We start from the raw sequence: 198,528 nt of genomic DNA, 5'->3' as shown, positions 1-198,528 counted from the left end.
CACCCGATGGGTGAAGGGCAGATCCACCGCAGGTGTTGATGTGGTGCGGTTTGGCGGGGAGAGATCACGGAATCAGGACTATGACTATAAACTTCACCACGGACATCATTATTCGTGTAGGTTGAAATATTTTCCGCCCCACTGGACGTATTGAAGCCATCTACCGGAACATTGGTAAAATCTGAATAATCCGGGTAATAAGACCCATTGGCCATGGGTGGCGCACTGTAAGTGACCTTCGGATTATAATACACGCCATTATTTGCATTATTAATCATGGCGTCATTATTGGTTGAGTCGACGCGGTCGACACCATTGCCATTGATCGGGTTTGTCCCCGCAGTACTTCCTTCACACGTAACGCCATATAGATAGCACGCATCCGGCATGAAATCCCATGCCATCGACCCTGAGTCATCCAGCATCAGCACGATATTCGGCGGAATCGACGGCTGCAGCGTCAGCGGCTGTTGGTCGACTGGCACGGTACTGGTGCTGCTCGTTGCGGCATGCACCGGCTGAACGTAGACCATGCCCATCAACCAGATGCACAGACCTGTTGAGAGAGCCCGGCCAAGCAGCGTGGCAAAGCCACCCTGTGCGCGAGGAGGTGAAACACGCTCCATGACATCGCCGGAGAGAGGAACCCGATACCTGGTGACGGGCGCTGACGTAGTCGTCAGCTCTCCCTTTGCACATGCACGCCGCGGTAACAGGCGGTCTTTCCAGGTTTCCAAACGCGAGGCGATATTCATGACGTCCACTCTAGGATTGCAGCACGGCCTGGCCATGCATGCGGTAATGTCCGGTACGGTCAGTTTTGCTTGATGACTGCCTGGAGGGTCACCACGGCACGATCCCCTACCGTGGCGGGGTCTCCGCTACGCGCGGTGATGCGGTAGTACACCGCGGTGGAAGAAGATCCCTGCACACCGTAGTTGCGCGAGTTGGCGGTCTGGTTGAAGCCGGTGTTGTTGGCCGTATCGACCCAGTTGCCCATGTTCTCCACCACGAACTGCGGCTGGCTGGCCGCCACAGCACTGGCACTGAAGTCGCCGGCCGCCGTCCCGGTGCTCACCGTATGGATACCGCCGGAAGGCAGGTTCGAGTCAGTGAACGGATTGGAAAGGCATACAACGCCACCAGCCTGGCAGTTCCGGGCAATGATGCCGGGGTTGCTGGAGACCAAGGCCTCGCCGGCACGTAGCCCGGCTTCGGCACTCTGAAAGGCGATCTGCCGGTCATACTGGTTGGATGCCATTTTGTTCTGCATGATGGTGCCGCGCACGCTTGCCAGCCCCACCAAGGTAATGAGCAGCAACAAAATCAGCGCCACTACCAGCGCAATGCCTTGCTGGGCACGTGCCATGCGCGACATGGCACGCCCTCGCAAACGGTAAGCAATGATGGGTTTCATGTCAGTGGACTCGGTTGCGCACCGTGGTAGTCGAAGTGAACGAACGCACCAGCGGCTTTGCGTCGGTACCGGCTCGCTGGTACGTACTCTCTACCGTCAGGATGATCTTTGCCGCATCGACGGTCGCCCAACCCGTGCCGATGCCGGTGGCCGTTTGATAAGCGCTGCTCGATGGCTGGAGATAGGAAATCGTCATTCCGGTGACATTGCGTACCATCTCCTGCGTTGTAGTTGACGCGCTGCCACCACTGGTCACCAGGGCCAGGCGATACAACGATTGCCCACCCGCAGGGTTCGTGCCGATATACCAGTCGACCCCGGTGAGCTTGGCAACCCGCGAGTTGGGTGGAAAAGTGTAGGTATTCCCGTTCTGGCTCGAGCAATCAGTCGGATAGCCCAACCCCTTCGAGCAGTTTCCGGGAAACGGCTTTGTGCCACTGCTGTTCGCGTTGTGCACGACCGTGACATTGTTCGAATTGATGTTCGTGATCTGCAGGATGGCTGCATGATCAAAATCGCAGACCATGATCACGTCGCCAGTCTGCAGATCATTGGTGCTCTCGTTGATCTTGAAGTTGGCCGAGTTTGACGAGGGTGTTTGCGAAACGCTCAGCCCCATTCCTCCCGTACTCAGGACATGGACGGAACTGGTGCCCTTCACCGGAGCGCCATCACCCTTCAGACCGCTGAGCGCGGGGTCGGTGGTGGCGTCATCGTACCCGTGCAAGGCGTTTGGCCAGTCAGCCCACCAGTCATTCGTGGATGGGTTCAATACATTGGACACGCGCCCACTGCTTGTATCGCAACCGGTGAGTCCTGCATCACGAATGTCGCGCGCAAGCATTTCGAAAGCTATGCGCGAGCTGTCCTGCACGTCGCCCAGCGCATCGTTCGTGCGATAGGTCCGTTGGCCAGCCAGGAACACACTGGTAACGCCCGCGATGACGATAAGGCCAAGCAGCATGGCCACCATCAATTCCACGAGGGTAAAGCCATTCGAAAACCGTAGCCTTCCGTTTCGGCTCAGGGAAAAAGGATTGTTCATAGCATGGCCTTCGTGACGACCTGCTGGGTAGAACTGCCTTGCAGGCCAGCCCGGCTGTCGTCGAACTGGATCGTGATCGTGCAATAGGCAGTATTGGTGCCTGTGGCATTCGTGCAGTCAACCTTGCCTGTGGTGCTGGCAGTAGCACCGAGATCCTTGCCCAGTTGCCCACACCATTGGTTGAGCTGAAGACTGGCCAGCGAGGCACCTGCTGCCGGGCAAGCATTCGCCGTGACTGTCGTGGTATATGAACCACTGGTTGCACCGGTAAGGTCGGCGCGCATTGCATCCAGGATCGAGTAGGTGTCGATCGTGGCCATGCTGCGCGCCATCGCGCTGTTGTTCGTGGACAGAGACATTGCTTGCAATGCCGCTATACCGAGGAAGCCGATGGACAGCACCAACACGGCCACCAGCACCTCGATGAGACCGACACCCGCCTGCACACGAGGCGTCCGGGATAAGCGATACATTCGTCGAATGATCATTGGCACGTGGAACTCGTAGTGGTGTCAACCTGGACGATCGAACCCGCGGTAATGCTGACCACCCGGTGATTGTCCGAACTGAGCGAGGTGGTGCAGATATCCGCCACCGTGCCGTCGGAAAGCGTTGTCAGGCTGGTCGGGGCATAACCCAGCCCCTGGCCATTGAATCGCACGGCTTTCATGCTGCCATTGAGCTGGATACCGCCTTCGAGTCCCATATTCGGGGCTTGTACAAGCACGGAAGTCGTTCCGTTGACCACGGTGTAAACGGCGCCAGCATTGCTTCCACACAGGCCGCCCAACGTGTCGCTGCCGTTGGCGGTACTGCTGTCGCTGCAAAACTGGACGCTGGCATTGCGCTTGACAGCTTCCATCCTCGCCACATTGAGCGCACCGACAACGTCATTGGCAGCGGTGGTTAGCCGGTTGGACAAGGTGAGATTGCGGAAACTCGGCACCGCGATGGCGGTAAGGATCACGGCCACGGCCAAGGTGATCATCAGCTCGACCAGGGTGAAGCCGCGTTGCCGTGGCGTCGGCGCAAGTTCACGACTCGCGCAATGCATGGCATCCCCGGCCATGATCGACAGGCGCGCCCGCCGCCCCATAAGAAATCGCATGGAAATCCCCCTGTATCTCGTAGCTCACTCTAGCGAGCTGCCCTGGCAAGCCCACTCTCTGGCCGACAAGCGGCGGATTCGAGCCGACGAGCGGTTCCTAGCCAGATCCGGAACTTGCACTAGGTCACACTGCGCCAGCATCGGCGCACCCGATGACTCCGCAACGTCGCCCCCCGAGGCGTCCATCGGCTCGCGAAGGGCGCAAGTTTGGCCGCAGCCATGCTTGCACGCCACCCGGCCTGCCCGTAAACTTCGCGGCTCACCGTGGAATATGGCTCAGTGGGTGGGGCGACGCATTTCTCGTGCGACTTCGGTGTTTCCAGTTTTGCCGTTGTAGCTCAGTTGGTAGAGCAACTGATTCGTAATCAGTAGGTCGGAGGTTCGACTCCTCTCAACGGCACCAGGACAAGCAAAAGGCCTGCAGCGATGCGGGCCTTTTGCTTGTGGCAGCCCGGATCACCCGCTTTCGCGTACCCGGGGCCGCACTCCATGGTGCAGAAGGCGTGGACATAACTTCTACGCGGGATTGACGCCCGCAGTCCTTAAGTAGGTGTCAGGCGCCACGGCGGGCGGGAAGTTGGCTTTTCGCCCGGTCGGTGGCGTGGCAACCGAAGGAGGACGCGTCATGAATGCGATCGGTAGCTCCCGTCCAGGCCCGTTTGAACTGGATGTCATCACCCGCAGCGATCACGCCCCGACCAACCACGAGCGCTATGGCAATTGGGCGCAGAAGTTCTACGGCAACGGTTTCCACGAGGCTTTCAAGGACGCCGAAACGCCGGCGAGCTATGCGCTGGCGTTCGATGTGTCGGCAGCGGTGGTTCACTGAGGCCTGCCCGGTAGGAGCCCACTCGTGGGCGATGCTTACTCTCTCCGGCCCTGATGGAAGAGCAAAGTAAAGGCATCGCCCGTGAACGGGCTCCTACAATCACATTCGGCGGAGGCGAAAGCGTGCGTCAGGGCGTAACGACGCGCAGCTCTTTCGGCAGCGCGAAGGTGATGCTTTCCGGCTCGCCATCCAGTTCGCGCACTTCGCCCGCGCCCCACGATTGCAGGCGGGCGATGACGTCACGCACCAGCTTCTCGGGGGCGGAGGCTCCCGCGGTCAGGCCGATGTGTTGCACGCCGTCGAGCCACTGGCGTTCGATATGTTCGGCGCCGTCGATCAGGTAGGCGCGCACGCCCTGCTTCTCGGCCAGCTCGCGCAGGCGGTTGGAGTTGGAGCTGTTGACCGAGCCGACCACCAGCATCAGGTCCACCGCATCGGCGAGCCGGCGCACGGCATCCTGGCGGTTCTGCGTGGCGTAGCAGATGTCGTCCTTGCGCGGGCCTTCGACATCCGGGAATTTCTCGCGCAGGGCGGCGATGATCGCCTTGGTGTCGTCCACCGACAACGTGGTCTGGGTGACGTAGGACAACTGGTGCGGAAAGGCCGGCGTCAGCATGGCCACATCCTCCACCGACTCGACCAGCAGGATCTCGCCGGTGTTGGCAGGGTTCCACTGCCCCATGGTGCCTTCCACCTCCGGATGGCCGGCATGGCCGATCAGCACCACACTGCGGCCGATGCGCCCCAGTCGCGCCACTTCCATGTGCACCTTGGTGACCAGTGGACAGGTGGCGTCGAACACCTTCAGGTCGCGCTGCTCGGCTTCCTCGCGCACGGCCTTGGACACGCCGTGGGCGCTGAAGATCACCGTGGCGCCGTCGGGCACTTCGTGCAGTTCCTCGACGAATACCGCGCCGTCGTGGCGCAGCTTGTCGACCACGTAGCGGTTGTGCACCACCTCGTGCCGCACGTAGATTGGCGCACCGTAGGATTCCAGCGCACGGTCGACGATGGCAATGGCGCGATCGACACCGGCACAGAAACCGCGGGGATTGGCGAGCAGGATGTCCATAGTTAAAGCCGTGGCCTTGTCCCTCCCCCTGCTTGCAGGGGGAGATGGAGGGGGTCGCGCACCGGGCTTACCCCTCCCCAACCCTCCCCTGCACGCAGGGGAGGGAGTGATAGAGAGCAGGCAGCAATTATCGCACGCCGCCTTTTTCCGTGCCGCCGAACAGCCCGAACACCACCAGTATCACCGCCCCGACGGTCACCCCGCAGTCGGCGATGTTGAACACGGGGTAATGCCAGTTCCGGTAGTAGACGTCGATGAAATCGGTGACTTGGGCCGCATGCAGGCGATCGATCAAATTGCCCAGCGCGCCGCCGATGATCAGCGCCAGCGGCAGTGCCGTGCGCCAGTCACGCCGCGCGGTACGTGCCAGCCACACCACCAGCACCGCGCTGATCACCACGGCCAGCACCACGAAGAACCAGCGCTGCCAGCCGCCGCTCATGGCCAGGAAGCTGAAGGCCGCGCCGGGGTTGAAGGTCAGCGTCCAGTTGAGGAAGCCTGGAATCACCGGGTGTGGCACCCCCGGCTGCAGCCCGGTCAATGCCCACCATTTGCTGAGCTGGTCCAAGACGATGACGACGACGGAAAGCAGCAGCCAGGGCAAGGCGTTGGGTTTGGGATGAGTCATGAGCTGATCGCGCCGTGGTGATTTACTCCCTCTCCCCTTTGGGGAGAGGGTTGGGGTGAGGGGCCAATCTTGCGTTGAGGTAACGTCGGAGCATGCTTGGGGAGGGTTTTCGCGAGCACCCGCCCCTCACCTCGATCCTCTCCCCGGAGGGGAGAGGAAGAAGAACCAAGCTAAAACCAGCGGCGGCTTTCGCCCGGGCCTTCCACATTGCCGACGCAACGGCCGCACAGTTCGGGGTGGTCGGCATGGCTGCCCACGTCATCGCGCCGGTGCCAGCAACGCACGCACTTGGCCGCGTCGCTGACCGTGGCGGAGACCCACACGTCGGCGCCCTCCAACTCGGTGAGCACGGCGTCTTCCGGCTGGCCGCCGGCCTTGTCCAGGCGCACATCGGAGGTGATGAAGACGAAGCGCAGCTCGTCCATCGCCGGCGCGTAGCGCGCCACCGTGGCCTCGCCGGCGTGGATTGCCAGCTTCGCTTCCAATGCCGCGCCAATCTGGCCGCCCTTGCGCATACCTTCGAGCACGCGCGAAGCGGTGTCGCGGATCGCCAGCAGGTCGTGCCAGTAACGCCGCTGTTCGGGCGAGTTCTGGGTGGCGACCAGCCCGTCGTACCAGGTTTCGAACAGCACGCTTTCGCCGTGCTCGCCGGGCAGGCTGCGCCAGATTTCCTCGGCGGTGAAACCCAGGATCGGCGCCAGCCAGCGCACCAGCGCCTCGGCGATGCGGTACATCGCGCTCTGCGCGCTGCGCCGGCCGTGGCTGTCGGCGGGCATGGTGTAGAGACGGTCCTTGGTGATGTCCAGGTACAACGCCCCCATCTCGTTGGTGCAGAAGTTCTGCACGCGTGCCACCACCTCGGGGAAGTCGTAACGCTCGTAGGCGGCGATCACCGCCTGCTGCACGTCGCAGGCCTGCTGCACGGCCCACTGATCCAGCGGCAGGCTGTCTTCCACCGTGACCAGATGCTTCGTCGGATCGAAACCGTCGAGATTGCCGAGCAGGAAGCGCGCGGTATTGCGCAGGCGGCGATAGCTGTCGGACACGCGCTTCAGGATCTCGTCGGAGACGCTCATCTCGTTGCGGTAGTCGGCCGAAGCCACCCACAGGCGCAGCACGTCGGCGCCCAGCGTATCCATCACCTTCTGCGGCGCGACCACGTTGCCCAGCGACTTGGACATCTTGCGGCCTTGCGCATCCACGGCGAACCCGTGGGTGAGCACGTCATCGTAGGGCGCACGGCCGTGAATCGCGCTGGAAGTGAGCAGCGACGACTGGAACCAGCCGCGATGCTGGTCCGAACCTTCCAGGTACATCACCTTGTATTCGCTTGCGTCGCCCTGCTGCAGCTCGGGCCGCTGGCCGATCACGGCGAAATGGGTGACGCCGGAGTCGAACCACACGTCCAGCACGTCGGTGACCTTGTCGTAATCCTTCGCCTGGTCGCCCAGCAGCTCGGCCGGATCGAGGTCGTACCAGGCATCGATACTGCCCTGCTCCACCCGCTTTGCCACCTGTTCCAGCAGCGCCACGGAATCGGGATGCGGCTCTTGCGTGGTCTTGTGCACGAACAGCGCGATCGGCACGCCCCAGGTACGCTGGCGGCTGATGCACCAGTCCGGCCGCCCCGCCACCATGCCGGCGATGCGCTCCTCGCCCCAGCCCGGCACCCAGCGCACATCCTTGATCGACTTCAACGCGGTGTCGCGCAGGCCCGCCTGCTCCATGCCGATGAACCATTGCGGCGTGGCGCGGAAGATCACCGGCGTCTTGTGGCGCCAGCAGTTCGGATAGCTGTGTTCGATCTTCGCGTGCGCCAGCAGCACGCCACGCGCACGCAGCAGCTCGACGATGGCGTCGTTGGCCTTCCAGATATGCATGCCGACCAGGTCGAGGTCGCCGGCCTTCGGCGTGCCTTCGTGATAGGTGCCGCGTGCGCCGATGTAGTTGAGCAGGCCGATGCCGTTCTCGCGGCCGACCACGAAATCTTCCACGCCGTGATCGGGTGAGGTATGCACCGCACCGGTACCGTCTTCGGCGCTGACGTGGTCACCGAGGATCACCGGCACGACGCGCTCGTAGAACGGGTGGTGAAGCTGCGTGCCGTTGAGCGCTTCGCCCGCCACATGGCCCAGCACCTTGCCCCCCTCTCCTCGCGGGAGAGGGGTTGGGGGTGAGGGTTCGGCGAAGCCGGAAGGCCGCGCTTCGCCCGTACCCTCACCCGCCCTTCGGGCACCCTCTCCCGGAGGGAGAGGGGAATAACGCGCCAGCGACTTCTCGACCAGCGCACTGGCGATCACCAGCAGCACGCGCTTGCCGCCGCGCGCCGGGCCTTCGACCAGCGCGTATTCCAGCTCCGCACCCAGCGACACCGCCTGGCTTTCCGGCAGCGTCCATGGCGTGGTGGTCCAGATCGGCACGGCAACGATGGCATCGCCGGCGTCCACGCCGAACTTCGCAGCCAATGCCTTCGGGTCGACCGCGTCATAAGCCACGTCCACGGCCGGCGACTGCTTGTCGCCGTATTCGATCTCGGCCTCGGCCAGCGCCGAACCACAATCGAAGCACCAGTGCACCGGCTTGGCGCCGCGCACCACGTGGCCATTGGCGACGATGCGCGCCAGCGCGCGGATCATGTCGGCCTCGTACTTGAAATCCATCGTGCGGTACGGGTTTTCCCAATCGCCCAGCACGCCCAGACGCTTGAAGCCGGCACGCTGCGCATCGACCTGCTCGGCGGCGTATTCACGACACTTCTGGCGGAAGGCGCGGGCGTCGAGCTTGTCGCCCGGCTTGCCGAACTTCTTCTCGACCGCGATCTCGATCGGCAGGCCGTGGCAATCCCAGCCCGGCACGTACGGTGCACGGCAGCCGGCCAGCAGCTTCGAACGCACCACCATGTCCTTGAGGATCTTGTTCACCGCATGGCCGATATGGATCGCGCCATTGGCGTACGGCGGGCCATCGTGCAGCACGAACGCCTTGTCGCGTCCGGCCGCCTTCTGCTGGATCTGCGCGTAGCGGCCGGCCTTTTCCCACTCGGCCAGCCAGCCCGGCTCGCGCTTGGGCAGGTCGCCGCGCATCGGGAAATCCGTCTGCGGCAGGTTGATGGTGCTCTTGTAATCCTGGGTCATCGCTGGGGTGCCATCTGTAGGGCCGTCGTCATGGCGGCCTTGCGTTGTCTGCGCCCCGGGCTACTGGACCCCCGAAGCGCCGTTTGACCGCCCGCCACGCGCGGCGGCAGGCGCACGCGCTCGGGCGATTGCCTCAAATAATAATAATGCTCGCGCCAACCACGTTTTCGTGGCGGTGTGCGGTGGATTGCGGATGGAACATGTGACAGGGGTTCATGCGCGGGCCAGTACCGGATTCATGCCCAGGATTTCCCGGGCCGAACGCGCATCATGATCCATCTGCGCCGTGAGTGCATCCAGACTGTCGAATTTCTGCTCGTCGCGCAGCTTGGCCACGAACTCCACCGCCATGCGTCGGCCATACAGGTCGCCGTCGAAATCGAACAGGTGCGTCTCCAGCAGCGGCTCGCTGACCTCGTTCACCGTGGGGCGCACGCCGAGACTGGCCACGCCGGGCCAACTGCACTCGCTTTCGCCCAGGCCCACGCGCACCGCGAAGATGCCCTGCACCGGGCTGACCCTTTGGCGCAAGTGGATGTTGGCGGTGGGAAAGCCCAGCGTTCGACCCAGCTGGTTGCCGTATTCCACCCTGCCCTCGATCACGAACGGGCGACCAAGCAGGTGCGCGGCGCCGGCAAACTCGCCGGCGGCCAGCAGCATGCGCACGCGACTGGCCGAAACGCGGCTGTCATCCAGCAATACCGACGGCATGGTGCACGCCTTGAAGCCACTCTCGGCGCCCATCCGCTCCAGCATCGCGACATCGCCGGCACGCTTGTGGCCGAAGCGGAAATCGGCGCCGACCCAGACTTCCCGCGCGGCCAGCCGTTCGACCAGCACGCGACGCACGAAATCCTCGGCCGACATGGCCGTGAGCGCGGTGTTGAAACGCAGCAACAGGGCGTGTTCCATGCCGGCCGCGGCAAAACCTTGCAGCTTCTCGCGCACACTGGACAGGCGCGGCAACGGCTCTTTCGAGAAAAACGCCCGCGGCAGCGGCTCGAAACTCACCACCACCGGCACACAGCCAAGCGCAGCCGCGCGCTCGCGCACCTGGGCCAGCAAGGCCTGGTGTCCGCGGTGCAAGCCATCGAAGGCCCCGACCGCCATGACGCTGCCGCCGGGAGCCAGACACGGCCCCGCAACATCCCGGGAGAGTCTCATCATCGCCTGAGTATAACGGGACCATCGCCACGCGTAATGCCCGACACGGCCCAGCCCGCGTGAAAAGCGTCGCCGCCGAATGATGGCTACCAGGCCGTCAGCGCTAGGAGCGTGGGCGGTAGAAACTTTCGAGGCGAAAAAGTGGCTGCGTGAGGACAGATTTTCGACGGTTCGCCGGCCCATAGTGGTTCTATAGGCCAAGAAGCGACGGGAATATGGACCACGCAGACGCTTTTGCAGCCCGGAAGATTTCTGCCGCCCACGCTCCCTGGACCACAACCGTCATCAATTCCCGCGCAAGTCGCGCAAGCGGAAGCCGCAGGCGAACAGCGTGCCGACGTAAGCCAGCCCACCTGCGGTCACCAGCACGGCCAGATGCCAGACCCGCACGAACACCGGCACCACGGTCCAGTGCGGCCACAGCCAGCGACCAGCCAGCAGGACCACGATCATCGCCGCGCACGACACCGCCAGTCGCAGCCAGTGCCGCGCCCAGCCGGGCTGGTGGTCATACACGCCGGCACGTTTCAACCAGCGCCACAGCAACGCGAATTGCAGGTAGTTGGACAACACGCTGGCCATCGCCAGGCCCACGTGCAAGCCCGGCACCTGTGCGATGCCCTGCAACCAGCCGAGCTGCTTCTGCACCGGTGTCGCCCACAGCTCGAACAGCAACGCCACCAGCAGCCCGTTGAACAGCATGTTGGTTACCAGCGACACCAGCGCCGCACGCACCGGCGTGCGCGTGTCCTGCCGCGAATAGAACGCCGGCAACACCACTTTCACCAAGGCATAGGCCGGCACGCCGCAACTCAACGCCATGGTCGACAGGGTGGTCATGTGCGTGTCGAACACGGTGTACTGGCCGTTCTGGAAGAACGTGCTCACCAGCGGCTCGGCCAGCAGCAGCAGCGCGAACATCGCCGGCACGGCGATCAGCAGCGTGGTGCGCACGCCCCAGTCCAGCGCCCTGGAAAAACCTGCCCGATCGGTACCGACATGATGGCGCGACAGCGCCGGCAGGATCACCGTGCCCAGCGCCACGCCAAACACGCCCAGCGGCAATTCGAGGAAGCGCGTGGACTGGTACACCCAGGTCTGCGAACCGGTGACCAGCAAGGTGATCAGCACCGTATCCAGCAGCAGGTTGATCTGCCCCACCGAAGCGCCGAACAGCGTCGGCACCATCAGCTTCATGATCCGGCGCACTTGAGGGTGGCGCCAACCCCAGCGCGGCAGCGACAACAGGTCGAGCCCGCGCAACGCCGGCAGCAGGAACAGCAGCTGCAACACGCCGGCCACCAGCACTGCCCAGCCCAGCGCCATGATCGGCACCTGCAGCCGCGGTGCCAGCCACAACGCGCCGAAGATCATGCACACGTTGAGGATCACCGGCGTCATCGCCGGCAGGCCGAAGCGATGGAAACTGTTCAGCGCACCGCCGGCCAAGGCCGTCAGCGACACGAACAACAGATAAGGGAATGTCAACCGCAACAACCCGATGATCAGGTCGAACTTGTGTGGCTGTGCAATATCACCCGGTGCGAACACCGTCGCCACCTGCGGGGCGAAGATCAGCCCCAGCGCGGTAATCAGCAGCAACACCCCACCCAGCGTGCCCGCCACGCGCGCGGTCAGCTCCTTCAGCTCGGCGTGACTGCGGGTTTCCTTCACCTCGGTGAATACCGGCACGAAGGCGGTGGAGAACGAGCCTTCGGCGAACATCCGCCGCATGAAATTGGGAATGCGGAAGGCGATGACGAACGCATCGGTGGCTGCCGAAGCACCGAACACGTGACTCATTGCCACGTCCCGGGCCAGCCCGAGCACGCGTGAAACCATGGTCATGCTGCTGAACGACAGCAACCCGCGAAGCATGCTGGGGGACTTCATGCGGCTGTGGGAACCTTCAATGGCGGGCAAGCGCATAGTGTGCCAGCCAGCGCCGGCCAATGGTCGGGCCAACTCGTGTCACAATGGCGGCATCGCGATCACGCCATCCCGCCGATGCCACCCTTGGCACTGCCAAGTGGTTGACCCGACAGCCCTGTGCGCGCATAATTGTGCGTCTTTTTTCCAACACTCAAGCCTTTCCGGAGTTCTACCTTGGCCAACATCAAGTCCGCGAAGAAGCGTGCGCGCCAGTCCGAGCAGCGCCGCCTGCGCAACGTCAGCGCCCGCTCCATGGTCCGCACCGCCCTCAAGAAGGTCGTCAAGGCCATCGAGGCCAAGGACAAGGCTGCCGCCGTTGAAGCCTTCGCCGCCGCCCAGCCGGTGATGGATCGTTACGCCGCCCGCGGCCTGATCCACAAGAACAAGGCCGCTCGTCACAAGAGCCGCCTGAACGCGAAGATCCACGAGCTGGCGTAAGCCGCTCCGCTTTTCGTGTTCCACGGAAAGCCGGCGCCTGCGCCGGCTTTTTCGTGTGCCCGGAACAACCCGGCACATCCGGTCGATGCCTCCTCCGGCCATTTTGTGACGCGCGCACGCACGCACCGCACAAACGCAAGTTTCCGGCGCACTGCCACTTGTACGGCCACGCTAGTATCCTCGGCTTGTCGATTGCGCAAACCGCCGCCTTCAGCATGCCCAAGGGGATAACCATGAATACGATTCTGAAACTCGCATTGGCGTGCGCCGGCGCCGCCTCGCTCAGCGCCTGCATTTCGACCCAGTCTTACGTGGGCCCCGCCAGCCCCATGGCCAGCACGACGGCGCTGCGCAGCCTGAGCCAGCCGATTCCGGTGAAGGTCAACACCCAATTCCAGGTGAACGGCAAGGCCTCCCCTGCCGGCACCCCCTCGCTGCAGGCCCAGGTCGAAAGCGCATTGCGCAGCAGCGGCGTGTTCACGCCGTCGCAGGATCCGGCTACCGCCGCCAGCATCACGGTAACCGTGAACGATACGGTCGACCTGCAGGCCGCGCACAAGAAGGGCTTCCACGCCGGCCTGACGCTCGGCAGCTCGGGCACCGTGATTCCGGACAACTACACCTACACCGCGTCCTATGCCAACAGCGCCGGCGAACCGTACCAGGCCAGCTACAAGCAGGACATCCTCACCGCCATCGGCAGCAATGTGCAGGTACCGACGGGGGTCAAGGCGACCACGCCGGGAGATGCGTTCCACCGCGTCATTCTCGACATGACCACGCAGTTCGTGCAGGACCTGCAGACCAAGGGCCTGGTGGCCGAACGCTGAGAGACTGCGAAAGACCCGCAGCCATCGGGCAAGAGCCCGCTCGCGGGCGATGCCGTTGGCTGAAATTCGGGAGAGCATCGCCCGCGAGCGGGCTCCTGCGGAGGGGGATTCGGGCGATTATGCGGCGTGAGCATAAGTTCCCCACCCCGCGCCGAACCTTGCGACATTAAAAACGCGCCCTCGAAAAGGGCGCGTTTTTTCATTCCGCCGGACTGTCCCCGCGCAGGCGCACGTCATCGGGCAGCATGTCGACGCGTCCTGCCGCGTCCTCGCGCTGCGCCTCGAAAAAGCGCTGCACCTGCTGGCATACCGCCAGCGTGTTATCGCGGGCAATCGCCGACACCAGGAACCACGGCCGGGTCCAGCCGAGCTGCTCCACGATGGCCTCGGCCGCGGCCTGGCGTTCGTCTTCCGGCAGCACGTCGGCCTTGTTCAGCACCAGCCAGCGCGTCCGCTCCAGCAACTCGGGATCGAAGCGCGAAAGCTCCTGCTCGATCGCCCGCACCTGCTCGACCGGATCGCTGCCATCGATCGGCGCGATGTCCACCATGTGCAGCAACAGTCGCGTGCGCGAGACGTGGCGCAGGAACTGGATGCCCAATCCGGCGCCGTCCGCGGCACCTTCGATCAAACCGGGGATATCGGCGATCACGAAGCTCTGGTCGGTGCCCAGGCTGACCACGCCCAGGTTCGGGTGCAGCGTGGTGAACGGGTAATCCGCCACCCGCGGCGTGGCCGCCGAAACCGCACGAATGAAGGTGGACTTGCCGGCATTCGGAAAACCCAGCAAGCCCACGTCGGCGAGCAGTTTCAGTTCCAGCTTCAGCTCGCGCACGTCGCCCGGCGTGCCCGGCGTGGCCTTGCGCGGCGCCCGGTTCACCGAACTCTTGAAATGGATGTTGCCCAGGCCGCCCTTGCCGCCCTGCGCCACCAGCAGGCGCTGGCCGTGCTCGGTGAGATCGCCGATCACCTCGTCGGTATCGACATTGGTGATGACGGTGCCGATCGGCACGCGGATCGTGGTGTCCTCGCCGCCCTTGCCGTACATGTCGCTGCCCATGCCGTTCTGGCCGCGCGGCGCCTTGAAGCTGCGCTGGTGGCGGAAATCGATCAGCGTGTTGAGGCCTTCGTCGGCCACCAGCCAGACCGAGCCGCCACTGCCACCGTCACCGCCATCGGGGCCACCGAAGGGGATGAATTTCTCGCGACGGAAGCTGATGCAGCCATTGCCGCCATTGCCCGCCTGGACGTGGATGATTGCTTCGTCGACGAATTTCATGAATTGGGTGCCAAAAAGGGAACGGACAACATTCGGCGAGCACTATCTTGCCATGATCGCCCAACCGTCATTCCAGCGAAGGCCGGAAGCGGCCTTCGCTGGAATGACGGCTGTGTGCATAAAGCAAAAGCCCCGCCGAAGCGGGGCTTTTACGGCAACTTCGCGACGCGTCAAGCCTTGACGACGTCGACGAACTTGCGATTGTTCTCGCCGCGGGTCTTGAACTCGACGGTACCGTCGACCAGCGCGAACAGGGTGTGGTCGCGCCCCAGGCCCACGCCGGCGCCGGGATGGAACTTGGTACCGCGCTGACGCACGATGATGTTGCCGGCTTCAACCGCCTGGCCGCCATAGATCTTCACGCCGAGATACTTCGGGTTCGAATCGCGACCGTTGCGGCTGGAACCTACGCCTTTTTTATGTGCCATGACTCAAATGCTCCAGTTGCTCAGGCGTTGATGCCCGTGATCTCGACTTCGGTGAAATGCTGGCGGTGGCCCTGCTGCTTCTTGTGGTGCTTGCGGCGGCGGAACTTGATGATGCGCACCTTGTCGGCACGGCCGTGCTTGCGCACGGTGGCGGACACGGTGGCGCCGTCCACGATCGGCGCACCGACGGTGATCGACTCGCCTTCGCCAACCAGCAGCACCTGGTCGAAGCTGACCACGGCGCCTTCTTCGGCGTTCAGCAGTTCCACGCGCAGGACGTCGCCCTGTTGCACGCGATACTGCTTGCCGCCGGTCTTGATGACTGCGTAACTCATGGGAATGGCCCTTCTGTCGTTATTCTCTTGGGGTTCGCCAAGGCCGAACCGGCCGTGGTGAACTGGGGATTATAGCGACAGCCATCCGTGGTGGTCAATTCATGAGCAGGCGCAAAACGGCCTGCCACGCCCCTTCCTCGCGAACAGGAAAGGAGCGGGCCCAATCCCGCGCCGTCGCTTACTTGCCTTTCAACGGCGAAGCCTTCGCCGAGGGGCTGGCCGGACAGCGCCCCTGGGCATCCAGCTTGCCTTCCTTCTGCAGCTCGCCAAGCATCGCCTGGGCGCGCTGCTGGCCCCACTGGCGACCGATCTGCATGCCTTCGGCCATGGTCGCCGGCATTTCCGCGATGACCTTCTGGCCCAGCGGCGAACGGTAGAACTTGAGCAGGCCGGCCACTTCCTCGGCGGTGAAATGCTTCTGGTAGATCGGAATCATCCGCTCGGTAAGCTGCTTGACGCCATTGGCATCGACGAAATCCTGCCAATAGCCGGCCGGCACGCACGGCAGCTGCTGGCCCATGACACCGGCCATCTGCGTGTTCATCTGGCTGAACATCTTGCCTACGCTGAACACCTGCATCAGCTGACGCACCTGTTCGGCACTGGGTTTCGTCGTCGCGGCCACGGCCTGGCCGGTCCCCACTGCCAGCAGCAGCCCGGCGCCGATCCCCATCGCCCATTTGCGCATCGCCATGTTTGCATCTCCCGTTGCGGCAGCCGCGGATGCGACCGCAGTGCCCGCATTATTCATCATGCGGCGGCGATTTCCGACCCGGCGGGCCTGCTGCCAACCGCTGGCGCATGTACTTGCATTGCCAATAATGTACTAGACAATCATAATTTGCCGGTGACGCGGGCATCCCTGCCTCGCCTGTCATCTTCACGCCGTTCAAATCGCAACGCCCGGTTTCGCCGGACGCCGCGGCTTGCCGCATCGCCACGCCCGGAAACCCGCAAGCCGCCATACCGCATGAGCACCCACTATCAACCGCCCAACCTGGCGCTGGCGACGATCGGATTGTCACTGGCCATCTTCATGCAGGCGCTGGATTCCACCATCGCCAACGTGTCGCTGCCGGCCATCGCGGGCAACCTGGGCGTCAGCGCCAACGAAAGCACCTGGGTGATCACCTCGTTCGCGGTGAGCATGGCCATTTCGCTGCCGCTGACCGGCTTCCTCAGCCGGCGCTTCGGCGAGACCCGGCTGTTCATCTGGACCACCTTGCTGTTCGTGGCTTCGTCGCTGCTGTGTGGCCTGTCGCGCAGCATGGGCACGCTGATCCTGTTCCGTGCCATCCAGGGCGCAGTGGCCGGGCCGATGTATCCGATCACGCAAAGCCTGATGATCGGCATCTATCCGAACCACAAGCGCGGCATGGCACTGGCACTGCTGTCGATGGTGGCCGTGGTGGCACCGATCGCCGGGCCGATCCTGGGTGGCTGGATCACCGACAACTATTCGTGGCCGTGGATCTTCTTCATCAACGTGCCGGTAGGCATTTTCGCCAGCATGGTGGCGGCCAGCCAGATGAAAGGCCGGGTGGAGACCACCACGCGCCCGAAGGTGGACTACGTGGGCCTGATCGCGCTGATCGTCGGCGTGGGCGCGCTGCAGATCGTGCTGGACAAGGGCAACGACGCCGACTGGTTCGACTCCGGCTTCATCGTCATCACCAGCATCATCGCCGCGCTCGGTCTGATCATCTTCCTGATCTGGGAGCTGACCGACAAGGACCCCATCGTCGACCTGAAGCTGTTCCGCCACCACAACTTCAAGTTCGGCACGCTGGCGCTGGTGCTGTCGTATGCGGCGTTCTTCGCGATCAACCTGCTGCTGCCGCAATGGCTGCAGCGCAACCTGGGCTACACCGCCACCTGGGCCGGTTTCGCCGCTGCGCCACTGGGCATCATCCCGGTGATGCTGACCTTCATCGTGGGCAAGTACGCGATGCGTTTCGACCTGCGCCTGCTCACCAGCGCCGCCTTCGTGGTAATGGGCGCCACCTGCTTCATCCGCGCCAGCTTCTTCATCGGCATCGACTTCTACCACGTCGCCGCCGTGCAATTGCTGATGGGGCTGGGCGTGGCGCTGTTCTTCATGCCGGTGACGGTGATCCTGCTGTCCGATCTGGAGCAGAACGAGATCGCCTCCGGCTCGGGCCTGGCCACCTTCCTGCGCACGCTGGGCGGCAGCTTCGCCGCCTCCATCACCACCTTGCTGTGGGACCGCCGCGCCGTGCTCCACCATGCGCAGCTGAGCGAGCACATCACGCCCTACAGCACCAGCGTACGCACGGCACTGGGCGAATACGGCCACGGCAATGCACAGGCCGGCGCCGCCGTGGTGAACGGCATGATCACCCAGCAGAGCTACCAGATCGCCTTCAACGAACTGTTCCACTCGCTGGGCTGGATCTTCCTTGGCCTGATCGTGGTGATCTGGCTGGCCAAGCCGCCGTTCATGGCCAAGGCCGGGGCGTCGGCGGGCGGGCACTGAGCCCCGGACTCGATTGGCCGCACCTATGCCCCGAAGAACGGGCTGGAGGCACACACAAGCGGCAGCATGTCGCCGCAGCCTTCCTGCGACGCGGCATACCTGCTGCACGACCAGTCTCAATATCTGATCCGACCGGTTTGGTATAGTTCGTTTTTCCCCCTTGCGACCCCCTCCGCATGGACACCATCCGCATCCGCGGTGCACGCACGCACAATCTCAAGAACATCGATCTCGACCTGCCTCGCGACAAGCTGATCGTGATCACCGGCCTGTCCGGCTCGGGCAAGTCGTCGCTGGCGTTCGACACCATCTACGCCGAAGGCCAGCGCCGCTACGTCGAGTCGCTGTCGGCCTATGCGCGGCAGTTCCTGTCGATGATGGAGAAGCCTGACGTCGACCATATCGAAGGTCTTTCGCCGGCGATCTCGATCGAGCAGAAATCCACCTCGCACAACCCGCGCTCCACCGTGGGCACGATCACCGAGGTGTACGACTACCTGCGCCTGCTGTACGCCCGCGTCGGCACCCCGCGCTGCCCCGACCACGGCACGCCGCTGGAAGCGCAGACGGTGAGCCAGATGGTCGACGCCACGCTCGCGCTCGATCCGGAAAAACGCTACATGCTGCTGGCGCCGGTGGTGCGCGAACGCAAGGGCGAGCATGTGCAGGTGTTCGAGCAGATGCGCGCGCAGGGTTTCGTGCGCGCCCGCGTCGACGGCGAAGTGGTCGATCTGGACGCCGTGCCGCCGCTGGGCCTGCGCATCAAGCACACCATCGAAGTGGTGGTCGACCGCTTTCGCCCGCGCGAGGACATCAAGCAGCGGCTGGCCGAGTCGTTCGAGACCGCGCTGCGGCTCGGCGACGGCCTGGTGATCCTGGCCGACATGGACGCCGGACATGGCAGTTCCAGTGCTGCGGGCGCAGGGCGCGCAGGCGCCGCCGACAAGGAAGCAAAGGAACAACTGTTCTCCTCGCGCTACTCCTGTCCGGTGTGCGACTACTCCTTGCCAGAGCTGGAGCCGCGGCTGTTCTCGTTCAACTCGCCGGTGGGTGCCTGCCCCACCTGCGATGGCCTGGGCGTGACCCAGGTATTCGACGCCGCGCGCGTCGTCGGCCACCCGGAGTTGCCGCTGTCCGGCGGCGCGATCCGTGGCTGGGACCGACGCAATCCGCACTACTTCCAGATGCTGAACTCGCTGGCGGCGCATTACGGCTTCGACGTGGACACGCCCTGGCGTGAGCTGCCCAAAGCCACCCAGCAGGCGGTGCTGCACGGCAGCGGCAAGGAGAAGATCGCCTTCCGCTACCTCACCGAGCGCGGCGGCCGGGTAACCCGCGAACATCCGTTCGAAGGCATCCTGCCGAATCTGGAGCGACGCTACAAGGAAACCGAATCCGGCGCCGTACGCGAGGAACTGTCCAAATACATCAGCGATTCGCCCTGCCCCGAATGCGATGGCCAGCGGCTGAATCGCTCGGCCCGCAACGTGTTCGTCGCCGACCAGGCGCTGCCCGCCATCACCCATCGCTCCATCGACGATGCCCTGGCGTTTTTCGGCGAGCTGACAATCACCGGCTGGCGCGGCGAGATCGCGGTGAAGATCGTCAAGGAGATCCGCGAACGGCTGACCTTCCTCAACGATGTGGGCCTGAACTACCTCACCCTCGATCGCCAGGCCGACTCGCTGTCCGGCGGCGAAGCGCAGCGCATCCGTCTGGCCAGCCAGATCGGTGCCGGCCTGGTCGGCGTGATGTACGTGCTGGACGAACCCTCGATCGGCCTGCACCAGCGCGACAACGAACGCCTGCTTGGCACGCTCGTCCGCCTGCGCGATCTCGGCAACACGGTGATCGTGGTCGAGCACGACGAAGACGCGATCCGCATGGCCGATCACGTGCTCGACATCGGCCCCGGCGCCGGCGTGCACGGCGGCGAAGTGGTGGCACAAGGCAGCGTGCAGGACATGCTCGATTCGCCGCGCTCGGTCACCGGCCAGTTCCTCTCCGGCGAACGCGCGATCGAGGTGCCGAAGGAACGCCGCCAGCCGATCGACGACGAGTCGTGGCTGCACCTGAAAGGCGCCAGCGGCAACAACCTGAAGAGCGTTGACCTGGCCGTTCCGGTCGGCCTGTTCACCTGCATCACCGGCGTGTCCGGTTCGGGCAAATCGACCCTGGTCAACGACACCTTGCTGCGTCTGGCCGCGGCCGAACTCAACGGCGCCAGCGCGCAACCGGCGCCGTTCAAGTCCATCGCGGGGCTGGAACTGCTCGACAAGGTGGTCGACATCGACCAGTCGCCGATCGGCCGCACGCCGCGCTCCAACCCGGCCACCTATACCGGCCTGTTCACCCCGTTGCGCGACATGTTCTCGCAGGTGCCGGAAGCGCGCGCGCGTGGCTACACGCCGGGTCGCTTCAGCTTCAACGTCCGCGGTGGTCGCTGCGAGGCGTGCGAGGGCGACGGCATGATAAAGGTGGAGATGCACTTCCTGCCCGACGTCTACGTGCCCTGCGATGCCTGCCACGGCAAGCGCTACAACCGCGAGACGCTGGAGATCCTGTACAAGGGCCACACGATTGCCGATGTGCTCGACATGACGGTGGAGGACGCGCTGAAGCTGTTCGAGAACGTGCCGACCATCGCGCGCAAGCTCGACACGCTGCGCGCGGTGGGCCTGGACTACATCAAGCTGGGCCAGAGCGCGACCACGCTGTCCGGCGGCGAAGCACAGCGGGTGAAGCTGTCCAAGGAACTCTCCAAGCGCGACACCGGCCGCACCCTGTACATCCTCGACGAACCCACCACCGGCCTGCACTTCCACGACATCGAGCAACTGCTCGACGTGCTGCACCAGCTGGTCGACCAGGGCAACACCGTGGTGGTGATCGAACACAACCTCGACGTGATCAAGACCGCTGACTGGATCGTCGACCTCGGTCCCGAAGGCGGTGCCGGCGGCGGGCGCATCCTGGTCACCGGCACGCCGGAGACCGTGGCTGCCACGCCCGGCTCGCACACCGGTCATTTCCTCGCGCCACACTTGAAGCCCGCCAAGCCGAAAAAGCCGGGCGCGGCCAAACGGGTCAAGGCCGCCACCAAACACATCGCCTCGGCCGACAAGTACAAGCCGATGCGCGGGAAAAAGAAACGCACATGAGCACCACCGATACACCCGAATCACCCAAACCCGCTTCTCCCAAGCCCGTGCGTCGACGCCGCAAGGTCGCCGACAGTGCGGCCACGCCGCCCGCCCCGCCGGCGGCGCCCGCAGCTGCAGAAGCCACACCGGAATCGTCGCCCGCGCCGCTGTTCACCGCCGTGCTGGACGTGCGCTGGCGCGATCTCGATGCGTTCAACCACGTCAACAACTCCAACTACCTCACCTATCTGGAAGAGGCGCGCCTGCAGTGGCTCAGCCATGTGCCGGGCCCGTGGTTCGGCGATCACGCCATGCCGGTGATGGCTGCCACCCAGCTCAACTATCGCCGTCCGATCGAATGGCCCACGCAACTGCACGTGGAACTGTTCTGCGAGCGCGTGGGCAACACCTCCATGACCATTACCCATCGCATCGTTGACGCCACCGACGCCAGCCGCTGCTACTGCGACGGCAACGTGGTGATGGTGTGGATGGACCCCTCCAGCGGCAAGCCGGTGCCGCTGCCCGAGGCGATTCGCAGCGCGGTCGCCTGATCCACCGCCCGTGAATCACGCCCGCGCGGGCGAAAGATCCAGCGCCAGGTACACCGTGTCCGGCAACGGATTGGCGTAATACGCCGGTACGCGCTGGAAGCCCAGCGCGTCGTAAACCCGCAGCGCGGGCCGCATCGACGCCAGCGTATCGAGCACCAGGCGCGTGTAACCGGCGCGCCGGGCACCGTCGATGACGGCCTCGGCCAGACGGCGGCCCAGCGCCTGCCCGCGTGCTGCCGGACGCACGTACAGCCGCTTGATCTCTCCCGTGCCCGGCTGCGTCCACGGCCGCAACGCCACGCAGCCCAGGGGCATCCCCGCGTCATCCCGTGCAAGCAGCACCACCCCATGGGGCGACGCATACTTGCCGGGCAGACCCGCCAATTCCGCCGCCACGTCCTGGAAGGAAAGGTCGATGCCGAGACTGTCGATATATTCCTCGAAGAGGCGCCGGACGACGTCGGCGTCCTCCGGGAAGTGTGCGGGCGCGATAGTGGTGGATGCAGACATGAGGTGATCCGGCACAAATGGCCCGCGTCATTTTATGCCCGGCACAAGATCCCTGGCGGCAGAGGGCGCCCTCTGCGCCGGGAAGCATTTCGGCTTACTGCACCCGAATTTCATCAACAAACAACCAGGTGTTCTTGTTGCCACCGGGGAAATCGGCAGGCAGATCGGTGTGCCGGTTGGCCACGACACGCAGGTAACGTGCGGTGACGGCCTTCGTCGGCTGGTAACGGATCAGCCAGCGATGTTGCCCATCGTCGAACAGGTCGGTTTTCGGTGTGTCGACGTAAAGCGGGGTCCAGTGCTGGCCATCGGCTGACACGGAGAACGTCACACGCTGCGGCGGCAGGATGCGCGAACCCACGTCTTGCAGGAAATCCGTGCTGAGCGAATGGATGCCCACCGAGCGGCCCAGATCGATCGTCGCATCGACGTCGTGGTCTTCCCAGGCGGCCCAACGGCCGTCGTGGAAATTGGTGCTGCCGACCACGCCATCCACCAGCACGGTGGCAGGCGCATAACTGGACGATACGGCTTGCGCGAGGCTCACCGTGCGGCCGCGCGCAAGATTGCCTTCGAGCGTGAAGCTGGTGGCTTCGTCATACGCCATGCCATGCCGGAACGGCGTGACCCGTGGCGTGCCGGGCTTGCGGATGGCTACGCTGTCGTCGAAGGCAGGGGATTTCACGGTCGGCATCGAGCCGTCCAGGGTGTAGTGATTGTGCACGTCATCGAAACCGCGCTGTGCGTGCAGATGCCAGCCATCGCCCTGCGTATCCGCCGTGATCGAATAGGTCACCACCGGCTTGTCCTGCGGCCCGTACGTGATCCGTTGCGCATCGAGCCAGTGGTATTGCGCCTGCAAGCGCTGCTGGAAGTTCGCCCAGGCGGCGTCGGAATGCGTGTCACCACTCCACAGGTTTTCGGCCAGCGCCAGCACACGTGGATACAGCTTCGACTCGGCGTTGAGCGGATTCGCCCGCTCGCTCCACAACGGTGCTTCGGCACCCAGAATCTGCGAGCGATGCGCCGCGATAACCTCTCCCGTACCCTGCTCGGCCTTCGAATACAGCGTTGCTGCCGCGCCGGTGATATCGGTTTGGTAAACGCCCTTCGTGGTCAACTTGTCCATCGGCGAGTCCAGGTAGAACGGCCCGGCGATGATGACGCGATTGCCGTTCAGCAGCGCCTTGGCCGTCTCGCTGTCACCGCGCCAGATCTCGATGATCGCGTTCTTGTTCGCGCCACCCTCGAGGATTTCGTCCCAGCCGATCATGGTCTTGCCCTTGCCGACCAGGTAACGCTGGATGTGCTTGATGAAATAGCTCTGCAGCTCCTCAGCGTTCTTCATCCCCTTCGCATGCATCAGCGCCATGCAGGAAGCGCAATCCTTCCAGTCATCCTTCGGCACTTCGTCGCCGCCGATATGCACCCAGCTCGACGGGAACAGCGGCATCACCTCATCCAGCACGTTCTCAAGGAAGGTGAAGGTGCCGGGATCGCCCACGCAATCGATGTCCTTGAACACGCCCCAGGTCGCCGGCACGGTTACCTGCTTCTTGTCGCACGACAGCTGGGGATAAGCCGCGATCGCCGCGGTGCTGTGGCCCGGCATCTCGATCTCCGGGATCACCGTGATGTTGCGCGCACTGGCATACGCCACTACCTGGCGAATCTGCGCCTGCGTGTAGAATCCGCCATAGCGCGAGCCATCCGCCTCGGTGCGCCATGCGCCGACGCTGGTGAGCTTCGGATAACGCTTGATCTGGATGCGCCAGCCCTGGTCATCGGTGAGATGCCAGTGGAAGGTGTTGATCTTGTAGTAGCTCAGCACGTCGAGCTGCTTCTCGATAAAGCTCACCGGATAGAAATGTCGGCCGACATCGAGCATCACGCCGCGATAGGCATAGGTCGGCGCATCTTCGATGCGCACGGTCGGAATCTTCAAGCTTGCGGCGCGCTGCTGCGGCAGCAATTGGCGCAAGGTCTGCACGCCCCAGAACAGGCTGCGATCGCTGGAGGCAGCAATGGTGATGCGCGCGGGGGTCACGTCGAGGTGATAAGCCTCGTCGCCGTGGATGGCCGGGTCGATGCGCAATTCGATGCGTGCGCGTTGCGCGTCGTCCTTGTTCACAGCGAGGGCAATGCCGGTCTGAGCATGGATCGCGCTGCGCAGGAAACCGGCGATCTGCCGCGCCCGCTTGTCTGCGGGCGCGGCAATCGTCACGTGCCGGTCGAGGGTGAAGCTGCCGGTACCCGCGGTGATCTTCCGCGGCTGCGGAATGATGTTGAACTGCGCCTGTGCATCGAGCGCGCAGGCCGCCATGGCCAAGCCAAGCAGCAGGAGAACCGCAAGTCGTTTCGGCATGATTTGCCTGTCCATCAGCAGCGTGAAGGGAAAAGGCCCCGGCCGAAGCCGGGGCGGGGGCCAAGCTCGACCTGAGAGGGATCAGTCGAGCTTGTAGTCAAAGGAAAGGAAGATTTCGCGACCGTTGTATTCGCCGGCAGTCTGCCCTGTCGTGACGAACTCGAAGCCGCCGGCGTAGTACGGAATCGACGCCACCTTGTTGAAGATGTTGGACACGGTGAAGGTCGCCTTGATGTCCGGACTGAGCTGCCAGCCGATCGCAGTATTCCAGGTGATCCACACCGGCACGTGGCCTTTGTAGACCACGCAATCGGCATCGCCCGTGTTCGGGAAGGTGCCGTTGTCCAGTACCTCGCAACCGCCATAGCCGGGCGACCGCAAGGTGCCGACGCGCTGGCCGGAAATCGCCACGTTCCAGTTGCCGCGGGTCCAGTCACCGATCCACGTGACCTTGCTCGCGACGCGGTTATAGCGCGTATTGATCAATGGATCGCTGGCCACCGTGCGGTTCTTGTAGGAAAGGTTGTCGGTGTAATTGATGCTGGCGCGGAAGTCACCGTAATCGTCGGTATGCCGCTTGAAGTCCAGCGACGCATCGATGCCGCTTACATAGGTGGAAGCCACGTTGATCGGGCCCGAATGCACCGAGGCGATGGTGCCATCCGCATTGCGCTGAACCATCGCCTCCACCATCTTGCAGTACTGCGAACCCTGCGGATACCGGATGTACGGTGCCAGCCCGGTCGAGCCAACCGGCTGCACCCCGGTGAGGCAGCCCGCCTCGTCGCTCAGGATGGTGTCGTAGCCCAGGTACTCGATGGTGTTGTCCACGCCCATGTGCCAGTAGTCGGCCGACACCGACAGGCCGCGCACGCCCGGAATCTGCCACACGAAACCGTAGGTCCAGGAATGACCGGTCTGCGGCAGCAGCAAGCGGCTGCCGTCGGTGTACTGGGTGTAGTACTGCGACTGGGGACGCTGCGCACTGCCGTTGCACCAGGTGCTGTTGGTGTTGCCGGCCTTGATGGCGTTGATGCAGCTCAGGTAATCCTCGTAGATACCCACCGGAATGGTGGAGCCGGTCTGGTAGACCGCCTGCATGTCCGGCGCCTTGAAGTTGGTGCCGTAGGTACCGCGCAGCAACAGGCCCGCGTACGGGCGCCATTCGATACCGGTGCCCCAGGTGCGGGCCACGTCGGCGCTGCTGGCATCACGATACTTGTCGAGGCGGCCGGAAATGGTCCAGGTCAGCGAGCTCAGCACTGGCACGCGGAACTCGGTGCCGAACGAACCCCGCTGGCGGGTGCCGCCACCGGTGTTGTTCGCATAGAACGGATTGACGAATGTCGCCGAATCATTGCCGCGCGGATCGGGCGAAAGCAGGAAACCGTTGTGTGCAAATTCCAGCACGGCCGCCCAGCCCACCGAGTCGTCCGCCCATGGAACGCGGAACAGATCGCCATTGACGCGCAACTGCACCTGGTCCAGCCATGACGAGGCGGTGTTCTCGCCGTTGACGGAGAACTGGCTGTACTGCTGCGGCGTGATCGGATTCCACCATTGCTGCCAGTTCATGGCGTAAACGGGAAGGGTGGCGGAGCCCCCGTTGTTGATGGCGCTGTAGCCCGAAACCGTGGTGGTACCCAGCTGCTTGCCGAGGAAGAAATTGTTCGCAGCCGTCTGGTTGAAGGCCGTGTAGTCCTCGCGCACGATGTATTTCTGGGTATTCAGGCTGAGGTCCCAGTTGAACTTGCCGTCGAAGACGGTGCCGCGCAGTCCGCCCGTGATGTTCCAGTTCTGCTCGCGGTCGTGGGTATTGCCGGATGTGCCCAGTTCCTGCGCGGTGAACTGGCGCACGGCCTGGCTGATGACCTGCCCCGTCGTCTTGTCATAGAACGCGCCCGTACCCTCGCCCCACAGTTGGGTATTGGAAATGCCCACCGTGTCGTACAAGGCCGCCGAGCCGTAGAGCTGCAGGCCATTGCTGAAGTCGTACTCGCCAGCCACGTAACCGTTGTTGCTGCGGCTGCCTGGCGTCAACACCCAGTTCTGGAACAGCGCGGGCTGCGAGCAGTAGTAACCATTGTTGGTCACGCCGGTGATCTGGGTGCCGTTGGTGCTGACAGTGTGCGACTGGCTCAACTGGGAATTGCTGAATTTTCCACAGGTGCCCGCCGGCGGCGTGAGATAGTGGCCGTTGCCGTTCATCGCCGAGAGCGCGATGGAACCAGCCGCGTCGTACTGGTAGCCGAACATGCGGGCCGCCGGGCCCCAGGCGCCATAACCGGCATCGGCCACCGAGTCCTGATACGGACGATCCATGCCCCACAACGCAGTGCGGTTGGACTTCTCCAGGTTGTAGACGACATGCCAGTTGTCGCCGGAGCGACCACCGAAGAAATTGACGTCGCCATAGGTGCGCCCGCCGCGGGTCGCCCCGCCACCGGTCACCTGCAGGTGGTCACCCTGGTAGTTCTTCTTCAGGATCACGTTGACCACGCCCGCCACCGCGTCCGAGCCGTAGATCGACGAGGCACCGGAAGCAAGAATCTCCACCCGGTCGATCATGCCGGTGGGCAGGTTGTTGTAGTTCTGAAAGTTGCTCTGCGAATTCATCGGCTGCGGGTAGTCCACCACGCGATGGCCGTCGATCATCAGCAGGCTGAACCCGGGGCCCAGGTTGCGCAGGTTCACCGAGCGCGCATTGACCGAGGTCGACCCCCAACTGGCCGGGTCCTGCGTCTGCCCCATCTGCGGCAGCGAATCCAGGAATTCCCACAGCGTGGTGAAGCCCTGCTGCTTGATCTGCGCGCCGGTGATGGTGACCACGGGAGCCGGTCCTTCGATTTCCACGCGTGGAATCATCGAACCGGTCACCGTGACCGCTTTCATCTGGACCGCCTTGTCCTTGTCGGGCTGGCCGGACGGCGTGGTGCTGGATGACGCCTGCGGTGCAGATGGCGGGTTGCTGCCAGCCATGGCCGATTGTGCAAACGCCTGTGGTGCCATCAATGCCAGTGCCAGCGAACTGGCGAGCACGCTGCGGTGGAAACCTTTATTGCCCATGACTGCCCTCTCCCATAGAAAAGCCTGCGCTGCGATGTTTCCGGTACCCAGGCCACGCCGAACGATGACTCGCCAATTGAATCGATCCAATCAGGCGTCATGCATTGCTCCGCGCAGACCCGGCGTGCCGGGCTCCCCTGCTCAAACCATCAACGTGTTACTGGCGGCACGCGCCCGTTCCCCCTGTTGCCGCGTCGCCCATCGGCCAAAGCCGCCTGCAGCACCTCACCGTGTCGCACGGACACGGTGCATGAGCGTGGCATGCCTGCTACGTACATCGATTCCCACATGGCCCCTCCCCGGGGTCGGGAGAGGGTTCGCACACGCCGCCCCTTCCGGCGCGCGAGCCCTCCGCGCCCACTATGCTTCCCGCAAATTTAGATCGTGGAAAGTTGCATCGCAACAATTCGCTTGGGCGTGGCTTCACAACGACTCGAAAAACGGCCGTCCGGCAACAGCTTCACGCCAGCCGGAGACGCCGACAGCCGCAAGTGCGCACGCCGCACGGCTGAAGCTGGTCACGCTTTGGCGCATCGGCAGCGCGAGCCGGCGCAACCCGGGCCATGATCCGAACGCGCCCGTTATGATGGCCCTTCCCCACGAAGGAGCGCCTCATGACGACACCGCATCGAACCATCCTTGCCCTCGCCTGTGCCACCGTGCTGGGCGGCGTACCGCTGGCCCATGCCGCCGACAACGCCAGCATGACGCTCTACCGCAGCGACAACGCCGCGCTGTATGCCAGCAGCAACAACGGTGGTGCCGACGACGGTTACGCCGTGATCCGCGAACAGCGCACGCTGACGCTGCAATCCGGTACCCACGACGTGGTGCTGGGCGACCTGCCCGACCACATCGACGCCGAGGCCCTGGCGCTGGGCTTCCCCGATGGCAGTGCGAAAGTGATCTCGCAGCGCCTGCTGCTTGCACAAGGCGCGGATGCGGCGATGACCGGGCTGGTCGGGCAGAACATCACCGTGCTCGGCAGCAATGGCGAAACCCTGGCCCAGGGCACCCTGCTGCGCGCGGGTGATGGCCTGCTCGTGCACAACACGGGCGGCACCATCCTGGTGCGCCAATATGCCGCCGTGCGCGCCGGCAGCCACTTCCCCACCGGCTCCAGCCTCGACCTGCGCGTGGACGCCGCGCATGCCGGCAGCACGCAGGCGGTGCTCAGCTATCCCACCTCCGGCCTGGGCTGGCGCGCTGCCTACGTGGCCACGCTGCAACCGGGCGGCAGCTGCCGCATGCAGTTCGAATCGCGCGCCAGCATCGCCAACCGCAGTGGCCGCGACTGGCGTGACGTGAAGCTCACCCTGATCGCCGGTGAGCCGAATTTCGCCAAGGATTCGGCGCCACGCCCGATGATGATGCGGGCCAAGGTGTCCTTTGCCGCCGCCGCGCCGGCAATGCCCGAACAGGCGCAACTGGCCGACTACCGCAGCTACACCTTGCCCGGCACCGTGGACCTGCCCGACGGCAGCGTCAGCCAGGTGCCGCTGTACACACCGCGCACGCTGGATTGCGAACACACCGCGCTGTACGAGAACGGCGGTACCTGGACGCCGTCGCACCCGATGCTCGGTCGCGATTACAACACCGGCAGCAGCAACACCGTCGTCGACACACTGAAGTTCAAGGCTTTCGACAGCCTGCCGGCCGGCTACCTGCGCGTGCTCACGGCTGACCGCCACGGCGTGCCGCAATTCATCGGCGAAGGCCGCATCGACGACACGCCCAAGGGCAGCGCTGCCGCGATCACCCTGGGCACCGCGTTCGACCTGCGTGCGAACCGCGAACGCACCGCCTTCCACGTGGACAAGGCCGGCCGCACGATGGACGAGGCGTACCGCATCACCTTGACCAACGCCGGCGACAACGCACGCACCGTCACCGTGCGCGAGCACCCGAACCGCTGGCGCGAATGGACGCTGACCTCATCCAGCAGCAAGCCGAGCAAGCAGACCACCGACACGCTGGAGTTCCGCGTGAACGTGCCCGCCAATGGCAAGGCCGTGCTCGACTACGCCGTGCATTACCACTGGACCGCCGACGTCCAGCCGCAATCCTGACCCGGAGCCACTCCATGCTCGACATCATCCGCCATGACGCCATCACCGAAATCCGTCTTGCACGGCCGCCGGTCAACGCGCTCAACCTGGAACTGCTGCGCACCTTGCGCAGCAGCCTCGACACCGTCGTCAGCGAAGGCGCGCGCGGCATCGTGCTGTCCGGTGCGCAAGGCATGTTCTCCGCCGGCGTGGATGTGCCGGCACTGCTGCAGGCCGACCGCAACGGCGTGCGCGAATTCTGGCGCGAGTTCTTCGGCACCTGCAGCTCGCTGGCCCAGTCGCCGGTACCGGTGGTCGCCGCGATCACCGGCCACAGCCCCGCCGGCGGCGCGGTGCTGTCGCTGTTCTGCGACTACCGCGTGATGGCCGACGGCCCGTACAAGATCGGCCTCAACGAGGTGCAGGTCGGCCTGACCGTACCCGATGCCATCCAGTTCGCGTTGCGGCGCGTGGTCGGCGCCTATCGTGCCGAACGCCTGCTGGTCGCCGGTGCAATGATCGATTCGGCCGAAGCCCTGGCCTGCGGCTTCGTCGACGAAACCACCGCCATCGACCAGGTGGCGACCCGCGCCCGCGTCTGGCTGGACGATCTGCTGACTCGTCCGGCCCATTCGATGCTGGCGACCCGCCGCATTGCCCGCGCCGACCTGATCGACATGTGGTCCGACGTCGACGCCCTGGCCATCGACGACTTCGTCGACGGCTTCTACCACCCGCAAACACAAATCGTGCTGCAGGCGCTGGTGGCCCGGCTCAAGAACAAGGGCTGAGCATGATCGCACCTGCCGCGCGACGCGGCAGGTGCAACTTGCGGTCCCCCACGGTCGACCGCACAATCCCATGGCAAACCTTGCCACAGGACCGTGTCATGGCCACGATGAACGTCTCCCAGTCCGATGAGCTCAAGCAGTTCACCGACACGCAGGCCGTCACACCCTCCTGCGGTTCCAGCGAAGAGTACTTGCGCGAATGCGTTCGCAAGCAGCACGCAGTGGAAAGGCCACGCACCACCCTGCTGGACGGACTGAATTCCGGACTTGGGCAGGTGGCTGACGATGCGTTCTTCGCCGAATGACAACGTTCAATGAAGACTCCCGGGTCAAGATTCCGGCGCTGCTGCATCTCGAGCGTCTTGGCTATCGCTACCTGTCGCTGAAACAAGCACGACGCGATCCCGGCAACAACATCTTCCCCGAGATTCTCGAAGCAGCACTGCTGCGCATCAACCCCGACCTGCGCCCGCAGGATCTGCCAAGCCTGCTCGACGAGCTGCACCTGGACCTGCAGCACGAAGACCTCGGCAAGGCCTTCCACAAGCGCCTCACCGCACGCTCGGGCGTGCGCCTTGTCGACTTCGATAACCTCGACAACAACAGCTGGCATGCCGTCACCGAACTGCCGTTCGAAAACGGCGAGGACAACTTCCGCCCCGACATCACTCTGCTGGTCAACGGCCTGCCGCTGGCGATCATCGAGGTGAAGAAGCGCATGAATCCCGGCGGCGTGCTCGAAGAGCGCCGGCGCATGGATCGTCGCCACGCCAACCGCAAGTTTCGCCACTTCTTCAACCTGATCCAGCTGCAGGTGTTCTCCAACAACATGGAGTACGACGAGGCGGCCATCGATCCCGTGCAGGGCGCGTTCTACGCCGCATCCACCTACGGCGATGCGCACTTCAACTATTTCCGCGAAGAGCGCCAGGCCGAACTTGCCAGCGCCGTCGCGCCGCTGTCCGAAGCCACCGAAGACGCCATCCTCACCGACACCAACCTGGTCAGCATCAAGGGTTCGCCGGAGTTCGAGCGCAACAAGGCCGCCGACACGCCGACCCACCGTCTGCTCACCTCGCTGTTCAGTCGCCAGCGGCTCGCCTTCATCCTGCAATACGCCTTCGCCTGGCTGGATGAGGAAGACGGCGTCCAGAAACACGTGATGCGCTACCCGCAGCTGTTCGCCACGCTGGCCATCGCCGAGCGTCTCGCGGCGGGCACGCGCAAGGGCATCATCTGGCACACCCAGGGCAGCGGCAAGACCGCGCTGGCCTATTACAACGTGCGCTTCCTCACCGACTGGTTCCAGCAGCGCGGACAGGTGCCGCGGTTCTATTTCATCGTTGACCGGCTCGACCTGCTCAAGCAGGCCCGCGACGAATTCCGCCTGCGCGGCCTCACCGTGCACGTGATCGACAGCCGCGACGCCTTCGCCCGCGACATCAAACAGAGCGGAGCCACCCGCAACGACCGTGGCACGGCCGAGATCACCGTGGTCAACATCCAGAAGTTCAAGGACGACCCGGACGTCGTCGCCGCGCAGGACTACAACCTCGCCGTGCAGCGCGTGTATTTCCTCGACGAAGTGCACCGCAGCTACAACCCGAAAGGCAGCTTCCTCGCCAACCTGGAACAGTCCGATCGCGGCGCGATCAAGATCGGCCTCACCGGCACGCCGCTGATCGGCGAGCAGTTGCAGTCCAAGGCGCTGTTCGGCGACTACATCCACAAGTACTACTACAACGCCTCCATTGCCGACGGCTACACCCTGCGCCTGATCCGCGAGGAAATCGCCACCCGCTACAAGATGGAGCTGCAGCAGGCGCTGGCAGCGATCGAAGTGCAACAGGGCGGCATCGAGCGCAAGGCGCTGTACGCCCACAAGCACTTCGTCGGCGCCATGCTCGACTACATCCTGCGCGATTTCGTGCAGTCCCGTATCACCTTCGGCGACGACAGCATCGGCGGCATGGTGATCTGCGACAGCGCCGAGCAGGCGCGCGAGCTGCACCGCCAGTTCCAGCAGCTCATGCAGCAGGAGGCGCGGCCCATCGTGGCCGAGCCGGCCAACGACGCCGCCTACCGGCAGGATCGCGTGGCCGAGGACGCCGCCCATTACGCCAGGCAGCCGCTCAGCGCCGCGCTGATCCTGCACGACGAGGGCGACAAGCAGTCGCGCGAAGACCAGGTCAAGGCCTACAAGAAAGGCCGGATCGACTTGCTGTTCGTCTACAACATGCTGCTCACCGGCTTCGACGCGCCGCGGCTCAAGAAGCTCTACTTCGGCCGCGTCATCAAGAACCACAACCTGCTGCAGGCGCTCACCCGGGTCAACCGCCGCTACGGCAAGTTCCGCTACGGCTACGTGGTGGACTTCGCCGACATCCAGGCCGAATTCGACCGGGCCAACCGCGACTACTACGACGAGCTCACCGCCGAACTGGGCGACGAGATCGAGCACTACAGCCAGCTGTTCATGAGCGAGGCCGAAATCCGCGCCAGCGTCGAGGCCATCCGCGAGGCACTGTTCGCCTTTTCGCTGGATGACGCCGAGTTGTTCTCGCAGCAGGTCGGCCAGATCCAGGATCGCCAGCAACTGCTCGCCATCGTCAAGGCGCTCACCCAGGCTCGCGAGCTGTACAACCTGATCCGTCTCGGCGGCCACGAGCAACTCGCCGGCCTGCTCGATTTCCGCAAGCTGCGCGTTCTGCACATCGAGGCGCAGAACGCGCTGGCCGCGCTCAACCTCAAGCACCAGCTGGAACACGCCGACGACACCTCCGGCCTGCTCAACCAGGCGCTGGAGGACGTGATCTTCAAGTTCGAGAAAATCGGCGAGGCCGAGCTGAAGCTGGCCGACGAACTGAAGGACATCCTGCGCCGCACCCGCGAAACCCTGGCGTCCACCCAGGACCCGCAAGACCCGGCCTGGATCAGCCTCAAGGACGAACTGGAGCGCCTGTTCAAGGCCAAGAAACTCAGCGAAGTGAGCCAGCAGGAAATGCAGGCGAACATCACCGCGCTGCGCGACATCGAACAGCACGCCCGCACACTCAACCAGGCCAACGCCAACCTCGCCGCCCGCTACGGCGGCGACGGCAAGCTGATGCGCGTGCACAAGCGCCTGCTGGATTCGCACCGCCTGGGCGACAACCAGACCCGCCTGCACGCCGCGCTGGTCGGCATCAAGCGCGACATGGACGGCGCCGTGCTCGGCAACCGCGCACTGCTGGGCAACCCGGCGTTCTTCGAGCGCAGCGTCATGCCCATCGTGATGCGCCACTTCCAGGACAAGCCGCCCGAGCCGGATGCCGACACCCGCCGCCTGATCCAGCGGCTGCTGGTGGGCGAATACCTGGGCGAATCCCAGGGCCGGTTGCCGTTCGACCGGGGATGAACCCCCGTTGCTGGCGGCCCGGCGCTCACCGTGCTAGCGTTGTATCGCAAATGCTATGCAAGAGGATGCCACCATGAAAACCGCCACCTTGCCGCCCCTGCGTGTCGCTCCCGAGCTGCGCCAGGCGGCCGAATCCGTACTGCGCGAGGGCGAGACCTTGTCCAGTTTCATGGAACAGTCCCTGCGCGACGAGGTGAATCGCCGCCACATGCAAGCCGAGTTTATCGCCCGCGGTCTGGCGGCGCGGGAAGACGCCAAGCGCACCGGCGTGTACTACACGGTCAATGAATCGCTCGCGGGTTTGGACGCCATTCTCGCCAAGCACAAACCCGACGCCCGGTGAGTTTCCGGGTCCGGATCAGCCAGGCCGCGCAGCACGATCTCGAACGCCTGCTGGATTTCCTCGCACCCGTGGACTATCCCGCGGCCCTGCGCGCACGCGCGGCGATCGAGCGCGGCTACGCCTTTCTGGCGGACATGCCGTTTTCCTGCCGCAAGGTGGACGACGCCAACCCCTTCCTGCGCGAGCTGGTCATCCCTTTCGGCCACGCCGGCTACGTCGCCTTGTTCGACATCGAAGACGAGCACACCCTCACCATCCTCGCCGTGCGCCACCAGCGCGAAGACGACTACCACTGATGGGCAGCAACCGACCCCATCCCACCCCCACACAGACCGCCATGAACCCCAGCTACCAGCAACAAACCCGCGACCTGATCGACGGCCTCAAGGCCGTGTGCGCCAGCAACGGCCTCGGCAACGACGGCAACGAATACAAGATCATCGTGCAGACCTTTCTGTACAAGCTGCTGTGCGACAAGTTCGCCTACGAGATGAAGCGCGCGTGCCCGGCGCTGGCCGGCGTGGATGACTGGATCGTCGGTTGGCAGGCACTGCCCGAAGAGGCGCAGCAAGACCTGCAAGACATGCTGCCTGCGGAAACACCACGGCTCACCGCCGACCAATTGATCCCCAGCCTGTTCAACCGCCAGAGCGAACCCGGCTTCGCCAGGCTGTGGGACGACACCCTGATCGCCATCGCCGTGGCCAATAACGAGATCTTCGCGGTGCAGACCGATGACGGCGAAAAGGTGCCGCTGTTCGACCGCCTCAGCGAATACGTCACCGGCAGCGCCGACAAGCGCGACGGCTTCGTGCGCGCGCTGTTCAACAAGCTGGTGGGGGTGAGCTTCGAGCGCCTGTTCGAGCAGAAGTACGACTTCTACGCCGCCCTGTTCGAGTACCTGATCAAGGACTACAACAAGGACAACGGCGGCAAGTACGCCGAGTACTACACCCCCCACGCGGTGGCCACCATCATGGCCGACATCCTGGTGCCGCAAGACCAGCGCGGCACGGTGAAAAACGTCACCTGCTACGACCCCGCCTCGGGCTCGGGCACCTTGTTGATGGCGCTGGCGCATGCCATCGGCGAAGACCATTGCAGCATCTGGTCGCAGGACATCTCGCAAAAATCCTCCAGCCTGCTGCGCCTGAACCTGGTGCTCAACAAGCTGGTGCACTCCATCCCCAATATCACCCAGGGCAACACCATCCTGCATCCGGTGCACAAAGAGGGAAAAGCGCTACGTCGCTTCGACTACATCGTCTCCAATCCGCCGTTCAAGATGGATTTTTCCGACTTCCGCGACGACCTGGACAGCGACGCCAACGCCAGCCGCTTCTTCGCCGGCATCCCCAAGGTGCCGGCCAAGGCCAAGGACAAGATGGCGATCTACCTCTTGTTCATCCAGCACATCATCGCCAGCCTCAAACCCGGCGGCAAAGCCGCCGTGGTCGTGCCCACCGGCTTCATCACCGCCGCCAGCGGCATCGAGCTGCGCATCCGCCAGAAGCTGGTGGACGAGCAGATGATCGCCGGCGTGGTCTCCATGCCCAGCAACATCTTCGCCACCACCGGCACCAACGTGTCGATCCTGTTCCTGGACACCACCAACCGCGACGGCGTGGTGCTGATCGACGCCTCCGCGCTGGGCGAGAAGGTGAAGGAAGGCAAGAACCAGAAAACCCTGCTGAGTGGCGCCGAGGAGCAGCGGATCGTGGCCACCTTCAACGCCCGCGAGGCAGTGGAGGATTTTTCGGTGGTGGTCGATCACGCAGCGATCGCGGCGAAGAACTATTCGCTGAGTGCGGGGCAGTATTTCGAGGTGACGATCGCCTACGAGGACATCACGCCGAAGCAGTTTGCAGAGAAGATTAAAGGTTTCCAGTCGCGGCTTGAGAAGATGTTCGGCGAATCGGCGAAGCTGGAAAGCCAAATCAAGAAGCAATTGGCGGGATTGCACCTGTGACTGGAAAGCGCGCGTTTGATGGCGAAACCGCCGAATTGGAGTCGTTGTGTGCAGCGATAACCGATTGCCACCATTCCACGCCAAATTGGACGGATGCCGGCTGGATCGTCGTTCGTAGCGAGAACATCAAGAACGGCAAGATTTCGCTCGATTCCCCGTCGTACACGGATGAGGCTAGTTTTCGAGAGCGCATCGCTCGTAGCGTCCCGCAACCGGGTGACCTCATCATCACGCGTGAAGCGCCGATGGGTGAAATCGGGATGATTCCCGATGGCGTGACTTGCTGCCTGGGCCAGCGGCAGGTTCTTATCAAGCCCGATGCGGCGAAGGTGGACAAACACTATTTGCTTTACGCGATGCAGTCTCATTTCGTGCAAATGCAGATTGGTGCGAGCAACGCTACGGGTTCAACCGTGAGCAATTTACGGATTCCGTTGCTCAAAGAGCTTGCGATCCCCCTGATCGGCGACAAGCTGACGCAAGGAAAAATCGCGGCGGTGCTGTCCGCTCTCGACGCCAAGATCGACCTCAACCACCGCATCAACGCCGAGCTGGAGGCACTGGCGAAGACGATCTACGACTACTGGTTCGTGCAGTTCGACTTCCCCGACGCCCACGGCCGCCCGTACAAGTCCAGCGGCGGCGCGATGGTCTGGAACGACACCCTCAAGCGCGAGATTCCGGCGGGGTGGGGCGATGCGTTGCTCGGTAACATTGTCGATATCTTGGACTCAAAAAGAGTTCCGCTTTCGAAGCAACAGCGGGAGAGCCGACCGGGAAGCATTCCCTATTACGGCGCAACAGGCATATTTGGTTTCATCGATGATTTCTTGTTTGACGAAGAACTTCTTCTGTTGGCGGAAGATGGATCGGTGATGGATGATCGTGGCAAGGTCGTTCTTCAGAGAATCTGGGGCAAGTCGTGGGTTAACAATCATGCCCATGTGCTTCGCCCAAGAAACGGGTGGACCGTCGATCTGCTTTATCTGATGTTGAGAGAAACACCCGCTATTCAAATGATGAGTGGATCGATACAGAAGAAGATCACACAGGAAAATTTGAACGCCGCTCGAATTCTTGTAGCTCCAGACCCCATCAGGAGATCGCTGACAAGCGTCTTGGTGGTTCTGCGCGACCGGCAAAAACTGGCAATTGAGGAGTCGGCGGAGCTCACCCTACTCCGCGATTGGCTCCTCCCCCTGCTGATGAACGGCCAGGTGCGCGTGGCATGACCGTGCTGCGCTGCACCGCCAAGTTGCTCAAGCGCCTGAAGCAGCCGGCCAAGCCGCCGGAACCCGCGCCCGAGGCGAACCCGCTGGGCGAGTGGTATGCGGACATCGAGGTCTGGCGCCGGCAGCCGTTCGTGGTGTTGCTCAATGCCGCCACCGGCGCGCTGCTGGTGCTGCCGGGCAATGCGGCCAACCTGCGCGTGCTGCACGAGCGCGCGCTGCTGCAGTTCGCCGCCATCGCCGAACATCACGGTCTGCGCGGGCCGGGCGTGGATGCGGAGCTGCATGGCTTCGACGCCGGCTTCGCCTTCGCCGCCACCCGCGACCGCAGCCTGCTGTCATCGCTCAACCAGCGCAAGTTCGCGTTCTGGCTGGCGCTGGAACATGGCGATCGCTCCCTGCCGGAGGTTGCCGCGCAGGAATGGGACGGCCTGTTCAAGCATGCCGCGCTGGGCCGCAACGCGCGCCACAACATGGAATACCACCGCCCGCTCGACTTGTTGCGGCAGCATCTGCTGCCCGCAGCGCAGATGCTCCCTTTCGACCGCGCCGCCCCGCCCGCCTCGCACTAAAACGAAGCGTTGTGCTCAGGCTTCGCCCTTGGCCACGGGCCGCGACGGATCGCTGACCCAGCCGCTCCACGACGGCGCGTAGAGCTTCGAGCCATTCAGACCGGCGTATTCCATCGCCAGCAGGTTGTGGCAGGCGGTGACGCCGGAGCCGCACGAGTGCACGACTTGCTCTGGCGCATGCGTGCCGATCAACGCGAGGAATTCGTTCTTCAATTCGGCGGCGGGCCTGAAGCGGCCGTCGGCATCCAGGTTGTCGGCGAACGGGCGGTTCAGCGCGCCGGGAATATGTCCGCCGACGCGATCGAGCGGCTCCACGTCGCCGCGATAGCGCGGCGTGGCGCGCGCATCCAGCACCACTTGCTGCGACTGCCCGACCACCGCGTCGTGATCGAGGATCACCTGGTCCGGATCGAAGTGGACCACCACCTGCGTCGACGTGCGTTCGGTGGCTCCTGTTTCCATCGGCAAGCCGGCGGACTGCCAGGCAGCCAGGCCACCGTCGAGCACCGCGACCGCATGCTCGCCGGCAAGGCGCAGCAACCACCACAGGCGCGACGCGGCCATGGCGCCGTTGGCGGCGTCGTAAGCCACCACCTGCAGGCCGGGGAGCCAGCCCCAGCGACCCAGCAGATCGGTAAAGGCCGATTCGGACGGCAAGGGATGCCGGCCCAAGCCTTCGGACCGCCGCGAAAGGTCGGACAGATCACGGTCGAGATCGGCGAACACGGCACCGGGAATGTGCCCGGCGCGATAGTCGCGCTCGGCTTGGGTCGTATCGGCCATCACGTGGCGACAATCGACGACAAGCACATCCGACGGCGGCAACGCGGCGAGTTCGGCGACGGAAATCAGCGTGGTTTTCATGCGCGTTTCATCCTCTCCAGCATGTTCAGCAAGATGGCCGCGGTGGCGCCCCAGATGCGGTGGCCACCATGCACGAATTCCACCATCTCGCGCTGGCGGCCACGGTACTCCATCACGTAGCGACGCAGGTTGGCCGGTTCGAGAAAGAACGACAGCGGCACCTCGAACACTTCGTCCACCTCGTCCGGCGACGGGCGCAAGCGCGCGCTGGCGTCGATGCACGCCACCACCGGGGTGATGCAAAAGCCGCTGATGGTTTCGAAACAGTCGAGGTAACCCTGCGGCGACGCCAGCGTGCGATCGAGGCCGATTTCCTCCTCGCTTTCGCGCAGCGCGGTGACTACTGCGTCGCCATCGGCGGCATCGCGACTGCCGCCCGGGAACGCCACCTGTCCGGCATGTGCGGTGAGGTGGCTGGTGCGCACGGTGAGGATGATTCGCGGCTGCACGCCTTCGCGCAGGCCGATCAGCACGGATGCCGGCCGCAATGGCACATCGCCCAGCAACTCGACCATCGATGCATGGTTCCAGCCCGGCCCCGACGGCGGCGAAGACAGCGGGATCAGCGACTGCAGAAGCTCGTCGATCATGCCGGCGGCCTTGCCGGCAGCACCACGTCCATCCAGTAACGCCGCTCGGTCTCGCTCATCTCGCGCCAGTGACCGATTTCCTCGCCGGTGCGGCGGCACCCGACGCAATAGCCACGCGCATCCAGCCGACAGATGCCGACACAGGGCGTGAGGACGGGAGGAGGTACGGCAGGGTCGTTCGACATGCCCGGCCATGTTACCACCGGCCGGGCTCCGTCCCGATGACCCGGCGTCACGCGATCAGGGATGGTTTGGCCCGGACTTGATGTCGAGCAGCTCGATCTCGAACACCAGCGCCTCGTTCGGCCCGATCCGCGGCAATGCGCCATGCTTGCCGTAGGCCAGCTGCGGCGGGATCACCACCTTCCAGCGATCGCCCACGTGCATGCGCGGAATCACGTCCTGCCAACCGCGGATCACGTTGTTGACGGCGAAGCTGACCGGCTGGCCACGCGCCCAGGTACTGTCGAATTCGGTGCCGTCGGTGAGCATGCCGCGATAGTTCACCGTCACCGTGCTGGTGACGGTCGGGGTGATCGTGCCACTGCCCTTCTTGATCACCGAATACTGGATGCCCGAGGGCAACTGCACCACGCCGGGCTGCTTGGCATTGCTCGCCATGTACGCCTGGCTCTTGCGCAGGTTCGCTTCCGCCAGATGCCGGAACTCGGACACGGCCTGCGCATGCATCTGGTGATCGAGCTCGTGCAGCTGCTGGCGCATGTCCTGCATCGATACCGATGGCGGGCGCTTGGCGAAGGCATCACGGATTGCCTGCTGCAAAGTGGCCAGGTCCACTGCTGGCTGGCCATCCGCGAACTGGCTGCCGATCTGGTAGCCGATGGCATAGGAAAGCTTGTGCTTGTCCAGCTTCACCGCCGGTGTGCCGGGCGCCATCATGCGCTGCTGCGCCAGCGTCGCTCCCGCGACGAAAAGCAGGCCGAAGGCGAGCCAACGCAGTCGTGTCATTCCATATCTCCAGCGGACGGACCTACAGCGCAACATCCTAGGTGGTTCCACTGCGACATGCAGCAGCTACCGACCGATCCGGCGCACGGAACTGAGAAACCCGACAACGGCAAAGGTTCCCGCTGCTACCATGCCGGCTTTGCCCTGCCGGAATCCCCATCATGGCTTATCGCAACCTGGAAATCTCCAACCGTGGCGCGGTGCGCACCATCACCGTGAACCGTCCCGACAAGCTCAATGCGCTGAACCGCGACACGCTCAACGAGCTGACCATCGCCTTCGCCCAGGCCGCGCAGGACGACGCCATGCGCGCCGTGGTGTTGACCGGCGCCGGCGAGAAGGCCTTCGTGGCCGGCGCCGACATTGCCGAGATGAATGGTTACACGCCGGTGCAGGCGCAAGGCTTCTCGCGTGCAGGCCAACGCCTGATGAGCTCGATCGAGCGACTGGGCAAGCCGGTGATCGCACGCATCCAGGGCTTCGCGCTGGGTGGCGGCATGGAACTGGCGATGGCCTGCCATCTGCGCGTCGCCAGCGAGAAGGCCAGGTTCGGCCAGCCCGAGATCAACCTCGGCCTGATCCCCGGCTTCGGCGGCACCCAGCGCCTGTTGCGCCTGGCCGGCCGCAGCGCTGCGCTGGAACTGTGCCTCACCGGCGCGCCGATCGGCGCACAACGCGCGTACGAGCTGGGCATCGTCAACCGTGTGGTGGCGCCTGAGGCATTGGACGAGAGCGTGGCCGCCCTGGCCGATCAGCTGGCCGCCGCCGCACCACTGGCCGCTGCCGGCATTCTCGATGCGGTGTTGCAGGGAGGCGAAGCTGCGCTCGACCAGGGCCTGGAATTCGAAACCCAGGGCTTCGCACTGATGTTCTCCACCGACGACATGCACGAAGGCACCAGCGCCTTTCTGGAAAAGCGCAAGGCGGCATTCAAGGGCAGCTGACCATCGCTGTTCTCCCTCTCCCCGGCGGGGAGAGGAAGTCATCGCGTGCCGCGGTTGCTCAACGCTTGGTGTTCTCCCTCTCCCTTCCGGGGAGAGGGTTGGGGTGAGGAGCCGCTCCTGCGACAAGCTCGCTCATGCCATGCTTTCGCGAGCACCCGCCCCTCACCTCGGTCCTCTCCCCGGCGGGGGAGAGGAAGTCACGGCGCACCGCGGCTGCTCAACGCTTGGTGTTCTCCCTCTCCCCTCCGGGGAGAGGGTTGGGGTGAGGGGGCACTCCAGCGACAACCTCACCCATGCCACGCTTTCACGAGCACCCACCCCTCACCTCGGTCCTCTCCCCGGCGGGGAGAGGAAGTCACGGCGCACCGCGGCTGCTCAACGCTTGGTGTTCTCCCTCTCCCCTCCGGGGAGAGGAAGTCATCGCGAACCGCAGTTTCTCAGTGATCCCCGCCGCGATACTTTTTCTCGCCGGCGGTCACCGCGATATCCAGCCGGTTTTCCGGCGGTGCCAGCGGACACGTGGCGAACGGCGTGAAGGCACATGGCGGGTTGTAGGCCCGGTTGAAATCCAGCACCAGCTTGCCCGGCTTGTCGATGCCACCCGCGGGTAACGCCGCGTAGAGGAAGCGCGCAGCACCGTAGGTCTGCTTGCCCGACGTCTTGTCGGCCAGCACGAAGAACAACTCGCCGCCGGGCTCTTCCTGGTACGGCAGCAGCTCGAAAGTCTGGCCGTCACGGTGAAACACGGCCTTGCCCGGAATCTTCACCGTGTCGATGGTTCCGATCGCCGTGCCCATCTGCAGGTCATGCGGCGGATCGAACGGCACCCAGTCGGCCTCGATGCGCCACGACGGGTCGATCGGAAAATAGTCAATACCGACGAAGTCACGGCGCGCCGCGGCATCGCTGTCTTTCACCCGCAACGCCCTGCGCCCGTCGCGATCGATCACGAAGAAGCTCGCGTGGCCGAAACGCACCGTGGTCGGTGCGGCATCGCCATTGACGTGCATGTCATCGACCAGGGTTGCCGATTCGAGCTTCTGGCCATCGATGGTCGCATCCACACCCTTCGCCAACGCGATACGGGTCGTCCCGTCGGCAGCCACCGTCACGACGCCAAGATGCGCAGGCCCGGCCTTCAGCACGATGTCGTTGTCGGCCGCACTGCCGACGCGATTCGCACCCTCGTGCAGCCATTCCAGGCCGATCAGGCTGAGCCAGCCATCGGGCGCCGTGAGTCGCGCCACGCGGGCGGCACGCCACTGTTCGACTTGCTGTGTGTAGGCAGTGCTGGAATGGGGAACATCAGTGGCATGCACGGCGGCGACTCCGGGAATCAAGGCAAGAAGAAAGGCGGCGACACGCAACATGGGGGCGATCCGCGGCAATGGAAGGCTTGAGTATGGACGTCCAAACGCCGGGCCGACAAGCCTTGATGCCACAACCATTCCCGGCGTCATCACGGAATCGCGCAGCGATATCCGGGATCCAGCGCCTTCCGGCGCATGATGTCAACGTCACCGGATTGCCACTTCGCGGCAATGACGAATCTCCACGTTTATCGCCCGCGCATGAACAACCGGTCCAGCTCGGACAGCGAAAGCTGCGTCCAGGTCGGTCGACCATGGTTGCATTGGCCGGAACGCTCGGTGGCTTCCATGTCGCGCAGCAACGCATTCATTTCGGGAATCGACAGGCGCCGCCCCGCACGCACCGAACCATGGCATGCCATGGTGGAAAGCAGCTCGTTTTCCAGCTCCTGCAGACGGCGCGAGCTGCCGTGCTGGGCCAGTTCGGCCAGCACGTCACGGGCGAGCTGACCTACGTCGGCGCCCTCAAGCAAGGCCGGGATGCGCCGCACCACCACCCCGGACGGACCGCTGCGCGACAGTTCCAGCCCCCACTCGGCAAGGGCGTCGGCGTGCTCCTCGGCGGCAGCCGCCTCCTTCGCGCTGACCGCCAGGCTCAAGGGGACAAGCAGCAATTGCGAGCGCAGGTTGCTGCACGCACGCCCGGTCTTGAGCCTCTCGTAGGTGATCCGCTCGTGCGCGGCGTGCATGTCCACCAGCACCAGGCCCTGCGCATTCTCGGCGAGCACGTAGATGTTCTTGAGCTGGGCGATGGCGTAACCCAGCGGCGGCGCTTCTCCGGGTTCGCTTTCCGCCATCGGCGCGACGGCAGGTGCCGCGCGTGGAAGCTCGCCGACCAGTGCCGCGTAGTCGGCCAGCGGCTGGTCGCGCACACCCAGCGTCAGTCGGCTCTGCGACGCGTGCGTCGGCCACGTTTGCATGGCCGGCAAGCCGGGCACGCGCTCGCTGGAAGATGCACCCGATGTCGTCATGTGCAGGCGACCGTCGTCAGCCTGTGCGTGCGATTCAACCTGCCCCGCGCGTGTCTGCGCCAACGCCTCGTGCAAGGTGCGGAACAGAAAGTCGTGCACCAGCCGCTGCTCGCGGAAGCGCACTTCGTGCTTGGCCGGATGCACGTTGACGTCGACGCCGGCCGGATCAAGTTCCAGGTACAGCACGAAGACCGGATGGCGACCGTGGAACAGCACGTCGGCATAGGCCTGACGCACCGCGTGCGTCACCACGCGGTCGCGCACCAGCCGGCCGTTGACGTAGAAATACTGCGAGTCGGCCTGCGAACGCGAGGCAGTGGGCAAACCCACCCAGCCAGACAAACGCATGCCCGCGGCGGCATGTTCGACGCGCAGGCTTTGTTGCGGAAAATCGGCGCCAAGCACTTCGGCCACGCGCTGCAACTCGGCCTGTTCGTCGCGCGCGGTCTTCCAGATGCGCACCGGCTTGCCGTTGTGACTGAGCCGGAACTCCACCGCGCCGCGCGCCAGTGCCAACGACTTCAGCAAATCGTCGATATGGGCGAACTCGGTGCGTTCGGCGCGCATGAATTTCTTGCGCGCCGGCACGTTGTAGAACAGGTCGCGCACTTCCACGCTGGTGCCCGGCGGATGCTGCGCGGGGCGCGCCGCCTGCAGCTTGCCGCCGTCGACCTCGATGCGGAACGCATTGTCCGCATCGCGCGGACGCGAGGTGAGCGCGAATCGCGCCACCGACGACACCGAGGCCAGCGCCTCGCCGCGGAACCCCATGCTGGCGACGTGCTCGAGATCATCGAAGCTGCCGATCTTGCTGGTGGCGTGCGAGGCCACCGCCAACTGCAATTCGTCCGGTGCGATGCCGCCGCCATCGTCGCGTACGCGAATCAGCCGCGCGCCACCGGCCTCGATGTCCACCTCGATGCGCGTGGCGCCGGCGTCGAGGCTGTTCTCGACCAGTTCCTTGACCACCGAGGACGGCCGCTCGATGACTTCACCGGCGGCGATCTGGTTGATGAGTGCGGGGGGGAGCGGGCGAATCTGGGGCATCGGCCAAGCTTAACCAGCGTGCCCCGACAACAAAAGCGGACGGTGGCGATGAATCCGCCCATCCGCCCCACGGGCCGTTCAGCCCGTGGGAATCATCAGCACCGTGCCGGCCTGCAGGCTGTTGCTGCTGATGCCGTTGGCGCTTTTCAGCGAGCTGACGCTCACGCCGTACTGGTGCGCGATGCTGCTCAGGCTTTCGCCGCGGGCGACGCGGTGCTTGTCGCCACCCTTGGCCGCGCCCGCACCGGATTTGGCCGAGGCGTCGACCGAAGCCAGTTGGACGCCCGCCCGACGCGCAGCCTGCGCGGCAAACCAGGTGCCCGGCGGCGGCGAGCTTTCGAAGTAATCCTTCACGCCGCCCATCACCGCCGTCGCCAGCGCGCGCTGGTGCTGGGGATTGCGCAGCTTGCGCTCTTCCGTCGGATTGCTGATGAAGGCGGTCTCGACCAGGATCGACGGCACATCGGGCGAACGCAGCACCACGAAGTTGGCGTGCTCGATGTGATCGCGATGAGTCGGCCCAAGCTGGGCCAGCGCCTTGAGCACATTGTTCGCCACCACGTCGCTGGCCTGCACCGCCCAGCCCTGCTGCATGTCCAGCAGCACGGAGGCGAGGCTGTCGTTTTCAGCCGCCAGCGACACACCGCCAATCAGATCGGAGCTGTTTTCGCGATCGGCCAGCAACCGTGCGGCCACCGAGCTCTTGCCACGCGAGGACAACACCCATACCGACGAACCGCGCGCATCGCTGCTGGTGTAGGAATCGGCGTGGATCGAGATGAACAGGTCGGCCTTGTCGGCACGCGCGATCTCATAGCGTCGCTTGAGCGGAATGTAATAGTCGCCCGTGCGCGTCAGCACCGCCTTCATGCCCGGCTGCTTGTTGATCTGGGCCGCCAGATCACGCGCCACCGCCAGCGTCACGTTCTTTTCCAGCGTGCCATCGGGACCATGGGCGCCGGGATCCTTGCCGCCGTGACCGGCATCGATCGCCACGATCACCTTGCGCTCGCCACCGAGCAGCGCTGCCACCTGGCGGGAGTCCAGCTTCTTGAAATCGGAGACGCGATGAACCTCTGCCGTGGGGATCACGACCGGCTTGCCCGTCGTCTTGGCCGACGCAACCGTCTTGGTAGCTGCAGCGGCGTTGTCGGGATACAGATCGAGCACCAGGCGATAACCGGCCTTGCCGGAAGGGCCGAGCATGAAGTCGCGCGGACGACTGCCCGGCGCCACGTTCGCCGCCAGCTGCAAGGTGCCGCCCTCACGGGTATTCGTCATGCCCTTGAAGCGCCCTTGCGCCGCCGGACCGTTGAAGCCGCCCGCCAGGCTGCTGGCCGGCAGGGCAATCACCACCTTGCCATCCTGCTGGCTGAGCTTGTAATGCACCGGCCCGGACAGGTCGAACACCACGCGGGTGTAATCCGGCCCGGCCCAGACGCGTGCATCCTTCACTTCGGCCGCGCTGGAAGCACCGCACGGCACCGCTGTCGCCATTGCGACACCAGCCATCCACAGCAGACGCGTCAGGGTTCCGTTCATAGGCAGCATTGAAGCGCAGCAAATGGACGATTGCAAGGGCTTTTCCCTTGAATATCCATAACCTGCACACTATTCGTCAGATCAGATCAAGCTATTGACCCTAAGCCGCGCTTTATGCAGGCAACCTTGGCAAGGCCACCGGCTCGATACTTTTTCCATACGAAACGATTACTTAGCCGTCAGCCTAGCCGTGCCAGCACCTGCCGCCCACGTGCGGTGAGCGGACGCAATGTCGCCTGCCGCCCCGCCCCGGCATAAGCCATGTCGATGACCATGTCCGCTGCCGGCAACGCGCCACGGCCCCGTTCGGGCCATTCCACCAGCACCAGGGCCGCCGGGTCGGCCAGGGCATCCAGGCCCAGCCATTCCAGTTCGCCGGGATCGGCGATGCGGTACAGATCGAGATGCCAGGCCGGGCGCCCCTGCGCCTCGTAGCCCTCGACCAGGCTGTAGGTGGGACTCTTGATGCGTTCGCCCACGTTCAGCGCGCCGAGCAGGGCCCGGGCGAAACTGGTCTTGCCGGCGCCCAGGTCACCGTGCAGGTAGACCACCAGGCCACCGCCTTGCAGTGCGCCGGCAAACTGCCGCCCCAGCGCGGTAGTGGCAGCTTCGTCGACAAGCTCCCGATGGCGGGTGTTACCCGGGAGGGTGTGCGTGGACGTATCAATCATGTTCGAGTCCGTTTCCCAACAGGCGCAAATGTGCCAACAGGTCGCTGGCCAGCAGGCCACGCTCGCCCTGCCTCGCGGCGCAATCGCCGGCACGGGCATGCAGGCCCACGCCAAGGCAGGCTGCCTGCCAGGCGTCGCAGCCTTGTGCCAGCAAGGCTGCGATGACACCGGTCAGCAAGTCGCCCATGCCACCGGTCGCCATGCCCGGGTTGCCCCACGGGCAAACGGCCACCCGGCCTGCCGGATCGGCGATCAGGCTGCCGGCTCCCTTCAGCACCACGACCGCATGGTAGCGAGCTGCCAGCGCCCGCACGGCGGCAAACCGGTCGGCCTCGACGTTTTCGGTGGTGTCGTGCAGCAACCGTGCCGCTTCGCCCGGGTGCGGCGTCAGCACGGTCGGACGGGTGAACTGACGCGGCTCATGGGCAAGCAGGCTCAGGCCATCGGCATCCAGCACCAGTGGCTTGCCGGTATCCAGCGCGGTGAGCCACAACGCGTGCCCCCACGCCCGTTGCCCCAAGCCGGGGCCCAGCGCCAGCACGTCGGCACGCTCCAGCAGCGACTCCAGTGTTTGCGGCCCATCCACGGCATGCGCCATCAACTCGGGACGCGCGCTGTTCAGTGCCAGCAGGTGTTCGGCACGAGTCGCCACGCTTACCAGTCCGGCACCGCTGCGCAAGGCCGACTCGCCACACAGGCGGACCGCGCCAGCCGTGCCGTGATCACCGCCGATGGCCAACACGTGGCCATGGTTGCCCTTGTGCGCGGCGCGCGCGCGCGGCGGCAAGTGCCCGGCCGACAGGACTTGCGCGTCGGGTGAGGTGTCCAGCCACAACGCATCGGGCAAGCCCAGCGTATCCAGTTCCAATTGGCCCACGTGATCCGCCGCCTGCCCGGTGCGCAGCCCGCGCTTGGCAGCAATGAAACTGACCGTGACGGCGGCGCGCACGGCCACGCCCGGACAACGCCCACTGTCCGCATCGAGTCCCGAGGGAACGTCCAGCGCCAGCACCGGGGCATCGCCCGCATTGAGGCGCTCGATCAAGGTGGCTGCATCGGCGTCGGGCGCCCGGTGCAAGCCGGTGCCGTACAGCGCATCGACGTGGACGTCCGCCGACGGCAACGCCTCGTGCGCATCCCAGTGCCGGACAATCCCACCCGCGTCGACCCAGGTCGCCCGCGCCTGTGCGGCATCGCCGTGGGCCGTATCCGCAAGCGCCAGCACGTCGACGCGCAAGCCTGCTTCGCGTGCCAGCGACGCCAACAGGAAACCGTCGCCGCCATTGTTGCCCGGCCCGCAATACACCGCGATGTGGCGGGCTTGCGGCCAGTGCCGGCGCAGGCTGGCCAGGCCGGCCCAGGCCGCGCGACGCATCAGCTCGATGCCGGGCACGCCGAGTTCGTCGATCGCCCGCCGGTCCAGCGCACGGACTTGCTCGACGGTGTAGAGATCGTGGCTGCGCGGGCTGCTTGGCATCGGCCAATTATAGGCCGCCGGGCGCGGGTACTGGCGGTGCCTTCTACAATGGCGGCATGTCCACCGTCCCCGCCATCGACTACAACGCCCTCGCCCGCGACATCAAGCAATGGGCGCGCGAGCTGGGCTTTGCCGAAGCCGGCATCAGCGGCGTAACGCTTGCCCCGGACGAAACCCATCTGCAGGACTGGCTGGATGCCGGGCATCACGGCGAGATGGAATACATGGCCCGCCACGGTACCAAGCGCAGCCGCCCGGACGAACTGGAGCCGGGCACGCAGCGGGTGATCTCGGTGCGCATGGATTACATCCCGCCCGGCACGCGCAATGCCTGGGAGGTGATCGGCGACGGCAACGCCGGCTACGTGTCGCGCTATGCGCTCGGTCGCGATTATCACAAGCTGATGCGCAACCGCCTGCAGAAGCTGGCCGCACGCATCCAGGCCGAGGTCGGCGACTTCGGCTATCGCGCCTACGTGGATTCCGCGCCGGTGCTGGAAAAGGCGCTGGCGCGCAATGCCGGGTTGGGCTGGATCGGCAAGCACACCGTGCTGATCAACCGCCACGCCGGCTCGTACTTCTTCCTCGGCGAGCTGTATACCGACCTGCCACTGCCCGTGGACGCACCGGCAACCGCCCATTGCGGCACCTGTACCCGCTGCATCGATGTGTGCCCCACCAGCGCCATCCTCGGGCCGAACAAACTCGATGCGCGGCGCTGCATCTCCTACCTGACGATCGAGCTGAAAGGCTCGATTCCCGAAGAGCTGCGCGCACCGATGGGCAACCGCATCTTCGGCTGCGACGACTGCCAACTGGTATGCCCGTGGAACAAGTTCGCGCAGGAAGCCGTCGAGCCCGATTTCGCCCCGCGCCACAGTCTCGACGGCGCGAAACTGCTGGAGCTGTTCGCCTGGAGCGAAGCGGAATTCCTCAAGCGTACCGAAGGCATGGCGATCCGCCGCACCGGCTACGAGGGCTGGTTGCGCAACATTGCGGTGGCGCTGGGCAACGCGCCGCACTCGCAAACCACGATCGATGCGCTGAACGCACGCGCTGACGATGCCTCGTCAGTGGTACGCGAACACGTGGCGTGGGCGCTGCAGCGGCAAGCTGAAAAGGAAACTGGCGCGTGACCGACTACTGTCCGGAATAGTTTCGAACGCTCGCCAGCGTACGTGGCAAATGTCGGAACCGGCTTTTTTCTCGTCATTCCTGCGAAAGCAGGAAGCGCTTTACAACAGACGAAGGTCTGGTCATCCAGTGACTGTATGGCCTGAGCAGACGTGGTCGCTACTGGATTCCGGCCTACGCCGGAATGACGAGCAAGGATGCTGGAGCGTGCCAAGCCAACCAACGGAAGATTATGTTCCATCGAGGCACACCAAAATACGCGTGCCCCGATGGAAAGCCAAATCAGGCAACCGCCATCTGCTTCGGAATGGCGCGATTGGTGTGGCTGATGCGGTTGCCGGGACCTGCGGCGATATAGACGCAGGTGGGCTGGTATTGCTCCAGCTCGGCCTCGTTCAACTGCACGAACGCGGCGATGATGATGATGTCGCCGGCCTGCGCACTGCGCGCGGCACTGCCATTCACCGAAATGATGCCCGAGCCTTCCTCGGCGCGCAGCGCGTAAGTGACGAAACGCTGGCCGCTGTTCACGTTCCAGGCATGGATCTGCTCGTACTCGCGGATGCCGGAGGCATCCAGCAGATTGCCGTCGATGGCGATCGAGCCTTCGTAGTGCAGCTCGGCGTGGGTGACGGTGGCACGGTGGATCTTCGCCTTGAGCATGTTCAATTGCATGACTTCATTACCTGCAGGAACCGCCTGCACAGGGGGACATTATCGAACCTGCCGACATTGCACCGCAACATCAGCCGTTTGCGACCATGAAATGTGGGCGACTCAGTCGAACAACAAGTTGTCGATCAGCCGCGTGCTGCCAAGGCGGGCGGCGATCAACGCCACCAGGCCATCGCGTTCGCCATCAGCCGGCTCGGACAGGTCCTCGGCACGCCGGATCACGGCGTAATCCGGCACGAAACCCGCGCGTTCCAGCTTCGAAGTCGCCGCCTGTTCCACCACGCGCCAGGCGTGGCCCTTGGCGATCAACTCGCGCATCTGCAGCAGCGTGGCATGGATCTGCGGCGCCAGCGCGCGTTCCGCTTCCGACAGGTACTGATTGCGCGAGCTCATGGCCAGACCGTCGTCCGCGCGCCAGGTGGGCGCCGCCATCACTTTCACCGGCAGCGACAGGTCGCGCACCATGCGCTCGATCACCTTGAGCTGCTGGAAATCCTTCTGGCCGAACACTGCGATATCCGGCTGCACCAGGTTGAACAACTTGCTGACCACCGTGGCCACGCCATCGAAATGACCGGGGCGATGCGCACCATCCAGCGTTTCGGTGATCTGCGGCACGTGCACGCTGACGCTGTGCTGCGCACCGAATGGATAGAGCGTGGCCACCTCGGGCGCAAACAGCAGGTCGCAACCGACTTCGGCCAGGCCGGCCTGGTCCTGTGCCAGCGTGCGCGGGTAGCGCTCGAAATCCTCGTTCGGACCGAACTGGGTGGGGTTGACGAACACGCTTGCCACCACCCGATCGGCCCGCGCTTTCGCCAACTTCAGCAGCGAGTGATGCCCTGCATGGAGGTTGCCCATGGTCGGCACCAGGCCCACCGTCTGCCCTTGGGCGCGCCAGCCGCGAATCGTGGCGCGCAGGGCGGGAGCGTCTTGTACCGTTTGCATCGAAGGTCTGCCGTCAGTTGAAACAGTGTTCGGGTGCCGGGAAGGCGCCGCTGCGCACATCGGCCACATAGGCCGTGATGGCCGCCGCTACAGAATCGTGGCCGATCAGGAAATCCTTGCTGAACTTCGGCCGTTTGCCGCGCGTAATGCCGAGCATGTCCTGGATCACCAACACCTGGCCGTCACAATGCGGGCCGGCGCCGATGCCGATCACCGGGATCTTCACGGCCTTGGTCACGCGCTCGCCCAATGCGACGGGCACGCCTTCGAGCACCAGCAGGTCGGCACCGGCGGACTCCACCGCCAGCGCTTCGGCCAGCACGCGATCGGCAGCTTCCTGCTCACGCCCCTGGATGCGGAAACCGCCGAACTTGTGCACCGATTGCGGCGTCAGCCCGAGGTGCGCGCAGACCGGGATCGCCCGCACCGTCAGCGCCTCGATCGCCGCGAGGATATGCGGCGCGCCGCCCTCGATCTTCACCATCGCCGCGCCGGCTTCGCCGACCAGCCGCGCGCCGGCTTCCAGTACGTGCGACAGATCGCGGTCGGCCATGAACGGCAGGTCGGCCACCAGCATCGTGGCCGAGACGCCACGCGCCACCATCGCCGTGTGATAGACCATGTGATCAAGCGTCACCGGCAAGGTGCTGGCGTGGCCCTGCATCACCATGCCGAGCGAATCGCCGACCAGCGCCACATCGACTCCGGCCGATTCCAGCTGCCAGGCGAAACTGGCGTCATAGGCGGTGAGCATGGCGATCCGGCGCCCCTCGGCCTTCATCGCATGCAAGCCTGGTACGGTGACCGGCTTGCGTGCGGGAGCGTTGGCGTTCTGCACGTACACGGCGAACCCTCGTACTTGGTCGGAAAGTGGAACGCCGATTATCCGGCGCGCAGCCGCAATGGCTCAAGGCAAAACGTCACAGCCGGCCCGATCGGCCTGTACCAGCAGCCGATCGACCCGCCCCTGCCCCGGCAATTCAAGGGCCGGATCCAGGTCGTTCAGCGGCAACAGCACGAACGCGCGTTCGGCAATCCGTGGATGCGGCAGCGTCAACCGCGCATCGTCCAGGTGCACGCCCGGCATGTGCAGCAGGTCAAGGTCCAGCGTGCGCGGCCCCCAGCGCTCGCCGTCACGCACGCGACCGGCGGCCTGTTCGATCGCCAGCAACGCATCGAGCAAGGCATGCGGCGAGAGCTCCGTATCCAGCAGCGCCGCGGCATTCACGAACGCAGGCTGCTCCAGCACGCCCCACGGGGGCGTGCGATACAGCCGCGACCGCGCCAGTACACGAGTTCCGGGCAGGCGCGCCAGCGCGTCCAGCGCGTCCAGCACCTGCTGCCGCGGATCGCCGAGGTTGCTGCCCAGCGCGACATAAGCCCGTGGCACGCGAACCCTACTTGCCGGTCGGCTTGCGACGACGACGGCGACGGCGCGGCGGCGCCTTGGCGATTTCCGCATCGACCGCGGCACCACCGTGATTGGGCAGCGCGGCCGCCAAGGTTTCGTGCGGCAACTGCTGGGCGTGCGCCCACCACTCGCCCAGTTCGCGCATGGCCGGTGATTCGTTGGCACGCAGCAGCAGGAAATCGAACGCGGCGCGGAAACGCGGATGGGTCAGCAGGCGGAACACCTTCTTGCGCTGGATCTGCTCGAAGCGCGGCTGCAACGACCAGATCTCTTCCATCGTGAAGGTGAACCGGCGCGGGATCGCCACGCGCTGGCACTGCTCACCCACCACGTGCAGCGCGGCACGTGCCCATGCCTCGGTGTTGTCCTTGCCCTGCTCGATCCAGGCGTGCGCCTGGTCGCGCACTTCGCCCCACAGCAGCACGGCAAACAGGAAGGCCGGCGTCACCGACTTGCCCTCGGCCACGCGCTCGTCGGTATTGGCCAGGCCTTGTTCGACCAGCGCACGCAAGGCTTCGTCGCCTCGTTTCAGCGCACGCGCGGTGGCCGGGAACATGAATTCCAGCAGCCCGCACTTTTCCAGCATGTGGAAACTCTTCAGGCCATTGCCGGCCAGGAACATCTTCAGCGATTCGTCGAACAAGCGCGCCGGCGCCGCCTCGGTGAGCAGGTCACCCAGCTCGGCGAACGGCTTCGCCGCCGCCGTGTCGATGCGAAAGCCCAGCTTGGCTGCCAGCCGTGCCGCCCGCAACATGCGCACCGGGTCCTCGCGATAACGCGTGACCGGATCGCCGATCAGGCGCAACACGCGGTCCTCCAGATCCTGCATGCCGCCGACGTAGTCGCGCACCGAAAAATCGCTGATGTCGTAGTACATGGCGTTGACGCGGAAGTCGCGGCGCACCGCGTCTTCCTCGATCGTGCCCCACACGTTGTCGCGCACGATGCGGCCATCGACGATGCGGCGCTCGCCGTCATTGCCCTCTTCCTCGCCAGTGCCGCGAAAGGTGGCCACCTCGATGATCTCGGGGCCGAACACCACGTGCGCGAGCCGGAAACGGCGGCCGATCAGGCGACAGTTTCGAAAAAGCTTCTTCACCTCGTCCGGCGTGGCACTGGTGGCCACGTCGAAATCCTTCGGCTTGCCGCCAAGCAGCAGGTCGCGTACCGCGCCGCCGACCAGGAACGCGTCATAACCGGCCTCGTTCAGTCGGTACAACACGCGCAATGCGGCCTTGCTGATGTTCTTGCGGGAAATGATGTGCTGTTCGCGCGGGATGATGCGCAGCGCGGGCACGACGTCGGTCCTTGCTATGGGATTCAAGCGGTCAAAGTCCTTGCGGGCAAAGCGGCCCTGTGGTCGTTCGAGCGTGACGGCAACCGTCACGCACCGGCTCTTGCCGGCATGAACAGGCGCCCGGCAATAGTGATAATGCACAAATGCAACGCAAGCCGCACGCAGGCATTGCCGGACGAAACAATTCGGCTATACTACCGCGCTTCGCAGCACTCCGCTCCCATCGTCTAGTGGCCCAGGACACCGCCCTCTCAAGGCGGGAACACGAGTTCGAACCTCGTTGGGAGCGCCAGTTTTTTTACTTTTGCGATCATCCATGATCGCAGCCAGTGGGGACGGCGCGGCAAGGCTTTGCCGCCAACCTCCGAACTGACGCCAGAAGCGGCCATCCATGGCCGCACTCTTCACAAAACCCCCGCTTCGACCATCGCGCACAGAGCCATGGCGCATGGTCACGCCCGCTGGCACCACGACTGCTGCCAGAAGCCGGCATCCGGGGCCGCACGCCGCAAAAAGCGGCATGTTGCAAGTGGCGATGCAGCCCGCACCGCGCGCCTGCACCCTTCTCAGCGAGACCCCATTGCGGGCATACTTGCGGGTATCGTTTTGCAAGAGCTGGACCGCGCCATGACCTTCGTCGTCACCGACAACTGCATCAAGTGCAAGTACACCGACTGCGTCGAGGTCTGCCCGGTTGATGCCTTCCACGAAGGCCCGAACTTCCTCGCGATCGACCCGGACGAATGCATCGATTGCACCTTGTGCGAACCGGAATGCCCCGCCAATGCGATCTATCCGGAAGACGACGTGCCGGCCGGACAGGAGGGTTTCGTGGCGCTGAATGCCGAGCTGGCGAAGGATTGGCCCGTGATCACCGAGCGCAAGGATGCACCCGCCGACGCCAAGGACTGGGACGGCAAGCCCGACAAGCTCGGCCTGCTCGAGCGCTGATCGCGGCGTACCAGCCAATGCCTCACGAACGCCGCCTGCCTGGCGGCGTTTTCACATCCATGGCCATCGACGCCAGTGGCTGGTGACCCCGAAACAAGCCGCCTGGCGATAGCGTCGCAGAAACGAAAACGCCGCCCTCAGGCGGCGCTTCGACAAGTAAGTGCAAAAAGGATCAGTGGCCGCCGAGGCGCGACTTCAGCGCATCGATCACCTTCGCCACGGCCGCCGCATTGCCCTGTGCGCGCACCTGGCTGGCGTCACCGCTGCTGCCCACGCTGATCTGCACCGTATGCGGCGCGGCGCCCGGCGCGGCATCACTCGTGCTCTTGTCATGGTGGAACATGCGATGGAAGAAGCCGCCTTTCTTCTCCGACGCGTCCGAAGCCACCACCGCTACCGTGTAGGTGTGCGCGCTGTCGTCGTGCGACTGCACCGTGCCGATGTCGCCGGCTTCCAGCGCCTGGCCCACGCGGTTGTAGACGTTCGCCACGCTGTCGGACACCACGAAGCCGTCGGCGATCACGCCGGCATTGGCACCGACTCGCGCGGTGGCGCCATTGGCATTCGGCTGGTTCGCGCCCGGCGGCGGAATCACCAGCGCTTCGCTGGCCGTGGGCGTATCCAGGCCCGGCGGGATTTCCAGCGGGGTTTCCTGCTTGGCGGTTTCCCAGGCCTTGGTGGAACGGAACATGCCGCAGCCCGAAAGCAGCAGGCCGGTGAGTGCCAGGGCCGGCAGGGCAACGGCGAGCGAGGATTTCTTCATGTAATGGTATTCCGTCAGGTAAGTCGTCGGGCGGCCGCTTTTCGTCAGGCAGCGTTCGCCAAGGATGCCAGAGTCGCCAGTTCCGTGCGCAAACGGGCCCTTGCCGGGCCTTCTTCCAGTTCCACCAACGGCAGGCGCGGCATCGCCGATCCCAGGCCCAGTTCCGGCAAGCCTGCCTTCACCGCGATCGGGTTCGGTGCGCATTCAAGCGCCAGCAACAGCGGATCCAGCGCCATCCGGCAACGTGCCGTCGCCGCCTGGTCGCCACCGGTGGCCGCGTCGCAGAGCGCGCGAAACGCCTTTGGCACCAGGTTGGCGACGACCGAAATCGTTCCCGCCGCCCCAGCCAGCATCGCCTCACCCGCCGTTGCGTCATCGCCGGACAGATAGACGAAATCCGGGCGCACAAGTTCCGCAAGCGCGTGAATGCGTTCGGCGTCGCCGCGCGCTTCCTTGATGCCGATGATCGCGGGATGTTCGCGCAACTGCGCCACCGTGGCCGGATCGATGTCACAGGCGGTACGCCCGGGCACGTTGTAGAGCAGCACCGGCAGGCCGCCATGTTCGGCCACTTCGAGGAAATGGCGACGCATGCCTTCCTGGGTCGGGCGCACGTAATACGGCGCCACCACCAGCGCGGCATCGGCGCCCAGTTCGCGGGCGTGCCGGGTGGCGGCCACGGTTTTCGCGGTGCCCGCTTCGCCGGTGCCGGCGATCACCGGCACGCGGCCGGCCACGTGTTTCACCGCGAACGCCAGCAGGCGCCCGAACTCGTCGTGTTCGAGCATGTGTGCCTCACCGGTGGAACCTGCCACCACCAGCGCCTGGGTGCCGCCCTCGATCTGATAATCGAGCAGGCGACCGAAGGCCGCCAGATCGAGTGCGCCACCGGCCCCGAACGGGGTGGCCAGGGCGCAGATGCTTCCACGAATGTTCATCGCGATTTCCGCATGAAACCAAGCCTCGGATGATACTTGCCGGCCGATCGAACGGACAAGTAAGCTGGGCGATACGCTTTATTCGCCCGTGTTGCGCGGGTTTCCACAGGCCATTTCATTGAATCGTCCCTCCGCCCGCACCGGCAACGACCACCAGCTGCTGATCCAGACCCTGACCCCCTCGTCCCAGGCTCCCCTGCTGGGACTGGCGCGACGCATCGCCGACGCAGGCTGCAACCTGTCCGATGCGCGGGTGTCCAGCCTCGGCGACGACACCTCGCTGATGCTGCTGGCTACTGGCGCCTGGGATGCCGTGGCCAAGCTGGAAACTGCCCTGGCCAAACTCGGCCGGGACGAAGCCATCCACCTGGTGCACTACCGCACCGAGCCGCGCGAGCCCAGCGGCAACCTGCTGCCTTACCTGGTGGAAGTGGTGGCGGCCGACCGCCCCGGCATCCTGGTGCAGATCGTGGAATTCTTCAGCCGCCTGCAGATCAGCGTCGAACAGCTCAGCTCGATGCGTTACCAGGCGATGCAGACCGGCGCGGCGATGTTCCAGGCGCAATTCACCGTAGGCATTCCCGCCGAACTGCACATTGCCGCCGTGCGCGACGATTTCCTCGAGTTCTGCGACGGGCTGAACCTTGACGCGATCATGGACCCGGTGAAGTTCTAGCAACGCCCTGGCGCAAGCCAAGCGCCCGAAAAGGCGCCCCTGGATGAACGGATTTTCGATCCGGCAGGTCGTTGCCGCGCAGACTCCCAGAATGCGCCCGCCCGGATCCGCTGACAAGGCTGTCTCGGTCATCGCACACGCGCTAGTCTCTCTCTCGACACGAGTGAAACCCCACCGGGTTTCCGGAGAGACCATGCTAGCAATCGGAAAGAAAGCCCCCGCACTGACCGGCACCACCGGCGACGGCTCCACGCTGAAGCTCGCCGACCTCAAGGGTCGCTGGATCGTGGTGTACTTCTACCCCAAGGACTCCACGCCCGGCTGCACCAACGAGGCGAAGGACTTCCGCGACCTCTACCCGACATTCCGCAAACGCCACGCCGACATCATCGGTGTCTCGCGCGATTCGGTAAAATCCCACGCCAATTTCGCCACCAGGCAGGAGCTGCCGTTCGCGCTGGTCTCCGATCCGGACGAAGCCTGGTGCCAGGCATTCGACGTGATCCACGAGAAAGTGCTCTACGGCAAACGCCACATGGGCATCGTGCGCAGCACCTTCCTGATCGATCCGGACGGCAAGCTCGCCGCCGAATGGCGCGGGGTGAAGGTCCCCGGCCACGCACAGGCCGTCCTGGACGCCATCCCCGCCAACAAGTGAATCCCGTCGCTTTCCATACCCTCACCGCGGCAACCGGCTTGCCGCGCACCCCTTGCCACACCCACCGCGAGGTTTCTTCCGCATGACTGGAAGCAAGCGTATCTACGCCCTGGATACCAATGTGCTGCTGCACGACCCCACGTCACTGTTCCGCTTCGAGGAGCACGACGTGTTCATCCCGATGACGGTATTGGAGGAGCTGGACGAAAAGAAGCAGGGTGTTTCCGAGGTTTCGCGCAATGGGCGACAAGTCAGCCGCTTCATCAACGAACTGATCGGGCGCGGCAACGAAAACGGCCTCAACGATGGCCTGGAACTGGCCAACCCGCAGGGCGTGAACCTGCAACGTGGCGCCGTGGGGCGACTGTATTTCCAGCAGCGCACCACCAACGGCCACGGCAAGGCCGACAACCTGATCCTCGCCGCCGTGATCGAGTTGCGCGACCGCAACCCCGAACGCGAAGTCGTGCTGGTCAGCAAGGACATCAACCTGCGCATCAAGGCCCAGATCTACGGCCTGCATGCAGAGGATTACGAGAACGACCGTGCGCTTGACGACTTCGCCCTGCTGTTCACCGGCGCGGACGAACTGGCGGAAGACTTCTGGGATCATCACCCCGAAGTGCAATCGTGGAACGAGCACGGCCACACCTTCTACAAGCTCGATCTCCACGAAGGCGAAGACTGGTATCCCAACCAGTGCCTGTTCCTGCCCGGCGAGAACAGCGTGGAACTGCGCGTGCTGACGGTGGACGAGCAACACGCCACGCTGGTGCTGCTGGACGATCACAGCCATCCCAACCACAGCGTATGGGGCATCGCCGCGCGCAACCGCGAGCAGAACTTCGCGCTGAACGTGCTGATGGACCCGGACGTGGATTTCGTCACCCTGCTCGGCACCGCCGGCACCGGCAAGACCTTGCTGGCGCTGGCCGCCGGCCTGGCGCAGGTGATGGACCAGCAACGCTACCGCGAGATCATCATGACCCGCGCCACCGTCGCGGTGGGCGAGGACATCGGCTTCCTGCCCGGCACCGAGGAAGAAAAGATGACGCCGTGGATGGGCGCGCTCACCGACAACCTCGAAGTGCTCGCCAATCCCGAGGAAGGCGGTTCATGGGGACGCCAGGCCACCAACGACCTGCTTGCCTCGCGCATCAAGATCCGCTCGCTCGGCTTCATGCGTGGACGCACCTTCCTCAGCCGCTACCTGATCATCGACGAGGCACAGAACCTCACGCCGAAGCAGCTGAAAACCCTGATCACCCGCGCCGGCCCCGGCACCAAGATCGTCTGCCTGGGCAACGTGGAACAGATCGACACGCCCTACCTCACCGAAACCAATTCCGGCCTCACCTACGCGGTCGACCGCTTCAAGCAGTGGGAACACTCGGCCCACATCACCCTGCGGCGCGGTGAACGTTCACGGCTGGCGGATTTCGCGTCGGAGGCGCTGTAGCAGCCTTCCAAACCGTCATGCCGGCGCAGGCCGGCATCCAGTGGAGACCACGCCATGGATTGGCGACAACCTTGCGTCTACATGCTTGCAAGCAAGCACAACGGTACGCTTTATATCGGCGTGACCAGCGATTTGATCAAGCGCATCTGGCAGCATCGCAACGAGATCACCGACAGTTTCACTTCACGCCACCATGTCCACCACCTAGTCTGGTACGAACTGCACGAAACCATGGAATCGGCGATTTTGCGCGAAAAGCAGCTCAAGGAATGGAGGCGTGCCTGGAAGTTGCGGCTGATCGAAGGCGAGAATCCTGAATGGCGCGATCTTTACCCGGCGTTGCTGTAACTGGATTCCGGCCTGCGCCGGAATGACGAGCGTGAAGCTCTGTTTTTGACCGTCATGCCGGCGCAGGCCGGCATCCAGTAGCGACCACGTCCGATCAACGCCAACGACTGACCCTTATGCCTCGCACGCCACCCATCGCACTGACCATCGCCGGCTCCGACTCCGGCGGTGGTGCCGGCATCCAGGCCGACCTGAAGACGTTCCATGCGCGGGGCGTGCATGGTCTGTCGGCCATTACCGCCGTCACTTCCCAGAACACCCGCGGCGTGACAGCCGTCCACGCCGTGCCGCTGGCACATGTCCGCCAGCAGATAGATGCCGTGTTCGACGACTTTCCGATCGGCGCGGTGAAAACCGGCATGCTTGGCAGTGCCGGCATCGTCCGTCTGGTCGCGCGCGAGATGCGTCGTCGCCAGCCGGCATGGCTGGTGGTCGATCCGGTAATGATCGCCACCAGTGGGGCGCGCCTGCTCACGCAGGACGCCGTGGCCGCCATGCTTGATGAGCTGGTTCCGCTGGCCGACATCCTCACGCCCAACCTGCCCGAAGCCGAAGCCCTGCTGGGCCAGCCCATCAAGACCGCGAACGATTTCGATGCGGCCGGCGCGGCACTGCTCGCGCTCGGGGCCCGGGCGGTGCTGCTCAAGGGTGGCCACGGTACGGGTCGTGAGGTGGTCGACCGCTATTACGACGCCCGCGGCAGGCTGGACATCCGCCACCCGCGCCTGCCGCGCGAAGGCCACGGCACGGGTTGCACGCTGGCGTCCGCGATGGCGGCGGAACTGGCCAAAGGCCGGTCACCACGCACCGCCGTGCGTCTCGCCAGCGCGTACGTGCACAAGGCGCTGGCCAATGGCTACCAACCCGGCGGCGGCCAGCTGGACGTTCTGCGGCATTGAAAGGCCCTGTTCCGTGCCGACGCATGGCACGCCAGCCGCGCGCCGCCGAGGTCGTCCCCTCCGGCCTTTCGTCGCGGCCCGCTTGACTTGGCGCCGGGCGGCCACATACTCGAAGCCTGCCAATTGGCCGTTTTTCGAGTCACCCGTCGATGGATTTCCTCAGCCCGCGCTTCATCATTCTCTACGTCCTGCTGTTTTTCGTGCTGTGCGTGCTGCTGGTGCACCTGCGCGGGCGGGCGCGGCTGCGCTTCGATCGCCAGCTGGTCGACCACTCGGCGATCTTCGCCCCGTACAACCTGCTGATGTACGCGTTCTCGGCGGTGCCGGCCCGACCGATCCTGGACCGCCGCGGCTTCCCCCAACTGGACCTGCTGCAGGCCAACTGGCAGACCATCCGCGACGAGGCGCTGGCGCTGTTTGACGACGGCCACATCCGCGCGGCCGAAAAGCACAACGATGCCAGCTTCAACAGCTTCTTCAAGCAGGGCTGGAAGCGCTTCTACCTGAAGTGGTACGGCGAGCCGCTGGCTTCGGCCGAGGCCTTGTGCCCGAAGACCGTGGCCCTGCTGCGCACGATTCCCGGCATCAAGGCGGCGATGTTCGCCACGCTGGCGCCGAACAGCCGGCTCAACCCGCACCGCGACCCCTTCGCCGGCTCGCTGCGCTACCACCTTGGCCTGATCACGCCGAACTCGCGCGATTGCCGCATCTTCGTGGATGGCGAGGAACATGCGTGGGGCGACGGCAAGGACGTGGTGTTCGACGAGACCTACGTGCACTGGGTGGAGAACAAGACCGACCAGACCCGGGTGATCCTGTTCGCCGACGTGGAGCGCCCGCTGCGCTCGCGCTTGATGACCGCGATCAATCATCGCGTGGGAGCCTTCATGGGCAAGATCACCGCGTCGCCAAATTCCGATTCCGGCACCGAAAAAACCGGTTTCGTGAACCGCATGTTCGCGTTCAACCAGCGCAGCCGTGGTCGCAGCCGCAAATTCAAGCGCAAGTACCCGAAGCTGTTCCGCGCCGTGAAGTACATCGGCATGCTGGTGCTGCTGTGGGTGATCTTCCTCGCGCCATGGCCCTTCGCACGCTGAGGCAGTCACGTTTCGGCGTGCCGGCACGTCCTTGATGCAATCCCGCAAGGAGGTCGTCATGGACCCGCAAACCACCCTGTTCCAGCAACACCGTCCGCGACTGTTCGGACTGGCCTATCGCATGCTCGGCACCCCGGCCGACGCCGAGGACGTACTGCACGACGCCTGGCTGCGCTGGCACTCGCAAGACGCTGCCGCACTGGATGACCCGGAAGCCTGGCTGGTCACCGTGACCACGCGCGTGGCCCTGGATCGTCTGCGCCGGGCAAAAACCGAACGCGAACACTACACCGGCCCGTGGTTGCCCGAGCCGTTGGTGGAAAACCCTGCCCACGGTCTCGCGGACACCCCCGATGCCCCGCTGGAACGCGACCAGACGCTCACGCTCTCCTTCCTCACCCTGCTCGAACGACTGGGGCCGGACGAGCGCGCCGCGTTCCTGCTCAACGAGGTGTTCGATTACAGCCATGCCGAGGCAGCGGTCATTCTCGGCATCACCGAGAACGCCTGCCGCCAGCGCGTACACCGCGCCAGGGAACGATTGCGCGAGGATCGCCCGCGCTTCAACGTGGACGCGCATACCCAACAACGGCTGCTGCAGCGTTTCGTCGCCGCCATGGAACAACCCACGCTGGATTCGCTGCGCGCCCTGTTCGCCGAGGACGCCGTGCATATCTCCGATGGCGGCGGCGTGGTCAGCGCCACCTTGCGTCCCTTGCATGGGGCCGAGCGGTTGGCGCAGTTGTATCTGCAGATCGCCCAGCATCCGCTGCGCTACAGCGCGCTCACCCTCAACGGGGCGCCGGCCCTGCTGGTCTGGTCAGGCCACACGCTGACCACGGCGATCTGGGTCGAGGGCGATGGCGACCGCATCACCGCCATCCACGCACTGCGCCATCCGGACAAGCTTGCGCGGCTGGCCGCCACTGTCACGAATCCGCACGCTGGCGCGTCCTTGCATTGAAGGGCCGATCCGGCCCCGTTCCCCACCACACAGGAGCCTTCCCCATGAGTCGTTTCGCCATCCAGCGCCACTACGCCGCCATGCAACCGCTGGTCAAGCTTGGTCAGGAAATCCGTGAACGCGGCCATCTGGATTCGAAGCTGGTCGAGCTGATATTGATGCGCTGCTCGCAGATCAACGGTTGCGCTTACTGCCTCGACATGCACAGCAAGGACGCCCGCGCCGCCGGCGAAACCGAGCAGCGTTTGTACCTGCTGTCGGCGTGGCGCGAGACCGCGCTCTACAGCGAAAGCGAACAGGCCGCACTGGCCTTCGCCGAGGAACTCACCGAGCTGCCCTCGCACGAGTCGGTCTCCGATGCGCTCTACGAGCGCGTGCGCCAGCACTTCGAGGAGGCCGGCGTGGTCGACCTGATCCTGCTGGTCGGCACCATCAACGCATGGAACCGCCTCAACATCGCCGCCCGCACGGAAGGGGGCCACTACAAGCCGGCCTCGCACTGACGGCGCGTCCCCGGGCAATGGCTGTACGGGTGCGATCCGGCCGGATCGCACCCGTGCCGGCGGCTCGGTGGTACGGTTCCGCCGGCACGGACGCCAGCGACGAACGTGCCCGCCATGCTGGCGTCTCCCTTTCCAGGCAGACGCCCCATGACACGACGCATCGTCACATTCACCCTCGCCGCCCTGGCCGTGATCCTGCTGGCCTTCGTGGTTTGGCTCGGCACCGCGGGCCGCCCGCTTTTGCGCATTGCCACCGGCTCGGTCAGTCGCGGGCTGTGTGACGCCGCCTTCGTCTCGCACGTCGATCCAGGCCAGGTATTTCGCGAACAGCACGCGCCGATGATGCGCAGCATCGACTGGGCGATCCGCTACCACGTGGATCGCAAGCATCGCGAAGTTCGCGCCTCCATACTGGGTGGTTTCGCGGCGCGTGCGGTATTCCGCCCCGGCCTGGGTTGCCTGCTGATGCACAGCGACGGCCCGGTGCCGGAGGCGAACGGCTTTACGCCGATGCTCATCGCCAGCGCGTTCCCGGCCGGCGTGGTCGAGACGGCCGATCCGGCGATCCGCCAGGCGATCGACCGTGCCTTCGCCGAGCCGGACCCTGCGCATCCGCGCAACACCAAGGCCATCGTGGTACTGCACGACGGCCGACTGATCGCCGAGCGCTATGCTCCGGGCTACGGACCGGACACGCCGATCTGGGCGCACTCGCTGACCAAGTCGCTGATCAACGCGCTGGTCGGCATTCTGGTGCGGGAAGGCAAGCTGCAATTGGACCAGCCCGCGCCGGTGCCCGCCTGGCGTCATGCCGACGACCCGCATCGCGCCGTAACCGTCAACCAGTTGCTGCGCATGGACAGTGGTCTGCCGTTCGACGAAACCAATGGCATCATCAGCCCGCTGACGCGCATGACCTTCCTGCAGCGCGACATGGCCGCCTACGCGGCAGGCACGCCGCTGGCGCATCCGCCCGGCACCCACTGGGCCTATGGCAACCTGGACTACGTGCTGCTCGGTCGCATCGTCACCCATGCCAGCGGCGGCAACGCCGTGGATGCCGAGCGCTTCGTGCGGCGCGAGCTGTTCGCACCGCTGGGCATGGCGCATACGGTGATCCAGACCGATGCCACCGGCACCCTGATCGGTTCGGGCGGCAGCTACGGTACGGCACGCGACTTCGCCCGCTTCGGCCAGCTCTATCTCGACGACGGCATGGTCGATGGCCGGCGCATCCTGCCCGCGGGCTGGGTCGCCTACAGTCACTCGGAGACGCTGGATACCGGCTACGGCGCCGGCTTCTGGCTGAACATCAAGAACGACACGCGGGTGCCGGTATGGAACGCGCCCTGGGGCATGCCGCAATTGCCCAAGGACATGTACTACGCACGCGGCGCGTTCGGGCAATACGTGGTGATCGTGCCATCGGAAAAGCTCGTGGTGGTGCGCATGGGCATCTCGCTGGACTACGGTGACGACACCGGCGATCTGGTGGCGGCGATCATCGCGGCCCTGCACCATCCGCAGCCGTAAGCGGCCGGACCGCCTTGCGGTAGCTGCTGGGCGTGTCGCCTACCTGCCGCTTGAACGCGGCATTGAAAGTGGACTTGGAGGTGAAGCCGCAGGCGTAGGCAATGTCGAGGATGCTGCGCGTGTCGTCGATGTCGGCAAGGCAGGCGCGAACGGCTTCCACGCGCAGCCGGTTGATGTAATCCCAGAACGTGCCGCCGAAGCGACGGTTGATCACCGCCGACACCAGGTACTCGGGATAGCCGCTGCGCTTGGCCACCTGGCCGATGGTCAACGCCGGCTCCAGGTACAGCGGCGCGGCGCCCTCCATCAGCGCCGTCACGCGTGCTTGCACCGCGTCGTAGCGTGCGTCGTCCGTCTCGACGGCAGCATCCGGCACCTCGACAGGTTCCTCCACCGCCGCCGTTTCGGGCTCGATCGCCACCGGCGGCTGGTTCAGGCTGAACCAGCCCACCATGCACACCCAGGCCGCCACCAACCCGAACAGCAGCATGTAGTTGATCACCGGCATCCACACCACGGCCTGCACGATGGCGACCATCCAGATCACGACCTGGCACAGCGCCAGCGCATCGATCCAGCGCAACGAATGACGGTCGGCATCCGAGCGCCGCTCGCGGAGCTCGCGCCGATGGCGGTGCACCCGTACCAGTGCCGCCGCCACGTAGGACAGGCTGTAGACGAACAGCGGCCCGTCGAACCACACGCCGACGTTGCGCGCCCCGGCAATCCAGCTCGACGACAGCGCGGCGATCTGTGCGTGACCCATGGTCCACACGTAGCCATTGGCCACGAACATCACGCCGAAGCCCAGCAGGTGCACGCCATCGCGCCAGCGAAAGCCGCGCCCTTGCGTCAGTGCTCGCACATAGAGATAGAACAGGCTGCCGTAGAGAAACGGGAACAACGCCACGAAGCGGTAGGCTCGGAACCACTCCGGCGCCAGCGTGTGCCAGTACGCGGCCTTCACCGCCAGGTCGAGCCCGGCCAGCGCCACCCACACCGCGAGCAGCCGGTTCGCCTCGCGATTGACCGGTCGTCGCCACAACGCCAGTGCGAGCAGCGCCGCCTGCAGGGCGGCGGCAAAGTAGAGGAAAACCCAGAACGTCATGCGCGCATGGATGGACGAAGGCGCCGAGATGGCCAGGGTCCCTGATGCTAGCGAAGCGGGCGGCGGCGTTCCAGAACATACCGTTCCACAACGGGCCTTTCCAGGACACGCCATCCAGAATGCACGAAGGCCGCGGACAATGCCGCGGCCTTCGGAGACTTTCGCGCGAGGCGGATCAGCCCTTGACGCGCTTCACGATGGCGTCGCCGAAGCTCTCGGTGCTGCCCTTGCCGCCCAGGTCCGGCGTCACGCTGTCGCGATCGTTGGTCATGGTGTCGCGGATGGCCTGGCGCAGGCGGCTGCCCTTCTCCACCATGCCCAGGTGATCGAGCATATCGGCCGCGGCCAGCAGCAGCGCGCAGGGGTTGGCGATGCCCTTGCCGGCAATGTCCGGCGCCGAGCCGTGCACGGCCTCGAAGATCGCCGCGTTCGCACCGATGTTGTCGCCGGGAGCCAGGCCCAGGCCACCGACCAGGCCGGCGCACAGGTCGGACAGGATGTCACCGAACAGGTTGGTGGTGACGATCACGTCGAACTGCTCGGGGCGCATCACCAGCTGCATGCAGGTGTTGTCCACGATCATCTCGTTGAACTCGATCTGCGGGTATTCCTTGGCGATCTCGCGCGCCACGTTGAGGAACAGGCCCGAGGCGGTCTTGATGATGTTGGCCTTGTGCACGGCCGTGACCTTCTTGCGGCCCTTCTTCACCGCCATCTCGAAGGCATAGCGCACGATGCGCTCGCTGCCCTTGCGCGTGTTGCGGATCATCGAGATCGCGGTCTGGCCGTCTTCGGACAGCGACTGCCCCTCGGCCAGGTACGCGCCTTCGGTGTTCTCGCGCACGGTGATGATGTCGATGTTCTCGAAGCGCGCCTTGGTGCCGGGGAAGCTGATCGCCGGACGCACATTGGCATACAGGTCGAAGTGGCGACGCAGGGTGACGTTGATCGAGGTGAAGCCACCGCCGATCGGCGTGGTCAGCGGGCCTTTCAGCGCCACCTTGTGCTCGCCGATCTTGTCCAGCGTGGCCGCGGGCAGCAGGTCGCCATGCTTCTCCAGCGCCACCATGCCGGCGTCGACGAAGTCGTAGGTCAGGCCGCAGTCCAGCGCATCGAGCACGCGCAGCGTGGCGGTCATGATCTCCGGGCCGATACCGTCGCCCGGGATCACCGCAATGGTCTTGCTCATGGGGGAAGCTCCTTAGGAATGAATCGGTCAACCACGCGCCGTGGGGATCGGCATGAAGGGTTGAAAACCTTGTAATTATCGCCGATACGGCAGGCAACTAACAGGGCCGGACCGGACTGGCGCGTTGCAAATGCTCGCACGGAGCGTTGCAGGAACTCGCATGCACGGTTCTTCCAAGCGCGTTTCGCACGGTCGCCCGGGCAAGAGCCGTCCCTCACCCCAGCCCCTCTCCCCGGCGGGGAGAGGAAGCAAAAGCTCAGGCGTGGTCGGCGCAGTTTTCGGCCTGGCCGGCACCGCCCGACTCAAGCTGGTCGAGGAAATCCACGGCGCGGCGCAGGTGCGGGATCACGATCGAGCCGCCGACCACCAGCCCCACGCTGAACACTTCGAAAAACTCGTCGCGGTTCACACCAGCTTCCTTGCACTGGGCCACGTGATAGCTGATGCAGTCGTCGCAGCGCAGCACCATCGAGGCGACCAGGCCGAGCATCTCCTTGGTCTTGATGTCCAGCGCGCCGGCCTTGTAGGTCTGCGTATCCAGCGCGAAGAAGCGCCGCACCACCTGATTGTCTTCGGACAGGATGCGTTCGTTCATGCGCTGGCGGAAGGCGGTGAACTCGGCCAGCCGGCTCTGTTCAGACTCGTTCTTTTCCACCGTGTCGGCGCTGGCGCTCATGCGGCCTGCCCCAGCAATTCGGCCAGCTTGCCGCTGCGGTCGGCAGCCACCAGCTCGTCGTAACCGCCCACGAACTGGTCGTTGATGAAGATCTGCGGCACCGTGCGATGGCCGCCGCTGCGCGTCAGCATGGCTTCGCGCTGGGCCAGGTCGGTATCCACGCGAATCTCGTCCCAGGCCAGCCCCTTGGCCTTGAGCAGGTTCTTGGCTGCCACGCAGTAGGGGCATACGGCGGTGGAATAGACTTCGATCTTGGGCATTGCCTGACTCCAGAAAACTTCATGAACTGCTGCCATCCAGATGGCGGCAGGCGCTGGCGAAAACAAGCCGACGGGGACTGAACTGCGCCCGTCGACCACGGTCACAATGCTATTGTCTCGCAACCTATGCACATGTCGCCACGACGCCCCGCCACTCGTCTGCTGACGGCCCTGATCATCGCCGGACTGGCCTTTGGCGCCGGCGCGCAATCGGAGCGCCGCCTGCCCGACCTCGGCAGCTCGGCCAACGCGCTGATCTCTCCGCAGGAAGCGCAGGATTACGGCGCCGCCATGCTGCGCCAGATGCGCACACTGAACATGGTGGTGGACGACCCGCTGCTGAACGACTACATCAAGAACCTCGGCTTCCGGCTGGTGGCGGCCTGCTCGCGCCCCAAGGACCACTTTGCGTTCTTCATCGCCAAGGACCCGGAAATCAATGCCTTCGCTGCGCCGGGCGGCTACATCGCGGTCAACTCCGGATTGTTCGTCATTGCCCAGAACCAGAGCGAACTGGCGGCGGTGATCGCGCACGAAATCGGCCACATCACCCAGCATCACCTGCAGCGCGCCTTCGAGGCCTCGAAGAAGGATGCACCGCTGCTGGCGCTGGTGTTGCTGGGCGCCATCGCCGCTGGTTCGACCCACAACGGCGGCGATGCCGGCATGGCCGTACTGACTGGCGGCCAGGGCCTGCTGGAACAGAAGCAGATCAACTTCACCCGCAAGGACGAGACCGAGGCCGACCGCGTCGGCATCCAGACCCTCGCCAACGCCGGCTTCGATCCCGATGCGATGGCCGATTTCTTCCAGCGCATGGAAGACGTGATGAGCACCGGCGCCGGTGGCGAAGACGTGCCGGCGCTGCTGCAGGACCACCCGGTCACCTCGATACGCATCAGCGACGCCAAGGCGCGGGCGCGCCAGCTGATCGCCCAGCAGAAACTGCGTCCCTCCGGCCTCACCCTGGACAAGAGCCAATGGGCAAGTCAGACCGCACCGATCCCCTATGTGAAGGATCCCACCCGCCTGCTCGCGACACCCCACCACGACGCCGACGACCTCGACACCTTCCTGCTGATGCGCGAGCGCGTGCGCGTACTCGCCGGCGACGCCCAGCAACTCAGCCTCTACTACTCGTCCAATCTCGCCAAGCGGCATGATTTCGACACGCCATCGAACCGCTACGGCTATGCGCTGGCGCTCACCCGCAGCGGCAATGGCAACAAGGCTGTCACCGAGCTGCAACCTTTGCTGGTCGCTCATCCCGGCAACCAGATCCTGCGCCTGGCCATGGCCGGTGCGCATCTGCAGGCCGGCCAACGTGCCCAGGCGCTGGCGATCTACAACGATCTCAACGCCGCCTCACCGCGCAATCGCGCCATCTCCCTCGACTATGCCAAGGCCCTGACCCAAGGCGGCGACAAGGCCCAGGCAGCCCAGGCCGCTGCCCTGCTGCGCCCGCTACTGGACGAAAGCGACGAGCCGGACATCTACACCGCCTATGCCCGCGCCAGCGACAAGGCCGGCAACAGCGAACTGGCCGGCGAAGCCTTTGCCGACGCCAGCTATCTGTCCGGCCGCCCCTTCGACGCGGTGGAACAGCTCAAGCGGCTACTCAAGCGGCCGGACCTGGACTATTACGCCCGCGCCCGCATCCAGGGGCGCCTGGCCGAACTCACGCCGCTGGTCATGGAACTGCGCAAGCGCAGGATCAAGACACCGGACAATCCGGACAGCGGCCAGCAACAGTAACCTTGCGACAAACAGCGGACGCCCGAAAACGGCTTGCTGGCGTCATTCGCGCCCCATGTCATGCCCTCGTAACATTGCAACGCTGCAATACTCGTGTCACAGGCCACCCGAACGAGCCCACGCGTGCACAAACGTATCCTGATCGTTGAAGATGAGCCCTCGATCCGCGACATGGTCGCCTTTGCCTTGCGCAAGGCCGACATGGAAGCCATCCAGGCCGCCGACGCGCGGTCCGCGCAAATGGCCATCGCCGAACGCATACCCGACCTGATCCTGCTGGACTGGATGCTGCCCGGCATGAGCGGGCTGGAACTGGCGCGCCGGTTGCGCCGCGAGGAACCCGGTCGCGAGATTCCGATCATCATGCTCACCGCCCGCGGCGAGGAAATGGATCGCGTGAACGGCCTGGAAGCCGGCGTGGACGACTACGTGATCAAGCCGTTCTCCGCGCGCGAACTGATCGCGCGCATCAAGGCCGTGCTCCGGCGCAGCCATGGCGACGACGGCTCCGGCACGATCGAAGTGGGTGGCCTGCGCATCGACGGCCCGGCGCACCGCGTGTTCGCCGGCGACGAAGCCGTCGTCATCGGCCCCACCGAATACCGGCTGCTGCACTTTTTCATGACCCATCCCGAGCGCGTGTATTCGCGTGCGCAATTGCTCGACCACGTGTGGGGCGGCAGCGTGTACGTGGAAGAGCGCACCGTGGACGTGCACATCCGCCGCCTGCGCAAGACGCTGGAACCGTGGCAACTGGACGGGCTGATCCAGACGGTTCGCGGCGCCGGTTATCGTTTTTCCACCAGCGAGTGAGCCAGACCACACGATGACCCAACCGCGATCCGCCACATGGATGTTGCCGGCAGCCCTGCTGGCCGGGCTGCTCGCGGGCGCCGCGGGTGGCGCTGCGGCGGGCGGCCATGTCGCCGCCGGCGTGGCTATCGTCGCGGTGGCGGAAATCGTCCTTTTACTGTCGCGACTCCGTCACGGAACACGGAACACCATGGCATCCATGCCTGACACTCCCTTGCTCCGCCACGACCGCTTCATGCACCGCTCGCGCCGCCTTGCCAGCAACCTGCACGACCTGCGCTCCGCCGCCGCCAGCCTGCCGGATGCCATCGTGCTGCTCGACCAGCAGCAGCGCGTGCGCCGGTTCAACCATGCCGCCGAGTCTCTGCTCGGCCTGCGCCGTCCGCACGATCGCAACGCGCTCCTGCAGGCCCGCCTGCACGGCTCGGAACTGGCCAACTGGCTGCAAGGCGATTCCAGCCACCCCCTGCACGACATCGCCGCCCCCGGCCAGCCTAGCCGGCACATCAACGTCGAGATGCTGCCATTCGGCCACCACCAGCACCTGCTGCTGGCGCGCGACATCAGCCATCTGACGCGACTGGAACAGATCCGGCGCGACTTCGTGGCCAACGTCTCGCATGAATTGCGCACGCCGCTGACCGTCATCCACGGCTATCTCGAATTGCTCGATCCGGAAGACGTGCCCGATCTGGCGCCGGTGCTCGGCGAGATGCGCACCCAGTCCAGGCGCATGGGACAGATCGTCGAGGACCTGCTCACCCTGTCGCGGCTGGAAACCCAGAACACGGTCTCCGACGAACGCGTGCCCATGGCATCGCTGCTCGCCACCTTGCGCAAGGAAGCCGAGGCGATCAGCCAGGGTCGCCATCGCATCGTGCTGGATGCCACCGCACACGTCGACCTGCTCGGCTCGCCGAAGGATCTGCACAGCGCGTTGTCCAACTTGGTCAGCAATGCGGTGCGCTACACGCCAGCCGACGGCACCATCACGATTCGCTGGGAACGTACCCCGGACGGTGCCCTCTACTCGGTCAACGACACCGGCTTTGGCATCCCCGCCGACCACCTGGCGCGGCTGACCGAACGCTTCTACCGGGTATCGTCCAGCCGTTCACGCGACAGCGGCGGCACCGGCCTGGGCCTGTCGATCGTCAAGCACGTGCTGAACCTGCACCAGGGGCGCCTGGAAATACACAGCACGCCCGGACAAGGCTCCACCTTCGCCTGCCGTTTCGGCAAGGAACGGCTGCTGCCCGAGCATACCGGCGAAGACGACTTTCCACCGGACTTTCCGGATACACCTTGAGCCCGGCAGCCAGGCCGGCGGAAAGGTTCACGGCCCGAACGATGGCTACCGTCCAGACTCCACACTGAACCCCAGCCGCGCCGCATCATGCATGCGAGCCCGGCATGGGCGAGAATGTCAGCATGCCTGATCCCGCAACGCCTCAGCTCCAGTCACCTGATCCGACCGCCGCGCAGTTCTACCTGAACCGCGAGCTGGCCGCACTGGAATTCAATTTCCGCGTCCTCAGCCAGGCCCAGGACGCCCGCATTCCGTTGCTGGAGCGATTGCGCTACTTGAGCATCGTCGCCAACAACCTCGACGAGTTCTTCGAGGTGCGCGTCGCCGTGCTCAAGCATCACCACAGCTACGGTTCGGCCGCCCCCGGTCCGGACGGATTGAGCTCCGCCGAAATCCTCACCCGCATCCGCCAGCGCGTGCTCGACCTGGTCAGCGCGCAATACGCCACCTGGCACGATGACCTCGGGCCGGCCCTGGGTGCCGAGGACATCCATTTCCTGACCCACGAGCAATGGAGCGACCGCCAGCGGCGCTGGCTGCGTGGCTATTTCGAGAACGAGGTGCTGCCGGTGCTGTCGCCGCTGGGCCTGGACCCGGTGCATCCGTTCCCGCGCATCCTCAACAAGACGCTGAACATCGCGGTGGTGCTGCACGGCCGCGACGCCTTCGGCCACGAAGGCCACATGGCACTGGTGCGCGCACCGCGCTCGCTGCCGCGCATCATCCGCCTGCCCGACGAAGTCTGCGGACCGGGCGACCATTTCGTGTTCCTGGCCGAATTGCTGCAGTCCTTCGCCGACCTGATGTTCCCCGGGCTCGACGTGGCCGGCTCCTACCAGTTCCGCGTCACCCGCAACAGCGAACTGGTGGTGGAAGAAGCCGAGGTGGACAACCTGGCACACGCGCTCAGCGAGGAATTGCTCGGCCGCGGCTACGCGCGCCCGGTGCGACTGGAAATCGGCAATGACTGCCCGCAATCCATCGTGTCCATGCTGATCGCCAACTTCGAGCTGGAGGAAACCGACGTCTACCGCTGTGACGGCCCGGTCAACATCATTCGTGCCGGCTCGATCTGCAACCGCCTCGATCGCCCCGCGCTGAAATTCCCGCGTTTCACTCCGCGCCTGCCCGGCGGGCTGGATGTCGAAAGCCGCATGTTCGACGTGCTGCGCCAGCGCGACGTTCTGCTGCATCACCCCTACGAGTCGTTTGGCGCGGTGGTGGACCTGCTGCGCCAGGCCGCGCAAGACCCGGAAGTGCTGGCGATCAAGCAGACGCTGTACCGCGCCGATTCGGACACCCCGCTGGTCGACCTGCTGGTGGAAGCCTCGCGCAACGGCAAGGACGTCACCGTGGTGATCGAATTGCGCGCCCGCTTCAACGAGGAGGCCAACATCCGCCTGGCCATGCGTCTGCAGGAAGCCGGCGTGCAGGTGGTCTACGGCGTGGTCGGTTACAAGACCCACGCCAAGATGATGCTGATCGTGCGCCGTGAAGACGGCCACCTGCGCCGCTACGTGCACTTGTCCACCGGCAACTATCACCAGGCCAACAGCCGCCTTTACACCGACATCGGACTCATGTCGGCCAACCCGGAAATCGGCGAGGACATCCACAAGGTTTTCCAGCAGCTTTCCGGGCTGGGACCACGGTTGCAACTGAAGCGGCTGCTGCACTCGCCCTTCACGCTGTACACCAGCGTGGTCGCAAAGATCGAGCGCGAGACCGCCAACGCACGGGCCGGCAAGCCCGCACGCATCGTGGCCAAGCTCAACGCGCTGAACGAGGCGCATGTGGTCGAGGCGCTGTACCGCGCCTCGGAAGCCGGTGTCGAGATCGACCTGATCGTGCGTGGCGCCTGCACCTTGCGACCCGGCCTGCCGGGACTGTCCGAACGCATTCGCGTGCGTTCCATCATTGGCCGGTTCCTGGAGCACAGCCGCGTCTACTGGTTTGCCAACGATGGCAACGCCGAGGTGTACTGCGCCAGCGCCGACTGGATGGAACGCAACCTGCTGCGTCGCATCGAGGTGGCCTTCCCCATCCTCGACCCGGTATTGGCGCAACGCGTGTACGACGAAACGCTGGCCAATTACCTGGCCGACAACACCCACGCATGGCTGCTCGACGCCAACGGCCGCTACGCGCGGGCCGCGCCCGGCGACGCGCTGGCCCATGACGCCCAGCAAACCCTGCTGGACAAGCTGTGTCCATGATCGTGATGATCCGGCATCATCCATGTACCGAGGCGGGTCGGAACCACCGTCCGCCCAGAGCCTGCTCATGATCTCCGAGCCCGTGAAAACTTCAGCCTCTCACCACCATGGCCGTTGTAGGAGCCCGCTCGCGGGCGATGCTCTCCCGAATCACGGCCAACAGCATCGCCCGCGAGCGGGCTCCTACCCGATCACCCCGGATCTTTCGCAACCTCGCAGGGAAGCCCGCGCTTGAGCCACGGCGATCCGACACCGATCCGCAACGGCGAACTGATCGCCGCGGTGGACATGGGCTCCAACAGCTTCCATCTGATGGTGGCCCGGGTTGAGCACGGCGAACCACGCATCATCGATCGCCTGCGCGACAGCGTGCGCATGGCCGCCGGCCTGCGTGCCGATGGCTCGCTGGATGCCGCGCGCCGCGGGCTGGCACTCGACTGCCTGGCCCGCTTCGGCCAGCGCATTGCCGGCATTCCGTCCAGCCATGTCCGCGCGGTGGCCACCAACAGCGTGCGGCAGCTGGCCGCACCGCACACCTTTCTCGCTGCGGCCGAGTCGGCGCTGGGCCATCCCGTGGAAGTCGTGTCCGGCCGCGAAGAAGGTCGCCTGATCTTCCTTGGCGCGTCGCACGGCCTGCCGGTCTCGCGCGAACACCGGCTGGTGATCGACGTGGGCGGCGGCAGCACCGAATTCATCATCGGCCGCGGCCTCGCCCCACTGCAGACCGAGAGTGTGCAGGCCGGCTGCATCGCCTCCACACTGCGTTTCTTCCCCGGCGGCAAGCTCACCCGCAAACGCTGGCAGCGCGCCCACACCGAAATCGGCGTGCTGCTGCAGCAGTTTGCCGAGGATTACCGCGAGGTCGGCTGGCTCGATGCCTATGGCTCCTCCGGTAGCGCCAAGGCGATCAGCTCGACGGTGCAGGCGATGAAGCTGTCCGATGACGGCATCACGCTCGCCACGTTGGGAGCCCTGCGCGAGGCCATGCTGGAACAAGGCCAGATCGGCGCGCTCAAGCTGCCCGGCCTGGCCGAAGAGCGTGCGCCGGTGATCGCCGGTGCGGTGGTGATCTTCGAGGCTGCCTTCGAGGCGCTGGGGATCGAGCGCCTGCGCGTGTGCGACAACTCCATGCGCGAAGGCCTGCTGTGGGACCTGCTCGGCCGCGCTGGCGGCAGCGACCCGCGCACCGCCAGCATCGATGCGCTGGCGAGCCGCTACGGCGTGGATCGCGCGCAGGCGCGGCGTGTCGAATCCACCGCACTGATGCTGTTCGACCAGGTCGCGGCGGCGTGGAAGCTGGACGCCGAAGCGCGTGAATGGCTGTCCTGGGCCGCGCGCGTGCACGAGATCGGCCTGGCCATCGCCCACAGCCAGCACCACCGCCACGGCGGCTACATCCTGCGCCACGCCGACATGGCCGGCTTTTCGCGGCAGGAGCAGCAATTGCTGGCCGCCATCGTCGAGGCGCACCGGCGCAAGCCGGACAAGGCCATGTTCGCCGCCCTGCCGCAACGCTATCGCCAACTGTCCCGGCAAATCACCGCCCTGCTGCGTCTGGCCGTACTGTTTCGCCGTGCCCGACGCGCCGAATCACTGCCCTCCTTGCGGCTGCAAGCCAGCGGCCAGCAACTGCACCTGCAACTGCCCGCCGACTGGCTCGAACACCATCCACTGAGCGAAGCCGACCTCGTGCAGGAGACGCCACCGATGACGGAACTCGGCCTGGCGCTTGGCGTGTCAACCGCCTGAGCAGCGGCGCCGGCGCCCGTGCGCGTGCGCCATCCACACACGCCGTGCGGCCATGGCATGGCTTCGCGCTTGAGCCATGTTCACCCTCTTTGCGTATCATGCGTGGACGCCCTCGCTGACTTGCCCCTCATGTCCAAGCTTCTGCTCGTTCCGCTGCTCCTGTTCTCGCTGTCCGCTTTCGCCGCCGACACGCCCAAGGTCACCGCACCACCCGCCGTGGATCCCCAGGTCCTGCTGCATACGTCGCAGGGCGACATCACGCTGGAACTGTTTCCGGACAAGGCGCCCAAGAGCGTGGCCAACTTCCTGCGCTACGTGCGCGAGGGTTTCTACGCCGGCACCGTGTTCCACCGCTCGATCCCCGGCTATCTGGTGCAGGGTGGCCTGTACACGCGTGAACTGCAGCCGCGCCGCACGCACTCGCCCATTGCCAGCGAGGCGGACAACGGCTTGTCCAACCTGCGCGGCACCGTGGCCGTGGCGCGTGGCGCCGACCCGAATTCCGGCACCTCGCAGTTCTTCGTCAACCTGGTCGACAACCGTCGCCTCGACTACGCCGGCAACCAGAGCGGGCTGACCTGGGGCTACGCCGTGTTCGGCAAGGTGGTCAAGGGCATGGACGTGGTGGACAAGATTGCCGCGCTGCCCACCCGCGCGCTCGGCCCGTTCGCTGCCGACGTCCCCAACCCGCTGGTGGTGATCGAAAGTGCCAGCGTGATCGGCGAGGAGGCACCGGCCTCCGCTGCCAGCAGCGCTGCGCCGGCCGAGGCCGCAACGAACGCCAAGGCCGCGCCGGCCCAGCCGCAGCCGAAGACCGGCAAGCACGCCGCCACGCACAAGAAGCCCGCCAAGGCCGGCAAACCCGCATGAGCCATACCCTGTTCATCGCCGACCTGCATCTGGACGACAGCCGTCCGCAGATCACCGAGCTGTTCGAACACTACCTCGCCGGCGACGAAGTGCGCAGCGCCGACGCGTTGTACATCCTGGGTGACCTGGTCGAAGCCTGGATCGGTGACGACGACGATGCCGAGCTGCCGCGTCGCATCGCCAACGCCACGCACGCGGTACGCAAGGCCGGCGTGCCAGTCTACTTCATGGTCGGCAACCGCGACTTCCTGCTGGGCGAAGACTACGCGCGCCGCGCCGGCTTCGAACTGCTCGACGACGGCACCGTGCACACGCTGTACGGCCGCCCCACCCTGCTGATGCACGGCGACGTACTGTGCACCGACGACCTCGCCTACCAGACCGTGCGCAAGCAGGTACGCACGCCCGAATGGAAGGCCCATATCCTGTCGATGCCGCTGGAAGCGCGTCGGGCCTTTGCTGCCAAGGCCCGTGCCGACAGCAAGGCGCATACCGGCAGCACCATGGAATCGATCATGGACGTCAACGCCGACGCCGTGGCCGACACCATGCGCCAGTCCGGCATCACCCGCCTGATCCACGGCCACACCCACCGCCCGGCCATCCATCGCTTCGACCTGGATGGCCAACCGGCCGAGCGCATCGTGCTGGGCGACTGGTACGAGCAGGGCTCGGTGCTGAGCGTGACGCCTGACCACGCCCAGCTGCGCGGTCTGGCCGTCGGCTGAACGGTGGTGCCCGGTGAGCTATCCGGCCTGCGTCGCGTCGGTCTCGCCCAGATGCGATTCCACCCGTTCGGTCGGCAGACGCAGGCGCATGGCTATCCACATCACCAGCAGCGAAAACACGCCGATGATGCCGATGGATTCGGCGAAGTTGAACAGGTGCAGATTGCCCGCGTGTTTTCCTGCGGCGGGGTAGTCACCCAGCCAGCTGATCACCGCCAAACCCGCCAGCCAAACCACGACCCAGGCACCGGCGCGCCATTCCAGCGGCGGCGTCTGCTTGCGATAGCGCCATTCGTGGATGGCCAGCACGATGTAGCCGATCAGCACCGCCACGAACAGCTTCCAGTCGGTGTCCCAGCCTGACCAATAGACGATCAGGTTCGAGGACAGGAACGCCAGGTAGGCGATCACGTGCACGAACGGCAGCCGGAACGGACGATCCTGCCGCGGCAACTGCCTGCGCATGGCCAGCACCGCCAGCGGCCCCGAACCGAACGAGAGCACGGTGGCCGAGGTCACGAAACCGACCAGCTTCTGCCAGCCCGGGAACGGCAGGAAAAAGATCAGCCCAACGATGAAAGTGAGGATCACGCTGATCCACGGCACGCCGCGTTCGTTCACCTTGGCCAGCGAGCGCGGCGCATTGCCGTTACGCCCCATCGCGTAGGCAATGCGCGCCGTCACCGTGGTGTAGATCAGCGCCGTGTCCGCTGGCGAGATGAAGGCATCGACGTACAGCAACACCGCGAGCCAGGTCAGCCCCATCACCCCTGCCAGTGCGGCCAACGGTCCATAGGTGGCGGCCACATGATCCAGTCCGCCACTGAAACTGGTGCCGATATGTGCCCAGCCATGCGCCAGCGCCTCGGCCGGCAACGCACCGATGAAGGCCACCTGCAAGGCCACGTAGATCACGGCCGTGATCAGCACCGAACCGATGATCGCGATCGGCACGTTGCGCTGCGGATGGCTGGTTTCGCCAGCCAGCTCCACGCCCTGGCGAAAGCCGAGGTACGAGAACACGATGCCGGCAGTGGCGATGGACGCGAACACGCCGCTCCAGCCGAACGGCATGAAGCCACCAGCGTGATCCTGAGCGAGCGTGCCGCCATGGAAATTCGCGCCATGGAATGCAGTGAACAGGAACGCGACGATCACCACGCAGATGATGATCAGCTTCCACCACACCAGCGCATTGTTGAGTCGCGCGAACCAGCGAATGCCCACCACGTTGATCAGACTGAAGATGCCAAGCATGGTCGCCGCCACCGCGAAACCCGCGGTGGTCAGCACCGGCACGCCATCCTGCAGGCGTTGCAGCCACGGCAGGTAGTTGGTGGCGTATTGCAGCGCGGCCTCCACCTCGATCGATGTAGTGGAAGCAACTGCCAGCCAACTGATCCAGCCCAGCGTGTAACTGGCAAACGAACCGAATGCGAAGTGCGGGAAACGCACCACACCGCCGGACACCGGAAACATGGTGCCAAGCTCGGCATAGCACAGGCCGATCAGGATGATCATCACCCCGCCAATGCCCCACGCCAGGATCGACGCCGGCCCGGCGATCTGCGCCGCACTCAACGCCCCGAACAGCCAGCCCGAACCGATGATCGAACCCACTGCCGTGAACAGCAGTCCGACGATGCCGACATCGCGTCGCAACCGCTTGTCGTCGGCAGCCATGCGATGTCGGGTTCGGGCATGTCCAGTCATGCGGCGCTACCTCCGGGCTTGAGCTGCGGATCAATCGATGCAGGCCATCGGACAGCTTTCACCGGACACCAGTCATGCGACTGGTCGGACACCATTCACGTACACATGGGCGCCACCCGTTGCATCGGGCATGTTTGGGCGGATGCTCGCAAAGCTGAAGTGACCATCGTGTGCATGGCGTCCACCCTCTCTCTCCGCCAGATACGCAAAACGCCCCACGTGGGGGCGTTTTGCGTATCTGGCGGAGAGAGAGGGATTCGAACCCTCGATAAGGCTTTTGACCCTATACTCCCTTAGCAGGGGAGCCCCTTCGGCCACTCGGGCATCTCTCCGGATTTTTCGCCGCATTTCTGCGGAGCCGGCAAGGATACTTGCCGGCGAGGCTAAGGTAAAGCCTAAAGATCAGTGTTCCTCGGATTCATCGGGCGCAGCGGCATCGTGTTCACCCTTGATGCGCTGGTAGATCTCTTCGCGATGAACCGCAACGTTCTTCGGGGCATTGATGCCGATACGCACCTGGTTGCCCTTTACGCCGAGAACAGTGACGGTCACCTCGTCACCGATCATCAGGGTTTCACCGACCCGGCGGGTCAGAATCAACATATCGCTACTCCATTAAATACGAGTGGTCACAGGCCTTCTGCGTAGCGGTGCCTCACCCCTGAGCACGACCACTTGCAGTTCGACTCCAGCATCCGAAAGGCCTTGCCGCCTTCCCGGGCCTCAATGAAGCGAATGCTCCGTAAGACGCCTTTGCCTCCGCACTGCCATCTTGCCGCAATACGACATCCAGCCGATGGTAGCCGAGCGCGCGCCTTGGGTGCAACGCGTTTCGAACGGGACAAACGGCCTACGCATCCGGTTTGGCATTGGACAGCCGATCCGCGACCCAGTTCCGCAGGCCTGCCAACAGTTCGGGCAGCTGCGCCGCATCGGCGCCACCGCCCTGGGCCATGTCGGGGCGACCGCCGCCCTTGCCGTCGATCTGGCGCGCCACGTGTGCCACCACGTCGCCCGCCTTGATCCGCCCCAGCGCGGCGCCATGCACGCCGGCAACCAGCGAGACGCGCCCGTCGGCGGCCGCGGCAAGCAGCAGCACGCAATCGCCAAGTTCCTGCTTGAGCTTGTCGATGCTGTCGCGCAAGGACTTGGCATCCAGCCCTTCCAGCCTCGCGGCGACAACCTTGATGCCGTCCACGTCCTGCGCCGAACCGGCCAGGTCGGCCGTGGCCGAACCGGCGGCCTTGCTGCGCAGCGATTCGAGTTCGCGCTCCAGCTTTTTCTGACGGTCGAACAACTGGCGCAGCTTCTCCACCGCATCGTCGCCCGTGCTGGACAGCAGCTGCGAGAATTCGGCCAGGCGACGCTCCTCGTCCGCCACGTAAGCCAGCGCACCGTCGCCGGTCACCGCCTCGATACGACGCACGCCGGAGGCCACGCCCGCTTCGCCGACGATCTTGAACAGGCCGATGTCGCCGGTGCGACTCACATGGGTGCCGCCACACAATTCGGTGGAGAAATCGCCCATCTTCAGCACGCGCACTTCGTCGCCGTACTTCTCGCCGAACAAGGCCATCGCGCCAAACGCGATTGCTTCGTCGTAACCCATCTGGCGCACTTCGGCCTCGGCGTTGCGACGCACTTCGGCATTGACCAATGCTTCCACGCGAGCCAGCTCATCGTGACTCATCGGTTTGTGGTGGGCGAAGTCGAAGCGCAGGCGCTCCGGTGCCACCAGCGAGCCCTTCTGCGTCACGTGTGTGCCCAGCACCTGGCGCAACGCGGCATGCAGCAAATGGGTCGCCGAATGATTGAGCCTGATCGCCTGGCGACGGTCAGCGTCGACCTGCGCCGTGACCACGTCGCCGGTCTTCAGCGACTGCGTGCCGTGCCACGCACCGGCATGCCCGAAGAACACGCCACCCATCTTCAGCGTATCGGCCACGTCGAAACGGCCCTGGTCATTCGCCAACGAACCCGTGTCGCCTACCTGGCCACCGGACTCGGCGTAGAACGGCGTCCGATCGAGTATGACCAGGCCTTCCTCGCCTTCGGCCAACTGACCGACCTGGCGACCGTCACGGACGATACCGAGCACCTTGCTGCCGCTGGCCGACAGAGCCTCGTAGCCAAGGAAAACCGTCGGCTTGAGCTGGCTGGCCAGTTCGGCCGGCATCTGCCCCTTGGCCTCGAACTTGCCGGCTGCGCGGGCGCGCTCGCGCTGTTCGTTCATGGCCTGCTCGAAACCGGCCATGTCCACGTCCAGCCCGCGCTCGCGCGCGATGTCGGCGGTGAGATCAACCGGGAAACCGTAGGTGTCGTACAGACGGAAGGCGTCGACGCCAGGAATGGTCTTGCCCGATTTGGCCGCCACTTCATCGAACACGCGCATGCCGTGCTCCAGCGTTTCGCCGAAGCGCTGTTCCTCGGTGCGCAACGCGTCCTCGACAAAGGACTGCTTCTGCACCAGCTCGGGATAGGCCACGCCCATCTCCTCGACCAGCGGCTGCACCATCTTCCAGAAGAAGTCGCCACGCACGCCGAGCATCCAGCCATGCCTCAGGGCGCGACGGATGATTCGGCGCAGCACGTAGCCACGCCCCTCGTTGGAAGGCAGCACGCCATCGACGATGAGGAAACTGCAGGCGCGAATGTGATCGGCGATCACGCGCAACGACTTGTTGCCCAGATCCCTGGTGGCGGTGAATTCACCGGCCGCGCGAATCAGTCGCTCGAACAAGTCGATCTCGTAGTTGGAATGCACGTGCTGCAGCACGGCGGCAAGGCGCTCCAGGCCCATGCCGGTATCCACGCACGGCGCGGGCAACGGCGACAGCGTGCCGTCCGGCGCGCGATCGAACTGCATGAACACCAGGTTCCAGATCTCGATGTAGCGATCGCCATCCTCGTCCGGCGACCCCGGCGGACCGCCGGCGATGTCCGCGCCGTGGTCGTAGAAGATCTCGGTGCACGGGCCGCAGGGGCCGGTGTCGGCCATCTGCCAGAAGTTGTCCGAGGCGAACGGCGCGCCCTTGTTGTCGCCGATGCGCACGATGCGCTCGGCCGGTACGCCGACCTGCTTGTTCCAGATGTCGTAGGCCTCGTCGTCGGTGTGGTAGACGGTGACCCACAGCTTGTCCGCCGGCAGCTTGAACACGCCAGTGAGCAGTTCCCACGCCCAGCCAATGGCATCGCGCTTGAAATAGTCGCCGAACGACCAGTTGCCCAGCATCTCGAAGAAAGTATGGTGACGTGCGGTATAGCCCACGGCGTCCAGGTCGTTGTGCTTGCCGCCGGCGCGCAGGCAACGCTGCACGTCGGTCGCACGCACGTAGGACAGCTTCTCGCTGCCCAGAAACACGTTCTTGAACTGCACCATGCCCGAATTGGTGAACAGCAGCGTGGGATCGCTGGACGGCACCAGCGAGCTGGACGGCACGACGGTGTGCCCCTTCGAGCGGAAAAAGTCGAGGAAGGTCGAGCGGATGTCGGCCGTTTTCATGCGAGTCTGAGTCATTCGATCGTGGCGTAAGGCTGCGAAAAAAAGGCCACGCCGCAGCGACGCCGCGATCAGTTTTCCTCGTCGGCGTCGTCCACTTCAGCGTGGGTTACTTGCCTTACTGTGGCGGCGGAAAAGCCGCGACGCAAGAGGAACTGCCCACGTCGGGCGCGTTCAGCGTGGTCGGCACTGGCCTTGCCACCGTAACGGCGCCGCAATTGTGTCGCGGCGGAGGCCTCCCAGTCGACCTCTGCCTCGTCCAGCAATTGGCGGATCACGGCATCGGACAATCCATGGGTTTTCAGCTCCATGCGAATGCGCAGCGGGCCATAGCCCTGCCCCGCCCGGTTGCGCAGCAGCATGCCGGCGAAGCGTTCGTCGTCCTGGTAATGCTGCTCGCCGAGCCGGTCCAGTGCCGCCGTGGTCTCTTCACCGGCGTAACCGCGCTGATCGAGCTTGCGTCGAAGCTCGCGTCTCGACTGTTCGCGCCGTGCGAGCAGCCCCAGCGCCTTGTCATAGGCGCTGGGAACCGGCTTGTCGCCGCTGTCGCGCCGCTTCATCGCGGCCACGACAGGGCGGGTCCCGCGGTCGGCATCAGGCCTCGGCTTCGGCCGCTGCCGGCTCCGCGGCCGCGTTCGACTTGGCGCTGACCAGCAGGCGCGCACGCAGTTCCTTGTCGATCTCGTTGGCAATCGCCGGGTTGTCGCGCAGGAACTGGCGCACGTTTTCCTTGCCCTGGCCGATACGGTCGCCCTTGTAGCTGTACCACGCGCCGGACTTGTCGATCAGGCTTTCGGCCACGCCCAGCTCGATGATCTCGCCTTCGCGCGAGGTGCCCTCGCCGTAGAGAATCTCGAACTCGCACTTGCGGAAGGGCGGTGCCACCTTGTTCTTGACCACCTTGACGCGGGTTTCCGAGCCGATGATCTCCTCGCCCTTCTTCACCGCGCCGATGCGACGGATATCCAGACGCACCGAGGCGTAGAACTTCAGCGCATTGCCGCCGGTGGTGGTCTCGGGGCTGCCGAACATCACGCCGATCTTCATGCGGATCTGGTTGATGAAGATCACCAGGCAGCCGGACTTCTTGATGTTGGCGGTGAGCTTGCGCAGGGCCTGGCTCATCAGGCGGGCATGCAGGCCGACGTGGGAGTCGCCCATCTCGCCTTCGATTTCGGCCTTCGGGGTCAGCGCGGCGACCGAGTCGACCACGACCATGTCGACCGCGCCGGAGCGCACCAGCATGTCGGCGATTTCCAGCGCCTGCTCGCCGGTGTCGGGCTGCGAGACCAGCAAGTCGTCCACGTTGACGCCCAGCTTTTCGGCATAGGTCGGGTCCAGTGCATGCTCGGCATCGACGAACGCCGCGGTGCCGCCGGCGCGCTGGCAGCTGGCGATCGCCTGCAGGGTCATGGTGGTCTTGCCGGAGGATTCCGGCCCGTAGATCTCGACCACGCGGCCGCACGGCAAACCGCCGACGCCGAGTGCGATGTCCAGCCCCAGCGAGCCGGTGGAAATGGTCGCGATGGCCTCGTTGACGCGATCGCCCATGCGCATGACGGCACCCTTGCCGAACTGCTTCTCGATCTGGCCGAGGGCGGAGGCTAGCGCCTTGCGCTTGTTGTCATCCATCGTCTTTGATTCCGGTTGGGTGGTGATGGGAAGCATGATGCCCGGCTGTCGTCTCACGGGCTGCGATCTGTACCGCCCGATTATCCCACATCGGGCGCCAGGGTCCGGCGGCAGCGGCCGCGTCACTCTGTCAGCGTTTTCCGAAGGCCGATGAGCGCCGCCGCCACGGTTTGTCGGCGTACCGCCTCGCGATCACCCGCGAACTGGTACAGCCGGGCATGGGCGTAGCCACCACGCCGCTTCCAGCCGATCCACACCGTGCCCACGGGCTTTTCGGCGGTGCCGCCGGATGGCCCGGCAATACCGGTGACCGCCACCGCCACGCCCGCGCCGAAGCGCGCCAGGGCGCCGGAGACCATTTCCAGCGCAGTTTCCTCGCTGACCGCGCCATCGTGTTCCAGCGTGCGCGGATTGACGCCCAGCAACGACTCCTTGGCCTCGTAGCTGTAGGTCACCACGCCGGCATCGAACCAGGCCGAACTGCCCGCCAGGTCCGTCAGCACCTTGGCAATCCAGCCACCGGTGCAGGACTCGGCCGTCACCAGCATCAGCTTCTGCCGCTGCACCTCGTCGGCGGCAAGCCGCGCGAGCCCGGTCAGCTCGGCATCGGTAGGAACGGACAACGACTCCATGCGAGACTCCCGATCTTGAAGCCGGCACGTTAACCCGTAGCGGACACCCTGTTCCACCCCTTTCGAGCACCTCGCCGTCGCACCATTCATGAGCCAAGACGATCTTTCCCAGCACACCCCGTTGATGCGCCAGTTCCTCACGGCCAAAGCCGCCCATCCGGACGTGCTGCTGTTCTTCCGCATGGGCGATTTCTACGAGTTGTTCTACGACGACGCCCGCAAGGCGGCGCGATTGCTGGACATTACCCTGACCCAGCGCGGGCAGTCGGCGGGCCAGCCGATCCCGATGGCCGGCGTGCCCCACCACGCGGTGGAGAATTACCTGGCCCGGCTGGTGCGGCTGGGCGAGTCGGTGGCGATTTGCGAGCAGATCGGCGACCCGGCGCTGGCCAAGGGCATCGTCGAGCGCAAGGTGGTGCGCATCGTCACGCCCGGTACGGTGACCGATGCCGCGCTGCTGGAAGACCGCCGCGACAACCTGCTGCTGGCGATGTCTGCCGGCGCACGTGGCGATTACGGACTGGCCTGGGTCGATCTTTCCAGCGGCCGCTTCCTGCTCAGCGAAGTACCCAATGCCGAAGCCCTGGCCGCGGAACTGGCGCGCCTGCAGCCAGCCGAGACGCTGGTGGACGAAAACGTGGCGTGGCCGAAACTGGTCAGCGCCCTGCCCGGCCTGCGCAAGCGTCCGCCGTGGCATTTCGATGCCGATGCGGCCAAGCGCGAACTCAACCGTTTCTTCGGCACCCGCGATCTGGGCGGTTTCGGCGTGGAGGGCCTGTCACTGGCCGTTGCCGCTGCCGGCTGCCTGCTCGGTTATGTCGAGGAAACGCAGAAGAGCGCGCTGCCACACCTGTCCGGCATGGCGGTGGAAGCGGCCAGCGAAACCATCGCACTGGACGCCGCCACGCGCCGCAACCTGGAACTGGACACCCATCCCAGCGGACGCACCGAACACACCTTGCTCGGCGTACTCGACGAGACGGTGACGCCGATGGGCGCACGCGCACTGCGGCGTTGGCTGAACCGTCCATTGCGTTCGCGCGACGTGCTGCGCGGTCGCCACCAGGCCATCGGCGCATTGATCGACAGCCGTCGTTACGAGCCCTTGCGCGACCAGTTGCGCGGCGTGGGCGACCTGGAACGCATTCTGGCTCGCGTGGCACTGCGCTCGGCGCGGCCGCGCGACCTGTCCACGCTGCGCGACGGCCTGCTGGCTGCGCCGGAGTTGCGAGGACACATCAAGGATCTGGACAGCCCCCTGCTGCACACCTTGGTCGAGCGCATTGGCGACCACGCGGAAACCGCGGCGCTGCTCGCCAGCGCGGTGATCGAACAGCCGCCGGCCTTGCAGCGCGATGGTGGCGTGATCGCCGACGGCTACGATGCCGAGCTGGACGAACTGCGCCGCCTTTCCACCCACGCTGACCAATACCTGGTGGAGTTGGAGGAACGCGAGAAAGCCAGCAGCGGCATCAGCGCGCTGAAGGTCGGCTACAACCGTGTGCACGGCTACTACATCGAGATCGGCAAGGCACACTCGGACAAGGTGCCCACGCACTACACGCGCCGGCAGACCACCAAGAATGCCGAGCGCTACATCACCGAGGAACTCAAGCAGTTCGAAGACAAGGTGCTGTCGGCGAAGGAGCGCTCGCTGATGCGCGAGCGAGCGTTGTACGAAGCCCTGCTCGACCTCCTCATCGAAAAGCTCGAACCGTTGAAGCAGGCCGCTTCCGCCATCGCCGAACTGGACGTGCTGGCCACCCTGGCCGAGCGTGCCGAGGCCTTGGATTGGAGCATGCCGGAACTCACCGACGCTCCCGGCATCGCGATCGAACGCGGTCGTCATCCGGTAGTCGAGAAAGTCCGCGACGAACCGTTCGAGCCGAATGACCTGATGCTCGGCGACGACCGCCGCATGCTGGTCATCACCGGCCCGAACATGGGCGGCAAAAGCACCTACATGCGCCAGAACGCGTTGATCGTGCTGCTCGCGCATATCGGCAGCTACGTGCCGGCAACCCGCGCGGCGATCGGCCCGATCGATCGCATCTTCACCCGCATCGGCGCGGGCGACGACCTCTCGCGCGGCCAGTCCACCTTCATGGTGGAAATGAGCGAGACGGCGAACATCCTGCACAATGCCACCGAGCAGAGCCTGGTGCTGATGGACGAAGTCGGCCGCGGCACCAGTACCTACGACGGCCTGTCGCTGGCACGCGCGGCCGCCGTGCATCTGGCGCGCCACTGCCGCGCCTATACGCTGTTCGCCACCCATTATTTCGAGCTGACCGAGCTGGCCGCCGAACTCCCGGCCATCGCCAACGTGCATCTCGACGCGGTGGAATACGGCGAACAACTGGTGTTCATGCACGCCGTGAAGGACGGTCCGGCCAACCAGAGTTTCGGCCTGCAGGTGGCCGCGCTGGCCGGGCTGCCGAAGGCCGTCATCGCCGATGCGCGCCGCACGCTGGCCGAACTGGAGCGCGGCATGCACCAGCAGGCCAACGCACCCGTGCCGGGCACCGAGGCCTCGCCACAACTCGGCCTGTTTGCCCCGTCGGCACCCTCGGCCGCGGAGCGCATGCTGGAAGAGGTTGATCCGGACACGCTGTCGCCGCGCGAGGCATTGGAAACGCTCTACCGACTCAAGTCGTTGGGCTGAAAACCCGTCGTTGAACGAATAAAGGCCGGCGCCTCCCGACGCCGGCCTTTATCGGCTTCCCTGCCGGCAATCCGTGCCCTCCGTCGAGACAGGTCGACGGCTCCTTTCCCCGGCATCATCGCCTCCCCAACCTGTAGTGGCGCTTCGTCCCTGCGCCACCCAACGCCCCGCGCAAAAAACGATTCAGTGCATCAGGCGGCCTCGGCCTGGCGCGCTGCGTCCAGCGCCTGCTCCAGATCGGCCCAGATGTCGTCGGCGTACTCAATGCCCACGGACAGGCGCAGCAAACCCGGCGTGATGCCATGGCGCCGCTGTGTCTCGGCATCGACCACGCGATGGGTGAGTCCGGCCGGATGCTGGATCAGCGTGTCGACCGACCCCAGGCTTACCGCCGGCGTGGCCAGACGCACGGCCGACATCACCGCAGCGGCGGCGGCATGGCCACCGTGCATTTCGAACGCCAGCAGGCTGCCCGGCCCGCGCATCTGCGTGCCGACCAGGTGCGCATTGGCCACCGTGCCCAGCCCCGGATAGCAAACCTTGGCCACGGCCGGGTGCCTGACCAGTCGTTCGGCCACGTATTGCGCGTTTGCCTGGGCCTGGCGCACCCGCAGGCCCAGGGTTTGCAGACCGCGATGCAACAGGTAGGCGCCCAGCGGGTGCAGCAGGCCACCGGTGGCCGCGCGCACCTGGCGCAAGGCACTGGCCCATTCGGCATTGCACGCGACTACGCCGGCGATCACGTCGCCGTGGCCGCCAATGAACTTGGTTGCGCTGTGCAGCACCAGCGTTGCGCCGAGCGCTGCCGGCTGCTGCAGCACCGGCGTGGCAAACGTGGAGTCGACCAGCACCGGCACGCCGTGCGCCGCTTTGACCACGGCGGCGATATCGATCAGATCGAGCGTGGGGTTGGCCGGCGTCTCGATCACCACCAGCGCGGTGTCGTCATTGATCGCCGCAGCGATCTCGCCCGGTTCCACCCAGTGCGTCTTGATGCCGAGCAGTCCCGAATTCATCAGGTGATCGCTGGTGCCGTACAGCGGACGCACTCCCAGCACGTGCTTGCCGCGCTGACCGGCGGCGAGCAGGCAGGCCGACATCGCCGCCATGCCCGAACCGAAAGCCACCGCATCGCTGGTGCCTTCCAGCGTGGCCAGTGCATCCTCGAAACGGGCCACCGTCGGATTGTGCAGGCGCGCATAGATCGGATTGGCGGCCTTCGCCTCGCCGCCCACCAACGCATCGAAGCTGGCCGTGCCGACGTCGAGATCACGCACCGGGTAGGTGGTGGACAGATCCAGCGGCGGCGCATGCACGCCCAGTTCGGCGAAATCCTCGCGACCGGCGTGGACGCCCAACGTATCCGGGTGCGATTGGGTAGACTCGCGCATAGCGGCAGATCCATTCGTAGAATTGCCTCGATACTAGAATCATCACCAGAAGCAAAAGCACAAGACCAAACATTATTTCGAAAAAGGCCCGGATCATGCGTCTCGACCGAATCGACTTCGCCATTTTGCGCGAGCTGCGAAAGAACGCTCGGCTACCGAACAAGACCCTGGCCGAACGCATCGGCGTGGCGCCATCCACCGCGCTGGAGCGCGTGCGACGACTGCGCGAGGACGGCGCGATCCAGGGCTTTCATGCGGAGATCCAGCCGAAGGCCGTGGGCATCGGCTTGCAGGCGATGATCAGCGTGCGACTCGCCCGGCATGCGCGTGGCGACCTCGATGCCTTCCACGCCTATCTGCTCACCCTGCGCGAAGTGCTGGGTTTCTACCACGTGGCCGGCGCCAACGATTATCTGGTGCACGTCGCCGTGCACGACAGCGACCATCTGCGCGACTTCGCACTGGATGCTTTCACCACGCGCGCGGAAGTGGCGCACATCGAAACCAGCCTGATCTTCACCTTCCGGCGCAATCCGGATCTGCCGATCTACCTGGATGGCGCCGACGACGAATAGGCCCGGATGCCGGGCCGTGCTTCAAGCGAACGAATGCGGATACTCAGGCCTGCAGGCTCGGCGCCTGCTTCAACGGAACGGCATCGGCGTCCACCGACAAGGCCACCGGCACTGCAGCACGCCCGGCAAGACGCCCGGCGCGGACCAGCTTGTGGATGCACGCACCCACTTCGACGCGACCGAAAGGCTTTTTGATGAAATCGTCGGCACCGAAGCGCTGCACGTAGAACTGCTCGGTGGCCTGCTGGTTGCCGCTGATCATCACGATCGGGATCTGTGCCGTGCGCGGATCATGGCGCAGCGCGCGCAACACCGCGAAGCCGTTGATGCCCGGCAACACGATGTCGAGGAAGATCAGGTCCGGCTGGACTTCGCGCGCCAGTTCCAGCGCACTTTCGCCATCGACGGCCTTCTGCACCGCATAACCATCCCGTTCCAGCATGCGGCCAAGCACGGCGCAAATGGTGGGCGAATCGTCGACCACCAGCATGCGACTACCCAGCGCACCCTGTCGCGTGGATTCGTCGTGCTGTTCGTTGGCGGCAGAATGGCCAAGCAGGCGCTTGAAGAAGCCGATTCCGGTCATGGCGCAATCCTCGGGTAATGCACATCGTCCGTGCTGGCATGGCATGAAGCGCCACCCGGCTCTGGTGTCGATGTTCCGGCACTACGCCACGCAAATCTGCGATGCACTGCTCAACCAGCGCCCTTCAACTGCCGCAATTGGCGTCGCGCCTGCTTGTCGGGACGCTTTGCCGGTGCGCCGGTGCCGGTCATCCGACGCGTCGCGATGGCCGCTTCACGTGCCAGGCGACTGCTTTCGGTTTCGCGATAAAGCCCCTGCGCCACGCTGGCCGGGCCACGACGATCGGACAACGCCAGCACCTCGACATCCAGCCGCTCCTCGCCCCGGGCAATCTGCAAACGGTCGCCCACGTGCAGCGTCTTCGCCGGTTTGCAGCCGCCGTCATTGAGGTCGATGTGTCCCCCCACGATCGCCTGCTTGGCCAGGTTGCGGGTCTTGAAAAAGCGCGCCGCCCACAGCCAGATATCGACGCGAACGTCGGCCACGCCGGAATCGTTGGGCGGGTTCATCGGTGGCATGTTGCAAGTCTCCTTTTGTGCGTGGGGGTCAGAGTCAGTTTTCTGTGACGCTTGGTGAAAACCCGAAGAATTGGAAAACTGACTCTGACCCCCTGACCCCGTTATCCCGCCGGCAACCACAGATTGCCCAACGGCACCGTCAGCAAGGACAGCACGATGCCCGCGCCCAGCACGGTGTTGGCCAGCGCGGGTTCCAGATCGTATTCATCGGCGAGGATCGCCGCGGACACCATCGGCGCCATCGCCGCCTGCAGCACGCCGATGGTCAGCACCAGCCCGCCCACGCCAGCCACCGCGCCCACCACCCAGCAAAGCAGCGGCGCAGCCAGCAGCTTCCAGCCCAGTCCCCAGCCCATCGCCCCCCATTGGCCGCCGTCGGGATGGAAGCGGAACTGCAGGCCTACCGAGAACAACGCCAGCGGGGTCAGTGTTTCGCCGATGGGCGCGAATACCCCATCCAGCCACGCCGGCCAGCCACCCAGCACACCGACCACGATGCCCAGGATCAGCGCGATGAACGCCGGAAAAGTCAGGATGCGTCGCACGATCACGCGCGGCTGCGGCGAACGCCCGGCATACAGGCAAGCCACCACGATGCCCACCGACGCCAGCAACGGAAAGCAGCCGAGCTGATCAGCCACCACTGCCAGCGACAGACCCGCCTTGCCATGCAACGCCTGCGCCATCGGGTAACCCATGAACGAGGTGTTGCCCAGCCCGCACACCAGCACCAGCGCCCCGATACGCTGGCGCGACCAGCCTCGCCAGCGCCCGACCAGCGCGAACACCAGCCAGCCCCCGGCGAACACCAGCCACATCGCCACCACCAGGAACCACAGCTGCGGGTCGGGCTTCACCTTCGGAATCAGCTCCAGCACCAGCGCCGGCAACGCGATATTGATCACCCACCAGTTGAGCCCATGCACCATCCCACTCGGCGGCCGCGCGAAACGCGCCACCAGCATGCCGAGCACAAGACAGACGAAGAGCAGGACGAGGGCGCTCATCGGCGCGCCGGAAACGTGGATGTCATGCGGCCATTAGACGCGATGCGGGTGGCCAGCGTCATCTCGACCCAAGTCGCATGGTGCCACGGGCGGCCACGCCGGCACCCGACGCAGGCGGCGCTTCGGGGATAATTGACGCCCCCCCCTGTGCGAAACCTGCCCCGCATGACCGATCCCGACCACCGCGTGCACGGCCTCGCCGCCGACGAAGTGCCGCCCGACTGGCCACCGCTCACCAGCGTCGAACTGGCCAGCGTGCTGGATCGTTACCCGGATCTGCGCAGTCCCCGCACGATCCGCTGGCATAGCCCGCGTCCGCTTTCCGCCGCCGCACTGGTGGACACGGCCGGCGGCCGCGTGTTCGTCAAGCGTCACCATCACTCGGTACGCACCGTCGCCACGCTGGGCGAAGAGCATGCGTTCATGGCCCATCTGCGCAGCAGGGGCATCCCGGTCCCCGCCGTACTGGCTGATGTCGAGGGTGGCACCGCCAGTGCGCTCGGCGACTGGACCTACGAAGTGCATGCACCGGCCAGCGGCGTCGATGTCTATCGCGAAACCATCTCCTGGACGCCGTTGCGCGACCTTGACCACGCCCATGCGGCTGGCGCCATGCTGGCGCGCCTGCACGACGCCGCTGCGGACTACGCCGCGCCCCAGCGCGATACCCATATCCTGGTGGCTCGCAGCGAACTGATCGAAGCGACCGACCCGGTGGCGACGCTGGAAGCGCAACTGCCCGAACGCCCGGGTCTGGCCGGTTATCTGCGCACGCGAGACTGGCGCAGCGAGCTGGCGGAAACTCTCGCGCCCTTCCACAGCATCGCCCAACCGCGCCTGGCCCAACAGCCTTTGCTGTGGACGCATGGCGACTGGCATGTCTCCAACCTGTGCTGGAGCGACGCCAGCCCGCACGCCCGCATCACCGACGTGCTCGACTTCGGGCTGGCTGCGCGCAGCTTCGCGCTGTTCGATCTGGCCACCGCGATCGAACGCAACGCCATCGCCTGGCTGGCACTGGATGACGGCCACGCCGCCCATCCCGACACCGCCCGCGCACTGATCGCCGGTTATCGCGAACACCGGCCACTGGATGACGCCGACCTCGGCCTGCTCGCCGACCTGCTACCACTGGTGCATGTGGATTTCGCACTGTCGGAAGTGGAGTACTTCCACGCCATCACCCGTTCGAAAGAACATGCCGACGTGGCCTGGGATACCTTCCTGCGCGGCCACGCCGCATGGTTTCGCACGCGCCCGGGGCAGGCATTGCTGGACGCGCTGCGCGGCACGTGATTCCCCCATAGATCAGGAGCTTGCACTGTAGGAGCGCACCCAGTGCGCGAAAAGCTTTTGGCGGAACTGCCCAAGAGCATTCGCGCACAGGGTGCGCTCCTACCGATGAGGCCTGCCCGCAGGCATGGGCCGGACACGGCATGGCCATCCGTGGTTCAATACGCGTCTTGAAGCGGGGGTGCCCGGCGAACGCCGGGCTGAGAGAGTCCCTTGGAACCTGATCCGGTTTGCACCGGCGTAGGGAGCTTGATTCGAGTCGTGCGATCCTTGCCGGACGCGCGGCTCGCCGTCGCTTCGTCACATCCCCAACGACGACGACGATGAATTTTTCCCGCACACCCCTGCTGCTCGCCCTGCTCACCGCACTGTGCCCTGCCGCACAGGCGGCCGACACTGCCACCACGCCACAGACCACCGACCTCGCGCCGGTGCAGGTCAAGGCCAGTACCCACAACGATCGCCACGGCACCGCCATCGATGCCTACGGCAACGCCTCGCTGCACGACACGCCGGCTTCGGTCACGGTGATCGGCCGCCGGCAGATCGAGAACCGCCAGATCCGCACGCTGAGCGAGCTGGCGCGCGAGGATGCCTCGCTGGGCGACAACTACGCCCCCGTCGGCTACTACCAGGACATCAGCATCCGCGGCTATCCGCTGGACCCGGCTACCGGTTTCCGCTTCAACAACCTCACCGTCACCGGCGAGCAGGAAATCGCGCTGGAAGACAAGCAGCAGGTGGAAGTGCTCAAGGGTCTGGCCGGCCTGCAGGCGGGCGTGATGGAGCCCGGCGGCGTGGTGAACTACGTGAGCAAGCGCGCCGCCAACGTGCGCACCGTCACCCTTGGGACCGACTCGCACGGGTCGCGTTACGGCGCGCTGGATCTTGGCGGCTGGCTCACGCCCGACTTCGGTCTTCGCGCGAATCTGGTATGGGAAGACACGCACTCCTACGTGCAGCACGCCGATGGTCGCCGCAACTTCTATTCCATCGCCGCCGACTGGCACATCACACCCAAGGCCACGCTGGAACTGGACAGCGACGACCAGGCCAGCGCGCAGCGCTCGGTCTCCGGCTACCAGCTGCTCGGCGGCAGCGTGATTCCCCCGCACGCCAGCACCTCCCGCATGCTTGGTTTCGAGCCGTGGCAACAGCCGGTGAGCGTGCATACGTCCAATACCAGCGCGCGCTTCAACTACGCCTTTGACGACGCCTGGGTGCTGCGCCTTGCCGCCGGGCACAGCCGCAGCGTGATCAACGACAACGTGGCCTTTGCCTACGGTTGTTTCTATTCACCCGATTGCGCCAGCGGCGCCACACCCGGCAATTTCTTCGCGCCAAACGGCGACTACGACGTCTACGACTACCGCAGCCCCGACGACACCCGCGTCAGCGACGAAGCACGCGCCACGTTGCAAGGCCACTTCGACACCGGCAGCGTGAGCCACGACATCAGCATCGGCACCAGCGCGTTCCGCCGCACCATCGATCGTCGCGTGGAGGTCTACGACTACGTCGGCACCGCCAACATCGCCGATGTCGACCCGCCGTATTTCCCGCCCTCGCCCAACCAGCCGGGTGCCTCGCGGCGCCGGCTCACCAGCTGGCAACACTCGGTATTCGCGCTGGATCGCATCCATCTGGGCGATCACTGGCAGGTGATTGCCGGCGACCGCTTCGTGCGCTTGCACGAACGCGCCTGGGACAGCAGCGGCGTGCTGGAACGCGACACCGTGATGAGCAAGGCACTGCCGCAAGCCGCCGTGCTGTGGCAACCCACCGCGCCGCTTACCGCCTATCTCAGCTACAGCGAAGGCCTGTCGCTGGGCGAGGAAGCGCCGTACTGGACCAGCAACAATGGCGACATGCTGGCGCCGCGCCTGTCGCGCCAGATCGAGGCCGGGGTGAAGTACGCCATGAGCGATGCGTTCGACCTGACCGGCGCGATCTACCGCATCCGCCAGCCCTACCAGTTCGCGCAACCGGACAACTCCGCCGCCGGCTTCACCTTCGTGCAGCACGGCGAGGAAGTGCACACCGGGCTGGAACTGGGCGCGCAGGGCCGCGTGAGCGACAACCTGCATGTCACCGCCAGCGCCAGCTTCATTCGCGCCGAGGCGCAGAACACCGGCACGCCGGCCTACGAAGGCCATCAGGTGGCCAATGTGCCGCACTTCCGCGCCGTGCTGCACGCCGATTACCGTCTGCCCTTCCTGCCCAAGCTCAGCCTGCTCGGCGGCTGGCGCTACGCGTCGCCCAACGTGGCCACGCCGGACGGCCGCGTGCGCGTGAGTGCCTATAACGTGTTCGACGCCGGCCTGCGCTACGCCACGCAGTGGCACGATCACGCGCTGACCTGGCGGCTGAGCATGGACAACGTGTTCAACCGGTTCTACTGGCGCGACACCGGCAGTTCCGGCGGCGACAGCTACCTGTTCCCCGGTGCGCCGCGACTGGCTCGGCTGTCGCTGACCATGGCTCTTTGAAATGACCTGGGTCGAACTGATCGCCGCCATCCTCAGCGTCTGGGGCGTCTGGCTGACCACCCGGCGCCGCATGCTGAGCTGGCCGGTCGGCTTCGCCGCCTGCCTGATCTACGGCTGGGTCTTTCTCGATGCCAGGCTGTATTCGGACACGCTGTTGCAGCTGGCGTTCGCGATTTTCATCGCCTACGGCTGGTACCGCTGGCAGCAGAACCTGGGACAGGATGGCCGGGTCCGGGTGACGCCGCTGCCGCGCGCCCGCGCGCTGGTCAACCTGGGCATCGGCACGCTCGGCGCGTTGTGTCTGGGCTATGCGATGCACGCATGGACCGACGCCACCCTGCCCTGGCTCGATTCGGCGCTGACCGCCTTCAGCCTGGTCGCCCAGTGGTGGCAGGACCGCCGCCACACCGCCGCATGGTGGCTGTGGATCGTGGTCGACGTGATCTATGTCGGCGAATACGTCTACAAGCACCTGCTGATCACCTCGGTGCTGTATGCCGGCTTCGTGGTGCTGGCGATCATCGGCCTGCGCGAATGGCAGCGCGCAGCCGGCACGCAGGACCCTGCGCCGGAAAGCCCGGGCTTGCGCCCCGGCGAGGCTCAGCGGTAGCGCGATTCGGCCAGGTCGATTTCGCGCACCAGCTTGCGTGACATCTCATCGGAAATCCGCAGATGCCGCGCCATGTGGAAGATCTCGTTGCGCTCGGCCTGCAGACCGGCCAGGCGCAGCGTGCGCTCGGCGGCATCCGACTTGCGCAGTTGCACCGGGTCGACACCTTCCTCGCCGGTGCTGTCCAGATGCCGCTTGTATAGCGCGATGACCCGCGTCGCCGCGTGCGTGTAGATATCCGCATCGGTCGCGGGCGCTTCTTTCAGCAAGGCCTGCTGCGCCTTCTCGACGGCGGCGATGGCCTTGGTGGCGGCCTGCTGGCGAGCCAGGCTTTCTTCCTGCTCCGCCATCGTCTCCGGCGGCATCTCCAGCCCCTTGAGCAGGATCGGCAAACCCACGCTGGCGGTGACCAGCGAAATCAGGATCACCGCCGTGGCGAGGAAGATCGCCAGATCGCGCGCGGGAAACGCCGAACCGTCGCCCAGCACCAGCGGCAGGGTCAGCACGCCGGCCAGCGTGATCGCGCCACGCACGCCGGCCAGCGAGGTGGCCACCACCAGCCGCCAGGGCGGTTTCGGGCGCACCTCGCCGCGACGGCGCGCATGCCACAGGCTCATCCGCAATGACACCTGCACCCACACGTAGCGCAGCACGGCCAGCCCCACGTTGATCGCCAGCACGTACACCAGCAGCCACCACGGATTGGCCCGACCGCTCTGTTCCACCGAGCGCACCGCGCCTTGCAGAATGCCCGGCAATTGCTCGCCCAGCAGCATGAACACGATGCCGTTCAGCGCGAACTGGATCGTCGCCCATACCGCCGAACGCTGGACCCGCGTGCTCGCCAGCACCTTGCCGTTGAGTTCCACGTAACTCATGGTGATGCCGGCCGCCACCGCCGCCAGGATGCCCGAGGCCTGCAGCTTCTCGGCCAGCAGATAAGCCCCGAACGGGATCAGCAAACTGATCAGGATCGACGAACCGCTTTCCTGCCCGAACCGGCGCGACAACCGCTGCTGCACATAGCTCACCAGCAAGGTGAACAGCACGCCGACCGCCAGCCCGATCAAGGCGACCCACAGGAACGTCAGCGACGCGGACAGCAACGAAAAACTGCCGGTCACCACCGCGGCTACCGCAAAGCGGAAGCACACCAGGCCGGACGCATCGTTGAGCAACGACTCGCCCTCCAGAATGTGCATCAGCCGGGTGGGAATCGGCACGCGCGCCGCGATCGACGACACCGCCACCGGATCGGTCGGCGACACGATCGCCGCCAGCGCAAAGGCCACCGCCAGCGGCATGCTCGGGATCAGCCAATGGATCAACAGCCCGGCCCCCAGCACCGTGAACACCACCAGCCCCAGCGCCAGTTCCAGGATCACCGCGCGGTCACGCAACAGGCCATTCTTGGGAATGCGCCAGCCGTCAAGAAACAGCAGCGGCGGCAGGAACAGCAGGAAGAACACGTCCGGGTCCAGCGTCACGCCATGCTTGAGCACCCCGGAAATCACCGCGCCCAGCGCAATCTGCACCAAGGGCAGCGGCAGCGAGAACGGCAGTACCCGCACCAGATAGCCGCTGGCCACCACCGCCAGCAACATCGCCAAAACCAGTTCGATCGAACTCATGCCACGCCCAGCTCGCCGTCCTTGCCGCACCACGCGGCAGCGCGCCCATGATGCATCAAAAACCCGCCAACCCGATTGAACGCGCAGCGCACGCCCGTGCATCAGTTCACGTGCGCGCCAGGCAACACGCAGTGGAAGTCCGGCATCACGAGCCGTCCGTAATAGCTAATGCTTCGTTACCGGAACGAAGCGAAGATCCTGGTAATCCCAGCTGAAATCGGCCAGCGGCGAAACGGCCTTCATCGTCATCCGATCGATGCTGCCATCGGGATTGAGCGCAAAGGTGACGTAGGCATCCTCGACATCGGGCATCGCCCAGTGCGTGCGGAAGGTGTCGTACTGCACGTGCTCCAGCGTGCCGTGCAACCCCGGCGAACGATCGAAGCTGATGTCCAGCGCGCCATGCCGACTCTTGTCCTGACTGATCGTGGCGGCGCCGTACCACGGATCGCGATAGACGCCGGCATAACCGGACAACGGCAACGACGGCCCGCGCTCCGGGTGCGTGGTCGCGCCCCGGTTGTGCAGTGCGGCGATGGCGCTGGCGTGGATGCCGTCGAACATCTGCTTGTAGCCGGCAATCCAGTCCGGCGAAGGCAGGCCCAGCAAGGTATCCAGCAGATGCTCGCGCATCGCGAACAAGGCACCGACGTCCTCGGAGTTGAGCATGATGGCAAACGCTGCATGCCGGTCCGGAATGATCACCACCGCCGACACGCCGCCCAGCACGCCGCCGAGATGGGTGATGATCTTGTGGCCGCGATAATCCTGCACTTCGAGACCCAACGCATAGGCATCGAATTGCGGCTGCGCCAGCGCAACCTCGGCTGGCAACGGTGAAATCGGAATCAATGTCTGCGGCGTCCATAGCATCTTCGCCGACGCCGCACTGAACAGCCGTTTGCCATCGGTCATTTTTCCGCGATCCAGTTGCAGCTGCAGCCAGCGGCCCATGTCCACTGCGCTGACTTGCAGCGCACCGGCCGGCGCGAACACATCGCCCGTCATCACCGTGGTCAGCACGGCCTGTTTGCCAACGCCACGTACCGACGTGGTGTTCTTGGCATGCAGCGCCACCTGATCGGCGGTATGTGCATCGATGCTGGTCCGCGTGTCGTGCATTTGCAGCGGATCGAGGATGTGCTGCTGCACGAAGTCTTCCCAGCGCTGGCCGGAAACGGCCTGGACCAATTGCCCGGCCACGACGTATAGCACGTTGTCGTAGTCGTAGCCGCTGCGGAACGAATACTTGGGTTTCAGGTAGCGAATGTCGTGCACCAGCTCCGCGCGGGTGCGATTGGAGGTGGGGAACATCATCAGATCGCCCTCGCCCAGACCCAGCCCGCTGCGATGCACGAGCAGGTCGGTGACGGTCATCTCGCTGGACGCGTAGGCGTCGTACATGCGGAACCCCGGCAGCTTGTCGGCGACGCGGTCATTCCAGTGCAACTTGCCTTCATCGACCAGAATCGCAAGTGCCGCCGTCGTGAAGGCCTTGGTGTTGGAGCCGATCGGGAAGATGGTGTGCGCATCCACCTTGGCACTGGTACCCAACTTGCGCACACCCCAGGCATAGGTGGTGGTCTTGTCGCCATCGACGATCACCGCCGCCATGCCCAGGGTGCCGAAGGTCTGCATGTCCTTGTGGGCGAACGCATCCAGCGCAGGTGCCGACACGGTTGGGGCCAAGGATGAGTGAGCCGGTGCCGCCTCCCCCATACCTGCGGACACCAGCATGATCAGCGCGAGCACGAGCGTGGTGTGCCAGCGAATGGCTCCGGCTTGCGGCACGCCATTTTTGCGGAATCGATGGATCATCAGTGCACCTCTTCGATGGCGTTATCCACGCGCCTCCCGTCGCCGGCAATGCGCCGGGAGTCAGGCCATTTTCCTGCTCGTCATTCCAGCGGCTCTCAACAACCGAAGGGCTGGTCAAGCTGGAAGCGCTTTACAACAGACGAATGTCTGGTCATCCAGTGCCTCTGGCCCAGTGACACAAGCCATTGGATCCAGGCCTTCGCCGGGATGACACAAGCCTGACTTCAGCGCATGGCCATTGCAGGCCTGCCCGCAGCCGTCAGGCCCCCGGTTTGCCGTTGCGTTTGCGTGAGCTGCTACCGCTTTTCTTTGCGGTGGACCGAGTTGCCTTCGTGGCAGCTTTTGCATTCCGGTCGATGACAGGCGGCGCCTCGACATAACCCACCAGTTTCTGGCGCAACTGGGTGATGTCGCCGATGCGATCGAACATGTCGCCCTGCGCGCGCGTGACCGCGCCGATCAGCAGGCTGAGCAGGCTCATGGCAGCAGTGAAGTTGTGCCACGGCCGCTCCATCTCGGCCGGCAGCATCAGCACCTTGTCGGTGAGCTGGCGCGCCCAGTAACACTGGCTGTCGGTGATGATGGCCAGCGGGATGCCGCGCGCCACGCATTCCTCGGCCAGAATGCGGAAGTGCCGCGAATAGCGCCGGAAATCGATCAGCAGCACACAGCTTTTTCCGCTGGAATCCAGCAGCAGGTCGGTATAGGCGCCATCCAGGCCTTCGTCGAAACGGGTACGCGGTTTGACGCTCTGCATCAGACTGGCCAAACCCAGCCCGAGGAAGCGCCCCTGATGAAAACTGGCCACCGAAACGCGGTCGGCCTCCACCAGCAGCTTGACCACCCCCTTCCACTCTGCCGTGCGGGTCAGCGCATGCGCCGTGGTGATGCCGCGGATTTCGGCTTTCAGGCTTTCGGACATCGTGGCCGGATCGCCCGCCACGTCCGGGTTCTGGTACAGCTGCAGCCACGGTGCGTCGCCGCGCAACTCTTCCTTCAGTTCATTCAGCCCGGCATAGCCGAGGTTGCGCAGGAAGCGCCCCACCGTCATCGCGCTCACGCCCACGCGCTGGCCCAGCGACGAGGCGGTTTCGAACGGGATGCCACCGGGGTTCTGCAACAGGTAGGTGGCAATTTTCTGCTCGGACGTGGTGAAGCTGTCCCAGTGGTCTTTCAGATTTTTCTGCAGGTCTTTGATCATCAGTGCGCGCTCATCGGGCCAGCACCGCAGTGCCGCCGACCTCTCCCTGTTGTCCCACGCCGCGATGGCGCCGACTGAGCATATACAAAAGCACGGCGGACAGCCCGGAGACCGCACCGATCAGCACGAAGAACAGGCCGTGGTTCATCTGGCTCCACAGCGTACCCAGCCCGCCGGCCAGCAGGTTGCCGAAGAAACCGGCGAAGAACCACGTGGCAATGCTGGTGGCACGGAAGCCTTCCGGGGCCATGCGCCCGAACAGCGCCAGCCCGACCGGCAGGATGTACAGCTCGCCGATGGTGAACACCACGAACCAGACGAACAGCCACACCCAGCTCGCACGCGTGCCATGCGCCTCGCTCCACGCTGCCACCAGGCCCAGGGCCACGTACGACGCACCGACAATCGTTGCGCCGAATGCCATGCGCGCCAGCAGCGGCGTATCCACGCCACGCTTCGCCAGCCGCGCCCAGCGCGCCACCAGCACGGGCGTGAAGATGAACACGGCCAAGGAGTTGATCGACTGGAACCAGGTCATCGGAATCGACCAGCTTGCGGTCAGTTGCCGGTCGATGCCGGTGTCGGCCCACAACGCAATGGTGTTGCCATTCTGCTCATAGGCGCCGCGGAAGATCACCACGATGGCGGCGATGCCGATCAGCAAGGCGAAACGGTCACGCGCGGCCCGGTCCATCGGTGGTCGTGCCGCGCGCGCTTCGACACCGCGCGCCGGCTCCGGCGGCAGATAGCGACGGCCGCACAGATAGATCACCAACGACAGCAACATGCCGATGCCGGCGGCCGCAAAACCCCAGTGCCAGCCAAACGCCTCGCCCAGCGTGCCGCACACCAGCGGCGCCAGAAACCCGCCCAGATTGATGCCCACGTAATAGATGTTGTACGCGCTCTTGCTGCGCACGTCGCCGTCGCGATACAGCCCTTCGATCTGGCTGGCCAGGCTGGGCAGGAACAGCCCGTTGCCCAGCGCAATCATGCACAACGCCGGATAGAACAAGGCTTCCGACGACATCATGAAATGGCCGAGCGCCATCATCGAACCGCCGATGACCACGGCGCGGCTCTTGCCCAGCCAGCGATCGGCGAGCATGCCGCCAAACACCGGAGTGAAATAGACAAAGGCCGCGTATGCGCCATAGACCAGCGAGGCGTACTCCTGCTCCATGTCCAGATGCATGGTCATGTAATAGACCAGGATCGCGCGCATGCCGAAGAAGGAGAACATCTCCCACATTTCGGTGAGGAACAGCACGGTCAGGCCACGCGGGTGACCGAACCAGTTTTTCTCGATGGATGGGGCCGCCATGCTGGACATCACGCCGACAGGTCTCCTTGCTGATTGCACACGCTCACGATGCCGGCACCGCCAGCGGGCCGCCCCATAGCGCGTCGGGGCACCAGATGGTACCGCCCTCGTACACCACCGACGGAACGTGATCGGCCAGCAGGCCAAGCGGCCCGTCAAGATCCACCACGTCGCACAACTGGCCCACCACGAAAGCGGGTCCCATCGCCAGCGACGAACCACCCATGTTGCCGACCATCAATTCGAAGCCCAGCTTGCGTGCTTCCTCGGCCAGGGCCAATCCTTCGGTGAGGCCGCCGCACTTGTCCAGCTTGATGTTGATGACGTCGACGCGACCGACCAACCTGGCCAGGTCACTGCGATCCTGCACGCTTTCGTCCGCCGCGATGCGGATCGGGCGTTCCAGGCCATCCAGCCACGCTTCGTTGCCCACCGGGAACGGTTGCTCGACGACATCCACACGCGCATCCACCAGCGTCGGCAGCAGGCGTGCAAATGACTCGCGCGTGAAACCCTGGTTGGCGTCGACCATCAGCCACACGTCCGGACGCGCCTTGCGCACGGCCAGCACGCGTTCGGCATTGCGATCATCGTCGGTCAGCTTGAGCTTGATCGCCCGGGCCTGCGCGTAGGCACCCGCGCGACTTGCCATCACCTCCGGCTCCTCCGCACTCAGCGTATAGGTGGTCAGCAACGGCTTCGGCGCATCCAGTCCGGCAAGCTGCCAGACCGGCTTGTCGGCACGCTTGGCTTCGAGATCCCACAAGGCGCAGTCCAACGCGTTGCGCGCGCCGCCGGCCGGCAACAGCGCCTGCAACTCCTCCCGCGTGATGCCGGCTTCGACCCGTGCGCGCAACGCTTCGACCTGCGCCACCATCGAAGCGGATGTGTCCTGGTGGTAATAGACGCCCTGCGCTTCCGCGCGCCCTGTATGCCCTTGTTCATCCGTCAGCTCGACGATCACTGCATCGAACGCGTTGAAGGTGTAGCCGGTGATGTGAAACGGTGCCTCGATCGCCCAGCTCTTGGGTGTCGCTCGCAGGCGCAACCGCCCGCCAACATGGATATTCATGCTTGCTTCCTGGATGAAATGCGCGGCGACGCGGATCCGCCGCCGCGCGAATGAAGTCAGTAGTGGACGTTGAAGCTGATCATCCTGAGCGCCAGGATCAGCCACGCCAGATAGATCGCCGCCAGCGCCAGCAGGGTCTCGCCCACCAGCACCCAGCGACCGCGACGTGGCGTCATCCAGCTGTGCACCATGTGGATCACCACAAGCACCACGCCCAGCAAGGCCAGCACGCCCAAGGCGTAAAGCAGGTACAGCCAGGATGTCACACCGCCTTGCAACAAGAGGCTCTGGTCGCTGGCCATGCTCACCATCAGGAGCAGCCAACCGAGCAGCGTGACAAACAACGCCACCACCCCCAGTCGTGACCACAGGCGGAAACGGCGCTGGCGCACATTCAACTCCAGCCGCCGGCCGTAGTGACGACGCACCAGCCAGCCGCACAGCCAGCTCAGCAAGGTGGCCAGCAGGAACAACAGGGACAACGTGCCCAGGAGTTCGATGCTGCCCAGCGTGCGCAGGCCCGTCATCGTCTGGAACACCATCACCGGCGGCAATGAGTCGGTGACCCAGTAACGAATGTCGCCATTGGCCGCCGCCACGAAATCCAGATGGTAGGGACCATCCACCTGCTGATATTTCAGCGGCCCCACCTCGCGCCAATGCATCGGTGCACCGGAGGGATTCATGAACGCTGCGCTCTGGATCGTGCCGTCGGGCAAGGCCGACACCTGAGTCTGGGTCAGGGCGTAGAGCATGCGCAGCGCACTATCGTTGCGGCGACTGGACAGATACCAGCCCGCCACTCGCGCGGCATCGGCCTTGGCTGTCGCAGCGGTGGGCAGCTGCGGCGTCGCGACCGGGAAATAGCGGTCGAGGAACGCGTTGAAGATCCCCGCGCGAATCACCTCGGCACCACCCTCGTTGCCGGCACTGTTGAACGACATGAACACGCCGACGTCGGCATCCAGCATCAGATGCAGATCGGTATGGAAATAGTCCGTATCGCCGGCATGGCCGATGATGGTCTGGCCGTTGCGGTTTTCCTGGTAGAAACCCAGGGCGTAGCCATTCATCCCCGGCGCATCGGTACGTTGCGGCGTGTGCATCAAGGTGGTCGTGGCCGGCGACAGGATCGAGTTGCCGTCGTAACTGCCGCCTTGCAGCTGGGCGATCATGAAATGCGCCATGTCCAGCGCCGTCGAGCTCATCGCACCGGCCGGGGCCGGGTCGACGATCTCGAAGGGCTGCAACTTGCCGTCGGAGGCTTTGTCGTAACTGGCGGCCATCAGCGGCTCGAACTGTACCGGCAGCGGTTGCCGGAAGGTGGAGTGCTGCATGTCCAGCGGCTTGAAGAGGTGCTGCTCGACGTAATCGTCGAAGCTCTGCCCGGACACCCGCTGCACGATATAGCCGGCCAGACCGCAGCCGTAATTGGAATACGCCACCACATGGCCCGGCGGAAAAATCCGTGCCGGCAGATGCGTTTTCAGGTAATGCTCAAGGTTGACCGGCTTGCCGTCGGTGGCGATGAGATTGCGCGCGGTATCTTCAAAGCCGGGGCTTTGCGTCAACAGGTTGCGCAACGTGATTGGCTTGCCCTGGAACGGCGGAATCTTGAAGTCGAGATAGTCGTTGACGTCGCTGTCCAGATTCAGCTTGCCCGCCTGCACCAGCTGCATCACCGCCGTCCATGTAAACAACTTGGACGTCGAGCCGATGCGGAACAGCGTGTCCGCAGGAGACGGCACCGTCCGTTGCTTCAGGTTGTTGTAGCCATAGCCCTTGGCGAAGAGCACCTTGCCGTCTTTCACCACCGAAATCACGCCGCCGGCCACGTCGCCCCGCCGCAATGCAAACGGCACCAACCCGTCGAAGAAGTTCGACAGGTCCGCGCCAGTCAGCGCGTGGAGTTGGCCACTGGCATTCGCGGTGGAATCGACCGCCGCCGATGCAGATGCGGGTACGGCCGCAGGAGTCGTCGATGCCGGCTGCATCGGCGGCGGCACCTGCGCCATCGCCAGACCAGTGATGCAAGTGGCGACCAGCGACGCAAGGCATTTCACATAGCGATTCATGAAGCGCTTACTCCGATGAGTCATAGTCAGAAGTCCAGGCCGACGGTCACGCCGACGGTGCGTGGCGGCACATAGGACGCGGCAAACGGACTTCCGCGCGGATCCTCGGTTTCGGAAGACAGCGAGGTGATGCCGCGGGCATTGGTCAGATTCTTGACGTACCCCCGGATCGTCCAGTTGCCGACATAGACTCCGGCGTGCAGATCGACACCGTGATAGGACGGCACCGTGAAGCGCGGGCCCGGCTCGGACAGGAAATCCGTCATGCGCGCGCCCACGTAGCGATAGCTGCCGCCGACGAACCCCGACCAGCCACCGCCCAGCGGGAAGTTGTAATCCACGCCCGCGTTGGCATTCCATTTCGGCACCCACGGCAGGCGATCACCGTTGTAGCCGTACAAGCCCGGCGGCGTGTCCTGCGTCAACGTCGCATCGGTCCAGCTGGCGTTGGCCGACAGCACCAGTCCGCGCATGGGCTCGTACTTCCAGTTGGCTTCCACACCCTGACTCTTGGCCTTGCCGCCATTGCCGAGGAAGCTGAAATTGCCCGCGGTGGACGCAAGCTGGATCTGGCTCCAGTCGATGTAGAACACGTCGGCATCGAAGACCATGCTGCGATCCAGCAAGGTGGATTTGAAACCGAGCTCGTAGCTGGTCAGCTTGTCCGGCTTGAATGTTGCCGGCGCGCCCAGCCCGGGCGGCACGCCCACATTCGCGCCACCGGGACGGAAACCCGATGCCACGCGCACGTATGCCATCAGGTTGTCGTTGAACTTGAAACTGGGATTGACCAGGAAGGTGGTGGGCGTATCCGTGCTGCGACTGGTGAACTGGCTGGGCCCGGTCAACAGACCGCTGCCGGTTTGCGTATAAGTGGTGCTGTCATGGGTATAGCGGGCACCCACCAGGACGCTCAACTGCGACGTGGCATGCCAGGTCACATCGGCATAACCCGCCCACTCCTTGAAGATGCCGGGACCGATGGAAATCTCGGCCAGGCTGGGCAGATCGATCAGCGCCCCGGTGGTTGCGTCGAAGACATTGATGGTCTGGTGATTCGTGGTGTTTTCGCGCGTGTAGAACACGCCCGCGCGCCACGCCAGGGTTTGCTCCGTCGACGATTGCAGTCGAAGTTCCTGGGTGAATTTCCCCAACGTGATGGGATCGCTGATCGAATACCCGCCATTGGCCAGACCGAAAGCGGGGTTGAGCATCGGACCGTACGCCATGGTGACGTCCTGGTCCTGATTGACCCGCTGCGTGCCGTAACTGCTCGAAGACACCAGCGTGGCCCAACCGAGGTCCGCATTGATCGAAAGGTCATAGAGACGATATTTGACCTTGAACAGGCCGGTACCCGCGGCGCGGCTCTGCTGCTGGTAACCATAGATGGGCTTGAGCGTGGTCGGATCCACTTCCACGCCGGCATTGGCCAGGCCATCACCACTGAGGTTCTGCGCCAGCGCCGAGAAGCGCACCGAGACCTTGTCGTTCGGCGTCCACAGCACTTGCGCACGGCCACCGCTGACCGTGTCCTCATTGACCTCGGACTTGCCGGTGGCCACGTTGTCGATGTAGCCGGGATCGTCGCGATGATAGGCATTCACGCGCAGCGCGAGCTTGTCCTCGATCAAGGGAACGTTGAACATGGCGCGCTCGGTGAGGCCGCTGCCACCACCGCTGACACTGTCATAGCCGACCGTCACGCGGCCGTAAGCGCGAGTGGCGTCCGGCGGTGTGGTGACGAACTTCACCAGTCCACCCAGCGAGTTCGCGCCGTACAGCGTGCCCTGCGGACCGCGCAAAACTTCGATGCGCTCGATATCCGCCGGATCGATATCCGGCGTCAGCAAACCGCCGATGGCGTACACCGTGCTCGAACCGTACGGCGCATCGTCGATATAGGTACTGACGCTGGCATTGGCCTGCCCGCTACCTGACGTAATGCCGCGCAATACCAGCTGGGTCTGCCCCGCCGCGGTGGAGATCAGGTTGAGACCGGGGATCTGGGTGGCGTAGTCGGCAAAGCTGTTGGCGCCTTCGCGACGAAGGTCGTCACCGGAAACCACCGACACCGCCATCGGCACGTTCTGCAGCAGCTCGCTGCGCTTGTTCGCGGTGACCACGATCGTCGCCAGATCGATCGGCGCGGTGCTGCTGGTCGAGGACTGCGCCTGCTGTGCATGTTATGCCCCGACGTCCGCCACGGGCACCTGGCCTTGCACGGCTGCGCCACCAACGGCGGCTCCTGCCGCGGGATCACCACCATCAGGCATGGACGGCTGCGCCACTGCACTGAAGGACCCAAGCAAGGCGATGGCTATCGCCAGACTGAGGCCATGTCGCTTCTGCGGATACTGCTGAAATTGCATGACGCTCTCCCCATGGAATCACATGGACAACCCTGGGGCACTTTGATATCTCATTAACATTACTGTGTCAATGATATTTTTTTATCATACTTGGCACACAAGAGGCAGCCGTGAGCTCCCCGCACAAAAGCCAACGGTGAGGACAACATCAATTCATACCGCTGTCGCACGACAGGGACAGGCAGCTTTCGCGCAGACACGCGCGTGCGGTTGACTGGTGAGGGCACGTGCAGGTCAACCAACTGACGACGTGGCCGTATGCGCCGTCGCACGCGAACACCAGAGGTCCACGTCACGTGCCCGCCCTTCACACCTGATCGGCGACAACGTTCAGCCGATATCTCACCGTTCGCCCTGAGCGTAGGCCCATAGGCCGGAGTCGAAGGGTGATCGCCCGTGATCGCTTCGACTTCCTCGCTCCTCAAAGTCGTAGCCAACCATGGCTACTCTCCGCGTGCGCTGGTCAACGCAAGCCGCGTTCAGCGCGAATGGCCTTTTTTTGCTGAGCTTCGCCGCCAATCAGGTCATCACGTGAATCCGATGCATCGCGGATCGGCATCAAGGTCAGGCCGCGAACCATCGTGTCCGGCTATCGATGCAAGCGGTGCCGCGGTACCCCGTATCATGCGGCGCTCACGCACGACACAGCGAGGGAGCGCATGACTGCGCGCCCTCGCTGACTGGTTTTCACGAAATTGCGGCATCAAGGCCATGGCAGCCAACACCCTGGCCCTATAAAGCGCTCATGACACGGTGATGGTGGGATCCCAGTAGTAGTAGCCGAAGACTTCCTGGTTCTCGCCGTTGTCGGAAAGCGTGTACAGCGCGAAGACGACATAGAAGTTTTCCGTGCCTCCGTTGCGCACCTTCGAGTCGAAGCTGGAAAAATCGATCTTCGTCTGCAGCGCCGGCAAGCCGTTTTCGGAGTTCGCATCAGGCATCACCGCGCCGTTGCGGGTTACCAGGTTCGGCACGAACTGGTTGAACACCTGATCTCCCTTCCAGTACTGGATGCCATAGACGATCACCGCATCATCGGAATTGTCGTAGATCGACACGCCGGTGAAGGCCACCAGATCACCCGGGTTGGCGCGGAAATTGAGGTCGGCGGACCCTTGCCCACTGACGATGCCGCGTGAACCGGTGCAGATCATGAACTGACTGTTGTGATTGATTCCAGTGGGATGACTGGGGTCTTTGCTGGGGTTCGGATAGTTGGTCTTGACGTACTCCGTGTCGATCACGACCAGTACGTTGATCTGCTGCGCGCTCGATTCCAACATGATCTTCATTGCCATGGTGAATCCCCTTGTGCGTTCGTGACGGAAATTGCCGAAAGACATGCCCAAGCATGTCGACACGAAGAATCGCACCCGGGGTCCCCGCTTCCACCTGCCAATCCTGTCAGGTGGCGAACATCGCCAGCTCAGCGCAAGGGCTGCAGCAGGCCGGTCATGATGGCCTTCACCACCGCCTGCAATTTGTTGACCACTCCAAGCTTCATCATCACATTACTGATATGGAAGTTGACCGTGCGCTCGGCGATACCGAGGATCCGGCCGATCTCGTAGGCTGTCTTGCCTTCGGCGGTCCAGATCAGCACTTCGTGCTCGCGTTGCGTCAACGTCACCTCGCCTGCCGCCGTCATGTCGGGCACCAGAAACTGGCTCATCAGCATGTGGGTCAAGTTGCCCAGCCAATGTACTGACCGTGACACTTCGTCGATCTCCGACGAGGCAAGCGCGCCGTGAGGGCGCGCCAGCGACAACAAGCCGAACACGCCATGCTGCCCCCAGCTGGAGCACGCCACCCCCGTCCGGATGCCGTATTCGCAGGCGTCTGCCCACAGCCGATGCGCTTCGCCGCGCATCGTTTGCGGCCAGACCACGAGCTCATTGCTGAGCAAGCCGGCCTGCACGACCGGATCCACGTCCAGGTAGCCACTGTCCCGATAGTGATCCATCCAGCCAGCGGGGTACGTGTCGAAGATGGCCGTCCTTGGTTTGTGCACAGGATAAGGGACACGCACCCCATAGCAGCAATAGTCGAAACCCAGCTCCCGCGCGATTCCGGCCACGCTGAAAAACAGCTCGTGCTCGTTGCGTGCGGCGCCCAGCTGTTGGTAGACATCCTGCCAATGAAGATCCATTCGCCCCTCCCTGCCATCGCGCTGTCAAAGCCTGCAGGTCCGCACACGCGACAAATCGTTATAGTCCTTCGATGAACACGTCCGCCCCCATCATCTTTCGGGATGCACAAGCCGACGGTTACGTGCGCATCCCCGAGCTGGCAATTCCTCGTCTGGCATTGCGTCACCTTTCTTCCGGCTTGGACACCGCACTGCTAGACAATCTGTGGCGCACGGCCATCAATGCACTCAGCGCCGGTTACACCGAGTGGCTATGCACCGGCTGGATTGGTGGCGTGGCTGACGACATTGTCCAGATATCGGTTGGCTGGGACTGGTACCAGGAGAGCGCCGCAGGGACGCTGCTGCTCGCAGGAGGCGACATCCGCAGCAATGTCATGGCCGTCGACTGCAATGGCCATGACCTTGGCATGATGCGGACGACCTTGGCGCTTGACCGTGGGCTGGCCATGCTGGATTGGCAATGCATTGTGGCCGCAGCCGTCCCGCTCGCGTTTCACCCGCGCGGCTCGTGCCTCAACTAGAGCCACTCCTTGCATCCGGCCGAAGGCCAAGCACGGCTCGCACTCGTGGCGATCGTCGCTCCCGGGCATCCATCGATTCGAACTGCAAGAAAAAGTACGTCACGCCTCACCCCCTCAGACTCCGCTGATGCCTGTCGATTCTGACAGTTATCAATGTCTCGATCTGACGCTGTAGTTCTCACTTCTGCAATGGAAAGCCAGGGGTGGAATGATGCAAGCGACCATGCATGATGGCGGGCGCCTGCCCGCTGAGATCGACGACGCACTCGCGCGCTACCGCTATAGGGTCTTCGTCGAGCAACTGGGCTGGGAACTTCCCGTCGTGGATGGCTGCATGGAGCGCGACCAGTTCGATCGCAACGACACCATCTATGTCATCGCCCGCGACAACAGCGGCTCGATCTGCGGGTGTGCACGGTTACTACCCACCACGCGCCCCTACCTGCTGAAGGAGCTGTTCCCATTTCTGCTGGCCAAACCCATGCTGCCACCCGAGGACGCAGGCACTTGGGAGCTGTCGCGCTTCGCCGCGCATCTGTCAGGTGACGATCCGGAGTGGGCCATCCGGCCAATGTTGGCGTTGGTGGTACGCCAAGCGCTGCGGCTTGGCGCGCACCGGCTGGTTGCGGTGACGTTTCTCAGCATGGAGCGCCTGTTTCGCCGTATCGGCGTCCATGCCCATCGCGCCGGGCCGGCGCGGCGCATCGACAATCGCATGGTGGTCGCGTGCTGGCTCGATCTCGATGCCTGCACCTTGTCTGTGCTTGGCATCCATGGTCAGGAAATGCCTGCACCCACCCTGCCCATGTAAGACCCAGCGCTGCATGCTGGGCATGCAGCGCTGGAGTGCATGCCATACGCCGCTCTGGCCGCAAACGCACGCCGGCACCAACGTTCGTGGCAATTGACCCTGCGGCTTACCCCAGCAACACCCGGTTCATCCGCTGCACGAACGCGGCGGGATCCGGCAGCTGCGCACCGGCGGAGATCTCTGCCTGCTCCAGCAGCAGCGTGGCCAGATCCTTGGCCTTGGCTTCGTCAGCCTCGGTCTCCACGCGTTTGACCAGCGCGTGAGCGGGGTTGATCTCCAGCGTGGGCTTGGACTCGGGCATGTCCTGCCCGGCTTCGCGCAGCAGGCGGGCAAGGTGCGGTGCCATTTCGTAGTCGCTCAGCGCCAGGCACGACGGTGAATCGGTGAGGCGGGCCGAAACCTTCACGTCCCCCACGCGATCGCCGAGCAGTTCCTTGAGTTTCTTCAGCAGCGGCTCGGCTTCCTTGGTTGCCTCTTCCTGCTTTTTCTTGTCGGCTTCGTCCAGCGGCACGTCGCCCTTGGCTACGCTCTTGAGCTTCTTGCCGTCGTACTCGCTGAGGCTGCCGATCATCCATTCGTCGATGCGGTCGGACATCAGCAGCACTTCGATGTCCTTGGCCTTGAACGCTTCCAGCTGCGGGCTGCCGGCGGCGGCGGCGTAGCTGTCGGCGGTGATGTACCAGATCGCGTCCTGGCCGACGGCCATGCGGCCGATGTAATCGTCCAGCGACACGTTCTGCGCGGTGCCTTCGCCCTTGGTGCTGGCGAAGCGCAGCAGCTTGGCGATGCGTTCGCGGTTGTTGGCGTCTTCGCTGATGCCTTCCTTGAGCGTGTTGCCGAAGGCCTTGTAGAAGGTGTGGAATTTCTCGGGTTCGTCGCGCGCCAGTTTCTCGATCAGGTCGAGCACGCGCTTGACGCAGGCAGCCTTGATGCGATCGAGCTGGCGGTTGTGCTGCAGGATCTCGCGGCTGACGTTGAGCGGCAGGTCGTCGGCGTCGACCACACCTCGCACGAAGCGCAGGTAGCTCGGCAGCAGCTCTTCGGCGGCGTCCATGATGAAGACGCGCTTGATGTAGAGCTTGAGGCCCTTGCGCTCGTCGCGGCCACCCATCATCAGGTCGAACGGCGGCTGCGACGGCAGATACAGCAAGGTGGTGAAGCTCTGGCTGCCTTCGACGCGGTTGTGTGTCCACGCCAGCGCGTCGTTGAAGTCGTGGCCGAGCGACTTGTAGAAGCTCTGGTAATCCTCGTCGGAAATCTCCGATTTGGGCTTGGTCCACAGTGCCGAGGCGGCGTTGATGGTTTCGAATTCGTCGGTCGGCCTGTCGTCCTTCTCTTGCGGCATGCGGATCGGAAAGGCGACGTGATCGGAATACTTGGTGATCAGCGAACGCAGCTGCCAGCGCTTGAGGAACTCGTCCTCGTCGGCCTTCAGGTGCAGGATCACCGAAGTACCGCGCTGCGGCAGATCCATCTGCTCCAGCGAATACTCGCCCTTGCCGTCGCTTTCCCACTTCACGCCCTCGCCTTCCGGCGCATCGGCGCGACGGGTGATCACGGTGACCCTGTCGGCCACCACGAAGGCGGAATAGAAGCCCACGCCGAACTGGCCGATCAGGCGCGCGTCGGCCTTCTGCTCGCCCGACATCGCCTCCAGAAAGCGCTTGGTGCCGGAGCTGGCAATGGTGCCGATGTTCGCCACCACTTCATCGCGGGTCATGCCGATGCCGTTGTCCCGCACGGTGACGGTGCGCGCGTCCGGATCCCAGCTGACGTCGATATGCAGTTCGCTGTCACCGGCCGACAACGCTGGGTTGGCGATCGACTCGAAGCGCAGCTTGTCGCAGGCGTCGGAGGCGTTGGAGATCAGCTCGCGCAGGAAGATTTCCTTGTGCGAGTACAGCGAATGCGTGACCAGGTGCAGAACCTGGGCGACTTCGGCTTCGAATTTGCGGGTTTCGGCAGGTGCGTTCATGCGTGGATATTCCGAACTGACGTTGACTATGACTATGGACAATAGCTCCTCCCCCTGTACGCAGGGGGAGGTTGGGAGGGAGGTCGCTTTTCAACCTGGACTTTCATAGATAGGGGCAAGAGCACCCCGCCCCAACCCTCCCCTACACGCAAAGGCGAGTGAGAAGCGGCGGCTCAGCGACCACTTTGCAGCGCGGCGATGCGCTCATCCAGCGGCGGATGGCTCATGAACAGACGCTGGAAGCCCTGCGCCAGCGGGCCGGAAATGCCGAAGGCGGCCAGGGTCTTCGGCAGCGTGTTCTCGCCGTGATCGGCCTGCAGCCGCTGCAAGGCGGAAATCATCGCACCGCGTCCGGCCAGTTTCGCGCCGGCGGCGTCGGCATGGAACTCGCGCCAGCGCGAGAAGGCCATCACGATCATCGAGGCGAACAGGCCGAACACCACCTGCAGCACCATCACCACCACGAAATAGCCGATGCCGCCGCCACCGCGGTTGTCGTCGCGACCGCCACTCATCCAGCTGTCCACCATCCGGCCAACGATGCGCGCTGCCAGGATCACCAGCGTATTCAGCACGCCCTGGATCAGGGTCATGGTGACCATGTCGCCATTGGCCACATGACCGATCTCATGGCCGAGCACCGCGGCAACCTGCTCGCGGTCCATCTGCTGCAGCAGGCCGGAGCTCACCGCCACCAACGCGCTGTTTTTCGTCATACCGGTGGCGAAGGCGTTCATTTCCGGGGCGTCGTAGATCGCCACTTCGGGCATGCCGATGCCGGCGTTCTGCGCGTGATGACGCACGGTATCCAGCAACCAGCGCTCGGTTTCGTTCGCGGGTTGCGCGATCACCTTCGCACCGGTGGACATCTTCGCCATCCATTTGGACATGGCCAGTGAAATGAAAGCGCCGCCCATGCCAAACACTGCCGCGAAGATCAGCAGCCCGGTACTGCCGCCAATGCCCTGGACGGAAGCCATCTGATCCACCCCGAACAGGTGGCAAATGATGCTCAGCAGGAGCAGAACGGCAAGGTTGGTGGCAACGAACAGGGCTATGCGGCGCACGGCTGTCTCTCGGGCAGTCGATGAAATGGGAGCGCGACGGGGCGCCAGCAAATCAGTCGGGGCGATCGGGGGCCATTTCAAGAGGGAGAAATCGCCCGCAAATCCATACGATCACGGCGCTGGCGCACCGGTACAACACGATAATTTGCACCCGGCCCGCGTCTTCGCGCAAGCCGTTGCAAGGAGACAAATGCGCAGTACAGTAATGACCGGTCACGGGATGGACCCGGGCCAAAACAAGGGGGCCACCGTGGGAATTTTAGGCAAGCTGTTCGGCTCAAACGATGCCGCCAAGGACACCATCTCCCACGCCGCGCCAGCCGAGGCGAGCGGGCCCCAGCGCACCATCCGCTACGATCCAGCCCTGCTCAACTCGCTGCTGCATGACCACGCCGAGCTGGGCACGCTGTTCGAGCGCATCGGCAAGCTCATGCAAGACGGACGATACGACGAAATCCGCCCCGAGCTGGTCAATTTCAAGACCCGGCTGGAAGCACACATCCTTACCGAGAACGTGCGTTTCTACACTTATCTCGAACAAAGCCTGGCCGGCGACACGCACAATGCCGAGATGATGCGCGACTTCCGTCGCGAGATGAACACCATCGCACGCGGCGTCGTCGTCTTCGTCAAGAAATACCAGTCTCCGGGAACATTCGATGCCACGCTGCAGTCCGAGTTCGCCGCGGACTACCAATCCGTGGGGGCGCTGTTCAAGCAGCGGATCAACCGCGAGGAATCCAGCCTGTATCCGCTCTACCAGCCAGACTGACCAGACACGAGGACACGCTTGCCCCGCCACGTCATCGCTCACGCGAAGCACCGCAATCGATGAGTTGCCGCGGTCGTTTCGCCCCATCACCCAGCGGGCCACTGCATTTCGGCTCGCTGGTGGCCGCTGTGGGCAGCTGGTTGTGCGCACGTCACACCGGCGGCCAATGGCTGCTGCGCATGGAGGATCTCGACCCGCCGCGCGAAGTGCCCGGAGCCGCCGCCAACATCCTCGCCACACTGGACGCCTTCGGCATGCGCGCGGACGCGCCCGTGCTTTACCAGTCGCAACGCCGCGCCGCCTATGACGCCGCTTTCGCGGTGCTGCGGGTGGACGATCACGTCTTTCCCTGCTGGTGCAGCCGCAGCGACCTTGCCGCCACGCATGGCCTGCACCGCGACGGCCGATGCGTCACTCCACCGACCACGGATCGCCCGCCGGCCTGGCGCCTGCGCGCACCGGATATCGACGTCGCCTTCGAGGATGCCGTGCAGGGGGCGTACCGACAGAACCTGCGCGAAGACGTGGGCGATTTCGTGATCCGCCGCGCCAAAGGCATCTACGCCTACCAGCTCGCCTGCGTGGTGGACGATGCCTTCCAGGGCATCACCGAAGTCGTCCGCGGCAACGACCTGCTCGATGCCACGCCGCGGCAGATCTGGCTGCAGCGCCTGCTTGGCCTGCCCACGCTGCGCTACCGCCACCTGCCGCTGGCGCTCGACGCGCAAGGCAGCAAGCTGTCCAAGTCCGACGGCGCCTGTCCCGTCGATGCAGCCCGGCCCCTGCCGGCACTGCGACGTGCGCTGGGCTTCCTCGGGGTCCCGGCGAGCGACGCCGAACAACCGGCTGAACTGCTCGCGCACGCGCTGGCGCACTTCGATCCCGCGCGTTTGCCGCGCGGCGCAGGACGCCATGTCACATAAAGGCAACGCATCCATGCGAAGAAAGTTTCCAAAACCACGCCGCGACGCGCGATGATGGAAGCGGACGTCCGACGCGTTTCGGACGTCCAATCCCGATTCGACACATGCAGACACGAAAACCCGGAAACCCAGGAGAACAGCGATGGCACAGCGCACGGCATTGGTCACAGGCGGCACCGGCGGCATTGGCACCGCGATCGTGCGCTATCTTGCCGGGCACGGACATCGCGTGGCCACCAACTTTCGCGATGCCGCCAAGGCCGAGACATGGCGACAGCAGATGGCACGGGAAGGCATCGAGGTCTGCATGGTGCAAGGTGATGTCTCCGACCCGGAAGCGTGCGCGGCCATGGTTCGCGCCATCGAGTCGCAGTGCGGTCCCGTCGACATCCTGGTCAACAACGCCGGCATCACCCGCGACACCACCTTCCACAAGATGAGCTACCAGCAGTGGACGGAGGTGGTGAACACCAACCTCAACGCCTGCTTCAACGTCACCCGCCCGGTAATCGAGGGCATGCGCGCGCGCAAGTGGGGCCGCATCGTGCAGATCAGCTCGATCAACGGCCAGAAGGGCCAGTACGGCCAGGCCAACTACGCCGCCGCCAAGGCCGGCATGCACGGCTTCACCATCTCGCTGGCACAGGAGAATGCAAAGTTCGGCATCACCGTGAACACGGTCTCGCCCGGCTACGTGGCCACCGACATGGTGATGGCGGTGCCGGAAGACGTGCGCGCCAAGATCGAGGCACAGATTCCGATCGGCCGCCTCGGCAAGCCCGAGGAAATCGCCCATGCCGTGGCTTTCCTCACCGGCGAGGAAACCGGCTGGATGACCGGCGCCAACCTGGCCATCAACGGCGGGCAATACATGGGTTGGTAATTGCTGCGTTTGCGAGATGCGTTGAAGCGCATCTCGCGCAGCGATTACCAGGTGAGGCATGGATGCCGAACGGGCGGCGACGCAGGGATGCCTGCTTGCCATATCGCCCCACAAGGACATGTAAAGCGCGCTTCGAACCCGCCTGATCGCGAGCACCCACCCCTCATCCGCTCTTCGGGCACCCCGGATCAAATTCGGGCCAGGCTCTTCTCTCCGGAGGGGGGAAGGATTCAGGCTTGCAGCAACTTCTCCATCACCTTCCCCACCGCCGCAAACGCAAACGCGCCGGTGACGTGTGTCGCCGCGCCCAGTCCGCCGCCGCAGGCCAGGTTCAATGCATCGCCACCCGGCGGGCGGTTGCCGCACACGGTGCCATCCGGTTGCGGGTACTGCACGTTCTGCAGCGAATAGACGGCCGATACGCCGAAGTAGCGGTCCGGGTTGCGCGGGAAGTTGAAATCGGTGCGGAGCTTCTTGCGGATCAGGCTGAACATCGCGTCGTGTTCGGTGCGCGACAGATCGCGCACGCGGATCTGGGTAGGGTCGGTGCGACCACCAGCCGAACCCACGCTGACGATCGGCAACTTGCGGCGGCGGCACCAGGCGATCATCTCCAGCTTCACGCGAAAGGCATCGCAGGCATCCAGCACCACGTCGTAGCCGCGGTCGAGCAGTTCGTCCAGCGTCGACGTGGTCAGGAAGCGTTCGATCGCCTCCAGCCGCAGCACCGGGTTGATCGCGTGCAACCGCGTGGCCATCACGCCGACCTTGGTCTTGCCGTACTCGCCGTCCAGCGCATGCAATTGGCGGTTGGTGTTGGATACGCAGATATCGTCGGCATCGATCAGGGTGAGTCGCCCCACCCCGCTGCGCGCCAGTGCCTCGGCCGCCCATGAACCCACGCCGCCGACACCGACCACGCAGACGTGCGCCTGCGCCAGCCGGTCGAGGCTGCCCGTGCCATACAAGCGCTCGACACCGGCAAAGCGCTCGACCGGATAAGTCGCTTCGCTCATGACCGTGCACCTGTTGCGCGAGATTTCCTGCAAAACTTCATGTCGTTCCCGACGATGCCACCGAAAGGCCGACAGTTTAACCAACCGCGCGCATGGCAAGGACACGAGGCTGCGGTATCCTCGGCGGCAATCTTCATTGCCACCCGGATCGTCGACATGCGTGCAGCCCTTCTCATTCTGCTTGGTTTGGTCATCGGCATTCTTGGCACGGTTCCCGTGATGAACACGCTGAGTGAGCGCAATCCCATGCCCAAGGCCGTGATGACCACCATGGGTTATCACATGCACCAATTGAAGGGCGCGCTCAAGTCGCAGCGCTGCGAAGCAGCCGTGAGCCTGGACCAGCTGCAGCACATGCAGGTGATCGCCAGCGATATTCCCGCAGCTTTCCCTGGTGCGCCGCAGCCGTTCGTGGACGATGCCAACCACCTGCGCAGCGCACTGAAGGCCGCCGTATTGGCCGCGCCGGCGGATTGCCCCGCGCTGGCCACCGTGCTGGAACCGGTCGGCAAGGCCTGCCAGACCTGCCACCAGCAGTACCGCTAAGCATCCCGGCCAGCACGACAAGGCGCTCCTAGAACCGCACCTTGCCGCGTAACATTTGCCAGTACATCACCCAGTCGCCCATCAGGCTGTACAGCGGATGGCGGAACGTGGCCGGGCGGTTTTTCTCGTAGGCGAAATGCCCGATCCAGGCGAAACCGTAGCCGACCACCGGCAGCAGCCACAGCCATGCCAACCGCCCGCTGAGCAAGGCCAGCAACACGATCAGCAGCACCAGCGTGCTGCCGGCGAAATGCATGCGGCGACAGCGCCGGTCGCGGTGTTCGCCAAGATAGAACGGATAGAACTCGCGAAAGCTGGTGAACCCGGCCATGTGCGCCACCTCCCGCTCAGCGCTCCGGCAACGGGATGAACTCATCCTCGTCGCCGGCGACCTTGCCGAAACGCTGCTCGCGCCAGTCGTCCTTTGCCTGCTCGATCCGAGCCTGCGTACTGGCGACAAAGTTCCACCACAGGTGACGCTCGCCATCCAGCGGTGCCCCACCGAACAGCATCACCCGACTGGCCGAACGGGCACGCAGCGGTGGTGCCGGCGGTCCGGCCTGCACCGCCATCTGGCCATGGGCCAGCGACTCGCCGCCCCACTCCAGCACGCCATCGACCACATGCACGCCGCGCTCCGCGTGCTCGTGCGGCAGTTCCAGCACGGCACCGGCCTCGAGCCGCGCTTCGATGAAGAACATCGGCGCGAACACCTTCACCGGTGAAGCACGTCCGTAGGCATTACCGGCGATCAGCACCAATTCGGCACCCGGCAAGCGGATGCGAGGCAAGGCATCGGCCTCGTGGTGATGAAACTCCGGTGGCACGTCCTCGTCCGCCTTCGGCAACGCCACCCACACCTGTACGCCATGCATGCGCTGGCCACTGGCACGGGCCTCGGGCGGCGTGCGCTCGGAATGGGCGATGCCGCGGCCGGCCGTCATCCAGTTCACCGCGCCGGGACGAATGTCGGCCAGGCTGCCCAGCGTGTCGCGATGGCGAATCGTGCCGTCGAACAACCATGTCACCGTAGCCAGGCCAATGTGCGGATGCGGCCGCACGTCCAGGCCCCGTCCGGGGGCGAGGTCCACCGGCCCCATGTGGTCGTAGAACACGAACGGGCCAACGTGGCGTGCATCGAGCGCCGGTAGCAGGCGACGTACGGTGAAGCCATCGCCGAGATCGTGCAGGCGACCGTCGATGCGTTGCGGCGTGGCGTTCATCGGGACACTCCTTGAATCGGCAACACGGAAGCGTGTTACCAAGCCCGCCCATATTGCACCGGCGCGGCGATCTGCGCACCCAGCTCGCTGGCGGCGCGGCGCGGAAAATACGGATCACGCAGGCTCTCGCGCGCCAACGAGATCACGTCCGCGGCACCCTCGGCGAGAATGGCCTCGGCTTGCGCAGCCTCGGTGATCAATCCCACCGCACTGGTGGCGACGCCAGCCTCGCGGCGCACCTGCGCCGCAAAGGGCACCTGGTAACCCGGGCCCAGCGGAATCGTCACGTGCGGCACGAGGCCACCACTGGACACATCGACCAGATCCACGCCCAACGGCTTCACCATGCGTGCCAGAGCCACGCTTTCCTCCGGGGTCCAACCGCCCTCCGCCCAATCGGTGGCGGAAATGCGCAGCCACAGCGGCAGATGCTCGGGCCATACCTCACGCACCGCCACCACCACTTCGCGCAGCAAGCGGGTGCGGTTGTCGAAACTGCCGCCATAGGCATCGGCCCGGCGATTGCTCAGTGGCGACAGGAATTGATGCAGCAGGTAGCCATGCGCGCCATGCAGTTCGATCAATTGAAAGCCCGCGTCCAGCGCCCGTTGCGCAGCCGCGCGGAAATCCGCGATCACGGCACGGATACCGGCCTCGTCCAGGGCATGCGGCACATGCCAGCCGGTATCGAACGGCACGGCCGAGGGCGCAACCACCGTCCAGCCGCCCTTCGCCACGGCCACCGGGCCATGCCCTTCCCATGGGCGCTGGGTGCTGGCCTTGCGTCCGGCATGGGCCAGTTGCACGCCAGGGATGGCACCCTGCGCCGCGATGAAATCGGCGATCGGTCGCCAGGCGGCGAGCTGCGCGTCATTCCAGATACCGGTGTCCTGCGGCGAAATGCGGCCCTCGGCCGACACCGCGGTAGCCTCGGCAATGACGACCGCCGCACCACCCACCGCGCGACTGCCCAGGTGCACCAGATGCCAGTGATCCGGCAAGCCGTCGACGGCCGAGTACTGGCACATCGGCGCCACCGCGATGCGATTGCGCAGGGTCAGGCTACGTTGCGACAGGGGTTCGAAGAGCTTGGGCATCAGACGACCTTGTGGAGAGCGATATCTGGAAGTGCCTGCATCCCGCCGCCGCTTCAAGATGAATGTGGGTCCGGCGTGGCGAACGCAGTGTTCCGTCGATCGACCCAATGCGCGATGCGGGCGGCAATTTCCGCCGGCGTCTTCATCCACGTGAAGTGATCGGCAGGGTGGCCCGCGAGATCCGCCGGCTCGATCACGCCGACCTCATGTGCGGACCGTGGCATCTTGCCGAGCAGCCATTCCAGTGAAGCGGACGGCCCGAACCAGTCGTCGCGCAGGCGCAGGGCCATCACCGGCTGCTGCAGCTCGGACAGTCGCTGCTCGAAATCCACCGCCATGCCCGCCGCGGCATAACGTCCACTGCGACCGCTGCGCGCCCAGTCGGCAATGACGCCGCGTGCTTCGTTGCCGCCGAAACCGATCCGGCGGCCGGGAAGATGACCGCACAACCGGGCCAGCCACGGCGCCAGCACGTAGGCGGAACCGATCGCCGCACCGCGCCGGAAACGTCGCCAATAAGGTGCGCCACTGGCCACCAGCACGATGCCGGCGAAGGCCGTCGGATGCAGCGCCGCATACAGGCAGGACACTTGCCCGCCCAGACTGTGCCCGCCGATGTGGAACACGGCCTGTGGCCAGCGCGACCGCGCCGCCGCCAGGCCGGCCGGCAGATCGACCTCCAGCAGTTCGCGATAACCCCAGTCGCAGCGCCGACCTGCGCGACGATCACTCGAGCCGATCCCGCGCCACTCATGCAGCACCACAGCCACGCCATCAGCCGCCAGCGCCGTGGCCAGCGGCAGGTAATGCTTCGCCGGCACGCCGAGTGCAGGCAGCCAGTACAGCACATGCCGGGGCGATGACGCCGGCGCGAGCAGCAGCAATTCGAAGCGTGCGCCGTCGCGGGTGGTCACCGGCACGGCATCGGGCTCGGCCAGTGCCGGAGTGTCTGGCGAAACAGGGAGTGCGGTCATGGCCGCAGGCTAGCGAATCGACGCGCGCGACACAAAACCGTCCACGAAAAAGGCCGGCTTGCGCCGGCCTTCTCCGGTCGTGCATCGATGCGGTTCACTCCGGCGCGACTTCATCGGCCTGCAGGCCCTTCTGGCCCTGCACCACCTTGAAGCTGACCTTCTGGCCTTCTTTCAGGCTTTTGAACCCGGTGCCGGTAATGGCCCGGAAATGCACGAAGACGTCCGGGCCGTTCTCGCGGCTGATGAAGCCGAAGCCCTTGGCGTCGTTGAACCACTTGACGGTGCCAACTTCACGATCCGACATGACTCACTCACTCCGATCCGTTTCAACTCTGACTTGAGACCAGTCGACCCGCCCGGGTCGACGGCTTACTGGGCATGCTGAGGATCGAGTGGAGCGACACGGAAACGCAAAACCGCATCGGGGCACGCACGTGACCAAGCAGACACAGTGGCCCGAGGATAACTTATTTTTGAAATGCAAGTGCTGAAAGGCCACACAAGCCAAAATCCGGCCCCAAGTCATTGCCTGCAAACAAAAAAGCCGGGCATCGCTGCCCGGCTTTGCTGGTTCGAGCGCCGCGAGGCAATCAGACTGCAGCCACCTCGTCGGCCTGCAGGCCCTTCTGGCCCTGCACCACCTTGAAGCTGACCTGCTGGCCTTCCTGCAGGCTCTTGAAGCCGTTGCCGGTGATCGCGCGGAAATGCACGAAGACGTCCGGGCCGTTGTCACGGCTGATGAAGCCGAAGCCCTTGGCGTCGTTGAACCACTTGACGGTACCGATCTGACGATCAGACATAAAACACTCCACTAAGGTTTTCACGAAAAAACATAGACTCGACGACCGCCATCGGCGGCGTCTGCTTACTGGTGTGCAAGGAACCCTAGGGTGAGCGATGAAACGGATCACGATCAGCAGCATCGGGTCACATGACTCTGGTGACCCCGGCAAACACAGTACTCAAAGCGTAGCCGAAGTTTTTTTCGAATGCGACTCCCTCGCATCGCCGGGCCACGCTTGATTCAGGCCACCGCCAGCCGCCGATTTCAACTTCCTTTTACGCCGGTCGGATTAGGGTGAAGCCATCGCCCGCTTCCTGGACGCCCCGGGAGTCACTCATGAAACATTTCACGGTGCCGCGCTTTGCCACGGCGGCCTGCGCCGGGTGCGCCCTGTTGCTGGCGGCCTGCAGCCAGCAACCTGCTCGCCCGACGTCCTCGCCCCCCGTCCGGACGCACCACCACGTCCACCACCTTTCATCCGCGGCCGAAACAGCCCCCACCCCGTTGCCGTCACGCACCGGCATCCCGGTTTGCGACGCTTATCTGTCCACCTATATCGCCTGTCACCGTGCGGCCAACATCTTTGCCCCCGACCAGCTGCAAAGTCGCTACGAGACGATGCGCGACAGCCTGTTGCGCGATTCGCAGGACCCGGACATTCGTCCGCAACTGGCCAACCGCTGCGAGTCACTGCAGCAAAGCCTGCACGAGGCCCTGCACGGCAAATCCTGCGATGCGCCATTGCCATTGCCAATGCCGAGCAGCAGCTCGCACTGAGCGCCGGCCCCGAGATGATCATCCGGTTTCGGCAGCGTCCCACAGTGCCGCCCGCAACAGCGGCGCCAGCGCTGTCGGACGGCAGCGTCCCAGCCGCACTTGTGGCGTTTCGTGCCAGCGCGCAGTGCGGGTGATGGCCATGGCGAAATCTGCCACCAACCGGGAATCCGGTTCCACGCCTTCTTCCAGATATAGCGACTTCACCTCGAATACGCCCTCGGCACGATGCGCCTTGGCATCCAGCCGCCCGGCCAATCGACCGCGATGCAGGATCGGCAGCACGTAATAGCCGTACCGACGTTTCGGGGCCGGCACGTAGCATTCGATGCGGTAGTCGAAATCGAACATCGCAAGCAGACGGGCACGATCCCAGACCAACGGATCGAACGGCGACAGCAAGGCGGTATGCGTCGCACGCAAGCGTCCGGCACATGCCTTCGCCAGCATCGCGGCATGATCGGCATGCACGTAGCCGGGTTCCGTCCAGCCCGCCACCTCCACCGCCAGCAACTCGCCGGAGGCCAGCAACGGTTGCAGTTCCCGCGTCGTCACGCCCGGCTTCAGCCGGTAGTAATCCGCGATCCAGCGCGCCCGGGCCACGCCCAGCGCCCGCACGCTGTCCAGGATGAAACGCCGCCGCAAATCCTCGTGCGACAAGCCCGCGTCCGCCGCATCCAGTGGCGGGTTTAGCCGGGCCAGCACTCGCTCGGCCATATCGTAGACGCGCTGGAACCGGTCACGCCGCGCCACCATCAACTCGCCCGACGCAAACCATGCTTCCAGCCAGCGCTTTTCCAGCTTCCACTCCCACCAGCCGGAAGCCCCGCGATCGCTGCGCTCGAAATCAGCCGCGCGCACCGGGCCGTTGGCGCGGATGTGCGCGAGCAGCGCATCCATGTCCGCGGCGTGTTCGTCACGCATGCGCCGAGCATGCCGATGTGCCCAGTGACCATCGCGCTGCCCGCGCCAGGCGCGATGCAAGGCGACATCCGACGCCGGCACGAAACACGCTTCATGCGCCCAGCACTCGGCCAAACGGCCGCGCTCAAGCGCCTCGTCCAGCCATTCGGGCGGGTAATCGCCCAGACGCGCATGCAACACCAGGTACGGACTGCGCGCGACCACGTGGATGGTGTCGATCTGCAACAAGCGCATGCGCTCGACGATTGCCGGCACGTCGGTGCGCTTTGCCCGGCGACGCGGCGGCTGCAACAAGCCCTGCGCAGCCAATTGCAGGCAGCGCGCCTGATTCACCGACAACACCCCGGCCGGAGCTGAAGGTTTGCCCAACGTTCGCGCCATCTTCACAAAACTACCGCCGTCATCTTGAGTCCTTGTTGACGGAACGCTTGTTAGCGTACCTGCTGAGTCCGGAGACCTTGCATGGTTCTCGCACCCAGCGCCGTATCCCATATTGGCATGGAGTACCTACAATGAAATTGCGTACCGCTTTCCTCATTCCCCTGGCCGCCGGCAGTCTGCTGCTGGCCGGTAGTGCCCTGGCGCAGGATCAGTCCCAGTCGACCCCGACCAGCGACACCACCAGCACCACGTTCAACTCGCCCAAGGGCCAGGTGACGATCAACTCGCAGCCGGCCGCCGTGCCGGATGCCGGCCCGGCTCCGGACTTCGCCACGCTTTCCGGCGGCAAGAAGTCGATCACGGAAGCACAAGCCGCCGCCTACCCGCCGCTGGCGAACGATTTCGAATACGCCGACAGCAACCGCAACGGCTCGATCAGCAAGGCCGAATACCAGCGCTGGGTGAAACAGATGCATTGACGGCACGCCGGAAATTCCGGCTCAGCCTGGGGCCTTTTCAACGCCGATCACGCGCTGCCTGTGATCGGCGTTTTCTTGCCCGTCACGCCCACCCGCTAAAATGGCCGCCCCCCACGCGCCCGGACCGCGCCCTGAGGAGCCCTCCCTGATGAAACAGTCGACCGCCGTGCTTGCGGCCACGATTGCCGGCCTGCTGAGCATGGCCGCCCATGCGCAAAACCCGAATCCGATGGACATCCGTGCCTGCACGGCCATCGAAAGCGATGCGCAGCGCCTGGCCTGCTACGACAAGGCCACCGGCCGCGAAAACCTGCCTGCCGCGGAAAAGCGCAACGCCGAAAACACCGAGGCGCCTCCATCGATGGCCAGCCACGGCATCTTTTCGCACGAACACCGCATCGAGCCCGCTCCCACGAAGGTCGCCACGCCGCTGTCGTTGCTGGACACCCGGTGGGAGCTCTCGCCCGAGAGCAAACTAGGCACCTTCAATATCCGCGGCTACCAGCCGGTTTACGTGATGCCGGTGTTCGCCACCAGCAACCAGAACGATCGCCCCACCAGCCCCAATCCCGTAAACACGGTGCAGACACCGCAGGATCTCGACAACGTCGAGGCGAAATTCCAGATCAGCCTGAAGACCAAGGTCTGGCAAGGCGTGTTCGGCGATGCCGGCGACCTGTGGATCGGCTACACCCAGTCCTCGCGCTGGCAGGCCTACAACTCGAAGCTCTCGCGTCCGTTCCGCGAAACCAATTACGAGCCCGAAGCGATGCTGGTGTTCAACACCCATTACCACGTGCTGGGCTGGGATGGCCGGCTGCTCGGCATCGGCGTCGACCACCAGTCCAACGGCCGCTCCGATCCGCTGTCGCGCAGCTGGAACCGGGTGATCGCCGACTTCGGCTTCGAGCGCGCGGGATGGACGCTGATGATCCGTCCGTGGTGGCGCATTCCCGAGTCGCGCCAGGACGACAACAACCCCGACATCAGCGACTACATCGGCCGCGCCGACATGCAGTTGATACATGAATGGCACGGCCAGGAATTCGGCCTGATGCTGCGCCATTCGCTGCGCGGCGGCAGTCGCAGCCACGGCGCCGCCCGCTTCACCTGGAGCTTCCCGGTGGCCGGCAACGTGCGCGGCTACATGGAACTGTTCAAGGGCTACGGCGAAAGCCTGATCGACTACAACCACAACGCCACCTACCTCGGCGTGGGCATCTCGCTGCTCGACTGGTACTGACCCAACATCGCAAATGGCTCTGACGACGAAGGCCCGGGGCTTGCGCTCCGGGCCTTCGGATATCGTACGACGGTGAACCGTCGGGATGCGATCAGTGCTGGTGACCGCCTTCGCCGTGCACGTGACCGTGCTCGAGCTCTTCCTTGGTGGCCTCGCGCACGTCGGCCACTTCGATGGCGAAATGCAGGGTCTTGCCGGCCAGCGGGTGATTGCCGTCGATGTGCACCTTGCCGTCCTCGACCTTGGTGACGGTGACGTTGACCACGCCTTGCGGGCCCTGGCCCTGGAACTGCATGCCGGGCTGGATGTCTTCCACGCCCTGGAACGCCTCGCGCGGCACTTCCTGCATCAACTCGGCCTGGTGCTCGCCGTAACCTTCGGCCGGCGCCACATCGGCATTGAACTTGTCACCCGCCTTGCGGCCTTCCATCTGCTTCTCCAGACCCGGCACGATCTGGCCCTTGCCGTGCATGTAGGTCAACGGCTCGCGGCCATTGGAGCTGTCGATGACCTGACCTGCGTCGTCGGTCAGGGTGTAATGGAAAGCGGCAACGGTGTTCTGGGCAATCTGCATGAAAAATCTCACGGTTCGGTGAATTCGCCGGAGCTCATCCGGCACGAAAGTCCAAGCCTAACAGAGATGTGCCGATGGCACGGCCTGCAGCGGGGGGCCGGATTGGCGATACTGGCCGCCATGCGCACGCCTCGTTTTGCCCTCGCCCCGCTGCTGTACACCGCCCTTGCCGTTTCCGTCGCCGCCGCGCCGGTGGCCGTCCCGCCAACTGCCGCCGTGCCGCCCACCGCGCCTGCGGCTGTCGCGACACTGGATGCCCGGATCGATGCGCTGATCCATCAGCCCCGTTTCGCCCACGCGACCTGGGGCATCGCCGTGGTGTCGCTGGACAGCGGCCAGACGCTGTACACCCATCGTGCCGAGCACCTGCTGCTGCCTGCCTCCACCGCCAAGCTGTACACCGCCGCGCTGGTGCTCGATACGCTGGGCGCCGACTACCGCATTCCCACCCGGCTGCTGGGCACGAAACCGGTTCGACAGGGACGGCTGGACGGCCCGCTGATCCTGTACGGCATGGGCGACCCCACCCTCGGCACGGGCAGCAGCACCGACTGGGCCGATCAGCTGGCGGCACAACTGGCCGCGCATGGCGTGCGTCGCGTGCATGGCGACCTGATCGCCGACGACAGCTATTTCACCGGCCCGGCCGAAGGCGCCGGCTGGGAGGCGAGCGACCTGCAGAGCTGGTATGGCGCACCCACTTCCGCACTCAGCATTAACGAGAACATCGTCGCGGTGACCGTGCATCCGGCGGCGCATGCCGGCGAACCGGCCCGACTCGATGTCGATCCCGGCGATGCGGTGCCGTCGCTCGTCGACACCCTGACCACCAGCGCCGCCGGCACGCCCCCGGACATCAACCTCTATCGCGCCCCGGGCGCCTCCACCCTGTACGCCTTCGGCAGCACCCCCGTGGGCGCCAAGCCGCAACGCTACCGATTGGCGATAGCCGATCCGGCGCTGCTCGCCGGCCAGCGCCTGCAACGCGCACTCGCCGCCCACGGCGTGAAACTGGAGGGCCGCGTGCGCACTCTGCACTGGCCGCAGGACGACGCCTACCTGCTTGCCCACGCGCAGCCATTGGGCGAAGTGCTGTCGCCGCCGCTGCTCGACGTGTTGACCAGCGGCCTGAAGCGCTCGCAGAACCTGTACCTGCAGAACCTGCTGCAAATCGCCGGCGTCAAGGCCCGCGCCGAAGCCATGGCATCGCCCGATCCCGCATCACCCATCCCGAGCGGCTTCCAAAGCAGCGAGGACTGGGGCATCCGTGCGCTGTACGCACTGCTCGGCCGCATCGGCATCGCCCCCTCCTCCGCACTACTGGAGGAAGGCACCGGGATGTCGCGACAAGACCTGACCACCCCCGCCGCACTGGTGCGCCTGCTGCAATACCTTGCGGCCCAACCCTACGCCGCGCAGTTGCGCAGCGCGCTGCCGATTGCCGGCATCGACGGCACCTTGCAGTGGCGCATGCGCAACACCCCGGCCGCTGGCAACCTGCACGCCAAGACCGGCAGCATGACCTACGTCGACTGCCTCGCCGGCTACGTCACCAGCGCGGATGGCGAACACCTCGCCTTCGCCATCATGCTCAACAACTATCGACACCCCGCCGACGCCCCGCGCACCAGCGCCGACCTCGACGCCATCGCCGAGTTGCTGGCCAAACTCGGAGGCTGAAGTCGAACCCGCCAACTTGCCTGACCGCACAGCTGCCACGTCAACTGCTTATCAGGCGCACAGCCGAATCGCGATCAACAAGGCACTCTGCCAGCCTCCCGCAGGCAATATGCCCGAGGTCAGGCCAACGGCAGTTCTTTGGCAATCTTCTCCGGCGTGTCAGTGGGGGCGTAGCGCTTGCGCACCTGGCCGTCGGGGCCGACCAGGAACTTGGTGAAGTTCCACTTGATCGCCTCGCTGCCGAGAATGCCCTTGCCTTCGCTCTTCAGCCACTTGTAGAGCGGGTGGGTGTTCGCGCCATTCACCTCGATCTTGGCGAACAACGGAAAGCTGACCTCGTAGCTGGTGCTGCAGAAGTTGCGGATTTCGGCCTCGTCGCCCGGCTCCTGGTGGCCGAACTGGTCGCAGGGAAAGCCCAGCACCGCCACATCGCGGTCGCGATACTCGCGCCACAGTGCCTCAAGCCCCTTGTACTGCGGGGTGAACCCGCATTTCGAGGCCACGTTGACGATCAGCAGGGTCTTGCCCTGCCATTCGGCCAGCGAGCGTTCCTGGCCATCGATGTCGCGTGCGCTGAAATCGTAGATGCTGGTCATGTCGATGGATTCCACAAAGGGGAAAATGGCGGGATGGACGTATGGAAGTCTACGCCCAAGACGCGCATCCCCTAGAATACCCGCCCGCCCCACCGCTGAACCGCCGTGATCCGCTTTCTCGATGTCCACAAGTCCTACCGTGTCGACGGCCGGGACGTTCCCGCATTGCAACCGCTTGATCTGGAGATCGCCGACGGTGAAGTGTTCGGCATCATCGGCCATTCCGGCGCAGGCAAATCCACGCTGGTGCGCCTGATCAACCTGCTCGAGCGTCCCAGTGGCGGCCGCGTGCTGATCGACGACATCGACATGACCTCGCTGGACGAGCCGGCACTGCGCGCACAACGGCGGCGCATCGGCATGATCTTCCAGCACTTCAACCTGCTCGGCTCGCAGACCGTGGCGGACAACATCGCCTTTCCGCTGCGCCTGGCCGGCGAGCGTGATACGAAAGCGATCCACGCCCGCGTCGACGAACTGCTGGCGCGGGTGGGACTGCAAGCGCATGCCGACAAGTATCCGTCGCAGCTTTCCGGCGGCCAGAAACAGCGCGTCGGCATTGCCCGCGCGCTGGCCAACCGGCCGTCCATCCTGCTTTGCGACGAGGCCACCAGCGCGCTCGACCCGCAGACCACCGGCGACGTGCTGGCACTCCTGGCCGAGATCAACCGCGAACTGAAGCTGACCATCGTGCTGATCACCCACGAGATGGACGTGGTGCGCCGTGTCTGCGACCGCGTGGCCGTACTGGATGCCGGACACGTCGTGGAAACGGGGACGGTCGCCGACGTGTTCCTGCATCCGCGCCACCCCACCACGCGCCGCTTCGTGGAGGAGGCGCTGCCGGAAGAAGCCGCCGGTACAAGGCAAGCGCCCTACGCCCACGTGCCGGGCCGCATCCTGCGCCTGTCCTTCCGCGGCGAGGCCACCTGGACCCCAACCCTGAGCCGGGTGATGCGCGACACCGGGGTCGACTTCAACATCCTCGCCGGCCGCATCGACCGCATCAAGGAATTGCCGTACGGGCAACTCACGCTGGCGCTGGATGGCACCAACGTGGACGCCGCGCTGGACGCGCTCCGCACCGCCGGCATCGAGATTGAGGAAGTCGCTTCGCTGGAGAACCTGTCATGACCGCCGTCCCGCTGCTGCACACCCTGTTTCCCAACATCGACGATTGGGGCGAACTGGGCCGCGCCTGCATCGATACCCTGCTGATGCTGGGCGGCTCGCTGGCGCTGACTGTGTTGATCGGCCTGCCACTGGGCGTATTGCTCTACCTCACCGGCAAGGGCCAGTTGCGCGCGATGCCGAAACTGTACGGCCTCACCGCGCTGGTGGTGAACGTGCTGCGCTCGGTGCCGTTCATCATCCTGATGATCGTGCTGATGCCGGTCACCTACTTCCTGGTCGGCACCAAGCTGGGCATCCGCGGCGCGATTCCGCCGCTGGTGATCGGTGCGGCCCCGTTCTTCGCCCGGCTGGTGGAAACCGCGCTGCGCGAAGTGCAGGACGGCGTGATCGAGGCGGCCCAGGCGATGGGCGCCAGCACCTGGCAGATCGTGCGACACGTGTTGCTGCCCGAGGCTCGTGCCGGTATTGCCGCCGGCATCACGGTCACCGCCATCGCCCTGGTCGGCTATACCGCGATGGGTGGCGCGATCGGCTCCGGCGGTCTTGGCGATCTGGCCTATCGATATGGCTACCTGAGCTACGAATCGGACTATATGGTGGTCACGGTGGTGCTGCTGATCGTGCTGGTACAAGGGCTGCAGGTCATTGGCGACCGCGTGGTGGCACGCCTTTCACGCCACTGAAAGTCGTTTTGCATCTGGACGTATGGACGGCTATTCTTTTGCACCGCACAAGAGAATGCCTTCCATGAAACTGCTGATCCTCGCCATCGTCGCCACCCTGGGGCTGCTGTTGCTGGTCGGCTGCTCGTCGAACGACGAGGAAGACAGTCATATATTGACCGTAGCCGCCACCGCCATACCGCACACGGAGATTCTCAAGCAGGTCAAGCCGATCCTGGCCAAGGAAGGCGTGGATCTGAAGATCAAGGTATTCGCCGACTACGTGCAGCCGAACATGCAGGTGGTCGAGAAGCATATCGACCTCAATTACTTCCAGACCAAGCCCTACCTGGATGCCTTCAACCGTCAGCACGGCACGCACCTGGTCACCATCGTCGGCGTGCACATCGAGCCGTTCGGCGCGTATTCGCACCGCTACAAGAACATCAACCAGTTGCCTGACGGCGCCACCGTGGCCATCCCCAACGATCCCAGCAACAACAGCCGCGCCCTGCTTCTGCTGGCAAAGCACGGCCTGATCACGCTGAAGGACCCGTCCGATGCGCTGGCCACGCTCAAGGACATCACCGCCAACCCCAGGCACCTGCAGTTCAAGGAACTGGAAGCGGCGATGCTTCCGCGCACGCTGGACGAGGTTGACCTGACGCTGATCAACACCAACTACGCGCTGGCCGCCGGCCTCGATCCGCAGAAAGACGCCCTGCTGATCGAGGACAAGGATTCACCCTATGTGAACTATCTGGTCGGCCGCCCCGACAACAAGGACGATCCGCGCGTGCAGAAGCTGGCCAAGGCACTGACCAGCCCGGCGATCAAGGCGTTCATCGAGAAGAAGTACCACGGCGCGGTGCTGCCGGCGTTTTGACGCGCAACCCTCAGAAACACTTCGAACAATCCGCTTTTGTAGGAGCGCACCCTGTGCGCGAATGCCTTTGACTCCGATCAAGCGCCAAAGCATTCGCGCACAAGGTGCGCTCCTACACGGCTTCGGTGAGGTTTTCGGGGCAGCTCGCCTCAGCCCTGCGCCGCCGGAATCTCGAACACCTGCCGAAGGTAGGCCACGTAAGCCTTGTCCTCGCACATGTTCTTGCCGGGCGAGTCGCTGAGCTTGGCCACCGGCTGGCCGTTGCAGCGGATCATCTTGATCACGATGTTGAGCGGCTCCGGGCCCACGTCGTTGCTGAGGTTGGTGCCCACGCCGAAGGCCAGCAGGCAGCGGCCGCGGAAATGCTCGTACAACTGCATCACCTTGGGAATGTCCAGGCCGTCACTGAAAACCAGTACCTTGGTGCGCGGGTCGACGCGGTTGGCGCGGTAGTGCGCGATCATCCGCTCGCCCCAGTCGAACGGATCGCCCGAATCGTGGCGGGCGCCGTCGAACAGCTTGCAGAAATACATGTCGAAGTCGCGCAGGAACGCTTCCAGCCCGTAGACGTCCGACAGGGCAATACCGAGATCACCCCGATATTCCATGGCCCAGGTTTCCAGCGCGGATACCTGTGAGTCGCGCAGCCGCGGCCCCAGCGCCTGATGCGCCTGCAGGTATTCGTGCGCCAGCGTGCCCAGCGGAACCAGGCCGAGCCGCCGTGCAAACCACACGTTGCTGGTGCCGGCCAATTGCTTGTCGAGGCCGTCGCGCAGGGTGGTGAGCACCTCTTCATGCCACACCCTCGAGAAACGCCGGCGGGTACCGTAATCGGCAATGCGGCAGTGCTCGTAATCCGGCGTCTCGTGCAGCAGGGCGATCTTGGCCTGCAAGCGGCGCCGCCCCTCGGCCAGATCCAGCCCCGGCTGCGTGTTGCGGAAGTACACCTCGTTGACGATCGCCAGCAACGGCACCTCGAACAGGATCGTGTGCAGCCACGGCCCGACGATGCGGATCTCGATCTCGCCGTTGCCGGCCTCGGCCGGCTCGATGGTCACGTACTTGGCATTGAGCTGGAACAAGCCCAGAAAATCGACGAAATCGCTCTTGATGAAGCGCATCTCGCGCAGGTAGTCCAGCTCGTCGGTGGTGAAGCGCAGGCTGCACAGCGCGGCCAGTTCGGCGCGGATCTCGTCGATGTACGGCACCAGCTCGATGCCCGGGTTGCGGCACTTGAAACGGTATTCAACGTGGGCAGCAGGGTAATGATGCAGCACCACCTGCATCATCGAGAACTTGTACAGATCGGTGTCCAGCAACGATTCGATGATCATGGATCGTCCATGTGATGCGGGGATTCGCCAGCCCATGAGCCGGGCCCGGGGAACGGGAATCCCGATTATCCCCGTCACCGGCCGCATGATCCATTCGACGAACCGGCACCCAGGCATAAAAAAACCCCGCGCACCAGGGGAGGGGCACGCGGGGTCTGTCAGGTCGGCGTCCTTGGGGAGGATGGTGCCGGCCCCTCAGCGGCGCGATGTTCTGCCCCGCTTCTTGTCGCCGTCACGGCGATACGATGAATTAGTGTGGTCGCCGGGAGGAAAGTTCAAGGGCTGCGTTTATCCACCAGACAGGCACCGGACTCCCCGGCACCTGCCGGCCCGACCGCTACAATGCCGGGGTTTGTCGCCGGAGAACGCCATGTTGATGCGCTGGATATGCGCACTCGCGCTATGCCTTGCCCTGCCAGCCCAGGCCGCCCAGTTGAAAATCGACCTGGGCCATGGCGTGACCGTACTGACCACGGACCAGTTGCTCCACCGTGCCGATGCCCGCAGCGTGACGATTCCGGGTGACGTGGCCTACCAGCGCACCATGCATTACCGCGCCGTGCCCTTGCGCGCGCTGCTGCCCGGACTGGCCCCGGACGATCATCTCCGGTTCGCGGCATCCGACGGCTTCAGCGCCGAGATTCCCGCCTCCGCGATCCTGAATCGGGAGGGTTCGCAAGCCTGGCTGGCCGTGGAAGCCACTGCGGTGCCATGGCCTGCCCTGCCCGGCAACACCCGCAGCGCCGGCCCGTTCTACGTGGTCTGGACTCACCCCCAGGCCGCACATATCGGCTCGGAACAATGGCCTTACCAACTCGCCTCGATCCGGCGCATGAACGGCGTGGATGCACGCTTTCCGGCCATCGTGCCCGGCGCCTCGGTGCCCAAGGACAGTCCGGTACGACGCGGCTTCGCGGTATTCAAGCGCACCTGCTTCGCCTGCCACACGCTCAACGGCGAAGGCGACGCCACGCTGGGACCGGATCTCAACCTGCCCTACAACCCCACCGAATATCTGCGTGCCGACCTGTTGCGCGCCTTCATCCGCAACCCGCAATCGCTGCACCGCTGGCCCGGAGCGAAGATGCACGGCTTTCCCACGCAGGCGTCGCTGTCGGATACCGACCTGGATGCGGTGCTGGACTACCTGCGCTACATGGCGAAGCACAAGGCTGCGCACTGAGATCAGCCGGTCGGGACAGCCGCCACCATCGGCTGCAACGTTTCGTCACGCTGCGCTTTCGACTCATGCGCCAACGCGCGCACACGACCATAGAACGCGGGCCATTTCCGGTCGCTTTGGCGAAACAGCTCGGCGAAAGCCGGCGTCCACTGGTCGTACAGGCCGAACGGCAGCAGCCTCGCATTGTTGATCGGCTTGGCCACCCAGGCGTCGTAGCGATGATCGCCGGGCCAGTGCGCATCGCGCCATGCCGCGTAGCGCTGGCGGAATGCGGCGATCTCGCGCTGCTTGCCCGCTTCCATGGCCTCGACCTCCTCGCCGCTGGCGTAGAGTTTTTTGAGCCTGTCGCGCAGATCCAGCACCAGCCGGGTGAAGCCTTCATCCATCGCCTGCGCCTTGCCATCTGTCGGCGGCAAGCCACGTGACGCGCGCCATTCGCGCAATCCCTCGCGCTGCACGAAGGTAGCGAAGGATTCATTGAAGGCGGTATCGCCCTTGGCGTAGATCAACTGATGCGCCAGCTCATGGAAAATGGTGCTGGCCAGTTCGTCGTTGTCCCAGCGCAGCATGCTGGACAGGATCGGATCGGCGAACCAGCCCAGCGTGGAATACGCCGGCACGCCACCCACGTAGACGTCATCGCCCCTGGCCCGCTGCCGTGCGGCATCGGCATCCGCGCGCGCCTCGCTGAACCAGCCTCGGTAGGCCACGCAACCGGCAAACACGAAGCAGTGTTGCACCGCCTGCACGGAAAAGCGCGGCGTGGCGAACACGTTCCACACCACGAACGGGCGGTGCAGATCCACGTAATAGGTGTAGCTACGGTTGTCGGGCAGCCCGAGCGCCTGCGAGGCGAAGCGCCGGGCGCGCTGCGACAATTCCAGCCGGGCCGCCAGCGCCGGTGGCGTGGCCGGGTCGTGCAACACCTTGTCGATCGCCCGGCGATGCAGCAGCAACTCGCCTTCACCATGCGTGACGTGGACGTAGTAGCCAAGGTTGGTGCAGGCCGACAGCAACAGGCTCACCGCGCTGAATGCGATGAGCCTGATCGAAAATGATGGATACGGGGATTTGCCGCGGCGGGTCATGTTGTCATTGTGACGCAGCGGAACACCTCAGGACGACTCTCCGCGCCGCACAACCACGCCCGAACCGCTTGCCGGGCACTCAATGGCCGTCGTGGTGATGGCCGCCGTGTCCGCCATTCCAATGTCCGCCACCATGACCATGCGAGGGCGCCGGACGACCGTGCCCTCCGTGGTAACCATGCCCGTAGTCGGAACGCCCACGATAACCGCCGCGATAGTAACGATGGCCACCCCGGTAGTAGCGATGTCCGCTGTACCAGACGCCACCGACGGTGATGCCTGGCGCCCAGCAACAGCCGTAGCCGCCGTAATACGGCGAGGCGTAATAGCTGCTGTCATAGATCACGGACGGGCCGCTGCCGTAATAGGCACCCCCCGTATAACCGTTGCCGCGCACATAGCTGTAATCGGGCGACACGTAGCAGCCGGACAGCAGTGCTGTGGCGCAAAGAATGGACAAGCCGGCAATCAGACGTTTCATGGGCAGACGTTTCATGGCGCTCCCTCCAGGAAGGCACGACACCACGCTGGCACCGCACGATTGAACCGATACTGAGCGAACGGCACCGGATGTCGCACTTCTGCACGACACCTGTATGACAACACTTGCCGCGACACGTTCCGTCGCCGCGGATTCCGGTTCAGCTTTTGCCGCGCTTCATGCCTTCGCCGCGCGCGTGCGCCAGGCCGATGCCATGCGGCGCATCGCCAGATGCATTCGCATGCGAAGGCAGTTCGTCGTGCACATCGGACTCGGGATGGTGTGCCTGCGCTTCCGCGCCCGGCCAGTTCGGTCCGTTCTGCACGCGTTCGCGCTTGGCTTCCAGCAAGGCCTGGATCTGCGCCACCGCCTCTTCCTGGGTGATGTGTGCCGGCGCCGCAGGCGGTGCCTTGCGCGTGGAAGCCGCCTTCTTCGCGACGACCTTGCGTACGGCCTTGCCTGCCGTCTTCGGAGCCACGGCCTTCTTGCCGGCGGTTTTCCTGACGGCGGCCTTTTTGGCCACGGCCTTCTTCGCTACGACCTTCTTCGCCGCGGATTTCTTCACCGGGGTCTTTCTTGCCGAAATCTTTTTCGCAGCCACTTTCTTCGTACTGCGCTTCCTGACCGGCGATTTTGCCGACGCCGACTTCCGCACCGCGGCCTTCTTTGCGACTGTCTTCTTTGCGACAGTTTTCTTTGCAACAGCCTTCCTGGCTGTCGTCTTCTTCACCGCGGCTTTCCTTGTCGCGGCCTTTTTCGCCGCCACCTTCCGTGCCGGGGTCTTGCGCGTTGCGGCAGCCTTCTTTGCCGCCTTTCGCGGAGAAGACTTGCTGGCTGCCGTCTTGCGTGTCGCGGTGACTTTCTTCTTCGGCGCAACCTTCTTTGCCGAAGCCTTCTTTACGGCCTTTTTCGCGGCCGGTCGTGTCGTTGCGTGCTTGCCTGCGCTGGTCTTTCTGGCCGAGGATTTCTTCGCGGCCGACTTGCGTGTCGTTGCCATGCGTACTTACTCCTGCGGTGATGGGCAGCCCAGTATGGGCATTGCCATGATGACTCGAACGTGAGCGTACGTCCCGTGTCAAAAGTGGGGTTGTGACAGTGCCGCCAGAAAATGCGGCAACACCCGCGGATTCATCACGATAGTGAATACCACGCCATAGGCTGCACCCCAGAGATGCGCACTGTGGTTGACGTGATCCTGTCCGCGTCGATCCATGTAGATCGAGTAGGCCGTGTACAGCACCGCATAGATGATCGCCGGCATCGGAATCACCAGCACCAGGATCTGCGACCACGGTGCAAACAATATGTAGCCGAACAACACGGCAGAGACGGCGCCCGAAGCGCCGAGGCTGTAGTAATTCGAGTTGTTGCGGTTCTTCAGATAGGTCGGCAGGATCGATACCAGCAAGCCGCCCAGGTAGAACAACCCGAAACCGAATATGCCCATCGACGCGTTGTAAACCGGTGCCATGGCCCGCCCGAAGAAGAACAGCGTGAGCATGTTGAAAAACAGATGGGTACCATCGGCATGCACCAGACCGTAGGTCAGCAGGCGGTAATACTCGCGCTTGCGGGCGACCGCCGGCGGCCACAGGATCAGGTCATCCATCACCTGGCGGTTCTTGAAGGCGATGAACGAAACGATGCACGTGACCGCGAGAATCAGGATCAGCACGAGCGACATAGGACAATTCCGAACATGGACATGAATCCGCCCATCTTCGCGTTCACGCCTGCGCTTGTCGACCGCTAGAATGCGCGCTCCCCCTGCGGCCACTGTCGCCTGCCATCGCCATGACCCCGATTCGTTACCTGCACCTGGACGTCTTCGCCGCCAGCCACGGCGGCGGCAACCACCTTGGCGTGGTCACCGACGCGCGTGGCTGGAACGACGCGCGGATGCAGCGCTTCGCGCGCTGGAACAACCTGGTGGAAACCACCTTCCTGCTGCCGCCTGACGACCCGAAAGCCAGCTACCGCGTGCGCATCTTCACGCCGCACAAGGAAATCCCGTTCGCCGGCCATCCCAGCATCGGCAGCGCGCATGCCGCGCTGGAATGCGGGCTGGCCGCACCGGTCGATGGCCTGCTGTGGCAGGAATGCGGCGCCGGCGTGTTGCCGATCCGCGTGGAAGGCATCGGCGCCGACCGCTGCCTGCTGCTGCAATCGCCCGGCGAACGCGTGCTGGAAACCGGTCACGATGCGCATCCGCTGCTGGGTGCCGCGTTGGGCGGCATCGGCAGCGGCATCCTGCCGCCGGCACTGGTCGATGGCGGCCGGCGCTGGTGGCTGGCCGAAGTGGAGAGCGAATCGGCACTGCGTGCGTGGCAACCCGACCACAGCGCCATCGGCGCCCTGGCCAAGGCCAGCGACAGCATGGGCTTGTGCGCCTTCGCGCGCGTCCAGGGGACGTCCCGTGTGGATGGCGATCAGCCCGACTACCAGCTGGTGGTGCGCGCCTTCCCGGCCGGCGTGGGCATCGTCGAAGACCCGGCTTCCGGCGCGGCCAACGGCCTGATTGCCGCGTACATCGCCCAGGCCGAACCGCACGGCCCGCTGGCCGGCGGTTACACCGTCAGCCAGGGCCGCGAGATCGGGCACGACGCGTGCCTGATCGCACACATGATGGACGACGCGGTATGGATCGGCGGCCGCACCCACGTCATCGTCGACGGCCACCTGCACTGGGACGGCAGGTGAACGCGAACGCGCAGATCTGGGTGGATGCCGACGCCTGTCCTGTGGCGATCAAGGACATCCTGTTCCGCGCCGCCGAGCGCGAGCAGATCCCGGTAACCCTGGTCGCCAACCAGTATCTGCGCACCCCGCCCTCGCGCTTCATCCGCGCCGTGCAGGTACCGGGCGGATTCGACGTGGCCGACAACGAAATCGTGCTGCGCGTCGTCGCCGATGACCTGGTGGTGACCCAGGACATTCCGCTCGCCGCGCTGGTGATCGGGAAAGGCGCGCTGGCGATCGATCCGCGCGGCGAATTGCATACGCCCGAGACCATCGCGCAACGCCTCACCATGCGCAATTTCATGGACGAACTGCGCGGCAGCGGCGTCGACACCGGCGGCCACGCGCCCTTCCATGCCCGCGACAAGCAGGCCTTCGCCAACCAGCTCGATCGCTGGCTCACGCAGCGGCGTCAGGCGCGCCATTGAGGCTGCCGCCGGACCCAAAAACCTCCGCAAGATATTCACAACCCTGCTCGCCACCCGTAGGAGCGCACCCTGTGCGCGAAAGGCTCCTGGTGGAAGTATCGCGAAAGCCCTTCGCGCACAGGGTGCGCTCCTACAGGTGGAAATGGTCGCATGGCCGCAGGAAGGCCAGACAGACGTTTACGCCACCTGCCCGGCCGCCTGCCCCGACGCCCATGCCCACTGGAAGTTGTAGCCGCCCAGCCAGCCGGTGACGTCGACCACCTCGCCGATGAAGTACAGCCCGGGCACGAGTTTCGACTGCATGGTGCTCGACGAAAGGCCATCGGTATCCACGCCACCCAGGGTGACCTCGGCGGTGCGGTAGCCTTCGGTGCCGCTGGCGACGATGGGCCAGTCGTGCAGTTGTCGGCCGATCTCATGCAGATCGGCTTCGCGGTACTGACGCATCGGACGGCTTTCGAACGCGGGGAGTGGCCATGGATGGCCACTGCTTTGAGGAGCGAGGAACCCGCGCTCGCACAGGCGTTGGGCCAGGCGTTTCGGCAGCACGTCGGCCAGCACGTTCTTCAGTTCGGCGGCGGGCCGGGCAACGCGCTGCTCGTTGAGCCAACCGCCGGCATCAAGATCGGGCAGCAGGTCGACGCGCAAGTCGTCGCCGGGCTGCCAGTACGAGGAAATCTGCAGGATCGCCGGGCCGCTGATGCCGCGGTGGGTGAACAGCATGCCGGCACGGAAGCGGCTTTTGCCGACCCGGCTTTCGACCATGGGAAGTGCCACGCCGGCCAGATCCTCATAACGCTCCTGATGCTTGCCGCTCAAGGTCAGCGGCACCAGGCCGGCGCGGACCGGCAACACCTCGTGGCCGAACTGGCGTGCCAGTTCGTAGCCGAAGCCGCTGGCGCCCATGCTGGGTATCGACAGTCCGCCGCAGGCGACCACCAGTGACTCGGCATGCACTTCGCCACGCGCCGTGCGCACGCTGAAACCCTCGTCATGGCGGCGCACGCGCTCGACCGCGCAACCGGTCTCCACGCGCACGCCCGCAGCGCTGCATTCGTCCAGCAACATGCGCACGATCTGCTTGGAGGAGTCGTCGCAGAACAGCTGGCCCAGTTCCTTCTCGTGGTAGGCGATGCCATGTTTTTCCACCAGCGCGATGAAATCCCAGGGCGTGTAGCGCGCCAGTGCCGATTTGGCGAAATGCGGGTTGGCCGACAGGTAATTGGCCGGCGTCACGCCCATGTTGGTGAAGTTGCAGCGCCCGCCGCCGGACATCAGGATTTTCTTGCCCGCCTTGTTGGCGTGGTCGACCACCAGCACGCTGCGTCCACGCTGGCCAGCAGCGATGGCGCACATCAGGCCCGCGGCGCCCGCGCCGACGATCAATACATCCACTTTCAAGGGTTCACCATTTGCACTGTCGATCATCCGTTGGGCCTGGATTGCGCCTCGCCGGAATGACGGTGAGGGATACGCAGCATTATCGCTCAGCGGCATCGCTTACACTGTCGGCCTGTTTTCCCGGGAATCACCGCCATGCCTTCCTTCGACGTCATTTCCGAAGTCGACAAGCACGAACTCACCAATGCCGTGGACCAGGCCAACCGCGAGCTGGCCAGCCGCTTCGATTTCAAGGGCAGCGATGCGAAGTTCGAGCTGGACAAGTTCGAGATCACCCAGAGCGCACCCAGCGAATTCCAGCTGCAGCAGATGCTGGACATCCTGCGCGCCCGGCTGATCTCGCGGAAGATCGACGTTCGCGCGCTGGACGTGGCCGATCCGGAGACCAACCTGGCCGGCGCACGCCAGAAGATCACCGTGAAACAGGGCATCGAGCAGCCGGTCGCGAAGAAACTGGTGGCCGAACTGAAGGCCGCCAAGCTGAAGGTCGAAGCGCAGATCAACGGCGACAAGCTGCGCGTCACCGGCAAGAAGCGCGACGACCTGCAACTGGCCATGGCCCTGTTGCGCAAGTCCGAGGTGGAACTGCCGCTGCAGTTCGACAACTTTCGCGACTGAACCGGCGCAGGCTCAGCCCAGGCCGCCCACCACGCTGACGCTGATCGCCAGGATGAACACGTTGAAGAAGAACGCCACCACGCTGTGCATGAGCGTGAGGCGGCGCATGTGCCGACCACTGACGGTTACGTCCGAGGTCTGGAAGCACATGCCGATGACGAACGAGAAATACACGAAATCCCAATAGTCGGGCTTGGGCGTGGAAGGAAATTCCAGGCCGCCGGCCTGGCTGTCGTCCTCGCCGTAGAAGCTGTGCGCGTAATGCAGCGCGAACGTGGTGTTCATGAACAGCCATGACAGGATCACGCTGCCCGCCGCCACGCCAATCGCCGCCACGCCGCCCGCCTTGGCCGCATGCAATTCGGTCGCCAGCGCCACCAGCACCACCATCGACACCAGCACGGCGACCGCCAGCGTGGCATGGCGCCCCGTGTCCTGCAATCGGGCCTGGCGTGCCAGGCGGCCATGGTTGGAGCGCGTGAACATGCGCGCCAGCGCGATCAGATAGAGCAAGGCACCGACATCGAAAGCCAGCAGCATTGCCAGGGACGTTCGGGTTCCGCCCAAGGCCAACAACGTACCGACCACCACGAAAATCACGGTGGATGTCATCAACCTTGGCCGCACACGGACGTAGCGCAGCGGGTGCCAGCGGCGATGGGTGGCAGCGCCCTCCACGGGCGTCGACTCGGGTGGTTCGGTCACGGGCTTTCCTGCATTCGGATACGGCAACGGGCAACGGGTGGCTTCAGGCGAGCAGGTCGTCGTACTCCGGATGGCGCTGCACCCAGACGGAGGCGTAGCTGCACGCCGGCACCACCTTCCAGCCCTGCGCCCGCGCCGTTTCCATCGCTGCACGTACCAGCGCCCCGGCCAGCCCGCGCCCGCCGACCGCCTCGGGCACGCCGGTATGGGTAATGGTCATGACCCCGTGTTCCAGCGTGTAGTCCAGCTCGCACAGCGAGCCGTCGACGAGGATCTCGAAACGATGCGCGGAAGCGTCATGGCGGACGTCGGGCGTCATGCTGTTTTTCCTGAGTGGCACATAGCCGCGCAGCATACGCCCAGCCGGCGGAAAACGGGCGTGAAACCGGCATCTCGCGACGTTCGCGCGACTTGCACGCAAACCGGTCCATGCTGGCCTCCCTTGAACATGGGGCTTATCGATGATCACGCGATCCGCCACCGCCGTCTGGCAAGGCAATCTGAAGGGCGGCAAGGGCAACATTTCCACCCAGACCGGGGTGCTGCGCGACGCGCCCTACGGTTTTCGTTCCCGCTTCGAGAGCGGCCCGGGTACCAATCCGGAAGAGCTGCTGGGCGCCGCCCACGCCGGCTGCTACTCGATGGCGCTGGCACTCGGGTTGGAAAGCGCCGGGATCACGGCCGAACGGATCGAGACGCGCGCCGACGTCACACTGGAGCAGGAAACCAACGGTTTCAGCATTACCGCCATCCGCCTGACCTGCCGCGCCCGCATCCCGCGCATCGACATTGCCATGTTCGAGCAGATTGCCGAAGCGACCAAGCAGCACTGCCCGGTCTCCAAGGTATTGAACGCGCGCATCACGCTCGATGCGCGCCTCGACGGTTAGCAGAAGCGATCCGTTTTCGCCTCAACCCGCCGCCTGCAATCGCACCGGCGCGAATCCATCCACGGCCAGCGCGCGGCGTCGGCGCACGGCCTGCGCCAACCGTTCCAGCACGCGTACGGACTCGTCCCAGCCAAGGCAGCCATCGGTGACGCTCTGGCCGTAAGCCAGCGGCTGGCCCGGCACCAGTTCCTGGCGACCGGCGTTGAGATGGCTTTCCACCATCACCCCGACGATGCGCCGCTCGCCCGCCTCGATCTGTCCGGCGATATCCGCTACCACGCGCGGCTGGTTCTCCGGCTTCTTGCTGCTGTTGGCGTGGCTGGCGTCGATCATCACATGCGGCTCCAGGCCACTCTTGCCGATCGCGGCGCAGGCCGCATCCACGCTAGCCGCATCGTAGTTCGGCGTCTTGCCGCCACGCAGGATCACATGGCAATCCTCGTTGCCGCTGGTGGCCGCGATGGCCGTGTGCCCGTCCTTGGTCACGGCCATGAAATGATGCGGTTGCGAGGCTGCCTGCACGGCATCCACCGCGATCTTCACGTTGCCGTCGGTGCCGTTCTTGAAGCCCACCGGGCAGGGCAGCCCCGAGGCCAGCTCGCGATGCACCTGGCTTTCGGTGGTGCGCGCGCCGATGGCGCCCCATGCCACCAGGTCGGCGATGTACTGCGGCGTGATCATGTCCAGGAACTCGCAGCCGGCCGGCAGTCCCAGTGCATTGATGTCGCACAGCAGGTTGCGCGCCAGCCGCAGGCCCTTGTCGATGCGGCAACTGCCATCCAGCTCCGGGTCGTTGATCAGCCCTTTCCAACCCACCGTGGTGCGTGGCTTCTCGAAGTACACGCGCATCACGATCTCCAGTTCGCCGGCATGGCGAACACACTCGACGGCAAGGCGCGTGGCGTACTCGAATGCGGCGTGCGGATCATGGATCGAGCATGGCCCGATGACCACGGCCAGGCGATCGTCGCGACCGTGCAGGATGTGGTGCAGCGCCTGGCGCGACTCGCTCACGGTGGCAAGCGCGTTCTCGTCGGGGGCATGCTCGCGCATCACTTGGGCGGGGGTGGGCAATTCCCTGATCTCGCGGATGCGCAGATCGTCGGTGTGGCTGGACACGGTGGACTCCTTGGGTGGTTTCCGGCGGCCAACAAAAAAGCCGCCAGGGTGACTGGCGGCTTTCTGTGGTTGTCTGTGCGATTTTCGGTTTACTGCAATCGCGCTCCACTCTCCGCCGCCGGCATCGGATAGCCATAAAACCAAAAGTAGTAGCGGGTGGAAGAGAGGAGCATGTTTCTACAAATAGCACGATGCCGGGCGCGTGCAAAGTCTCGTTTGGCATGACGGCATGCAGGGATGCCCCTCCAGGCCTTACGCCCCTCTCCCGTCGGGAGAGGGGTTGGGGTGAGGGTACGGCTTCGCCGCAGCACCCCGCTCCGCCCGCACCCTCACCCGGCTTCCGCCCCCCTCTCCCACAGGGAGAGGGATTCGCTCGCGAGACGATGCCGCATGATTGACAGCGCCACCGGTTCGGCTAACGTCCCGGAAGGGCATCCAGGGAAGCAATCCACGGTGGCAACACTCATTCCGACCCGCAACAGCTGCCTGCCGCGCATGACCGGCGGCGAGAAGCGTGTTTCCGAGCGACTGGAACAGAAGCTCGAGGACGACTACCTGCTGTGGTACGACGTACCGATCGGACTGAAGCAGCGTCGCCCGGACTTCGTGGTGTTCCACCCGCGCCGCGGCCTGCTGGTGCTGGAAGTGAAGGACTGGAAGGCCGAGACGATCCAGCAGGCCGACCGTACCCAGTTCACCCTGGTCACCGACCGCGGGCTGGCCAAGGAAACCAGTCCGCTGCTGCAGGCTCGCGCCTACGCGCTGGAAATCGGCGTGGTACTGGAACGCGACCCGGCCCTGCGCCACCCCGAAGGGCACCGTCATGCCGGCAAGCTGATCATGCCGTGGGCCTACGGCGTGATCCTGGCCAACATCACGCGCAAACAGTTCATCGACGGCGGGCTGGCGGCGGTGATTCCCGACCATCTGGCGATCTGCCGCGACGAGCTCTACGAGACGGCCGACGCCGAGGTATTCCAGGAACAGCTGTGGGCGATGTTCCCGCAGGTGTTTCCGGTGGCCCTGACCCTGCCGCAGATCGACCGCGTGCGCTGGCACCTGTTCCCGGAGCTGCGCGTGGAACCGGGCAGCGGCCAGTTCGGCCTGTTCGCGTCATCCGGCGAGAGCGCGTCGCGTACGCTGGCGATTCCCGACCTGGTCAAGGTGATGGACGCCCAGCAGGAACAACTGGCGCGTTCGCTGGGCGACGAGCACCGCATCATCCACGGCGTCGCCGGCTCGGGCAAGACGATGATCCTCGGCTTCCGCGCCATGCAACTGGCGCGTGCGCTGCACAAGCCGATCCTGGTGCTCTGCTACAACAAGACGCTGGCCGCGCGGCTGGAACAATTGATCGGCGAACGCGGCCTGAGCGAACGGGTGCAGGTGTGCAACTTCCACAAGTGGTGCCGGAAAATGCTGGTGGCTTATCACGAGCCGCTGCCGCCGGGCCATGGCAAGGCCTTCACCGACGCGTTGCCGCCGGCCGTCATCGCCGGCGTGGACAAGGGCCAGATTCCGCGCTTCCAGTACGGCGCCGTGCTGATCGACGAAGGCCACGATTTCGAGCCGGACTGGTACAAGCTGATCGTGCAGATGATCGACCCGTCCACCAACTCGCTGCTGGTGTTGTACGACGACGCGCAGAACATCTACGGCCAGGCCAGCCGCAAGAAAATCAGCTGGAAGAGCATGGGCGTGCAGGCGCAGGGGCGCACCACCATCCTCAAGCTCAACTACCGCAACACGCTGGAGATTCTTGCCGTGGCGCGTGGCTTCGCCAGCGAGCTGCTTGCCGAGCGCCCCGATGAGGACGACGGCATCCCGCTGATCGCGCCGGAAAGCGCCGGCCGGCGTGGCCCGCTGCCCGAACTGATCCGCACCGACACCGCGGCTGCCCAGCTCGACGCGCTGATCGCCCAGTTGCGCGACGAACACGCGCACGGTCGTCCGTACTCCGACATGGCGGTGATCTTCCGCAACCAGTGGGAAGGCGAGAAGCTGCAGGAAGCCCTGCGCCGCGAGGACATCCCCAGCCGGCTCGCCGAGGGCAACGGCAAGAGCTCGCTGTTCGTGGTGGGCGACAGCGTGAAGCTGGTCACCATGCATTCCAGCAAGGGGCTGGAATTTCCGTTCGTCATCATTCCCGGCCTCGGCTCGCTACCCAAGCCCGGCCAAGGCGAAGCCGACGAGGCGCGCCTGCTCTACGTGGCGATGACCCGCGCCACCGAACGGCTGGTGCTGATCCACCACGACGATTCGGTGTTCAGCAAGCGCATCCGCGATTCGATCAACGAGGTACAGGCACAGCTTGCGCCACCGGGTTGACACACCCGCCCGCCACCGTCATGGCCACGTTCAGCCATGCGGGTACAGGCTCACGCACAGGGCAACATGCCCTTGCCGCAGGAGAAGTTCCGATGAGACGACTTGCCTGGCTCGCCACGCTTCCGCTGCTGGTTCTCCCGCTCACCGTCTTGGCCGCGGATGGCTACACCACCGGCAACGTCAACCTTCGTGCCGGCCCGGATACCAGTTATCCACGCCTGGATACCCTGCCCGCCGGCGCACCGGTGGATATCCAGGGCTGCACCAGCGGCTGGGAATGGTGCGACGTGGTGTTCCAGGGTGAACGCGGCTGGGTCGCCGGCAACTTCATCCAGTACCAGTACCAGAATCAGGACGTGCTGGTGCCGCAGTACGGTGCGCAGATCGGCATTCCCATCGTCACCTTCGTGATCCAGACCTACTGGGACAACTACTACCGCAACCGACCGTTCTACCGCGAGCGCCAGCGCTGGTACGGTCGACCGATGCCGCACCGCCCGCCGCCGCGCCCGATCTACCGGCCCGCGCCACCACGCCACCACGGCATGCCTTATCGTCCGACAACGCCTGTACGCCCTTCGCGTCCATTGCCGGATCGCCACCCGCAACCCATGCCGCCACGCCCGCACGTAATGCCGCGTCCCAATCCCGGGCAGCATGGCGGCAATTCGGGCTGGAACGGCCATGATGCAGGACGTCCGCAGGGCAACGCGCGCCCTGCGCAGACGGCCGGTCACGGCGCACCGGGTTCGCATGGCAGGCCCACCGGGCGCGGCGAGTCCAGGCAGCACGACAAGGATCAGCACGACCACTGATTCGCAGCGTTCCCGGAGGCCGCGACCTCCGGGAACCTGCATTTCCCACCGGCGACTCCGATCCTCCCGCGCAGGCCTGCGCTAGACTGCGCGACATTCGTCCCGGGGAAACCGCACCATGCGCCGCCTGCTCGCCCTTCTCGCCACCGCCCTGCTTGCCACGCTCGTTGTCGTACCGCTGGCGGGTGCGGCCACTGACGCCCCGCAACTGGTGAAGATCGATCGCACGGTAGGCACCGGGCCAGTCGCCAATGACGGCGACGAGGTACGCGTCAATTACACCGGCTGGCTGTACGACGCCAACGCCAAGGATCACCACGGCGCGAAGTTCGACAGCTCCTACGACAACGGCGCACCGATCAGCTTCACGCTGGGCGCGGGCCAGGTGATCGAAGGCTGGGACCAGGGCATTCGCGGCATGCATGTCGGCGGCAAGCGCACGCTGGTGATTCCGGCACGACTGGGCTACGGCAGCCGCGGTGCGGGTGATGACATCCCTCCCGGCGCCACGCTGGTGTTCGACGTGGAGCTGGTCGGCGTCGACTGAGCGCGCGTGCGCCAGGAAACGCGCCTCCCGGAAAGCCTTACGAGCTGCACGACAGCATCGAGCAACCCGGTTTGTGGCGCGCCCAGTCGGGGCGCTTCTGCGCATAGGCTTCGTGCCCGGGCTGGTCGTCATACGGATGACGCATCACCTCCAGCAATTCGCTGATGCCGGCATGGTCGCCCTGGCTGGCGCGATCGATCGCCTGCTGCGCGAGGTAGTTGCGCAGCACGTAGCGAGGATTGGCGGCACGCATGCGGTTACGTCGCTGACCGGAAGTGAGCGGATCGTCGGCAAGGCGCGCCGCATAGCGCTGCAACCAGTCACCGAATGCCGCTTCGTTCGCGCGCAATTTCGCCTCGTCGTAGAACGCGTCGCGCAGCGCAGATGTCAGCATCGGCGCATTCGCGTCGAGATCACCCAACGCGCGGAACCATAGCGTCATGTCCACCTCGGCCTGCCGCAGCAAACCATGCAGCGACTGCATCAGGGCCACGTCATCCTCGCGGCATTCGGCCAGGCCCAGCTTGTCAGCCATGTTGGCGCGGTCCGCCTCGGCATAGACCGCGGCATAGCGATCCAGCCCCGCCTGCAACGGTGCGATATCGCCAAACAGCGGCGCCAACGCACCGGCGAGGCGTGACAGGTTCCACCACGCCACATCCGGCTGCTGGCCGTAGCGGTAGCGACGACGCTGCGCATCGGTGGTGTTCGGCGTCCAGTCCGGGTCGAAGTTGTCGACCCAGCCGTAGGGGCCGTAGTCGAGCGTGAGACCGGTGATCGACATGTTGTCGGTGTTCATCACGCCATGCACGAAGCCCACGCGCATCCATTGCGCCACCAGTTGCGCGGTGCGCGCGCAGACCTCGCCGAACCAGTCGGCATGCAGTGATTCGCCCTGCCCGGTCAGATGCGGAAAATCGCGACGGAGGGTGAACTCCACCAGCGAACGCAGCAACGGGACGTCGTTGCGCGAAGCAGGCAACTCGAAATGCCCGAAACGGATGAACGACGGCGCGGCGCGACAGACGATGGCGCCGGGCTCGTCCTGTACGTGGCCGTCGTAGAACATGTCGCGCAACACCGGTTCACCGGTCCCCACCAGGCACAGCGCACGCGTGGTGGGAATGCCCAGGTGATGCATCGCCTCGCTGCACAGGAATTCGCGGATCGACGAGCGCAACACCGCGCGGCCGTCCGCGCCGCGCGAATACGGCGTGGCGCCGGCACCCTTGAGCTGCAGCTCCCAACGTTCGCCGGCGGCACTGATGGTTTCGCCCAGCGAGATCGCCCGACCATCACCAAGCTGCCCCGCCCACACGCCGAACTGATGGCCGCCGTAATTCGCCGCCCAGGGCTGCATGCCGTCGAGCAAGGCATTGCCGCCGAACACCTGCGCGAACGTCTCGCTGGCGACATCCGCCTCACTGAATCCAAGCGCGGAGGCCATTTCCGCCGAATGCGCAAGCACCCGTGGCGCCGCCACCGGCGTCGGTTCCACCCGCGAATACAGCGCGCCTGCCACCTGGCGCAGGCGCGGTCCGGTTTCCGGATCGCCGGGCAGCTCGCGAAGATAAGCGTTGTCGAAATGAAGCGTATGCATGCTGACAAGTTTGAGGCACACCGCCCCACATGCAAGCGCAGCGGATGCAAGCTGCCGCTATAGTCTCAGCCCCCATCCCGGCCACATGTCCATGAACAGCCCCAGCGACGCCATCACCGCCGGCCTGACCCCGGCCGACGCCCCCTACATCGAGGCGACCCGCCGCTGGGTGGAACGCGCGGTACTCGGTCTCAACCTGTGCCCGTTCGCGTATGCGCCGTTTGCCCAGCAGAAAATCCGTTACGCGGTCAGCCATGCGCGCGACAGCGACGGCCTGCTCGATGACCTGTGCGGCGAACTGCAAAGCCTGGCTGCGGCCGACCCCAACGACTGCGAAACCACCTTGCTGGTCCATCCGCACGTGTTCGGCGATTTCTTCGAGTACAACGACTTCCTCGACGTGGTCGATGCGGCCGTGCAGACCTTGTCGCTGGAAGGCGTGCTGCAGGTGGCCAGCTTCCACCCGGACTACCAGTTTGCCGACAGCGCGCCGGACGACATCGAGAACTTCAGCAATCGCGCTCCTTATCCCACCCTGCACCTGCTGCGCGAAGCCAGCGTGGAACGTGCAGTGGACGCGATGAGCGATCCGGACGCGATCTATCGACACAACATCGATACCTTGCGCAAGCTCGGTCGCGAAGGCTGGGAAAAACTCTGGAGCGATGCCCCGAAGTGAACCGCGGCCCGCGTGGTTCAGGGTTCGCACGACGATAGCTGTCATGCTGTCGCGTGGACATCTCCCCCGACCCTTACGCCGAAAGCATCGATCCCGGCGTGCAATGCTCGAATTGCGAAGCCGTCTGCTGCCGCCTCACCGTGGTGCTGATGCCGGAAGACCATGTCCCCGACTGGCTGGTCGAGCATGACATCCGCGGCCTGGAAACACTGGCCAAGGGCGACGATGGCTGGTGCGCCGCACTGGACCCGAACACGTTCCGCTGCACCATCTACGACGAGCGACCGGCCATTTGTCGCAAATACGCCATGGGCAGCCCCAGTTGCCGCGACGAGCGGCGCAAATGGCGCCAGGTTCCCACGCCGATCATGCTGACCTCGTAGTCATTCTTGCCACTCTTTTTTCAAGGCAAAGTCAACTAGGAAAAATGATTACTTGATCACACCCCGGGGTGATTTGCTACAGTCCAGCCACGGCGGCACAGGGGCTGCCCGGAGCAACTCACATGCATACGCTTCATGCCCGTTCTCCGCTCGCGCGGGGGATGCACATGGTGGCAGGGATGCTCTCCTTCTTCACGGCCCGGAAAGCCTTGGTACACACATCAGTCCGGCCGCCCAGGCACGACTTCCAGCTGGTTTCCTGGTCCTCTGGCGCGCATTCGCGTCGCGAGGATGAGCTGGCCCGAAGTCGCCTGCTTCGACCCGACCAGGAGTCGCTCCGGGGCGTGCGCTCAGCCTCCGGCTGACGCAGCGGCAAAGATCCGCTCGATCTCGGTTGGTAGCAGCGCCCGCCACATGCCGGCGGGCATGTCGTCCATGGCCAGGCCTCCCACCGACACGCGGCACAAGGTTTCCACCCGGTTGCCGGTGGCGGCGAACATGCGCCGCACCTGGTGATAACGACCTTCGGTGACGCTGAGACGCACCTGTCGCGGCGCCAGCACCTCCAGGCAGGCCGGTGCCAACGGCGTGGTCTCCGACTCCAGCATCAGCGTGCCGCTGGCGAACAGCTCGCCCTCGTCGCCGCGCAAGTCCTCGGCCAGCGTCGCCTCGTAGACCTTGTTGACCTGCGCCTTCGGCGAAATGATCCGGTGCAACAGCGCGCCATCGTCGGTGAACAGCAACAGGCCCGAGGTGTCGCGGTCCAGCCGGCCCACCGTGGACAAGGCCGGATCACGTTGACGATAGCGTAGCGGCAACAGGTCGTAGACCACGCGCCCCTGGTCCTTGCGCGAACAGGTCACGCCCAGTGGCTTGTGCATCATCAGCACCAACCCGGTCGGCGGATCCAGCGGCTCGCCATCGACGAGAATGCGCTCGTGCGGCAGTTTGTCGTCGGCATACAGCACCTCGCCGTCGACATCGGTGACGCGACCTTCGCGAAACATCCAGGCCACGTCCCTGCGGCTGCCATAGCCGAGATTGGCGAGCAGTCTGACCAGCTTCATGTACGCACTCCACTCGCTTCGATGATCTTGAATCCCGCCTGCACCGTTACCTCGCGCACGATGCCGAAGCGTTCGGCCAGCGTCGCTTCGTACGGCAGGTGCCGGTTCGCCACCAGCCACAGCCGGCCGTGCGGCAGCAAGGCATCCGCCGCCGCGCCGATGAACGCGCGGCCAAGATCGGGCAAATCCGCGCGCCCCTGGTGGAATGGCGGGTTGCTGACGATGGCGTCGTAGCGCTGTGGCAAGCCACGCGTGACATCGTGCCAGTGCGTTGCCACGGCGATCTCGCGGCCGCAATCGGCAACTGCCTTCGCCAGGTTCATCCGCGCCGGTTCCAGCGCCCGTGCCTCGGCCTCGTACAGGTCGAGCGCTGTCACCCGGGGGCAACGCGCCACCACTTGCGTGGACAGGTAACCGTAACCGGCACCGAGATCGGCGACGCGACCGTGCAAGTCATCCGGCAGGTGCTCGGCCAGCAGTGCGGAAGCGGCATCGATGCGATTCCATGCGAACAGGCCCGGCCTGCTGACCAGCCCTGGCGCAATCTCACGCGGCGCGTCCAGTGCCAGCCATTCGTCCCGCACGGCTACGTCGACCGGTGCGCCCGGCTTCGTCCAGAACACCCGGCACTTGTGCTTGGATACGCTGCGCAGCGGCCCGGCCAGTCGCATCAAGTCGCCCTCGGCCGATTTCGCCCCCTCGGCGTTCGGTACGCAGGCCAGCACTGCACCGCCCGGCGCTACATGCTGCAGCGCTTGCGCGAACAGTGCACGCATCTCGTCGCGCTGGCGCGGCGGCAGCACCAGCACCAGCGGAAAGCGTTCATCGGTAGCCACCTCGCCCACGTTCAAGCCACTGCGTTGCAAAGCCTCGGCAAATGGCTTGAAACCCTGCACGCACAGCCAACCCGGCCGCGCTAGCTCGCGCAAGCGAAAGCCGTCGCGCGCGCGCAGGAAGAGCACGCGACCGTCCTCCGGCCAGCGCAGCTCGCCGGAGGCGAAGGGCACGAACAAGGCATCCAGGGCCACATCGGGCGCGGGCGTGGAAAAACCGGCAACGGTCACGGCGAGGTTCGGATGGAAAACGGGCCGTTATTGTACGTGCCCACGCTCCTGGCGTTCAGCGCTTGCCCTTGGCGTCCAGCATCGCCTTCAGGTCCGCGAACGGATTGCCGGTGGCGGGCGCGGGCGTCGCGTCCTCGTAACCGGCACCACGCACGTGGTCGATATAGCGCGAATGCTCGTTGTCATGGCAGTACACGCACAGCAGTTCCCAGTTGCTGCCATCAGCCGGGTTGTCATCGTGGTTGTGGTTGCGGTGGTGCACGGTCAATTCCTGCACGTTCGCGCGGGTGAACTCCCGCGCACAGCGGCCGCATATCCACGGGTACATCTTCAGCGCGCGCTCGCGATAGCCCAGCTCACGCTGTTCGGCGGCGCGACGCGCCTCGGCCACGATGCGGTCGAGGCGGTCGTTGTCCAGCTTGCCTGGCGTGGCCATGGCTTTATCTCGGCAATTCGGTGGCGGCGATTATGCCGCGCCACGCCCCATCCGGGCGATCCAGCGATACAGGATCACCACGGTAGCCACGAACGCGATGCCGCCGATCCAGATCCCCTCGGTGTGGAAGCTCTCGCCGACCAGCGCCAGCGGCGCGTCGTGGTTGCTGAAGCCGAGCTTGTCGGAGAACGCCACCAGCGCCGCCACGATCACGCCGAGCAGGCTCTCGCCCACGATCAGGCCCGAAGCCAGCAGCACGCCGAGTTGTTTGGTCGGCTCGGGATTCGGACCGCGCTCGGCACGCTTGTCGAACCACGCGCCGACCAGCGCGCCGACCACCACCATCAGCGTGGTCGAGGTTGGCAGGTAGATGCCCAGGCCCACGGCCAGCGGCGGCAGGCGCATCGTCTTGCCGGCCAGGCCAAGCAGTTCGTCCACCACGATGATCGCCACGCCGATGGCGGCGCCGATGCCGATCAGGCTCCAGTCGATGTTGCCGGTGATCACGCCCTGCGCCAGCGCCGAAATCAGGCCGGCCTGCGGTGCTGGCAAGGCACGTGCCGGATCCACGCCCGGCGCACCGAGGAAGCCATAGGCCTGGTTCAACAGGTCGAGCACCGGCGGAATCACGATGGCACCGGCAATCACGCCGATCACCAGCGCCCACTGCTGCAGCGACGGCGTGGCGTCGACCAGTTGGCCGGTCTTGAGATCCTGCAGGTTGTTGTTGGCGATCGAGGCGACCGCAAACACGATCGAGGTGATGAACAGCGCGAACGCCACCAGCGCCTTGCCCGCATCGGCCGGCATCAGCGACTTCACCCCCAGCACCAGCAACAGTGCGGCGATGATGACAACCAGGATGCCCACGCCCGACAGCGGACTGTTGGACGAACCGATCAGGCCCGCCATGTAGCCACACACGGCCGAAACCAGGAAGCTGAGGATCACCACGAAGATGATGCCACCGGTGACCAGCAACGCGGTGTGCGAACCCAGCCCGCTGACGTTGCTGAAATGCCCGAGCAGCCAGCCCACCGGAATCAGGCACAACAGGGTGATCAGGCCGACCATGCCGATCGGCATGTCGTGCTCGGTACGCGGCAGGGTGTGCAGCTGACCGCTCTTGCGCGCGCGCGAGGCGCGCATCGCGCCGGTGAGGCCGCTGATCACCGGCTTCACCAGCTTGGCCAGGGTCCAGATCGCCGCCACGCCGATGGTGCCGGCGCCGACGAAGCGCACATAGTGGCTCCAGGCGCCTTGCGCCACTTCCGAGGCCAGCCCGCTGGCCGGATGCAGCAGCAGAAAGTGCGGCACCGCCCAGCCCCAGCCGATCAACGCCCCCACCAGCATAGCCACGCCCACCCACAGGCCAACCAGATGGCCTACGGCGAACAGCGCGAACGAAAGGCTGAAATCAAAACCGGTGGCTGCGCTCTTGTCGCTGCCCACATGGAAATAGTCCGACACCGCCGTGGCGAACACCCGGGTCTGCACGATCACGTAGAACACCGCCGAAACCACCGCGCCCGCGATCACCGCCTTCAGCCCGGAACCACCGGACTCCACCGATTCGGCGGCTTCCTGCGAACTGCTCGAACCGACTTTCAGCACCTCCGCGCAAGCCACGCCTTCGGGATACGGCAAGTCCGAATCGGTGACCAGCGCACGACGCAGCGGAATGGTGTACATCACGCCGAGGATGCCGCCAGTGGCGCAGATGCCGAACGAGATCCAGAACGGGAAGCCGTTCCACCAGCCGATGATGATCAGGCCCGGCAACACGAAGATGATCGCGGACAGCGTACCGGCGGCCGACGCTACCGTCTGCACGATGTTGTTTTCCTGCATGGTCGAGTTCTTCATCGCCCGCAGGATCGCCATCGAGATCACCGCCGCCGGGATCGAAGTGGCGAAAGTGAGGCCGGCCTTGAGGCCGAAGAACACGTTGGCCGCGGTGAACACCACGGTAATCAAGATGCCGATGACCAGACTGCGGATGGTCAGCTCGGCGCGCGGCGCATCGCCGGCCTGGAGAGGTGTGTTCACAAATGCAGCTCCCTGGAAGTTTCGGGCGTCAAGATAACGTGGAATGAGGCGCCAGTGGTGATTCCAGCGTGCGCGCACTCTCGAAGCGACGTCGTTCGCCCGTCAGCGGATCGTCAAATGCCAGGGCCTGTGCCAGCAATTGCAACGGACGCGCGTGATCATCGGGCGCCTCGGCCATCAGCACCGGATACAGCGGGTCATGCCGGATCGGCGCACCCAGCCCCGCCATCTGCACGCGCAACTGGTGCTTGCGGCCGGTATGCGGATACAGCGCGTAGCGCCAGTCACCAGCGCCACGTACGAGTACCTCGATGCGCGTCTCGCTGTTGGGCGGCCCATCGACTTCGTGCATGCGAAAGAACGGCTCGCCCGCCACGATGCGCGAGCGCCGGACGAGCGGAAACACCGGTTCCGGCAACGGCGGTGCCAGCGCCTCGTAGCGCTTTTCGATCGTCCGCTCGCGGAACAGCGCCTGATACGCCGCCCGACTATCCGGACGCGTGGAAAACAGCACCAGGCCCGCAGTAAGCCGATCGATGCGATGCAATGGCACCAGGTCCGCGTTGCCGGTGCGCTTCACCAATCGCGCCAGCAAGGTCTCCTCCACGAAACGCCCCGCCGGAGTCACTGGCAGGAAATGCGGCTTGTCGGCCACCAGCAGGTGCTGGTCGAGATGCAGGATGGTTTCCGCGAACGGGATCGGCTCTTCGTCCGCTACCTCGCGCCAATAGCGAATGCACAGGCCGGCGCGATACGGCGTGGCAGGCGTGATCGGCTGGCCCGCATCGTCCAGCACGCGTCCGCGCGCCATGCGGTCCAGCCATTGCACGCGGCCGACCGTCGCGAAATGCGCGCACAAGCAATCGAGCACGCTCTCCCACGTACCTGGAGGCAAGTGAACGGTACTGGCGGCGATATCCGGCACGACAACCCTCGGCTGCACAAGCTTCGAATTCTAGCGGCACACGCCCATGGCCAGCGTTGCATGACTTCCCGGCCGGAAAGACGGTGGCGTCCGAGAAGCAGTTAGACATCCACGCAACACGCCCCGGTGCATACTGCGCGGGTGCTGTCGTAAGGGAGGCATGCGCGATGTCACGAGGATCATGGGCTTTCTGCAGTGCCATGGCTTGCCTGCTGCTGGCGTTGACGGCTTTCGCCGCCGATACCCCGACACCTGCGCAACCAGCCCCGGCCTTTGCCGCGCGGATCGACCTTCGCGGCCCGATCGGACCGGCCGCCACGGAATACGTGGATGGCACGATCCAGCGCGCCACGACGGATGGTGCCAGTGCCATCGTGCTGCAGATGGACACGCCCGGCGGCCTGTCGGCATCGATGCGGCAGATCATTGCCGGCATCCTGGCCGCGCGAGTGCCGATTCTCTGCTATGTCGCCCCGCCCGGTGCCCGCGCCGCCTCGGCGGGTACCTACATTCTGTACGCCTGCCCCATCGCGGCGATGGCACCGGCCACGCACCTCGGCGCCGCCACGCCGGTCAGCCTCGGCGGCGGCACGCGCATGCCCGCGCTTCCGGCCAGGGCCGCATCGACCCCGGCCGGCGCATCGACTACCGGGCCCGCAGCCGTCAAACCAGCACAGCAACCGCGCGACGCCGAATCCGACAAAGTGCTCAACGACGCGATTGCCTATATCCGCTCGCTGGCGCAGTTGCGCGGACGCAATGCCACGTGGGCCGAACAGGCCGTGCGCGGCGCGGCCACCTTGACCGCCAGTGAGGCCGCCCACCAGCACGTGATCGATTTCGTCGCTGCCGACATCCCGTCGCTGCTGGCCCAGGCGAACGGGCGCCGCGTGCAGGTCGGCGACCAGCTCGTGACGCTGAAGCTGCACGACTTGGCACTGCGCGATTACCCACCCGACGGGCGCGCCCGCTTCCTTGCCATCATCACCAATCCCACCATTGCCTACGTGCTGCTGCTGGCCGGCATCTACGGACTGATCCTGGAAGCCTTCCACCCCGGCACGTTGCTGCCGGGCATCGCGGGTGGCATCTGCCTGCTCATCGGTTTGTACGCGCTGCAGTTGTTGCCGGTGAACTACGCCGGGCTCGCGCTGATGACCCTCGGCATCGCCTTGCTGCTGGCTGAGGTCTTCGTGCCGACGGCGGGCGTACTCGGCATCGGCGGCGTCATCGCGTTCGTGCTGGGCTCGGTCATGCTGTTCCGCAGCGGCGTACCGGGCTATGGCGTGAATCTCGGCGTGATCGCCGGCATCGCATTCTGCGCCGTCGTGTTGCTGGCGCTGCTGCTGCGGCTGGTGATGCGGGCGCGACGCGTCCACCCATCCAGCGGCATCGATGCCATGCTGCAAGCCACCGGTGAACTGCTGCAGCCGGTATCGGCAGGTGGTGAAAGCTGGGTACTCATTGCTGGCGAACGCTGGCGGGTGCAATGCGAGGCGGCGCTTCCCGCCGGTGCGCGCGTGCGCGTGGTCAGCCGTCACAACCTGCTGTTGCAGGTGACACCGGCGTAACTCAAGCCAGGGAGAAGATTCATGGTCGGTTTTTCTGGAGTCATCGTGATCATCGTGATCGCGCTGTTGTTCCTGTCCATCAAGGTATTGCCGGAGTACCAGCGTGGCGTGGTGCTGACGCTGGGCCGCTACACCGGCACCAAGGGACCGGGACTGGTCCTGCTGGTGCCGATCGTGCAGCACATGATCCGGGTGGATCTGCGCGTGACCGTGATGGACGTGCCGCCGCAGGACGTGATCTCGCGCGACAACGTCTCGGTGCGGGTCAACGCGGTGGTGTATTTCCACGTGGTGGATCCAGACAAGTCGGTACTGCAGGTCGAGAATTTCCTGCAGGCCACCAGCCAGCTCGCGCAGACACGATTGCGCTCGGTGCTGGGCCAGCACGAACTGGACGAGATCCTGGCGCAGCGCGACTCGATCAACCACACCTTGCAGACGATTCTGGACGAGGCCACCGACCCCTGGGGCATCAAGGTCACCAATGTCGAGATCAAGGACGTGGACCTCAACGAGACCATGATCCGAGCCATCGCCCGCCAGGCCGAGGCCGAGCGCGAACGCCGCGCCAAGGTCATCCACGCCGAGGGTGAAATGCAGGCCGCGGAAAAGCTGCGCGATGCCGCCGCCATGCTGTCGCAGCAACCCCAGGCGTTGCAGTTGCGCTACCTGCAGACGCTGGCCGACATGTCCAGCAACGGCAAGTCCTCCACCATCGTGTTCCCGCTGCCGCTGGATTTGATCAAGCCGCTGATGGACGTCCTGCCCAAGCCATGAACAAGGAGCGTGGGCGGTAGAAACTTTCGAGGCGAAAAAGTGGCTGCGTGAGGACAGATTTTCGACGATTTGCCGGCCCATAGTGGTTCTATGGGCCAAGAAGCGACGAAGCGCTTCATAACAGCGAAGCTGGTCAAATATGGACCACGCAGACACTTTTGCAGCCCGGAAGATTTCTGCCGCCCACGCTCCTAGGCGCCACATGGCCCCCGCGGGCCTGAGCCTGGCCAGGGAGTAGAATGGGGAGTTATTTTTCCCAGGCACCTCCATGGCTCTCAGCGCCACCATCTACAAGGCCGAACTGTCGATCAGCGACATGGACCGGCACTATTACGCCACCCATGCACTGACCCTGGCGCGCCATCCGTCGGAAACCGAGGAGCGCCTGATGACGCGCCTGCTGGCCTTCGCGCTGTACGCCGACGAGCGGCTGGAGTTCGGCAAGGGTCTCAGCGACACCGACGAACCGGCGTTGTGGCGCAAGGCCTATACCGACGAGATCGAGTTGTGGATCGACGTCGGCCTGCCTGACGAGACGCGCCTGCGCAAGGCCTGCAACCAGTCGCGACAAGTGGTGGTGCTGGCCTACGGTGGCCATGCCACCGACGTGTGGTGGAGCAAGATCGCCAACACGCTCACCCGCCACGACAACCTCAGCGTGCTCGCCATCGACGATGCCGACATGCAGAAACTCGTCGCGTTGTGCGCGCGCACCATGCGCCTGCAATGCCTGATCCAGGACGGCGAATTGCAACTGATCGCCGGAGACGCCACGCTGGCCATCCGTCCCGACATCCGCATGGGCGACTACGCCGTCGCCTGACCACTGACCCATCGATCCAACGAGGCTATCCATGCGCTGGCTACTTCCCCTGCTCGTCCTGTCCACTCTGTTCGTCCTCGCCGCCTGCAACCGCTCGGCGCCGCAGCCCTACCAGGGCGGCAGCGTCGCCACGCTGACCAAGACCGACCTGAAGATCGGCACCGGTCCCGAGGCCAAACCAGGCATGACCGTCGAGGTGAACTACACCGGCTGGCTTTACGACGAACACGCCAAGGACAAGCGCGGCAAGAAGTTCGACAGCTCGCTCGACCACGGCCAGCCGTTCTCCTTCACGCTGGGCCAGGGCATGGTCATCAAGGGCTGGGACGAAGGCGTGGCCGGCATGCACGTAGGCGGCAAGCGCCTGCTGCTGATCCCGGCGGCGCTGGGTTACGGCGCGCGCGGTGCCGGCGGCGTGATTCCGCCGAATGCCTCGCTGGTGTTCGAGGTGGACTTGCTGGGCGTGACGCCGAAATAAAGCCGCCCGGCACAGCCCAAAGCTGTCACCATGTCGATGCGGCGAATCCACGCTCGCAGGAGCACCCCATGAAAGGCATGGTCCAGAAAAAGGGCGACAAGAAGAAGGCCCTGAAGACGCCCAAGGAAAAGAAAGCCGAAAAGGTCGCCAAGAAGGCCGCCAAGAGCTGATTCGGCGCCCTCGCGCCGCGGCCAGCTCCCGCCTCAGTCTTCCGCCTGCGCCGCCTCGCGTCCCTGCTGGCGGATGATGGCTTCCTCGCGCGCGTCGATGATCGACTGCATCACGCTGTCGACGTCCACCGCGCCATCCTCGAACGTGAAGTGGCCGGTCAGCTCGCTGTCCGGCCGCAGTTCACCCTGCTCGAACAACGCCCACATTTCCTCGGCGTAGTGGGTATCGAGCAGTTCCGGCGCGAAGCGCGACAGGCTGATCGTGATGTTGCCCACGTCCCGCCGCAACATGGTGCGCGCGGCATTATTGCCCGCCGCGCTGACCACCTGCGGCAGGTCGATGATCACCGGACCATCGGCGGCCACCAGCACGTTGTATTCGGACAGGTCGCCGTGGATCAGCCCCTCGCACAACATGCATGCGATCTGGCGCACCAGGAAGCGGTGGTAATCGCGTGCCGTTTGCGCCGACAGCTCCACCTCACCCAGCCGCGGCGCGGAAAAACCGTCGGCATCGGTGACCAGTTCCATCACCAGCACGCCACCGAAATAACCGTATGGCTGCGGCACGCGCACGCCCGCGCCCACCAGCTGGTAGAGCGCATCCACTTCGGCACTTTTCCAGGCGGCCTCGGCCTCCTTGCGGCCAAACTTGCTGGCCTTGCCCATCGCACGCGCCTGGCGACTGCCGCGCACCTTGCGACCTTCCTGGTACTGCACGCGCTGCTGGAAGCTGCGCTGGGCCATGTCCTTGTAGACCTTGGCGCAACGCACGTCGTCGCCCGAGCGCACGACATAGACCGACGCTTCCTTGCCGCTTTTCAGCGGGCGCAGAACCTCGTCGATCACACCGTCGTCAATCAGCGCCTGCAGGCCGGCGGGGGTTTTCATGCGGAAATGGGCTCAAAAGCTGGAGGATGACCTGCCATTATGACTGACTGGCCGCCGCCAGGCGGTCGCGCACGGCGGCAATCCGTTCGAACGAGCGCAACCGTGCCGCGTGCTCGAACACGTTGGCGGTGATGATCAGCTCGTCGGGCCGGTGCCGCGCGATGAAAGCAGCCAGGCCCTGCTCGACGGTGTCCGGGGCGCCGACCACGGCGCAAGCCAGCGCATGGTCCACGTTGTGCCGCTCGTGCGGCGCACCATGGCTGGCGATGTCGTCGATCGGCGGCGGCAGCAGGCCCGGCATGCCCCGGCGCAGGTTGATGAAGGCCTGCTGCTGGCTGGTGAACAAGCGCCGCGCCTCGGTGTCGCTGTCGGCCACGACCACGTTGATGCCGAGTATCGCGTACGGCTGCGACAAGCGCGCGGATGGTTGGAACTCGCGGCGATAGACCTCCAGCGCCGCATCCATCGCATCCGGCGCGAAGTGCGAGGCGAACGCATACGGCAGGCCCAGCCTGGCCGCCAGCCGCGCACCGAACAGGCTGGAACCGAGCAGCCATACCGGCACGTCCACGCCCGCCCCCGGCACCGCACGCACAGCCTGGCCAGGTTGGGCCGGTTCGAAGTAGTGCAGCAATTCCAGCACGTCGTCGGGAAAGCTGTCGGCGGCATCCGCATAGCGGCGCAATGCGCGCATCGTCGGCTGATCGGTACCGGGCGCGCGCCCCAGACCCAGGTCGATGCGCCCCGGATACAGCGAAGCGAGCGTGCCGAACTGCTCGGCCACCTGCAGCGGCGCATGATTCGGCAGCATGATGCCGCCCGCGCCGACACGAATGCGCGACGTGCCGCCCGCGACATGGCCGATCAGCACTGCCGTGGCGGCGCTGGCGATACCGGGCATGTTGTGGTGTTCGGCCAGCCAGTAGCGCGTGTAACCGAGCCGGTCGCCCAGCTGCGCCAGCTCCAGCGTGTTGCGAAATGAACGGGTGACGTCGGCGCCTTCGGCAACCGGCGCAAGGTCGAGGATGGAAAACGGAATCATGGGCAGCCTCCGGGGGATGCCCCGACATCTGGGGGCATCTCACCCGGATTGCCAGCCGGATGCGCGAATGCGCCCGCCCGATCCGTCGCGGCGCGGGCGCGAGCCAGCGTCAGTGGTGCGGATTGCCCTTGTTCGCCGCAATGTCGGCGTGAAGGCGCCCGGCGATATCCTTCGCGGCGGCATCCAGCAGCACCGGCAGCGCGCGGGCGTAGGCACCGGACCCCGCATTCGCGGCGACATCGGTAACCGGCTCGGCCGAATAGGCTCCATGCGTGACGAAGCCGCGCTCGTTGATCGTGCAACGAAGCGAGAGATCCATCGCCACCTTGCCCGGCGCATCCTCCTGGTCGACCTTCATGCGGGCGTCGAGCGAATCGCAGCTCACGGTCAGGTCGGTGAAATAATCGGGCTGCAACGACTTGCCCAGCGCGGACTGCAAGGCCGTGGCCAATGCCGGCGCCGGCGTCAGCACCAGCTTCTGCTCCAGCCCCTTCACCTCGATCTGCTCCGGCCCCTGCGACACCTGCAGCCACGGCGCCGTACCCGGCGTAACCATGTTGCCAAGCGGCACCGCCAGACGCACATCGTGGCTGCACGCGGCAACAAGCATGCAGGCCCCCATGGCCCATGCAATACGTTTCATGGATGATCCCCCATCTTAAGCATAAGCTCGGAAATGTAGCCGACGCGGCACGTGCGGGCAATGTCGGACGTCTCATTTCCATGCAAATGGCCGTCCATATCGCACGCCGGCAAGACCGCGACCCATGCCTTTGGGCACACGTCATGCCGGATCCTGGCCACTAGGCTTGGAAGGTTTTCTTCCATCGTCGAGGTTTCATCGTGCACAAGCCCCTGCAAGCCGCCCTGCTGGCTGCCCTGATCATCGCCGGACTGCAGGCGCCTTCCGCGCTGGCCGCCGACAGCCATCATCCCGCTGCCACGCAGGATGCCGGCAGCGCCAACGGCTTCAACCTGCCGGCCTTCCCTGCCGATGCACACGTGACGCAGAGCACCCGGGTCGATGGCCGCACGCTGAAGTACACGGTGACGGTGGGCTCGCTGCCGGTGCGCGACGAGAAGGGCAAGGTCATCGCCCAAGTCGTGTTCACCGCCTACACCATGCCTGGCAAGCATCGCCCGGTGACCTTCGCGGTCAACGGTGGCCCCGGCGCCTCGTCGGTGTATCTCAATCTTGGCGCGATCGGCCCGAAGAAAGTGGACTTCGGCGTGGCCGGTGACACCCCGTCCGAACCCGCCACGCTGCACGACAATCCGGGTACCTGGCTCGGCTTCACCGACCTGGTATTCATCGACCCGGTCGGTACCGGCTACAGCCGTGCGCTGGTGGACGACAAGCAGGCCACCAAGGATTTCTACAGCACCGACACCGACATCAAGTACCTGTCGCGCATCGTCTACGACTGGCTGGTGAAGAACGGCCGCATGGAGTCGCCCAAGTACCTCGTCGGCGAAAGCTATGGTGGCTTCCGCGGTCCGCGCATCACCGATTACCTGCAAACCCAGCTCGGCGTGGCGATGAAGGGCGTGGTGCTGCTGTCGCCGTATCTGGACCCGGGTGCGTCGGACGACGAGAACGTCTCGCCGCTGCCGTGGATGCTCACCCTGCCCTCGATCGCCGCCGCGCACCTGGAGCGCGAGGGCAAGCTCACCGACGCGGCGATGCAGCCGATCATCGATTACACCCGCACCACCTATGCCAGCACGCTGATGCAGGGTCGCTCCAACCCGGCTGCCACCGCCGCGATGATCCAGAAGGTCACCGAGCTGACCGGCCTGGACCCCACCTTCGTGAAGCGCTCCGGCGGCCGCATCGAAACCCAGGCCTATCTGCGCGAGGTGTACCGCGCCGAAGGCAAGCTGGGCAGCCGCTACGATTCCAACGTCACCGCCTGGGACCCGTTCCCGTATGCGCCGCACCAGCGCACCGGCGACCCGATCCTCAACGGCATCATCGCGCCGACCACCACCGCCATGGTCAACTTCGTCACCCAGACCGTGGGCTGGAAGTTCGACGGCCGCTACAACGCACTCAGCTACAAGGTGAACCGGCTGTGGCACGAAGACGATGACGCCCGCGATGGCTCGGTATCGCAACTGCGCGAATCGGTGGCCAACGATCCGAACCTGCGCGTGCTGATCGGCCACGGTTGGGACGACCTGTCCTGCCCGTTCATGGCTTCGCTGCTGATCGTCGACCAGATGCCGGCAATGGGCGATCCGAATCGCGTGCAAGTGAAGGAGTATCCGGGCGGCCACATGTTCTACGCCCGCAAGGACAGCCAGGCGATGCTGGTGAAGGACGTCAAGAAACTCTACGGCGTGAACTAATCGAGGGCTGCCATTTACCCCCTCCCCTGCCTGCCCCAAGGGACTTCCTTCGGTCGCAGGGGAGGACCGGGGTGGGGTCAGGCAACCTCGCTGTACATCATCTATTCGTCCGCCTGATCCCTCGCGCGCCACAGCCACCACGCCGCGCACAACAGCCAGCACACGATCAACGCGATCAGCAACTTCTGCTCCAATCCGCGTGGCATGCCCTTCCATATTGCATCTACCCACAGTCCGACGAAGCACACCAGCGCAAGCGCGAAGGCAAAACGGAAACGCGATCGCCAGCGCGCATCGTCGCGTAAGCGCCACGACTGCAACAACATCGCCACCGTGGCACCCAGGAAGGCCGCCTGCGCCGCAACACCGTGCACCAAACCTTGAAGCGTCGGCGCGTGTCCCGGCAGATTGCTGTGCGCCAGCGCCGTGACCACCAATGCGGACGCAGCGTACGAAAACAGCGACCATGGCGCCAAGCTGCGTGCCTCGCGCCGCAAGGCGCCATAAAAGCCGCCGCCCAGGCAGACCAAGGCGCAAGCAAGCACGACATAAGCCGCCTGCAGCACATGCCCGTACCCGCCCAGCAGGTAGAAACTCAGCGGTGCGTCCAGCCAATCCAGGTCAGGGCGCAACCATTGCACGACTACTGCCACGGCAACGAACACCAGCGTTCCGGTGAGCGCCACACCACCGCATCGGCGCACCGTGGACTCACGCATCGGGATCGACGCCAGGATGCCGTTCACGCCACGCCGCCAACGCTTCGCGGTAGCGTTCCAGTGCCGCGTCGTAACGGTCGAACACGCACGGCACGCAGCCTTCGCCACAGCAGTCGGCAGGATCGGGCTCGACCGGTCGGCGCGGTGGCGGATCGTCTACGAATGACTTGGCGGGAACATCGTTCGATGGCGTACTCATGGGGCGAGGTATACCCGATCGACCGCCCACTCCGTCAAGCGTGTCGTGCCACCGTGATGCGTTTGGCCATCCATCCACGCATCCACGCTTGGCTGTCGCTGCCGTGGCTGCCAAGATCGGACATCCCGCCAGGAACCGAACCGATGCGCCAGCCCCAACCGCTTCGCCACATGTTCACCGCCCTGCTTGTCACCGCCGTGCTGTTCGGCGCAGGGGCGCAGGCCACGGCTCCGCACTACCGCATCGTCGGCTACGCCAGCCGCTGGAATCCGGTGCAGGACAAGGACATCGGCAAAATCGACACGCTGATCTTCGCATTCGCGCAACTGAAGGATGGCCGGGTGGTGCTCGACCATGCCAGCGCCGAGCGTTTGCACCAGCTCACCGCGCTGAAAGCGACCCACCCGTCCTTGCAGGTGGATATCTCGGTAGGCGGCTGGAGCGTGGGCGGTTTTTCCGAAGCGGCCAGCACCGCCGCCGGTCGCCAGGCGTTCGCGGACAGCGCCGCGCAACTGGTGGCCACGCACGATGCCGATGGTCTCGACGTGGACTGGGAATATCCGGAACACCACGAGTCCGGCATCCATTCCAGTCCGCAGGATCGTGCCCATTTCACCCTGCTGCTGAAAGCGATCCGCGCCAGCCTGGACCGGGTCGGTGCCACGCAAGGCCGCATTGGCACGAAGCACTACACGCTGAGCATTGCCGCAGCCGACGGCCCGTTCGTCAATGGCATCGACCTTGGCGCGGTGGCGCCGACGCTGGACTGGTTCAACCTGATGACTTACGACTTCGTCAACGCGATGACGCCTACCACCGGTCACCACACCGGATTGCACGCCTCCGCACTTATCGCCGGTGACGGCCGCACCACCGACCGCGCCGTCGAACAGTTCCTTGCAGCCGGCGTACCGGCACGCAAACTGGTGATCGGTGCGGCGTTCTACGGTCGCGAATTCGCCGGCGTGCAATCGGCGCACCACGGCCTGTACCAGCGCTACGACCGCTTCCAGGGCATGCTGCCGTGGCCGAAACTCAAGGCCGACTACATCGGCAAGCACGGCTACGTGCGCTACTGGGATGCCACCGCGCAGGCACCCTGGTTGTGGAACGCCAAAACGCGCCGTTTCATCACCTACGATGATCCGCAGTCCATCGCCGCCAAGGCTGCCTTCGTCAAGGCACACCATCTGGGCGGCATCATGTACTGGGAGCAAAGCCTGGACCCGAGCGACGAGCTGCTCGACGCGATGTGGCGCGGACTGCGTTAAGGAAGGTCTGATTTTGCTCGTCATCCCAGCGAAAGCTGGGATCCAGTGCCTGTAGGTCTTTGAATGCAAAGGCACTGGATTCCTGCTTCCGCAGGAATGACGAGCAAGAAGCCGATTGATCAGACCTTCCTTAACTCCCGTCGCACGAACTACGGCCAGGCAATACTTCGCCTGACCGCGTAGGAGCGCACCCTGTGCGCGAGGCTTTGGTCACAAACCCCAAGGAGAGCATTCGCGCACAGGGTGCGCTCCTACAATCAGTGGTTCGGGCGATTACAGCCAGCGTCGTGCCGCTTATTGCGCCGGCTTGCGGAAGCGGTAGATGAACTGGTCGGTATGGCCGCGTATCGACTTGTCGAACACCTTGACGGTGAGCGGATCGGCGGGGTTGTGCAGCGCCTTGCTGGAACCGTCGAAGACGAAACCGGCCGACTCCACTTCCTGCTTCACCACGGCCGGATCGATGCGGTGCAGCGTATTGGTGTCGCTGATGCCGGAACCGGCCGGCGCCACGTGGTCGATCACCACGAACAGGCCGCCGGGCTTGAGCGCATCGAACACTTCCTTGTCGAACTTCATCATGTCCACCGGGCCCATGAACGGATCGTGGTAGTCGTGGTAGTTCTGCGAGGTGAAGACCAGGTCGACCTTTGCCGGCACGCTGAGCATCGCCGCCGGCTGCTCCAGCACGCTGACGTTGGCGTAATGGGGCGTGGCCGACAGCTTGCGCCAGTTGTCCAGGCTCTTGGTCGAGAACTTCGCCATCTCGCTCGGCCACACCGTGTAGACGTGGCCCGTCGGACCCACGATGGCGCTGAACACGCGCGTCCAGTAGCCACTGCCGGGGACCAGCTCCAGCACCTTTTCGCCCGGCTTCACCTCGGCAAAGGTCATCACGGCAGCCATCTTGCGGCGCGCGTCGTTGGACGCATCGGCCTGGCGTGCCGGGTCGTGCATGGCGGCGGTGACATAGGCCGGCACCGCGCCGCTGGCGTGGTGATGGGCATGGGTATGGACAGGCGCGGCGGCCATCGCCGCGGCAGGAAGGGTTAACGCAACCAGCACAGCAAGCACAGTGGGACGCATGACGTACTCCGGCAACGAGTGTGGGGTTCGTCATTGTGGACCCAAACCCGCCGTCGGGTGACATGTCTTTCGGCATGGATCCCCACCCTGTCCAGGCCGGCATCAAACCACCTGATGCCGGCGCACGAATCCGCTACCCTGATCCGGCCGCCTTGCCTTTCACCGGGACGGCTGTTCGAAAATCGTGAACAGGCTTTGTCATACGGGACACCCCATGACCGGCATCACGCACCGCTTTCGACGCATCTACGAGAAGTGGAAACAGGACACGCTCAGCCAGAGCGATTTTCGCCCCAGCGTGAGCATCCTCAAGCTTTCCTTCATGGCGATCTTCGTCGGCATCGCCGCCGCCCTGGTCGCATGGCTGCTGTATCGCATGATCGGTCTGGTGACCCACCTCGCCTTCGCCGGGCAATGGTCGTTCGATTTCACCGCGCCGTCCGCGTTCGGCGCGCCGGCATGGGTGATTGTGCTGGCACCGATCGTCGGCGGCCTGATCATCGGCCTGATGGCCCGCTTCGGCACCGAACGCATCCGCGGCCACGGCATTCCCGAAGCGCTGGAAGCCATCCTGTTCCGACAAAGCAAGATGCTGCTCAAGGTGGCGATACTGAAACCGTTGTCGGCCGCCATTGCCATCGGCACCGGTGGTCCGTTCGGCGCGGAAGGGCCAATCATCATGACCGGCGGCGCGGTCGGCTCGCTGTTCGGCCAGACCTTCTACCTCACCTCGATCGAGCGCCGCACGCTGCTGGTGGCCGGCGCCTGCGCCGGCATGGCGGCGACCTTTGCCACGCCGATTTCGGCCACCTTGCTGGCAGTGGAATTGCTGCTGTTCGAACTGCGTCCGCGCAGCACCATTCCGGTAGCGATCGCCTGTTTCGTCGCCGCCGCGTTGCGGCCGCTCCTGATCGGCCCCGGCCCGCTGTTTCCGCTGGCCGTGCAGTTCCATCCGCAGTTGGGCGAGCTGGGCATGGCCGCCGTCTGCGGCGTGCTGGCGGGCCTGTTCGCCACGCTGCTGTCGGCGATGATCTACAAGACCGAAGACCTGTTCCACAAACTGCCGGTCCACTGGATGTGGTGGCCGGCCATCGGCGCGCTGGCGGTCGGCATCGGCGGCCTGCTGGAACCGAAGGCGCTGGGTGTCGGCTACGGCGTGATCGACGAACTGCTGACCGGCAAGATCATCGGCATGGCGATCGTGGTGTTCATGATCGCCAAATCGCTGATGTGGATCATCTACCTCGCCTCGGGAACCTCCGGTGGCATCCTGGCGCCGCTGCTGGCGCTGGGCGCAGGCCTGGGCGGCCTGGAAGCGTTGTTTTTTCCCGGTGCCGATCCCCTGCTGTGGCCACTGCTGGGCATGAGCGCGCTGATGGCCGGCGTCATGCGCATGCCGTTCATGCCGATCCTGTTCGCGCTGGAACTCACCCACAACGCCAGCGCACTGCCCGCGTTGCTGGTGGCGTGCACCGCCGCCTACGGCGTCAGCGTGTTCCTGATGAAACGCTCCATCCTCACCGAGAAGATCGCCCGGCGCGGCTTCGACATCTTCCGCGAATACTCGGTGGACCGGCTGGAGCACATGGCGGTGAAAGACGTGATGACCACCGAGATGCTGACCATTCCCGGCGACACCCTGGTACGTGAAGCCGCACGCAGCTACTTCGGCACCGACCAGAAATACCGTGCCTACCCGGTCACCGATGCGGACGGCCATCTGCTCAACATGCTCGATCGCAACGAAATGGCGCGCATGCTGCAGGCCGACGAAGCCGGCACTGCCTGCCTGGCCGACCTGCTGGGCAAGGACCCGGTGGTCGCCTTCCCCGGTGAAAGTTGCAAGAGCGTGGCCATCCGCGCCGCGGTGGAAAAGCTCGACCGCATCCCGGTCGTCGATGCCGATGGCCGCCGCCTGCTCGGCATGGTCACCCGTTACGACCTGCTCAAGCCGTACACCCATTACCACCGGGAAGAACGCGTACGCGAACGTTTCTTCCGCAACGGCAACAACAACGGCAAATAACCGAAAGCCGTGCACACGGCCGCAGTCGCGCAAGCTTGATGCCACTGTCACGCGCCGCTTACCCCGTGCAGCGAAGGATGGGACTCGACCATTCCGGCGCGCTCCATCCGCGCTGCACGACCGGCCCGTGACATGCCGCCGGCCCCATCGAAGGGAGGGCTCCATGAAGAATCGCTGCGTATTTCGCACCAATGACTTGCCCACTGCTCGCGCGGCCATGCAGGCGGCCCACCAGGCCGGCATCGATGACGACGACATCGGCCTGCTGGCTCGCAAGGACATCCAGAAGCTCAGCCGCCCCGGGCAACGGCTGCATAACCGCAATGATTTCTACCCGGCGCTTTGGCGTGGCGCGCTGTGGGGCGGCATTGGCGGCTTGGTGCTGGGCCTGATTGCCGGACTGTTGATCCCTGCCTCGGGATTTCCACTCGAAGGCGCGATAGCCACCTGCGTGATCGGCGCGATCGCCGGCGGCTGCATGAGCGCGGTGGCCGGTGCCGGAATCGCCGACCCGGTGGATCGCCGCTTCAAGAGCGAGATCGACAGCGGCCATATCCTGGTGGTGGTCGACGTTCCGGAGGATCAGCTCACCCGGGTCGAGGCTTCCGTCACCCACGTCGGCGCCGTGCGCCTGCCGTTCGAAACCCCGACCGTCGCCACCTGACGATTGCACGCGCCACGCTCCAAGGTGTGGCGCGTGCGTTTCACTTCACCGCGGGCAAGGTCTTCCCGGTCAGCTGCGCGCGTACGTCACGCAACTTGGCCTTGATCGCGGCCTCGTCGGCCGGCCCCGCACGCAACAGCATCTTCTGCCCGACCGACAGCGATTCCAGCGCAGGGTTGGCGTATTCGTAATGGCCGTTCACCGGCGTCAATGCCGGTGCCTGGGCCAGGTCCGGCGTGGCCAGCAGATTGTCGATCGCCGTCACCAGGCGATCATTGAAGTAACCCTTCGGATAACCCAGCTGGCGATAAGCCTGCTGGAACAGCGGATACGCGTGGACATACCAGTCGACCAGCGCCTTGCTGTCCATGCCTTTCAGCAACTGCATATAGGGCGCGTAGCGTTCGGCATTGCGTGCATCCATCACGGTGGCACCCTGCGCCTGGGTGACCGCGAACGTTCCCTTCGGCGCATGCACCGGCAGGACGGAACGACCCAGCGCGTGACGCGGCAATGCATCGACGGTGGCCACGATACGCTCGATGATCTGGCCATGGATCAGCAACGAATCCAGGTCCTGGCCACCGGCCAGACCCTGCAATGCAGACAACACGCTGGCATCGCTGTCATCCAGTGCGGGGAGTGGCGCGGTCGAGGCGCTGGCCGGAGCCGACGCCTGCGAAATGGGATGCTGGATCGGCTCGGCAGCGGGCGTTGTCGCCGCACTGGCCGACGTTGCCGGCATGGCCTCGGACGCCGGCGCTGCCGGATGCATGGCGCGATACGCCATGTAACCACCTGCCGCAATCACGATGACCACCACGATAACGGCCACCACCCAACTACCTGCCGAACTCTGTTTGCTCACTGTATTGCCCCGCGTTGCGTCGATACCTCAGGAAACTCCGGAAAACTGTCATTTCACTGGCTTTTCGCGTCAGCCCATCGGGCAAGTTCCCTGCACCATTCGCCCGGCTGGCACGGGGTGCCGGCCGCGACGCAGCGTCCATGGCTTGCGCAGGCACTGCGCTGCTTTTTCCACTTGCCCAGTTGTTATGACTTGCCTGCCGCCGAATCGTTCATCCCGGCGGCGTAATCCGCCCGGGCGAACCGTCAGTCGCGATGCCGACGCGAGGCATGCGCGCTCGATATTTGCCGGGCCAGCCCGCGAATCCGGAATCAGAACAGCGCCAGCAACACCGGCACCACCACGCCCGCCACCAGCACGCCGCTGACCAGCCGCTGGTTGCGGGTATAGCGATACGCCATGTAGAGCCCGGTCAGCGTGGAAAGAAACAAGGCCAGCGCCACCAGTCCCACGAAGATCTTCAGTGGCAACGCATGGCGCGTCCGTATCGTCGGACGCGGTGCCTCGGCGCCGGCTCGGGCGACAGCCGCCGCACCACGCTCGTCGGCGCCGGCAATCGGCATCGTCGGCGCCGGACGCTTCCGACGCACCGGCACGACCATGGTCTGCTTCTTGTGCAATTGCGCCATCGTCACCAGCCACGCTGGCGGCGTGTAGTCGCTGCCGCGCTGCGTCTCGTGCAGGCTGAACGTCTGCAGGCCACCGGTGAACGCGAAGAACAACAACGCCGGCGCGGTGAAGACGCCCAGATAGAGGTGGAACTGGCGCACGAACTTGAGGACATTGTGACGGATGGACATGAGAATCTTTCGCATTTGAAGCCGCGAACTCTAATGGCAAGTCGCACCACCCCACAAGCGCATCAGCGAAGGTCGCGCGAAAAGCATCGCGAAATTCCGTGGTCACGACCGCTCCGGGCCGTACGCACGGAAAGACCCGGATGAGTCACCCGCAACACGGCATGCGCCGAACGGGACACTTCGGGAAACCTCCGCCTGCCGGTTCTCGAAGCCCGCAAAAAAGCCGGCCGGGCACATGGCCCGGCCGACTCTTCCCCTTTACTTTGCCCTCAGCGTCCCAGGTCGTGCAGGAAGCGGTTGGTGTACTGCAGCGGCGGACCGCTGATCCCGTCACCGGTAGCCCCCGGGCCCGACGAGTTGTCGCGATCCAGCGACCAGAAGTGCAGGCCCGCCAGACCGTTGGCCTTGGCGTAATTGACGATCGTATCCACGTTGGACAGCGTGAAGACCTCGCTGGACGTGTCGTTGATGCCGAGGTCCGGAGTCAGCTCGATCTTGCTGGCCGGAACGCCATAGGTGTGTTCCAGGTTCGTCACTGCCTGGATCGCCGATTGCCCCATGTCGCAGCTGCCGCCAACCACCACGCACAGGCCCGGGCCCGTGCTGCCGTAATCCATCACCATCAGGTTGATGGTGTAGTTCTGCAGATTGGCAGCCTTGATCGCCTGCATCACCGAATTGCCCAGCGTGTTCAGGCCGCCGTAGCTGCCATCCGACGCTGCCAGCGTCTGCAAGGTGAAGGAATAGCGCAGGTTCGGATACAGCGTTTCCGCATACGCTACCGAGGCCACCAGGTTGGTGATCGTCGCTGCCGACTGGCCGCCTTCGATGTCGAAGTCCACGCCGACCATGTGCGGCGACATGTAGCGCGACAGGAACTGCGCCATGCCCGACTCGCTGGAGCAGGAGAACACGCCTGCCTGACCACCGGTGGAAACGACATAGTCCACACCTGCACTGTCCAGTGCCGGGATATTGGCGCTGGCAAAACCCGCGGCCGGAATGCCGCCCCAGTTCTCGCTACCACATTCGCCGGTGGCAAAGGCCAGCGTGATCGCTCCCAGGTTCGGCTCCACCGTGGACACCAGGCTGCCGCTACCGACAACGGGCATCACGGTGCCGGTGACGGCCGTCTGCATGCCGTCGGTGTTCCAGTTGGCATTGATGGTGACGTCCTTGTAGGGACTGAACAGCAAACCGCTCGGCGACGGGGTGGGCGTCGGTGTCGGTGTCGGCGTGGGGGTTGGAGTAGGCGTCGGCGTGGGGGTCGGGCTGGGCGAACCGCCACTGCACGAACCGATCGGCGTCCACGGCTGGCCACTGCCGCTGGCACCGCTGCTGGTGGCCGGATCGTTGCCTTGCGTCCACCAGTTGGCCTTGTAGTTCTCGCCATTCTCGCTGACGGTGGCACCACCGTTGTAAGCCGTCGTCGCGTTCCACGCGGCGTCGCAACTACCCGAAGGCGACGGCGTGGGCGTGGGTGTCGGGGTAGGCGTTGGAGTGGGCGTCGGGCTGGGCGAACCGCCACCGCAGGCCCCTTGTGACGTCCACGGCTGGCCACTGCCGGTTGCACCGTTGCTGGTGGCCGGATCATTGCCCTGGGTCCACCAGTTGGCGAGGTAATTGACACCGTTTTCGCTGACGGTGGCACCGCCGCTGTAAGCGGTGGTCGAGTTCCAGCTGGCCGCACAGGCCTGCTCTGCGGCAACCCCTGCGTGTGCCGTCTGCACTGGCGCCATGGCCAGCAAACTTACCGACAAGGCCGTGCCGATGGCGCCGCTCAGGGTACCGAGGGCAAGGCGCGACCATTTTTCCGATCGTTTGGCATGCATTGAACTGTCTCCGGTTGGGATACATCGCTACGAATGCGTTACCAAGGCGAACGACAGCCATCGATCCTGATGGCCGCTTGGGGACAGCCGCCTCGCCGCGTCCTTGCCTCTACTGCGTGTCGTGGGTCAAGCCTGGCTATTACTAGACCGCAATGACAACGTTGTCTAGTGAATTGCAGGCATAACCGCTCTGTGCGACGTCGTAGCGCGATGCACGTCGCACAAATGCCCGCCACCTTTAACCGGCAAATAAGATTCCGCCTGACGACAGCGTCACCCAGACGCAAGTGTCCGTTCATCATTCAAGGCAAAGCAGGTCTGCCGCAGCCGCCGGAATTTGCGCAGGCACGCAGGTGACCACGCCCCGACAACCCGATGAGCCGATCTTCTTCCCAGGCTGGCATGCCCACTTCGCGCAGCACCTCTTCGCATCAGGTCAGGCAACGTCCCAAGACGCGAAGGACTTGCGGGTCATGCACGAATGACAACGATATCCTCGCCGCAAAAATCCACTAACTACGCATGCGCTCGGCACCCAATACAGCCCGCCGATGCGCGGAACGGACGCACCTGCCGGAAACGTCCATTCGATCCGGTTTTTCACGCTAAAGTGGAAACCATCGCCGCGTCCGGAATGCCGGCAGGGCCTGTCCCATGCCATCGCCCCATGGAAAAATCCGCCCCCACCTCGCTGGCCAACATCACCGACCTGCTGCTCGACGCCGTCTGCGTGGTGGATACCGAGGGCCGTTACCTTCACGCCAGCGCCGCCTTCGAACGCATCTTTGGCTACACGCCCGCGGAAATCATCGGCAAGCCGATGATCGACCTGGTTCATCCGGATGACCGCAAGCGCACGTTGCTGGCGGCCGGAGACGTCATGCGCGGCAAACCCCTGCTGAACTTCCAGAACCGCTATGTGCGCAAGGACGGACAAATCGTCCACATCATGTGGTCGGCGTGCTGGTCCGAAGCGGATCAGGCACGCATAGCGGTGGCGCGCGACATCACCGAACTGAAGCGCGCCGAAACCATCCAGGCCGCGCTGTATGCCGTCTCGGAAGCCGCCTTCACCACCCGCGACCTGATGGCGTTGTTCCAGCAGATCCACCGCATCGTCGGCGACCTGCTGCCGGCCCGGAATTTCTTCGTCGCCCTGCGCGACGAGCAACACGACCGGCTCGACTACCCCTACTTCGTCGACGAACACGATGGCGTACCGGAATCGCAGCCCATGGACTCGGACGCACTCAGCGTCGAAGTGGTGCGCACCGGCAAGGCCCTGCTGCTCACGTCCGACCAGTGCCAGGCGCTTCGCGCAGGCGGCCGCCGCCTGACCGGCCACCAGGCGCTGGACTGGCTCGGCGTGCCGCTGCGCGCACGGCGCGGTGTCATCGGCGCGCTGGTGGTGCAAACCTATGCCGGCGACGTGCGCTACACCGAACACGACAAGACCCTGCTGCAATTCGTCTCCATCCAGGTCGCCTCCGCCATCGAACGCAAGCAGGCCGAGGCACGCCTGCAACACGTGGCGCAACACGACCCGCTCACCGACCTGCCCAACCGCGAACTGTTCCACGACCGCCTCGATGTCGCGATGGCCCGAGCCCGCCGCGAAGGCGAACCCCTGGCCTTGCTCTATATCGACCTTGATCGCTTCAAGCGGGTGAACGACAACTACGGTCACGACGCCGGCGACATGCTGTTGCGCGAGGTTGCCGCCCGGCTTCGGCAATGCGTGCGCGAGTCGGACACCATCGGCCGGTTCGGCGGAGATGAATTCGTCGTGTTGCTCGGCCATCTTCGCCTGCCCGGGGATGCAACCACCGTCGCCACCAAGATCCGTCTGGCGCTGCATCATCCCTACGCGATAGGCCACCATCGCCTGGAAGTGGCGGCGAGCATCGGCATCGCGTTCTTTCCTTCGCACGGCGAGAGTCGCGAGCAGTTGATTCGCAGTGCCGATGAAGCGATGTACCGCGCCAAGCGGCAAGGCGGCAATCGCCTGCACACCGGAACGCTGGTCGACCTGTCGCGCTGAAGAGCGCAGGCCGATGTCGGGCCGGGCAACCCTCTGTTTCGCGCCATGCGGCAACCGTGTCGAACAGATGCAGCCGCTCGCTTAGTGCGGCGCACCAATCAAGCCCGGCGATTGCCCGCAAGCCCTTGCTACGCGGGGCTTCTCGCCTCATGCGACCTTATGTCGCAGCGCACGCTGCCATTCGGACGACCACGCGCTATCGTCATTCCACATGCCCATGGCTCGGAGGAGTTGATGGCAAAGCAGGCAATGCACGGCGTCGAAATGATGGTCCTGATGCGCTGGCCGGTCGGTGTCCTGATCGGTCTGGTTGTTTGCCTCGCCACGCATTACGGCTCGGGTAGCCACGCGGCACTGATGCCGGTCGGCGGCCACGAGCATGACCTGCTTGCCTGGACATGGCTGGGCGCCTGCTGGCTCGTCGCGGCGTTTACCGCTCCCGGCTACCGTCAGCGCCGGCACCGCCTGGATATCCGCCATCAGCTCGATCGACTGGCCGCCCTGCCCCAGGCCACCTTCGAGGAAAACATCATCGAGGCCTTCCACCGTCGCGGCTACGTGGTGGAAGACAGCTTGCGCGACGAGGCCGGATTGGCGGAACTGCTGCTCTATCGCAACGGTGCCACCGTGCTGGTGCAGTGCCGTGGCTGGCGCCAGCGCTCGCTCGATGTCGACGCGGTCCACGACGTGCACGCGCACATGCTGATCCAGCATGCGGGCTCCGCGCGCATCCTCGCCATCGGCGATTACACCGAGTCGGCATGGAAGCTCGTCGTCGGCAAGCCGGTCGAACTGATCTACGGCGAGACCCTGCTCAACCTGTTGCAGGAAGCACAACAGCCGCCGGCGCCGAACGTGCGCACGCTGAGCCGCCCATCCACGCGACACTCGCGCCATCAAGCGCTGCGCCTGGTCCGTTGACGCCGGCGTGATACCGGGTGACTCCGATCCTTGAGTCGCCCGGTATCCTCACAGAACAAACTTCAGCGCTTGTCCTGTGCCACCGACAGGCCGATCAGCCGCGACACCACCAGCGCCACGTACATCACGCCGGTGAACATTTCCAGATCGCTCACCGCCTTGGCCATGCCGCCGACCGGCACCACGTCGCCGATGCCGGTGCAGGACAGCATGACGAAGCTGAGGAACATCAGGTCGCTCCAGTTGGCCGGCGATGCCGTGCCTGTCGAAACGGACGCTGGCTGCAAGGCCACGCACAACACCAGCAGATACGCGAATGCCCATACCAGCAGGGTGAAGGTGGCGCCGGCCGCAAACAGTTCGTCGGAGGTCGCCCGGCGGTCGGCCAGCATGTACGCGATCAGGCGACTGGCCGCATAGAAGTAGAACAGCGCCTCCAGCCCCGCATGCCACGCGCGCAGTTCGTCATGGCCGCCGCCGAGGTAAAAGCCGCTCGCCAGCACCGCCAGCACGGCAAGGCATACCCCTGGCCAGATGCGCGCAGAGGTGTAGCGGATCATGCGCAACGCCAGCAGCAGGATCACCACGCCGAAGATGCCCAGCAGCATGCGTGCCGCGTGCATGTCTTCCACCAAGGGATACAACGGAATGCATAGCAGCTGCGCCAGCAGCAGCAAGGCCGAAGGATGCCTGCGAAACTGTATCAGCCAGTGATCGCGGGGCACTCGTTGCGAAATCGTCTCGGTCATCGAAGAACATCCTGTCTCGTGGTCACCACGCCATGAAAGCACAGCCGGCGGCATTTGCGCGACGAAGATCCGCCCGGTGACGGCGGCACCGCACGCCATCCCAGTCGGCGATCCGCACAGCGGGATGTCGATTTCCTCCTCGCCGGATCGTCGCCATGACAAACCCGCCAACGGATACGCCAATGACACCCGCCTTGCCCCGACTCTATGCCCACCCGTTCTCCTCCTACAGCCAGAAGGCGCTGGTTGCGCTGTACGAAAACGACACACCCTTCGACTACCGTTCGCTGGAAGATGCCGACGCCCAGGCCGAGCTGGCCGCCGCGTGGCCCATCAAACGCTTCCCGATTCTGGTCGATGGCGGGCACGTCATACTCGAAGCCAGCTGTGTCGTCGAATACCTGGATTTGCACTATCCGGGCCCGACACGCCTGATTCCCGCGGACGCGGAAACCGCGCTGGACGTGCGCATGCTGGATCGCTTCTTCGACAACTACATCTCGACGCCAATACAAAAGGTGGTGGACGACAGCCTGCGGCACGAGGATCAACGTGACCCGACCGGCGTGACCCGGGCAAAAGCCACCCTCGACACCGCCTACGCCTGGCTTGACCGTCGCATGGCAGGTCGCACATGGGCCGTCGGCGACACCTTCAGCCTGGCCGATTGCGGTGCGGCACCGTTCCTGTTCTATGCCGACTGGACGCACCGCATCGGCGCCCACTTCCGCCATGTGCACGCCTATCGCCAGCGCCTGCTGGCGCGCCCTTCATTTGCCCGCGCGGTGGATGAGGCCCGACCATATCGTCATTACTTCCCGCTCGGCGCGCCCGATCGCGACTGACACGAGGAATCCGCTTGCGGGAGACGTCTGTCCCGACATCCGGCGTGGATTTTCATGCAACAGGAAAGTTGCCCTTTTGAATCATTCGGCGCAACATGCAACTTGAATGTTGCATGTAACCCTGATTACCCGCACGAGCCATCCCATGAATCCATCGACCACTGATCGCATCGAACGCCAGGCCTTCCTGAAAGCGCCCCGCTCCCGGGTCTGGCGGGCACTGGCCGAGGCCGAGTCATTCGGCGAATGGTTCCGCGTGGACCTCAGGGGCAAGCACTTCGCGGAGGGCCAGCGCGTGGAAGGCCACATCACCTGGCCGGGCTCCGAACACATGGTGTGGAGCGTCGTGATCGAGCGCATCGAGCCCGAGCGGCGCCTGGCTTTCCGCTGGCATCCCTATGCGATCGACCCGGCCGTGGACTATTCGCACGAGTCCACTACGCTGGTGGAATTCACCCTTGAAGATGCACCCGGCGGAACCCTGCTGCGGCTCGTGGAATCCGGCTTCGACCGCATCCCGCCGGAGCGGCGCAACGAGGCATTCCGCATGAACAGCCACGGCTGGGACGTGCAGATGGGGAACATCGAGGCCTATGTCGTCACGCACTGAACCCGCCTCCGCAACACGGTCCAGGCGAACGCCCGTACTGCAGCAGCACGCAGCCGTCTTCGCGGCACTGGGCGACCCCACCCGCTTGCGGCTGGTCGCCGCGCTGTGCGCAGGGGGCGCGTTGTCCATCGCCCAGCTCACGGCCGGCACTGCCATCACTCGCCAGGCCGTCACCCGCCACCTGCAAGTACTGGCCGATGTCGGGCTGGTGCAGGACGCGCGAATGGGGCGCGAGCGTCGCTGGGCGTTCGAGCCTGCGCCGCTGGAGGCTGCACGACGCTCGCTCGAACAGGTCAGCCAGCAGTGGGACCAAGCCCTGGAACGACTACGGACCCGCGTGGAGGCTTGAATGGCCGTGGGCATGAGCAGTCCATGCCCACGGATAACGCGCCCGTTACGCCATGCCCTGTCGACGCGGCAACGTCCAGCCCGGCCGCACGAAGTGGCAGGTATAGCCATCCGGAAAATGCTGCAGGTAATCCTGATGCTCCGGTTCGGCTTCCCAGAAGTCGCCCGCGGGTACCAGTTCGGTCACCACCTTGCCCGGCCACAGGCCGGAGGCATCCACGTCGGCAATGGTGTCCTCCGCGATGCGCTTCTGCGCCTCGCTGGTGTAGAGGATCATCGAGCGGTACGAACTGCCGCGATCATTGCCCTGCCGGTTCGATGTGCTCGGGTCGTGGATCTGGAAGAAGAACTCCAGCAGCGCGCGATAGTCCGTGCGCGCCGGATCGAACAGGATCTCGACCGCCTCGGCGTGCGTGCCGTGATGGCGGTAGGTCGCATTCGCGATGTCACCGCCGGCGTAACCCACGCGCGTGGAAACCACGCCGGGCTGTTGGCGGATCAGTTCCTGCATGCCCCAGAAACAACCGCCCGCGAATACCGCGCGCTCGGTGCTCATGACGCGTCCTCCACCTGGTCCAGATACGCGCCGTAGCCCTCGGCCGCCATCGCTTCGCGCGGCACAAAGCGCAGCGACGCCGAGTTGATGCAATAGCGCAGGCCACCGCGGTCGGCCGGACCATCCGGGAAGACATGGCCGAGGTGGCTGTCGCCATGGGCCGAGCGTACTTCAGTGCGAATCATGCCATGCGTGCGGTCATGCAATTCGCTCACGTTGGCCGGCACGATCGGCTTGGTGAAGCTGGGCCAACCGCAATGCGAGTCGAACTTGTCGGACGAAGCAAACAGCGGCTCGCCCGACACCACGTCGACATAGATGCCGGGGGCCTTGTTGTGCAGGTACTCGCCGGTACCGGGACGTTCGGTGGCGCTCTCCTGGGTCACCCGATATTGCTCGGGCGTCAGGCGCGACAGGGCTTCAGGTGTCTTGCGATAGTCGGACATGGCTTACCTCCTGCGTACATTTCGCTACGGCAGAGATGGTGGTTACATCACCGCAGCAAAAGGGCAGGCATGCCTGCCTGCCCTTTTCCACAATCGGTACACCCCACGTGGCGCCAACGATCCCATCGCGCCAACAAACCGTGCCTACTTGGCCTGCAGGGTGGCGAAGGCTTTCTTGGCATCCGCGTGCGCGCCATCCAGGGTGGTGGCCTTCAGGCCTTGCCGTGCCTGGCTCAGCGCCGTATGCAAGGTGGCTTCGGCAGCGGCATCGCCCTTGGCGTCGACGATGGCGCCCTGCCCCATGCCCTTGCACGGATCGCCGGCCTTGGCATCGAACCCCTTGCCGTCCGGCCCCACCAGGCAATTGACGACGTGGTGCAGGTGCGTGTGCGTCATCTTCAGACTGGTCGCACCCAGGGCCATGCCGGCATGGGCATCCGCCGTGGCCATCTGCTTGGATACCGCACTACTTGCATCCGCCGCCGATGCGCCCATCGGCAACGCCACCGCCAGCAGGAAAACCGGCAGACAACATGTGAATGGCTTCCTCATGACACGACTCCGGGGTAACGCGGCAACGCCGCAGTCTCCCGAGCATAGGCCTGTGCGGGTGAGCAAAAAAGAAAAGAAGCAGGCAAAACCCGCAACGGATGCCACCTGAAGCCTGCGCATGCGCTCTCGAAACACACGCGGGACCTGCCGGATACGCATCCCGGCCAGCGCAATCGCCCGTTCCAGTCACATGTGATCAGGGCACTCCCGATGATCACTGCTGAGGGCTCGCCGTTCGGGCAGGGCTGGAATCGCTCAATACCAGCCGCTCGCCCGGATCCTGGCATCCACTGTCAGAACAGAGGTGCGACGAATCAAAAGCAGTTCAAACGGACGCAAGACAAGTCTGGAAACCCTTTCGACGATCGCCATCCGTCGGCGTGCATTCCGAGAATGTACCGGATGGATGTACGGTTCAGCGATGTTGCAGCCGGCTCTTGTCCATCGGATCGGCGCGGACTACATGGAAGTGGCCGTCCGCACCTGCCGCCAGCAGCTCGACGGACTTGTCCAGTGGCATTCCAGGCATGCCAATCTCATTGACGACTGCGAGTTGCAACCGCCCGTGGACGCGCGTGACCTTGATCTGGCAGCTGCTATGGAGCCCCTGGGTGACGAGAATGTCTTCGCCGATGCGCAGGTCCACGGCCATGGGTCCAGACGACAAGGCCTTGATGTGGGTTCGGGTTCCATCGCGATGAGTGACTTCCGCGAAATAAGGCGGGTTAGCGAATACTAACTTCGCCGAGTCGGTCTGTGGGATAGCGTGGTCCAACCAGCAGACCGTACCCGCCTGAACCGTTGGTGCGAGAAGGCCAGTGGCCACGACAAGGACGAACATGGTGAGACGTTTCATCATTGTGTTCTCCTCGTTATGCCGGCGTCGTCGCTTGTGACTGCCCGCTCCCCCAGCGGCGCGCCTTTATCATGCTCGCTGACGGCCGATGCAGCCAGACCTGCGTCACTGTCCCCACCAGCATGACACCCAGAAACACAATTTCGGCCCCCAACGCCCCCCCCCGCCGCTAGTGAACAAGTCGTTTGACTTGATTGAGTAGTCCTTTCGCAAAACTCGCATTTCATGTGCTATCGTTTGTTACATGAGACGCGACAGCAAACTTTCCTCCATCCTGCATGTGTTGCTGCACATGGCCCATGCCGAACGGTCGCTGACTTCCGAAGAGCTGGCCGGCTACCTGGGCACGAACCCTGCCGTGGTGCGCCGCACGCTTTCCGGGCTGCGTGAACTGGGCTATGTGACATCGGTGAAGGGGCATGGCGGTGGCTGGTCGATCAGTTGTGACTTGCACGCCGTGACCTTGCGCGACATCTACGACGCGGTGGGTTCGCCCAGTGTCTTCGCCATGGGCAACCGCAGCGAACATCCCCAATGCCTGGTCGAGCAAGCCGTCAACCACGCACTGGATGAGGCCTTTCGCGAGGCCGAAGAATTGCTGGTGCAGCGACTGGGCACTGTGACGCTGGCCGACCTCTCCCGTGATTTCAACCATCGCGCCGCGAAGATGCGAAGGAAACCCGCCCATGACCATTGAAACCATGCCGAACAGCTTCGACGCCATCGTGGTTGGCGGCAGCTATGCCGGACTGTCCGCCGCCCTGATCCTGGCCCGAGCCCGCCAACGCGTGCTGGTGGTGGACGCCGGCGTGCGTCGCAATCGCTTTGCCAAGGCCGCGCACGGATTCCTGGGCCAGGACGGCCGCGCGCCCGGCGCCATCGTTGCCGACGGCAAGGCACAACTGCTGGCTTATCCGAACGTGCAATGGCTGGACGGCGACGCCACGCGTGCCGAAGCCGCCAACGATGGCTTCATCGCGCATGTCGCCGACCGACCGTACCACGCCAAACGCCTGGTGCTTGCCACCGGCGTGGTCGACGAATTGCCGGAACTGGAAGGTCTGGCCGAACGCTGGGGACGCAGTGTCTTCCACTGCCCGTATTGCCACGGCTACGAATTGAACGAAGGCCGCATCGGCGTGCTCGCGGTCGGCCCGCTGTCCATGCATCACGCCCTGATACTGCCGGACTGGGGCAAGGTGACGTTCTTCACCAACGAAACCTTCGAGCCCGATGAAACGGAACGCACCGCCCTCGCCGCCAAAGGCGTGATCATCGAGCCACGGCGCGTCGAACGCATCGTGGAAACCGCCACGGTCGAATTGTCCGGCGGGCAGCGCATCGCGTTCGACGGCCTGTTCACTGCCTCCCGCATCCACATGGCCAGCCCGCTCGCCGAGCAGCTGGGCTGCGCCTTCGAGGACAGCCCGATGGGCTCGTTCATTCGCACCGACGCGATGAAGGAAACCTCCGTGCCCGGCGTCTTCGCCTGCGGCGATGCGGCGCGCATGGCTGGCAACGTCGCCCTGGCCGTGGGCGACGGCACCATGGCCGGTTTCTCCGCCCATCGTTCGATGCTTTTTCCGGCGCAGTGAACGCCGCGAGGTCATGAATTTTCGGCTTTGAGGGCCGGTTCGGATTCCCGCACTTGTCCGCCGAGCCTGCAACACCCCACCATCGCAAGGTCGCCCGAGCAGGAATCCACGATAACGTCGGGCATTGCCGGACCATACCCAGCCCTCATCTCCATCGTGAACCTCAACATGCATGCCTCCGCGCGATCCAGCTGGACCTTCACGGGAATGCTCCTCTTCGCCGGCCTGCTCTGGGCGCAGCCGGGTCATGCCCGGCCACTGCCCGACCCGGGTTTCCATGTCGTGCACTACACCGCCCGTCTCGATCCGGACTTGCCGCGCAAAACCCTTCGCGGCACCGAGACGATCAGCGTCGCCCTGCTCGATGCCGATGTGCGCCAGCTCGACTTTGACGCCAGCGACTTGGTCATTGACGAGGTCAGCCTGCACGGCCGCAAGCTTTCATTCGAGAAAACCGGACACCAACTCGACATCCGGCTGGCCAGCAATCCAGCCACGAACAGACATCTCGACATCAAGGTTCGTTATCACGGTGCACCTCGTTTCGGCCTGGAATTCCATCCGCAAACGGAACAGCTCTACACGATCTTCTCGACCAGCCAGTGGCTGGTTTGCCTGGATGCTCCGGACCAGCGAGTATCGCTCGATCTGAGTGTGGCATTGCCAGGTGATTTCAAAGCCATCGCCACCGGCCGGCTGATATCGCGTCGACGACTGGGCGACCAACGCGTGCTGTATCACTGGCGACAGCAGGCTCCGGTACCGAGCTACGTCTACGGATTCGCCGCAGGAAGATTCAACGAGGCCGACGCACGGGCGAATGGCGTGGACATGCGTTTTCTCTCACGGGACATGTCGCCGGATCAGCTTCGACAGTTGTTCACCGACACCGGCGACATGCTGAAATTCTTCGGCGACCGCGCCGGCATTCCCTACCGCGACAGCTACGACCAGGCCCTGGTCACCCGCACCATCGGGCAGGAAATGGCGGGCCTCGCACTGCTGTCGGAGGCTTACGGCCGCGATGCGCTGCAAACGCCGGTGGATGAAGACCTGATCGCCCACGAGGCGGCACACCAATGGTGGGGTATCAAGGTCACCTGTCGCAGCTGGAGCGATTTCTGGCTCAACGAAGGCTTCGCCGATTTCATGGCGGCGGCGTATATCCAGCACCGGTTTGGCGACGCTGCCTACCAGGCCATCGTCGAACACTGGCAGCGGAACGTGGAGGGCCTGGTGGCCTCCGGCAAGGATCACTCGCTGGTCTATGCGCACTGGGACCACCCGAGCCGGGATGATCGTGTCGTGGTTTACCAGAAGGGTGCCTACGTGCTGTACCTGCTCAGGCACGAGCTTGGCGAGCAGGCCTTCTGGAACGGCATCCGCGATTACACGCGGGCATTCCAGGGCAAGTCGGTGACGACCGCCGATTTCAAGCGCGCCATGGAGCATTCCAGCGGACGCAATCTCGATGGCTTCTTCCGGCAGTGGGTGACCGGGAGCACGCCAACCGGTGCGGCCGTCTCACATTCGTGACCCTATCGAGGGAAACGAAAAGCAGCGCACAGTCACACCATCGCCAACGCATCACCCGGGAATGCCGCGGCTCTTGCGTCCGGGTGGTCCCGAGTTCGCTCGCGGTGCGAACGGCCCTACTCCACATGGCCTATGATGGGGCAAGGCGGCAACAACGCCCCTGCCCCGGTCGATCCCTTGCCGGCCCCTCGCCGCACGTCTCCCGCACACGCCCGTGTCGCAGGACGCACCCCTCGGATCCACCGTGCCCGGCTACGCCACCATCACTCGCACCCTCCGCCTGGGCGGGCAGGATTACCGTATCCGCTCGCTCACGGACCGCCAGCAGTTCGCCGACCCTGGCCACCAGGCGGAACGGTTGGGCATCTCATCCGCACAATGGAGCCTGTTCGGACAAGTCTGGCCGGCCGGGCGACTGCTCGCCGAAGCGATGAGCCGCCATGCCACCGGTCACAAGCGCATTCTCGAACTTGGCTGCGGCCTTGGCCTGGCCAGCCTGCTGCTGCAACGGCACGGCGCCGACATCACCGCCAGCGACATCCATCCGCTGGCCGAAGTGTTCCTGGCCTACAACGCGGCGCTGAATGACTTGCCGGCCGTGCGCTATCGCTCGCTGCGCTGGGACGAGCCGAATACCAGGCTGGGGCGCTTCGACCTCATCATCGGCAGCGACATCCTCTACGAACGCGATCACGCGGCGCTGCTCGCCGCGGTAGTGGAACACCATGCAAAACCGGACGCCGAAATACTGATCACCGACCCCGGCCGCGGCAACAGCGCGCTGTTCACCCGCCTGATGGAAGCAGAAGGCTACGCCGTCAGCGAACAACGCAGCCCGATGGATGCCAACGACCAACCACCGTTCCGCGGACGGCTGCTGAGTTATCGGCGTTGCCCGCCACGCACGACGGGCCGGCACCACGCTTGATCGCGCGACGTGGCGGGCATGTCCGGTACATGGCGTCCATGCCTTCTCCAGCGCGGGCCAGTAAACTGGCCCGACTACATCCACGGCTGGGAAATCCGCGAACATCGCCCTGCCGGCGTGCTCGTCGCCAGCCGTGAGGTCATCCAACCGGGGAATTCACAGATGAAAGCCTTGCTTGCCGCTTTGTCGATACTCGTATTGCCGGGCCTGATGCCGGCGCTTGCCCGCACGCCACCGGCACAAGCCGAGGCCAGCATGCTGCTGGCCGGCAGCATCACCGTCAGCCCGCAGGGCGCAGTCCAGTCCTACACCGTGGACAAGCTGGCGACCCTGCCTGCCCCGGTGCAGCAGTTGCTGACCCAAAACGTGCCGCACTGGCGCTTCGAGCCCGTCATCGACCACGGCCACGCCGTCGCCGCGAAAGCGGCCATGCATTTGCGGATCGTCGCCACGCCGACGGACAAGGACCACTTTGCGCTGCGCATCGCCAGTCAATGGTTCGGCAATGCGGCCAACACGTATGGACTGACCATCAAAAATCAAACGCTGCCGCATTACCCGGGACGGGAGATCAAAGAACGCGTATCCGGCACCGTGTACCTGGTGGCGCGCATCAACCGGCAAGGCAAGGTGGACCAGGTCGCTGCCGAGCAGGTCAACCTGCGCGTCAGGGGCCCCGAAATGCTGATGCGTATGTGGCGCAAGGACTTCGCCGACGCCTCGGTGCGCGCCGCGTCCCACTGGACCTACAACGTGCCAGCCAGCGGAGCGGCTGCAACGCGGCAAGCCTGGATCGTGCGCATACCGGTTTCCTACACGCTCCATGAGATGGGCAAGGCAAAAGCGCGCAGTTACGGCACCTGGACAGCCTATCTTCCCGGCCCGCGCGAAAAGATTTCATGGCTGAAGCCGGAAGCGTCCGTCCCCGGCAGCGCCGACGCACTCCCCGACAACGGCCTTTACCTGGCCGATCAGAGCCTGCACCTGATCACCACGCCGAAATCGTAAGCAGCACCCGCAACCATCGGGACAGCTATCGCGCTGTCCCGATATCGGCGCCGGTGAACCTCGCCCGTTGCCATGAAACCCCTGACGCCTTGCCATCGTTTCGCCCGTGGCGGCTCGACCGCGGGTGCCTTTCAGAACAGATGGCGACCTTCGCACGCGCTCGGCGAACCCGCACATTTTCCTATTGTCGACGGCATGGGATTTTGTGAATATCGCAAGAAATTACGCAAAGGAATGTCATGGAGACCTATCGGGTCAGGCTCACCGGTGAGGCGCTTCCCGGACACACCCCGGAAAGCATCGCCGAGGCGTTGCTCCGGCAGCTGAAACTGCGCCCCACCCAAGTGCAAACCATGCTGCCACCGGCCCGACGGGTGGTAAAAGCCGGCTTGAACCACGATGAAGCCGATCACCTGCATCAGATACTTACGCTCGCGGGCCTGGCGGCACACAAGGAAAAGCAGGCTGTCACCGCCGACATTCCGTCGGCTTCGCCTGCGGCCACTTCTGCCACCTCATCGCCCGCAGCTGCGACAGCGACGACCGCTGATCCGCTGTCCGACCTCGTCACGTCGCTTGCCCGGGGATTTCCCCGACGACGCCCCAGCCCGGGCTATGCCTTGCGACTGGTACTGGTGACGCTCTGCTGCGTGCTGATCCCGTTGCTTTATCTGGCCATGGTCACGCTGTTCGGCTACGGGCTGGTCTGGTATCTGTGGCACGTGCACGATTTCACCAGCTTCCACGTACGCGGCTTCTGGCCCATGTTCGTGCTTTACGCGTTGCCCGGTGCGAGTGGCGCCCTCCTGCTGCTGTTCCTGCTGCGGCCGATGCTGCCGATGGGCGCTACCAGGGAACGCAGCCTGCTGCTGGACCCGGGCGAAGAACCACGCCTGCTGCAGGCCATCCATAGACTCGCCGAAGCCATCGGCATCCGCCCGCCGGTTGCCCTACGCCTGTCCAACGAAGTCAATGCCAGCGTGCATTTCGAAGGCGGCTGGGCCGGCTTTTTCAACGGCCGCAAGGTGCTCACCATCGGCCTGCCATTGGTCGCCGGCTTGAGCAGCCAGCAATTCCTCGGCGTGCTTGCGCATGAGTTCGGCCACTTCGCGCAGCGCCTTGGCATGCGCTGCAGCTTCCTGATCAACCATGTCAACGCGTGGCTGTACCAGCGCGCCCATCGACCCGACCCGTGGGTCGAGCGACTGGAACAATGGGCGCACGAAAACGATGAATTCGTGGTGCGCGCCGTAATGGTCGTTACGCGCACCGGCATCGGCGGCTCGCGATTGTTGCTGGCCGGCCTGTTCCAGTTGAGCTTTCGCCTATCGCAATCGCTGTCGCGCCAGATGGAATTCGACGCCGACCGCTACGAGGCCATCCTGGCCGGCAGCACCACCTTCGGCGACACCGCGTTGCGCTTGCGCGCGCTGGCCCGCGCCTTCGGCGAAGTGGACAAGCGCAACGCCAGCACCTGGCGCGAGCACAAGCTGTTGCGCGACATGCCACAAGCGGTCGCTGCTCAGGTGGACGGCTACGATACGTCTGCGTGGGCCACACTCAGGCGAGGTCTCGGTTACGGCACCACCCGTTATTGGGACAGTCATCCGGCCGACCTGGAACGCATCCGCCATGCGCAATCGCTGCAGGCTCCGGGCATGTTCAGCGATGCGCGCCCCGCCGCGGTGCTGTTCGACCGTTTCGTCGAGCATTGCCGCGACGCGACCCGCGCCTATTACCGTCTGCTGGGCGTGGACTTTCGCAATGCCGAATTGTGCGACACCGAGATCGTCACACGACTTGGTGCACAACGCGACGACGCGCACTCGGACATGCGCCGCTGGACCGGGCGGCAATGGCATGCGCGGCCGTGGTTACCATTACAACGCCCCTTGCCTGATGATCTGGGCAAGTTGTCCTGGCAGGCCTGCATCGACGAATTGCGCCTGCACTCGCCCGCCATCACCCAGGATTGGGCCAAGGCCGAACAGGAAGCCGGGCGACGCGCACGCATCGCCTTCGCGGGATTGCTGGAACGTCATGGCATCCCCTTCCCGCTCAGCCGGGTGGAAGGTTTCGACGAACAACGTCATCTACCCGAGTACCAACGGATCATCGATTGGCAGACGCCGTCACGACAGGCCTTGTTACGCACGGCGGGACTCTACCGACGCCGCATCGAATTGGCATTGAGAGCGGCCAACTTGCGCCACGAGCCACTGTTCGCGCTGAGCACGCTGTACGCCGACGTGGAGTCGCTGCAGGAAGCATGGATCGTGGCCAGTCAGTTCGAAGGCACCGGCGACGTCGCGCAACACAAGGGACTGGAGCGCATCCGGCAAGACGCGATGATCGCGTGCCAGGAGCACTCGCTGCGCCTGCTGCGCAAGTGCGACGACATTCCACAGAGCCTGCTTGACGGCGACAGCATCGGCGGCTACCTGCGGCGACGCTGTCCCCGCGCGGCCCAGCCAAGCGACGGCCCGACGGAATTCGTGGCCATCGCCGGCACATTGCTCGACAGCCTCGGCCATGCCTACCGGCTGGCGTTTTCCTCGCTGGCCCAACGTTGTGCGCAAGCAGAGCGCGCACACGGTATCGCCGGGATCGAGAACTGAGCTCCATCGCCAGCCATGCTGGTCATGCTCGTAAATGATAACGAATATCATTATCATGATTGGAGCCTTTTTATCGATAGCAAACCGACATGACCTTCAGCCACTTCATGCACCGCTACGGCACGCCGTTGACAGCCGGCCTGTTCGCCGTCTCCACCGTTTCGGGCGTCGCGCTTTTCTTCCACTGGGCGCCACGGACTTTTCACGCCATGCACGAGTGGCTGAGCCTGTTGCTGCTGGCGCCCTTCGTCCTGCACCTGTGGAAAAACTGGAAGCCGCTGCTGGCATACGCCAAGCGCAAGACCTTGTTCATCCCGCTGGCGCTGTCGCTGTTGGTGGCCGTGCCATTTGCGCTGACTGCCGGCAAGGGCCGCGGCGGCAACCCGGCTTTCCAGACCGTGGCCTTGATGACCGAGGCAAGCGTGGCCGACCTGGCACCCGTGTTCCATGCAACGCCCGACGCCCTGCTGCAACATCTGCAGAAACGTGGCTACAAGGTCGCCTCTCCCCATGATTCGGTAACGACGATTGCCACCGCCTCCGCCGTGCCCGCGACCGAAGTCCTGTACGCGATGATGCCGGCACAACGCAACGCCGCCACAAAGCAGTGAGCACCGATGAAAGATCCGCACCCATCAAGTGCAGGAGCCCGCTCGCGGGCGATGCTTTTACCTTCAACAGGTATCAGAACAGAGCATTGCCCGCGGGCGGTCACCTACCTGGCCATGGCGGCGTGAGGATGGGTTTTCATACGCACCGAGCCCACGCCGCCGACGCGACACGCCACTCCAAATCCGCGCGATGCCCCGGCTGATTTCGCCGAAGCATCACGCCAACGGACCAGGCCAAGCCTACTTGCGCGCGGCGATGATCTGGCTGAGGTAATCCGGCGTGCCCTTGACCCGCACCAGGTGCGGGTACTGCAGGCCGCCGTGGTAATCCACCGGCACGGTGCGGACCGCGCCCTGGTACTTGAACAGCAACCGGATCGGTGACTTGCTGTCCTTTGCCGCGGTGATCGCGTTCTTCAACACGTCGCTCGAATAGGCTTCGCCATTCACCGCCACCAGCGTGGCGCCGGTGCTGACGCCGGCCTTGAATGCCGGCCCGTTCCAGCGCACGTCGTTGACCTGACCCTTCTTGGTCAGGGTCATGCCGATCGACCAGGTGAAGTTGAAGATGTGCCGTGGCGATTCCGGTCGGCTCTCGTACTGCTTCTCGTACGGGCTTTCCTTGTCGGTGTAGACCAGCTTCCAGCCCGAGCCCTTCACGCCATCCAGCAACGGTGGCTGGCGTTCGTCGACGAACGAATGCAGGTACGAGGTCCAGTCGTATTTCGCGACCCCGTTCAGTGCCGCCACCACGTCGTCGAAGGTGTAGGTCCTGGTCACGAAGCTGCCGTTGTCGACGCCGAAGAACGCGCGCGCGAAATCGTCCAGCGACTTGCTGTCATGCGTCAGCGCGCGGATCTTGGCGTCCACGGCCAGCCACATCATCTGCCCGGCGCTGTAGTACTCCTCGCTCATCTGCCAGCTGCGATACGGCAGGCCCGCGCGGTGCGCGGCGGTGGCGTCGTTGGTGGTGTCTTCCATCGTGCGCCAGTCGAAACCGGGGCGATTGCGGTCGTAGTTGGCCGCGACCATGGCCAGCGCATCGCGGAACTGTTCCGGCGTCCACATGCCCGAGCGCGCGGTCAGCACGAAGCCCCAGTACTGCGTCTGACCCTCGTAGACCCACAGCAGCGAATCACCCATCGGCACGTTGAAGTTGGGCGTCCACAGGTCGGCCGGACGGCGGAATTTGCCGTTCCACGAATGCACGTATTCGTGCGCCAGCAGATCGCGGTTCGGCGCGTTGTCGGCCCATGCCGTGAAGTAGTCGGGGCCCATGCCGTCCTCGCTGGACTGGTGATGCTCCAGGCCATTGCCACCGAGCTGGTCGGACAACGAGAACAGGAAGTCGTAGTGGTCGTAATGATGCGAACCGAACAGCTTCACGGCCTGCGTCACCAGTGCGCGATGCACCTTCAACTGTTCCGGCGACATCACCAGGTACTTCGGCGCGTCGGCGACAACATCCAGATGCACCGGCGCCTTGCCACCCGGGTTGAGGTCGACGCGATTGAAGTACAGCCCCGCATACATCGGCGAATCAACCAGGGTGTTGAACGGTACCGGCTTGAAGGTGGTGGTATTACCGGACGTCGAAGCCGTCTCCAGCGCGGTGCCGAACTTCCATCCACCGGGCAGCGTCACACTGGGCTTGAAGGTGATGTCGCGCGAGAAATGCCCGGCCGGATACAGCGCCATCTTGTTCCATTCCAGGTCGAGCATGCGGTCGGTCATTTCAGCCGAACCCTCGCCACGGCTGGACAGGAACTGGAAGTTCACGTCGATGCTGGACACACCTGCGGGCACGTCGAGGTGAAAGGCATACACGTCGTACTCGTCGCGCACCCACTTCAGCGACTTGCCGTTTGCCGTCACGTCCAGGCCGGCCAGCATGTCGACCGGGCCGCTCGGCGAATGCTCGCCGGGAATCCACTGCGGGAACAGCAGCGTCAGCTTGCCCGCCTGCACCGGAATCGTTTCGTGCACGCGAAAGATGCCTTGTCGCGTATCGCTGGCATCCACATGCAGGGCGATGGTGCCCGGGTACGGCGTGTCCTGCGGCGGCGGCACGTTGGCGCTGCGCGAGACCTGCGCAAAGGCCGTGCTGGCGGCGAGCGCCACCGATACGGCCACGGCAAGGCGAATGGCGGGACGACGCGCACCCGCCGACAACCCGGCAAAGGAAACAAGGGACATGACGGACTCCACGGACAGGCCAATGATTGCCCCAACTTAACACCACGACACCCCGATATGGAGCAGGCCGGATGGGCCATGCCGGCAAGGCCATCCGCGTGCAAAAGCCGGCGCAGGCCGCCGCCATGCCATCGCGATACGGCGCTGCGGCCTCGCCTCCAGCGCATGCCGTTGACATACTGTGTGTAGCTATGTACTTTGCACGAAACTCTACAGAGCACCGCATGGCTCCGACTCACGAAAACCCCTTGTCCAAGCTGGAGCTTGAGCTGCGGCGCGGCGCGTTGGTACTGGCGGTGCTCTCGCAGCTGCGAAGTGCGCAATACGGCTACTCCCTGCGCCAGGCCTTGGCCCAGCGCGGCATGCCGATCGAGGAGGGAACGCTCTATCCCCTGCTCCGGCGGCTGGAAAAGCAGGGGCTGCTGGCCTCCGAGTGGCGCATCGACGATGGCCCGCCGCGCCGCTACTACCACCTGAACGACGCCGGCGAGGCGCTGCTCGCCAATCTCACGACCGTGTGGAGCGACCTCGTCGCCACCATGGGCGGCCTGCTGAAGGGAGCGGAACATGAACCCGAATGACGTGATCGAAGCCTATGTCCTCGATGTGATGCGCCGTTTGCCCGGTCGAGAACGCAACGGGATCGGCCTGGAACTTCGCGGCCTGCTCGCCGACATGCTGGCCGAGCGTGCCGAGAGCCATGCCAACCCTGCCGATGACGCACTGGTGCTGGCCATGTTGCGGGACTTCGGCACGCCGGCCGAAGTCGCCGCACGCTATCGCCCGCCTGGCGTCGTGATCATCCCCGCCGAGCAGACCCGCTCATTCGTGCTGCTGTCGGTCGTCGGTATCGTGCTGCAATGGGCGTTGACCCTGCCGCGCGTATTCCAGGGTGCGCCACTGGCCGGCTGGTGGTTCAGTTGGGGACTGGGCGCGCTGTGGTGGCCCGGTTTCCTCGCCATGCTTGCCGTGATCGCCGCAGGCATCCGGCAAACGGGGCTGTTCAAGCCCGGCTGGCGGCCCCGGGTAGTCGATCCCGAACGGATTCATCGCGGCTCGCTGGCCGTGGGCCTCGCGTGGTTCCTTGTCGGCGCCGCTCTGGTAACCGCCCTGCCATGGATCGCCCACCGCATGCCCGCCCCACTCGCGCAGGTCTTCGCCTTCGACGCCGGTTTCCTGCACACACGGGCGCCGTGGGTCCTGCCGCTCTGGCTTGCCAGCTTCATCACCCTGGCGCTGGTGTTCCACCGAGGACGCTGGTCGCCACCGATGCGATGGACTCACATCGCGGTAAGCATGGCCTTCGTGGCGCTGCTGCTGTGGTGGGTTGCGGCCGGACCGATCTTCCTGGCCGAGGCCACCGACAAGGGCGCCAAGGGCGGCCTCGAACTGGTCGTGCTGTTCATCGTCATCGACGCAGTCTGGAAGCTGTACCGCCAGCGCACGCGTATCCGGATGCCCGGCGCGCACCGGTGAAGTTGATCCGCTTGACCCATCAATGGTGATCAGTGCGTCGGCACCCTGACCATCATCGACTCGCGGACATCGCCACGATGACTCACGAAGCCGGGAAGTGTTCGCGGATGAGACCAGCGCCAATACACGCGCGGAACGCGCGCCCACGCTCTCATCCAGCCAGATAGAAATCCATGGGGATCAGCTCGACGGCCCACCCGCCTTCCTCGCCCAGCGTGGCAGCCGGATGCATGGATGCGATGCGCAGCGCTTCGTCACGGCTGTCCGCCTCGATGATGAACAGGCCGCCCACCACTTCCTTCGACTCGGTATAAGGCCCGTCGCTGACCTGCGTCTTGCCGCCGCGAGGGCGAAGCGTCCGCCAGCCGTCCAGATCGCCAAGCGATGCGGAAACCAGAACCTTGCCGGTCGCGCGCATCTTCTCGTCCAGTGCCGGACATTGGCTCACCAGTGCCTTGACGTCAGCGGGCGCCATCGCGGCAAATTTTTCGGGCGTGAAGTAGGCCAGTCCGAGATATTTCATGGGAGATCCATTGGGTGGGAATGCATTGACGACGAAGCGGATGATCGGAAATCGACAATCCTGCGCGCCAGGCCAGTCAGCGGATCCGGTCGCCCTGGAACCGCACGGTCGCCACAAGTAGCAACAGGCGCGCCGGCGATTTCAACGGGCGCCTTCCATTTCTGCCGGGCCTATGGGGCCGGAACCGGTCCATCCCGCAACGGCTTTACCATGGGTACGCATGCAAGGCGTACGCCCAAAGACGATTCATAGATCGATTGGCCTTCCCCCTCAAACCCCAGCGACCGATAGAACGCGACGGCATTCAACGTGGACTCGAGGTGGATGCTGCCAAGTCCAGCGCCAAGCGCAAGGCTTTCCAGATGCTCCATCATGGCGCGCCCCACGCCTCGCCCCATGTACCCGGGCAAGACAAAGATCGCATCGACCTTTCCTGTTGCGAGATCAATCATGCCGGTGCCCACGACCTGGCCATCGGCCACCGCGACGTGGAAGTGCTCCGCCACGCGCCTGGCAAATGCCTCCGACATCGCTCCCGACGTCCAGATCGCCAGATCACGCTGGGGATAGAAGCCAGTGCATCGGGCCAGAATGGCTTCGCGGCGAATGGCGAAGCAGGCCAGCGCCTCCTCGATGGTCGCTTTTTCAATATGCAAGGCGGTCTCCCGACCTGGAAGGTCCATTCACCGCACCCGCCGCAGCGACGCCTCAGCCGCCGGCCAAAGCACGACTGGCCAACGGGATGTGCCGTGTCTTGCCCAGCAGGCTGTGGACAAGCCGCACCTCACCTGCCGGCCATGAAATCGGCTCGATCGTCTCGAACGGAAGCAGCGCCTTGCCGTAAGCCACGGTCATGTGCGGCACGAAGGAGCCATGCGTCGACTGTCCCAGGCCATGGGCCCGCAAATGCATTGCCAGTTGCCCGTGCAATGCATGCAACGTCTCGTTGCCCTCGCTCGCGGCAAGCACGAGCGGGCTTTTGGAGCGGTGGTTCCCGAAGCTGCCAGCCTGGTCGAAGCGGATGGTAAACGGCTCGGCCACCAGCCGCGAAAGTGCCTGGCCGGCATGCTCCACCAACCCGGGCGGCTGGCCCGCGTAATCACCCAGGTGGAACAGCGTGACATGGAGCCGCGAGGCGGCGACCGCTCCGGCACCCAGGCCGTGCTTGCCGAGAAAGCCATCCGCCAGCGTAGCCAGGCTGGCGGCATGGCGTGCGTCGGGGAATATCGCCAGGAAGAATCGGTCGGTGGGTTGATCCGGCTCGAAGCCCGGCAAGGATCCTTGGGTGGACATGCATCGTCTCGACAATGGAATGGACAGGTGGATGCGGCGGAACGAATGGGCACGGCCCTGCCGAATGACTCCGCTCCGAAACGTTCGCGGCTGTCGGGGCGGACACCATACACATCAAAGATGCGCGTCGGGCTCCACGCGCTGCAGGAAGTCGTAGCGCGTCACGGCATGATCGACGCGGGTATGCGTGTCCGCGCCGATCACCTGGCGCAGCAGGCCGCCATCCTTGTCCGCTGTCGCCGGCCAGTGCGGCAGGCCCGCACCGTTGGGGTTGCCGGTCTTGATGAAGTTGGCCCAGTAGCCTTCCATCGTGGCCGACACCTTGCGGTCGGTGGCGGTCCACGCGAAGACGTGGTTGCCGGACAGGTTGCCCAGCGCGAATTCGATCTCGCTGCTGTGCACCGCGCCCGAATCGGGGCCGGCGCTGCCATCACGCTTGGCCGGACGCGCCTGGTCGAAATAGTAGTAGTACACCGGTGCGTGACCGGTCTGGCGTTGCAGCTGCATCCAGCGTCCGGTGGCGAAGGCGATGAACTGGTCGCCAGCCAGCGCCGTGCCGGACGTCTTCACTTCGGCCGCGGTATTGCCCGGATAAAGCTTCAGCGCCTCGGCGGCATGCGCGCCGAATTGCTTCTCCAGCACGGCGCGATAGTTGGCTGGCGTGGGCGCCCTGCCGTTGAACAGGTCGGCGTAATAGTCTTCCTGCGAATTCGAGCCCACCAGCAGCGGAATGTGCGCCTGCTCGCCGGCCTGGTAGATCGCCTCGGGCGAACGCGGCAGGAAATAGCCGTCGATCGTGGGGCTGAATTCGGCCACGCCCTTGTCACCGCAGGCCTTGATCAAGACGTTCGCATTCATCGCACGCAAATCGGCCAGGGAATGCGCGCCGACGTGTTGCTCGAATGCCTCGCCTTCCTTCTCGGTCTGCGCCAGCGGCCGTGGTTTCAGGTTGCCGAGCACGGAACCGCTCTCGCCAATGGCCTGCTGCATCAATCTCTTCGACAACGGCGAAGCCATCAAGGCCGAGACCGACATGGAACCGGCCGACTCGCCGCCGATGGTGACCTTCGCCGGGTTGCCGCCAAACGCGGCGATGTTTTGATGGACCCAGCGCAGCGCGGCAGCCTGGTCGAGCAGGCCGTAATTGCCGGTGGCGTGTTGCGGTGACTCGTCAGCCAGCGCCGGCAACGCGAGGAAGCCGAACACGTCCAGCCGATAGTTCACGGTGACCGTGACGATCCCGCGCCGGGCCAGGCTGGCACCGTCATAGCGCGACTCCGAACCGTCGCCCGCGACAAAACCGCCGCCGTAGAAATACACCAGCACGGGCAGCTTCTTGCCTGCGCTGTGCGCGGGTCGCCACACGTTGAGGTACAGGCAGTCTTCGCTCATGCCGTCGGAGCGGAACACCATGTCGCCGAACAACGGCCGCTGCATGCAACGCGGACCGAAGTGGTCGGCCTTGCGCACGCCACTCCAGGCCGCCATCGGTTGCGGCGGCTTCCAGCGCAGGGAACCGACCGGCGGCGCGGCGTACGGAATGCCCTTGAACTCGTCCAGGCCCGCTGCGGCGACATGGGCGCCGGACAACGCACCGGCATCCGTGTGCACCACCGGCACCGAAGAACCCGCGGCGAGCAGCGGCAGCGGAGCGGCGACAACGGCCAAGCCCAGCAACATGTGGATCGAACAGGCGAATGCACGGCGCATCATGAAAACCTCGCACGGATGGAACGGATATCCCTGGAACCTAAGGAGCGGCACAGCACGAATCGCCCCGCCCCTTCGCCACGCTCGACTACCCGGGTGGCTCCACCGCAGCGTAGCGCAAAGAAGCCGCCCCACGCTTGCCAAGCAGGCACCTCGAATGACCTGCGTTTGCCGGAGCACACCCCCGTGCGCGAAAGCTGCTTGCGAAAGATTTTCGCAGCCTCCAACCAAGAGCACTCGCGCACAGGGTGCGCTCCTACCGGGTTTCGGCAAGGCTTTCGAGTCCGCAAGCTCAACGCACGCCGCGCACCGGCAGGATCGCCCAGGCGCCCAGCGCGACAAGAACCGCCGCCACCATGAACAGGACCGCATAGCTGCCGCTGCTCACGGCAAGAATGGCCGGGGCGACGGCAGGCATCAGCCATTGCGGCAGGACGCTGGCGATGTTGAAGATGCCCAGGTTCCTGGCTGCGTGGGTTTCGCGCTCCGGCAACACGTCGGTGACCAGCGCGAAGTCCACGGCCAGGTAGGTGCCCTGCGCGATGCCGCTCAACGCCATGCCGACCAGGAACCAGGCATACGACGTGGCAAACGCGATCACCACCAGCGCCAGCGCGTAGAGCAGCGCCGCACCGCATACAAACACCTTGCGCCGCCCCACGGCATCGGATAATCCACCACCCAGCACGCCGAAGATGGCCACCATGCAGCACTGCACCAGGGTGGACAGGAAGATCCGGTGCGGCACATCGCCCGGCGGGCAGTTCAACTGATGGATCAGGTAGAACTCCTGATAGGTCAGCAACATGGCAACGCCGGCGTAGAGCAGGAAGCGGCTGCTCCAGGCCCAGCTGAAATCGGGGAAACGCAACGGGTTGATCCAGAAACTGCCCAGGAACCCGCGCCAGCCGTAAGGCGGCCGGTGCGCCGAATCCAGCCGGCTGTCGTGCAGCACGCACGCCAGCACGAGTGCGCAAAGCAACGCGATCGCGGCCGGCACCAGGAAGATGGCCAGCGTGGACGCCACCAGCACCTCGACCAGGAAGGTGCCGCCGATCATGCCCAGCGGCAGGCTGATGCTCACGATGCCGGATACCGTACCGCGCTGCGATGTCGGGATCTGGTCGGAAAGGATCGCCGCCAGCACCGCCAGCTCGGCGTTATAGGCAAGCTGCGTGATGCACCAACCCAACAGGAGCTGCGGGATCGACGTGGCCTGCGCCACGACGGCCAGCCCGGCCACACCGCCCAGCGCGCCGGCAATCAGCCAGGGCCGGCGCATGCCGTGGCGCGAGGTCGTGCGATCCGACAGCCGGCCAAAGAACGGGTTGCCGAACAAGGCCACCAGCGCTCCCACTCCCACCACCAGCGACAGGCTGTCGGCCGCATGTGCCGGGTCGATCACGCTGACGCGCATCGCCAGCCCCACCAGGATCGGCGGCAGCAAAGCCATCCACAAGCCCGTATAGGCCAGGCCATAGATCGCCATGAACAACCGGCCGACGCGACGCGTGCACGGCACGGTCGCGGCCTCGACATGGTCACTGCCCACCATTCCTCCGCATCCCCTGGAATCAGCACATCCCGTGCCCGGCTGGAACCGGGCGGCACATGACGAATCCTAAGGCTTTCCGGGAGCGGCCGTGGATGCGCGCAGTTGCACCTGATAGGGCACCCGCTCCTGCTTGCGCAGGGCCGGGTCGCGGATCGCCTGCAACACGCGTTCGGTCGCCGCGCAGCCCATTTCTCGGCACGGCTGGTGCACCGTGGTCAGGCCGGGCGAGATCAGCTGCGATACCGGCGTGCCGTCGAAGCCGCACACCGACAGGTCGCGCGGAATGACCAGCCCGCGTTCATGCGCCTCGCGCATCACGCCGCAGGCCATGTCGTCGTTCGCCGCAAAAATGGGGCTCTCTCGCGTCTGGTGTGGTTGACACGACGGCGATCTTGCCTCGGATGCGGTGCTGAGTGCACGCTTGGCGGA

Annotated in this window: 188 protein-coding genes, 3 tRNA genes, 1 pseudogene and 1 riboswitch; of the genes and pseudogenes, 86 read left to right on the top strand and 106 right to left on the bottom strand. The window is 64.9% G+C overall.

Annotated elements, in window-relative coordinates; translation table 11 throughout:
• From AB7849_RS08545 to AB7849_RS08525, 5 genes and pseudogenes are all read right to left on the bottom strand, one after another.
• Positions 1-755: pseudogene (locus AB7849_RS08545) on the bottom strand (hypothetical protein); the annotation flags it as partial.
• A gap of 59 nt (positions 756-814) precedes the next feature.
• The gene (locus AB7849_RS08540; RefSeq protein WP_008212625.1) at positions 815-1,417 is read right to left on the bottom strand and encodes a pilus assembly PilX family protein; all 603 of its coding nucleotides are present in this window, start codon (positions 1,415-1,417) and stop codon (positions 815-817) included.
• A 1-nt stretch (position 1,418) separates the two neighbouring features.
• Positions 1,419-2,462, bottom strand: coding sequence for a PilW family protein (locus tag AB7849_RS08535; protein ID WP_081491788.1), 1,044 nt, complete (start codon positions 2,460-2,462; stop codon positions 1,419-1,421).
• Positions 2,459-2,950, bottom strand: a complete 492-nt coding sequence (gene pilV, locus AB7849_RS08530) for a type IV pilus modification protein PilV (RefSeq protein ID WP_237711845.1) — start codon at positions 2,948-2,950, stop codon at positions 2,459-2,461. Before pilV ends, AB7849_RS08535 begins: the two co-directional genes overlap by 4 nt.
• Positions 2,947-3,531, bottom strand: a complete 585-nt coding sequence (locus AB7849_RS08525; RefSeq protein ID WP_369500846.1) for a GspH/FimT family pseudopilin — start codon at positions 3,529-3,531, stop codon at positions 2,947-2,949. The genes pilV and AB7849_RS08525 overlap by 4 nt, the downstream gene beginning before the upstream one ends.
• A gap of 366 nt (positions 3,532-3,897) precedes the next feature.
• On the opposite strand from AB7849_RS08525, the gene AB7849_RS08520 reads away from it, so the two are divergent.
• Both AB7849_RS08520 and AB7849_RS08515 read left to right on the top strand, forming a co-directional pair.
• Positions 3,898-3,973: transfer RNA gene (locus tag AB7849_RS08520), tRNA-Thr, on the top strand.
• A 222-nt stretch (positions 3,974-4,195) separates the two neighbouring features.
• Positions 4,196-4,399, top strand: coding sequence for a hypothetical protein (locus AB7849_RS08515; protein WP_008212616.1), 204 nt, complete (start codon positions 4,196-4,198; stop codon positions 4,397-4,399).
• Positions 4,400-4,526: 127 nt separating this feature from the next.
• Here the strand turns inward: AB7849_RS08515 and ispH are convergent, their stop codons facing one another.
• The 5 genes from ispH to murJ form a co-directional block, all read right to left on the bottom strand.
• The gene (gene ispH / locus AB7849_RS08510; RefSeq protein WP_008212615.1) at positions 4,527-5,471 is read right to left on the bottom strand and encodes a 4-hydroxy-3-methylbut-2-enyl diphosphate reductase; all 945 of its coding nucleotides are present in this window, start codon (positions 5,469-5,471) and stop codon (positions 4,527-4,529) included.
• Between the two features lie 127 nt (positions 5,472-5,598).
• Positions 5,599-6,099, bottom strand: a complete 501-nt coding sequence (gene lspA / locus AB7849_RS08505) for a signal peptidase II (protein ID WP_008212613.1) — start codon at positions 6,097-6,099, stop codon at positions 5,599-5,601.
• 170 nt (positions 6,100-6,269) lie between these two features.
• Complete coding sequence (locus AB7849_RS08500; RefSeq protein ID WP_369500845.1) at positions 6,270-9,233, bottom strand: isoleucine--tRNA ligase; 2,964 nt, start codon at positions 9,231-9,233, stop codon at positions 6,270-6,272.
• A 213-nt stretch (positions 9,234-9,446) separates the two neighbouring features.
• On the bottom strand, positions 9,447-10,400 hold the full coding sequence (locus tag AB7849_RS08495; RefSeq protein ID WP_369500843.1) for a bifunctional riboflavin kinase/FAD synthetase: 954 nt from the start codon (positions 10,398-10,400) through the stop codon (positions 9,447-9,449).
• A gap of 282 nt (positions 10,401-10,682) precedes the next feature.
• Positions 10,683-12,290: a murein biosynthesis integral membrane protein MurJ gene (gene murJ, locus AB7849_RS08490; RefSeq protein ID WP_369500842.1), complete on the bottom strand. Its 1,608-nt coding sequence runs from the start codon at positions 12,288-12,290 to the stop codon at positions 10,683-10,685.
• Positions 12,291-12,503: 213 nt separating this feature from the next.
• Between murJ and rpsT the strand changes: the two genes are divergently transcribed.
• Positions 12,504-12,767, top strand: a complete 264-nt coding sequence (rpsT, locus tag AB7849_RS08485) for a 30S ribosomal protein S20 (RefSeq protein WP_008213299.1) — start codon at positions 12,504-12,506, stop codon at positions 12,765-12,767.
• A 233-nt stretch (positions 12,768-13,000) separates the two neighbouring features.
• Positions 13,001-13,597, top strand: a complete 597-nt coding sequence (locus AB7849_RS08480; RefSeq protein ID WP_008213298.1) for a hypothetical protein — start codon at positions 13,001-13,003, stop codon at positions 13,595-13,597.
• Between the two features lie 199 nt (positions 13,598-13,796).
• Here the strand turns inward: AB7849_RS08480 and cgtA are convergent, their stop codons facing one another.
• The 4 genes from cgtA to AB7849_RS08460 form a co-directional block, all read right to left on the bottom strand.
• Positions 13,797-14,876: an Obg family GTPase CgtA gene (cgtA, locus tag AB7849_RS08475; RefSeq protein WP_008213297.1), complete on the bottom strand. Its 1,080-nt coding sequence runs from the start codon at positions 14,874-14,876 to the stop codon at positions 13,797-13,799.
• Between the two features lie 170 nt (positions 14,877-15,046).
• Positions 15,047-15,304: a 50S ribosomal protein L27 gene (gene rpmA, locus AB7849_RS08470; protein ID WP_008213296.1), complete on the bottom strand. Its 258-nt coding sequence runs from the start codon at positions 15,302-15,304 to the stop codon at positions 15,047-15,049.
• Between the two features lie 20 nt (positions 15,305-15,324).
• The gene (gene rplU / locus AB7849_RS08465) at positions 15,325-15,639 is read right to left on the bottom strand and encodes a 50S ribosomal protein L21 (RefSeq protein ID WP_008213295.1); all 315 of its coding nucleotides are present in this window, start codon (positions 15,637-15,639) and stop codon (positions 15,325-15,327) included.
• A 178-nt stretch (positions 15,640-15,817) separates the two neighbouring features.
• Positions 15,818-16,333, bottom strand: a complete 516-nt coding sequence (locus AB7849_RS08460) for a DUF2059 domain-containing protein (protein WP_008213293.1) — start codon at positions 16,331-16,333, stop codon at positions 15,818-15,820.
• Between the two features lie 276 nt (positions 16,334-16,609).
• On the opposite strand from AB7849_RS08460, the gene AB7849_RS08455 reads away from it, so the two are divergent.
• The 3 genes from AB7849_RS08455 to AB7849_RS08445 all read left to right on the top strand — a co-directional run bounded on the left by AB7849_RS08455 (position 16,610) and on the right by AB7849_RS08445 (position 21,833).
• The gene (locus AB7849_RS08455; protein WP_369500841.1) at positions 16,610-18,136 is read left to right on the top strand and encodes a DHA2 family efflux MFS transporter permease subunit; all 1,527 of its coding nucleotides are present in this window, start codon (positions 16,610-16,612) and stop codon (positions 18,134-18,136) included.
• A 176-nt stretch (positions 18,137-18,312) separates the two neighbouring features.
• Entirely contained in the window at positions 18,313-21,297 is a 2,985-nt protein-coding gene (gene uvrA / locus AB7849_RS08450) for an excinuclease ABC subunit UvrA (RefSeq protein ID WP_008213291.1), read from the top strand.
• Positions 21,294-21,833: an acyl-CoA thioesterase gene (locus AB7849_RS08445; protein ID WP_008213290.1), complete on the top strand. Its 540-nt coding sequence runs from the start codon at positions 21,294-21,296 to the stop codon at positions 21,831-21,833. The genes uvrA and AB7849_RS08445 overlap by 4 nt, the downstream gene beginning before the upstream one ends.
• A gap of 15 nt (positions 21,834-21,848) precedes the next feature.
• Here the strand turns inward: AB7849_RS08445 and AB7849_RS08440 are convergent, their stop codons facing one another.
• The 3 genes from AB7849_RS08440 to AB7849_RS08430 all read right to left on the bottom strand — a co-directional run bounded on the left by AB7849_RS08440 (position 21,849) and on the right by AB7849_RS08430 (position 27,774).
• Positions 21,849-22,343, bottom strand: coding sequence for a GNAT family N-acetyltransferase (locus AB7849_RS08440; protein WP_008213289.1), 495 nt, complete (start codon positions 22,341-22,343; stop codon positions 21,849-21,851).
• Between the two features lie 94 nt (positions 22,344-22,437).
• Positions 22,438-24,708, bottom strand: a complete 2,271-nt coding sequence (locus AB7849_RS08435) for a family 20 glycosylhydrolase (RefSeq protein WP_369500840.1) — start codon at positions 24,706-24,708, stop codon at positions 22,438-22,440.
• An 81-nt stretch (positions 24,709-24,789) separates the two neighbouring features.
• Positions 24,790-27,774, bottom strand: coding sequence for a TonB-dependent receptor domain-containing protein (locus AB7849_RS08430; protein ID WP_369500839.1), 2,985 nt, complete (start codon positions 27,772-27,774; stop codon positions 24,790-24,792).
• A gap of 614 nt (positions 27,775-28,388) precedes the next feature.
• Between AB7849_RS08430 and AB7849_RS08425 the strand changes: the two genes are divergently transcribed.
• From AB7849_RS08425 to AB7849_RS08385, 9 genes are all read left to right on the top strand, one after another.
• On the top strand, positions 28,389-29,846 hold the full coding sequence (locus tag AB7849_RS08425; RefSeq protein WP_008213285.1) for a DUF4139 domain-containing protein: 1,458 nt from the start codon (positions 28,389-28,391) through the stop codon (positions 29,844-29,846).
• Positions 29,847-29,860: 14 nt separating this feature from the next.
• Positions 29,861-30,616, top strand: a complete 756-nt coding sequence (locus AB7849_RS08420) for an enoyl-CoA hydratase/isomerase family protein (RefSeq protein ID WP_369500838.1) — start codon at positions 29,861-29,863, stop codon at positions 30,614-30,616.
• 98 nt (positions 30,617-30,714) lie between these two features.
• Positions 30,715-30,921, top strand: a complete 207-nt coding sequence (locus AB7849_RS08415; protein ID WP_008213282.1) for a ribbon-helix-helix domain-containing protein — start codon at positions 30,715-30,717, stop codon at positions 30,919-30,921.
• Positions 30,918-34,013 (top strand): type I restriction endonuclease subunit R, encoded by a 3,096-nt coding sequence (locus AB7849_RS08410; RefSeq protein WP_369500837.1) that lies wholly within the window; start codon positions 30,918-30,920, stop codon positions 34,011-34,013. Before AB7849_RS08415 ends, AB7849_RS08410 begins: the two co-directional genes overlap by 4 nt.
• Positions 34,014-34,086: 73 nt before the next feature.
• On the top strand, positions 34,087-34,356 hold the full coding sequence (locus AB7849_RS08405) for a YlcI/YnfO family protein (RefSeq protein WP_008213280.1): 270 nt from the start codon (positions 34,087-34,089) through the stop codon (positions 34,354-34,356).
• Positions 34,353-34,652, top strand: coding sequence for a type II toxin-antitoxin system RelE/ParE family toxin (locus AB7849_RS08400; protein WP_008213279.1), 300 nt, complete (start codon positions 34,353-34,355; stop codon positions 34,650-34,652). Before AB7849_RS08405 ends, AB7849_RS08400 begins: the two co-directional genes overlap by 4 nt.
• A gap of 41 nt (positions 34,653-34,693) precedes the next feature.
• Complete coding sequence (locus AB7849_RS08395; RefSeq protein ID WP_037100725.1) at positions 34,694-36,325, top strand: HsdM family class I SAM-dependent methyltransferase; 1,632 nt, start codon at positions 34,694-34,696, stop codon at positions 36,323-36,325.
• On the top strand, positions 36,322-37,557 hold the full coding sequence (locus AB7849_RS08390; protein WP_369500835.1) for a restriction endonuclease subunit S: 1,236 nt from the start codon (positions 36,322-36,324) through the stop codon (positions 37,555-37,557). Before AB7849_RS08395 ends, AB7849_RS08390 begins: the two co-directional genes overlap by 4 nt.
• A complete protein-coding gene (locus tag AB7849_RS08385) occupies positions 37,554-38,126 on the top strand; it encodes a DUF6933 domain-containing protein (protein WP_008213274.1) in 573 nt (190 codons plus the stop codon). Before AB7849_RS08390 ends, AB7849_RS08385 begins: the two co-directional genes overlap by 4 nt.
• Positions 38,127-38,141: 15 nt before the next feature.
• Here the strand turns inward: AB7849_RS08385 and AB7849_RS08380 are convergent, their stop codons facing one another.
• From AB7849_RS08380 to AB7849_RS08365, 4 genes are read right to left on the bottom strand one after another with little or no spacing between them, the layout of a single operon-like run.
• A complete protein-coding gene (locus tag AB7849_RS08380) occupies positions 38,142-38,990 on the bottom strand; it encodes a sulfurtransferase (RefSeq protein WP_008213272.1) in 849 nt (282 codons plus the stop codon).
• Positions 38,987-39,580, bottom strand: a complete 594-nt coding sequence (locus tag AB7849_RS08375) for an NUDIX hydrolase (RefSeq protein WP_037100722.1) — start codon at positions 39,578-39,580, stop codon at positions 38,987-38,989. The genes AB7849_RS08380 and AB7849_RS08375 overlap by 4 nt, the downstream gene beginning before the upstream one ends.
• A complete protein-coding gene (locus AB7849_RS08370) occupies positions 39,577-39,765 on the bottom strand; it encodes a DUF1289 domain-containing protein (RefSeq protein WP_245734774.1) in 189 nt (62 codons plus the stop codon). Before AB7849_RS08370 ends, AB7849_RS08375 begins: the two co-directional genes overlap by 4 nt.
• Positions 39,766-39,820: 55 nt before the next feature.
• The gene (locus tag AB7849_RS08365) at positions 39,821-40,549 is read right to left on the bottom strand and encodes an FKBP-type peptidyl-prolyl cis-trans isomerase (RefSeq protein WP_008213269.1); all 729 of its coding nucleotides are present in this window, start codon (positions 40,547-40,549) and stop codon (positions 39,821-39,823) included.
• Between the two features lie 161 nt (positions 40,550-40,710).
• Here AB7849_RS08365 and AB7849_RS08360 point away from each other — a divergent pair, with 161 nt between their 5' ends.
• Entirely contained in the window at positions 40,711-41,493 is a 783-nt protein-coding gene (locus tag AB7849_RS08360; RefSeq protein ID WP_369500834.1) for an enoyl-CoA hydratase-related protein, read from the top strand.
• Positions 41,494-41,930: 437 nt separating this feature from the next.
• Here the strand turns inward: AB7849_RS08360 and AB7849_RS08355 are convergent, their stop codons facing one another.
• From AB7849_RS08355 to AB7849_RS08335, 5 genes are all read right to left on the bottom strand, one after another.
• Complete coding sequence (locus AB7849_RS08355) at positions 41,931-42,863, bottom strand: DUF1684 domain-containing protein (RefSeq protein WP_008210955.1); 933 nt, start codon at positions 42,861-42,863, stop codon at positions 41,931-41,933.
• Between the two features lie 188 nt (positions 42,864-43,051).
• The gene (mutL, locus tag AB7849_RS08350; protein ID WP_008210954.1) at positions 43,052-44,881 is read right to left on the bottom strand and encodes a DNA mismatch repair endonuclease MutL; all 1,830 of its coding nucleotides are present in this window, start codon (positions 44,879-44,881) and stop codon (positions 43,052-43,054) included.
• Positions 44,882-44,959: 78 nt separating this feature from the next.
• Positions 44,960-46,423 carry an N-acetylmuramoyl-L-alanine amidase gene (locus AB7849_RS08345; protein ID WP_008210952.1) on the bottom strand — a complete coding sequence of 488 codons (1,464 nt, stop codon included), beginning with the start codon at positions 46,421-46,423 and terminating at the stop codon, positions 44,960-44,962.
• A 179-nt stretch (positions 46,424-46,602) separates the two neighbouring features.
• Positions 46,603-47,094 (bottom strand): tRNA (adenosine(37)-N6)-threonylcarbamoyltransferase complex ATPase subunit type 1 TsaE, encoded by a 492-nt coding sequence (gene tsaE, locus AB7849_RS08340; protein WP_008210950.1) that lies wholly within the window; start codon positions 47,092-47,094, stop codon positions 46,603-46,605.
• Complete coding sequence (locus tag AB7849_RS08335) at positions 47,087-48,571, bottom strand: bifunctional ADP-dependent NAD(P)H-hydrate dehydratase/NAD(P)H-hydrate epimerase (RefSeq protein WP_008210947.1); 1,485 nt, start codon at positions 48,569-48,571, stop codon at positions 47,087-47,089. Before AB7849_RS08335 ends, tsaE begins: the two co-directional genes overlap by 8 nt.
• A gap of 56 nt (positions 48,572-48,627) precedes the next feature.
• Between AB7849_RS08335 and queG the strand changes: the two genes are divergently transcribed.
• Positions 48,628-49,707: a tRNA epoxyqueuosine(34) reductase QueG gene (gene queG / locus AB7849_RS08330; RefSeq protein ID WP_037099575.1), complete on the top strand. Its 1,080-nt coding sequence runs from the start codon at positions 48,628-48,630 to the stop codon at positions 49,705-49,707.
• Between the two features lie 280 nt (positions 49,708-49,987).
• On the opposite strand, the gene panD is transcribed toward queG, so the two are convergent.
• The 5 genes from panD to pcnB all read right to left on the bottom strand — a co-directional run bounded on the left by panD (position 49,988) and on the right by pcnB (position 54,063).
• Positions 49,988-50,380 carry an aspartate 1-decarboxylase gene (gene panD, locus AB7849_RS08325; protein WP_008210945.1) on the bottom strand — a complete coding sequence of 131 codons (393 nt, stop codon included), beginning with the start codon at positions 50,378-50,380 and terminating at the stop codon, positions 49,988-49,990.
• Between the two features lie 102 nt (positions 50,381-50,482).
• A complete protein-coding gene (gene panC / locus AB7849_RS08320; protein ID WP_008210944.1) occupies positions 50,483-51,328 on the bottom strand; it encodes a pantoate--beta-alanine ligase in 846 nt (281 codons plus the stop codon).
• Positions 51,329-51,341: 13 nt separating this feature from the next.
• Positions 51,342-52,172: a 3-methyl-2-oxobutanoate hydroxymethyltransferase gene (panB, locus tag AB7849_RS08315; protein ID WP_008210943.1), complete on the bottom strand. Its 831-nt coding sequence runs from the start codon at positions 52,170-52,172 to the stop codon at positions 51,342-51,344.
• Between the two features lie 63 nt (positions 52,173-52,235).
• Positions 52,236-52,718 (bottom strand): 2-amino-4-hydroxy-6-hydroxymethyldihydropteridine diphosphokinase, encoded by a 483-nt coding sequence (folK, locus tag AB7849_RS08310; RefSeq protein ID WP_008210942.1) that lies wholly within the window; start codon positions 52,716-52,718, stop codon positions 52,236-52,238.
• Between the two features lie 7 nt (positions 52,719-52,725).
• Positions 52,726-54,063, bottom strand: coding sequence for a polynucleotide adenylyltransferase PcnB (gene pcnB / locus AB7849_RS08305; RefSeq protein WP_037099578.1), 1,338 nt, complete (start codon positions 54,061-54,063; stop codon positions 52,726-52,728).
• Positions 54,064-54,252: 189 nt separating this feature from the next.
• On the opposite strand from pcnB, the gene AB7849_RS08300 reads away from it, so the two are divergent.
• Positions 54,253-54,328, top strand: a tRNA-Glu gene (locus AB7849_RS08300).
• A gap of 335 nt (positions 54,329-54,663) precedes the next feature.
• Entirely contained in the window at positions 54,664-54,987 is a 324-nt protein-coding gene (gene fdxA / locus AB7849_RS08295; RefSeq protein ID WP_008210940.1) for a ferredoxin FdxA, read from the top strand.
• A 172-nt stretch (positions 54,988-55,159) separates the two neighbouring features.
• Here the strand turns inward: fdxA and AB7849_RS08290 are convergent, their stop codons facing one another.
• Both AB7849_RS08290 and dapA read right to left on the bottom strand, forming a co-directional pair.
• On the bottom strand, positions 55,160-55,750 hold the full coding sequence (locus tag AB7849_RS08290) for a hypothetical protein (RefSeq protein ID WP_008210939.1): 591 nt from the start codon (positions 55,748-55,750) through the stop codon (positions 55,160-55,162).
• A 44-nt stretch (positions 55,751-55,794) separates the two neighbouring features.
• Entirely contained in the window at positions 55,795-56,688 is an 894-nt protein-coding gene (gene dapA / locus AB7849_RS08285) for a 4-hydroxy-tetrahydrodipicolinate synthase (protein WP_369500833.1), read from the bottom strand.
• A gap of 118 nt (positions 56,689-56,806) precedes the next feature.
• On the opposite strand from dapA, the gene AB7849_RS08280 reads away from it, so the two are divergent.
• From AB7849_RS08280 to AB7849_RS08240, 9 genes are all read left to right on the top strand, one after another.
• On the top strand, positions 56,807-57,364 hold the full coding sequence (locus AB7849_RS08280; protein WP_425438636.1) for a glycine cleavage system protein R: 558 nt from the start codon (positions 56,807-56,809) through the stop codon (positions 57,362-57,364).
• Between the two features lie 193 nt (positions 57,365-57,557).
• Positions 57,558-58,022 carry a peroxiredoxin gene (locus tag AB7849_RS08275; protein ID WP_008216604.1) on the top strand — a complete coding sequence of 155 codons (465 nt, stop codon included), beginning with the start codon at positions 57,558-57,560 and terminating at the stop codon, positions 58,020-58,022.
• An 82-nt stretch (positions 58,023-58,104) separates the two neighbouring features.
• Entirely contained in the window at positions 58,105-59,481 is a 1,377-nt protein-coding gene (locus AB7849_RS08270; protein WP_008216602.1) for a PhoH family protein, read from the top strand.
• 54 nt (positions 59,482-59,535) lie between these two features.
• Complete coding sequence (locus tag AB7849_RS08265; protein ID WP_008216601.1) at positions 59,536-59,829, top strand: GIY-YIG nuclease family protein; 294 nt, start codon at positions 59,536-59,538, stop codon at positions 59,827-59,829.
• Between the two features lie 116 nt (positions 59,830-59,945).
• A complete protein-coding gene (gene thiD, locus AB7849_RS08260) occupies positions 59,946-60,728 on the top strand; it encodes a bifunctional hydroxymethylpyrimidine kinase/phosphomethylpyrimidine kinase (RefSeq protein WP_008216599.1) in 783 nt (260 codons plus the stop codon).
• 149 nt (positions 60,729-60,877) lie between these two features.
• Positions 60,878-61,825 (top strand): aspartyl/asparaginyl beta-hydroxylase domain-containing protein, encoded by a 948-nt coding sequence (locus tag AB7849_RS08255; protein WP_439822711.1) that lies wholly within the window; start codon positions 60,878-60,880, stop codon positions 61,823-61,825.
• A 58-nt stretch (positions 61,826-61,883) separates the two neighbouring features.
• Entirely contained in the window at positions 61,884-62,789 is a 906-nt protein-coding gene (gene sigJ, locus AB7849_RS08250; RefSeq protein ID WP_037102504.1) for an RNA polymerase sigma factor SigJ, read from the top strand.
• A 44-nt stretch (positions 62,790-62,833) separates the two neighbouring features.
• On the top strand, positions 62,834-63,292 hold the full coding sequence (locus tag AB7849_RS08245) for a carboxymuconolactone decarboxylase family protein (protein WP_092700404.1): 459 nt from the start codon (positions 62,834-62,836) through the stop codon (positions 63,290-63,292).
• Between the two features lie 147 nt (positions 63,293-63,439).
• The gene (locus tag AB7849_RS08240) at positions 63,440-64,825 is read left to right on the top strand and encodes a serine hydrolase domain-containing protein (protein WP_008209788.1); all 1,386 of its coding nucleotides are present in this window, start codon (positions 63,440-63,442) and stop codon (positions 64,823-64,825) included.
• Here AB7849_RS08240 and AB7849_RS08235 read toward each other — a convergent pair.
• From AB7849_RS08235 to grxC, 4 genes are all read right to left on the bottom strand, one after another.
• Positions 64,794-65,933, bottom strand: coding sequence for a helix-turn-helix domain-containing protein (locus AB7849_RS08235; RefSeq protein ID WP_008209790.1), 1,140 nt, complete (start codon positions 65,931-65,933; stop codon positions 64,794-64,796). The genes AB7849_RS08240 and AB7849_RS08235 overlap by 32 nt on opposite strands.
• 175 nt (positions 65,934-66,108) lie before the next feature.
• On the bottom strand, positions 66,109-67,122 hold the full coding sequence (locus tag AB7849_RS08230; RefSeq protein ID WP_008209792.1) for an isocitrate dehydrogenase: 1,014 nt from the start codon (positions 67,120-67,122) through the stop codon (positions 66,109-66,111).
• A gap of 256 nt (positions 67,123-67,378) precedes the next feature.
• Complete coding sequence (locus AB7849_RS08225) at positions 67,379-67,798, bottom strand: carboxymuconolactone decarboxylase family protein (RefSeq protein ID WP_092700395.1); 420 nt, start codon at positions 67,796-67,798, stop codon at positions 67,379-67,381.
• Positions 67,795-68,058 carry a glutaredoxin 3 gene (gene grxC / locus AB7849_RS08220; protein WP_008209796.1) on the bottom strand — a complete coding sequence of 88 codons (264 nt, stop codon included), beginning with the start codon at positions 68,056-68,058 and terminating at the stop codon, positions 67,795-67,797. Before grxC ends, AB7849_RS08225 begins: the two co-directional genes overlap by 4 nt.
• Before the next feature lie 126 nt (positions 68,059-68,184).
• On the opposite strand from grxC, the gene AB7849_RS08215 reads away from it, so the two are divergent.
• From AB7849_RS08215 to AB7849_RS08185, 7 genes are all read left to right on the top strand, one after another.
• Complete coding sequence (locus tag AB7849_RS08215) at positions 68,185-69,813, top strand: M48 family metalloprotease (protein WP_008209797.1); 1,629 nt, start codon at positions 68,185-68,187, stop codon at positions 69,811-69,813.
• Positions 69,814-69,936: 123 nt separating this feature from the next.
• Positions 69,937-70,626 carry a phosphate regulon transcriptional regulator PhoB gene (gene phoB, locus AB7849_RS08210; protein ID WP_008209799.1) on the top strand — a complete coding sequence of 230 codons (690 nt, stop codon included), beginning with the start codon at positions 69,937-69,939 and terminating at the stop codon, positions 70,624-70,626.
• Positions 70,627-70,639: 13 nt separating this feature from the next.
• Positions 70,640-71,935, top strand: coding sequence for a phosphate regulon sensor histidine kinase PhoR (gene phoR, locus AB7849_RS08205; RefSeq protein WP_439822710.1), 1,296 nt, complete (start codon positions 70,640-70,642; stop codon positions 71,933-71,935).
• 122 nt (positions 71,936-72,057) lie between these two features.
• Positions 72,058-74,151, top strand: a complete 2,094-nt coding sequence (gene ppk1, locus AB7849_RS08200; protein WP_369500829.1) for a polyphosphate kinase 1 — start codon at positions 72,058-72,060, stop codon at positions 74,149-74,151.
• A gap of 288 nt (positions 74,152-74,439) precedes the next feature.
• Complete coding sequence (locus AB7849_RS08195) at positions 74,440-75,900, top strand: Ppx/GppA phosphatase family protein (RefSeq protein WP_425438638.1); 1,461 nt, start codon at positions 74,440-74,442, stop codon at positions 75,898-75,900.
• 129 nt (positions 75,901-76,029) lie between these two features.
• Positions 76,030-76,770, top strand: a complete 741-nt coding sequence (locus AB7849_RS08190; RefSeq protein WP_369500827.1) for a peptidylprolyl isomerase — start codon at positions 76,030-76,032, stop codon at positions 76,768-76,770.
• Positions 76,767-77,498 carry a UDP-2,3-diacylglucosamine diphosphatase gene (locus tag AB7849_RS08185; RefSeq protein WP_008208189.1) on the top strand — a complete coding sequence of 244 codons (732 nt, stop codon included), beginning with the start codon at positions 76,767-76,769 and terminating at the stop codon, positions 77,496-77,498. The genes AB7849_RS08190 and AB7849_RS08185 overlap by 4 nt, the downstream gene beginning before the upstream one ends.
• A gap of 18 nt (positions 77,499-77,516) precedes the next feature.
• Here the strand turns inward: AB7849_RS08185 and AB7849_RS08180 are convergent, their stop codons facing one another.
• The 7 genes from AB7849_RS08180 to AB7849_RS08150 all read right to left on the bottom strand — a co-directional run bounded on the left by AB7849_RS08180 (position 77,517) and on the right by AB7849_RS08150 (position 84,974).
• Entirely contained in the window at positions 77,517-79,211 is a 1,695-nt protein-coding gene (locus AB7849_RS08180; RefSeq protein WP_037098191.1) for an APC family permease, read from the bottom strand.
• Positions 79,212-79,450: 239 nt separating this feature from the next.
• A tRNA-Ser gene (locus tag AB7849_RS08175) sits at positions 79,451-79,543 on the bottom strand.
• Positions 79,544-79,613: 70 nt separating this feature from the next.
• The gene (csrA, locus tag AB7849_RS08170) at positions 79,614-79,814 is read right to left on the bottom strand and encodes a carbon storage regulator CsrA (protein ID WP_008213554.1); all 201 of its coding nucleotides are present in this window, start codon (positions 79,812-79,814) and stop codon (positions 79,614-79,616) included.
• A 247-nt stretch (positions 79,815-80,061) separates the two neighbouring features.
• Positions 80,062-82,713, bottom strand: a complete 2,652-nt coding sequence (gene alaS / locus AB7849_RS08165) for an alanine--tRNA ligase (protein ID WP_008213552.1) — start codon at positions 82,711-82,713, stop codon at positions 80,062-80,064.
• Between the two features lie 68 nt (positions 82,714-82,781).
• Complete coding sequence (locus tag AB7849_RS08160; protein WP_008213551.1) at positions 82,782-83,270, bottom strand: regulatory protein RecX; 489 nt, start codon at positions 83,268-83,270, stop codon at positions 82,782-82,784.
• A 34-nt stretch (positions 83,271-83,304) separates the two neighbouring features.
• The gene (gene recA / locus AB7849_RS08155; RefSeq protein WP_008213550.1) at positions 83,305-84,342 is read right to left on the bottom strand and encodes a recombinase RecA; all 1,038 of its coding nucleotides are present in this window, start codon (positions 84,340-84,342) and stop codon (positions 83,305-83,307) included.
• A gap of 122 nt (positions 84,343-84,464) precedes the next feature.
• Positions 84,465-84,974, bottom strand: coding sequence for a CinA family protein (locus AB7849_RS08150; protein WP_369500824.1), 510 nt, complete (start codon positions 84,972-84,974; stop codon positions 84,465-84,467).
• 88 nt (positions 84,975-85,062) lie between these two features.
• Between AB7849_RS08150 and mutS the strand changes: the two genes are divergently transcribed.
• Positions 85,063-87,639: a DNA mismatch repair protein MutS gene (gene mutS, locus AB7849_RS08145; RefSeq protein ID WP_008213548.1), complete on the top strand. Its 2,577-nt coding sequence runs from the start codon at positions 85,063-85,065 to the stop codon at positions 87,637-87,639.
• A 191-nt stretch (positions 87,640-87,830) separates the two neighbouring features.
• Here mutS and AB7849_RS08140 read toward each other — a convergent pair whose 3' ends face one another.
• Positions 87,831-89,030 (bottom strand): trans-sulfuration enzyme family protein, encoded by a 1,200-nt coding sequence (locus AB7849_RS08140; RefSeq protein WP_008213547.1) that lies wholly within the window; start codon positions 89,028-89,030, stop codon positions 87,831-87,833.
• A gap of 95 nt (positions 89,031-89,125) precedes the next feature.
• Between AB7849_RS08140 and AB7849_RS08135 the strand changes: the two genes are divergently transcribed.
• The gene (locus AB7849_RS08135; RefSeq protein ID WP_008213545.1) at positions 89,126-89,605 is read left to right on the top strand and encodes an Lrp/AsnC family transcriptional regulator; all 480 of its coding nucleotides are present in this window, start codon (positions 89,126-89,128) and stop codon (positions 89,603-89,605) included.
• 43 nt (positions 89,606-89,648) lie between these two features.
• Here the strand turns inward: AB7849_RS08135 and AB7849_RS08130 are convergent, their stop codons facing one another.
• From AB7849_RS08130 to AB7849_RS08120, 3 genes are all read right to left on the bottom strand, one after another.
• A complete protein-coding gene (locus AB7849_RS08130; RefSeq protein ID WP_008213544.1) occupies positions 89,649-90,191 on the bottom strand; it encodes a response regulator in 543 nt (180 codons plus the stop codon).
• 110 nt (positions 90,192-90,301) lie between these two features.
• Positions 90,302-90,700 (bottom strand): RNA-binding S4 domain-containing protein, encoded by a 399-nt coding sequence (locus AB7849_RS08125; RefSeq protein ID WP_008213543.1) that lies wholly within the window; start codon positions 90,698-90,700, stop codon positions 90,302-90,304.
• 110 nt (positions 90,701-90,810) lie between these two features.
• Entirely contained in the window at positions 90,811-91,716 is a 906-nt protein-coding gene (locus AB7849_RS08120; RefSeq protein WP_008213542.1) for an AEC family transporter, read from the bottom strand.
• A 165-nt stretch (positions 91,717-91,881) separates the two neighbouring features.
• Between AB7849_RS08120 and AB7849_RS08115 the strand changes: the two genes are divergently transcribed.
• The 3 genes from AB7849_RS08115 (at position 91,882) to pnuC (ending at position 96,108) form a co-directional block, all read left to right on the top strand.
• The gene (locus tag AB7849_RS08115) at positions 91,882-93,012 is read left to right on the top strand and encodes a phosphotransferase enzyme family protein (RefSeq protein ID WP_008213541.1); all 1,131 of its coding nucleotides are present in this window, start codon (positions 91,882-91,884) and stop codon (positions 93,010-93,012) included.
• A gap of 164 nt (positions 93,013-93,176) precedes the next feature.
• Positions 93,177-93,273: riboswitch (TPP riboswitch) on the top strand.
• 59 nt (positions 93,274-93,332) lie between these two features.
• Positions 93,333-95,498 carry a TonB-dependent siderophore receptor gene (locus AB7849_RS08110; protein ID WP_008213539.1) on the top strand — a complete coding sequence of 722 codons (2,166 nt, stop codon included), beginning with the start codon at positions 93,333-93,335 and terminating at the stop codon, positions 95,496-95,498.
• A 1-nt stretch (position 95,499) separates the two neighbouring features.
• Positions 95,500-96,108, top strand: coding sequence for a nicotinamide riboside transporter PnuC (gene pnuC / locus AB7849_RS08105; RefSeq protein ID WP_008213537.1), 609 nt, complete (start codon positions 95,500-95,502; stop codon positions 96,106-96,108).
• Here the strand turns inward: pnuC and AB7849_RS08100 are convergent.
• The 10 genes from AB7849_RS08100 to AB7849_RS08055 all read right to left on the bottom strand — a co-directional run bounded on the left by AB7849_RS08100 (position 96,099) and on the right by AB7849_RS08055 (position 109,750).
• Positions 96,099-97,739 carry a Na+/H+ antiporter gene (locus AB7849_RS08100; protein ID WP_369500821.1) on the bottom strand — a complete coding sequence of 547 codons (1,641 nt, stop codon included), beginning with the start codon at positions 97,737-97,739 and terminating at the stop codon, positions 96,099-96,101. The genes pnuC and AB7849_RS08100 overlap by 10 nt on opposite strands.
• A 165-nt stretch (positions 97,740-97,904) precedes the next feature.
• Positions 97,905-99,557, bottom strand: a complete 1,653-nt coding sequence (locus AB7849_RS08095; protein WP_369500820.1) for a serine hydrolase — start codon at positions 99,555-99,557, stop codon at positions 97,905-97,907.
• 259 nt (positions 99,558-99,816) lie between these two features.
• Positions 99,817-100,758, bottom strand: a complete 942-nt coding sequence (locus AB7849_RS08090) for a MurR/RpiR family transcriptional regulator (protein WP_008211848.1) — start codon at positions 100,756-100,758, stop codon at positions 99,817-99,819.
• Positions 100,759-100,768: 10 nt separating this feature from the next.
• A complete protein-coding gene (locus tag AB7849_RS08085) occupies positions 100,769-102,091 on the bottom strand; it encodes a peptide MFS transporter (protein ID WP_008211850.1) in 1,323 nt (440 codons plus the stop codon).
• Between the two features lie 34 nt (positions 102,092-102,125).
• A complete protein-coding gene (locus AB7849_RS08080) occupies positions 102,126-103,154 on the bottom strand; it encodes a dipeptide epimerase (RefSeq protein ID WP_008211851.1) in 1,029 nt (342 codons plus the stop codon).
• Positions 103,155-103,210: 56 nt separating this feature from the next.
• Positions 103,211-105,229: a serine hydrolase domain-containing protein gene (locus AB7849_RS08075; RefSeq protein ID WP_008211854.1), complete on the bottom strand. Its 2,019-nt coding sequence runs from the start codon at positions 105,227-105,229 to the stop codon at positions 103,211-103,213.
• 26 nt (positions 105,230-105,255) lie between these two features.
• Positions 105,256-107,355, bottom strand: coding sequence for a TonB-dependent receptor (locus AB7849_RS08070; protein ID WP_008211856.1), 2,100 nt, complete (start codon positions 107,353-107,355; stop codon positions 105,256-105,258).
• Positions 107,356-107,415: 60 nt separating this feature from the next.
• Entirely contained in the window at positions 107,416-107,601 is a 186-nt protein-coding gene (locus AB7849_RS08065) for a hypothetical protein (RefSeq protein ID WP_037099986.1), read from the bottom strand.
• Positions 107,602-108,344: 743 nt separating this feature from the next.
• Complete coding sequence (locus tag AB7849_RS08060) at positions 108,345-108,899, bottom strand: inclusion body family protein (RefSeq protein ID WP_037099989.1); 555 nt, start codon at positions 108,897-108,899, stop codon at positions 108,345-108,347.
• 128 nt (positions 108,900-109,027) lie between these two features.
• Positions 109,028-109,750 carry an autoinducer binding domain-containing protein gene (locus AB7849_RS08055; RefSeq protein ID WP_008211860.1) on the bottom strand — a complete coding sequence of 241 codons (723 nt, stop codon included), beginning with the start codon at positions 109,748-109,750 and terminating at the stop codon, positions 109,028-109,030.
• A 71-nt stretch (positions 109,751-109,821) separates the two neighbouring features.
• Between AB7849_RS08055 and AB7849_RS08050 the strand changes: the two genes are divergently transcribed.
• Both AB7849_RS08050 and AB7849_RS08045 read left to right on the top strand, forming a co-directional pair.
• On the top strand, positions 109,822-110,274 hold the full coding sequence (locus AB7849_RS08050) for a DUF4902 domain-containing protein (protein ID WP_008211861.1): 453 nt from the start codon (positions 109,822-109,824) through the stop codon (positions 110,272-110,274).
• Between the two features lie 208 nt (positions 110,275-110,482).
• Positions 110,483-111,085, top strand: a complete 603-nt coding sequence (locus AB7849_RS08045) for an acyl-homoserine-lactone synthase (RefSeq protein ID WP_008211864.1) — start codon at positions 110,483-110,485, stop codon at positions 111,083-111,085.
• Between the two features lie 106 nt (positions 111,086-111,191).
• Here AB7849_RS08045 and htpG read toward each other — a convergent pair whose 3' ends face one another.
• Entirely contained in the window at positions 111,192-113,060 is a 1,869-nt protein-coding gene (htpG, locus tag AB7849_RS08040; protein WP_008211866.1) for a molecular chaperone HtpG, read from the bottom strand.
• Positions 113,061-113,233: 173 nt separating this feature from the next.
• A complete protein-coding gene (htpX, locus tag AB7849_RS08035) occupies positions 113,234-114,127 on the bottom strand; it encodes a protease HtpX (RefSeq protein WP_008211868.1) in 894 nt (297 codons plus the stop codon).
• 190 nt (positions 114,128-114,317) lie between these two features.
• Here htpX and AB7849_RS08030 point away from each other — a divergent pair, with 190 nt between their 5' ends.
• From AB7849_RS08030 to phbB, 3 genes are all read left to right on the top strand, one after another.
• Positions 114,318-114,899 carry a hemerythrin domain-containing protein gene (locus AB7849_RS08030; protein WP_369500815.1) on the top strand — a complete coding sequence of 194 codons (582 nt, stop codon included), beginning with the start codon at positions 114,318-114,320 and terminating at the stop codon, positions 114,897-114,899.
• Between the two features lie 59 nt (positions 114,900-114,958).
• Positions 114,959-115,822 (top strand): tRNA glutamyl-Q(34) synthetase GluQRS, encoded by an 864-nt coding sequence (gene gluQRS, locus AB7849_RS08025; RefSeq protein WP_008211872.1) that lies wholly within the window; start codon positions 114,959-114,961, stop codon positions 115,820-115,822.
• A gap of 142 nt (positions 115,823-115,964) precedes the next feature.
• A complete protein-coding gene (phbB, locus tag AB7849_RS08020) occupies positions 115,965-116,705 on the top strand; it encodes an acetoacetyl-CoA reductase (RefSeq protein ID WP_008211875.1) in 741 nt (246 codons plus the stop codon).
• Between the two features lie 230 nt (positions 116,706-116,935).
• Here phbB and AB7849_RS08015 read toward each other — a convergent pair whose 3' ends face one another.
• Positions 116,936-117,721 (bottom strand): tRNA threonylcarbamoyladenosine dehydratase, encoded by a 786-nt coding sequence (locus AB7849_RS08015; protein WP_092700334.1) that lies wholly within the window; start codon positions 117,719-117,721, stop codon positions 116,936-116,938.
• 156 nt (positions 117,722-117,877) lie between these two features.
• On the opposite strand from AB7849_RS08015, the gene AB7849_RS08010 reads away from it, so the two are divergent.
• Positions 117,878-118,267, top strand: a complete 390-nt coding sequence (locus AB7849_RS08010; RefSeq protein ID WP_008211879.1) for a cytochrome c — start codon at positions 117,878-117,880, stop codon at positions 118,265-118,267.
• Positions 118,268-118,295: 28 nt separating this feature from the next.
• Here AB7849_RS08010 and AB7849_RS08005 read toward each other — a convergent pair whose 3' ends face one another.
• From AB7849_RS08005 to AB7849_RS07980, 6 genes are all read right to left on the bottom strand, one after another.
• Positions 118,296-118,598: a DUF962 domain-containing protein gene (locus AB7849_RS08005; protein ID WP_008211882.1), complete on the bottom strand. Its 303-nt coding sequence runs from the start codon at positions 118,596-118,598 to the stop codon at positions 118,296-118,298.
• Positions 118,599-118,614: 16 nt separating this feature from the next.
• Positions 118,615-119,490 (bottom strand): pirin family protein, encoded by an 876-nt coding sequence (locus AB7849_RS08000; RefSeq protein WP_369500811.1) that lies wholly within the window; start codon positions 119,488-119,490, stop codon positions 118,615-118,617.
• Positions 119,491-119,525: 35 nt separating this feature from the next.
• Positions 119,526-120,587 (bottom strand): NADH:flavin oxidoreductase/NADH oxidase, encoded by a 1,062-nt coding sequence (locus AB7849_RS07995; RefSeq protein WP_369500810.1) that lies wholly within the window; start codon positions 120,585-120,587, stop codon positions 119,526-119,528.
• Between the two features lie 53 nt (positions 120,588-120,640).
• Positions 120,641-121,561, bottom strand: a complete 921-nt coding sequence (locus AB7849_RS07990; protein ID WP_369500809.1) for an alpha/beta hydrolase family protein — start codon at positions 121,559-121,561, stop codon at positions 120,641-120,643.
• Positions 121,562-121,655: 94 nt separating this feature from the next.
• Entirely contained in the window at positions 121,656-121,865 is a 210-nt protein-coding gene (locus AB7849_RS07985) for a cold-shock protein (protein WP_008211891.1), read from the bottom strand.
• Positions 121,866-122,151: 286 nt separating this feature from the next.
• Entirely contained in the window at positions 122,152-122,361 is a 210-nt protein-coding gene (locus tag AB7849_RS07980; RefSeq protein ID WP_008211894.1) for a cold-shock protein, read from the bottom strand.
• A 320-nt stretch (positions 122,362-122,681) separates the two neighbouring features.
• Here AB7849_RS07980 and AB7849_RS07975 point away from each other — a divergent pair, with 320 nt between their 5' ends.
• Positions 122,682-123,122 carry a hypothetical protein gene (locus AB7849_RS07975; protein WP_081491768.1) on the top strand — a complete coding sequence of 147 codons (441 nt, stop codon included), beginning with the start codon at positions 122,682-122,684 and terminating at the stop codon, positions 123,120-123,122.
• Positions 123,123-123,140: 18 nt separating this feature from the next.
• On the opposite strand, the gene AB7849_RS07970 is transcribed toward AB7849_RS07975, so the two are convergent.
• Entirely contained in the window at positions 123,141-124,385 is a 1,245-nt protein-coding gene (locus AB7849_RS07970) for a winged helix-turn-helix domain-containing protein (protein ID WP_008211898.1), read from the bottom strand.
• Positions 124,386-124,555: 170 nt separating this feature from the next.
• Here AB7849_RS07970 and AB7849_RS07965 point away from each other — a divergent pair, with 170 nt between their 5' ends.
• Positions 124,556-124,903, top strand: a complete 348-nt coding sequence (locus AB7849_RS07965) for a hypothetical protein (RefSeq protein ID WP_008211900.1) — start codon at positions 124,556-124,558, stop codon at positions 124,901-124,903.
• A 148-nt stretch (positions 124,904-125,051) separates the two neighbouring features.
• Complete coding sequence (locus AB7849_RS07960) at positions 125,052-126,146, top strand: phospholipase A (RefSeq protein ID WP_092700319.1); 1,095 nt, start codon at positions 125,052-125,054, stop codon at positions 126,144-126,146.
• Between the two features lie 91 nt (positions 126,147-126,237).
• Here the strand turns inward: AB7849_RS07960 and AB7849_RS07955 are convergent, their stop codons facing one another.
• Positions 126,238-126,720: an FKBP-type peptidyl-prolyl cis-trans isomerase gene (locus AB7849_RS07955; protein WP_008211906.1), complete on the bottom strand. Its 483-nt coding sequence runs from the start codon at positions 126,718-126,720 to the stop codon at positions 126,238-126,240.
• A 120-nt stretch (positions 126,721-126,840) separates the two neighbouring features.
• On the opposite strand from AB7849_RS07955, the gene dacB reads away from it, so the two are divergent.
• Positions 126,841-128,400 carry a D-alanyl-D-alanine carboxypeptidase/D-alanyl-D-alanine endopeptidase gene (gene dacB / locus AB7849_RS07950; RefSeq protein WP_369500804.1) on the top strand — a complete coding sequence of 520 codons (1,560 nt, stop codon included), beginning with the start codon at positions 126,841-126,843 and terminating at the stop codon, positions 128,398-128,400.
• Between the two features lie 119 nt (positions 128,401-128,519).
• On the opposite strand, the gene AB7849_RS07945 is transcribed toward dacB, so the two are convergent.
• Positions 128,520-128,996: a glutathione peroxidase gene (locus AB7849_RS07945; protein ID WP_008209611.1), complete on the bottom strand. Its 477-nt coding sequence runs from the start codon at positions 128,994-128,996 to the stop codon at positions 128,520-128,522.
• A gap of 105 nt (positions 128,997-129,101) precedes the next feature.
• Between AB7849_RS07945 and AB7849_RS07940 the strand changes: the two genes are divergently transcribed.
• The 3 genes from AB7849_RS07940 (at position 129,102) to AB7849_RS07930 (ending at position 131,678) form a co-directional block, all read left to right on the top strand.
• Positions 129,102-130,130 (top strand): methionine ABC transporter ATP-binding protein, encoded by a 1,029-nt coding sequence (locus AB7849_RS07940; RefSeq protein WP_008209614.1) that lies wholly within the window; start codon positions 129,102-129,104, stop codon positions 130,128-130,130.
• Positions 130,127-130,813: a methionine ABC transporter permease gene (locus AB7849_RS07935; RefSeq protein ID WP_008209617.1), complete on the top strand. Its 687-nt coding sequence runs from the start codon at positions 130,127-130,129 to the stop codon at positions 130,811-130,813. Before AB7849_RS07940 ends, AB7849_RS07935 begins: the two co-directional genes overlap by 4 nt.
• A 64-nt stretch (positions 130,814-130,877) precedes the next feature.
• Entirely contained in the window at positions 130,878-131,678 is an 801-nt protein-coding gene (locus tag AB7849_RS07930; RefSeq protein WP_008209619.1) for a MetQ/NlpA family ABC transporter substrate-binding protein, read from the top strand.
• Positions 131,679-131,827: 149 nt separating this feature from the next.
• Here AB7849_RS07930 and pncB read toward each other — a convergent pair whose 3' ends face one another.
• A complete protein-coding gene (gene pncB, locus AB7849_RS07925) occupies positions 131,828-133,012 on the bottom strand; it encodes a nicotinate phosphoribosyltransferase (protein ID WP_008209621.1) in 1,185 nt (394 codons plus the stop codon).
• 370 nt (positions 133,013-133,382) lie between these two features.
• Between pncB and AB7849_RS07920 the strand changes: the two genes are divergently transcribed.
• Positions 133,383-134,195: a c-type cytochrome gene (locus AB7849_RS07920; RefSeq protein WP_008209622.1), complete on the top strand. Its 813-nt coding sequence runs from the start codon at positions 133,383-133,385 to the stop codon at positions 134,193-134,195.
• A gap of 2 nt (positions 134,196-134,197) precedes the next feature.
• Here AB7849_RS07920 and AB7849_RS07915 read toward each other — a convergent pair whose 3' ends face one another.
• The 4 genes from AB7849_RS07915 to AB7849_RS07900 all read right to left on the bottom strand — a co-directional run bounded on the left by AB7849_RS07915 (position 134,198) and on the right by AB7849_RS07900 (position 137,448).
• Positions 134,198-135,220 carry an aminopeptidase gene (locus AB7849_RS07915; protein WP_369500801.1) on the bottom strand — a complete coding sequence of 341 codons (1,023 nt, stop codon included), beginning with the start codon at positions 135,218-135,220 and terminating at the stop codon, positions 134,198-134,200.
• Positions 135,221-135,362: 142 nt separating this feature from the next.
• Positions 135,363-135,779: a hypothetical protein gene (locus tag AB7849_RS07910; protein WP_008209628.1), complete on the bottom strand. Its 417-nt coding sequence runs from the start codon at positions 135,777-135,779 to the stop codon at positions 135,363-135,365.
• 145 nt (positions 135,780-135,924) lie between these two features.
• Complete coding sequence (locus AB7849_RS07905; RefSeq protein WP_081491717.1) at positions 135,925-136,761, bottom strand: histone H1-like repetitive region-containing protein; 837 nt, start codon at positions 136,759-136,761, stop codon at positions 135,925-135,927.
• A 78-nt stretch (positions 136,762-136,839) separates the two neighbouring features.
• Positions 136,840-137,448 (bottom strand): rhomboid family intramembrane serine protease, encoded by a 609-nt coding sequence (locus tag AB7849_RS07900; protein ID WP_008209634.1) that lies wholly within the window; start codon positions 137,446-137,448, stop codon positions 136,840-136,842.
• 110 nt (positions 137,449-137,558) lie between these two features.
• Between AB7849_RS07900 and AB7849_RS07895 the strand changes: the two genes are divergently transcribed.
• A complete protein-coding gene (locus AB7849_RS07895; protein ID WP_008209635.1) occupies positions 137,559-138,464 on the top strand; it encodes a PhzF family phenazine biosynthesis protein in 906 nt (301 codons plus the stop codon).
• Positions 138,461-138,931: a YaiI/YqxD family protein gene (locus AB7849_RS07890; protein ID WP_008209637.1), complete on the top strand. Its 471-nt coding sequence runs from the start codon at positions 138,461-138,463 to the stop codon at positions 138,929-138,931. Before AB7849_RS07895 ends, AB7849_RS07890 begins: the two co-directional genes overlap by 4 nt.
• Before the next feature lie 177 nt (positions 138,932-139,108).
• On the opposite strand, the gene AB7849_RS07885 is transcribed toward AB7849_RS07890, so the two are convergent.
• Positions 139,109-140,359 carry an NAD(P)/FAD-dependent oxidoreductase gene (locus AB7849_RS07885; protein WP_008209639.1) on the bottom strand — a complete coding sequence of 417 codons (1,251 nt, stop codon included), beginning with the start codon at positions 140,357-140,359 and terminating at the stop codon, positions 139,109-139,111.
• 108 nt (positions 140,360-140,467) lie between these two features.
• On the opposite strand from AB7849_RS07885, the gene AB7849_RS07880 reads away from it, so the two are divergent.
• On the top strand, positions 140,468-140,950 hold the full coding sequence (locus AB7849_RS07880) for a YajQ family cyclic di-GMP-binding protein (protein ID WP_008209641.1): 483 nt from the start codon (positions 140,468-140,470) through the stop codon (positions 140,948-140,950).
• Between the two features lie 12 nt (positions 140,951-140,962).
• On the opposite strand, the gene AB7849_RS07875 is transcribed toward AB7849_RS07880, so the two are convergent.
• Together AB7849_RS07875 and AB7849_RS07870 are read right to left on the bottom strand one after the other, a co-directional pair.
• Positions 140,963-141,655 carry a DUF1345 domain-containing protein gene (locus tag AB7849_RS07875; RefSeq protein ID WP_008209643.1) on the bottom strand — a complete coding sequence of 231 codons (693 nt, stop codon included), beginning with the start codon at positions 141,653-141,655 and terminating at the stop codon, positions 140,963-140,965.
• 43 nt (positions 141,656-141,698) lie between these two features.
• Positions 141,699-141,974: a GNAT family N-acetyltransferase gene (locus tag AB7849_RS07870; RefSeq protein ID WP_008209646.1), complete on the bottom strand. Its 276-nt coding sequence runs from the start codon at positions 141,972-141,974 to the stop codon at positions 141,699-141,701.
• A gap of 142 nt (positions 141,975-142,116) precedes the next feature.
• On the opposite strand from AB7849_RS07870, the gene AB7849_RS07865 reads away from it, so the two are divergent.
• A complete protein-coding gene (locus tag AB7849_RS07865) occupies positions 142,117-142,545 on the top strand; it encodes an OsmC family protein (RefSeq protein WP_008209648.1) in 429 nt (142 codons plus the stop codon).
• Between the two features lie 21 nt (positions 142,546-142,566).
• On the opposite strand, the gene AB7849_RS07860 is transcribed toward AB7849_RS07865, so the two are convergent.
• Complete coding sequence (locus AB7849_RS07860) at positions 142,567-143,664, bottom strand: 3-deoxy-7-phosphoheptulonate synthase (protein ID WP_369500794.1); 1,098 nt, start codon at positions 143,662-143,664, stop codon at positions 142,567-142,569.
• A gap of 495 nt (positions 143,665-144,159) precedes the next feature.
• On the opposite strand from AB7849_RS07860, the gene AB7849_RS07855 reads away from it, so the two are divergent.
• From AB7849_RS07855 to AB7849_RS07845, 3 genes are all read left to right on the top strand, one after another.
• Complete coding sequence (locus AB7849_RS07855) at positions 144,160-145,992, top strand: 3'-5' exonuclease (protein WP_050984292.1); 1,833 nt, start codon at positions 144,160-144,162, stop codon at positions 145,990-145,992.
• 92 nt (positions 145,993-146,084) lie between these two features.
• Positions 146,085-146,807, top strand: coding sequence for an SH3 domain-containing protein (locus AB7849_RS07850; protein ID WP_008209655.1), 723 nt, complete (start codon positions 146,085-146,087; stop codon positions 146,805-146,807).
• A 118-nt stretch (positions 146,808-146,925) separates the two neighbouring features.
• Positions 146,926-147,354, top strand: a complete 429-nt coding sequence (locus tag AB7849_RS07845) for an FKBP-type peptidyl-prolyl cis-trans isomerase (RefSeq protein WP_008209657.1) — start codon at positions 146,926-146,928, stop codon at positions 147,352-147,354.
• Positions 147,355-147,391: 37 nt separating this feature from the next.
• Here AB7849_RS07845 and AB7849_RS07840 read toward each other — a convergent pair whose 3' ends face one another.
• Entirely contained in the window at positions 147,392-148,954 is a 1,563-nt protein-coding gene (locus AB7849_RS07840; RefSeq protein ID WP_008209659.1) for a protein adenylyltransferase SelO, read from the bottom strand.
• A 91-nt stretch (positions 148,955-149,045) separates the two neighbouring features.
• Here AB7849_RS07840 and AB7849_RS07835 point away from each other — a divergent pair, with 91 nt between their 5' ends.
• Entirely contained in the window at positions 149,046-149,633 is a 588-nt protein-coding gene (locus tag AB7849_RS07835) for a DUF1415 domain-containing protein (protein WP_037098975.1), read from the top strand.
• Positions 149,634-149,686: 53 nt separating this feature from the next.
• The gene (locus AB7849_RS07830; protein WP_008209663.1) at positions 149,687-150,016 is read left to right on the top strand and encodes a YkgJ family cysteine cluster protein; all 330 of its coding nucleotides are present in this window, start codon (positions 149,687-149,689) and stop codon (positions 150,014-150,016) included.
• Positions 150,017-150,366: 350 nt separating this feature from the next.
• On the opposite strand, the gene AB7849_RS07825 is transcribed toward AB7849_RS07830, so the two are convergent.
• From AB7849_RS07825 to AB7849_RS07805, 5 genes are read right to left on the bottom strand one after another with little or no spacing between them, the layout of a single operon-like run.
• Positions 150,367-151,083: a pseudouridine synthase gene (locus AB7849_RS07825; protein WP_008209666.1), complete on the bottom strand. Its 717-nt coding sequence runs from the start codon at positions 151,081-151,083 to the stop codon at positions 150,367-150,369.
• Positions 151,080-152,147, bottom strand: coding sequence for a class I SAM-dependent methyltransferase (locus AB7849_RS07820; protein ID WP_008209668.1), 1,068 nt, complete (start codon positions 152,145-152,147; stop codon positions 151,080-151,082). The genes AB7849_RS07825 and AB7849_RS07820 overlap by 4 nt, the downstream gene beginning before the upstream one ends.
• Before the next feature lie 55 nt (positions 152,148-152,202).
• On the bottom strand, positions 152,203-152,583 hold the full coding sequence (locus tag AB7849_RS07815; protein ID WP_008209670.1) for a YajD family HNH nuclease: 381 nt from the start codon (positions 152,581-152,583) through the stop codon (positions 152,203-152,205).
• Between the two features lie 30 nt (positions 152,584-152,613).
• The gene (locus AB7849_RS07810; RefSeq protein ID WP_008209672.1) at positions 152,614-154,632 is read right to left on the bottom strand and encodes an OPT family oligopeptide transporter; all 2,019 of its coding nucleotides are present in this window, start codon (positions 154,630-154,632) and stop codon (positions 152,614-152,616) included.
• 28 nt (positions 154,633-154,660) lie between these two features.
• A complete protein-coding gene (locus AB7849_RS07805; RefSeq protein ID WP_008209674.1) occupies positions 154,661-155,503 on the bottom strand; it encodes a pseudouridine synthase in 843 nt (280 codons plus the stop codon).
• 221 nt (positions 155,504-155,724) lie between these two features.
• Between AB7849_RS07805 and AB7849_RS07800 the strand changes: the two genes are divergently transcribed.
• The 4 genes from AB7849_RS07800 to AB7849_RS07785 all read left to right on the top strand — a co-directional run bounded on the left by AB7849_RS07800 (position 155,725) and on the right by AB7849_RS07785 (position 159,206).
• Positions 155,725-157,128, top strand: a complete 1,404-nt coding sequence (locus AB7849_RS07800) for an NfeD family protein (protein WP_369500792.1) — start codon at positions 155,725-155,727, stop codon at positions 157,126-157,128.
• Positions 157,129-157,149: 21 nt separating this feature from the next.
• Entirely contained in the window at positions 157,150-157,905 is a 756-nt protein-coding gene (locus AB7849_RS07795; RefSeq protein ID WP_008217119.1) for a slipin family protein, read from the top strand.
• Between the two features lie 268 nt (positions 157,906-158,173).
• Complete coding sequence (locus AB7849_RS07790) at positions 158,174-158,728, top strand: YaeQ family protein (RefSeq protein ID WP_008209230.1); 555 nt, start codon at positions 158,174-158,176, stop codon at positions 158,726-158,728.
• 31 nt (positions 158,729-158,759) lie between these two features.
• A complete protein-coding gene (locus tag AB7849_RS07785; protein WP_008209228.1) occupies positions 158,760-159,206 on the top strand; it encodes an FKBP-type peptidyl-prolyl cis-trans isomerase in 447 nt (148 codons plus the stop codon).
• Between the two features lie 203 nt (positions 159,207-159,409).
• Here AB7849_RS07785 and AB7849_RS07780 read toward each other — a convergent pair whose 3' ends face one another.
• From AB7849_RS07780 to AB7849_RS07770, 3 genes are all read right to left on the bottom strand, one after another.
• A complete protein-coding gene (locus AB7849_RS07780) occupies positions 159,410-160,267 on the bottom strand; it encodes a PA4780 family RIO1-like protein kinase (RefSeq protein ID WP_008209226.1) in 858 nt (285 codons plus the stop codon).
• A gap of 37 nt (positions 160,268-160,304) precedes the next feature.
• Positions 160,305-161,309 carry an LLM class flavin-dependent oxidoreductase gene (locus AB7849_RS07775; RefSeq protein WP_008209224.1) on the bottom strand — a complete coding sequence of 335 codons (1,005 nt, stop codon included), beginning with the start codon at positions 161,307-161,309 and terminating at the stop codon, positions 160,305-160,307.
• 109 nt (positions 161,310-161,418) lie between these two features.
• A complete protein-coding gene (locus AB7849_RS07770) occupies positions 161,419-161,952 on the bottom strand; it encodes a hypothetical protein (protein WP_008209223.1) in 534 nt (177 codons plus the stop codon).
• A gap of 200 nt (positions 161,953-162,152) precedes the next feature.
• On the opposite strand from AB7849_RS07770, the gene AB7849_RS07765 reads away from it, so the two are divergent.
• A complete protein-coding gene (locus tag AB7849_RS07765; RefSeq protein WP_008209221.1) occupies positions 162,153-163,661 on the top strand; it encodes a S10 family peptidase in 1,509 nt (502 codons plus the stop codon).
• Positions 163,662-163,762: 101 nt separating this feature from the next.
• Here the strand turns inward: AB7849_RS07765 and AB7849_RS07760 are convergent, their stop codons facing one another.
• Positions 163,763-164,407, bottom strand: a complete 645-nt coding sequence (locus AB7849_RS07760) for a DUF998 domain-containing protein (RefSeq protein WP_237711774.1) — start codon at positions 164,405-164,407, stop codon at positions 163,763-163,765.
• Complete coding sequence (locus AB7849_RS07755; RefSeq protein ID WP_008209218.1) at positions 164,373-164,579, bottom strand: oxidoreductase-like domain-containing protein; 207 nt, start codon at positions 164,577-164,579, stop codon at positions 164,373-164,375. Before AB7849_RS07755 ends, AB7849_RS07760 begins: the two co-directional genes overlap by 35 nt.
• A gap of 143 nt (positions 164,580-164,722) precedes the next feature.
• Between AB7849_RS07755 and AB7849_RS07750 the strand changes: the two genes are divergently transcribed.
• Entirely contained in the window at positions 164,723-165,850 is a 1,128-nt protein-coding gene (locus AB7849_RS07750) for a glycoside hydrolase family 18 protein (protein ID WP_237711773.1), read from the top strand.
• A gap of 294 nt (positions 165,851-166,144) precedes the next feature.
• On the opposite strand, the gene AB7849_RS07745 is transcribed toward AB7849_RS07750, so the two are convergent.
• On the bottom strand, positions 166,145-166,936 hold the full coding sequence (locus tag AB7849_RS07745; RefSeq protein ID WP_037100593.1) for a class I SAM-dependent methyltransferase: 792 nt from the start codon (positions 166,934-166,936) through the stop codon (positions 166,145-166,147).
• Between the two features lie 214 nt (positions 166,937-167,150).
• On the opposite strand from AB7849_RS07745, the gene AB7849_RS07740 reads away from it, so the two are divergent.
• Together AB7849_RS07740 and AB7849_RS07735 are read left to right on the top strand one after the other, a co-directional pair.
• Positions 167,151-168,962 carry a chloride channel protein gene (locus AB7849_RS07740; protein ID WP_008213098.1) on the top strand — a complete coding sequence of 604 codons (1,812 nt, stop codon included), beginning with the start codon at positions 167,151-167,153 and terminating at the stop codon, positions 168,960-168,962.
• A gap of 163 nt (positions 168,963-169,125) precedes the next feature.
• Positions 169,126-169,626 carry a DUF1269 domain-containing protein gene (locus tag AB7849_RS07735; protein WP_008213100.1) on the top strand — a complete coding sequence of 167 codons (501 nt, stop codon included), beginning with the start codon at positions 169,126-169,128 and terminating at the stop codon, positions 169,624-169,626.
• A 40-nt stretch (positions 169,627-169,666) separates the two neighbouring features.
• On the opposite strand, the gene AB7849_RS07730 is transcribed toward AB7849_RS07735, so the two are convergent.
• The 3 genes from AB7849_RS07730 to AB7849_RS07720 all read right to left on the bottom strand — a co-directional run bounded on the left by AB7849_RS07730 (position 169,667) and on the right by AB7849_RS07720 (position 173,126).
• Positions 169,667-170,494: a DUF3014 domain-containing protein gene (locus tag AB7849_RS07730; protein WP_037100596.1), complete on the bottom strand. Its 828-nt coding sequence runs from the start codon at positions 170,492-170,494 to the stop codon at positions 169,667-169,669.
• 311 nt (positions 170,495-170,805) lie between these two features.
• Positions 170,806-171,294 (bottom strand): PepSY domain-containing protein, encoded by a 489-nt coding sequence (locus AB7849_RS07725; protein WP_008213103.1) that lies wholly within the window; start codon positions 171,292-171,294, stop codon positions 170,806-170,808.
• A 269-nt stretch (positions 171,295-171,563) separates the two neighbouring features.
• A complete protein-coding gene (locus tag AB7849_RS07720; protein ID WP_008213105.1) occupies positions 171,564-173,126 on the bottom strand; it encodes a carbohydrate-binding protein in 1,563 nt (520 codons plus the stop codon).
• A gap of 667 nt (positions 173,127-173,793) precedes the next feature.
• On the opposite strand from AB7849_RS07720, the gene AB7849_RS07715 reads away from it, so the two are divergent.
• Together AB7849_RS07715 and AB7849_RS07710 are read left to right on the top strand one after the other, a co-directional pair.
• Entirely contained in the window at positions 173,794-175,167 is a 1,374-nt protein-coding gene (locus AB7849_RS07715) for a sensor domain-containing protein (protein WP_008213108.1), read from the top strand.
• Positions 175,168-175,401: 234 nt separating this feature from the next.
• Positions 175,402-176,088 carry a restriction endonuclease gene (locus tag AB7849_RS07710; RefSeq protein ID WP_157618123.1) on the top strand — a complete coding sequence of 229 codons (687 nt, stop codon included), beginning with the start codon at positions 175,402-175,404 and terminating at the stop codon, positions 176,086-176,088.
• A gap of 62 nt (positions 176,089-176,150) precedes the next feature.
• Here the strand turns inward: AB7849_RS07710 and AB7849_RS07705 are convergent, their stop codons facing one another.
• Positions 176,151-176,837 (bottom strand): ion channel, encoded by a 687-nt coding sequence (locus AB7849_RS07705; protein ID WP_008213112.1) that lies wholly within the window; start codon positions 176,835-176,837, stop codon positions 176,151-176,153.
• A gap of 155 nt (positions 176,838-176,992) precedes the next feature.
• On the opposite strand from AB7849_RS07705, the gene AB7849_RS07700 reads away from it, so the two are divergent.
• From AB7849_RS07700 to AB7849_RS07690, 3 genes are all read left to right on the top strand, one after another.
• Positions 176,993-177,682: a glutathione S-transferase family protein gene (locus AB7849_RS07700; RefSeq protein ID WP_050984337.1), complete on the top strand. Its 690-nt coding sequence runs from the start codon at positions 176,993-176,995 to the stop codon at positions 177,680-177,682.
• A gap of 145 nt (positions 177,683-177,827) precedes the next feature.
• Positions 177,828-178,292, top strand: a complete 465-nt coding sequence (locus AB7849_RS07695; protein ID WP_008213115.1) for an SRPBCC family protein — start codon at positions 177,828-177,830, stop codon at positions 178,290-178,292.
• Positions 178,276-178,641 carry an ArsR/SmtB family transcription factor gene (locus tag AB7849_RS07690; RefSeq protein WP_369500790.1) on the top strand — a complete coding sequence of 122 codons (366 nt, stop codon included), beginning with the start codon at positions 178,276-178,278 and terminating at the stop codon, positions 178,639-178,641. The genes AB7849_RS07695 and AB7849_RS07690 overlap by 17 nt, the downstream gene beginning before the upstream one ends.
• Before the next feature lie 45 nt (positions 178,642-178,686).
• On the opposite strand, the gene msrA is transcribed toward AB7849_RS07690, so the two are convergent.
• The 4 genes from msrA to AB7849_RS07670 form a co-directional block, all read right to left on the bottom strand.
• Complete coding sequence (gene msrA, locus AB7849_RS07685) at positions 178,687-179,196, bottom strand: peptide-methionine (S)-S-oxide reductase MsrA (protein WP_008213120.1); 510 nt, start codon at positions 179,194-179,196, stop codon at positions 178,687-178,689.
• Positions 179,193-179,642: a peptide-methionine (R)-S-oxide reductase MsrB gene (gene msrB, locus AB7849_RS07680; protein ID WP_008213121.1), complete on the bottom strand. Its 450-nt coding sequence runs from the start codon at positions 179,640-179,642 to the stop codon at positions 179,193-179,195. The genes msrA and msrB overlap by 4 nt, the downstream gene beginning before the upstream one ends.
• Before the next feature lie 144 nt (positions 179,643-179,786).
• Positions 179,787-180,194 (bottom strand): hypothetical protein, encoded by a 408-nt coding sequence (locus tag AB7849_RS07675; RefSeq protein WP_008213123.1) that lies wholly within the window; start codon positions 180,192-180,194, stop codon positions 179,787-179,789.
• A 415-nt stretch (positions 180,195-180,609) separates the two neighbouring features.
• The gene (locus AB7849_RS07670; RefSeq protein ID WP_008213126.1) at positions 180,610-181,053 is read right to left on the bottom strand and encodes a hypothetical protein; all 444 of its coding nucleotides are present in this window, start codon (positions 181,051-181,053) and stop codon (positions 180,610-180,612) included.
• 241 nt (positions 181,054-181,294) lie between these two features.
• Between AB7849_RS07670 and AB7849_RS07665 the strand changes: the two genes are divergently transcribed.
• From AB7849_RS07665 to AB7849_RS07635, 7 genes are all read left to right on the top strand, one after another.
• On the top strand, positions 181,295-181,747 hold the full coding sequence (locus AB7849_RS07665) for an RrF2 family transcriptional regulator (RefSeq protein ID WP_369500789.1): 453 nt from the start codon (positions 181,295-181,297) through the stop codon (positions 181,745-181,747).
• Positions 181,737-182,645: an NAD(P)/FAD-dependent oxidoreductase gene (locus AB7849_RS07660; protein ID WP_008213130.1), complete on the top strand. Its 909-nt coding sequence runs from the start codon at positions 181,737-181,739 to the stop codon at positions 182,643-182,645. Before AB7849_RS07665 ends, AB7849_RS07660 begins: the two co-directional genes overlap by 11 nt.
• Positions 182,646-182,852: 207 nt before the next feature.
• Positions 182,853-184,181, top strand: coding sequence for a M1 family metallopeptidase (locus AB7849_RS07655; RefSeq protein ID WP_008213135.1), 1,329 nt, complete (start codon positions 182,853-182,855; stop codon positions 184,179-184,181).
• A 244-nt stretch (positions 184,182-184,425) separates the two neighbouring features.
• Positions 184,426-185,109, top strand: coding sequence for a class I SAM-dependent methyltransferase (locus AB7849_RS07650; RefSeq protein WP_008213137.1), 684 nt, complete (start codon positions 184,426-184,428; stop codon positions 185,107-185,109).
• A 9-nt stretch (positions 185,110-185,118) separates the two neighbouring features.
• Entirely contained in the window at positions 185,119-186,117 is a 999-nt protein-coding gene (locus AB7849_RS07645) for an energy transducer TonB (protein ID WP_369500788.1), read from the top strand.
• 239 nt (positions 186,118-186,356) lie between these two features.
• Positions 186,357-188,735: a M48 family metallopeptidase gene (locus AB7849_RS07640; RefSeq protein WP_008213141.1), complete on the top strand. Its 2,379-nt coding sequence runs from the start codon at positions 186,357-186,359 to the stop codon at positions 188,733-188,735.
• An 89-nt stretch (positions 188,736-188,824) separates the two neighbouring features.
• Positions 188,825-189,346, top strand: a complete 522-nt coding sequence (locus AB7849_RS07635; RefSeq protein WP_008213143.1) for a DUF4405 domain-containing protein — start codon at positions 188,825-188,827, stop codon at positions 189,344-189,346.
• Between the two features lie 240 nt (positions 189,347-189,586).
• On the opposite strand, the gene AB7849_RS07630 is transcribed toward AB7849_RS07635, so the two are convergent.
• The gene (locus AB7849_RS07630) at positions 189,587-191,542 is read right to left on the bottom strand and encodes a M61 family metallopeptidase (protein WP_369500787.1); all 1,956 of its coding nucleotides are present in this window, start codon (positions 191,540-191,542) and stop codon (positions 189,587-189,589) included.
• Positions 191,543-191,790: 248 nt separating this feature from the next.
• On the opposite strand from AB7849_RS07630, the gene AB7849_RS07625 reads away from it, so the two are divergent.
• Together AB7849_RS07625 and AB7849_RS07620 are read left to right on the top strand one after the other, a co-directional pair.
• A complete protein-coding gene (locus tag AB7849_RS07625) occupies positions 191,791-192,123 on the top strand; it encodes a PadR family transcriptional regulator (RefSeq protein ID WP_008213144.1) in 333 nt (110 codons plus the stop codon).
• Positions 192,110-193,018, top strand: coding sequence for a hypothetical protein (locus AB7849_RS07620; protein WP_369500786.1), 909 nt, complete (start codon positions 192,110-192,112; stop codon positions 193,016-193,018). Before AB7849_RS07625 ends, AB7849_RS07620 begins: the two co-directional genes overlap by 14 nt.
• Positions 193,019-193,169: 151 nt before the next feature.
• Here the strand turns inward: AB7849_RS07620 and AB7849_RS07615 are convergent, their stop codons facing one another.
• The 6 genes from AB7849_RS07615 to AB7849_RS07590 form a co-directional block, all read right to left on the bottom strand.
• Complete coding sequence (locus tag AB7849_RS07615; RefSeq protein ID WP_008213150.1) at positions 193,170-193,541, bottom strand: YciI family protein; 372 nt, start codon at positions 193,539-193,541, stop codon at positions 193,170-193,172.
• 170 nt (positions 193,542-193,711) lie between these two features.
• Positions 193,712-194,197: a GNAT family N-acetyltransferase gene (locus tag AB7849_RS07610; protein ID WP_037100606.1), complete on the bottom strand. Its 486-nt coding sequence runs from the start codon at positions 194,195-194,197 to the stop codon at positions 193,712-193,714.
• A 52-nt stretch (positions 194,198-194,249) separates the two neighbouring features.
• Positions 194,250-194,834, bottom strand: coding sequence for an RNA 2',3'-cyclic phosphodiesterase (thpR, locus tag AB7849_RS07605; RefSeq protein WP_008213154.1), 585 nt, complete (start codon positions 194,832-194,834; stop codon positions 194,250-194,252).
• A gap of 114 nt (positions 194,835-194,948) precedes the next feature.
• Positions 194,949-196,547: a carboxylesterase/lipase family protein gene (locus AB7849_RS07600; protein ID WP_369500785.1), complete on the bottom strand. Its 1,599-nt coding sequence runs from the start codon at positions 196,545-196,547 to the stop codon at positions 194,949-194,951.
• 289 nt (positions 196,548-196,836) lie between these two features.
• On the bottom strand, positions 196,837-198,099 hold the full coding sequence (locus AB7849_RS07595; RefSeq protein WP_008213157.1) for an MFS transporter: 1,263 nt from the start codon (positions 198,097-198,099) through the stop codon (positions 196,837-196,839).
• Positions 198,100-198,165: 66 nt separating this feature from the next.
• On the bottom strand, positions 198,166-198,528 hold a 363-nt coding region (locus AB7849_RS07590), incomplete at its 5' end, for a substrate-binding domain-containing protein (protein WP_369500784.1).

It is taken from the genome of Rhodanobacter sp. FW021-MT20, assembly GCF_041107475.1.
Classification (GTDB): Bacteria; Pseudomonadota; Gammaproteobacteria; order Xanthomonadales; family Rhodanobacteraceae; genus Rhodanobacter_A; species Rhodanobacter_A glycinis.
Note: the sequence above shows the minus strand (reverse complement) of the source record. Positions and strands in the feature narration are given on the sequence as shown.

Bases quoted from the DNA above. Each gene is read 5' to 3' on its own strand.
- AB7849_RS08215 (WP_008209797.1), top strand. From the start codon at position 68,185: ATGCACATGTCGCCACGACGCCCCGCCACTCGTCTGCTGACGGCCCTG.
- AB7849_RS08090 (WP_008211848.1), bottom strand. From the start codon at position 100,758: ATGATCAAAGACCTGCAGAAAAATCTGAAAGACCACTGGGACAGCTTC.
- gluQRS (WP_008211872.1), top strand. From the start codon at position 114,959: ATGAGTTGCCGCGGTCGTTTCGCCCCATCACCCAGCGGGCCACTGCAT.
- sigJ (WP_037102504.1), top strand. From the start codon at position 61,884: ATGGACCCGCAAACCACCCTGTTCCAGCAACACCGTCCGCGACTGTTC.
- AB7849_RS07845 (WP_008209657.1), top strand. From the start codon at position 146,926: ATGCGCCGCCTGCTCGCCCTTCTCGCCACCGCCCTGCTTGCCACGCTC.
- AB7849_RS07695 (WP_008213115.1), top strand. From the start codon at position 177,828: ATGAATCCATCGACCACTGATCGCATCGAACGCCAGGCCTTCCTGAAA.
- AB7849_RS08150 (WP_369500824.1), bottom strand. From the start codon at position 84,974: ATGGAGTCGTTGTCCGTTCCTACCGATGCCGAGCTGACCGGGCTCGCG.
- AB7849_RS08385 (WP_008213274.1), top strand. From the start codon at position 37,554: ATGACCGTGCTGCGCTGCACCGCCAAGTTGCTCAAGCGCCTGAAGCAG.
- AB7849_RS07770 (WP_008209223.1), bottom strand. From the start codon at position 161,952: ATGAAACGTATTGCATGGGCCATGGGGGCCTGCATGCTTGTTGCCGCG.
- AB7849_RS08395 (WP_037100725.1), top strand. From the start codon at position 34,694: ATGAACCCCAGCTACCAGCAACAAACCCGCGACCTGATCGACGGCCTC.
- htpG (WP_008211866.1), bottom strand. From the start codon at position 113,060: ATGAACGCACCTGCCGAAACCCGCAAATTCGAAGCCGAAGTCGCCCAG.
- AB7849_RS08185 (WP_008208189.1), top strand. From the start codon at position 76,767: ATGAGCCATACCCTGTTCATCGCCGACCTGCATCTGGACGACAGCCGT.
- AB7849_RS07825 (WP_008209666.1), bottom strand. From the start codon at position 151,083: ATGAAGCTGGTCAGACTGCTCGCCAATCTCGGCTATGGCAGCCGCAGG.
- dacB (WP_369500804.1), top strand. From the start codon at position 126,841: ATGCGCACGCCTCGTTTTGCCCTCGCCCCGCTGCTGTACACCGCCCTT.
- AB7849_RS08525 (WP_369500846.1), bottom strand. From the start codon at position 3,531: ATGGCCGGGGATGCCATGCATTGCGCGAGTCGTGAACTTGCGCCGACG.
- AB7849_RS07790 (WP_008209230.1), top strand. From the start codon at position 158,174: ATGGCTCTCAGCGCCACCATCTACAAGGCCGAACTGTCGATCAGCGAC.
- AB7849_RS08270 (WP_008216602.1), top strand. From the start codon at position 58,105: ATGACTGGAAGCAAGCGTATCTACGCCCTGGATACCAATGTGCTGCTG.
- cgtA (WP_008213297.1), bottom strand. From the start codon at position 14,876: ATGAAATTCGTCGACGAAGCAATCATCCACGTCCAGGCGGGCAATGGC.
- AB7849_RS08110 (WP_008213539.1), top strand. From the start codon at position 93,333: ATGAATTTTTCCCGCACACCCCTGCTGCTCGCCCTGCTCACCGCACTG.
- AB7849_RS07655 (WP_008213135.1), top strand. From the start codon at position 182,853: ATGCTCCTCTTCGCCGGCCTGCTCTGGGCGCAGCCGGGTCATGCCCGG.
- AB7849_RS08365 (WP_008213269.1), bottom strand. From the start codon at position 40,549: ATGACACGACTGCGTTGGCTCGCCTTCGGCCTGCTTTTCGTCGCGGGA.
- phoR (WP_439822710.1), top strand. From the start codon at position 70,640: ATGACCCAACCGCGATCCGCCACATGGATGTTGCCGGCAGCCCTGCTG.
- AB7849_RS08500 (WP_369500845.1), bottom strand. From the start codon at position 9,233: ATGACCCAGGATTACAAGAGCACCATCAACCTGCCGCAGACGGATTTC.
- panD (WP_008210945.1), bottom strand. From the start codon at position 50,380: ATGCAATTGAACATGCTCAAGGCGAAGATCCACCGTGCCACCGTCACC.
- AB7849_RS07665 (WP_369500789.1), top strand. From the start codon at position 181,295: ATGAGACGCGACAGCAAACTTTCCTCCATCCTGCATGTGTTGCTGCAC.
- AB7849_RS07720 (WP_008213105.1), bottom strand. From the start codon at position 173,126: ATGCATGCCAAACGATCGGAAAAATGGTCGCGCCTTGCCCTCGGTACC.
- AB7849_RS07630 (WP_369500787.1), bottom strand. From the start codon at position 191,542: ATGTCCCTTGTTTCCTTTGCCGGGTTGTCGGCGGGTGCGCGTCGTCCC.
- AB7849_RS08120 (WP_008213542.1), bottom strand. From the start codon at position 91,716: ATGAGCGCCCTCGTCCTGCTCTTCGTCTGTCTTGTGCTCGGCATGCTG.
- AB7849_RS08180 (WP_037098191.1), bottom strand. From the start codon at position 79,211: ATGACTGGACATGCCCGAACCCGACATCGCATGGCTGCCGACGACAAG.
- ispH (WP_008212615.1), bottom strand. From the start codon at position 5,471: ATGGACATCCTGCTCGCCAATCCCCGCGGTTTCTGTGCCGGTGTCGAT.
- AB7849_RS08380 (WP_008213272.1), bottom strand. From the start codon at position 38,990: ATGAAAACCACGCTGATTTCCGTCGCCGAACTCGCCGCGTTGCCGCCG.
- AB7849_RS07640 (WP_008213141.1), top strand. From the start codon at position 186,357: ATGGAGACCTATCGGGTCAGGCTCACCGGTGAGGCGCTTCCCGGACAC.
- fdxA (WP_008210940.1), top strand. From the start codon at position 54,664: ATGACCTTCGTCGTCACCGACAACTGCATCAAGTGCAAGTACACCGAC.
- AB7849_RS08100 (WP_369500821.1), bottom strand. From the start codon at position 97,739: ATGAGTTCGATCGAACTGGTTTTGGCGATGTTGCTGGCGGTGGTGGCC.
- AB7849_RS07835 (WP_037098975.1), top strand. From the start codon at position 149,046: ATGAACAGCCCCAGCGACGCCATCACCGCCGGCCTGACCCCGGCCGAC.
- AB7849_RS08540 (WP_008212625.1), bottom strand. From the start codon at position 1,417: ATGAAACCCATCATTGCTTACCGTTTGCGAGGGCGTGCCATGTCGCGC.
- grxC (WP_008209796.1), bottom strand. From the start codon at position 68,058: ATGCCCAAGATCGAAGTCTATTCCACCGCCGTATGCCCCTACTGCGTG.
- AB7849_RS07715 (WP_008213108.1), top strand. From the start codon at position 173,794: ATGGAAAAATCCGCCCCCACCTCGCTGGCCAACATCACCGACCTGCTG.
- AB7849_RS07725 (WP_008213103.1), bottom strand. From the start codon at position 171,294: ATGTCCATCCGTCACAATGTCCTCAAGTTCGTGCGCCAGTTCCACCTC.
- AB7849_RS08360 (WP_369500834.1), top strand. From the start codon at position 40,711: ATGGCTTATCGCAACCTGGAAATCTCCAACCGTGGCGCGGTGCGCACC.
- AB7849_RS08010 (WP_008211879.1), top strand. From the start codon at position 117,878: ATGCGTGCAGCCCTTCTCATTCTGCTTGGTTTGGTCATCGGCATTCTT.
- AB7849_RS07980 (WP_008211894.1), bottom strand. From the start codon at position 122,361: ATGTCTGATCGTCAGATCGGTACCGTCAAGTGGTTCAACGACGCCAAG.
- AB7849_RS07935 (WP_008209617.1), top strand. From the start codon at position 130,127: ATGACCGCCGTCCCGCTGCTGCACACCCTGTTTCCCAACATCGACGAT.
- AB7849_RS07965 (WP_008211900.1), top strand. From the start codon at position 124,556: ATGAAATTGCGTACCGCTTTCCTCATTCCCCTGGCCGCCGGCAGTCTG.
- AB7849_RS08050 (WP_008211861.1), top strand. From the start codon at position 109,822: ATGAACACGTCCGCCCCCATCATCTTTCGGGATGCACAAGCCGACGGT.
- AB7849_RS08065 (WP_037099986.1), bottom strand. From the start codon at position 107,601: ATGCAATTTCAGCAGTATCCGCAGAAGCGACATGGCCTCAGTCTGGCG.
- AB7849_RS08055 (WP_008211860.1), bottom strand. From the start codon at position 109,750: ATGGATCTTCATTGGCAGGATGTCTACCAACAGCTGGGCGCCGCACGC.
- AB7849_RS07910 (WP_008209628.1), bottom strand. From the start codon at position 135,779: ATGAAACGTCTGCCCATGAAACGTCTGATTGCCGGCTTGTCCATTCTT.
- AB7849_RS08235 (WP_008209790.1), bottom strand. From the start codon at position 65,933: ATGACGTTCTGGGTTTTCCTCTACTTTGCCGCCGCCCTGCAGGCGGCG.
- AB7849_RS08045 (WP_008211864.1), top strand. From the start codon at position 110,483: ATGATGCAAGCGACCATGCATGATGGCGGGCGCCTGCCCGCTGAGATC.
- AB7849_RS07815 (WP_008209670.1), bottom strand. From the start codon at position 152,583: ATGGCCACGCCAGGCAAGCTGGACAACGACCGCCTCGACCGCATCGTG.
- AB7849_RS08245 (WP_092700404.1), top strand. From the start codon at position 62,834: ATGAGTCGTTTCGCCATCCAGCGCCACTACGCCGCCATGCAACCGCTG.
- AB7849_RS07670 (WP_008213126.1), bottom strand. From the start codon at position 181,053: ATGATGAAACGTCTCACCATGTTCGTCCTTGTCGTGGCCACTGGCCTT.
- ppk1 (WP_369500829.1), top strand. From the start codon at position 72,058: ATGCCTGATCCCGCAACGCCTCAGCTCCAGTCACCTGATCCGACCGCC.
- thiD (WP_008216599.1), top strand. From the start codon at position 59,946: ATGCCTCGCACGCCACCCATCGCACTGACCATCGCCGGCTCCGACTCC.
- AB7849_RS08000 (WP_369500811.1), bottom strand. From the start codon at position 119,490: ATGAACGCCACGCCGCAACGCATCGACGGTCGCCTGCACGATCTCGGC.
- AB7849_RS08265 (WP_008216601.1), top strand. From the start codon at position 59,536: ATGGATTGGCGACAACCTTGCGTCTACATGCTTGCAAGCAAGCACAAC.
- AB7849_RS07785 (WP_008209228.1), top strand. From the start codon at position 158,760: ATGCGCTGGCTACTTCCCCTGCTCGTCCTGTCCACTCTGTTCGTCCTC.
- msrB (WP_008213121.1), bottom strand. From the start codon at position 179,642: ATGTCCGACTATCGCAAGACACCTGAAGCCCTGTCGCGCCTGACGCCC.
- AB7849_RS08115 (WP_008213541.1), top strand. From the start codon at position 91,882: ATGACCGATCCCGACCACCGCGTGCACGGCCTCGCCGCCGACGAAGTG.
- AB7849_RS08230 (WP_008209792.1), bottom strand. From the start codon at position 67,122: ATGAGCAAGACCATTGCGGTGATCCCGGGCGACGGTATCGGCCCGGAG.
- AB7849_RS08195 (WP_425438638.1), top strand. From the start codon at position 74,440: ATGGGCTCCAACAGCTTCCATCTGATGGTGGCCCGGGTTGAGCACGGC.
- AB7849_RS08415 (WP_008213282.1), top strand. From the start codon at position 30,715: ATGGCCACGATGAACGTCTCCCAGTCCGATGAGCTCAAGCAGTTCACC.
- AB7849_RS07985 (WP_008211891.1), bottom strand. From the start codon at position 121,865: ATGTCGGATCGTGAAGTTGGCACCGTCAAGTGGTTCAACGACGCCAAG.
- AB7849_RS07960 (WP_092700319.1), top strand. From the start codon at position 125,052: ATGAAACAGTCGACCGCCGTGCTTGCGGCCACGATTGCCGGCCTGCTG.
- panC (WP_008210944.1), bottom strand. From the start codon at position 51,328: ATGCAAACGGTACAAGACGCTCCCGCCCTGCGCGCCACGATTCGCGGC.
- AB7849_RS07995 (WP_369500810.1), bottom strand. From the start codon at position 120,587: ATGCCCAAGCTCTTCGAACCCCTGTCGCAACGTAGCCTGACCCTGCGC.
- AB7849_RS08460 (WP_008213293.1), bottom strand. From the start codon at position 16,333: ATGGCGATGCGCAAATGGGCGATGGGGATCGGCGCCGGGCTGCTGCTG.
- AB7849_RS08455 (WP_369500841.1), top strand. From the start codon at position 16,610: ATGAGCACCCACTATCAACCGCCCAACCTGGCGCTGGCGACGATCGGA.
- AB7849_RS08190 (WP_369500827.1), top strand. From the start codon at position 76,030: ATGTCCAAGCTTCTGCTCGTTCCGCTGCTCCTGTTCTCGCTGTCCGCT.
- AB7849_RS07800 (WP_369500792.1), top strand. From the start codon at position 155,725: ATGTCACGAGGATCATGGGCTTTCTGCAGTGCCATGGCTTGCCTGCTG.
- AB7849_RS07635 (WP_008213143.1), top strand. From the start codon at position 188,825: ATGACCTTCAGCCACTTCATGCACCGCTACGGCACGCCGTTGACAGCC.
- mutS (WP_008213548.1), top strand. From the start codon at position 85,063: ATGAGCCAAGACGATCTTTCCCAGCACACCCCGTTGATGCGCCAGTTC.
- AB7849_RS07710 (WP_157618123.1), top strand. From the start codon at position 175,402: ATGGCAAAGCAGGCAATGCACGGCGTCGAAATGATGGTCCTGATGCGC.
- AB7849_RS07870 (WP_008209646.1), bottom strand. From the start codon at position 141,974: ATGACGCCCGACGTCCGCCATGACGCTTCCGCGCATCGTTTCGAGATC.
- AB7849_RS08030 (WP_369500815.1), top strand. From the start codon at position 114,318: ATGCGCAGTACAGTAATGACCGGTCACGGGATGGACCCGGGCCAAAAC.
- AB7849_RS07850 (WP_008209655.1), top strand. From the start codon at position 146,085: ATGAGACGACTTGCCTGGCTCGCCACGCTTCCGCTGCTGGTTCTCCCG.
- lspA (WP_008212613.1), bottom strand. From the start codon at position 6,099: ATGACTCATCCCAAACCCAACGCCTTGCCCTGGCTGCTGCTTTCCGTC.
- AB7849_RS08370 (WP_245734774.1), bottom strand. From the start codon at position 39,765: ATGTCGAACGACCCTGCCGTACCTCCTCCCGTCCTCACGCCCTGTGTC.
- rpmA (WP_008213296.1), bottom strand. From the start codon at position 15,304: ATGGCACATAAAAAAGGCGTAGGTTCCAGCCGCAACGGTCGCGATTCG.
- AB7849_RS08085 (WP_008211850.1), bottom strand. From the start codon at position 102,091: ATGTCCAGCATGGCGGCCCCATCCATCGAGAAAAACTGGTTCGGTCAC.
- AB7849_RS07920 (WP_008209622.1), top strand. From the start codon at position 133,383: ATGTTGATGCGCTGGATATGCGCACTCGCGCTATGCCTTGCCCTGCCA.
- rplU (WP_008213295.1), bottom strand. From the start codon at position 15,639: ATGAGTTACGCAGTCATCAAGACCGGCGGCAAGCAGTATCGCGTGCAA.
- AB7849_RS08005 (WP_008211882.1), bottom strand. From the start codon at position 118,598: ATGGCCGGGTTCACCAGCTTTCGCGAGTTCTATCCGTTCTATCTTGGC.
- AB7849_RS07660 (WP_008213130.1), top strand. From the start codon at position 181,737: ATGACCATTGAAACCATGCCGAACAGCTTCGACGCCATCGTGGTTGGC.
- AB7849_RS08130 (WP_008213544.1), bottom strand. From the start codon at position 90,191: ATGACCGGAATCGGCTTCTTCAAGCGCCTGCTTGGCCATTCTGCCGCC.
- AB7849_RS07675 (WP_008213123.1), bottom strand. From the start codon at position 180,194: ATGAGGAAGCCATTCACATGTTGTCTGCCGGTTTTCCTGCTGGCGGTG.
- AB7849_RS07905 (WP_081491717.1), bottom strand. From the start codon at position 136,761: ATGGCAACGACACGCAAGTCGGCCGCGAAGAAATCCTCGGCCAGAAAG.
- pnuC (WP_008213537.1), top strand. From the start codon at position 95,500: ATGACCTGGGTCGAACTGATCGCCGCCATCCTCAGCGTCTGGGGCGTC.
- pncB (WP_008209621.1), bottom strand. From the start codon at position 133,012: ATGATCATCGAATCGTTGCTGGACACCGATCTGTACAAGTTCTCGATG.
- AB7849_RS08015 (WP_092700334.1), bottom strand. From the start codon at position 117,721: ATGAGCGAAGCGACTTATCCGGTCGAGCGCTTTGCCGGTGTCGAGCGC.
- phbB (WP_008211875.1), top strand. From the start codon at position 115,965: ATGGCACAGCGCACGGCATTGGTCACAGGCGGCACCGGCGGCATTGGC.
- AB7849_RS08225 (WP_092700395.1), bottom strand. From the start codon at position 67,798: ATGAGCGCCAGCGCCGACACGGTGGAAAAGAACGAGTCTGAACAGAGC.
- AB7849_RS07700 (WP_050984337.1), top strand. From the start codon at position 176,993: ATGACAAACCCGCCAACGGATACGCCAATGACACCCGCCTTGCCCCGA.
- AB7849_RS07705 (WP_008213112.1), bottom strand. From the start codon at position 176,837: ATGACCGAGACGATTTCGCAACGAGTGCCCCGCGATCACTGGCTGATA.
- AB7849_RS07750 (WP_237711773.1), top strand. From the start codon at position 164,723: ATGCGCCAGCCCCAACCGCTTCGCCACATGTTCACCGCCCTGCTTGTC.
- AB7849_RS07740 (WP_008213098.1), top strand. From the start codon at position 167,151: ATGACCGGCATCACGCACCGCTTTCGACGCATCTACGAGAAGTGGAAA.
- AB7849_RS08495 (WP_369500843.1), bottom strand. From the start codon at position 10,400: ATGATGAGACTCTCCCGGGATGTTGCGGGGCCGTGTCTGGCTCCCGGC.
- mutL (WP_008210954.1), bottom strand. From the start codon at position 44,881: ATGCCCCAGATTCGCCCGCTCCCCCCCGCACTCATCAACCAGATCGCC.
- AB7849_RS08440 (WP_008213289.1), bottom strand. From the start codon at position 22,343: ATGTCTGCATCCACCACTATCGCGCCCGCACACTTCCCGGAGGACGCC.
- AB7849_RS07775 (WP_008209224.1), bottom strand. From the start codon at position 161,309: ATGATTCCGTTTTCCATCCTCGACCTTGCGCCGGTTGCCGAAGGCGCC.
- AB7849_RS07880 (WP_008209641.1), top strand. From the start codon at position 140,468: ATGCCTTCCTTCGACGTCATTTCCGAAGTCGACAAGCACGAACTCACC.
- msrA (WP_008213120.1), bottom strand. From the start codon at position 179,196: ATGAGCACCGAGCGCGCGGTATTCGCGGGCGGTTGTTTCTGGGGCATG.
- AB7849_RS07690 (WP_369500790.1), top strand. From the start codon at position 178,276: ATGTCGTCACGCACTGAACCCGCCTCCGCAACACGGTCCAGGCGAACG.
- AB7849_RS08445 (WP_008213290.1), top strand. From the start codon at position 21,294: ATGAGCACCACCGATACACCCGAATCACCCAAACCCGCTTCTCCCAAG.
- AB7849_RS08240 (WP_008209788.1), top strand. From the start codon at position 63,440: ATGACACGACGCATCGTCACATTCACCCTCGCCGCCCTGGCCGTGATC.
- AB7849_RS08430 (WP_369500839.1), bottom strand. From the start codon at position 27,774: ATGGGCAATAAAGGTTTCCACCGCAGCGTGCTCGCCAGTTCGCTGGCA.
- pilV (WP_237711845.1), bottom strand. From the start codon at position 2,950: ATGATCATTCGACGAATGTATCGCTTATCCCGGACGCCTCGTGTGCAG.
- AB7849_RS08160 (WP_008213551.1), bottom strand. From the start codon at position 83,270: ATGAAGCGGCGCGACAGCGGCGACAAGCCGGTTCCCAGCGCCTATGAC.
- AB7849_RS08535 (WP_081491788.1), bottom strand. From the start codon at position 2,462: ATGAACAATCCTTTTTCCCTGAGCCGAAACGGAAGGCTACGGTTTTCG.
- AB7849_RS08410 (WP_369500837.1), top strand. From the start codon at position 30,918: ATGACAACGTTCAATGAAGACTCCCGGGTCAAGATTCCGGCGCTGCTG.
- AB7849_RS07930 (WP_008209619.1), top strand. From the start codon at position 130,878: ATGAAACTGCTGATCCTCGCCATCGTCGCCACCCTGGGGCTGCTGTTG.
- AB7849_RS08075 (WP_008211854.1), bottom strand. From the start codon at position 105,229: ATGAATCGCTATGTGAAATGCCTTGCGTCGCTGGTCGCCACTTGCATC.
- AB7849_RS07885 (WP_008209639.1), bottom strand. From the start codon at position 140,359: ATGATCGACAGTGCAAATGGTGAACCCTTGAAAGTGGATGTATTGATC.
- AB7849_RS08290 (WP_008210939.1), bottom strand. From the start codon at position 55,750: ATGAAGAAATCCTCGCTCGCCGTTGCCCTGCCGGCCCTGGCACTCACC.
- AB7849_RS08060 (WP_037099989.1), bottom strand. From the start codon at position 108,899: ATGGCAATGAAGATCATGTTGGAATCGAGCGCGCAGCAGATCAACGTA.
- AB7849_RS08355 (WP_008210955.1), bottom strand. From the start codon at position 42,863: ATGTTGCGTGTCGCCGCCTTTCTTCTTGCCTTGATTCCCGGAGTCGCC.
- AB7849_RS07735 (WP_008213100.1), top strand. From the start codon at position 169,126: ATGAAGAATCGCTGCGTATTTCGCACCAATGACTTGCCCACTGCTCGC.
- AB7849_RS07855 (WP_050984292.1), top strand. From the start codon at position 144,160: ATGACCGGCGGCGAGAAGCGTGTTTCCGAGCGACTGGAACAGAAGCTC.
- AB7849_RS08375 (WP_037100722.1), bottom strand. From the start codon at position 39,580: ATGATCGACGAGCTTCTGCAGTCGCTGATCCCGCTGTCTTCGCCGCCG.
- dapA (WP_369500833.1), bottom strand. From the start codon at position 56,688: ATGAACATTCGTGGAAGCATCTGCGCCCTGGCCACCCCGTTCGGGGCC.
- AB7849_RS07755 (WP_008209218.1), bottom strand. From the start codon at position 164,579: ATGAGTACGCCATCGAACGATGTTCCCGCCAAGTCATTCGTAGACGAT.
- AB7849_RS07865 (WP_008209648.1), top strand. From the start codon at position 142,117: ATGATCACGCGATCCGCCACCGCCGTCTGGCAAGGCAATCTGAAGGGC.
- queG (WP_037099575.1), top strand. From the start codon at position 48,628: ATGTCCACCGTCCCCGCCATCGACTACAACGCCCTCGCCCGCGACATC.
- tsaE (WP_008210950.1), bottom strand. From the start codon at position 47,094: ATGATTGATACGTCCACGCACACCCTCCCGGGTAACACCCGCCATCGG.
- AB7849_RS07840 (WP_008209659.1), bottom strand. From the start codon at position 148,954: ATGCATACGCTTCATTTCGACAACGCTTATCTTCGCGAGCTGCCCGGC.
- AB7849_RS07620 (WP_369500786.1), top strand. From the start codon at position 192,110: ATGAACCCGAATGACGTGATCGAAGCCTATGTCCTCGATGTGATGCGC.
- AB7849_RS08140 (WP_008213547.1), bottom strand. From the start codon at position 89,030: ATGCGCGAGTCTACCCAATCGCACCCGGATACGTTGGGCGTCCACGCC.
- AB7849_RS07795 (WP_008217119.1), top strand. From the start codon at position 157,150: ATGGTCGGTTTTTCTGGAGTCATCGTGATCATCGTGATCGCGCTGTTG.
- thpR (WP_008213154.1), bottom strand. From the start codon at position 194,834: ATGTCCACCCAAGGATCCTTGCCGGGCTTCGAGCCGGATCAACCCACC.
- AB7849_RS07615 (WP_008213150.1), bottom strand. From the start codon at position 193,541: ATGAAATATCTCGGACTGGCCTACTTCACGCCCGAAAAATTTGCCGCG.
- murJ (WP_369500842.1), bottom strand. From the start codon at position 12,290: ATGAAGTCCCCCAGCATGCTTCGCGGGTTGCTGTCGTTCAGCAGCATG.
- uvrA (WP_008213291.1), top strand. From the start codon at position 18,313: ATGGACACCATCCGCATCCGCGGTGCACGCACGCACAATCTCAAGAAC.
- AB7849_RS08135 (WP_008213545.1), top strand. From the start codon at position 89,126: ATGCGTCTCGACCGAATCGACTTCGCCATTTTGCGCGAGCTGCGAAAG.
- AB7849_RS08345 (WP_008210952.1), bottom strand. From the start codon at position 46,423: ATGAACGGAACCCTGACGCGTCTGCTGTGGATGGCTGGTGTCGCAATG.
- AB7849_RS08255 (WP_439822711.1), top strand. From the start codon at position 60,878: ATGGATTTCCTCAGCCCGCGCTTCATCATTCTCTACGTCCTGCTGTTT.
- recA (WP_008213550.1), bottom strand. From the start codon at position 84,342: ATGGATGACAACAAGCGCAAGGCGCTAGCCTCCGCCCTCGGCCAGATC.
- AB7849_RS08080 (WP_008211851.1), bottom strand. From the start codon at position 103,154: ATGAATATCCATGTTGGCGGGCGGTTGCGCCTGCGAGCGACACCCAAG.
- AB7849_RS08515 (WP_008212616.1), top strand. From the start codon at position 4,196: ATGAATGCGATCGGTAGCTCCCGTCCAGGCCCGTTTGAACTGGATGTC.
- AB7849_RS07745 (WP_037100593.1), bottom strand. From the start codon at position 166,936: ATGCGTCCCACTGTGCTTGCTGTGCTGGTTGCGTTAACCCTTCCTGCC.
- AB7849_RS07900 (WP_008209634.1), bottom strand. From the start codon at position 137,448: ATGTCGCTCGTGCTGATCCTGATTCTCGCGGTCACGTGCATCGTTTCG.
- AB7849_RS08435 (WP_369500840.1), bottom strand. From the start codon at position 24,708: ATGCCGAAACGACTTGCGGTTCTCCTGCTGCTTGGCTTGGCCATGGCG.
- AB7849_RS07990 (WP_369500809.1), bottom strand. From the start codon at position 121,561: ATGACCGCACTCCCTGTTTCGCCAGACACTCCGGCACTGGCCGAGCCC.
- AB7849_RS07895 (WP_008209635.1), top strand. From the start codon at position 137,559: ATGACCCCGATTCGTTACCTGCACCTGGACGTCTTCGCCGCCAGCCAC.
- AB7849_RS08125 (WP_008213543.1), bottom strand. From the start codon at position 90,700: ATGAACCCGCCCAACGATTCCGGCGTGGCCGACGTTCGCGTCGATATC.
- AB7849_RS07595 (WP_008213157.1), bottom strand. From the start codon at position 198,099: ATGGTGGGCAGTGACCATGTCGAGGCCGCGACCGTGCCGTGCACGCGT.
- AB7849_RS08095 (WP_369500820.1), bottom strand. From the start codon at position 99,557: ATGATCCATCGATTCCGCAAAAATGGCGTGCCGCAAGCCGGAGCCATT.
- AB7849_RS08405 (WP_008213280.1), top strand. From the start codon at position 34,087: ATGAAAACCGCCACCTTGCCGCCCCTGCGTGTCGCTCCCGAGCTGCGC.
- alaS (WP_008213552.1), bottom strand. From the start codon at position 82,713: ATGAAAACGGCCGACATCCGCTCGACCTTCCTCGACTTTTTCCGCTCG.
- AB7849_RS08480 (WP_008213298.1), top strand. From the start codon at position 13,001: ATGAATACGATTCTGAAACTCGCATTGGCGTGCGCCGGCGCCGCCTCG.
- csrA (WP_008213554.1), bottom strand. From the start codon at position 79,814: ATGTTGATTCTGACCCGCCGGGTCGGTGAAACCCTGATGATCGGTGAC.
- AB7849_RS08420 (WP_369500838.1), top strand. From the start codon at position 29,861: ATGCTCGACATCATCCGCCATGACGCCATCACCGAAATCCGTCTTGCA.
- AB7849_RS08335 (WP_008210947.1), bottom strand. From the start codon at position 48,571: ATGCCAAGCAGCCCGCGCAGCCACGATCTCTACACCGTCGAGCAAGTC.
- AB7849_RS07780 (WP_008209226.1), bottom strand. From the start codon at position 160,267: ATGAAAACCCCCGCCGGCCTGCAGGCGCTGATTGACGACGGTGTGATC.
- AB7849_RS08275 (WP_008216604.1), top strand. From the start codon at position 57,558: ATGCTAGCAATCGGAAAGAAAGCCCCCGCACTGACCGGCACCACCGGC.
- AB7849_RS07945 (WP_008209611.1), bottom strand. From the start codon at position 128,996: ATGACCAGCATCTACGATTTCAGCGCACGCGACATCGATGGCCAGGAA.
- AB7849_RS07955 (WP_008211906.1), bottom strand. From the start codon at position 126,720: ATGCAGATTGCCCAGAACACCGTTGCCGCTTTCCATTACACCCTGACC.
- AB7849_RS08425 (WP_008213285.1), top strand. From the start codon at position 28,389: ATGACGACACCGCATCGAACCATCCTTGCCCTCGCCTGTGCCACCGTG.
- AB7849_RS07975 (WP_081491768.1), top strand. From the start codon at position 122,682: ATGAAACATTTCACGGTGCCGCGCTTTGCCACGGCGGCCTGCGCCGGG.
- AB7849_RS07600 (WP_369500785.1), bottom strand. From the start codon at position 196,547: ATGATGCGCCGTGCATTCGCCTGTTCGATCCACATGTTGCTGGGCTTG.